The sequence below is a fragment of the Vreelandella neptunia genome (assembly GCF_000712975.1).
In the GTDB taxonomy this organism is placed as follows: Bacteria; Pseudomonadota; Gammaproteobacteria; order Pseudomonadales; family Halomonadaceae; genus Vreelandella; species Vreelandella qaidamensis.
On the sequence record NZ_JHQL01000001.1, the window covers coordinates 57,672 to 288,357 of the forward strand.

General features: G+C 51.6%; 202 protein-coding genes, 1 pseudogene and 1 riboswitch (1 of these 204 running past the window's edge). Of the genes and pseudogenes, 129 read left to right on the forward strand and 74 right to left on the reverse strand.

Annotated features, from left to right (window positions below; translation table 11 throughout):
• The first annotated feature begins 18 nt into the window (after positions 1 to 18).
• Positions 19 to 444, forward strand: coding sequence for a CopD family protein (locus tag CR46_RS0100275; RefSeq protein ID WP_030068945.1), 426 nt, complete (start codon positions 19 to 21; stop codon positions 442 to 444).
• Positions 445 to 484: 40 nt separating this feature from the next.
• Here CR46_RS0100275 and CR46_RS0100280 read toward each other — a convergent pair whose 3' ends face one another.
• Positions 485 to 952, reverse strand: coding sequence for a DUF2231 domain-containing protein (locus tag CR46_RS0100280; RefSeq protein ID WP_030068947.1), 468 nt, complete (start codon positions 950 to 952; stop codon positions 485 to 487).
• A 68-nt stretch (positions 953 to 1,020) separates the two neighbouring features.
• On the opposite strand from CR46_RS0100280, the gene coxB reads away from it, so the two are divergent.
• The 4 genes from coxB to CR46_RS0100300 are packed head-to-tail and all read left to right on the forward strand — an operon-like array spanning position 1,021 to position 7,179.
• Positions 1,021 to 2,085, forward strand: coding sequence for a cytochrome c oxidase subunit II (coxB, locus tag CR46_RS0100285; RefSeq protein ID WP_030068950.1), 1,065 nt, complete (start codon positions 1,021 to 1,023; stop codon positions 2,083 to 2,085).
• Entirely contained in the window at positions 2,082 to 4,607 is a 2,526-nt protein-coding gene (gene ctaD / locus CR46_RS0100290) for a cytochrome c oxidase subunit I (RefSeq protein ID WP_030068951.1), read from the forward strand. The genes coxB and ctaD overlap by 4 nt, the downstream gene beginning before the upstream one ends.
• 5 nt (positions 4,608 to 4,612) lie before the next feature.
• Entirely contained in the window at positions 4,613 to 4,963 is a 351-nt protein-coding gene (locus CR46_RS0100295; protein ID WP_332245058.1) for a hypothetical protein, read from the forward strand.
• Between the two features lie 23 nt (positions 4,964 to 4,986).
• Complete coding sequence (locus CR46_RS0100300) at positions 4,987 to 7,179, forward strand: heavy metal translocating P-type ATPase (RefSeq protein WP_030068956.1); 2,193 nt, start codon at positions 4,987 to 4,989, stop codon at positions 7,177 to 7,179.
• A gap of 8 nt (positions 7,180 to 7,187) precedes the next feature.
• Here CR46_RS0100300 and CR46_RS0100305 read toward each other — a convergent pair whose 3' ends face one another.
• From CR46_RS0100305 to CR46_RS0100320, 4 genes are all read right to left on the reverse strand, one after another.
• Positions 7,188 to 7,484 carry a winged helix-turn-helix domain-containing protein gene (locus tag CR46_RS0100305; protein ID WP_030068959.1) on the reverse strand — a complete coding sequence of 99 codons (297 nt, stop codon included), beginning with the start codon at positions 7,482 to 7,484 and terminating at the stop codon, positions 7,188 to 7,190.
• Between the two features lie 43 nt (positions 7,485 to 7,527).
• Positions 7,528 to 8,604 carry a PA0069 family radical SAM protein gene (locus CR46_RS0100310; protein ID WP_030068961.1) on the reverse strand — a complete coding sequence of 359 codons (1,077 nt, stop codon included), beginning with the start codon at positions 8,602 to 8,604 and terminating at the stop codon, positions 7,528 to 7,530.
• 77 nt (positions 8,605 to 8,681) lie between these two features.
• The gene (locus CR46_RS0100315; protein ID WP_035536095.1) at positions 8,682 to 10,319 is read right to left on the reverse strand and encodes a methyl-accepting chemotaxis protein; all 1,638 of its coding nucleotides are present in this window, start codon (positions 10,317 to 10,319) and stop codon (positions 8,682 to 8,684) included.
• A gap of 136 nt (positions 10,320 to 10,455) precedes the next feature.
• On the reverse strand, positions 10,456 to 11,910 hold the full coding sequence (locus tag CR46_RS0100320; RefSeq protein ID WP_030068964.1) for a uracil-xanthine permease family protein: 1,455 nt from the start codon (positions 11,908 to 11,910) through the stop codon (positions 10,456 to 10,458).
• Positions 11,911 to 12,425: 515 nt separating this feature from the next.
• Here CR46_RS0100320 and uraH point away from each other — a divergent pair.
• The 8 genes from uraH (at position 12,426) to CR46_RS0100360 (ending at position 21,330) form a co-directional block, all read left to right on the forward strand.
• Positions 12,426 to 12,788, forward strand: coding sequence for a hydroxyisourate hydrolase (gene uraH, locus CR46_RS0100325; RefSeq protein ID WP_030068966.1), 363 nt, complete (start codon positions 12,426 to 12,428; stop codon positions 12,786 to 12,788).
• 77 nt (positions 12,789 to 12,865) lie between these two features.
• On the forward strand, positions 12,866 to 14,065 hold the full coding sequence (locus CR46_RS0100330; protein ID WP_030068968.1) for a urate hydroxylase PuuD: 1,200 nt from the start codon (positions 12,866 to 12,868) through the stop codon (positions 14,063 to 14,065).
• Between the two features lie 194 nt (positions 14,066 to 14,259).
• Positions 14,260 to 15,057, forward strand: a complete 798-nt coding sequence (locus CR46_RS0100335) for an IclR family transcriptional regulator (protein ID WP_030068970.1) — start codon at positions 14,260 to 14,262, stop codon at positions 15,055 to 15,057.
• A 353-nt stretch (positions 15,058 to 15,410) separates the two neighbouring features.
• The gene (gene gcl, locus CR46_RS0100340; RefSeq protein ID WP_030068973.1) at positions 15,411 to 17,198 is read left to right on the forward strand and encodes a glyoxylate carboligase; all 1,788 of its coding nucleotides are present in this window, start codon (positions 15,411 to 15,413) and stop codon (positions 17,196 to 17,198) included.
• A 68-nt stretch (positions 17,199 to 17,266) separates the two neighbouring features.
• A complete protein-coding gene (gene hyi / locus CR46_RS0100345; RefSeq protein WP_030068975.1) occupies positions 17,267 to 18,043 on the forward strand; it encodes a hydroxypyruvate isomerase in 777 nt (258 codons plus the stop codon).
• 109 nt (positions 18,044 to 18,152) lie between these two features.
• Complete coding sequence (locus tag CR46_RS0100350) at positions 18,153 to 19,037, forward strand: 2-hydroxy-3-oxopropionate reductase (protein ID WP_030068977.1); 885 nt, start codon at positions 18,153 to 18,155, stop codon at positions 19,035 to 19,037.
• A 115-nt stretch (positions 19,038 to 19,152) separates the two neighbouring features.
• Positions 19,153 to 20,475: a glycerate kinase type-2 family protein gene (locus CR46_RS0100355; RefSeq protein ID WP_030068979.1), complete on the forward strand. Its 1,323-nt coding sequence runs from the start codon at positions 19,153 to 19,155 to the stop codon at positions 20,473 to 20,475.
• A gap of 123 nt (positions 20,476 to 20,598) precedes the next feature.
• Positions 20,599 to 21,330, forward strand: coding sequence for a GntR family transcriptional regulator (locus CR46_RS0100360; RefSeq protein WP_030068982.1), 732 nt, complete (start codon positions 20,599 to 20,601; stop codon positions 21,328 to 21,330).
• Between the two features lie 124 nt (positions 21,331 to 21,454).
• Here the strand turns inward: CR46_RS0100360 and aceF are convergent, their stop codons facing one another.
• From aceF to uraD, 3 genes and pseudogenes are all read right to left on the reverse strand, one after another.
• On the reverse strand, positions 21,455 to 23,164 hold the full coding sequence (gene aceF / locus CR46_RS0100365) for a dihydrolipoyllysine-residue acetyltransferase (RefSeq protein ID WP_030068984.1): 1,710 nt from the start codon (positions 23,162 to 23,164) through the stop codon (positions 21,455 to 21,457).
• Positions 23,165 to 23,222: 58 nt separating this feature from the next.
• Positions 23,223 to 25,195: pseudogene (locus tag CR46_RS17675) on the reverse strand (transketolase-like TK C-terminal-containing protein).
• A 103-nt stretch (positions 25,196 to 25,298) separates the two neighbouring features.
• Positions 25,299 to 25,832: a 2-oxo-4-hydroxy-4-carboxy-5-ureidoimidazoline decarboxylase gene (uraD, locus tag CR46_RS0100375; RefSeq protein WP_030068986.1), complete on the reverse strand. Its 534-nt coding sequence runs from the start codon at positions 25,830 to 25,832 to the stop codon at positions 25,299 to 25,301.
• Between the two features lie 241 nt (positions 25,833 to 26,073).
• On the opposite strand from uraD, the gene CR46_RS0100380 reads away from it, so the two are divergent.
• A complete protein-coding gene (locus CR46_RS0100380) occupies positions 26,074 to 26,940 on the forward strand; it encodes a hypothetical protein (protein ID WP_030068988.1) in 867 nt (288 codons plus the stop codon).
• A gap of 131 nt (positions 26,941 to 27,071) precedes the next feature.
• Here CR46_RS0100380 and pgi read toward each other — a convergent pair whose 3' ends face one another.
• The 4 genes from pgi to ptsP form a co-directional block, all read right to left on the reverse strand.
• The gene (gene pgi, locus CR46_RS0100385; RefSeq protein WP_030068990.1) at positions 27,072 to 28,736 is read right to left on the reverse strand and encodes a glucose-6-phosphate isomerase; all 1,665 of its coding nucleotides are present in this window, start codon (positions 28,734 to 28,736) and stop codon (positions 27,072 to 27,074) included.
• A 255-nt stretch (positions 28,737 to 28,991) separates the two neighbouring features.
• Positions 28,992 to 30,728: a PTS fructose-like transporter subunit IIB gene (locus CR46_RS0100390; RefSeq protein ID WP_030068992.1), complete on the reverse strand. Its 1,737-nt coding sequence runs from the start codon at positions 30,726 to 30,728 to the stop codon at positions 28,992 to 28,994.
• Positions 30,725 to 31,696 carry a 1-phosphofructokinase gene (pfkB, locus tag CR46_RS0100395; protein WP_030068995.1) on the reverse strand — a complete coding sequence of 324 codons (972 nt, stop codon included), beginning with the start codon at positions 31,694 to 31,696 and terminating at the stop codon, positions 30,725 to 30,727. Before pfkB ends, CR46_RS0100390 begins: the two co-directional genes overlap by 4 nt.
• The gene (gene ptsP, locus CR46_RS0100400; RefSeq protein ID WP_030068997.1) at positions 31,696 to 34,563 is read right to left on the reverse strand and encodes a phosphoenolpyruvate--protein phosphotransferase; all 2,868 of its coding nucleotides are present in this window, start codon (positions 34,561 to 34,563) and stop codon (positions 31,696 to 31,698) included. Before ptsP ends, pfkB begins: the two co-directional genes overlap by 1 nt.
• Before the next feature lie 226 nt (positions 34,564 to 34,789).
• Here ptsP and cra point away from each other — a divergent pair, with 226 nt between their 5' ends.
• On the forward strand, positions 34,790 to 35,767 hold the full coding sequence (cra, locus tag CR46_RS0100405; protein ID WP_030068999.1) for a catabolite repressor/activator: 978 nt from the start codon (positions 34,790 to 34,792) through the stop codon (positions 35,765 to 35,767).
• Positions 35,768 to 35,782: 15 nt separating this feature from the next.
• Here cra and CR46_RS0100410 read toward each other — a convergent pair whose 3' ends face one another.
• Positions 35,783 to 36,265, reverse strand: coding sequence for a methylglyoxal synthase (locus CR46_RS0100410; protein WP_030069001.1), 483 nt, complete (start codon positions 36,263 to 36,265; stop codon positions 35,783 to 35,785).
• Between the two features lie 28 nt (positions 36,266 to 36,293).
• A complete protein-coding gene (gene pyk / locus CR46_RS0100415; RefSeq protein WP_030069003.1) occupies positions 36,294 to 37,760 on the reverse strand; it encodes a pyruvate kinase in 1,467 nt (488 codons plus the stop codon).
• A 211-nt stretch (positions 37,761 to 37,971) separates the two neighbouring features.
• Between pyk and gap the strand changes: the two genes are divergently transcribed.
• Positions 37,972 to 38,976 (forward strand): type I glyceraldehyde-3-phosphate dehydrogenase, encoded by a 1,005-nt coding sequence (gene gap, locus CR46_RS0100420; RefSeq protein WP_030069006.1) that lies wholly within the window; start codon positions 37,972 to 37,974, stop codon positions 38,974 to 38,976.
• Positions 38,977 to 38,990: 14 nt separating this feature from the next.
• Here gap and CR46_RS0100425 read toward each other — a convergent pair whose 3' ends face one another.
• From CR46_RS0100425 to CR46_RS0100450, 6 genes are all read right to left on the reverse strand, one after another.
• A complete protein-coding gene (locus CR46_RS0100425) occupies positions 38,991 to 40,022 on the reverse strand; it encodes a LacI family DNA-binding transcriptional regulator (protein ID WP_030069008.1) in 1,032 nt (343 codons plus the stop codon).
• Between the two features lie 178 nt (positions 40,023 to 40,200).
• Positions 40,201 to 41,307: an ABC transporter ATP-binding protein gene (locus tag CR46_RS0100430; protein ID WP_030069010.1), complete on the reverse strand. Its 1,107-nt coding sequence runs from the start codon at positions 41,305 to 41,307 to the stop codon at positions 40,201 to 40,203.
• A 93-nt stretch (positions 41,308 to 41,400) separates the two neighbouring features.
• A complete protein-coding gene (locus CR46_RS0100435) occupies positions 41,401 to 43,017 on the reverse strand; it encodes an alpha-glucosidase family protein (protein ID WP_030069012.1) in 1,617 nt (538 codons plus the stop codon).
• Positions 43,018 to 43,053: 36 nt separating this feature from the next.
• Entirely contained in the window at positions 43,054 to 43,896 is an 843-nt protein-coding gene (locus CR46_RS0100440) for a carbohydrate ABC transporter permease (protein WP_030069015.1), read from the reverse strand.
• On the reverse strand, positions 43,896 to 44,882 hold the full coding sequence (locus CR46_RS0100445; protein WP_030069017.1) for a carbohydrate ABC transporter permease: 987 nt from the start codon (positions 44,880 to 44,882) through the stop codon (positions 43,896 to 43,898). The genes CR46_RS0100440 and CR46_RS0100445 overlap by 1 nt, the downstream gene beginning before the upstream one ends.
• 14 nt (positions 44,883 to 44,896) lie before the next feature.
• Positions 44,897 to 46,168: an ABC transporter substrate-binding protein gene (locus CR46_RS0100450; protein ID WP_030069019.1), complete on the reverse strand. Its 1,272-nt coding sequence runs from the start codon at positions 46,166 to 46,168 to the stop codon at positions 44,897 to 44,899.
• A gap of 476 nt (positions 46,169 to 46,644) precedes the next feature.
• On the opposite strand from CR46_RS0100450, the gene CR46_RS0100455 reads away from it, so the two are divergent.
• The 7 genes from CR46_RS0100455 to CR46_RS0100485 all read left to right on the forward strand — a co-directional run bounded on the left by CR46_RS0100455 (position 46,645) and on the right by CR46_RS0100485 (position 56,106).
• Positions 46,645 to 48,171 (forward strand): carbohydrate porin, encoded by a 1,527-nt coding sequence (locus tag CR46_RS0100455; protein ID WP_030069021.1) that lies wholly within the window; start codon positions 46,645 to 46,647, stop codon positions 48,169 to 48,171.
• A 144-nt stretch (positions 48,172 to 48,315) separates the two neighbouring features.
• Positions 48,316 to 51,021 carry an HTH-type transcriptional regulator MalT gene (gene malT, locus CR46_RS0100460; protein ID WP_030069024.1) on the forward strand — a complete coding sequence of 902 codons (2,706 nt, stop codon included), beginning with the start codon at positions 48,316 to 48,318 and terminating at the stop codon, positions 51,019 to 51,021.
• A gap of 134 nt (positions 51,022 to 51,155) precedes the next feature.
• Positions 51,156 to 52,850: an alpha-amylase family glycosyl hydrolase gene (locus CR46_RS0100465; RefSeq protein WP_030069026.1), complete on the forward strand. Its 1,695-nt coding sequence runs from the start codon at positions 51,156 to 51,158 to the stop codon at positions 52,848 to 52,850.
• Positions 52,838 to 53,953 (forward strand): sn-glycerol-3-phosphate ABC transporter ATP-binding protein UgpC, encoded by a 1,116-nt coding sequence (gene ugpC / locus CR46_RS0100470; RefSeq protein ID WP_030069028.1) that lies wholly within the window; start codon positions 52,838 to 52,840, stop codon positions 53,951 to 53,953. Before CR46_RS0100465 ends, ugpC begins: the two co-directional genes overlap by 13 nt.
• A gap of 160 nt (positions 53,954 to 54,113) precedes the next feature.
• Positions 54,114 to 54,638, forward strand: coding sequence for a DUF3455 domain-containing protein (locus tag CR46_RS0100475; RefSeq protein ID WP_030069031.1), 525 nt, complete (start codon positions 54,114 to 54,116; stop codon positions 54,636 to 54,638).
• Positions 54,639 to 54,805: 167 nt separating this feature from the next.
• Positions 54,806 to 55,387 (forward strand): sigma-70 family RNA polymerase sigma factor, encoded by a 582-nt coding sequence (locus CR46_RS0100480; protein WP_030069034.1) that lies wholly within the window; start codon positions 54,806 to 54,808, stop codon positions 55,385 to 55,387.
• Positions 55,384 to 56,106: an anti-sigma factor gene (locus tag CR46_RS0100485; RefSeq protein WP_030069036.1), complete on the forward strand. Its 723-nt coding sequence runs from the start codon at positions 55,384 to 55,386 to the stop codon at positions 56,104 to 56,106. Before CR46_RS0100480 ends, CR46_RS0100485 begins: the two co-directional genes overlap by 4 nt.
• Before the next feature lie 71 nt (positions 56,107 to 56,177).
• Here CR46_RS0100485 and trkA read toward each other — a convergent pair whose 3' ends face one another.
• On the reverse strand, positions 56,178 to 57,551 hold the full coding sequence (trkA, locus tag CR46_RS0100490; protein ID WP_030069038.1) for a Trk system potassium transporter TrkA: 1,374 nt from the start codon (positions 57,549 to 57,551) through the stop codon (positions 56,178 to 56,180).
• Positions 57,552 to 57,758: 207 nt separating this feature from the next.
• Here trkA and kdpF point away from each other — a divergent pair, with 207 nt between their 5' ends.
• From kdpF to CR46_RS0100520, 6 genes are read left to right on the forward strand one after another with little or no spacing between them, the layout of a single operon-like run.
• Positions 57,759 to 57,839: a K(+)-transporting ATPase subunit F gene (gene kdpF / locus CR46_RS18670; RefSeq protein ID WP_083003017.1), complete on the forward strand. Its 81-nt coding sequence runs from the start codon at positions 57,759 to 57,761 to the stop codon at positions 57,837 to 57,839.
• Positions 57,840 to 57,848: 9 nt separating this feature from the next.
• Entirely contained in the window at positions 57,849 to 59,540 is a 1,692-nt protein-coding gene (gene kdpA, locus CR46_RS0100500) for a potassium-transporting ATPase subunit KdpA (protein ID WP_030069040.1), read from the forward strand.
• 10 nt (positions 59,541 to 59,550) lie between these two features.
• A complete protein-coding gene (gene kdpB / locus CR46_RS0100505; RefSeq protein ID WP_030069042.1) occupies positions 59,551 to 61,587 on the forward strand; it encodes a potassium-transporting ATPase subunit KdpB in 2,037 nt (678 codons plus the stop codon).
• Between the two features lie 10 nt (positions 61,588 to 61,597).
• Positions 61,598 to 62,281: a potassium-transporting ATPase subunit KdpC gene (kdpC, locus tag CR46_RS0100510; RefSeq protein ID WP_232222322.1), complete on the forward strand. Its 684-nt coding sequence runs from the start codon at positions 61,598 to 61,600 to the stop codon at positions 62,279 to 62,281.
• Between the two features lie 4 nt (positions 62,282 to 62,285).
• On the forward strand, positions 62,286 to 64,970 hold the full coding sequence (locus CR46_RS0100515) for a sensor histidine kinase (protein ID WP_030069045.1): 2,685 nt from the start codon (positions 62,286 to 62,288) through the stop codon (positions 64,968 to 64,970).
• Positions 64,960 to 65,682 carry a response regulator gene (locus CR46_RS0100520; RefSeq protein ID WP_030069046.1) on the forward strand — a complete coding sequence of 241 codons (723 nt, stop codon included), beginning with the start codon at positions 64,960 to 64,962 and terminating at the stop codon, positions 65,680 to 65,682. The genes CR46_RS0100515 and CR46_RS0100520 overlap by 11 nt, the downstream gene beginning before the upstream one ends.
• Positions 65,683 to 65,698: 16 nt before the next feature.
• On the opposite strand, the gene CR46_RS0100525 is transcribed toward CR46_RS0100520, so the two are convergent.
• The 4 genes from CR46_RS0100525 to malE all read right to left on the reverse strand — a co-directional run bounded on the left by CR46_RS0100525 (position 65,699) and on the right by malE (position 71,105).
• Positions 65,699 to 67,186 (reverse strand): TrkH family potassium uptake protein, encoded by a 1,488-nt coding sequence (locus CR46_RS0100525; protein ID WP_030069048.1) that lies wholly within the window; start codon positions 67,184 to 67,186, stop codon positions 65,699 to 65,701.
• Between the two features lie 202 nt (positions 67,187 to 67,388).
• Positions 67,389 to 68,279: a maltose ABC transporter permease MalG gene (malG, locus tag CR46_RS0100530; protein WP_030069051.1), complete on the reverse strand. Its 891-nt coding sequence runs from the start codon at positions 68,277 to 68,279 to the stop codon at positions 67,389 to 67,391.
• A gap of 10 nt (positions 68,280 to 68,289) precedes the next feature.
• Entirely contained in the window at positions 68,290 to 69,858 is a 1,569-nt protein-coding gene (malF, locus tag CR46_RS0100535) for a maltose ABC transporter permease MalF (RefSeq protein WP_030069053.1), read from the reverse strand.
• Between the two features lie 59 nt (positions 69,859 to 69,917).
• A complete protein-coding gene (gene malE, locus CR46_RS0100540) occupies positions 69,918 to 71,105 on the reverse strand; it encodes a maltose/maltodextrin ABC transporter substrate-binding protein MalE (RefSeq protein WP_030069055.1) in 1,188 nt (395 codons plus the stop codon).
• Positions 71,106 to 71,465: 360 nt separating this feature from the next.
• On the opposite strand from malE, the gene zwf reads away from it, so the two are divergent.
• From zwf to CR46_RS0100560, 4 genes are all read left to right on the forward strand, one after another.
• Entirely contained in the window at positions 71,466 to 72,959 is a 1,494-nt protein-coding gene (gene zwf, locus CR46_RS0100545; RefSeq protein ID WP_030069058.1) for a glucose-6-phosphate dehydrogenase, read from the forward strand.
• Between the two features lies 1 nt (position 72,960).
• Positions 72,961 to 73,626, forward strand: coding sequence for a 6-phosphogluconolactonase (gene pgl / locus CR46_RS0100550; RefSeq protein ID WP_030069060.1), 666 nt, complete (start codon positions 72,961 to 72,963; stop codon positions 73,624 to 73,626).
• A gap of 57 nt (positions 73,627 to 73,683) precedes the next feature.
• Positions 73,684 to 74,346: a bifunctional 4-hydroxy-2-oxoglutarate aldolase/2-dehydro-3-deoxy-phosphogluconate aldolase gene (locus CR46_RS0100555; RefSeq protein ID WP_030069062.1), complete on the forward strand. Its 663-nt coding sequence runs from the start codon at positions 73,684 to 73,686 to the stop codon at positions 74,344 to 74,346.
• A gap of 190 nt (positions 74,347 to 74,536) precedes the next feature.
• Positions 74,537 to 76,033: a glycoside hydrolase family 32 protein gene (locus CR46_RS0100560; RefSeq protein ID WP_232222323.1), complete on the forward strand. Its 1,497-nt coding sequence runs from the start codon at positions 74,537 to 74,539 to the stop codon at positions 76,031 to 76,033.
• Positions 76,034 to 76,189: 156 nt separating this feature from the next.
• Here the strand turns inward: CR46_RS0100560 and CR46_RS0100565 are convergent, their stop codons facing one another.
• The 4 genes from CR46_RS0100565 to edd are packed head-to-tail and all read right to left on the reverse strand — an operon-like array spanning position 76,190 to position 80,930.
• Positions 76,190 to 77,149 (reverse strand): carbohydrate kinase family protein, encoded by a 960-nt coding sequence (locus CR46_RS0100565; protein ID WP_030069066.1) that lies wholly within the window; start codon positions 77,147 to 77,149, stop codon positions 76,190 to 76,192.
• 40 nt (positions 77,150 to 77,189) lie between these two features.
• Positions 77,190 to 78,059, reverse strand: a complete 870-nt coding sequence (locus CR46_RS0100570; RefSeq protein ID WP_030069067.1) for an aldo/keto reductase — start codon at positions 78,057 to 78,059, stop codon at positions 77,190 to 77,192.
• A 16-nt stretch (positions 78,060 to 78,075) separates the two neighbouring features.
• The gene (glk, locus tag CR46_RS0100575) at positions 78,076 to 79,041 is read right to left on the reverse strand and encodes a glucokinase (RefSeq protein ID WP_030069068.1); all 966 of its coding nucleotides are present in this window, start codon (positions 79,039 to 79,041) and stop codon (positions 78,076 to 78,078) included.
• Positions 79,041 to 80,930: a phosphogluconate dehydratase gene (gene edd / locus CR46_RS0100580; RefSeq protein ID WP_030069069.1), complete on the reverse strand. Its 1,890-nt coding sequence runs from the start codon at positions 80,928 to 80,930 to the stop codon at positions 79,041 to 79,043. The genes glk and edd overlap by 1 nt, the downstream gene beginning before the upstream one ends.
• A 293-nt stretch (positions 80,931 to 81,223) precedes the next feature.
• Here edd and cobT point away from each other — a divergent pair, with 293 nt between their 5' ends.
• The 22 genes from cobT (at position 81,224) to rho (ending at position 103,100) form a co-directional block, all read left to right on the forward strand.
• Positions 81,224 to 82,273: a nicotinate-nucleotide--dimethylbenzimidazole phosphoribosyltransferase gene (gene cobT, locus CR46_RS0100585; protein ID WP_030069071.1), complete on the forward strand. Its 1,050-nt coding sequence runs from the start codon at positions 81,224 to 81,226 to the stop codon at positions 82,271 to 82,273.
• Complete coding sequence (locus CR46_RS0100590) at positions 82,270 to 82,989, forward strand: adenosylcobinamide amidohydrolase (RefSeq protein ID WP_030069073.1); 720 nt, start codon at positions 82,270 to 82,272, stop codon at positions 82,987 to 82,989. The genes cobT and CR46_RS0100590 overlap by 4 nt, the downstream gene beginning before the upstream one ends.
• Positions 82,977 to 83,966 carry an adenosylcobinamide-phosphate synthase CbiB gene (cbiB, locus tag CR46_RS0100595; protein ID WP_030069075.1) on the forward strand — a complete coding sequence of 330 codons (990 nt, stop codon included), beginning with the start codon at positions 82,977 to 82,979 and terminating at the stop codon, positions 83,964 to 83,966. Before CR46_RS0100590 ends, cbiB begins: the two co-directional genes overlap by 13 nt.
• Positions 83,963 to 85,078, forward strand: coding sequence for a threonine-phosphate decarboxylase CobD (cobD, locus tag CR46_RS0100600; RefSeq protein ID WP_030069077.1), 1,116 nt, complete (start codon positions 83,963 to 83,965; stop codon positions 85,076 to 85,078). The genes cbiB and cobD overlap by 4 nt, the downstream gene beginning before the upstream one ends.
• Entirely contained in the window at positions 85,062 to 85,595 is a 534-nt protein-coding gene (locus CR46_RS0100605) for a bifunctional adenosylcobinamide kinase/adenosylcobinamide-phosphate guanylyltransferase (protein WP_030069079.1), read from the forward strand. Before cobD ends, CR46_RS0100605 begins: the two co-directional genes overlap by 17 nt.
• Positions 85,592 to 86,368 (forward strand): adenosylcobinamide-GDP ribazoletransferase, encoded by a 777-nt coding sequence (gene cobS, locus CR46_RS0100610; protein WP_030069081.1) that lies wholly within the window; start codon positions 85,592 to 85,594, stop codon positions 86,366 to 86,368. The genes CR46_RS0100605 and cobS overlap by 4 nt, the downstream gene beginning before the upstream one ends.
• A complete protein-coding gene (locus CR46_RS0100615; protein WP_030069084.1) occupies positions 86,305 to 86,958 on the forward strand; it encodes a histidine phosphatase family protein in 654 nt (217 codons plus the stop codon). Before cobS ends, CR46_RS0100615 begins: the two co-directional genes overlap by 64 nt.
• Positions 86,910 to 87,341, forward strand: coding sequence for a bifunctional adenosylcobinamide kinase/adenosylcobinamide-phosphate guanylyltransferase (locus CR46_RS0100620; RefSeq protein WP_030069086.1), 432 nt, complete (start codon positions 86,910 to 86,912; stop codon positions 87,339 to 87,341). The genes CR46_RS0100615 and CR46_RS0100620 overlap by 49 nt, the downstream gene beginning before the upstream one ends.
• Positions 87,342 to 87,374: 33 nt before the next feature.
• A riboswitch (cobalamin riboswitch) is annotated at positions 87,375 to 87,603 on the forward strand.
• A gap of 144 nt (positions 87,604 to 87,747) precedes the next feature.
• Positions 87,748 to 89,550: a TonB-dependent receptor domain-containing protein gene (locus CR46_RS0100625; RefSeq protein WP_030069087.1), complete on the forward strand. Its 1,803-nt coding sequence runs from the start codon at positions 87,748 to 87,750 to the stop codon at positions 89,548 to 89,550.
• A 16-nt stretch (positions 89,551 to 89,566) separates the two neighbouring features.
• The gene (locus CR46_RS0100630; RefSeq protein ID WP_084180343.1) at positions 89,567 to 90,556 is read left to right on the forward strand and encodes a cobalamin-binding protein; all 990 of its coding nucleotides are present in this window, start codon (positions 89,567 to 89,569) and stop codon (positions 90,554 to 90,556) included.
• Entirely contained in the window at positions 90,556 to 91,527 is a 972-nt protein-coding gene (locus tag CR46_RS0100635; protein ID WP_030069090.1) for a FecCD family ABC transporter permease, read from the forward strand. Before CR46_RS0100630 ends, CR46_RS0100635 begins: the two co-directional genes overlap by 1 nt.
• Positions 91,527 to 92,294 carry an ABC transporter ATP-binding protein gene (locus CR46_RS0100640; protein ID WP_030069092.1) on the forward strand — a complete coding sequence of 256 codons (768 nt, stop codon included), beginning with the start codon at positions 91,527 to 91,529 and terminating at the stop codon, positions 92,292 to 92,294. The genes CR46_RS0100635 and CR46_RS0100640 overlap by 1 nt, the downstream gene beginning before the upstream one ends.
• A 64-nt stretch (positions 92,295 to 92,358) precedes the next feature.
• Positions 92,359 to 93,672 (forward strand): cobyrinic acid a,c-diamide synthase CobB, encoded by a 1,314-nt coding sequence (locus CR46_RS0100645; protein WP_030069094.1) that lies wholly within the window; start codon positions 92,359 to 92,361, stop codon positions 93,670 to 93,672.
• A gap of 85 nt (positions 93,673 to 93,757) precedes the next feature.
• Entirely contained in the window at positions 93,758 to 94,198 is a 441-nt protein-coding gene (locus CR46_RS0100650) for a YtoQ family protein (protein WP_030069097.1), read from the forward strand.
• A gap of 21 nt (positions 94,199 to 94,219) precedes the next feature.
• Positions 94,220 to 94,831, forward strand: coding sequence for a cob(I)yrinic acid a,c-diamide adenosyltransferase (gene cobO / locus CR46_RS0100655; RefSeq protein WP_030069100.1), 612 nt, complete (start codon positions 94,220 to 94,222; stop codon positions 94,829 to 94,831).
• Positions 94,832 to 95,234: 403 nt separating this feature from the next.
• Positions 95,235 to 95,528 (forward strand): BrnT family toxin, encoded by a 294-nt coding sequence (locus tag CR46_RS0100660; RefSeq protein ID WP_030069102.1) that lies wholly within the window; start codon positions 95,235 to 95,237, stop codon positions 95,526 to 95,528.
• Positions 95,521 to 95,730 (forward strand): BrnA antitoxin family protein, encoded by a 210-nt coding sequence (locus CR46_RS0100665; RefSeq protein WP_030069104.1) that lies wholly within the window; start codon positions 95,521 to 95,523, stop codon positions 95,728 to 95,730. Before CR46_RS0100660 ends, CR46_RS0100665 begins: the two co-directional genes overlap by 8 nt.
• A 547-nt stretch (positions 95,731 to 96,277) precedes the next feature.
• Positions 96,278 to 97,360, forward strand: coding sequence for a hypothetical protein (locus CR46_RS0100675; protein ID WP_156963036.1), 1,083 nt, complete (start codon positions 96,278 to 96,280; stop codon positions 97,358 to 97,360).
• 96 nt (positions 97,361 to 97,456) lie between these two features.
• Entirely contained in the window at positions 97,457 to 99,169 is a 1,713-nt protein-coding gene (locus tag CR46_RS0100680; protein ID WP_030069113.1) for an ATP-dependent nuclease, read from the forward strand.
• Between the two features lies 1 nt (position 99,170).
• Positions 99,171 to 100,805 (forward strand): UvrD-helicase domain-containing protein, encoded by a 1,635-nt coding sequence (locus CR46_RS0100685; protein ID WP_030069115.1) that lies wholly within the window; start codon positions 99,171 to 99,173, stop codon positions 100,803 to 100,805.
• 179 nt (positions 100,806 to 100,984) lie between these two features.
• The gene (locus tag CR46_RS0100690; RefSeq protein ID WP_030069117.1) at positions 100,985 to 101,830 is read left to right on the forward strand and encodes an abortive infection system antitoxin AbiGi family protein; all 846 of its coding nucleotides are present in this window, start codon (positions 100,985 to 100,987) and stop codon (positions 101,828 to 101,830) included.
• 313 nt (positions 101,831 to 102,143) lie between these two features.
• Positions 102,144 to 103,100, forward strand: coding sequence for a transcription termination factor Rho (rho, locus tag CR46_RS0100695; RefSeq protein WP_051690095.1), 957 nt, complete (start codon positions 102,144 to 102,146; stop codon positions 103,098 to 103,100).
• A 50-nt stretch (positions 103,101 to 103,150) separates the two neighbouring features.
• Here rho and CR46_RS0100700 read toward each other — a convergent pair whose 3' ends face one another.
• The gene (locus tag CR46_RS0100700; protein ID WP_030069121.1) at positions 103,151 to 104,350 is read right to left on the reverse strand and encodes a DEAD/DEAH box helicase; all 1,200 of its coding nucleotides are present in this window, start codon (positions 104,348 to 104,350) and stop codon (positions 103,151 to 103,153) included.
• 89 nt (positions 104,351 to 104,439) lie between these two features.
• Positions 104,440 to 105,372 carry a 23S rRNA (adenine(1618)-N(6))-methyltransferase RlmF gene (gene rlmF, locus CR46_RS0100705; protein ID WP_030069123.1) on the reverse strand — a complete coding sequence of 311 codons (933 nt, stop codon included), beginning with the start codon at positions 105,370 to 105,372 and terminating at the stop codon, positions 104,440 to 104,442.
• Positions 105,373 to 105,689: 317 nt separating this feature from the next.
• On the opposite strand from rlmF, the gene CR46_RS0100715 reads away from it, so the two are divergent.
• The 5 genes from CR46_RS0100715 (at position 105,690) to CR46_RS0100735 (ending at position 108,593) form a co-directional block, all read left to right on the forward strand.
• Positions 105,690 to 106,115 (forward strand): N-acetyltransferase, encoded by a 426-nt coding sequence (locus CR46_RS0100715; RefSeq protein ID WP_030069127.1) that lies wholly within the window; start codon positions 105,690 to 105,692, stop codon positions 106,113 to 106,115.
• An 88-nt stretch (positions 106,116 to 106,203) separates the two neighbouring features.
• Positions 106,204 to 106,749, forward strand: a complete 546-nt coding sequence (locus CR46_RS0100720) for a nucleotidyltransferase family protein (RefSeq protein WP_030069130.1) — start codon at positions 106,204 to 106,206, stop codon at positions 106,747 to 106,749.
• Positions 106,750 to 106,972: 223 nt separating this feature from the next.
• Complete coding sequence (locus tag CR46_RS0100725; protein ID WP_030069132.1) at positions 106,973 to 107,551, forward strand: DJ-1/PfpI family protein; 579 nt, start codon at positions 106,973 to 106,975, stop codon at positions 107,549 to 107,551.
• 123 nt (positions 107,552 to 107,674) lie between these two features.
• On the forward strand, positions 107,675 to 108,118 hold the full coding sequence (locus tag CR46_RS0100730) for a hypothetical protein (RefSeq protein WP_030069134.1): 444 nt from the start codon (positions 107,675 to 107,677) through the stop codon (positions 108,116 to 108,118).
• Positions 108,108 to 108,593 carry a YehS family protein gene (locus CR46_RS0100735; RefSeq protein ID WP_030069136.1) on the forward strand — a complete coding sequence of 162 codons (486 nt, stop codon included), beginning with the start codon at positions 108,108 to 108,110 and terminating at the stop codon, positions 108,591 to 108,593. Before CR46_RS0100730 ends, CR46_RS0100735 begins: the two co-directional genes overlap by 11 nt.
• Before the next feature lie 78 nt (positions 108,594 to 108,671).
• Here CR46_RS0100735 and CR46_RS0100740 read toward each other — a convergent pair whose 3' ends face one another.
• Both CR46_RS0100740 and CR46_RS0100745 read right to left on the reverse strand, forming a co-directional pair.
• Positions 108,672 to 109,415 (reverse strand): class I SAM-dependent DNA methyltransferase, encoded by a 744-nt coding sequence (locus CR46_RS0100740; protein WP_030069138.1) that lies wholly within the window; start codon positions 109,413 to 109,415, stop codon positions 108,672 to 108,674.
• Positions 109,416 to 109,556: 141 nt separating this feature from the next.
• Complete coding sequence (locus CR46_RS0100745) at positions 109,557 to 110,405, reverse strand: FadR/GntR family transcriptional regulator (RefSeq protein WP_083003287.1); 849 nt, start codon at positions 110,403 to 110,405, stop codon at positions 109,557 to 109,559.
• Positions 110,406 to 110,583: 178 nt separating this feature from the next.
• On the opposite strand from CR46_RS0100745, the gene CR46_RS17930 reads away from it, so the two are divergent.
• The 5 genes from CR46_RS17930 to CR46_RS0100770 all read left to right on the forward strand — a co-directional run bounded on the left by CR46_RS17930 (position 110,584) and on the right by CR46_RS0100770 (position 115,204).
• On the forward strand, positions 110,584 to 111,249 hold the full coding sequence (locus CR46_RS17930) for a DUF1028 domain-containing protein (protein WP_030069143.1): 666 nt from the start codon (positions 110,584 to 110,586) through the stop codon (positions 111,247 to 111,249).
• A gap of 215 nt (positions 111,250 to 111,464) precedes the next feature.
• Positions 111,465 to 112,718 (forward strand): allantoate amidohydrolase, encoded by a 1,254-nt coding sequence (locus CR46_RS0100755; protein WP_030069145.1) that lies wholly within the window; start codon positions 111,465 to 111,467, stop codon positions 112,716 to 112,718.
• A 71-nt stretch (positions 112,719 to 112,789) separates the two neighbouring features.
• Positions 112,790 to 114,199: a YfcC family protein gene (locus tag CR46_RS0100760; RefSeq protein WP_232222324.1), complete on the forward strand. Its 1,410-nt coding sequence runs from the start codon at positions 112,790 to 112,792 to the stop codon at positions 114,197 to 114,199.
• Positions 114,200 to 114,375: 176 nt separating this feature from the next.
• Positions 114,376 to 114,783 carry a DUF4019 domain-containing protein gene (locus tag CR46_RS0100765; protein WP_030069147.1) on the forward strand — a complete coding sequence of 136 codons (408 nt, stop codon included), beginning with the start codon at positions 114,376 to 114,378 and terminating at the stop codon, positions 114,781 to 114,783.
• A 103-nt stretch (positions 114,784 to 114,886) separates the two neighbouring features.
• A complete protein-coding gene (locus tag CR46_RS0100770; RefSeq protein WP_030069148.1) occupies positions 114,887 to 115,204 on the forward strand; it encodes an antibiotic biosynthesis monooxygenase family protein in 318 nt (105 codons plus the stop codon).
• A 375-nt stretch (positions 115,205 to 115,579) separates the two neighbouring features.
• Here CR46_RS0100770 and CR46_RS0100775 read toward each other — a convergent pair whose 3' ends face one another.
• A complete protein-coding gene (locus CR46_RS0100775) occupies positions 115,580 to 116,191 on the reverse strand; it encodes a LysE family translocator (protein WP_030069149.1) in 612 nt (203 codons plus the stop codon).
• A 142-nt stretch (positions 116,192 to 116,333) separates the two neighbouring features.
• Here CR46_RS0100775 and CR46_RS0100780 point away from each other — a divergent pair, with 142 nt between their 5' ends.
• A complete protein-coding gene (locus CR46_RS0100780; protein WP_030069151.1) occupies positions 116,334 to 116,819 on the forward strand; it encodes an Lrp/AsnC family transcriptional regulator in 486 nt (161 codons plus the stop codon).
• A gap of 40 nt (positions 116,820 to 116,859) precedes the next feature.
• On the opposite strand, the gene CR46_RS0100785 is transcribed toward CR46_RS0100780, so the two are convergent.
• Positions 116,860 to 117,465, reverse strand: coding sequence for a YqaA family protein (locus CR46_RS0100785; protein WP_030069153.1), 606 nt, complete (start codon positions 117,463 to 117,465; stop codon positions 116,860 to 116,862).
• A 9-nt stretch (positions 117,466 to 117,474) separates the two neighbouring features.
• The gene (locus CR46_RS0100790; protein ID WP_030069156.1) at positions 117,475 to 118,293 is read right to left on the reverse strand and encodes a DUF1206 domain-containing protein; all 819 of its coding nucleotides are present in this window, start codon (positions 118,291 to 118,293) and stop codon (positions 117,475 to 117,477) included.
• Positions 118,294 to 118,449: 156 nt separating this feature from the next.
• Here CR46_RS0100790 and CR46_RS0100795 point away from each other — a divergent pair, with 156 nt between their 5' ends.
• On the forward strand, positions 118,450 to 119,364 hold the full coding sequence (locus CR46_RS0100795) for a helix-turn-helix transcriptional regulator (protein ID WP_232222325.1): 915 nt from the start codon (positions 118,450 to 118,452) through the stop codon (positions 119,362 to 119,364).
• Here the strand turns inward: CR46_RS0100795 and CR46_RS0100800 are convergent.
• Positions 119,329 to 119,922 (reverse strand): LysE family translocator, encoded by a 594-nt coding sequence (locus CR46_RS0100800; protein WP_030069159.1) that lies wholly within the window; start codon positions 119,920 to 119,922, stop codon positions 119,329 to 119,331. The two genes, CR46_RS0100795 and CR46_RS0100800, sit on opposite strands and share 36 nt — an antisense overlap.
• Before the next feature lie 182 nt (positions 119,923 to 120,104).
• Here CR46_RS0100800 and CR46_RS0100805 point away from each other — a divergent pair, with 182 nt between their 5' ends.
• Complete coding sequence (locus tag CR46_RS0100805) at positions 120,105 to 120,968, forward strand: bifunctional transcriptional activator/DNA repair enzyme AdaA (RefSeq protein WP_030069161.1); 864 nt, start codon at positions 120,105 to 120,107, stop codon at positions 120,966 to 120,968.
• Positions 120,969 to 120,975: 7 nt separating this feature from the next.
• On the opposite strand, the gene CR46_RS0100810 is transcribed toward CR46_RS0100805, so the two are convergent.
• Positions 120,976 to 121,896, reverse strand: coding sequence for a glutaminase (locus CR46_RS0100810; protein WP_030069164.1), 921 nt, complete (start codon positions 121,894 to 121,896; stop codon positions 120,976 to 120,978).
• 177 nt (positions 121,897 to 122,073) lie between these two features.
• On the opposite strand from CR46_RS0100810, the gene CR46_RS0100815 reads away from it, so the two are divergent.
• Positions 122,074 to 123,525, forward strand: a complete 1,452-nt coding sequence (locus tag CR46_RS0100815) for a cobyric acid synthase (RefSeq protein ID WP_030069167.1) — start codon at positions 122,074 to 122,076, stop codon at positions 123,523 to 123,525.
• A 63-nt stretch (positions 123,526 to 123,588) separates the two neighbouring features.
• On the opposite strand, the gene CR46_RS0100820 is transcribed toward CR46_RS0100815, so the two are convergent.
• A complete protein-coding gene (locus CR46_RS0100820; RefSeq protein WP_030069169.1) occupies positions 123,589 to 123,981 on the reverse strand; it encodes a RidA family protein in 393 nt (130 codons plus the stop codon).
• A gap of 171 nt (positions 123,982 to 124,152) precedes the next feature.
• Here CR46_RS0100820 and CR46_RS0100825 point away from each other — a divergent pair, with 171 nt between their 5' ends.
• The 3 genes from CR46_RS0100825 to CR46_RS0100835 all read left to right on the forward strand — a co-directional run bounded on the left by CR46_RS0100825 (position 124,153) and on the right by CR46_RS0100835 (position 127,243).
• A complete protein-coding gene (locus tag CR46_RS0100825; protein WP_030069171.1) occupies positions 124,153 to 124,713 on the forward strand; it encodes a hypothetical protein in 561 nt (186 codons plus the stop codon).
• A gap of 387 nt (positions 124,714 to 125,100) precedes the next feature.
• The gene (locus CR46_RS0100830) at positions 125,101 to 126,519 is read left to right on the forward strand and encodes a hypothetical protein (protein ID WP_035536110.1); all 1,419 of its coding nucleotides are present in this window, start codon (positions 125,101 to 125,103) and stop codon (positions 126,517 to 126,519) included.
• 193 nt (positions 126,520 to 126,712) lie between these two features.
• Positions 126,713 to 127,243, forward strand: coding sequence for a cytochrome b (locus tag CR46_RS0100835; protein WP_030069175.1), 531 nt, complete (start codon positions 126,713 to 126,715; stop codon positions 127,241 to 127,243).
• Positions 127,244 to 127,348: 105 nt separating this feature from the next.
• Here CR46_RS0100835 and CR46_RS0100840 read toward each other — a convergent pair whose 3' ends face one another.
• The 3 genes from CR46_RS0100840 to CR46_RS18505 all read right to left on the reverse strand — a co-directional run bounded on the left by CR46_RS0100840 (position 127,349) and on the right by CR46_RS18505 (position 129,684).
• Positions 127,349 to 128,527, reverse strand: a complete 1,179-nt coding sequence (locus CR46_RS0100840; RefSeq protein WP_030069178.1) for a vWA domain-containing protein — start codon at positions 128,525 to 128,527, stop codon at positions 127,349 to 127,351.
• A gap of 3 nt (positions 128,528 to 128,530) precedes the next feature.
• Entirely contained in the window at positions 128,531 to 129,385 is an 855-nt protein-coding gene (locus CR46_RS0100845) for an AAA family ATPase (protein WP_030069180.1), read from the reverse strand.
• A gap of 107 nt (positions 129,386 to 129,492) precedes the next feature.
• Positions 129,493 to 129,684 (reverse strand): CopG family transcriptional regulator, encoded by a 192-nt coding sequence (locus tag CR46_RS18505; RefSeq protein WP_320055278.1) that lies wholly within the window; start codon positions 129,682 to 129,684, stop codon positions 129,493 to 129,495.
• Positions 129,685 to 129,921: 237 nt separating this feature from the next.
• On the opposite strand from CR46_RS18505, the gene dauA reads away from it, so the two are divergent.
• Positions 129,922 to 131,673: a C4-dicarboxylic acid transporter DauA gene (gene dauA / locus CR46_RS0100855; protein ID WP_030069186.1), complete on the forward strand. Its 1,752-nt coding sequence runs from the start codon at positions 129,922 to 129,924 to the stop codon at positions 131,671 to 131,673.
• A gap of 72 nt (positions 131,674 to 131,745) precedes the next feature.
• On the opposite strand, the gene CR46_RS0100860 is transcribed toward dauA, so the two are convergent.
• Complete coding sequence (locus CR46_RS0100860; RefSeq protein ID WP_035536112.1) at positions 131,746 to 133,749, reverse strand: sigma-54-dependent Fis family transcriptional regulator; 2,004 nt, start codon at positions 133,747 to 133,749, stop codon at positions 131,746 to 131,748.
• Positions 133,750 to 134,042: 293 nt separating this feature from the next.
• Between CR46_RS0100860 and CR46_RS0100865 the strand changes: the two genes are divergently transcribed.
• Positions 134,043 to 135,857: an NAD(P)/FAD-dependent oxidoreductase gene (locus tag CR46_RS0100865; protein ID WP_030069190.1), complete on the forward strand. Its 1,815-nt coding sequence runs from the start codon at positions 134,043 to 134,045 to the stop codon at positions 135,855 to 135,857.
• Between the two features lie 15 nt (positions 135,858 to 135,872).
• Entirely contained in the window at positions 135,873 to 136,937 is a 1,065-nt protein-coding gene (locus CR46_RS0100870) for a 2,3-butanediol dehydrogenase (RefSeq protein ID WP_269556836.1), read from the forward strand.
• Between the two features lie 364 nt (positions 136,938 to 137,301).
• On the opposite strand, the gene pepQ is transcribed toward CR46_RS0100870, so the two are convergent.
• The 8 genes from pepQ to CR46_RS0100910 form a co-directional block, all read right to left on the reverse strand.
• Positions 137,302 to 138,591, reverse strand: a complete 1,290-nt coding sequence (gene pepQ, locus CR46_RS0100875) for a Xaa-Pro dipeptidase (RefSeq protein ID WP_030069195.1) — start codon at positions 138,589 to 138,591, stop codon at positions 137,302 to 137,304.
• A gap of 83 nt (positions 138,592 to 138,674) precedes the next feature.
• On the reverse strand, positions 138,675 to 139,586 hold the full coding sequence (locus CR46_RS0100880; protein ID WP_030069198.1) for a LysR family transcriptional regulator: 912 nt from the start codon (positions 139,584 to 139,586) through the stop codon (positions 138,675 to 138,677).
• 49 nt (positions 139,587 to 139,635) lie between these two features.
• Entirely contained in the window at positions 139,636 to 140,700 is a 1,065-nt protein-coding gene (locus CR46_RS0100885; protein WP_030069201.1) for an ABC transporter ATP-binding protein, read from the reverse strand.
• 41 nt (positions 140,701 to 140,741) lie between these two features.
• On the reverse strand, positions 140,742 to 141,758 hold the full coding sequence (locus CR46_RS0100890; RefSeq protein WP_030069203.1) for an ABC transporter ATP-binding protein: 1,017 nt from the start codon (positions 141,756 to 141,758) through the stop codon (positions 140,742 to 140,744).
• Positions 141,759 to 141,765: 7 nt separating this feature from the next.
• Complete coding sequence (locus CR46_RS0100895) at positions 141,766 to 142,710, reverse strand: ABC transporter permease (protein WP_030069206.1); 945 nt, start codon at positions 142,708 to 142,710, stop codon at positions 141,766 to 141,768.
• Entirely contained in the window at positions 142,707 to 143,756 is a 1,050-nt protein-coding gene (locus CR46_RS0100900) for an ABC transporter permease (protein WP_030069209.1), read from the reverse strand. The genes CR46_RS0100895 and CR46_RS0100900 overlap by 4 nt, the downstream gene beginning before the upstream one ends.
• A gap of 151 nt (positions 143,757 to 143,907) precedes the next feature.
• On the reverse strand, positions 143,908 to 145,479 hold the full coding sequence (locus tag CR46_RS0100905; RefSeq protein WP_030069211.1) for an ABC transporter substrate-binding protein: 1,572 nt from the start codon (positions 145,477 to 145,479) through the stop codon (positions 143,908 to 143,910).
• 317 nt (positions 145,480 to 145,796) lie between these two features.
• A complete protein-coding gene (locus CR46_RS0100910) occupies positions 145,797 to 146,183 on the reverse strand; it encodes a glutaredoxin family protein (RefSeq protein ID WP_030069214.1) in 387 nt (128 codons plus the stop codon).
• A 240-nt stretch (positions 146,184 to 146,423) separates the two neighbouring features.
• On the opposite strand from CR46_RS0100910, the gene mpl reads away from it, so the two are divergent.
• From mpl to CR46_RS0100930, 3 genes are read left to right on the forward strand one after another with little or no spacing between them, the layout of a single operon-like run.
• A complete protein-coding gene (mpl, locus tag CR46_RS0100920) occupies positions 146,424 to 147,809 on the forward strand; it encodes a UDP-N-acetylmuramate:L-alanyl-gamma-D-glutamyl-meso-diaminopimelate ligase (RefSeq protein WP_030069216.1) in 1,386 nt (461 codons plus the stop codon).
• Positions 147,806 to 148,471, forward strand: a complete 666-nt coding sequence (locus tag CR46_RS0100925; protein WP_030069219.1) for a flavin prenyltransferase UbiX — start codon at positions 147,806 to 147,808, stop codon at positions 148,469 to 148,471. Before mpl ends, CR46_RS0100925 begins: the two co-directional genes overlap by 4 nt.
• Positions 148,472 to 148,473: 2 nt before the next feature.
• Positions 148,474 to 149,097: a LysE family translocator gene (locus CR46_RS0100930; RefSeq protein ID WP_030069222.1), complete on the forward strand. Its 624-nt coding sequence runs from the start codon at positions 148,474 to 148,476 to the stop codon at positions 149,095 to 149,097.
• A gap of 26 nt (positions 149,098 to 149,123) precedes the next feature.
• Here the strand turns inward: CR46_RS0100930 and CR46_RS0100935 are convergent, their stop codons facing one another.
• Genes CR46_RS0100935 through CR46_RS0100945 form a run of 3 tightly spaced genes read right to left on the reverse strand, consistent with a single transcriptional unit; the run spans position 149,124 to position 152,328 of the window.
• The gene (locus tag CR46_RS0100935) at positions 149,124 to 150,515 is read right to left on the reverse strand and encodes a bifunctional DedA family/phosphatase PAP2 family protein (protein WP_030069224.1); all 1,392 of its coding nucleotides are present in this window, start codon (positions 150,513 to 150,515) and stop codon (positions 149,124 to 149,126) included.
• 27 nt (positions 150,516 to 150,542) lie between these two features.
• Entirely contained in the window at positions 150,543 to 151,478 is a 936-nt protein-coding gene (locus tag CR46_RS0100940) for a GGDEF domain-containing protein (protein WP_030069226.1), read from the reverse strand.
• Positions 151,471 to 152,328: a hypothetical protein gene (locus CR46_RS0100945; protein ID WP_030069229.1), complete on the reverse strand. Its 858-nt coding sequence runs from the start codon at positions 152,326 to 152,328 to the stop codon at positions 151,471 to 151,473. The genes CR46_RS0100940 and CR46_RS0100945 overlap by 8 nt, the downstream gene beginning before the upstream one ends.
• Positions 152,329 to 152,518: 190 nt before the next feature.
• On the opposite strand from CR46_RS0100945, the gene CR46_RS0100950 reads away from it, so the two are divergent.
• The 11 genes from CR46_RS0100950 (at position 152,519) to lipB (ending at position 162,940) form a co-directional block, all read left to right on the forward strand.
• The gene (locus CR46_RS0100950; protein ID WP_030069232.1) at positions 152,519 to 153,823 is read left to right on the forward strand and encodes a glutamate-5-semialdehyde dehydrogenase; all 1,305 of its coding nucleotides are present in this window, start codon (positions 152,519 to 152,521) and stop codon (positions 153,821 to 153,823) included.
• Complete coding sequence (nadD, locus tag CR46_RS0100955; RefSeq protein ID WP_030069234.1) at positions 153,820 to 154,479, forward strand: nicotinate-nucleotide adenylyltransferase; 660 nt, start codon at positions 153,820 to 153,822, stop codon at positions 154,477 to 154,479. The genes CR46_RS0100950 and nadD overlap by 4 nt, the downstream gene beginning before the upstream one ends.
• 105 nt (positions 154,480 to 154,584) lie before the next feature.
• Positions 154,585 to 154,971, forward strand: a complete 387-nt coding sequence (gene rsfS / locus CR46_RS0100960) for a ribosome silencing factor (RefSeq protein WP_030069236.1) — start codon at positions 154,585 to 154,587, stop codon at positions 154,969 to 154,971.
• A complete protein-coding gene (rlmH, locus tag CR46_RS0100965; protein ID WP_030069238.1) occupies positions 154,968 to 155,435 on the forward strand; it encodes a 23S rRNA (pseudouridine(1915)-N(3))-methyltransferase RlmH in 468 nt (155 codons plus the stop codon). The genes rsfS and rlmH overlap by 4 nt, the downstream gene beginning before the upstream one ends.
• Positions 155,436 to 155,470: 35 nt before the next feature.
• Entirely contained in the window at positions 155,471 to 157,378 is a 1,908-nt protein-coding gene (mrdA, locus tag CR46_RS0100970; RefSeq protein WP_030069240.1) for a penicillin-binding protein 2, read from the forward strand.
• Positions 157,378 to 158,541, forward strand: coding sequence for a rod shape-determining protein RodA (gene rodA / locus CR46_RS0100975; RefSeq protein ID WP_030069243.1), 1,164 nt, complete (start codon positions 157,378 to 157,380; stop codon positions 158,539 to 158,541). Before mrdA ends, rodA begins: the two co-directional genes overlap by 1 nt.
• A gap of 47 nt (positions 158,542 to 158,588) precedes the next feature.
• Entirely contained in the window at positions 158,589 to 159,602 is a 1,014-nt protein-coding gene (gene mltB, locus CR46_RS0100980) for a lytic murein transglycosylase B (protein ID WP_030069246.1), read from the forward strand.
• A gap of 2 nt (positions 159,603 to 159,604) precedes the next feature.
• Positions 159,605 to 160,591 (forward strand): septal ring lytic transglycosylase RlpA family protein, encoded by a 987-nt coding sequence (locus CR46_RS0100985; protein ID WP_030069248.1) that lies wholly within the window; start codon positions 159,605 to 159,607, stop codon positions 160,589 to 160,591.
• A gap of 70 nt (positions 160,592 to 160,661) precedes the next feature.
• Positions 160,662 to 161,861, forward strand: a complete 1,200-nt coding sequence (locus CR46_RS0100990; RefSeq protein WP_030069250.1) for a D-alanyl-D-alanine carboxypeptidase family protein — start codon at positions 160,662 to 160,664, stop codon at positions 161,859 to 161,861.
• 117 nt (positions 161,862 to 161,978) lie between these two features.
• A complete protein-coding gene (locus tag CR46_RS0100995; protein ID WP_030069251.1) occupies positions 161,979 to 162,290 on the forward strand; it encodes an HP0495 family protein in 312 nt (103 codons plus the stop codon).
• Between the two features lie 2 nt (positions 162,291 to 162,292).
• Positions 162,293 to 162,940 (forward strand): lipoyl(octanoyl) transferase LipB, encoded by a 648-nt coding sequence (lipB, locus tag CR46_RS0101000; protein ID WP_030069252.1) that lies wholly within the window; start codon positions 162,293 to 162,295, stop codon positions 162,938 to 162,940.
• Positions 162,941 to 163,025: 85 nt separating this feature from the next.
• Here the strand turns inward: lipB and lipA are convergent, their stop codons facing one another.
• Together lipA and CR46_RS0101010 are read right to left on the reverse strand one after the other, a co-directional pair.
• Entirely contained in the window at positions 163,026 to 164,081 is a 1,056-nt protein-coding gene (gene lipA / locus CR46_RS0101005) for a lipoyl synthase (protein ID WP_030069254.1), read from the reverse strand.
• Positions 164,082 to 164,334: 253 nt separating this feature from the next.
• Complete coding sequence (locus CR46_RS0101010) at positions 164,335 to 165,321, reverse strand: LysR family transcriptional regulator (protein WP_030069257.1); 987 nt, start codon at positions 165,319 to 165,321, stop codon at positions 164,335 to 164,337.
• Positions 165,322 to 165,548: 227 nt separating this feature from the next.
• On the opposite strand from CR46_RS0101010, the gene CR46_RS0101015 reads away from it, so the two are divergent.
• The 6 genes from CR46_RS0101015 (at position 165,549) to CR46_RS0101040 (ending at position 173,359) form a co-directional block, all read left to right on the forward strand.
• Positions 165,549 to 168,119: a DUF3141 domain-containing protein gene (locus CR46_RS0101015; RefSeq protein WP_035536115.1), complete on the forward strand. Its 2,571-nt coding sequence runs from the start codon at positions 165,549 to 165,551 to the stop codon at positions 168,117 to 168,119.
• A gap of 305 nt (positions 168,120 to 168,424) precedes the next feature.
• Positions 168,425 to 171,052: a type I DNA topoisomerase gene (gene topA, locus CR46_RS0101020; protein ID WP_030069262.1), complete on the forward strand. Its 2,628-nt coding sequence runs from the start codon at positions 168,425 to 168,427 to the stop codon at positions 171,050 to 171,052.
• Positions 171,049 to 171,510 (forward strand): DUF6586 family protein, encoded by a 462-nt coding sequence (locus CR46_RS0101025; RefSeq protein ID WP_030069265.1) that lies wholly within the window; start codon positions 171,049 to 171,051, stop codon positions 171,508 to 171,510. The genes topA and CR46_RS0101025 overlap by 4 nt, the downstream gene beginning before the upstream one ends.
• 53 nt (positions 171,511 to 171,563) lie before the next feature.
• A complete protein-coding gene (locus CR46_RS0101030) occupies positions 171,564 to 172,028 on the forward strand; it encodes a hypothetical protein (protein ID WP_030069267.1) in 465 nt (154 codons plus the stop codon).
• A 210-nt stretch (positions 172,029 to 172,238) separates the two neighbouring features.
• Complete coding sequence (locus CR46_RS0101035) at positions 172,239 to 172,871, forward strand: L,D-transpeptidase family protein (protein WP_030069269.1); 633 nt, start codon at positions 172,239 to 172,241, stop codon at positions 172,869 to 172,871.
• A 224-nt stretch (positions 172,872 to 173,095) separates the two neighbouring features.
• Positions 173,096 to 173,359 (forward strand): Lpp/OprI family alanine-zipper lipoprotein, encoded by a 264-nt coding sequence (locus CR46_RS0101040; protein ID WP_030069272.1) that lies wholly within the window; start codon positions 173,096 to 173,098, stop codon positions 173,357 to 173,359.
• A gap of 95 nt (positions 173,360 to 173,454) precedes the next feature.
• Here the strand turns inward: CR46_RS0101040 and CR46_RS0101045 are convergent, their stop codons facing one another.
• Both CR46_RS0101045 and mfd read right to left on the reverse strand, forming a co-directional pair.
• Positions 173,455 to 174,579 carry a L,D-transpeptidase family protein gene (locus CR46_RS0101045; RefSeq protein ID WP_030069273.1) on the reverse strand — a complete coding sequence of 375 codons (1,125 nt, stop codon included), beginning with the start codon at positions 174,577 to 174,579 and terminating at the stop codon, positions 173,455 to 173,457.
• A 119-nt stretch (positions 174,580 to 174,698) separates the two neighbouring features.
• Complete coding sequence (gene mfd / locus CR46_RS0101050; RefSeq protein WP_030069276.1) at positions 174,699 to 178,148, reverse strand: transcription-repair coupling factor; 3,450 nt, start codon at positions 178,146 to 178,148, stop codon at positions 174,699 to 174,701.
• A 307-nt stretch (positions 178,149 to 178,455) separates the two neighbouring features.
• Between mfd and CR46_RS0101055 the strand changes: the two genes are divergently transcribed.
• The 9 genes from CR46_RS0101055 (at position 178,456) to sthA (ending at position 188,162) form a co-directional block, all read left to right on the forward strand.
• Entirely contained in the window at positions 178,456 to 179,919 is a 1,464-nt protein-coding gene (locus CR46_RS0101055) for a glyceraldehyde-3-phosphate dehydrogenase (protein ID WP_035536117.1), read from the forward strand.
• A 310-nt stretch (positions 179,920 to 180,229) separates the two neighbouring features.
• Positions 180,230 to 181,579, forward strand: coding sequence for a Na(+)-translocating NADH-quinone reductase subunit A (locus CR46_RS0101060; protein WP_030069280.1), 1,350 nt, complete (start codon positions 180,230 to 180,232; stop codon positions 181,577 to 181,579).
• Positions 181,579 to 182,805 (forward strand): NADH:ubiquinone reductase (Na(+)-transporting) subunit B, encoded by a 1,227-nt coding sequence (locus CR46_RS0101065; RefSeq protein WP_030069284.1) that lies wholly within the window; start codon positions 181,579 to 181,581, stop codon positions 182,803 to 182,805. Before CR46_RS0101060 ends, CR46_RS0101065 begins: the two co-directional genes overlap by 1 nt.
• Positions 182,805 to 183,626, forward strand: a complete 822-nt coding sequence (locus CR46_RS0101070; protein ID WP_030069286.1) for a Na(+)-translocating NADH-quinone reductase subunit C — start codon at positions 182,805 to 182,807, stop codon at positions 183,624 to 183,626. Before CR46_RS0101065 ends, CR46_RS0101070 begins: the two co-directional genes overlap by 1 nt.
• 2 nt (positions 183,627 to 183,628) lie before the next feature.
• The gene (locus CR46_RS0101075; protein WP_030069287.1) at positions 183,629 to 184,297 is read left to right on the forward strand and encodes an NADH:ubiquinone reductase (Na(+)-transporting) subunit D; all 669 of its coding nucleotides are present in this window, start codon (positions 183,629 to 183,631) and stop codon (positions 184,295 to 184,297) included.
• A 1-nt stretch (position 184,298) separates the two neighbouring features.
• A complete protein-coding gene (nqrE, locus tag CR46_RS0101080) occupies positions 184,299 to 184,916 on the forward strand; it encodes an NADH:ubiquinone reductase (Na(+)-transporting) subunit E (protein ID WP_030069289.1) in 618 nt (205 codons plus the stop codon).
• Positions 184,917 to 184,984: 68 nt separating this feature from the next.
• The gene (gene nqrF, locus CR46_RS0101085) at positions 184,985 to 186,217 is read left to right on the forward strand and encodes an NADH:ubiquinone reductase (Na(+)-transporting) subunit F (RefSeq protein ID WP_030069291.1); all 1,233 of its coding nucleotides are present in this window, start codon (positions 184,985 to 184,987) and stop codon (positions 186,215 to 186,217) included.
• 201 nt (positions 186,218 to 186,418) lie between these two features.
• Positions 186,419 to 186,673, forward strand: coding sequence for a (Na+)-NQR maturation NqrM (gene nqrM, locus CR46_RS0101090; RefSeq protein WP_009723507.1), 255 nt, complete (start codon positions 186,419 to 186,421; stop codon positions 186,671 to 186,673).
• 97 nt (positions 186,674 to 186,770) lie between these two features.
• Entirely contained in the window at positions 186,771 to 188,162 is a 1,392-nt protein-coding gene (gene sthA / locus CR46_RS0101095) for a Si-specific NAD(P)(+) transhydrogenase (RefSeq protein ID WP_030069294.1), read from the forward strand.
• A 44-nt stretch (positions 188,163 to 188,206) separates the two neighbouring features.
• Here the strand turns inward: sthA and CR46_RS0101100 are convergent, their stop codons facing one another.
• The 5 genes from CR46_RS0101100 to leuS form a co-directional block, all read right to left on the reverse strand.
• Complete coding sequence (locus tag CR46_RS0101100; protein WP_030069296.1) at positions 188,207 to 189,148, reverse strand: PA2778 family cysteine peptidase; 942 nt, start codon at positions 189,146 to 189,148, stop codon at positions 188,207 to 188,209.
• Positions 189,149 to 189,158: 10 nt separating this feature from the next.
• Entirely contained in the window at positions 189,159 to 189,587 is a 429-nt protein-coding gene (locus CR46_RS0101105) for a PA2779 family protein (protein ID WP_030069298.1), read from the reverse strand.
• Between the two features lie 100 nt (positions 189,588 to 189,687).
• Positions 189,688 to 190,755 (reverse strand): DNA polymerase III subunit delta, encoded by a 1,068-nt coding sequence (holA, locus tag CR46_RS0101110; RefSeq protein WP_030069300.1) that lies wholly within the window; start codon positions 190,753 to 190,755, stop codon positions 189,688 to 189,690.
• Positions 190,752 to 191,264 (reverse strand): LPS-assembly lipoprotein LptE, encoded by a 513-nt coding sequence (locus CR46_RS0101115; RefSeq protein ID WP_030069302.1) that lies wholly within the window; start codon positions 191,262 to 191,264, stop codon positions 190,752 to 190,754. The genes holA and CR46_RS0101115 overlap by 4 nt, the downstream gene beginning before the upstream one ends.
• The gene (leuS, locus tag CR46_RS0101120; protein WP_030069304.1) at positions 191,261 to 193,846 is read right to left on the reverse strand and encodes a leucine--tRNA ligase; all 2,586 of its coding nucleotides are present in this window, start codon (positions 193,844 to 193,846) and stop codon (positions 191,261 to 191,263) included. Before leuS ends, CR46_RS0101115 begins: the two co-directional genes overlap by 4 nt.
• A 164-nt stretch (positions 193,847 to 194,010) precedes the next feature.
• On the opposite strand from leuS, the gene CR46_RS0101125 reads away from it, so the two are divergent.
• The gene (locus CR46_RS0101125) at positions 194,011 to 194,529 is read left to right on the forward strand and encodes a zinc ribbon-containing protein (protein WP_030069306.1); all 519 of its coding nucleotides are present in this window, start codon (positions 194,011 to 194,013) and stop codon (positions 194,527 to 194,529) included.
• Between the two features lie 20 nt (positions 194,530 to 194,549).
• On the opposite strand, the gene CR46_RS0101130 is transcribed toward CR46_RS0101125, so the two are convergent.
• From CR46_RS0101130 to CR46_RS0101135, 3 genes are all read right to left on the reverse strand, one after another.
• Positions 194,550 to 195,863 carry a hypothetical protein gene (locus CR46_RS0101130; protein ID WP_030069308.1) on the reverse strand — a complete coding sequence of 438 codons (1,314 nt, stop codon included), beginning with the start codon at positions 195,861 to 195,863 and terminating at the stop codon, positions 194,550 to 194,552.
• A 257-nt stretch (positions 195,864 to 196,120) separates the two neighbouring features.
• Entirely contained in the window at positions 196,121 to 196,393 is a 273-nt protein-coding gene (locus CR46_RS18055) for a Txe/YoeB family addiction module toxin (RefSeq protein WP_084180345.1), read from the reverse strand.
• Positions 196,374 to 196,646 (reverse strand): type II toxin-antitoxin system Phd/YefM family antitoxin, encoded by a 273-nt coding sequence (locus CR46_RS0101135; protein ID WP_030069309.1) that lies wholly within the window; start codon positions 196,644 to 196,646, stop codon positions 196,374 to 196,376. The genes CR46_RS18055 and CR46_RS0101135 overlap by 20 nt, the downstream gene beginning before the upstream one ends.
• A gap of 157 nt (positions 196,647 to 196,803) precedes the next feature.
• Between CR46_RS0101135 and CR46_RS0101140 the strand changes: the two genes are divergently transcribed.
• Positions 196,804 to 198,177, forward strand: a complete 1,374-nt coding sequence (locus CR46_RS0101140; RefSeq protein WP_030069311.1) for a flavin monoamine oxidase family protein — start codon at positions 196,804 to 196,806, stop codon at positions 198,175 to 198,177.
• A 104-nt stretch (positions 198,178 to 198,281) separates the two neighbouring features.
• On the forward strand, positions 198,282 to 198,623 hold the full coding sequence (locus tag CR46_RS0101145; protein ID WP_030069313.1) for a 5-carboxymethyl-2-hydroxymuconate Delta-isomerase: 342 nt from the start codon (positions 198,282 to 198,284) through the stop codon (positions 198,621 to 198,623).
• 122 nt (positions 198,624 to 198,745) lie between these two features.
• Here CR46_RS0101145 and CR46_RS0101150 read toward each other — a convergent pair whose 3' ends face one another.
• Together CR46_RS0101150 and CR46_RS0101155 are read right to left on the reverse strand one after the other, a co-directional pair.
• The gene (locus tag CR46_RS0101150) at positions 198,746 to 199,837 is read right to left on the reverse strand and encodes a TauD/TfdA dioxygenase family protein (protein ID WP_030069315.1); all 1,092 of its coding nucleotides are present in this window, start codon (positions 199,835 to 199,837) and stop codon (positions 198,746 to 198,748) included.
• A gap of 159 nt (positions 199,838 to 199,996) precedes the next feature.
• Complete coding sequence (locus CR46_RS0101155; protein ID WP_030069317.1) at positions 199,997 to 200,887, reverse strand: LysR family transcriptional regulator; 891 nt, start codon at positions 200,885 to 200,887, stop codon at positions 199,997 to 199,999.
• A gap of 198 nt (positions 200,888 to 201,085) precedes the next feature.
• Here CR46_RS0101155 and leuC point away from each other — a divergent pair, with 198 nt between their 5' ends.
• The 18 genes from leuC to CR46_RS0101245 all read left to right on the forward strand — a co-directional run bounded on the left by leuC (position 201,086) and on the right by CR46_RS0101245 (position 221,144).
• On the forward strand, positions 201,086 to 202,537 hold the full coding sequence (gene leuC / locus CR46_RS0101160) for a 3-isopropylmalate dehydratase large subunit (RefSeq protein ID WP_030069319.1): 1,452 nt from the start codon (positions 201,086 to 201,088) through the stop codon (positions 202,535 to 202,537).
• A gap of 3 nt (positions 202,538 to 202,540) precedes the next feature.
• Positions 202,541 to 203,188, forward strand: coding sequence for a 3-isopropylmalate dehydratase small subunit (gene leuD / locus CR46_RS0101165; protein WP_030069321.1), 648 nt, complete (start codon positions 202,541 to 202,543; stop codon positions 203,186 to 203,188).
• 42 nt (positions 203,189 to 203,230) lie between these two features.
• The gene (gene leuB, locus CR46_RS0101170) at positions 203,231 to 204,310 is read left to right on the forward strand and encodes a 3-isopropylmalate dehydrogenase (RefSeq protein WP_030069323.1); all 1,080 of its coding nucleotides are present in this window, start codon (positions 203,231 to 203,233) and stop codon (positions 204,308 to 204,310) included.
• 127 nt (positions 204,311 to 204,437) lie between these two features.
• Complete coding sequence (asd, locus tag CR46_RS0101175) at positions 204,438 to 205,550, forward strand: aspartate-semialdehyde dehydrogenase (protein ID WP_030069325.1); 1,113 nt, start codon at positions 204,438 to 204,440, stop codon at positions 205,548 to 205,550.
• Positions 205,551 to 205,825: 275 nt separating this feature from the next.
• Positions 205,826 to 207,742, forward strand: coding sequence for a type IV pilus assembly protein FimV (locus CR46_RS0101180; RefSeq protein WP_051690097.1), 1,917 nt, complete (start codon positions 205,826 to 205,828; stop codon positions 207,740 to 207,742).
• Positions 207,743 to 207,766: 24 nt separating this feature from the next.
• Positions 207,767 to 208,732: a tRNA pseudouridine(38-40) synthase TruA gene (gene truA, locus CR46_RS0101185; RefSeq protein ID WP_030069328.1), complete on the forward strand. Its 966-nt coding sequence runs from the start codon at positions 207,767 to 207,769 to the stop codon at positions 208,730 to 208,732.
• A complete protein-coding gene (locus CR46_RS0101190) occupies positions 208,729 to 209,364 on the forward strand; it encodes a phosphoribosylanthranilate isomerase (RefSeq protein ID WP_035536122.1) in 636 nt (211 codons plus the stop codon). The genes truA and CR46_RS0101190 overlap by 4 nt, the downstream gene beginning before the upstream one ends.
• Before the next feature lie 82 nt (positions 209,365 to 209,446).
• Positions 209,447 to 210,685 (forward strand): tryptophan synthase subunit beta, encoded by a 1,239-nt coding sequence (gene trpB, locus CR46_RS0101195; RefSeq protein WP_030069333.1) that lies wholly within the window; start codon positions 209,447 to 209,449, stop codon positions 210,683 to 210,685.
• A gap of 8 nt (positions 210,686 to 210,693) precedes the next feature.
• Entirely contained in the window at positions 210,694 to 211,497 is an 804-nt protein-coding gene (trpA, locus tag CR46_RS0101200) for a tryptophan synthase subunit alpha (RefSeq protein WP_030069335.1), read from the forward strand.
• 92 nt (positions 211,498 to 211,589) lie between these two features.
• Positions 211,590 to 212,600 carry an acetyl-CoA carboxylase, carboxyltransferase subunit beta gene (gene accD / locus CR46_RS0101205; protein WP_030069337.1) on the forward strand — a complete coding sequence of 337 codons (1,011 nt, stop codon included), beginning with the start codon at positions 211,590 to 211,592 and terminating at the stop codon, positions 212,598 to 212,600.
• On the forward strand, positions 212,593 to 213,921 hold the full coding sequence (gene folC / locus CR46_RS0101210; RefSeq protein ID WP_030069339.1) for a bifunctional tetrahydrofolate synthase/dihydrofolate synthase: 1,329 nt from the start codon (positions 212,593 to 212,595) through the stop codon (positions 213,919 to 213,921). Before accD ends, folC begins: the two co-directional genes overlap by 8 nt.
• 42 nt (positions 213,922 to 213,963) lie before the next feature.
• The gene (locus CR46_RS0101215; protein WP_030069341.1) at positions 213,964 to 214,626 is read left to right on the forward strand and encodes an SPOR domain-containing protein; all 663 of its coding nucleotides are present in this window, start codon (positions 213,964 to 213,966) and stop codon (positions 214,624 to 214,626) included.
• A gap of 3 nt (positions 214,627 to 214,629) precedes the next feature.
• Positions 214,630 to 215,220, forward strand: coding sequence for a CvpA family protein (locus CR46_RS0101220; RefSeq protein ID WP_030069343.1), 591 nt, complete (start codon positions 214,630 to 214,632; stop codon positions 215,218 to 215,220).
• A gap of 171 nt (positions 215,221 to 215,391) precedes the next feature.
• Complete coding sequence (gene purF / locus CR46_RS0101225; RefSeq protein ID WP_030069345.1) at positions 215,392 to 216,915, forward strand: amidophosphoribosyltransferase; 1,524 nt, start codon at positions 215,392 to 215,394, stop codon at positions 216,913 to 216,915.
• A 60-nt stretch (positions 216,916 to 216,975) separates the two neighbouring features.
• Complete coding sequence (locus CR46_RS0101230) at positions 216,976 to 218,175, forward strand: O-succinylhomoserine sulfhydrylase (protein ID WP_030069347.1); 1,200 nt, start codon at positions 216,976 to 216,978, stop codon at positions 218,173 to 218,175.
• A gap of 235 nt (positions 218,176 to 218,410) precedes the next feature.
• Positions 218,411 to 218,965 (forward strand): cytochrome b, encoded by a 555-nt coding sequence (locus CR46_RS0101235; RefSeq protein WP_030069349.1) that lies wholly within the window; start codon positions 218,411 to 218,413, stop codon positions 218,963 to 218,965.
• A gap of 71 nt (positions 218,966 to 219,036) precedes the next feature.
• A complete protein-coding gene (locus CR46_RS0101240; RefSeq protein ID WP_030069351.1) occupies positions 219,037 to 219,621 on the forward strand; it encodes a YceI family protein in 585 nt (194 codons plus the stop codon).
• A 164-nt stretch (positions 219,622 to 219,785) separates the two neighbouring features.
• Positions 219,786 to 221,144: an MATE family efflux transporter gene (locus CR46_RS0101245; RefSeq protein WP_030069354.1), complete on the forward strand. Its 1,359-nt coding sequence runs from the start codon at positions 219,786 to 219,788 to the stop codon at positions 221,142 to 221,144.
• On the opposite strand, the gene CR46_RS0101250 is transcribed toward CR46_RS0101245, so the two are convergent.
• The 4 genes from CR46_RS0101250 to CR46_RS0101265 form a co-directional block, all read right to left on the reverse strand.
• Positions 221,141 to 222,625: a uracil permease gene (locus tag CR46_RS0101250; RefSeq protein WP_030069356.1), complete on the reverse strand. Its 1,485-nt coding sequence runs from the start codon at positions 222,623 to 222,625 to the stop codon at positions 221,141 to 221,143. The genes CR46_RS0101245 and CR46_RS0101250 overlap by 4 nt on opposite strands.
• A gap of 273 nt (positions 222,626 to 222,898) precedes the next feature.
• Complete coding sequence (locus CR46_RS0101255) at positions 222,899 to 224,089, reverse strand: amino acid aminotransferase (RefSeq protein WP_030069358.1); 1,191 nt, start codon at positions 224,087 to 224,089, stop codon at positions 222,899 to 222,901.
• Positions 224,090 to 224,428, reverse strand: coding sequence for a 4a-hydroxytetrahydrobiopterin dehydratase (locus CR46_RS0101260; protein WP_030069360.1), 339 nt, complete (start codon positions 224,426 to 224,428; stop codon positions 224,090 to 224,092). It lies immediately after the preceding gene.
• A gap of 28 nt (positions 224,429 to 224,456) precedes the next feature.
• Positions 224,457 to 225,356: a sensor domain-containing diguanylate cyclase gene (locus tag CR46_RS0101265; protein WP_030069362.1), complete on the reverse strand. Its 900-nt coding sequence runs from the start codon at positions 225,354 to 225,356 to the stop codon at positions 224,457 to 224,459.
• 314 nt (positions 225,357 to 225,670) lie between these two features.
• Between CR46_RS0101265 and cobA the strand changes: the two genes are divergently transcribed.
• The 4 genes from cobA (at position 225,671) to dcd (ending at position 229,348) form a co-directional block, all read left to right on the forward strand.
• A complete protein-coding gene (gene cobA / locus CR46_RS0101270) occupies positions 225,671 to 226,456 on the forward strand; it encodes a uroporphyrinogen-III C-methyltransferase (RefSeq protein ID WP_030069364.1) in 786 nt (261 codons plus the stop codon).
• Positions 226,457 to 226,619: 163 nt separating this feature from the next.
• Positions 226,620 to 227,795, forward strand: coding sequence for a coiled-coil domain-containing protein (locus CR46_RS0101275; protein ID WP_030069366.1), 1,176 nt, complete (start codon positions 226,620 to 226,622; stop codon positions 227,793 to 227,795).
• 174 nt (positions 227,796 to 227,969) lie between these two features.
• Positions 227,970 to 228,770 carry an iron-sulfur cluster carrier protein ApbC gene (apbC, locus tag CR46_RS0101280; protein WP_051690098.1) on the forward strand — a complete coding sequence of 267 codons (801 nt, stop codon included), beginning with the start codon at positions 227,970 to 227,972 and terminating at the stop codon, positions 228,768 to 228,770.
• A gap of 11 nt (positions 228,771 to 228,781) precedes the next feature.
• On the forward strand, positions 228,782 to 229,348 hold the full coding sequence (gene dcd, locus CR46_RS0101285; protein WP_009723443.1) for a dCTP deaminase: 567 nt from the start codon (positions 228,782 to 228,784) through the stop codon (positions 229,346 to 229,348).
• A gap of 76 nt (positions 229,349 to 229,424) precedes the next feature.
• On the opposite strand, the gene purN is transcribed toward dcd, so the two are convergent.
• A complete protein-coding gene (purN, locus tag CR46_RS0101290; protein ID WP_030069371.1) occupies positions 229,425 to 230,183 on the reverse strand; it encodes a phosphoribosylglycinamide formyltransferase in 759 nt (252 codons plus the stop codon).
• Positions 230,180 to 230,686: the final stretch of a phosphoribosylformylglycinamidine cyclo-ligase gene (gene purM, locus CR46_RS0101295; RefSeq protein ID WP_030069373.1), read on the reverse strand. 561 nt of this gene lie beyond the right edge of the window; 507 of the gene's 1,068 nt are visible here — the last part of the coding sequence; its start codon lies beyond the right edge, outside the window; it ends in the stop codon at positions 230,180 to 230,182. The genes purN and purM overlap by 4 nt, the downstream gene beginning before the upstream one ends.

Here is a 230,686-nt window from a genome sequence, read left to right on the forward strand (position 1 = left end):
CAACGCAAGGAAGCCTCGATGCCATGGCTAAAACTGCTGCACATCGCCGCGCTGGTCATCTGGTGCGGCGCACTTCTTTATTTACCCGCTCTACTTTTGTATGCACTCCAGTTGCGTAAAGACGCTGGTTTCGCGCAAGGCACTCCCCCGATGCCGCGTTTTTTCTACAACTCCATTGCGACGCCCGCTGCTTTGGCTGCTATTGCATCTGGCACGCTTTTGTTTTTGCTAAATGGGCTTCTTGGAGGGTGGTTAATTCTTAAGCTGGGAGCGGTAGTGCTAATGGTGGCTGCCCACGGCTGTTTTGGCTGGCTGATTTTGCGGTTGGAAATGGGGATTTTTACAGGTGTTAAAGCCGCCAGCCTGTGCGCTTTATTGCTCGCGCTAACGGGCATATTGGGTGTGCTTGGGTTGGTGCTTTCTAAACCATTGGCTTGGGGATAATGTGATGAAAGTTATCCCATTTATAGCCATGGTCGTGCCCTTAAGACGACTTCTCAACTTCGACGCCGACGGCGTGCTCGTATACCAATTGGCCGCCCAGCCAGCCTGCCAACGCGATCAGGCTGGCAGTTACCAGCGAAATAGCCAAACCCCAAGGCAGCACGGCGTTGGGTTCAGTAAAACGCAAAAGCCAGTTCAAAGACGCCAGCGAAAGCATGACGACGGCCACAATCGCGTGGCTCCAGCCAGTTATCAGGCGGCGGATTCGCGCCACAGTGACCAGGTCAATAATACCTGCTACCGAGGCAATCCAGCCGCCAAACGTGCCTACCCCTGCCAACCACAAACCGCTGCGCAGCCAGAAGGGGTCTTGGGTATACCAGAAGGCCAGGTCGCTAGCGACCAGTGCCATCAGGGCGGCCACTGGAAAGTGAATCATCACTGGATGAAGCGGGTGGCCAGCCAGCGAAGCGCGGCTTTTGATCGAGCGTTGGCGAGTATGTGTCATGGTCACTTCCTGTGGTTAGACAAAGTGAAAGAGTCGGTCAGATCAACTGCACTTCAGGGAAACCGCTAATGAGGGAACGCAATAGCGAAATATCTATCATGATTTCATATTTATCGTCGCGATGGTTCCGGCGAATAGCTTGCTTACTTGGAACTTTGCTGCTGCTGAGCTTAGCGGGCTGTGCAGGCGATAGGTCTATCTTAGACCCTGCTGGGCCTGCTGCGCGAGACGTGAGGCTAATTTGGTGGGTAATGCTTGGGTTTGCCACCCTTGTGTTGATCGTGGTGACAGCACTTTGGCTTTACGCCTTTAAACCAAGAAGCGTGCTGCGTACACCTGCCCAGGAGCGCCGCATCGCTCGTCGCTGGATTGTTGGTGGCGGCATCATGTTGCCAGTGGCCACTATTACCGCGCTATTACTGTTTGGCGTGCCCGCCGGGCAGCGAATGCTAACGCTACCCATGGGTGAGCCGCCAGAGGTCATTGAGGTGATTGGTCATCAGTGGTGGTGGGAAGTGCGCTATCCCGGCGCTAAAGGTGGTGAGGTTGTTACCGCTAATCAACTGGTGATGCCTGCAGGCGAGCCAGTGGATTTTCACGTCAGCGGTGCTGATGTGATTCATGCATTTTGGGTGCCTCGGCTGGGGGGGAAAATAGATATGTTGCCGGGCCGCGTAAATAAAATTCGTTTACAAGCCGATGAGCCCGCGGTGTTTGGTGCGCAGTGTGCCGAACTGTGCGGCGTGGGCCACGCCCATATGCAGTTGCATGTGGAAGCCATGCCGCGCAGCGAGTTCGAGGCATGGTTAACTGCAAGACAAGAGTCGGCGCTTAGCGAACTGTCCGTTGCCGATGCTACCTACGACGACGCGCGTGATGCCTTTATGACACATTGTGCCCGCTGCCACCAAGTAGCGGGCGTTAGTCAGGGAGGCATCGGTCCAACGCTTTCAGATGTGGGCGGTCGCGCCACGCTAGGAGCAGGGGTGATTGCCATGGAAAAGGGAGCTGTTAGTCACTGGTTGCAGCATCACCAAACGCTAAAGCCAGGCAATAAGATGCCTACCCACAGTGATATTGAAACGGACACCTTGGATGCCCTGGGCGCTTGGCTGGAGGCCTTGTCACCATGAAAAGTGTCAATCAAGAAGCCATTGAGCATGACCCGCAGCAATTGCATGAGGACTTGCACACCATTTGGGGTAACCCCAAAGGTTTAAGATCCCTAACTATCGTCAACCATACCACGCTCGGCCTGCGTTTTATGGTCACAGGGATGGTGTTTTTCCTGATTGGCGGCATTTTGGCAATGCTGGTGCGAACCCAGTTAGCGATGCCCGACCAAAACTTTATGTCGCCAGATATTTATAATCAGGTCACCACCATGCATGGCACGGTGATGATGTTTCTGTTCGCTATTCCTATGCTGGAAGGGCTGGCGATTTACCTGATCCCAAAGATGATCGGTGCCCGCGACCTGGTCTGCCCTCGGCTAACGTCACTTGGTTATTTCTGCTATTTATTTGGCGGGATTATTCTTACTTCCAGCCTGATTATTGAAATGGCGCCTTCTAGCGGTTGGTTTATGTACACCCCGCTTAGTAGTAAAGAGTTCGCGCCTGATCTGGGCTCTGATTTTTGGCTGTTGGGAATCACGTTTGTGGAAATTTCCGCAGTGTCTGCGGGTGTAGAGTTGGTAGTGTCAATACTGCGTACTCGCACTCAGGGCATGGCACTGCATAAAATGCCGTTGTTCGCTTGGTATATCTTGGCCATGGCGCTGATGATCGTGGTGGGGTTTCCGCCGTTGATTCTTGGCAGCGTATTACTGGAACTTGAGCGCGCCGTTGGTATGCCGTTTTTCCAGATTGCGGGAGGTGGTGATCCCTTACTGTGGCAGCATCTGTTTTGGCTGTTTGGTCATCCCGAGGTGTACATCATCTTTCTACCGGCAGCGGGCATTGTTTCCACGCTAATACCGGTTTTTGCCGGGCGGCCTATTGTCGGTTATGGGTGGGTGGTAGCTGCCATCGCTATTATGGGCTTTATCAGTTTTGGGCTTTGGGTACACCACATGTTTACAGTGGGCATCCCACAGCTCGCTCAGGCATTTTTCTCGGCGGCTAGCATGCTGGTGGCGGTGCCAACGGCGATTCAGGTATTTGTTTGGCTGGCTACCTTGTGGCTGGGTAAACCTAAAATGAAACTACCCATGCTTTGGGTAATGGGCTTTTTGATTATTTTCGTTTGCGGTGGCTTAACCGGGGTGATGCTAGCGCTGGTGCCGTTTAACTGGCAGGTGCACGATACCCACTTTGTGGTGGCCCACATGCACTATGTATTGGTGGGTGGCATGTTCTTCCCATTGATTGCAGGGCTTTACTACTGGTTGCCGCTATTTTCCGGACGTATGCCGTCTGAAAACCTTGGGCGCTGGGGGTTCTGGCTAACCTTTTTAGGCTTTAACGGTACGTTTCTGATTATGCATTGGACGGGCCTTTTAGGTATGCCCAGACGTGTTTATACCTACGAGGCTGGCTCTGGGTGGGAAATTTATAACCTGCTCTCATCCGTCAGTAGCTTTGTGTTATCGGCGGGTATTGCCATGGTGTTGCTGGATATCGCACTGCACTTCCGGTTTGGTAAACCCGCCAAACACAATCCATGGAACGCCGATACGCTGGAATGGGCTAACACGATGCCCCCAAGCGCTTATAACTTTGTCAGCTTGCCTACTGTAGAAACGCGGCATCCATTGTGGGATGACCCGAATTTGCCGCATACCATGGCGAAAGGCATGCACGGCTTGGCGGTGGCTTCCCACGGTAGGCGTGAAATGTGGGGTACTGATCCGATTACTGGCAAAGTACGTGAAATCATTCACCTGCCTGGTAACTCCTGGTGGCCGCTGTTTGCCGCGGCAGCGCTGGCAGTGGTGTGTATTAGTTTATTAACCCGTGTCTATGCGCTAGCAGGCATCTTTGTAGTGATTGCTGGTGTATTTCTGCTGCGCTGGTCGTGGGAGAACGGTGCACACCCGAATGCAGCTCCTGATGCAGGCGTAAAGCCAGGCGATCCGCCGCTTCATTCACGCACGATGGACGGCCCTGGGCTTTGGGCAATGGCGGTGTTTTTAATTGCCAACGGTTCGTTCTTTCTTTCCTATCTGTTTGGCTGGTTTTATCTATGGACTGTTTCGCCTGAGTGGCAAATGCCAGATATACCGCCGCTGTCTCTGCTGATAATGAGCATAGCTGGGGGGGCGGTTTTAGCTGGGTGTGTGGTGATAGAGAAGCTGGTGCGCGGGCTGCGTCAGCAACGTGATGCAGGTTTAAGAGCAAGTTTCTATTTAGCCGCTGCGTTAGGCGCGCTTCAAGTGGGGCTGGCTGGCTGGGCGCTTTGGCGAGCCGATCTTTCACCGACTCAGACAACCCACGATGCGGTGATGCTGGTGGGGCTTGTTTACGCGCTTTTTCATGGTGGCCTAGCGGTTATTTTAACGGTGTTACAAGGCATGCGCGTTGGTTATGGCTACGTGGGTGCGCATGCACCGTTTGAACCTGCCGTAGTGGCACTACTCTGGCGCTATAACGTGGTCACATTCTGGTTGTTAGTTGGGGCGTTGGCGATACTGCCTCGGATGATAGGAGGGTAATGGTGATGGTACTGACACGACTACATCTTACTCATCCCATCCACTTAATTATCGGACTAACGCTATGGAGCCTATGGTTTGTGGCGGTTTATAGCGGCCTTTCAGTAGCCTGTGCCGTTGCGCCACCACCACCTGAAGCGGGGGCGCTTACAGGTCTTAATGCCGCGCTAGGTGGTGTTAGTTTCATTACTGCCCTGGGGCTTGTGGCACTTTCCTGGGGTAGTTGCCAAGTGGCGAAGCAGCATGAAGGACGCCAGCGTTTTCATGCCACTGTCTCTGCGTGGCTGTATTTGTTTTCCGCTTTCGGTGTGGTGTTTGCGGGTATGCCGATTATCAGTGTGCCGCCTTGCCTATAAGTCATAGCGCCCACGTTAATTCGATGCCAGAAGACGAAAAAACTTCTAGCCATAACACTCCCCTCTACACCCTGCATGGTATGTGGTGTACCAGCTGTGCTCTGGCGGTAGAAGGCGCGCTAACACGTCTGCCTGGGGTCATCGACGCTAGCGTTCACTACCCCACGGCAACTGTGTGGGTGAAAGGTGAGCGAAACTCAGTCGATCTGACGGAGCTTGCGCCGGTAGTCAAACGGTTAGGCTATCGGCTAACTGAATTAGAAGCCGTTGATGATGCCCATGAACGTCTTGAGCAAGAGAGCCGCTACCTTACTTTGCGGTTGTTAGTAGGCGCGGCATTCGGTATGTGGACCATGTTGGCCTCATTGCTTATTTATGTGGGAGCGTTACCGAGCGCATCGATAGAGCAAGTGGTGGCCTGGATATCGGGTGCCTTTGCACTGCCCGTAGTGGTGTATTCGGGCTTGCCGTTTTACCGAGCGGGCTGGCGCACGTTACTTGCCAAACGTCCAGGGATGGATGTGCTGGTTAGCCTTGGCGCGATCGGTGCAGTGAGTGTGTCGATTGGGTTGTTGTGGCGCGGCTCGGTGGAGGTGTATTTCGATACGGCGGTTATGCTGATAGTGCTGTTGCTTATTGGGCGACTGGTAGAAACGCTGTGCCGCCACCGTGGGCTAAAAGCGTTAGATGCACTGGCGTTGCCAGATGCGGCTATAAGCGCTTGGCAAAAGGGTGACTGGGTCTTACTGCCTGTCAATGATGTAGTCGCGGGTATGCGCGTTAAGCTAGCGCCGGGGGAATTAGTGACGCTAGATGGCATTCTTGATGCTCCCGGATGGATTGATACCGCCTCACTAACCGGTGAAAGCTTGCCACGTTACTTCAATGCAGGGCAGAGAGTGTACGCTGGCTGTCGTTACCTAGGCGCTATGCCACTGGTAATGCAGGTCACAGCGGGGGCTGGTAAACGCCGATTGGATCGACTACGTCATGAAATGCGCCGCTATCAAGCCCAAAAAGGTGAACTGCAGAAACTAGCCGACCGTTTTGCCGCCTGGTTAAGTCCTTTAGCATTAGCGCTCTCGCTAGTGACGTTGATCGGTGCGCTACTCGTTGGGTTGGGGTGGGAGGATGCACTGGTGCGCTCACTCTCAGTGCTCGTGGTGGCATGTCCCTGTGCCGTTGGGCTGGCGGTGCCTTTGGCTAGTCTTGCAGGTAACGGCCAGGCTATGCAGCAAGGTATTGCACTGCGCGACCCCGCCGCGCTAGAGATCTTGGCGCGTATTCATTCAGTAGCGCTGGATAAAACCGGAACCTTAACAACGGGGAGCCATGGGGTGCTTCACTGGCAAGTACGCGATGGCATTGATAAACACACGTTGCAGCACAAGCTCACCAGCGCCGTTGCTGGGAGCGAACACCCGTTGGCACAAGCATTGGCGCGCTGGTCGGGTGGCGACAATAACCAGCGCTCTAAACCATATAAGGTTGATGAATTCCCCGGAGAAGGTCGCCGTGTATGGCTCACAAATCGTCAATATTTGATGGTAGGCAGCGTTCGTTGGCTGGCGCGACAGCAAGTTGATGTGCCTTCCCAGGCAGCAGATGGCACGCTAGCGTCTGCTTCTCAAGTCATGCTGGCGGATGAGTCAGGCTGGCTAGCGACGTTCTATCTGACTGATCAACCCGTAGACGATGCGGAGCAAAGCGTGAAGCGATTGCTCGCGTCAGGTTATCTGGTCGCAATGATCAGCGGTGATCGACAGGGCGCGGTTAGTTGGCTGGGTAAACGTATTGGGCTTCCAAGTAAAGCGTGCTATGCCCAGCGCTCACCGGAAGCCAAGGCACGGCTATTATGCGGGTTACCATCGCCAACACTTTTTGTAGGAGATGGCGTAAACGATACGCTAAGCATGGCGGCAGCAGACGTTAGCATTGCCCCACTGAGTGCCAGCGAAGCTGCTCGTGAGGGAGCATCCGCCCAGTTAATGTCGCCAGGGGTCGGAGGGGTAGTAAAACTGCTCAACATCGCCAAGCGTACGCGGCGCGTTATGGAGCAAAATCTTTTCTTTTCAGCTCTTTATAACACCTTGGCACTTGGCGTGGTGGTGGTTATAGCTATTCCGCCATTAATAGCAGTACTCGCCATGGCCATAAGTTCGCTCAGCGTGACGCTTAACGCCGCACGATTAGCATGGTCAGAGCTGGAACAATGAATCAGTGTTTAAGCGTAACCAAGAGACTGCTTTAGCCGTTCCGCATGAGTAGCAACCCAGCGAGGATCTATCGCCCCCCAGTCCCGTATCTGATAGTGGCCAATATTATGGCGCTGACCTTCGCCTTTCTCGAATACGCACTCGATATCCAGCTCCGCAAGTGAGCTGATAGTGTCCTGCGCAGTACGACGAGGCATACCGGTGGCTTCGATTAACGCTGGTACGTTTGCGACGCCTTGCTCAATTAAATGCGCCACATACAAGCGGCGGTAGAAGCTTGATTTGGTCTTGCTAAGCGAGGTCATTGGGTTTCCTTTTGCGGGAAGCTGCTAGATCAAGAGGCTTAGCTTAAATGAATAAATCCCCTTGCGCCCGTGGTGGACGAAAGTCGCGGGTGTTCAGACCCTGTTCGGTGCGTGGCTGCATGTTCCACTGGCGGCTGGCGCGATGAAAGCGCTGGGCGATCAAGTCAGCAAATACACCTTCGCCACGAAAGCGTGTGCCAAATTGCGCATCATAATTTTTGCCGCTTCGGCATTGGCGAATTAGGCTCATTACCTTAGCGGCTCGCTCGGGATAGTGGGCTTGTAGCCATGCTTCAAACATCGGTGCGACTTCATGGGGCAGGCGCAGCAGCATCCACGTTGCGGTGCGCGCGCCAGCCCGGCTGGCCGCTTCTAGAATGCGCTCAATTTCGTGATCAGTAAGGCCAGGAATAATCGGTGAGACCAACGTACCCACTGGAATACCTGCGGTGTTGAGCTCGCGAATCACTTTTAAGCGCGCTTGAGGTGAGGCCGCACGGGGTTCCAAGGTACGCTTTAGGTTGGCATCCAGGCTTGTCAGGCTAACAAACACCCGCACTAACCGGTGCTCGGCCATCTCTGCGAGCAGGTCTAAATCCCGCAGTATTAGTGTACTTTTTGTGACTAGGGTGACCGGATGCCTGCATGCCAGTAGTAATTCTAGTAAACGACGAGTTGTTTGGTATTTCGCTTCCAACGGCTGATAGCAGTCGGTGTTGCCGGAAAGGTTGATAGGGCGGCATACATAATGAGGGTGGCTAAGCTCGTCTGTTAAGTGCTCAACTAATCCTGTGCGGGCGATCAACCTGGTTTCAAAGTCCAGCCCCGGTGATAAATCCCAATAAGCGTGGGGAGGGCGAGCGTAGCAGTAAATGCAGCCATGCTCGCAGCCGCGATATGGATTGAGTGAGCGGTCAAAGGGTAAATCCGGTGAACGGTTCCATGAAAGCGCACTCTTGCTGGCCTCCTCGCGTACCTCTGTTGCAAGTGAAGCAGTGGCCTCCTCATGCCACCAGCCATCATCCTCTACCACGCTGCAAGTTGGTGCGAAACGGTTATGTGGGTCGTAGGTCGCACCGCGCCCTTTGTACACGGTAGCGCTAGAAGGGGAAGAAGCCATTAGTTGCCACCTCTGCACGGTCGATAATTACCATATACTGTATATATGGCTATATATACAGTATATGGCGTTTGACGCTATGTGCAAGGTATGGCTTGGTGAGTTAACGAAGCCAGCCGAACGCGTGACTGGGTATTTTCATCGCTGGCGTTGAGTTTAAACCTAAGTACAACCTCGGTTAACCGCTCAGCTTCATGTTCTAAATGAGTCGCAGAAGTGCTGGCTTGCTCCACCATGGCAGCATTCTGCTGAGTCGTTTGTTCCATTTCACCAACAGCACTATTAACTTCGTTGATGCCGATACGTTGCTCCTCGCTAGCCACCGCGATCTCATCCATTAGGGTAGTAACACGCTTAACGGATTCCATAATGGCGACCATGGACTCACTGGCTAGATCCGCTTGTTGCGTGCCTGTTTCTATCTGGCTTACTGACGTTGCAATCAATTGACGGATATCCGCCGCGGCATCAGCGCTGCGTGTTGCCAGCAGGCGAACTTCACTGGCTACCACGGCAAAACCCCGACCATGTTCACCTGCTCGGGCTGCTTCAACGGATGCATTGAGCGCCAAAATATTGGTCTGAAAAGCGATAGAGTCAATTAGGCCAATTATGTCGGTAATCTGTTGCGAGCTATGACGTATCTCATGCATTTTACTAACCACATGAGTCACCACATCACCACCTTGCTGTGCATTATGCGCAGCTTCTTGAGCAACACGGTTAGCTTGGGCTGCGTTGTCACTGTTGCGTTCCATGGTGGCCGTCATTTCTTCAATGCTGGAGGCAGTTTGTGTTAATGAAGCCGACTGACGCTCGGTTCGCGAGGCGAGATCTTGGTTGCCTAACGCAATTTCCCGCGCACTGGCAAAGACCTCTTCACTGCTATGGCGCACGGTTGCCACCGTTTCCAACAGGTCTTTTTGCATGTTGCGTAGCGAGTTGAAGAGAATGCCGATTTCATTTCGTCCATGCACTTCAATTTCTCTAGAAAGATCGCCTTTAGCAATATGTTGAAAATGCTCGTTGATACGCTGCATTGGGCGAATTAAGTTGACGCTTACGCCCCAGTAGACAATGGCGGTAATGATTAATGCGATGATGAATACAGTAACGATAGTTGAATTAGCTAAGTTCACCACTGAAGAGAAGTTATCCAAACGTTTATTACCTTCTTCTTCTACGGTATGAAAAAAATTGACGGCGTCTTTATAAAAGGTGGCATAGGCATCATGGGTACCATTGCGCAAGCGTTGATAGCTAGTAGTGTCCCCTTGGTAAAGCGAGCCAAGTTGAGGAAGTAGCTGGTTGCTCATCATGTTATTGAAGCTACTATCTATTTCACGAATGAAGTGCTCATGAGAAGGGTTGAACGATAAAGAAAGAAATTCAGCGAACACATTGCCTGCGTTTTCAAGCAGGTTGCGTATTTCGTCAGCTTGTTGACGTCTCTCCACTGTCGACAGAGAGGAGGGGGCTTCGAGTAACTCTTCGTACAAACGGCCCATTTGTAAACGTACATTTTGTATCGACGAATTGGTTCTGTTAAGTGTCGATTGTTGGTTGACATTGACGTTGGTAAATTGCTCGATACTTTCCTGGCTATGATTGACCGCGTAGAGGCCAGTGCCACTAAGCAGTAACAGTAGTATTAAAAATGAGCATAAAACAAGTGACCAGCTCATTCTCATTGTCAGATTGTTTAAGCGATGCATGTGTCATCCTGTTCGCATGTTTATCAAGTGCCGTGATAAAAAAATAGAACTGCCGGGCTAGCGGCAGTTCCAAAACGTCGAACCTACGTTGATTTAATACTGTTAAAGATTGGCGATGTTGCTGATTAGCACATTATTAGTCAGCATGAACGCTGCGTTGGCTAAGGTTATCACTCTGGTTATTGGCTTCTTCCTTCGTGTCTTTATCTTCGTTAGCAATCTTTTCTCTTTCTTTTGCCTCATCTGAAAGAGATTTTTTGGGTAGGACGATATTCAGCGTGAAAGCTGTAATGGCAGCCACAACGATGGGGGCACCACCAATCAAGTCTCTTAATACCGCAGGAAACTGCTCAATTGCCGTTGGTTCAGCAGCGATTCCTAAGCTTAGTGCTAGGGAAAGGCCAACAATGGTCATGTTACGTGCAGACATCTCATCTTTAACCAGCAATTGGATGCCGGTCATGGTGATCATGCCAAACACGGTAATTGTTGCACCACCTAGAACGGGGTAAGGAATCGTCGTGATCATCGCGCCGAATTTCGGACTAAGGCCCGCTAAAATCATAAAGATACCTGCCAGCGCTAGTACGTACCGGCTAATTACCTTGGTCATGGCTACGATGCCAACATTCTGGCTGAACGTTGAGGTGGGCAGGGCACCGAAGAAAGAGCTAATGGTAGTGGTTAAACCATTGCCGAGTAGGCCGCCGGTAAGCTCTTTTGTTTTTAGCTCACGGTTCATGCCGCCAACGGTCGTGGCAGATAAATCACCAATGGTCTGAACAGAATTGATAATACAAATGACGACCATCGAAGCAATAGCTGCTGCGTGAAACTCCATTTCAAATGGCATTACTTTGGGAACGGCTATCCAGGATGCATTGGCTACGTTGTCGAAACTAACCAAACCCAGCGATAGGGAAAGTAAATAGCCCACCACAATGCCCACAATAATGGCTGAGAGCTTAATCACCCCTTTACCAAACTGAGCGGCAATCAAAACAGTGAGCAGCGTAACCACCGCGACGATCCAATTAATGGGGTCACCAAAATTGGCAGCATTGACGTTTCCACTGCCCGCCATATAGCGAATAGCGATGTCATATAGCGATAGACCGATTACCAATACCACTGTTCCTGCCACGACAGGGGGGAACAGGTGGCGAATATATTGGATGAAGTAGCCCACCACGACCATGGTCATACCGCCAATCAACTGGGCGCCAAGTATTCCTTCAATCCCATATTGAGCGCCAACCGCCACAAGTGTCGGCACGTAGGCAAAGCCGACACCAAAGATAGCAGGTAAGCGCGCACCGAATTTCCACACACCGTATAGATGGAATACGGTGCAGACACCGGATGCCAGCACTGCTATCTGGATAAGCAGGAGCTTTTCTTCGACGCTCGCGCCAACGACTCCGGCAACGATAATAGGCGGTGTTATCACGCCAGCAATCATGGCCAGCAGGTGCTGTAGAGAAAGCGGTAGCACCTTTAGAAATTTAGGTTTTCCATAAAAATCAAAGAGGGAGGTGCTCTTTCCATCTATTCGCGCTCGCTCTTCCGACGAGGCAATTGCGTCACTCATAAGGGACTCTCCATTGTTGTTGTATTCAATGATTTAAAATTATTGTTCATTTTTGAAGTTAATACTGTACACAAAAAAACTGCTGAAAATAAATAATTTCGCCCTGTTTATGCTCATCTATTTGGCTAATAGCGATTCTTGATAGGGCAAATAGCATGATGATTTCTCTGCTACGCTCATCAGTATTGTTATTTAAGTTTTTGATTTTTAAATTTTTTCAGGTTTCTCTTTCCAGGGGACTCCTATGTTTGCATGCCTGATTGTCGCCTAGGAAAGAAAACCTGAGCAGCTGAGGTGGCGTCAAAATTTTGGCGCTGGACAGGGTGAACAACGCTTCCTGATAAAAATGTATACAAAAATTCTTTGAAATGTGTCGATTTTTTATATAAAAATGTAGTCATAAGACTCTGGGCTATGCCAAGTCTTACCCGCTGTTGAGCTGCTTATTATTAGTAAGGCATTGGGAAAAGCAGGGTAATAGCCCTAATTACATTAATAAAATATCGGAGAAAACAATGGGTTACGTGACAACTCATGTGTTAGACACTGCGCAAGGCTGCCCAGGCGAGGGAGTTAAAATTGATCTGTACCGTGTCGTTAACGGTGAACGCAGCTTCCTTAAAACGGTAATCACCAATGATGATGGCCGCTGTGACCATCCCCTATTAGATGGCGCTGAGCTACAAGAAGGGGAGTACGAGTTGGAATTTCATGCGGGCGATTACTTCGCCAGTCGGGCTGGCCGCGTTGCGAATGATAACGAGCCTGCCTTTTTAAATGTGATACCGCTTCGCTTCGGGGTCAATGACGCCACACAGCACTATCACGTGCCACTGTTGCTATCGCCCTATGCCTACTCAACGTATCGCGGCAGCTAAAGAGTCTTGATAAATAGCCCTGATAAACAAACTAACGCTGCCGACTAACAACAAACAAATGAGGCGAGGAAGCCGACATGCTGTCCTACTTAATTGATTTTTCTAATTTTATGCTTCGCTGGCTACATGTTATTGCCGCGATTGCCTGGATTGGTGAGTCTATCTACTTTGTCATGCTAGATAACGGCTTAAAATCCCCCAAAGATGAAAACTGTCGTAAAAAAGGCGTGTTTGGTGAAATGTGGGCCGTGCACGGTGGCGGCTTTTATCATAACCAGAAATATGCCACCAGCCCGGAAAAGCTACCTGATGACCTCCACTGGTCTTTCTGGAAGGCTTATACCACTTGGTTATCTGGCTTCGCTTTATTCATCATTCTGTACATGGTTAATCCTGGCTTTTACTTGGTTAATCCCAATAGTAGTTGGGAGTGGGCTGCCAATATGACGGGCTGGCAGGCCAATGTTTTGGCGCTGACCTTTTTGTTACTGGGGTGGGTGGTCTATAACGAAATGTGTAAGCGCATCAGCCCCAACATGGAACGCGACGGCCTATTAAGTATTGGTGTTGCGATCATGATGGTGGTGGTGGCGTACTTGAGTACTCAAATGTTCTCAGGTCGGGCCGCATTTCTATTGACCGGGGCTGTTATGGCCACGGCGATGTCAGCCAACGTGTTCTTTTGGATCATTCCTGGGCAGCGCCGCATTGTTAAAGCGATGAAAGCAGGCGAAACGCCAAATCCGTTAGACGGCAAACGTGGTAAGCAACGTTCGGTACACAATACGTACTTTACGTTACCCGTTGTCTTATTAATGATCAGTAATCACTACTCTTTCGCCTACTCTCATGCCCATGCCTGGGTCATCATGGCGTTGCTGATTTTTGCGGGTGCATTAATTCGTCAGTACTTCGTGTTGATGCACGCTGGAAAAATACAGCCTGGCTATCCGGCAGCAGGTGTTCTCTTGATTATGGTGGCGTTTTGGATAGGGATGCCCGCTAATCAACAGACTAATGCTGGTTCAGAAAGCGGGCCGGACATTACCGACGTGCAAGCAGTCATTGAACAGCGCTGTGTTGCGTGCCATGCCCAGTCGCCAACGCAGCCCGGTTTTTCTGCACCTCCTGCTGGCTTTGCCTATGACAACCTTGACCAAATCGTTCGTCAAAAGGAGAGCATTCAGCAAGTGGTGGCCAGTGGTTACATGCCCCTTGGCAACATGACCAATATGACAGATGAAGAGCGCGCGTTGATTGGAGAGTGGTCTGAGTAACTAGCTCGCTCGTTGTTATGTCAGCAGCTAGCACTTCGAGCAGGAGTGATAGCTGCTGTCTCAACGGAGTTCCTCAACGAATGCGCAAGGTTACTTTGTAGCCGTAATGACAATCGGCCAATGGTAGGTTTGCGCAGGCGTTGGGGTTTTCACGTTATCTCAATAATGCCAATAACGAAGTGAGTTAACCCGCCATGAGTAATAAGGAAAAAAAGCATTTAATTCCCGCGCTTGAACGAGGGCTAACGATTTTAATGGAGCTCAATCGTCATCATCGTGAGATGAGTTTTGCCGAGATCGTTAAACGCGTTGGCTATCCCCAGTCGACGTCGTATCGGGCAGTACAGACCTTGGAGCATATGGGGTTTCTTCGTCATCACCCGGTAACTGGGTTGTATTCACTGGGCGTTAACGTGCTAAAGCTGGGCTTTGAATATGTGGCCTCATTAGATGTTGTGCAGGTAGGTCATCCGGTTATTGAGTCGCTATGTGAGCAGACCGGCTGCTCAAGTCACATTGCCGTTCGGGATGGAAGGGATGCCGTTTACGTGGCACGTGTGGGCGCCACTAACGCCACGATTCGTCGCGTTAGTGTAGGAACACGGATTCCGCTGCACTGTACTTCATTAGGGCGACTGCTTCTGACAGATCTTTCAAAAGAGGAATTTGAATCGCTCTATCCTGATGATCAACTGCTTAATAAAGAACTCGGTGCACCCATCCGGCGTGATGTTCTGTGGAACTTAGTTCAGGAAGATCGTCAGCGTGGTTATGTCATTGCAGATTCTTACTATCACTTTGGTATTTCATCGATTGCCTACCCGCTCTACAACCATGATGGGGTAGTAGAGGGCGTCGTTAGTATTATGGTGCCTGTGCATGAATTTGCAGAGGATGAGCGAACCAAATTGCAAGCGCTGGTGCAAGAGGCCGCGAGAACAATATCCGACATGCTAGGACACGACCAAGCCCTTGCGAAACGCGATGATTAAGTGTTGTAGGCGGCAATAGCACGCTGCGCGCAGGGGTTAAATCTACAAAATTTTTACCACTGTATGGACTGGATGCAAAAGCACCGGTCCGATTGGCATGCCTGTTTTTACTAATACCGAGAGCGCTCCGTTAGCAACGCTTGTGTTTCCTTGTACGTGTTTATATTCAGCTTAATTCATATTAAATAATTGATTTTAAATAACTTTTATTGCGCCTATTGAATTTAATGGAAATATTTTCCATTAAATATTGACAGTGCGTCGGATGGCGCATACTTTGAATATTGTCTCGTATACAAAATTAAATACAAAAATGAATACTAAATGTATTCAATCTTCGAGGAGAAGTTGTGATGGCTAAAATGACAGCTGCAGAAGCCGCCATTCACGTCCTGAAAAAAGAAGGTGTTGATGTTGCCTTTGGTGTTCCAGGTGCTGCGATCAACCCTTTCTACGCTGCGATGCGTAAAGTGGGTGGGGTAGACCATGTGCTAGCACGCCACGTGGAAGGTGCCTCACACATGGCGGAAGGGTATACCCGTACAACCGCTGGCAACATTGGTGTATGCATCGGTACCTCTGGCCCCGCGGGCACGGATATGATTACGGGCCTGTATTCCGCCAGTGCTGATTCAATTCCGATTCTATGTATCACTGGTCAAGCACCGCGCGCCAAGATGCATAAAGAAGACTTCCAGGCCGTCGACATTCAGACGATAGCTGGCCCGGTGACCAAATGGTCCGTCACTGTGATGGAGCCTGCTCAGGTGCCGCGTGCGTTCCAGAAAGCCTTCCAGATCATGCGCTCTAGCCGTCCTGGGCCGGTATTGATCGATCTTCCCATCGATGTACAGATGAGCGAAATCGAGTTCGACCCGGACACTTACGAATCACTTCCGGCTTATAAACCCTCAGCATCTCGTGCCCAAATTGAAAAAGCACTGACGATGCTCAACGAAGCCGATAAGCCGCTGATCGTGGCTGGTGGTGGCATTATCAATGCCGATGCTGCCGAGCAATTAGTTGAATTTGCTGAGCTAACCGGCGTACCGGTGATCCCGACGTTGATGGGGTGGGGAACGATCCCGGATGACCATCCGTTAATGGCAGGCATGGTGGGGCTGCAAACGTCGCACCGATACGGCAATGCGACCATGTTGGCCTCTGACTTTGTCATGGGGATTGGTAATCGGTGGGCTAACCGACACACTGGCAATGTTGAAACGTATACAAAAGATAGAAAGTTTGTTCACGTTGATATCGAGCCTACGCAAATAGGCCGTATTTTTGGGCCTGACTACGGCATCGTTTCTGACGCGAAGCTCGCCTTAGATCTGTTTATCGACGTTGCTCGTGAAATGAAGGCCAGCGGCCAGCTTAAAAACCGTAGTGCATGGGCCCAAGAGTGTCAGGAGCGTAAGCGCACGCTACTGCGCAAAACGCACTTCGATAATGTGCCGGTGAAACCCCAGCGTGTTTACGAAGAGATGAACAAGGTGTTTGGTAAAAATGCGCGCTATATCAGCACCATCGGTTTGTCTCAAATTGCCGGCGCTCAGTTCCTGCATGTGTACAAGCCTCGGCACTGGATTAACTGTGGCCAAGCTGGGCCGCTAGGCTGGACAGTGCCTGCGGCACTGGGTGTTTGCCGTGCCGACCCTGAGGCCGAAGTGGTCGCGCTGTCTGGCGATTACGACTTCCAGTTTATGGTGGAGGAGCTAGCGGTTGGGGCACAGTTTAACTTGCCGTATATCCATGTGCTGGTGAACAACTCCTACCTCGGTTTGATTCGTCAGGCCCAGCGTGGCTTCGACATGGATTACTGTGTCCAGCTCTCGTTCAAGAATATTAACTACACCGACGAAGAAGCGGCGCTTGCTGAGTACGGCGTAGACCACGTGTCGGTTGCTGAAGGCCTTGGCTGTAAAGCGCTGCGTGTCACTACACCCGATGAGATTGCCCCTGCGTTAGAGAAAGCGCGTGAGCTGATGCGCCAATACCGCGTGCCGGTCGTGGTGGAAATTATTCTAGAGCGCGTTACCAATATCTCGATGGGCACTGACCTTGATGGGGTTAACGAGTTCGAAGCGTTAGCTGAAAACCTTACCGATGCACCGAGCTCTATTGCCAGCCTGACGTAACGCACCAAGGTGCTTCCAGGCAAGTCGCTGAAGTCGTTATTAAGACGCTAAAACGTTAGGAGAACACTATGGCTAAGTTTGCCGCGAATCTCAGTATGCTGTTCACTGAAGTCGATTTTCTTGATCGCTTTGAGGCCGCCGCAAAGGCGGGTTTTAAAGGGGTTGAGTACCTTTTTCCCTATGACTATGCGGCAGCTGACATCAAGCAGCGCTTGGATGCGAATGGCCTAACCCAAGTGCTGCACAACTTACCTGCGGGAGATTGGGGAGCAGGCGAGCGAGGCATTGCTTGCCATCCCGACCGGGCAGAAGAGTTTCGCGCCGGTGTGGATAAAGCGATTGACTATGCCACTACGCTTGAGTGCAAGCAGGTGAACTGCCTTGCGGGTATTCAGCCTGAGGGCGTTAGTGATGCTGAAGCTCACCGTACCTTGGTCGAAAACCTTCGCTACGCTGCCGAAAAACTCAAAGCAGCCGGCATTTTGCTTCTTGCAGAGCCTATCAATACCCGTGACATTCCAGGCTTTTTCCTTAATCGCACCGAGCAGGCGTTGGCACTTTTTGACGAAGTCGGCAGCGATAACTTAAAGCTGCAGTACGACATCTACCACATGCAAATCATGGAGGGTGATCTTGCGCCCACTATTGAAAAGCATTTTGCACGTATCGCTCACGTGCAGTTGGCGGACAACCCGGGACGCCATGAGCCAGGAACGGGTGAGATCAATTATCCCTTCTTATTTAGCTACCTACAGCAGCTTGGCTATGACGGCTGGATCGGCTGTGAGTACAAGCCCAAGGCCACGACGGTAGAAGGTTTGGGTTGGTTAGATAAGACGCGTTAACCCTGTGTGACTTAAAGCAGGCAAGTGAGTAGATAGTCGATAATTCAAGAAATCTAAATCATTTGAAAACAATAGATTGGTTTCTGAAAGACGCGAATGGAGAACAATTATGAGTAACATCGGTTTTATTGGTCTAGGCATTATGGGTCGTCCTATGGCGGGCCACCTGCTCGACGCTGGCCACTCGTTGGTGACCGTTAAACGCGGCACCTTGGATGCTGCGCTTGCCGAAAAAGGCATGAGTGAAGTCGCTTCACCCAAAGCGGTGGCTGAAGCGTCTGACGTCATTATCACCATGGTGCCCGACACGCCCGATGTCGAAAGCGTGTTATTTGGTGAGGAAGGCGTGATTGAAGGCCTGAAGCCCGGCACGCTGGTGATCGATATGAGTTCCATTGCCCCGATGCAGACTCAGACATTTGCCAAGCGGATTACCGAGGCAGGCGGGGAGTTTGTCGATGCGCCGGTTTCTGGTGGTGAAGGTGGTGCGATTAACGCTGCGCTTACCATTATGGTGGGCGCAACAACGGAAGGGTTTGAGCGAGCCAAGCCATACCTGGACGTTGTAGGGAAGACGATTACCCACATTGGCGGCCACGGTGCAGGTCAGACGTGCAAAGTGGCTAACCAGATTGTGGTAGCACTGACCATTGAAGCAGTGGCAGAAGGGTTGCTGTTTGCCTCTAAAGCAGGTGCTGATGTCGCTAAAGTGCGTGAATCATTAATGGGCGGTTTAGCTCAATCGAAAATTCTCGATGTTCATGGCGAGCGCATGATCAAACGCACCTTTGAGCCTGGGTTCCGCGTTCGTCTGCACCAGAAAGATCTCAACTTGGCGTTAGAAGGTGCCAGGACGTTAAATCTGTCATTGCCAGGCACCGCCAATGCACAGCAGTTGTTCCAAGCGTGTGCCGCCAATGGGGGTGAAGACTGGGATCACGCAGGTATTGTGCGCGCTTTAGAGAAGCTGGCAGACCATGAGGTTGGCCAATAACGCGCTTTTGTCAGGCAGGCCAGCGTCTGTTGGCCTGCCATTAAGTTCTTTGTTTGCGTTCTTTTCTAAGCTCCTTTCTGAGCCCTTCTCCTGTCCCTGCCCGAGGAGTCTTTTGATGAATTCCCATGTTCGCTTGGCGCCTTTTACCAGTGAAGAGGCAACCCGCCAGTGGCTGAATCAACTGGCCGAAACGGCCATTGCTGCCGTGCATCCCGATAGCTTATTAACTGCCCAGTTGCCTGAAAAACCGCCAGGACGAACTGTCGTCGTGGGCGCGGGTAAGGCTGCTGCCGCCATGGCGAGCGCATTAGAGTTGGCGTGGGAAAAACGCGCTCGTGAGTCAGGCGAAGAGGTCGACTTAACAGGCGTAGTAGTGACCCGTTATCAGCATGGGGCAGCTTGTCGCTATATCGATGTACTGGAAGCCTCTCATCCAATGCCTGATGCGCTGGGGGAACAAGCCGCTAAGCGCATGCTTGATGAAGTGAAAGACCTGGGTGAAGACGATCAAGTGATCGCACTTATCTCAGGCGGCGGCTCTGCGTTAATGACCCTGCCAGCGGACGGCATTTCATTAGAAGACAAGCAGGCTCTTAATAAGGCGCTGCTTCGGTGTGGTGCACCGATCCGTGAAATCAACACCGTAAGGCGCCACTTATCGGCGATTAAAGGCGGGCGTTTGGCCACTGTTGCGCACCCCGCGCAAGTGGTGACGTTACTTATTTCAGATGTTCCTGGTGACGTGCCTTCATTAATTGCCTCAGGCCCGACATTGCCGGATAACACAACGTCGTTAGATGCGTTGGCAATATTAAACCGCCATGAGCTTGAGGTGCCTGAGCACGTGAAACGTCATTTAATGGCTGATCATCGTGCGCCTCAGACCTGGAACCAAGGATTTGCACGGGATAAATCGACTATCCTAGCCCGTGCGCGGGACGCACTGAAGGCCGCCCAGCTCAGTGCCGAAGAGAGTGGTTTAGAGGTAAGAGTGTTAGGTGATGACCTTGAAGGGGAAGCAAGAGATTTAGGCATTGCCCAAGGGCGTATGGCGTGCAAGTTGCAGGCTGAAATAACTCGTCCGCTGCTGGTACTGTCAGGTGGCGAAACTAGCGTTACCGTGCGTGGTAATGGTCGAGGAGGGCGCAATGTTGAGTACCTGCTGGGGCTTTTTGATACGCTAAAAGGATGTGATGGTATTTATGCGATTGCTATTGATACCGATGGAATTGATGGCTCTGAAGATAATGCTGGCGCGTTAATTGGGCCTGAATGCTGGCAGCGGGCTAAGGCATTAACGCTTTCTGCCCAGGATTACCTTGACCGTAATGATGCGTACAGTTTCTTTGACGCTTTAGATGACCTCGTGGTAACGGGGCCAACCCGAACCAATGTTAACGATTTCCGAGCGATTCTTATTCTACCCAACCCGTCGTAAGACTGACGTTGTACCCGCTTAACTATCCAATTACCCGTTAAGGCATTGTTTTGCGTGGTTCTGAGTGGTTGTCCGAGGGGTAAACATGATAAGTTTCGTCGAGGTTCATTAGAGAGTTAGGCCATGACCCTCGGCTGGCACAAGAAAGGTTTTACCAAAACGAAAGAAGGTCGCGTTAGCGATCAAGATATTGTTGAACACATCCGGTCTGCGGTACTGATGCAGCGACTGGCACCAAATACAAAACTGCCTGAAGTCACCATAGGCGATGTATTTGGCGTCAGCCGTTCAGTGGTGCGTAAAGCGTTAACACGGCTTGATGCTGAACATGTTATCGACCAACGACCGAATCAGGTTGCCCGCGTCAGAGCGCCTTCAGTTGACGAAACGCGAGAGACGTTTTCCGCGCGTAGGTTAGTGGAAGGTGAGATTGTCTCACTGTTGGCGGGTAAGCTGGATGTTGCGACTTACAAGGCATTAGAGAAGCAGGTCGCACTTGAAAAGCAGGCGTTTGAAAACAGTGACGAACCGTCACGCATTGAGCATTCCCTCAATATTCACCACCTCCTTGCGCAGCATGCCCCTAATCGTATCTTGGGTGCGATGCTGACCGATCTCGTCTTGCGCACGTCAATTGTCATCGCTCTCTATAAGCGTCCGGGACTGTCTTCTTGCTACTTGGAAGGAGATCATGCGAACTTGCTTGGGCACTTGGCGAGTGGTGATGCTGAGGCGGCTAAGCAGGCGATATACACTCACCTTAATAGCCTAGAGTCTTTGCTGGTGCTGTCGTCTAAAGAGCCAGAAAACGACGATTTGATGACTATTCTAGGCGGTAAATCTGTTAGGGCGTGATTCGCTAACCCTAGGCTTTCGGTAACCCTGGGTTTTCGCGAACAAAATAGATTTCAATCCTCCAAACTGATGTCTCAAAAAAGCGGCGCCCATTGGGCGCCGCTTGTGGCTTACTGTGAGACGATTACAGCAGTAATCGGCGAATGTCCGTCAATACATCGGCCAGGAAGGCCGTAAAGCGGGCGGCATCTGCACCGTTAATTGCGCGGTGATCGTAGGAGAGCGACAACGGCATCATCAGACGCGGCTGGAAGGTACTGCCATCCCATACCGGTTTCATCTGCGCTTTCGACACCCCCAAGATCGCCACTTCCGGCGCATTAACGATCGGCGTGAACGCGGTTCCACCAATTGAGCCAAGGCTCGAAATGGTGAAGCAGCCACCGGTCATCTCATCACGCTTAAGCTTCTTGGTTTGCGCTTTCTTACCTAGCTCCGCTATCTCCTTGGCAATCTCAATCAAGGATTTTTTATCGGCATTGCGCACTACCGGCACCATCAGACCATCAGGCGTATCCACGGCAATCCCAATATGCACGTAGTTTTTCCATACCAGCGTTTCGCCGTCGCCTTTGAGGCTAACGTTAAACTGGGGGAACTTACGCAGTGCAAAGGCACAGGCTTTAACCATAAACGGCAACGGTGTCAGCTTGGCGCCTTGGGCTTCGGCCTCGGCTTTCATAGCTTTACGGAAGCTTTCAAGCTCGGTAATGTCGGCCTCGTCGAACTGCGTCACGTGAGGTACATTGAGCCAGCTGCGGTGCAGATTGGTCGCGCCCATCTTAAGCAGGCGGCCCATCGGCTTTTCTTCTATCTCGCCAAACTGACTGAAGTCGACTTCTGGGATCGCGGGAATGCCAGCACCACCACTCGCTGCTGGGGAAGTCGCTGTTTGTGCTTTACCTTGGTTGGCAATGGCCTGCTTCACGTAGGCCTGTACATCTTCTTTCAGCACCCGGTCTTTCGGGCCACTAGGCTTAACAAGACGAAGATCGACATTTAGTTCACGGGCCAGCATCCGAACGGCGGGGCCTGCGTGCACCAGCTGACTATCCCGTGGCTGATTATCAGCGATTTGTGCTTCCGGACTCGGGGAGCCTTCAGGAGAAGAAGCTTGTTTTGCTGGCTCTTTAGCGACAGGTTCTTCAGCGACAGGTTCTTCAACGGCAGACTCTTCTTCCGGCGCGCTGCTGGCTTGGCTAGCGGCTTGCGGCGCGTCTTCTTCAGCCGACGCATCACCGCCTTCGCCCGTGATTTCCATCTGGCCGATCACGTCGCCTTCCGAGACGGTATCGCCTTCTTTCACCGTGAGCGCAACGATCTTACCGCCGTGCGGGCTGGGTACATCCATCGAGGCTTTATCCGACTCGAGGGTGATCAGGGTGTCTTCGGCGTTGACGTCATCGCCGGCGCTGACCGCCACTTCGATGATTTCAACGTTGTCTGAACCACCCAGGTCCGGCACTTTAATATCGACCGTTTGTTTACCGCCACCGGCTTTCTTCGCTGCCGGTGCGGGGGCGTCTTCCTGCTTCGGTGCGGGGGCTTCGTCGGAGGAGCTGTCAGCCGCTGCTTCCGGCTTGGCATCGCCACCGCCTTCAACCTCCAGCTCAACGATGTCGTCACCTTCCGAGACGGTATCGCCTTCTTTGACCAGTACTTTGAGCACCTTGCCGCCTTTCGGGGCCGGGACGTCCATGCTGGCTTTGTCAGATTCCAGGGTGATTAGGGTGTCTTCCGCTTCAATGACGTCGCCTTCTGACACCGCAATCTCGATGATTTCGACATCGGTGTCGCCACCGATATCGGGAACTTTGATGATTTCGCTACTCAAGGTCGCGCTCCTTCCAAATCGGATCGAGCCGGCGGGCATCTGCCCGCCGGGCAGCGGTTTAGCTGGTCAGCGGGTTCGGCTTGTTGGCGTCAATGCCATATTTCTTCAGCGCTTCGCCGACATGCTTACGATCAAGCTCACCGCGGTCTGCCAGCGCACGTAGCGACGCGACGGTGACGAAGTAGCGGTCTACTTCAAAGAAGTAGCGCAGCTTCTCGCGGGTGTCGGAACGGCCGAAGCCGTCTGTACCCAGCACGGTGTACTCGCTCGGCACCCAGGCACGCACCTGGTCAGCGTAGAGCTTCATGTAGTCGGTGGAGGCAATCACCGGACCGTCACGACCTTCCAGGCACTTCGTGACGTGGGGCTTGGTGGCCTCAACGTCCGGGTTTAAGAAGGCTTCACGCTCCAGCAGTAGTGCTTCGCGGCGCAGTTCGTTAAAGCTGGTGACGCTCCAGATATCCGCGCCAATGCCCCAGTCGTTGGCCAGCAGTTCTGCGGCGGCTTCGACTTCGCGCAGGATGGTGCCGGAGCCCATCAGCTGTACGCGGCCTTTATCGCCCTGCGTTTCGTTGAGCAGGTACATGCCTTTGACGATATCGTCGGTGGGCACGTTGTCGATGACCGGATGCTCGTAGTTTTCGTTCATTACCGTCAGGTAGTAGAAGCAGTTCTCTTTGTCGGTGAACATGCGCTTCAGACCATCCTGGAGGATGACCGCCACTTCGTGGGCATAGGTGGGGTCATAGCTGCGGCAGTTGGGGATGGTGGAGGCTTGAATCAAGCTGTGGCCATCCTGGTGCTGCAGACCTTCGCCGTTGAGCGTGGTACGCCCGGCGGTGCCGCCGACCATAAAGCCGCGGGCTTGCAGGTCACCGGCGGCCCAGGCCAAATCACCAATCCGCTGGAAGCCGAACATCGAGTAGTAGATGTAGAACGGCAGCAGGGTGACGTTGTTGTTGCTGTAGGACGTCGCGGCGGCAATCCACGCGGACATCGCGCCGGCCTCACTAATCCCCTCTTCGAGGACCTGACCTTTCTGGTCCTCGCGGTAGTACATGATCTGGCCTTTATCGACCGGCTCGTACTTCTGCCCTTCGGAGGTGTAAATGCCCAACTGGCGGAACATGCCTTCCATGCCGAAGGTACGTGCTTCGTCTGGAATAATCGGCACCACGTGCTTGCCAAGCTTCTTATCCTTCACCAGGCCGTTGAGAACGCGCACAAACGCCATGGTGGTCGAGACTTCGCGCCCTTTGGAACCGCCCATTTGCGAGGCAAAGGTTTTGTCTTCCAGGCTGGGGATTTCCAGCGCCTCAAAGTCACTGCGGCGGCTGGGCAGGTAGCCGTTGAGGCGTTCGCGCTGCAGGTGCATGTACTTAAGCTCGGGGGAGTCTTCTTCCGGCTTGTAGTAGGGCACGTCTTTGAGCTGCTCGTCGCTGATTGGAATGCCAAAGCGATCGCGGAATTTACGCAGCGCTTCGTACTCCATGCTCTTGACCTGGTGGGCTTCGTTGGCGGCTTCGCCATCGCCGTCGACTTCGCGACGGAATTTGTCCATCTGCTCTTCTGACAACCGGCCTTCCAGGTAAGAACGCGCGTAAATACCCGGGGCGACGTGGCCCTGGATGTAAATCAAGTCGCCTTCAAAATCGCCCTTGGGCGCGCGGAAGAGTGGTTAAAGCCGACGTCGTAGAGCGTGCCCGACGACATAAAGCTGGCAATATGGCCGCCCAACCCGGGGTTGGCGCGGTTATGAGCAATGGCGTTGTAACGGATCAACGACCGAATGCGGCGCTCCATAAACAGATCGCCAGGCATCGGTGCTTCACGATGCACAGGGATCGTATTCCGGTGCGGGGTTGTCACCGAGAAGGGCACCTTCATCCCGTCCCGGCGCAGGCGATCCGCCAGGCGGGTCATCAGGTAGCGGGCACGATCTTCGCCCTCACGATCCAGGACTGATTCCAGGGAATCCAACCATTCCGTGGTTTCGAGTGGATCGAGATCTTCTCTTGTCTCCAGACTCATAGAGGTCTCTCCGAATGACGATAAAAGGTAAGCCTCACAGCCTGAAGGGCCGAGCACCACAGGTCAGGCTGAAAGGAAAATACAAGCGCTAAGCGCGTGAGAATTACGCTGCCTCGGCCGCACGCATGTGCAGGCGAAAGCGCGCTATCTGGATGATTTGTTCAATAGCGGTACGTCGTTCGGCAGCGGCGTCGTTTTCAAGACGCTTTTCGAACGCATAAAGGATGGCGTGTCGGTCAAGCCCTTTAACAGCAATCACAAAGGGGAAGCCGAACTTCTCTTGATAGGCCTGATTCAGGCGTTGAAAGCGCTCAAACTCTTCGCTTGAGCATTGATCTAGCCCTGCACCTGCCTGTTCGCGGGTGGAGTCCTGGGTTAGCTCCCCCGCCAGCGCTGCTTTCCCGGCAAGGTCTGGGTGAGCGCGAATGACAGCAATTTGCTGATCGATATCAGCACGCTTAAGCACATTGCCCATGCAGTCAGCTAGTACATCCGGGTCATCGTGTTGGTCGGTAAACCCCTGTTTCCAAGCAGTTTCTGCTACCCAGGGTGAATGTTCAAAGATGTCCCCGTAATGTTCAAGAAAGGCGTCTAAGCCGAGGCGGCTGGGGCGAGCTGATTTTAAAATGTGCGACATTGTATTCTCCATTTGTATTTGTTTGTCTTTTTTATTGTATACAATAAATATGTCAAAATGTACTCTAAGAAGTGTTGTTCCCGCAAAAAAATCGCTATTGCATCCGCGATAAGCGGGCATAACGGCGTTAGGAAAATCTTTATAGAAAGTTCTTTATAGAAAAATCTTTATAGAAGGGCCTTTACAGAGAGGGCTCTTAGAAAGATGCCTAAAAACAAAATTAAACAACAAAGGGTTTTGCATGTTGAAGAGCAAACGAGCAGTGGCAACGTATCTGGTGATAGGCGCTTCCCTTGGTACTATCTCGGCAGGTGCCCAGGCAGCGACATGGAGCGATACGTTTGTGGGTTATCGCTATGGAACACAGTTTACCGAGCCGAATAACCTAGAGAACATAGAGAAGCATATTCTTCAGTTCACCCATGTGAGTGGTTACTCACTGGGCCAAAACTTTTTCAATTTGGACGTGCTTCAGTCCAGCAGCCAAGACCCTGCCAATAACAGTGATTCAGGGGCGACGGAAGCCTATCTGGCATATCGGCATCAACTCCATGGTGGCGGAGTATTCAATGAACCCATCGCTTTCGGGCCCATCAAAGACATGGCGCTGACGTTTGGGTTTGACCTAAACACCAAAAATACTGGCTTTGCACCACGTAAACGTCAGCTAGTGATGGGGCCAACGTTTAAATTTGATGTGCCGAGAGGCTTTGTGGATCTAAGTCTCTTCTATAGCCGTGAGTGGAACCACTGCGGCTTGCCACCTTGTGGGCTGCCAGAAAACCAGAACAGCATTTCGTTTGATCCCTATTACCAAATTAACTTGGCCTGGGGGCTGCCGTTTGACGCTGCAGCGTTACCGCTAAAATTCCAAGGGTTCTATAACTACAACAGCGAAAAAGGAGACGATTACTTTGGGGAAACGACCAAGCCTGAGCAGTTAATGCGCACCTCACTGATGCTAGACGTTGGGCAGGTCGCGTGGGGTGCGGAAAACTCCTTATGGATGGGCGTCGGTTATGAGTATTGGCGCAACAAATTCGGAAACCACAGCCAGCCGGGTGTCGATACCGATGCCATGACCTTTAATCTGGAGTGGCACTTCTAAAACTAACCACTGCTACTGGCTTAACCGATACCCCTTGGTTCGAAAGTGCCAAGGGGTATTTTTTATGTCTCAGGTGCTCCTTGGCTGAAAAACCAAGGCGTTTTTTATCTAACGTTTACTCAACCTTCCGTTTAACGCTTTTTCCTGGCTGGTTTTTTATCAGCACTGGCTGGCGCGCTTTCCTTTGCGCTATCGCCACTGGGAAAGTGGGCGCGTACCAGTTCCAACAAGCCTTGAGTAGAGGTGTCGAAGTCGGCGGCGTTGGTGTCGATACGCTCACTGATTTCACCGGCAATGCGTTTGCCAAGCTGCACGCCCCACTGATCAAACGAGTTGATATTCCAGATAACGCCTTGCACAAACACTTTGTGCTCGTAGAGGGCAATCAGCGCGCCCAGGTTTTTTGGCGTTAGCTCATCTAGCAGTAGCGTGCTGGAAGGGCGGTTGCCGGGGCAGCTGTAGGGGTCATGTTGGCTAAGCTCTTTGCTGTCCCCTTGGCTACCTTCCATAAAGGCGTTGGCCTGGGCGAGCATATTGGTGAGCAAGGCGAAGTGGTGGTCTTCTACGCCGGGCTCGGGTTTCAGCGAGGCAATAAAATCAATCGGCACGTAGCGGGTGCCTTGGTGCAGTAGCTGGAAGAAGGCGTGTTGACCGTTGGAGCCGGTCTGACCCCAAACAATCGGGCCAGTTTTGTAGTTAACCGGATGGCCGAAAATATCCACCGACTTGCCGTTAGACTCCATATCCAGCTGCTGCAGGAACGAAGGTAGTTGGTTCAGTGCTTGGTCGTAGGGCACGATGGCCTGGGTTTCCGCACCCACAAAGTTGATGTACCAAATGCCGATCAGCGCCATCAGTACTGGCATATTCTGTGAGAAGGGCGCCTCGATAAAGTGGCGGTCCATCTCATGGGCGCCTTCTAGCAGCTCGATAAAACCTTCAAAGCCAATCGAAAGCGCAATCGGTAGGCCGATAGATGACCACATGGAGTAGCGGCCACCTACCCAGGCCCAGAATTCGAACACGTTCTCTTCACGAATCCCGAACTCCATCGCCGCTTTTCGGTTAGTGGAAGCGGCAATAAAGTGTGCGCCTACGTCGGCATCTTCACCGGCATTTTCCACGAACCAGCGCCGTGCGGTTTTGGCGTTTAGCAGGGTTTCCTGGGTAGAGAAGGTTTTGGTGGAGACGATAAACAGCGTGGTCGCCGGGTCTAGCCGTGAAAGCACCTTCTGAATATGGGTGCCATCGACGTTGGAAACGAAGTGGAAGTGCAGTTCAGGGTGGCGGTATTTGAGTAGCGCGCGTACGGCCATATTGGGGCCAAGGTCTGAACCGCCAATGCCAATATTGACCACGTCTTTGATGCGCTGTCCGTTATAGCCTTTCCATTCACCGCTTCTGACCGCCTCAGAGAACTGTTTGATTTGTTCCCGGGTGCGGTTGATTTCCGGCATCACATCGTTGCCGTCTACATGCACCGCTTCAGCGCTTAAATTGCGCAGTGCAGTGTGCAGTACTGGGCGGTTCTCAGTGACATTGATAATATCGCCAGAGAACATCTGCGCGCGGCGCTGAACCAGGGCAGAGTGGTCGGCCAGCTCCAGCAGTTTGGCGAGTACCTCATCAGAGACGTGATGCTTGGAGTAATCCAGGAACAGGCCGCCCACCCGTAGGCTCATTTTTTCAAAGCGCTGCGGGTCATTGGTGAAGTAATCACGAATGCGGTCGTTGGCGGTTTTGTCGTGCAGGCGTTCAAGGGCCTGCCAGGTCACGCTGCGAGTGAGTTGAAACATAGAAGGCGGTCCTGTTGTTTTAGATGGTTATTAAGTGACGAGCGCTGGGTTGCTAGCTCTTGCTTTGTACTATTTATAAGTCTATTCATGAGTCTATTTGTGTAAAAATACTACATAAAACCCCAGATGAAGCAAATGATAAGCGTCTAGTAGCTTAAAAATAAGTAATAAACCGTTTTTCTGTGTGAAAGACGCGGATGTGGCAGAAAAGACGCTGAGTAAGCCGCAGCCTACCCAGCGCTGATGTTTGAAAGATTAGCTGGCAACGGCGACCTGAGCGGCGCCGCGTTTGATAAAGGCATAGCCTAAACCGGTCACCAGCGAGCCGATGATAATCGCACCAAGGTAAAGCAGTGCAGGGGTAATGGCGTTGGGGATCAGCAGCACAAAGATACCGCCGTGAGGTGCCATTAGTTTTGCGCCCACCAGCATGGAAAGCGCGCCGGTGATTGCGCCGCCCACCATGCACGCAGGGATAACCCGCAGCGGGTCTTTCGCCGCAAAGGGAATGGCCCCTTCACTAATAAAGCAAAAGCCGAGTACAAACGAAGCTTTGCCTGCTTCCCGTTCTGGTTCAGAAAATTTATTGCGTGCAACGAAGCTGGCAATGCCCATGCCGATTGCTGGCACCATACCTGCCGCCATGATAGCCGCCATTGGGCCGTAGGTTTCTGAAGCCAATAAACCCACGCCGAAGGTATAGGCGGCTTTATTGACGGGGCCGCCCAAATCGAAGCACATCATTGCGCCCAACAGAATGCCCAGCAATACCGCGTTGGTAGAACCCATAGAGGCCAGGAAGCTGGTCAGCGCATTGAGCAACGCAGCGACGGGTTCGCCAATCACGTAGATCATCGTCAGGCCGGTTACTAGGCTTGCTACCAGCGGGATGATCAGAATCGGCTTGAGCGATTCAACGCTAGAGGGCAGCTTAACGTAGCGGGTAACCGCGAGGGCCACATAGCCGGCCAGGAAACCTGCCAAAATACCGCCGATAAACCCGGAGCCAATGTTGGCCGCCAACATACCGCCAATCATGCCTGGGGCAATGCCGGGGCGGTCAGCAATGGAGTAGGCAATGTAGCCTGCCAGTACCGGAATCATTAGCGCGAAGGCGGTGCCGCCGCCAATTTGCATAAGCGCAGCGGCCAGCGTGCCTTCCTGTTCAAAGGCTTCAATACCGAAGACAAACGAGAGCGCAATCAGCAAGCCACCCGCTACCACCATCGGCAGCATGAACGACACGCCGGTGAGTAGGTGCTTATAAACACCTTTCTCTTTAACGCTTTTATTGGCGCTGCCCGAACCGCTGTTGGCAGTTTCTACGCTAGCATCAACAAGGGCAGCTTCCAGCGTAGGGCGTGGCTTTTTCAGCGCGTTGCCGGTTGAGGTGCGGTAGATACGCTTACCTGCAAACCGCGACGGATCAACATCGATATCGCAGGCCAGTACGACCACGTCGGCATCGGCGATCTCTTCTTCGCTTAATTGATCCTGAGCGCCTACTGAGCCTTGGGTTTCCACGCGAATAGCGTGCCCCATCGCTTTACCTGCTTCGGCCAATGCTTCGGCGGCCATAAAGGTATGGGCAACACCGGTTGGGCAGGCGGTAACAGCGACAATCTTCTTACCACCCATGTTGCTTGCCGGAGTAGCGGCGGCTGTAGGGGTTGTAGGAGCAGTGTAAATTGGCGCTTCACGCTTGGCTTGATTTAAGAAGGCACTGGGGTCGGGTAGGGCGCTGGCAATCGGCGCCTGGAAAAGCCGCTTGCCATCAAAACGTTCTGGGGCGGGGACGTGATCGGCAGCCACCACAATTAAATCGGCATTAGCAATTTGCTCAGCGGTGGCAGCCTGCAGCGGCGCAATTTCGCCGTGCATTTCCACATGGGCGCTCCAGCCCATCCGTGTGGCCGCTTGTTCAAGGCGCTTGGCGGCCAGAAAGGTGGTCGCCATGCCGCTGGGGCAGGCGGTAATTAGAATCAGGTTCATCGCGTGGCTCCCTCGGTGATGGTGTCGTCAAGACGCCGTACCAAAGTCTGTTGTTGGAGTAAGTCAAAGTCGTCGGCGTGGGGGGTGCCCACACCGACGTGGCGAACCGCTTCGGCAGAGAGTGCCGTTGCGAAGCGAAGGGTGTCTGGTGGGGCGAAGCCGCTGAGCAGCCCATGGAGCATGCCAGCCACAAAGGTATCTCCTGCACAAACGGTATTGATGGCGTTCACGCTAGGCGGCGTGGACTGCCAAGTGCCCTGTGAACTAACCCATAGAACGCCCTCTGAGCCTGCGGAAATCAGTGCGTGCCCGATGCCGCTGGCGTGCAGTCGCTCGGCGGCGACCTGGCGCTGTTGATGTGAATCTAGGGCGCTGCCAGCCCAGTCAGCGAGTTCCGTTTCGTTAGGTTTTACAGCCGCAGGCTGAGTAGCAATGGCGGTCAGCAGTGCTGGGCCGCTGGTGTCTATCCAAAGTGGAACGCCATAGCTTTTTAGGGTGGTCAGTAGTTCAGCAAACAGCGGCTGATCAAACCCCGGTGGAAGGCTACCGGCAACGACGACCGCCTGGGGCGGGGCGTGGCGCTGAAACAAGCTGTCCAAGGTTTGCCGTAGAGCATTCAGATGGGTTGCCTCAATCGGCATACCGGGGCCGTTAATATCAGTGACGCGGCCGCTTTGCTCCGCCAGCTTAGCGTTAATGCGCGTGCTGCCGGGCACTCGCACAAAGGCATCTTCCACGCCGTAGCGGGGAAATGCCAGACCGAACGGGGCGTCGTTATCCTGGCCGAGAAAGCCGCTAACAATCACTTCGTGGCCTAAGCTTGCCAGCACTCGCGCTACGTTAACGCCTTTGCCCGCGGCTTCTAACTGGGCGCTGTGGGGGCGGTTCACATGACCGAGTGTCAGCGTTTCAAGGTTGAACGCTAAATCCAGCGCGGGGTTGAGTGTAATGCACACTACCTGGGCCATTAGCGGGCCTCCAGGGCGTCACGCACCTCATCGCTGGTGGCTTTACTCAGTGCTAATTGGGCAGTGGCTTTTGCATCGGCAAGATCAAATTCACGCAGGCGAGCTTTGACTAGCGGAATTTGCCGCGCGCTGACGGAAAGTTCATCAACGCCTAACCCTACCAGTACAGGCACGGCCATGGCGTCCGAGGCGAGTTCGCCACATACGCCAACCCACTTGCCGTGGGCATGGGCGGCATCAACGGTCATTTGAATCAGGCGCAGCACGGCGGGGTGTAAACCATCCGCCTGGGCAGAAAGCTCTGGGTGGCCGCGGTCGATGGCCAGTGTGTACTGAGTTAAATCGTTAGTACCGACGGAGAAGAAATCCACCTCGGCCGCCAACGTAGGCGCTAACAGAGCGCTGGAAGGCACTTCAATCATGACGCCCAGTTGCACATCAGTGGCGCGCTGTTGTGGCGGGATTTCGCTAAGCAGGCGGTCATAGATGACTTTGGCGGCACGGAATTCAGCGACATCCTTGACCATCGGCAGCATGATCCGCAGCGGACGATCGACAGCTGCCATCAGCAGCGCGCGGATTTGTGTTTCCAGCACCTCCGGCTGGGTCAGTGCTAAGCGAATGCCGCGTAGGCCAAGGAACGGGTTGTCTTCCTGGGGAACAGGCCAGTAGGGCAGCGGCTTGTCGCCACCCACATCAAGAGTACGCGCGACCAGCGGTCGGCCATCCAGAGCATCAGTGGCTTCGCGGTATTCGGCAATCTGGGTGGCTAGGTCCGGTGCGCTTGAGTAGGCCATAAACAGGAACTCGGTGCGCAGCAGGCCAACGCCTTCGGCACCGCGTTCAACGGCGTCAGCGGCGTGGGCGGTGTTGCCAAGATTGGCAGCCACTTCGACCCTGTGGCCATCGCGTGTTTGGGCTTGCTCAAAACGCAGCTCCCAGGCATCAGCTTCTCGCTGTTGCTGGTCGAGAAGCTGTTGTTCCGCCCGCTGCAGGCGCTCTTCGGAAGGCTGGGAGGTAACCCGCCCACGTTCACCATCCAGAATCATCATGCTGCCGTTATGCAGTACCATCACGGCATCACCTGCGCCGACGACCGCTGGAATACCCAGGGCGCGAGCCAGAATAGCACTGTGCGCGGTGGCACCACCGCGAACGGTAAGCAGGCCGCGTACGCGTGAGGTATCCAGGCGAGCAACGTCGGAAGGGCCGATGTCATCCATTACCAGAATATACGGGTGGTCAGGTGGTTCGGGCAGTTGGACATCGCACAATACACCCAACACACGGCGGCCTACGTCGCGCAGGTCAGCGGCGCGCTCGGCCAGCAGGCGGTCGGCGAGCATTTCCTGGGCGTGAGCGGCGGTTTCAATAGCATTCCACCAACCGGCTTCGGCTGAACGACCTTCACGAATTGCATCAATGGCCGCATGATGCAGCTCGGGGTCGTCGAGCATCTCTTCGTGCATTGAGAGAATGTCGGCCACTTCGCCGCCAGGGGCGTTGTGCACCAGTGCCTGTAGTTGAGCGGCGCCTTCTTCCAATGCTGCTTTCAGGCGGTTAATTTCGTGCTCGGGGTCGTTGGCGTGTTCAGCGTAGTCGAACTGCATCGGGCGAATGACAAACACCGGTGCAATGGCTAAGCCTGGCGAGGCGGCAACGCCTGCGTGAGGTGTATCGACGACTAGCGGCTCAACCAGCTTACTTGTGTTAGCAACTGACTTGGCATCAAAACCGCCGTCGAACGGTGTTACTTTCTCGCCTAGACCGTCTTCAACGGCGGCGGCTACTGCGCCTAGCGCAGCACTTGCCTGGTCGCCTTCGGCAGAAAGGATCAGCCACTGACCGCGCCGTGCTCCTAAACCAATCACTTTGGTTAGGCTGGCGGCAGACACCGTGGTGGCACTGCCTTCTTCAAGGCGTACGTTAATCGGCATTGATTGCGCGCGGGCGACCTGTACCAGCTGTTTTGCCGGACGGGCGTGCAGGCCATGGGGGTTCAAGACGCGCACGCGGCGAGTCTGGGTACTGGCCGTTTCACCTGCCAACGTGGCCAGCAGCTGTGCGCTGCTTTTGCCCATCAAGCTGTCACTTTCGCCGCTCTCCAACACGGCTAGTAGCTGTTCCAACAGTGGACGGTGGGCATCGCCGCTGGCTGCCAAGCAGAACAGTATATGGACGGGATGGCCGCTATGCTCAAGTTTGAGATCGGCTGGCGTGGCAACGCCTAGTGCGGGCTGTGTCACCCCTTGGTTGTGGCTTGCCAACCAACATCCTTTGCCCAGCCATTGGGGGGAAGCGCTGGCGATGGCACTAATAAAGGCGTTATCGACACAGCCGCTTTGACGAAGCCGTGCGGCAGCGGCCAAGGCGAGCTCTTGAGGGTCACGAGCAGGAAAGTTAATGCACAGTGTCTCGGCGTCCAGACGCGGTTCAAGCGGCGGCTTGGAAAGTAAACGTGCTACCTCGGCAGCCGAGCTGGCGCTTGCGAGCTGGTTGGCGACACCTTCGCGGTCTAATACATGGGTCAACTGGCGCAGAATGTCTAAATGTTCGTCATTTTGCGCGGCGATCGTCACCAAAACATGCACTTTCTGACCGTCATGCCACTGAATGCCTTGGGGGAACTGTAAGACCCGCACGCCGGTATGTTTTACGTGCTGGCGACTTTCCGGCGTGCCATGTGGAATGGCAATCGCGTTACCAAGATACGTGGACGACTGCGCTTCACGGGCATGCAGGCCATCACGGTACTCGGCCTCAACTAAGCCTGCATCCGTTAACGCCTTAGCGGCGATGTCGAGTGCAGTTTGCCAGTCGTCTGCATGGCGATTGAGCAAGATGTCATCTGGGCCGAGTGTTAGCATAGGGTTCTCCTGTAAACGCTGTCAGCCAAGGGCGATGTCTGTAGCGTACTCATGCTTAAACGTTGGTCGTAAAGCGTTGAGGTTTGCTGGATGAATCGTGTCAGCTATGGTTAGTTGGCTATGCTGAATCGATTCACTTAAAGACACAAGGTCTGTCTTTCTAGACTTTAGTCGGGGTGGGCAGAAACGGCTGATAAACTACCCCGGCAACCAGAGGGAGAATTGCATGACACTTGCCGACATTGCCCGCCTTGCGGGCGTATCGCGCACCACGGCGAGCTATGTAATTAATGGCCAAGCCGAGCAGCGACGTATTAGTCATACCACTATTGAAAAGGTCATGGCGGTAGTGCGTCAGCATCGCTATCACATTGATCCGCAGGCTGCGGCGTTGCGTCGTGGGGCAAGTCGGCTGATTGGTTTGATCGTTCCTGACCTTGAAAATATTAGCTATGCGCGGCTCGCCAAACGCTTAGAGCGTGGTGCAAGAGAGAAGGGCTACCAACTGTTAGTAGTCAGCTCGGATGACTGTGCCGATAGCGAGCGCACTTTGGCGCTGGCGCTGCGCGCGCAGCGCTGTGAGGTGCTGATTACCGCCAGCTGCTTAGCTGAAGATGACACCTTCTATTCTGAGTTGGTGGATGAAGGCTGGTGCGTTGTAGGAATGGACCGTGGGCTTGCGCCGACGCGTTTTGCCAGTGTCGTCAGCAATGATCAAGACGCTGCGCATGCGCTAACGCGCTCGGTCATTACGGGTAGCACGCGGCGGGTGGCGTGGTTAGAAGCGATGCCGAGCTTGTCGATCAGTCGCGAGCGGAGGAGGGGGTTTCAGACAGCACTAGAAGGTACCTCTATTGAGCCGGTTTTACTCAGCGGTACCCACTACGAGCGTAGCGAAGGCGCTCGCCTTGCCGCTCAATTATTGGATGAAAAGGGTGGCGCTGATGCGTTAATTACTGCGTCTTATGTGCTGATGGAAGGGGTGTTTGATGTGTTTCTAGAGCGTGGTGGGCTACCCGCGAAGATGCGCTTAGCTACTTTTGGCGATCACCGGTTATTGGATTTTCTGCCGCAACCGGTGAATTCAGCGTTGCAAGATTATGACCGCATTGCTGAACTCACCCTGCGCTGTGCCCTGAATGCCATGAACGGTGATTATCAGTGTGGCCAGCAGGTCGTAGCGCGCCACCTGCGTACCCGGTAAGTACCCTGTTGCTGGTCAGTCTTGAACTGTGCGGGCCTGGGCCCAGGCCTGCGCATCTGGAATAGACATATCGTAGCGTTCACTGAGGTAGGGCGATGACAGTAAAAAGTCGGCGCTCGCCGCATTGCACGCCACCGGTACGTTCCATAACGCGGCTAATCGCAGTAGCGCTTTGACGTCAGGGTCGTGGGGCTGAGGGGCAAACGGATCCCAGAAGAAAATCAGCACGTCTAGCTGTTGCTCGGCAATACGCGCGCCAATTTGCTGGTCACCACCCAGCGGCCCGCTCATCAACCCCTCGACCTCTAGGCCAAGCGAACTTTTGAGCCGCCCAGCGGTAGTCCCCGTACCAATAAGAGTGTGCTGGCTAAGTGTTTCTTGCCAGCGCGTTGCCCACTCCAGCATTTCGGTTTTTTTGCCGTCGTGGGCAATTAGCGCAATGCGCTTACGCGGTGGCAAGGTGCGAATAGCTTGGCGGGGTGGGCGTGCATCGGTCATGGCATGGCTCTCCAGGTCGCAGTCAGGTTTAGTCTTCTTCAACGGCCAGCACTTTCATCGTGTTGGTACCGCCGTGGGCATTCATGTGGTCGCCGCGGGTAAGAATGACATGATCTCCAGGGTGTGCCAAACCATGAGTTTGTAGCAGCTTGACGGCTTCTTTATTGAGCTCTTTAGGATCCATATGGGTGGTGTCGAAAGGGATTGATACAACGCCGCGATAAAGCGCCATGCGCCGTTGAGCAACCGGGCTATGGGCAAGGCCAACAATGGGCAGGCCAGAGCGAATGCGTGAAGCAATCAATGGCGTGTAACCCGTCGAGGTCATGCAGGCAATGGCACTGACACCAGTTAGGTGGTTAGCGGCGTACATTGCGGAGAGGGCAATGGTTTCATCAATACGCTCAAAGCCTTCATGAATACGGTGACCTGACGATTGGGCAATGCGCTCGCGTTCAGCACCTAAGCACACCCTATCCATTGCTTGAATAGTCTCTACCGGATAGTCACCCGCGGCGGTTTCCGCAGAGAGCATAACGGCGTCGGTAGCATCAAGCACTGCGTTAGCCACGTCGAAGACTTCCGCGCGGGTGGGCAGTGGCGACTCAATCATCGATTCCATCATTTGTGTGGCGGTAATGACCGCGCGGTTAAGCGTACGAGCATGCTTGATGATGCGCTTTTGGGTGCCGATCAGCGCAGCATCGCCAATTTCTACGCCTAAGTCGCCTCGGGCGACCATCACCGCTTCTGATGCTTCAATAATGCCATCCAACGTCTCATCGTTAGCTACGGCTTCGGCGCGCTCCAGTTTGGCCACCAGGCCAATTTCTTTACCTGCCTCGCCGAGTAGTTCGCGAGCTTCCTGCATATCAGCAGCGCTGCGTGGGAACGACACCGCCAGATAGTCGACTCCAATATCAATCGCGGTTTTGAGGTCTTCTTTATCTTTTTCGGTAAGCGCCGGAGCTGAGAGCCCGCCGCCTTGTTTATTGATGCCCTTGTTATTAGAAAGCTTGCCACCCACGTGAACGCGAGTATGCACCTCTTGCCCAACGATAGAGGTGACATCCAGCACTAAGCGCCCATCATCCAACAGTAATCGGTCGCCTGGAGTGACGTCGTTAACCAGCGTCTTGTAATCACAGCCTACGCGTTCGGCGGTGCCGCTGTTGGTATCTAGCGCCATGTCGAGCACAAAGGCTTGGCCAGCATCCAAATGAACGGCACCTTCGGCAAAACGTGCTATGCGAATTTTTGGCCCTTGCAGGTCACCCAGTGCGGCAACGCTGCGGTTTAGCCGCTGGGCGATCTCACGTACCTCTTGCAAGCGGCGGCGATGGTCGTCTGCGGCACCGTGGGAGAAATTGAGCCGCACGACATCAACACCCGCTTTGAGCATGGCTTCCAGCACGCCAGGACGATCACTTGCCGGGCCAAGCGTTGCGACAATCTTGGTACGGCGAAGGGGGGTGGAAGATGTTGAGCGAGTCATAAAAGTTACTCCTGTTGAGCATCTTGGTGGTGATTAATTATTGGACTACGATAGCCTTTATATAGTAATTTTACTACATATTGGAATGTTAATAGCCTTCATTAGTCGTTTTTAACGTTTTAAAATGACTTTTAGGCAAATAAATACGTATTTTTAGTAATTTTTTTACTAGAAACGATGTCTACTACCACTGCTTGATCGAGGTGCCACCATGACAATAAGAGTTGCTATAAATGGATTTGGACGCATTGGTCGTAACGTACTGCGTGCGCTGTATGAAAATAGTTATCGGGACCGCGTCCAAGTGGTTGCAATTAACGACCTAGGTGATCCTTCCCTCAATTCGCACTTGTTACGCCATGATACGGTGCACGGCCACTTTCCGTATTCAGTTGAGCATGATGCTGAAAGCATCAGCGTGAATGGTGATCGTATTGCGATCTCTTCTGAGCGTGATCCCCGCCAGCTTCCCTGGGCTTCCATGAATATTGATCTTGTCATGGAGTGCACTGGCCTGTTCACTAAGCGAGAAGCCGCTGCCAAGCATATAGAAGCGGGTGCTAAGCGTGTGTTGATCTCTGCGCCCAGTCCTGATGCTGACGCTACGATCGTCTATGGTGTTAATGACGATAGTCTGACAGCTGAACACACGGTGGTTTCTAATGCGTCCTGCACGACTAACTGCTTGGCGCCTGTTGCCAAGGCGTTAAACGATGCGGTCGGGATTGAAAACGGCTTGATGACCACGGTGCATGCCTACACCAATGACCAGAACCTATCGGATGTTTATCACTCCGACCCATACCGCGCACGGAGTGCGACGCACTCGATGATCCCAACTAAAACAGGCGCAGCAGCGGCGGTGGGGTTAGTGTTACCGGAGCTTGCGGGTAAGTTCGATGGCTTAGCGGTGCGTGTGCCGGTGATCAACGTTTCTTTGGTGGATCTGACGTTTACGGCAAGTCGTGATACCAGCAAAGAAGAGATCAATGCGATTGTTGAAAAAGCGGCGGCGAACTCGTCCGTGTTAGCGGTTAACGCACAGCCGCTGGTGTCGATTGATTTTAACCATGACGCACACTCATCTACTTTTGATGCTAATCACACCCGTGTGAATGGCCGCCTAGTGAAAATTATGGCGTGGTACGACAATGAGTGGGGGTTTTCTAATCGGATGCTAGATACCGCCATTGCCATGCAGAAAACGGCCAAATAACACCTGCTTGTGCCTCATGGGCAAGTATCACCCAGCAGTAACTCAGTTTTGAGTAGCTGCTGGGTTTTTGGTATCCGCCCTAGAATCATTTTCGCCGCCACGCGGCCTTTGCCCGCACTGTCCTGGCGCACGGTCGTTAAACGCGGTGCTCTATATTGCCCTTCCGCTATGCCATCAAAGCCCGTAATTCTTAGTTCTCCCGGTACGTGAATGCCGCGCTGTTCGGCTAATGTAAGTGCGGTTAGCGCAATACGGTCTGACATACACAGCAGCAGGTCCGGCCGCTGATTGGTAGGCAGGTCAAGGATTTCTGTGATCACCGGTGAGCACACATCAAACACATTCTCTTCGATATTCCACAATGGGATCTGATCAGCATCAAAGCCATGTTCGGTGAGCGCTGCATGAAACCCAGCCAAGCGGGCGCGGCTAATAGTACTGCTGTTGGGTAGCATTGTGTGTGCAGCAGTCACTCGCCCATTGCAATGCTCTTTGGTCAGGCGAAGATTGATCACCGCTGGTCGTTCAGGCCGAGTTTTTAGCGCGTGCTGGGCAATATGATAGCTGGCATCCTGGTCATCGATATGAACGGTAGGGCTGCCTTCAATATCGAAGTCAACCGACACCAGTGGACGTTGGGAAGGAAGCTCGCTGAGTAGCTTATTATTGGGCATTAAACCGTAAACGATAAAGCCGTCGGCAATGTTTGCTGACCCTGGAGGCTGGGAAGCATGACCACGACCAGGTAGTAACAGCAAGGTATGGCCGTGAGCATCGAGCACTTCAGCAACACCTGATAAAAATTCACTGGCAACAGCATCATTAAGGCTGTAAGTCAGGCTTTCGGCGAGAATAACCGCAACAATGCTGGAGCGCCCAGTGCGTAGGCTCCGAGCCTTGGCGTCTGGGCCGCTATACCCTAGGCGTTTAGCCTCGCTTAAAATACGATCACGCAGAAGCGGCGAAAGCTGGTCGGGTCGGTTGAAGGCATTTGATATTGTCGCGGTGGAAACGCCGAGTTCTGTGGCAAGATCTTTGAGAGTCATTCGACGTTGGGCAGTCACGGGCTTCCTATCCTGTTTAATTATTAAGCGTTATTTTACAGCGCAGGCTAACGAATTGAATCACGCGCACAAAAATACGGCCTTGACGCTGTTCCTATTACCTTTGCATAAAGAGGCAGTAGCATCAAAGGCCGTTGTTTGCTCAGTAACAGTGCAGTCGCTAAGCCGCGGAGCGTTTCTCTAAAAGCACCAATGCTGCACCGCTTTCGTCGAATAGGTGCACATGCTCAATGTCAGGCACCAGGGATACTTGTTGGCCTTCTTTCCACTGGCTAGGCGCTTCACTTCGGTGAATAAGCAGTGTATCGCCCTCTTTAGGTTCTAGGTAGACATAAACTTCATTGCCTAGGTATTCAACGTTAACAATATCAAAGCAGTTATTGCCCGTTGGCGCTTCCAGGCGTAGGTGCTCTGGGCGTACGCCCAATGTCAGCGAGCTACCAGGGCTGTAACGGTCAGCTGCCTGGGGAAGTACCAGCTCTTCTAACCCTGTTACAGTCACTCGGCAGCCATCCTTTGAGCCGCTGACAAGTTCAGCAGGCATAAAATTCATCGTAGGCGAGCCAATAAAGCCTGCGACAAACTTAGTCGCTGGGCGCTGGTAAAGCTCATGGGGGCTTCCCACTTGCTCAATATGGCCGCCTTTTAACACTACGATTTTATCGGCTAGGGTCATCGCTTCGACTTGGTCGTGGGTCACGTAGATCATGGTGGAGCCGAGCCGGTTGTGCAGGCGGGCGATCTCGTTGCGCATTTGAACGCGTAGCGACGCATCTAGGTTAGAAAGCGGTTCATCAAACAGCAAAATACGAGGTTCTCGGGCCATTGCGCGTCCCATGGCTACCCGCTGGCGCTGACCACCTGATAGTGCTTTTGGCTTACGATGGAGTAAGTCTTCGAGCTGCAAAATTTTAGCGGTACTCATTACCCGCTCATGGACTGTTTCTTTGTCCGTTTTGGCAAGCTTCAAGCCAAAGGCCATGTTGTCGTAAACGGTCATATGTGGGTAAAGCGCATATGACTGGAAAACCATGCCTACTCCACGCTCCCGTGGGGGTAGGTCATTGACCAGTGTGTCACCAATGGTTAAATCACCGTCGGTGATTGACTCTAGCCCTGCGATAAGGCGTAGCAGCGTCGATTTTCCACAGCCAGAGGGGCCAACAAAGACGACAAATTCACCATCGCCAATGTTCAGGTCAACGTCTTTGATAATGTGATCGCGACCAAATATTTTGTTGATCTTTTCAAGCGTAACACTTGCCATGGTTAGCTCCTTGCCGGCCTCGATGCAGCACTCCTCGTATCGGGCCGACTATCATTATTGAATGTTGTTATTGAATATTGCTATTTGATTTGACTAAGCAACGTGCATAAAAGCGGCTTGATAGGCTGGCAGCGTTAGCATGCTGTCTTTACGCAGCGTATTGAAACCATGCCCTTCTAGGTCGCTGGTAACTCCTGCAGGAAGCGTTGTTTGCTGTTCGCTTCCCGTCAGGTTGAAAACACACAGCACTTTCTCTTGGTCGTCCTGGCGAATAAATCCCAAGAGATCTTCACCTACGTTGATAAGCTGTAAATCACCATCGAACAGCGCGGAGTGCGATTGGCGAAAGGCCAGCATTCTGCGCACACTGTTTAGTGTTGAGTCTGGATCTGCCTGCTGACGGCTAACTGCCAATGGCAGGTGACGTTTGTCTACAGGGAGCCATGGCTCAATAGGCGAGAAGCCTGCCTGGGTATCATCAGACCATGGCATTGGCGTACGGCACCCGTCTCGGCCTTTAAACTCTGGCCAAAGGGCTTTGCCATAGGGGTCTTGAATGCGTTCAAAAGGCACCTCAGCTTCTGGAAGCCCTAACTCTTCCCCTTGATAAAGGCAGACGCTGCCACGAAGGGAAAACAGCATGGCAAGCATCACTTTAGGATAAGCAATGGGATCTTCTTCAGCTCCCCAGCGTGATGCACTGCGTTCAACATCATGGTTGGATGTTGCCCAGCAGGGCCAGGCATCGCCCGCTAACTGCTGAAAGCGCTCAATAACGCGATAGATATAGGCAGCAGAACGTGGCTTGTTAAGTAGGTCGAAGGTGTACGCCATGTGCAGCTTATCACCGCCTGCGGTGTACTCGGCCATACGCTCAAGTGGGTTGTCATCGCCGATTTCGCCCACAGTGGTAGTGCCCGGATATTCATCCATCAACGCACGTAAGTCTTTCAAGAAATCTACGTTCTCAGGGCGACTAATATCGTAGACATGGCGCTGCCACGTGTAGGGGTTAGCCTCTGGAGCGCCTAGAGTCTTGGATCCGCCTTTTGGCACCGGTGGATTGTCGCGCAGCTCAGCGTCGTGGAAGTAGAAGTTGACAGTGTCTAAGCGGAAACCATCAACGCCAAGATCCAGCCAGAAGCGCATGTTGTCCAGCTGGGCTTGACGGGCTTCTGGGTTGTGGAAATTAATATCCGGCTGGCTGGATAAAAAATTATGCAGGTAATACTGCTGACGGCGCGTGTCAAAGGTCCAGGCAGGACCACCGAAAATAGACAACCAGTTGTTTGGTGGAGTGCCATCGGGCTTAGGGTCTGCCCACACAAACCAGTCAGCTTTGGGGTTAGTGCGATTTTGACGGCTCTCTTTAAACCAAGCGTGCTGTTCAGAGGTATGGCTAATGACTTGGTCAATCATCACTTTAAGACCAAGTGAATGGGCCTTGTCGAGCAGCGCTTTAAAATCTTCCAGGGTGCCGAACATTGGGTCGACGTCGCGGTAGTCGCTGACGTCGTAGCCAAAGTCGAGCATGGGAGAGGTGAAAAAGGGTGAAAGCCAGACACCGTCAACATTCAAAGAAGCCACGTAGCTAAGCTTTTCAGTAACACCTTTTAAGTCACCAATGCCGTCCCCACGGCTGTCTAAAAAGCTGCGCGGATAAATTTGATAGATAACGCCACCGCGCCACCACGTCAGGTTGTCTTGCATGGATAAATCCTTAATAAAACGTATATACGTCAGTGCTTAGCCTTTTACTGCACCAGCAGTGAGGCCCGAAACAATACGACGCTGGAAAATAATCACCAGAATCACCAGCGGCACGGTGACGACGACAGATGCCGCCATAATGGGCCCCCACGGCAGTTCGTAGGCGCTACCACCAGAAAGCAGGGCTATGGCAACAGGCACAGTGCGCTGGGCATCGGTAAGTGTGAAGGTCAAGGCAAACAGAAACTCATTCCACGCGGCGATAAAAGCGAGAAGGCCTGTGGTTGCCATGGCGGGCCACATTAGCGGTAAGAAGACTTTTGTAATCGTAATCCATGGCGTAGCGCCATCCATGATGGCTGCTTCTTCCAGCTCCATGGGTAGCTCTTTCATAAAGGTGGTAAGTACCCAAACAGTGAAAGGCAGCGTGAAAATGGTGTAGCTCAAAATGAGGCCAGCGGGATTGTTATAGAGATTCAAGGCACGAATTACCTCGAACAAGCCTGAAAGCACCGCCACTTGGGGAAACATAGAGACCCCAAGAATGACCAGCATGACGGTTGAACGGCCGCGAAAACGAACTCGGCCCAGCGCGTAGGAGGCGGTGATGCCCAATAAAAGCGCGATGAAAACAACGCTAAACGCCACAATAATCGAGTTGAAAATTGCACGTACAAAGCTTGACTGGCTAAAGATTTGGACATAATTGTCCAGGTTCCAATTTGAGGGCCAAAGCTCAACCTGGAACAAATCGCTAGAAGGTTTGAGTGAGGTAATCACCGCGTAATAAAACGGGAAGACGGCATACACCATGATCAGCGCGATCAAGGCCCAAAAGCCGACGCGCTTGGCAATTTTGGCTAACTGACGTTGGTTCATCAGTCACCTCCTAGTTGTATTTTGTTACGGCCTAAATAGAGGTAAGCAACAGTGGCCAGGGCAATAATCAAGAACAACAGAGTAGAGGCGGCGCTGCCGTAACCAACATCCTGGAACTCAACCAACTGTTGGCGTGCATAAACCGACATCGACATCGTGCTGGTCGAGTTAGAGGTCAGTACGTAGATCACGTCGAACACCCGCAGCGCATCTAGAAGACGGAAAATTACCGCCACCATCAAAGCCGGCGTAATCAACGGCAGGGTAACTTTGAAGAACACACGGACGGGATGAATACCGTCTACTTCTGCGGCTTCATAACAATCTTTTGGCAACATTTGTAGGGCGGCTAACACCAACAGGGCAACAAACGGAATTGTTTTCCAGACATCGACCATGATGACTGCCCACATTGAGTAAGTAGCGCTAGCCGTCCAAGCGATAGGATTGTCAATAATCCCAACGGTCATTAGCAGGTGATTGATGATGCCGAACTGATCGTTGAGCATCCATGCCCACATTTGTGCGGAAACGATGGTGGGGATTGCCCACGGAATCAGCACTGCCGCGCGAACAATCGTCCGACCCTTAAACTCCGCATTTAGGATCAGCGCCACAATCACACCAAAAATGACTTCTAAAGAAACGGATACCACCGAAAAGTAAACGGTGTTCCAAACAGATTGCCACCAGACTGAGTCGGCTAGTACCCCGAACCAACGGCCATTGTCGTAGACGAGGTAGTTTTCAAACCCGATTAGATTAGCTGCACCGAGGTCCGACAGTGAGGCATCGGTAAAGCTTAGAAAAAATGTTCGCATTAACGGCCAGCCAGCAACCAGCGTTAATGCAATTAGCATGGGGGCCAAGAACAACCAAGCCGCTTTGACCCGCTGACGGCGTACTTTAGTGCCGCGGTGCCGACGCGCTGGCGCTGCGGCTGAGCGCGCCTCCAAGGGCGCGCTGTTGTTAGAAGAGGTCGACATAGGTATCTCCGCGATTACCAGTTACGACGCTTCAGGCGAAGAAGTTCGCCTTCAAGATCGGAAACAGCTTGTGCACCATCTTTACTTCCAGAAAGCACATCGTGGGAGGTGCTGAAGAAGGCATTGCTCACACGGCCATAGGCATCGCCGGTAGGCGCTGAGGGGCGAGCGACTGCGTTAGTGAAAGTGTCGTACAGCGTGCCAAAGAACGGTACAGCTTCCAGCACCTCTTCATCTTGGTAAAGCGCATCGATGGTGGGGTTATAAGAAGATTGGATGGCGCGACGCTTTTGCTCTTCTTCACCGGCCAAGAAAGCGACCAGGTCAGCGGCGAGCTCGGGATGTTCGCTATAACGGGATACCGCTAAGTTCCAACCGCCTAAACCGGCTGCACTTTGGCCGTCTTCGCCACCTGCTGGTAGTTGGGTAACACCGACTTTGCCGCGTACATCACTATCTTCGCTTTGAGCCAGTGACCAGGCGTAGGGCCAGTTACGCATAAACACCGCATTTCCACCCTGGAAGACACCACGAGCTTCTTCTTCGGTATAATTCAGCACACCTTCTGGAGAGATGTCGCCAATCCAGGAGGCTGCTAAATCCAGCGCTTCAGCAGCCTTCTCGTTATTGATGGTGACTTCGCCATCCTGATCTACCACAGTGCCGCCGCCGAAGCTTGATACCCACTCCAGTGCATTGACGGTCAGTCCTTCATAAGCACGGCCCTGGAACACAAAGCCTTGCATACGGTCATTACCTTCGCCGCGCTCGGCATCTTTGATTTCACGTGCGATGTCAGTCAATTCTTGCCACGTAGTAGGTACGTCATGGCCATGTTTTTCTAACAAGTCTTCGCGGTAATACAGAACGCCCGCATCGGTAAACCAGGGCATCGCGACTAGGCGGCCATCAATAGTGTTGTTAGTGACAATGGTATCAAAATGGCCCGCTGCAGCGTCTTCACCGAGTACCTCGCGTAAATCGAGCAGGTGGTTAGCCAGTAGGCCAGGCCAGACGACATCGATCTGCATGACATCAATGTCGCTAGAATTGGCGGATAGAATTTGTTGGTAGAGCGATAAACGTTCGGTAGACGAGTTTGGCGTTGAAACCACATCGACACTGTGGCCGGTCTTCTCTTCCCAAGCGCTTACGCCTTCTTGGCAAAGGGTAAGCTCCGCACCAACAGCACCGCAGGAAATCGTTAATTCAGCCGCCTGGGCAGAACCCGTGGCACTAGCGATACTAGCCAAAGCGATAGCAGAAGTGAGTAGTGTCTTTTTCATAGGGCGTTCCTCAGCGTTTATTGTTGTGGGTGGTAATAGCGCTCATAGCGCTTACTTAAACGATTAAGTAGAGTGCCAGTTAGCCGTTTCATCGAGATAAGTTCAATAGCGACTTTTGTCTAATGCTGTCGTGTTAATAGTTTTAATTTAAAAGTTGTTTTAGACATTGGTCGATAATCAGCAATTTCTGGTTTGTTTACTACCTCTTAATCGATTAAGTTCTGTGTTCCGTCATTTGATGGAGTGAAACGTAGTTGCTTTGCAACATAACCTTCTCTGTCTGGCTAGGTAGCTAAGCGTTCAGCGCCGCTGAGTGGAAATGAACGCTACCAACGTAGTAGGCGTCAGTGAGTGCCTTGGGTCTATCGGTAGGGTTTAAACAGCATGGCAAGTTTGCGTTTTTTAAGAAATCTTAAAAATAAAAGAGTTAACGCCAGTTGTGGATACATTGGCTGTAAAACAAAGGGTTAAAAACAATGCATAAAATGACATTCAAGACGCCTTTAGCAATCGCAATCGCCACCGCCAGTCTTGGTTTGGGGGCCACAGCCAGCGCCAACACCACACTGGAAGAGCGGTTTGCGCAGCTAGAAGCACGAATTGCGGCTGCCGAGCAGCGTGCCAATGCTGCAGAACGCCGCGCTGAGCTAGCGGAGCAGGGACATGCCACACCCTCATCAAGTGCACCTGCCACCGTTACTGACGCTGATATTGAAGAACGTCTTGCCCGTGTAGAACGCCAATCCAGTGGCGAAGAGGGTTTCTCCTTTAATGTCTATGCGCGTTCTGGCCTGCTAATTGGTGAAGATGGCAAAAGCGCACCAGGTGGCCCTTATTTAACACCCGCGGGTGGAAATGGCGGTGCTGTTGGTCGTCTGGGCAACGAGCCGGATACTTACTCTGAAGCCATTCTTAACTACCGCATGCAGTTTGATAACGGTGCAAAAGCTCGCTACACCACTATGTTGGCTGCCGGTACTACTTCCAGCAATGACTGGGTAGGCGATGATACCAACCTAAATGTGCGTCAGGTTTATGCCGAATTTAGTGACTTGCCAAGCTTTACCGGCGCGTTTGAAAACGCCTCTATTTGGGCCGGTAAGCGCTTCGACCGAGATAACTTTGATATCCATTGGCTAGATAGCGATGTTGTTTTCCTCGCGGGTACCGGTGGCGGTATTTACGACATGCAGCTAGCCGATAACTGGAAGAGTAACTTTTCAGTTTATGGTCGCAGCTTTAGTGATTACCCCATCGTCAATCGCGAAAACCCTGGCTTAGATGGGGAAAGTGATACCGATAATTTGATTTTGACCTCCAATAATTACTTTGGTAACTGGCAGGTCATGGTCAACGGCATGTCTGCTGCTGATAATGATGAGCGTGATATCGGTGTGGGCCAAAATGCGGCTGATACAGGCTGGCATACCATGGTGGCTTACCACGGCGACAGCTTCTTCGGCATGGGCGAAGGTAACTTTAAGGCCGCTGTACTTCACGGCCAAGGCTTAGGAGCCGAAGTTAAAGGGTTAGGCAGCAACGGCGATCTGACGGATGATGCGACCACAACGCGGCTGGCGCTATACGGTACGACCTACATTGCGCCGAAGTGGCGTATTGCACCGTCGATACTGGCTGAAACCAGTGAAGATCGTTTCGCTAATGGCGATAGCTATGATTGGGCTACGCTAAACGTGCGTTTGGCGAATGAAATTAATCAGAATTTCGAAATGCAGTACGAAGCTAGCTATCAGTGGATGGACTTAGATCCACAGGGTTACAGTGACCGTAACGCGGTTGATGGTGACTATATGAAGTTCACTATCGCACCGACTTTCAAGCCGGAAGTAGGTGGTTTCTGGAAGCGTCCTGAGATCCGTCTATTCACGACTTACAGCGATTGGGACGATAGCCTTAATAGCTACGGTGCAAGTTCTCTAGGTAGCGATGGATTTACTGGCGGTGAATTTACCTTTGGCGTACAAACCGAGGTATGGTTCTAAGCAGAGTTTCTGAGCAGAGTTTCTGAGCAAAGATTCTAAGCGTAAGCCGCTGCTTGCTAGCGAAAACTGTTTCTCCAATGCCGATTGCCCGCGACGTGTCGCGGGCTTTTTGTTATGTAAAAGCACTGATGTCGGGAGGCGCTGATGTCGTTACTCCAAGAAAAGCTAAAGGCACCGCCGTTGCCGCTTAGTGTGGTGGCCCGGCCACGGCTAAATGATTATTTCGCCTTAAACGAGCGTACCCGCCTGCTAGTGCTGGCAGCGCCGTCGGGTTATGGCAAAACGACACTGCTGGCCGAGCGGTTGCCCGCACTGGAGCAGGAGGCCGCTTGGCTTCGATTGGATCAGCGTGATAATCAGCCAGCACGTTTCCTAGCCTATTGGCAGGCAGCATTAAATAAGTTGCTCGATGACACCTATGTGCTTTCGTCCATGGCTGACGATGCTGACTGCATCGAGCAGCTTGAACGTTGGCTGGGCGAGTTACCCGAGCAACGTTCCCCGTGTCGTTTTGTCGTCGATGAATTTGAACACGTGACCCATCCCGATATTTTGGCTGGCGTCGCTCATTGGCTGCGTCATCAACCGCCCTGGCTGACCTTGACGCTGACAAGCCGTTCGCGCCCCTCACTTGGTTTAGCGAGTCTTCGATTGAGAGGGGAGCTTGAAGAGATTGACCTTAATGACTTGGCTTTTGACAGCGAAGAAGCACACACCCTGTGTGCTGAACAGCTAAGTTTTCCGCCCACCCGAGTAAGCCTAGAGCGCGCGTTGCGTAGAAGCGGTGGCTGGATTGTGGCGCTGAACTGGCTGGTTGAGCGAACCACCACGCGTGCGGGATTTGATGCGCTGGTCGAGCGTTTAAGCGGTGCGCATCCTGATTTTGTCGCTTGGTTTGATGAATTGCTAGCCGCTGCGCTTCCTGCTGAAGAGCGCGAGCTGATGCTTCAGTTGGGGGTGTTAGAGCGTTTTTCGCCCGAGTTGATGGCGCGCCTTTTGGAAGGTGAGCGGCTAACTCAGCGTTTAGAAGCATTTGAGCAAGCGGGACTCTTTATTGAGCGACCCGACCCACACACCCAGTGGTTCCGCTTTCAGCGGCTGTTTGGCGAGTATCTTCGTCACCGCCGCCACGAGCTTAATTTATCTACTCAGCGAAGGTTGCATCAGCGTGCAAGCCAAGCGTGGTTAGCGCTAAATGATCCGGTCATGGCGTTACGACAGGCAATTTTAGCCGAGGAGCAAGAGGACGTTGCCAGCTTATTGACCGCGCAGGGCCCTGCTTTATTAGCCAGTGGCGCCTATGCGCTATTAGCGCAAGGTTTTGCGCTGCTGGGCGAACCGAAGCTTTCAAAAAGTCCAGAGCATACGCTGCTCTATGGCTGGGTATCTCATGGGCAATTTCAGTTTGATGTGACAGCACGGGTGATCGGATGGATTGAGGCACAGCTGGATGAGCCCGAATGGCAGGCGTTGAACGCTGAATTTGCTACGTTACGTGCCCAATTGGCGATTAACCATGGTAACGCTGAGCGCGCAGCGCCACTTGCTGAGCAGGCGCTTGCGGTGCCTGCACGTTACTTAGCGTCAACGCCGTTGACGGCAACGGCTATTCTCAGCGAAGCGCGCTTTGTACAAGGCTATTTAGAGGAGTCGCTGCAGCGGGTGCGTGAGGTAGAGCGACAAGCGCGGCAGGTTGGCGATCATCAACGACTGCTGTGGTCGTTTTGTCATCAGTCGGAAGCACTGGTGGCTCAAGGTCGCTTCCAGGCTGCTTACGATATTCAAGAGCGTGCCTTCGCACACCTAGAGCGCGCCGAACTTGAACATTTACCGGTCGCAGAGTTTTTGTACCGCATTCGCAGCCAGGTGCTTTGGGAGTGGCATCGGTTAGATGAAGCCGAGCAAGCCGCGTTGAAAGGTATTGCGGTGTTAGACAATCAAGGCGAGCGCTGGACGCTTCAGTGCCATATTCAGCTCGCTAAAGTCGCCCAGAGCCGGGGAGACCAAGCGCAGTGTGCTGACCATATTCGTAGGCTTCGCAAAATTCTCTCAGAAGGGGATTATCACATTGATTGGATAGCCAATGCCCATGCAACGCTGTTGGCGTGGTGGCAATCGACACACGATATGGATGCGGTCGAGCGTTGGCGCCAAGAAGCGCCAGAACCACTTACCGAGCATGCCACCAATCACTTTTCCCAGTGCAACGTGCGTAACCATGCCCGTGCATTAACACTATTGGGGCGCTACGAAGAGGCCCGCGAACTACTGGATGCCCTTGAAGCCCACACCCAGCGGCTCGGATTAGTGACTGACGCGAATCGCAACCAGCTGTGCTTAGCGGCGGTGGCTTGGCATCAGGGGAAAACCACCCAGGCAAGTAACCATATACAGCAGGCACTCAGTTTAGCTTCCCGCACCGCGTTGGTAGGCAGCTTTTTACGGATAGGCAAACCACTGGGGGAGCTGCTGTCGACGCTATTAGCAAGTAACAGCTTAGCCCCCCTTGAACAGGCTCGCGCGGAGCGGTTGTTGACCTTAGCTGGCCGCCAAAAAGATTTTGGCAGCGCTCGCCGCTTGATGCTGGACGAGACAGTGATTGCCAACATTGTGGCACGGCCCGATGTGCCTGAACTTATCCGCACGTCGCCACTGACTCGACGAGAGTGGCAAATCTTGGGGCTGATTCATGCTGGGCTCTCTAATGAGCAGATCGCCGAACAGCTATCGGTGGCACCGACCACCATCAAAACGCATATCCGCAGTCTTTATCAAAAACAGAATATTCGCCGACGTGATGAAGCGATTGCGCTGGCGGGGCAATTACTGGCGCATATTCAAGGAGAGTAAAGAAGGTTTATGGTCGGCGCTAGTGGCTACTCCTAACGCCTACGCCCACCGCTGCCTCTAGGGGAGGATTTTATCTAACGGTCAACGCTGCATCATGCCAATCAACAGGCCATTTAAAGGATAAGGACAATACGATGATGCAGATGCCTTCCACCTCCCACTACGTTGGCAGCCAAGGCGCTGACTGGTGGCGCGGTGCCGTGATTTATCAAATCTATCCGCGTAGCTTTTTAGACAGTCGTGGCGACGGCATTGGTGATTTAAAAGGGGTAATTGACAAGCTCGATTACATTGCCTCGCTTAATGTCGATGCGATTTGGTTGTCGCCATTTTTTACATCGCCGATGAAAGATTTTGGCTACGATATTAGCGATTATCGCGGTATCGATCCGATGTTTGGCACTCTGGAAGACTTTGACCGACTGATAGAAGCCGCTCATGTGCGAGGGCTGAAGGTAACCATCGACCAAGTGATGTCGCACACGTCAGACCAGCACGCCTGGTTTGAAGAGAGCCGACAAAGCCGTGATAACCCCAAAGCTGACTGGTACGTCTGGGCTGACCCCAAGCCTGATGGTGCGCCGCCGACCAACTGGCAGTCGGTGTTTGGTGGCAGCGCCTGGCAGTGGGATACACGCCGTTGTCAGTACTATCTGCATAACTTCCTGGCCAGCCAGCCGGATCTGAATTTCCGCACTCCCGCCGTGGTGGATGCCATTCTGGAAGAAGCGCGCTTTTGGCTAGAGCGCGGAGTCGACGGCTTCCGTCTTGATGCGGTGAACTTCTGCACCCATGGCGAGCTTAAGGATAATCCTCCGCGCGCAGAAGTAACCGAAAGCTTTTTAGGTGTTCGCCCGGACAACCCTTATGGCTACCAGCTGCACCAGTACGATAAAACCCAGCCAGAAAACGTGGTGTTTTTAGAGCGCCTTCGCGGCTTGTTAGACGAGTACCCAGGCTCGACGAGCGTAGGAGAAGTTGGTGACGATGACGCCCTGGGCGTGATGGCGGAGTACTCCCAAGGCGGCAATCGTCTGCACATGTGCTACTCGTTCAACCTGCTTACCGACAAATCGGACCCTGGTTATTTGCATAAAACGCTCACCGAAATGGAAGCTCGGATTGGTGATGGTTGGCCCTGTTGGGCACTGGGGAACCACGATGTTACCCGTCTTGCCACTCGCTGGCAGACCGAAGGGCAGCTGGATAAGCTGCGGCTTTATATGGTGTTCTTGCTTACCCAGCGGGGCAGTGTGTGCCTCTATCAAGGCGAAGAACTTGGCTTGCCTGAAGCTGAACTGACGTTTGAGCAGTTGGTTGACCCGGCGGGCATTACCTTTTGGCCTACCTATAAAGGCCGCGACGGCTGCCGAACGCCACACCCCTGGCAAGCTGACGCACCACATGCTGGCTTTAGTAACGTCACGCCCTGGCTGCCAGTGCCCGAGTCTCATGCCAGCCTCGCCGTTGACCAGCAAGATAGCGATGCCGGTTCGTTGCTCAATGCTTATCGCGAGTTTTTGGCGTTCCGCCGTATCCTGCCTGCGCTAGTAAAAGGCGACGTGCGCTATCACGCCGTGCGTGACGATGTACTCTGTTTAGAGCGCACTTATCAACAAACACGGTTGTTGATTGCGCTGAACTTTAGCGATCGAACCGTCACTCGCATGGTTCCTGAGAGCGCTGAATCTATTAAGGGTTCGCCTGCCTGGCTAAACGGCGTATGGCGGGGTGGCCAGTTAACGCTGCCGCAACTGTCTCTTCCGCCCTATGGCGTGGCGATTGCCCAGTGCTCACAAACTGAGGAAGACGCGCCATGGGACGTTTAACGCTTAGCGGCATTGGTAAATCCTTTGACGGTGTGGAAATCTCTCGGGATATCGATCTTACGATCGAAGATGGCGAGTTTGTTGTCTTCGTTGGCCCCTCTGGCTGTGGAAAATCCACCCTGCTGCGTATGATTGCGGGTCTGGAAGATATCACCGAAGGTGATATGCAACTTGATGGTCAGCGGATCAATGAGATTCCTCCCCAGGAGCGGGATATAGGCATGGTCTTCCAGTCCTATGCGCTTTACCCGCATATGAGCGTGGCAGAAAACATGGCCTTTGGCTTAAAGCTGGCGCGTACTGATAAAGCCGAAATTCGTCGTCGTGTACAACACGCTGCGGAAATGCTGCACTTAACTGAACTGCTTGAACGCAAGCCTAAAGACCTTTCTGGTGGCCAGCGTCAGCGGGTGGCGATTGGCCGTACCTTGGTAAAAGAGCCCGCGGTTTTTTTGTTTGATGAGCCGCTGTCTAATCTGGATGCCGCGCTGCGGGTGGATATGCGGGTGCAAATTGCGGCCCTGCATAAGCGTTTGAACGCCACCATGATCTACGTGACCCACGATCAAGTGGAAGCAATGACTTTAGCTGACCGTATTGTGCTGCTTTCCCGTGGCCGTATCGCCCAGGTCGGCGCGCCGCTTTCGCTTTACCACTTCCCTAAAACCCTTGAAGTGGCCGAGTTTATAGGCTCGCCACGGATTAATACTTTTACCGTCACGGTGGTAGACCCAGGCGAGCGCCAAACAGTAGTGCGCCTGCATAGTGGTGACACGCTGACAGTAGCGGTCAATGGCAAGCACCTTCAGTCAGGAGATAGCGCAACCCTTGGGCTGCGGGCGGAAGATTTTGTCGCAGCCGAGCAGGCAGAAGCCACGCTGAATGCGAGCTTGATGGTGGCGGAAAAGTTGGGCTACGAAACGCTGGCGCATTGGCAGGTAGCAGGCATCGACGTCCCACTTACCCAGCGTTTAGATGGCTTGACTCGCCTAGAAGAGGGCCAAAATGCACGCTTGGGGCTTGCAGGCCAGCACTGCCATCTGTTTGATCAGCACGGTAATGCTTGCCCCCGGCAGGTTGAAGTAGATGGCGTTAGCCAGTAGATAATCAACTGATTTTTATACATAAAAAGCGTCTCAAATTTTTTAGGCGCTTTTTTCTTAATTATTTTCTAAAAAGAGTGCATCCAAAACGTCTCCTCGTGTGTATCCCCTATACAGCCACACTTTGCAGTGGGTGATACAAAACTCAAGGAGACTGAAAATGACTATCCAACCTCTTACGCGTGCAGCACTCGCCGCTACCTTGATTGCATCCTTCAGTCACGTTGCGCTGGCCGATATGACGCCTGCCGACGTTCAAGTGCCCGACGGCAATACCGTCGCCCTGGAAACAGTCGGTGTGGGCGCGATTACCTACATGTGTGAAGCCAAAGACGACGGTACTATGGGCTGGGTATTCAAAGGCCCACACGCGGCGCTGAACGATAGTGATGGGGCTCAAGTTGGCAGCTACTACGGCCCGCCTGCTACCTGGGAAGCATTGGATGGCTCTAAAATAACCGGCACTCAGCTGGCAACTGCCGCGAATGGTGATGGCAATATCCCGTTGCAGCTCGTTGAAGCCAATCCTGCGGAAGGTGAGGGCGCAATGACTGGCGTTAGCTATATTCAACGCCTGAATACTCAGGGCGGTGTTGCACCAGATGTGGCTTGTGATGACGGCCATGAAGGTGCCACCGCAGTTGTAACTTATCAGGCAGACTATATTTTCTGGACAGCTAACTAAGACTAAGTCCTTTAATTGCTTAGTTAATATCAATACCGTTGCTAAGCAAAAATTTTCTCAAGAAACACATCTAAGTAAGGCTAGAGGCTCGTCTCGCGAGTCTCTAGCCGCTATGCTTGCTGGGAAAGCGCGGCGACAGGCTCGACGCGTCACCAGGGAGCTAGCATGTGTCTGATATAGGCGTATCTACGATAACTAACGACTTTGATTATGCTGATGCACTTGCGCGCTGTGCCCGTGGTGAGCAAGTGGCACTGCAGCAGCTTTATCGTCAAGAGGGTGCCCGACTGCTTGGGGTTGTCATGCGTATCGTGAAAGACCGCGGTATGGCTGAGGATATTGTTCACGATGCTTGCCTGAACATTTGGCAGCGTGCCGATAGTTTTGACCCCAAACGAGGCTCTGCCCGCACCTGGATATTCAGTATTGCCCGCCACTTAGCATTAAATGCTATCCGTCAGCGCGACCGAGAAGTCAGGCTAGATGTCAACGACCCAGGCGAGCTAGCCGATGATGACACCTACCAACAGTCATTATCGACGACGGCGGAGGCCTTTGACTGGCAGACTGGCCAGCAGATGGATGAGTGCTTGCAGCAATTGGAAACCGAGCGCCGAAACTGTGTGCTACATGCCTACGTGGATGGGTTAAGTCATGCCGAAATTTCTGCACACACTGGCGCGCCGCTAGGCACTGTTAAAGCCTGGATTAAGCGAAGTTTGCTTCGCCTGCGGGAGTGTATGTCATGACGCGTTCCAACGAAAACGATGACCTTCATGCACTTGCAGGGGAGTACGTACTAGGTTCGTTACCCATCGCTGAGCGAGAAGCCTTTGAGGCACGCTTAGCCAACGACCCACAATTACAAACCATCGTAGCTGACTGGGAAGAGCAGTTTTTCCCCTACACCGCGATCGTTGATCCTGTTACCCCATCAGATTATTTATGGCCGCGCATTGAGCGCAGCATGCAAGCCGCATCGAAAAGATCAGCGCGTGTTTCAAGGGCTGTCACAACGCCTCGCCGCTTGGTGCATAGCCTACCATTTTGGCGCGCCGCTACCGGCCTTGGTTTAGCTGCCGCCGTGACGATGGGTGTGTTGTTGACCAATGTCTCCACTGAACCAGCAACGCCAGAATATATGGTGGTGCTGTTAGCGCCGCAAACTCAATCAGCAGGGTGGGTTGTGCAGGCTGCCAACCGTCAAGAGATTCAACTGATCCCGTTGGGCACTTTTGAAGTGCCCGAAGGAAAAGCACTGGAGTTCTGGACCAAGGCGGATGATTGGCAAGCGCCGGTTTCACTTGGCCTAGTACAGCCAGGGCAACCGCTGCGCCTGCGTTTAGACCAGTTACCGCCGCTTGAAGATAACCAGCTCTTTGAACTCACGCTAGAGGATGACACCGGTTCGCCTACCGGTCTACCGACTGGCCCGATTGAGTTTATCGGCCGCGCGGTGGAGATTTAACGCATAGTGTTATTAACGATGCTAAGTGTTATTAACGATGCTAACCACATCAGAGGCGAGTTCCGAGTAGCTTAAAAGAACGTTAAACCGACTTGGAATAGGCGTTCCACGTCACGAATGCGCCGCTTATCGATCACAAACAGAATCACGTGGTCGCCGCTCTCGACCATCACATCCCCATGGCCAATGATGACCTCTTTGCCTCGTACAATGGCACCTATGGTGGTGCCTTCAGGCAAATTGATTTCAGCAATGGTGCGGCCCACGACCTTGGACGACTGCTTGTCACCGTGGGCGATAGCCTCGATGGCTTCCGCCGCGCCACGGCGAAGCGAATGGACGTTAACGATATCGCCACGGCGAACGTGGGTAAGCAGGCTGCCGATGGTCGCTTGCTGGGGCGAAATGGCGATATCGATTTCGCCCCCCTGAACCAAATCTACGTAGGCAGCGTTGTTAATCAGCGTGAGTACCTTTTTGGCTCCCAAGCGTTTGGCCAGCAGCGACGACATAATATTAACCTCGTCGTCGTTGGTCAGAGCACAAAAGATATCGCACTCTTCGATGTTCTCTTCTTCCAGCAGCCGCTTGCTGGTAGCGCTGCCGTGAAGTACCACCGTACGGTCAAGCCGTTCGGAAAGCGCGGTGCAGCGCTCTAAACTGTGCTCGATAATTTTGACCTGATGGCTATGCTCCAGGTGTTCGGCCAAGCGTTCACCGATATTGCCCCCACCGGCAATCACCACCCGCCGAAAATCCCGTTCAACGCGGCGTAGTTCGCTCATTACCGCGCGAATATCGCGCCGTGCGGCCAGGAAAAACACTTCATCGTCGGCTTCAATCACCGTATCGCCACGGGGAATGATCGGCCTATTGCGGCGGTAAATCGCGGCGACGCGTGTTTCCACATTAGGCATGTGCTTGGCGAGAAAGGCTAAATCTTGCCCTACCAGTGGGCCACCGTAGAACGCCTTGACCGCCACTAACTGCACCAAACCACCGGCAAACTCCAACACCTGCAGCGCACCGGGGTGCTCAATCAGGCGGCGCACATGATCCGTGACCACTTGTTCAGGGCTGATCAGTACATCAATAGGAATCGCTTCGTGGGCGAATAATCCTTTACGGGTGAGGTAGGCGGTTGAACGTACGCGGGCAATTTTGGTGGGGGTACGAAATAGCGTGTGGGCGACTTGGCAGGCAATCATATTGACTTCGTCGGTGTTGGTCACCGCAATCAACATATCGGCATCTTCACAGCCTGCTTGGCGCAGCACAATAGGATAAGAAGCTGCGCCTGTCACGGTGCGAATATCCAGTTTGGTGTGCAGTTCGCGCAGTTTCGCACCGTCGGTATCAACAACGGTGATGTCATTTTCTTCGCGGGCAAGGTGCTCTGCCAGGGTGGCACCGACTTGGCCGGCACCCAAAATAATAATCTTCATCGGTGGTTAGATCACTCTGGCGACATGTCACTGAAGATAGTCACCTATCTATAGGGAGGCTGTCGAGTGTAGCAATGATCGGAGGCCCTCTTAATTAGCCAAAAGCTCATTTTTTTACACCTTTTTGACGGCTAACGCCTTAAACGCCATCGATTTTTTACGCAGGCAATCTCTAAGCTCAAGGTGCCAATCAAAGGAGGCACTTCGATGAATATTGCACTGTTGATAATCGCGACCGGCACAGCGGCGTACTTGTTTTACGCGCTAGTTTGCCCCGAGCGTTTTTAGGAGATTGCCATGAACGACATGATCGCCATTTATGCCATCGTGGCATTACTTGGTGTGCCATTGGGGATATATATCGCCCGCGCGCTAAGTACCCAGCCAAGTCGAATAGACACGCTATTCAGAGTGATAGAGACGCCTATTTATCGATTAGCAGGCGTTAATAGTCAAAGCGTGATGACGTGGCAAGTCTATGCGCTAGCCATTTTGAAGCTGCATGTAGGCTTGATACTGCTGGCATGGTTGGTGTTTATGTGTCAGGGCTTGCTGCCCCTGAATCCTGATGGCATACCCGGCATGAAGTGGGATACTGCGCTCCACACAGCGGTATCATTTGCCACCAACACTAACCAGCAGCACTACTCGGGCCAGGCGCAGCTCTCCCATCTAAGTCAAACCTTTGCCATTGTAACGCTGCAGTTTTTAACACCTGCCACGGGGCTCGCTGTACTGGTCGCAATAGCCCGTACCTTGCTTGTCGCTCGGCCTGCGGGAGCGTTAAAAGGGGTTGGTAATTACTACCATGACTTGACCCGTACAGTGGTGCGCGTGATGTTGCCGCTGGCAGCAGTGGTGGCGCTGTTGCTGACCTCGCAAGGAGTGCCTTCCAGCTACCAAGCGGCGCATCAAGTGGAAATGCTGGACTCGCAAGTGGAAGAAGTGCAGTCGATTCCCTTAGGGCCGGTTGCATCTATGGTCGCGATCAAGCAGCTGGGCACCAATGGTGGTGGCTGGTACGGGCCAAACTCTAGCGTTCCGCTTGAAAACCCAACGCCGTTGGCCAATGTGATTGAAACTGCTTCCCTGACGATCATTCCCTTCGCATTACTGATTGCCATTGCACTTATTAGTGGCCGACGCCGATTAATGATGGGCATTGGTGCTGTGATGCTGACGTTCTCGCTGATTTCCACCTCTGTAGTGGTCTCTTCGGAACGTATGCCGAATGCTGCCCTTTCCGAGCTTTCTCAGCCCGGCGCTAATTTGGAAGGCAAAGAACTGCGTTTTGGTACCGATCTTTCCGCTTTATGGGGCAGCTGGACAACACAAACATCGAACGGCTCCGTTAACGCCATGCACGACAGCTTTAACCCCATGGGCGGCATGATGGTGTTGATGGATATGTTTGTGAACGTCACCTTTGGCGGCGTAGGTGTTGGGCTTATTGGCTTCTTTCTATATCTGATGTTGGCGGCTTTTGTTGGCTCATTGATGGTCGGTAGAGCGCCAGAGTTGTTTGGCAAACCGCTTGAAACCCGTGAAATGCGTTGGATCTCGCTAGCAATCCTGGCGCAGCCGTTAGTCATTCTTGGTCTTTCCGCGCTTACCGTAGCGATGCCTAGCGCTGCTGGAACCTCAAACCCTGGTTTCCACGGCCTATCCCAAGTGCTTTACGAATTTACCTCTGCCTTTGCCAATAACGGCTCTGGTTTTGAAGGGCTTGGCGATGATACGCCGTGGTGGAACCTCGCCTGTGTTATTGCACTGATGGTCGGCCGATTCCTGCCCATGTTGGTGCCATTAGCGGTGGCCGGATGGCTGGCAGCGAAGCGCACTGCACCCGCAGGACGCGGCACCTTACCGATGGATAGCCCGGCATTTATGGGATTGACCGCCGGTGTGATTGTAATTGTTAACTTGCTGGGCTTCTTACCGGCGTTAGTGCTTGGCCCGATTGCTGAAGCCGTGACGCAAGGCTTCTAGGAGAAACGAGATGTCACATACTGAGCTTGCTAAACCGCCGCGTCGTCCGCTACCCATTGGCCAGGTCGTCGCTGGGGCTGTGAAAGGACTTGCGCCTCGTCAACTCGCGCGCAACCCGGTGATGGCAGTGGTCGCTATTGGTACCGTCGTGTGCTTTGGGCTGACGCCAGTTGCTTTTGCCCAGGGAGAAAATGGCGGCTTTGCGTTGGCCATCGCGTTGTTGTTACTGGCTACCGTTCTGTTCGCCACGGGGGCCGAGTCGTTGGCAGAGTCACGTGGTAAAGCCCACGCTGGGGCGCTGCGTAAAACCAAGGGAGAGCTGAAGGCGGTTAAGCTGAATGCTGATGGTACGACGAGTAATGTGACGGCCGACTCTCTTCGCAAAGGCGATCGTGTGAAGGTTGTCGCGGGGGAGCTGATTCCCGCCGATGGCGATATCGTTGAAGGGGCTGCCTCGATCAATGAGTCGGCTGTCACCGGTGAGTCTGCACCCGTATTGCGTGAAGCGGGCACTGATAACAGCGGTGTCAGTGCTGGGACCAAAGTGCTGTCGGATCATCTGATTATTGAGGTCAGCGCTAACCCTGGCGAATCGTTGTTAGATCGCATGATTGCCTTGGTAGAAGGCGCCAACCGTCAGAAGACACCTTCCGAACTGGCGCTATCGGTACTCTTGGCCATGCTAACGCTGGTGTTTTTGATCGTGGTGGTCACGTTGGTGCCCATGGCGGCTTTCGTGGGCGTTGAAACCTCCACGGTCATGCTCGTGGCGTTGCTGGTTTGTTTGATTCCTACCACCATTGGTGGCCTCTTGCCCGCTATCGGTATTGCGGGTATGGAGCGCGCTATGCGGGCTAACCTGGTGGCTAAATCCGGTAAGGCCGTCGAGATTGCTGGCAGCATCGACACCTTGCTGCTGGACAAAACCGGCACGATAACGCTTGGCGATCGTCGTGCGACGGAGTTTGCTCCTTGCCAACAGGTTCCGCGTCAACGAGTTCGTGACGTGGCGTTTTTAACGTCCCTGGAAGACCCTACGCCGGAAGGTCGTTCAATTGTGGAGCTAGCCACTGAGCAGGGCGTCGACGTCCAGCTTAGTGAAGAAGCCGATGGTGCAACTTTTGAAGCGTTCAGTGCTGAAACACGCCTGTCAGGTGTTGATCTAACCAGCGGTAAAAAGCTGCGCAAGGGGGCTCCGAATGCTATTGCGGAGTGGGTTAAGGCCCAGGGCGGTGAGATCCCCAGCGATTACGAGCAGGTCATTGCACGTATCTCACGGGATGGTGCAACCCCTATTGCGGTGGCAGAAGGCAAACAGATTTTGGGCGTGGTGGCGCTGTCTGATGTGATTAAAAGCGGTATCGCGGAGAAGTTTGCTGAACTGCGTACCATGGGTATCAAAACCGTAATGATCACGGGCGACAACCCGATTACGGCGTCGGCTATTGCCGCGACGGCAGGCGTGGACGACTACATTGCCGAAGCCACGCCAGAGCGCAAGCTAGCGTTGATTCGCGAAGAGCAGGCCAGTGGTCGCTTGGTTGCCATGGTGGGTGACGGTACTAACGATGCTCCCGCTCTTGCTCAAGCTGATCTAGGGTTGGCAATGAACTCAGGCACCCAGGCAGCCCGTGAAGCGGCCAATATGGTGGATCTGGACTCTGACCCCGGCAAGCTGATTAGTGCGGTGGAAATTGGCAAGCAGTTGCTGGTTACCCGTGGCGCGCTGACGACGTTCTCGCTGGCGAATGATGTGGCTAAATACTTTGTTATTTTGCCCGCACTATTTGCCGCCAGCTTCCCTGCGCTTGGCGTGCTCGACGTGATGAATTTGCACTCGCCGACTACGGCGGTGCTAGCGGCGGTGTTGTTCAACGCGTTAATCATTCCGGCATTGATCCCCTTTGCCTTACGCGGTGTGTCTATAAAAGCGGCATCGGCGACGGAGCTATTGCGTCGAAATCTGCTGATTTATGGCCTGGGCGGGCTGCTGCTGCCATTCCCTGCCATCAAGCTTCTCGACATGCTGATTGCGTTATTTATCTAGGAGAAACGTCATGAATGTGGATATGAAACGCCAGATCGCTGCGAATGACGATGTGCTGCAGGCAAAGGCCTCCTGGGGCCATGCACTTCGCTTTATGGTGGTAATGGCCGTTCTTCTGGGGCTGATTTACCCGCTAGTTACCACAACACTGGGCGGTTGGTTATTCCCCGAGCAGGCCCAAGGTAGTTTGGTTAGAGACGCTTCTGGTCGGGTGGTCGGGTCAAGCTTGGTGTCCCAAACGTTTGTCAGCGATGAGTACTTTATTGGTCGCCCATCGGCGGCGGGCAATGACGCTGGTGGCGTCTCAGGGTCTAATTTGGCGCCGAGTAATGTATCGCTGCGTGAGCGTGCCCAGGCAGATGCAAATGCCATTGCTCAACGCGAAAACGTAAGTGTCGATCAAATCCCGGTCGATCTGATTACCGCGTCTGGGTCAGGTATCGACCCACATATCTCCCCCGAGGCGGCTGAGCTACAGGTTGCAAGAGTAGCGCAAGCACGCGGAATCGACGAAGCTACTGTGACAGAGCTAATTGAGCAAGCACTTGAAAACACAGGCTGGTTGGGCTCGCCGGTGGTGAACGTGTTGCGGCTGAATGTCAGTTTGGATGATCGTTTTCCAGTATCATCAACCATCGCAGCGCCATTAACCCCAGCCTCCGTCACCCCGACGGCTTCAGACACCATGGAGTAAACCAATGTATTCAGCGGATCAGCGACCCGATCCCAATACATTGCTAAAAGCCGCGCGCCGAGAGGCGCGCGGCTGTTTGCGTGTATTTCTGGGAGCCGCGCCCGGTGTCGGTAAAACCTACACCATGCTTCGCACCGCCCGTGAGAGGGCAGAGGAAGGTGAAGATATTGTAATTGGCGTGGTGGAGTCACACGGACGTGCCGATACCGAAGCCTTGTGTGATGGGTTGGCACGGCTTCCGTTAGCGCCTTTAAAGCACCATGGCCGAACCTTCTATGAGTTTGATATTGATGCGGCCCTGGCGCGACGTCCCAGTATTTTGCTGGTGGACGAGCTTGCCCACCGTAATATCCCCGGCAGTCGGCACCCACGCCGTTACCAGGATATTGAAGAGCTGCTGGATGCAGGTATTGATGTATGGACAACCGTTAACGTCCAGCATCTCGAGAGTTTGAATGATGATGTCGCGCGGATTACTGGGATTCGCATGCGTGAAACAGTGCCCGATGCGCTGTTAGAACGTGCCCGCGATGTATCGCTTGTTGATTTAACCCCTGACGAACTCCTTGAGCGCTTAAGACGTGGCAAAGTCTATATACCCGAGCAGGCCCGTGCTGCCATGGAAGGCTACTTTAATGAATCCAATCTCAACGCGCTGCGTGAGCTGGCGATTCAAACTATGGCCGAGCGCGTAGATGCCGATGTGAAGGTGGCAATGGATGCTGGCGGCAGGGCAGGCCCCTGGCCAGTAAGACCGCATCTGTTGGTGGTCATTAATGGAAGTGAAGACGACGTATCGCTGGTTCGCGCGGCTCATCGGATGGCCGAGCGGCGCTTAGCGGTATGGCGAGCGGTTTATGTTGATAAAGGAAGTGTTTCTCCACAGCAGCAACTGGCCGTTGAACAAGTCTTAAGCCTGGTCGCTCGGCTGGGTGGCGATTCAATACGTTTACAAGGGCATAGCCAGCTAAGTGAGATTCTCAACTATGCACGCTCAATTAATGCGACCACTATTGTGGTGGGTCGCGAAGCGAAGCGTCGTTGGTGGAAATGGTCACGGCCACTGGCCCAACGCTTGATGGCGCATGCCGAGGCATTCGATATTGTTGTAGTGGCTAAAGGGGCTGTGAAACAACGCGCCAATCAATGGCAACATGGCTGGAAGCTGCATCCTCCCCAGTTACTGGCCGCTAGCTTGGCGGTGATGGCATCCCTAGGGGTGGCTGTCATGCTGGAGCCCTGGCTTGAGCTAGCTAACTTATCACTAGTGTTTTTAGTGGCCGTACTGTTCAGTGCGGTATGGGCGGGTACCGCGATGGCAATGTTCAGCGCCATCGCGAGCTTTTTAGCATTTAACTTCTTCTTTACCGAGCCGCGTCTCACCTTTGCCATGGTGGAGCGTGGGCAGTTGCTAACGGCAGTATTTTTTTTGCTCGTTGCCGTGGTGGTTGGGCAGCTTGCGGGTAGGGGGCGTCAGCGTTTAATTGCACTGCGTGCTAGCCGCGATCAAACTCAGCTTTTGTTGCGTTATGCCGAACAGCTATCAACCGCGACAGACAGTACCAGTGCAGCAAAAATTGGTGTTGATACATTGGTGCAGTGTTTTGCAGTGCCCACGGTGTTTATTGAAAGCGCCGAAAGCGCGAATGAAGTGCGAGTTGTGTATGCACTGCCAGATTCAGAGCGATTGGACATAGCGGCCAAGCAGGCAGCGGTGTGGAGCTGGCAGCATCAAAAGCCCAGTGGCCAAGGCACCGATACACTGAGCCAGCAGGCTTGGCGTTTAATACCATTGGCAGTGCAGGGAGAAAAAGTAGGGATGATGGCGCTTAAACTGTCGGAAAGCCAAAAAGCGCTCAACCATGAACGAGAGTCGTTAATGGATACGTTAATACGGCAGCTCAGTATGGCGTTAGAACGCACTCGGTTAGTGGCGGAATTGAACACAACCCGTGTCTCTGAAGAGAATGAACGTCTGCGCTCTGCGTTACTCTCATCGGTGTCTCATGACCTACGGACACCGCTCTCTTCTATTATTGGCTCAGCCAGTTCATTGATTGAACTAAAACCGCAGCTAAGCGAGAGCGACCAACGTGAGTTGCTTGATGGCATTTTGTCCGAAAGCGAGCGCCTCAATCGATACATACAAAACTTGTTGGATATGACCCGATTAGGGCACGGCACATTAAAAATTGAGCGGGATTGGGTAGCGTTTGACGACGTTATTAACTCAGCGCTTAAGCGCTTGGGCCAGTCGCTTAAGCATGTCGTTGTCCGCAAGTCTTGGCCTCCTTCGTTACCGCTACTTTATGTCCACCCTGCGCTGGTAGAACAAGCGTTGGTGAATGTCTTAGATAATGCTCAACGTTTTTCACCGCCAGGGGGTGAGTTGAGCATCAAAGCGAACCTTAACGAAGGTGACCCCGAGACGTTGGTGATTACTGTTGAAGATCAAGGCCCGGGCATTTCTCCCGAGCTGCGCGAGCAGGTATTCGATATGTTTTACAGCGGTGGTGATGGCGACAGAAGTGCCCATGGCAGTGGCCTTGGTTTAGCCATATGCCGTGGCATGATTGGTGCTCACGGCGGCACTATTACGGCTGATACCGGCGAAAGTGGGCGAGGCACTGCGATTATTATTACGCTGCAACTGTTAGGGGCAGAGATCAGGAGGGGTGATGAAGAGTGAAGGCAGCGGTCGCATTCTGATTGTTGACGATGAGCAGCAGATTCGGCGTTTTCTGCGTATCAGTCTCGCCTCTCAAGGCTATGGGGTTTTAGAGGCGGAGAACGGTAAGCAGGCATTAGCCATGGTGTATACCCAAGCCCCTGACGTCGTACTGCTCGATTTAGGTTTGCCTGATATGGATGGGCATGAAGTACTGCAGGGGATACGTGAACACAGTACTGTGCCGGTTATTGTGGTATCTGTGCGTGATCGAGAAGAAGAGAAAGTCTTTTCGTTGGATAACGGTGCCAACGATTACGTTACCAAGCCCTTTGGCATTCAAGAGTTACTGGCGCGTATAAGGGCGGTATTGCGCTTGGCCCAAAAGGCTAGGGGAGAGCAAACATCAAGTTACTATGTCAGCCAGGGGTTAGCGATTGATCTGGAACTAAGGCGAGTCACACTACAGCAAGAAGATGTGCATTTAACTCGAAAAGAGTTCGCTGTGTTAGCGCGCCTGTGTCGCTACGCTGGGCGTGTCGTGACGCAGACTCAGTTGTTAAAAGAAATTTGGGGGCCAACGCATGTAGACGATACGCACTATTTACGCATCGTGATTAGTCGCCTGCGGCAGAAACTGGGAGATGACCCACAAACACCCACCCTGCTTCAAACAGAAGCAGGCGTCGGGTATCGGTTATTGGTAGAAGCTGCGCTGCGCCCTGGAACATAGCGTCGTTCTAAGCATGTTAGCGTCGCCAGAACATGGGGGTGAGCAGTACCACGACCGTTAAAATTTCCAGGCGACCCATTAACATACCGATGCACAGTAGCCATTTAGCGGCATCGGGTAGGGTTGCAAAGTTACCTGCCGGGCCAATGGTGTCACCGAGACCAGGGCCTACATTCGCCACCGCAGTGGCCGCACCGGAAAGGGCAGTGACTAAGTCCAAACCCAACGCTGAAAGGCCCAGCGCAAGCACTGCAATCGTAATAAAGAAGAAGAAAGAAAAGGCCACGACGCTACGAGAAATATCGCTAGTCACCGGCTGCTGGTTATAGCGCGTTGTGAAAACACCATTGGCATGAATCAGATAACGCAACTGATTACGCAACATCAGCATAGCGATTTGGAACCGGAAAATCTTCATACCGCCGCTAGTAGAGCCGCTACAGCCACCCATAAACGTAAGATAGAAAAACGCCGCGATAGGTAGTGAACCCCACAGGGTATAGTCGTCGGATGCATAGCCAGTGGTGGTCACGACTGAAATGACGTTAAACGTGACATGGGTGAGTGAGACAAACCAATCATCGCCTTGTAAAACACGCCACGCGCTGAGAATCAAGATCGCTGTTAGCAGCAGTTTTAACAAGCCGCGCACTTGCTGGTCTTTCCAAAGTGCGCTGCGGGATGTGCGAATAAAGCGAATATACAAGACAAACGGTAGCGCACCACTGAGCATAAAAAAGCTACCCATCCACAACAACCACGGCTGCTCAGCGTAGGCACCAAACGATGCGTCAGAGTTGGCAAAGCCCCCGGTCGCCAGCGATGTCATTCCATGTACAACGGCATCTAGAGGGTGCATTCCTCCTGCCCAGTAGCTCAGCATCGCTACTAGTGTCAGCCCCACGTAGATACTTAGCGTCGCTTTCGCAATGCCGCCCGTACGGGGCATTACTTTATCGGACCAGTCAGAAGATTCAGTGTGGAATAGCCGCATGCCGCCTACTTTAAGAAACGGCAGAATGGCGATGCCCATGACGATAATGCCGATACCGCCCATCCACTGCATTAAGCCTCGCCACAGTTTTAGACCGTCGGATAAATCTTCGATCCCAGATAATATGGTTGACCCGGTGGTGGTAATCGCCGAGACGGACTCAAAGACTGCATTAGTGACACTAAGTTGGGGCGCACCTAAGATAAGCGGCAGGCTGGCAAAACAGCTAATGCTGGTCCAGCTGCCAGCCGTTAATATAAACATTTGCCAGGGCTTTAGTTCCAGCGAAACACGGCGGGTGAGCAGCCAAGTAATAAGCGTGGCGCTCAGAATAATTAAAAGAGACATCCCAAACGCGGGGGCGTCCGGATCTTTTTCAATAACCAGAACAATCCATGGCAGCGTCATAAACATGGCAAGCACTAACCATAACACTGCCATAATTTTAAAAATTTGCGCCCAATTGCGGTAAGCGTCTCGATAGTAAATCCCGCTGGGAAAGATGGTCATAGATCCGCTCTTAAATTGCCCTAATGTTTATCGCGATATAACACCATGGCAACCACAAAAAGTCCGTAAAATTTCTCTAAAAAAATACTCAAGTGATGAACTTAGTGATGAAAAAAACCGGCCCCATTAATGGAGCCGGTGACGAGCAAGGTGCTCAAGCGAGGAAGCGGGAGTGGTGTACTGAGTAGTTAAATCCAGAAATTTAGCCTTTGACGCCCCCAGCGGTTAATCCGCCAATAATCCAGCGCTGACAGATCAAAAACGCGACGGTAATGGGCAGGCCGGAAAGCACCGCGGCAGCGGCAAAGTTGCCCCAGCGCTGGTTGTGGTCGGCAAGGTATTGCTGGGCGCCGACCGCCAAAGTGAGTTTGTGCTCATCCACCAGAAGCACTGAGGCCATGGGGTATTCCATAATGCTCATGACAAAAGCCAGAATGAAAACCACCATCAAAATGGGAATCGACAGCGGCAGCAGGATGTAGCGGAACGCCTGCCAAGTGCTGGCGCCGTCGACCATGGCGGCTTCTTCCAGCGAGCCATCAATCGACTCAAAGTAGCCTTTAATGGTCCATATATGCAGCGCGACCGCGCCCAGTGATGCCACGATCAGTGCGCCGTGGGTGTTGATGCCTAACCAGCCAACAAACTGTCCCAGTCGGTCGAACAGGGCGTAGAGCGCCACCAGTGACAGCACCGCGGGGAACATCTGGAAAATCAGCATGCCTTTCAAAAGCGGTTCTTTACCTTTAAAGCGCATGCGTGCAAAGGCGTAAGCGCTCGTCGTCGCTAGCATTAAAATCAGCACGGAAGATACCACTGCCACTTTTATGGAGTTCCACAGCCACAACAACACGGGAAAGGGCGGTTGAACAATGCTGCCATCCGGGCGTTCCCAAGGGATTCCCAGCGCTAGTGACCAGTGTTCCAACGAGAAATTGTTGGGAATTAAGCTGCCAGAGGCAAAGTTACCCTCGCGAAATGAGATTGAAATCACCAGTAGCAGTGGGAAGACGATTAGCGAAACAAAGCAGATCAAAGCAAGGTGGGCGCCTAAGCGACGCGCTCCCACCGAGCGGGGTTGAACCATGGCCATAAGTAACCTCCTAAACCTTAACCTTGGAAAGGCGCAAATTAAGCATCGACATACCCGCAACCAAAAGGAAAATAAGCGTTGCGATGGCGGCTGCCAGCCCAAAGTTCTGTCCGGCATCCTGGAAGGCAATGCGGTAGGTGTAGCTGACCAAAAGATCGGTGGTGCCTGCTGGCGTACTTGCGCCCAAAATGTCAGGGTTGCCGCCGGTTAATAGCGCAATCAGCACAAAGTTATTGAAGTTAAAGGCAAAGGCGGCAATTAACAGGGGGGTTAGCGGTTTAATAATCAGCGGCAGGGTAATCTTGAACAGGTTGGTAATGGGGCCGCCGCCATCTACCGCCGAGGCTTCGTAGAGGTCTTGGGGAATGGCTTGGATTAGCCCCATGCACAGCAGCAGCATATAGGGGTAGCCCAGCCACGTATTAACAATCAGCAGCATGGAACGCGCCAGCCACGGGTCGGTGAACCACTCTGGCCGAACGCCAAACAGCGTGTCCAGAATCATATTCACTTCACCGAAGTGCTGATTAAACATGCCTTTAAAAATCAGGATGGAGATAAAGGCGGGCACGGCGTAGGGAAGAATTAACAGCGTGCGATAAATGGCTTTGCCTTTCAGTTGATCCCACTGCAACAGTGATGCTAATACAAAGCCAACAGCCAGGGTGAAGACCACCGTCAGTGCGGCAAAGACAAAGGTCCACACAAAAATTTGCATGAAGGGACCGCGAATGTCGGGATCGGTGAATATCTTCGTGTAGTTGGTAAACCCTACATTGACTGGCCATCCTGGCGTGATTCTTTCGCCGTTATCAGTGACAAAAAATCCGATAGCGGGGTCGGGTGTAAGAACGCGGTCATCGCGGCGATCATAAAGTGTGCCATCTTCACGAGCTTCATAGCGATCCACCATAGGTGCAAACTGGCGTAATCCTGCCATGCGCAGCTCCGCGCCATTAGGTGTCAGCAGCCTAAGTTCTTGCAGAGAATCACGAGCTTGAATAATAGCGCGCATTCCCAGTGGCTCCTGGGCTGGTGAAGCGTCTACTGCCTGAATGCCTATTTGACGGGTCTCGTGATTGTCAAAGTTGAGCGGTGAGGAAACGAAGCGCTGTGGCGTGTCTGCCTCACTGTTTTCCAGGTATAAGCGGACAAGCTCACCTTCTTGGTAAAGCGTTAGGTCAAACGCGTTGCCTTCCTGTTGGTAGGTTTGGCTCATTAGCTGGCCGCGCACGCGCTCTTCCGATAGCAAGTTGCTTGAGCTGTAATTACTAAAGCTAATGCCGATGGTGTAAAGCAGCGGGAAAATAACAAATACACCAAGCCCCGCTATGGCAGGAAAAATATAGCGGTGGCTCATTAGCGTGCGTTTGGTAAACACCACACCCAGTGAGGCGCCCAGCACTAGAAAGAGCAGCGCGAACATCCACTGGCCGTTGAGGTGAAAAGCAAGCACTAACCAAAGAAGCGCGATGACCAACGTGGCAATAACGCAGCGAAGTGCCCAGCGTGTGTAACGTTCGGTGAGATGGCGAGAGCGATGGCGGGGAAGGCCACGAGAGGCGTTAGTGGTATACATGACGATATCCTGCAGGCTGCCCGGTGGCGATTGCCACCGGGCAGAAGGGCAAAAAAAGGCTACTGGCGCATACGGCGTGCGGCGGCGTCCAGCGCTTCTTGTGGGGTCTGGCGCCCGCTACCGATGTTCTGCAGGGCGGGCTCCATGGCTGCCCAGAAAGCACCCATTTCAGGAATGTTTGGCATGGGCATACCGACTTCAGCATTTTCAAGCGTCGCGGCAATGTTGGGGTTATCAGCAAGTTCAGCCTGATAATCTATATGGGCGACCGCTCCCAGTGAGCCGTCGCTGTTGAATGTGTGCATGCCCTCTTCGCTAAGCAGGTAGTTTTCTAAAAACTCCACGGCGAGAAAATCATTGGGTGTGGCGGAGTTAATCATTGCCGTCATCACGCCAAACATGGGTTTAGCACGTTCATCCCCCACTTTCGGGAGTAGTGCGACGCCGTAGTCAATTCCGCTACGCTCAAGGTTCGGCCAGGCCCATGGGCCGCTAATCATGGTAGCGACTTCGCCTTGATTAAATCGGGTGTCCATCAAGTTGTAATCAGTGCCGCGGGGTAATACATCACTTTCGATCAGCTCAACCAACAGTTCTGCCCCTTGTAGGGCTCCTTCGTTGTTAACGCCTATATCGCTGACATCATAGCCGCTGTCAGTCTGCTTGAAAGGGTAGCCGCCGTTGGCTGCAAGCAATGTCCAGCCGTAATAAGGTTCGCTGTAATCAAATAAGATGGCCTTTTTGCCGTCTTGAGATAGCGTTTCGTCAAGCTCCATCAGTTCGGCAAAACTTTCTGGCGGTGTTTCTACTAGGGCTTTGTTATAAATGAGGCCCAATGACTCTACCGATATCGGGTAGCCGTAGGTGTCGCCATTCCACAGCGCAGCCTCCCAGGTGAAGTCGTAAAACGCCTCGCGGAAGCTGTCACTAGGGGCGACTTGCTTCAATAAGCCGCTTTGTGCCCACTCGCCCATGCGGTCGTGAGCCCAGATGACGATGTCTGGCCCTTGTCCACTCCCCGCCGCCTGCTGAAAACGGTCGGTAAGATTATCGGGAAAGATCACCTCAACTTCGATGCCTGTTTCTTCAAGAAACTGCTCGGCAACTGCGCGTATGCCTTCCTGGCCTTTATTATCACCCATCCAGATAGTCAGGCGATCATCCTCAAAGGCAACGGCGGGCAGGGTGGCACTGGCAGCCAGCGTGGCGGCTAGCAGCGGCATCATGATGGGTCGATACATTGCCATAGCGTGAATACCTCATTGTTGTTGTCGTAGAGTGCTGCGAACATTTTGATGAGCAGCGCTTTCGTCAGTGCCAGCGTCGCCAATTACGCGCAATGTCACCTCATCCTCAGGGGGCGTAGCGATGGCGTATCTAAGGGGCGTAGAGTGGAATAAAAGGTAACAATAAAGAGGTAAAACAGTGGGTAGCGGTATGGGCATAACGCAGTAAAAGAGCTAAATGGCAGTAAAAAAAGCAAATGGGAAGGCAGCGTTACTTTTTTGTAGTAAAATTACATCAAATATTGCGTATAATGCCCTTTATCAGATAGATTTTAGGTAATCTAACTACATTAGATCATCTAATTATAAATAGGAGCTGAGATGAGCCAGTCACATTCCCCGCTGGGCGATCAGAATCACGCTATCGATTTAGCGCTGTTTGGGGCGCTGGGCGATCTTGCGATGCGCAAGCTGTTTCCTGCGCTTTATCATCTTGACCGTGAAGGCCTGATGCCCGAAAGCACGCGTATTATGGGGCTGGCGCGTCAAGAACATGATAGTGCGGCGTTTCGACAATTGGTAAATGGTGCACTGCAAAAGCGACTGAACAAGGATGAACAGGATAAAGAGAGTCTCGAACGCTTTCTAAACCGGCTTGACTACTGCCAGCTGGATTTTAAAAAAGCCGAGGGTTTTGAGCAAATACGCCAGTGGCGAGAAGGCTCTGATCGACCCATGGTGATTTATTTATCCGTTGCCGCAATGATCTACGGTGATATTTGCCGCAATCTTGAGGCGAGTGGCAGCCTGGATGAGCAGACGCGGGTAATCGTCGAGAAACCTATTGGCTACGATCTAGTGTCATCGCAAGAAGTTAACGATGCGATCGGGGCGGTTTTTCCTGAGTCACGTATTTACCGTATTGACCACTATTTGGGTAAAGAAACGGTACAAAACCTGATAGCTTTGCGCTTTGCTAACCCGCTGTTTGGGACGCAATGGAACCAAAACCACATTTCCCATGTGGAAATTACCGTCGCAGAAAAGGTCGGCATTGAAGGGCGCTGGGGCTACTTCGATGATGCAGGACAGCTACGCGATATGGTGCAAAACCACTTGCTGCAGCTGCTTTGCTTGATTGCCATGGATCCGCCTTCCAACCTGGATGCGGATGCTATTCGGGATGAAAAGGTAAAAGTGCTTAAAGCGCTTAAACCTTTCACTGGCGATGCGCTGGGGCGTGACGTGGTACGTGGTCAGTATATAGCAGGTACCCACGATGGCCAGCCGGTGCCGGGGTACTTAGAAGAAGAGGGTGCGAATACCGAAAGCCGAACCGAAACCTTTGTGGCAATGAAAACTGAGGTTTCCAACTGGCGCTGGGCAGGCGTGCCGTTTTACCTGCGTACCGGTAAGCGCATGCCCGAAAAACTGTCCCAAATCGTGATTCATTTCCGCCAGCAGCCACACTATATTTTCGATCCTGATCAGCGGGGAATTGCCTCGAACAAACTGATCATTCGCCTGCAGCCGGATGAAGGGATTGCGCTGCAGGTACTCACCAAAGACAGCGGTTTGGATAAAGGCATGCGTCTGCGTCCTGGCCCGTTGCACCTGGACTTTAACAGCGCATTTCCGAAGTCACGTATTCCCGATGCCTATGAGCGCTTGCTACTGGAAGTCATGAAAGGCCAACAGTATCTGTTCGTGCGCCGTGACGAAGTGGAGCACGCTTGGCGCTGGTGTGACCAGCTTATCGACGGCTGGAAAAAACGTGACACGCCGCCGCGTCGTTATCCGGCAGGTTCTTGGGGGCCAGTCGCCTCCATCGCCATGATTACCCAAGATGGTCGCAGTTGGTACGAGGATTATTAATATGAGCAACGTACGTCAAGCGCTGGCGGAACAGCTGGCGGAAGCGGTATTCCAGGCATTGGCCGAAGACTTGACTCGCCAAGAACGTGCGCTACTAGTCGTATCGGGTGGCTCTACGCCGGTGCCATTTTTTAAAGCCTTGGCAGCTAAGCCGCTGCCTTGGTCGCGCATTGACATTACCCTGGCCGATGAGCGCTGGGTGGATGAACAAAGTAGCGACAGTAACGCCAAACTGGTGCGCGAGAACCTGCTCCAAGGAGCGGCCGCGAACGCCAACTTTGTACCGTTGACCTCTGATGCCTCAACGCCTGAAGAGGGGGTTGAGGAGGTTGCCAAGCGTACGGCGTCTCTATCCTGGCCTGCCAGCGTGGTGATCCTGGGAATGGGGGGCGATGGTCATACGGCGTCGCTGTTCCCCGACAGCCTAGAGCTTGGCTTAGCGCTCTCTACCGATGAGCCGCTTGTCGCGGTACGCACGCCCAGTCAGCCGCAGCCGCGTATCACTTTCTCGGCAGGTCGCCTTCATCAGGCGCATCGCCATATTTTGCATATTACCGGCGATGATAAGCGCAGCGTATTGGCAAACGCCATGAACGGAGATGACGTTCGTAAGCTGCCTATTCGCGCGTTTTTATCTTGCCCGTTAGCGATCTATTGGGCGCCGTAACGCCTAGGCTTTCGCCAATAAAACGTTTGCCAGTAAAAATTGCTTGGAGACTCACTGATGACAATCGATAAACAGCTACCCTCAACGCGCACCGCCGAGCTTGATAGCATTTGCTTAAAAGCTGAGGTCATTCCGGTTATTACCATTGAGCGTCTTGAAGATGCGGTACCGCTGGGTCGTGCCTTAGTCGAAGGCGGTTTAACGGTATTGGAAATTACTTTACGTACCGACTGCGCACTGGAGGCCGTCAAACGTATGCGTGAAGCGCTGCCGGGTGCCAGCATTGGTGTAGGAACCGTGTTAACACCCGCGCAATACCGCCAAGCTGAGCAGGTAGGTGCAGATTTTGTGGTAACGCCTGGTGCGACAGAGGCACTTTATCGCTACGGCGTAGAGAGCCCGGTGCCGATGTTGCCCGGTGTGTCAACGATCTCAGAGCTAATGACTGGCTGGCAGTATGGCTATCGCCGCTTCAAGTTCTTCCCGGCGGAGTCCAGCGGCGGCGCAAAAGCCATTAAAGCCTTTGGTGCACCGATTCCCGAAGCACGTTTTTGCCCAACCGGCGGTATCACGGTCGATAACGCTGACACCTATCTCTCACTGCCTAACGTGATGTGTGTCGGCGGTTCCTGGTTAACGCCAAAAGCCATGGTAGAAGCGGAAGATTGGGACGGTATTCGCGAATTGGCCCGTCAGGCCGCTGAGCGTTTTCACCACTAATGAATACGATGTAAATCGACACGAGCACTCTCGTTACTTGCCACGCTGATATCGGGTCGTGTGCGCAAGTCATTTGCCCGAGCATATTGCCATGCTCGGGCTTTTTTATGCGTTTCACCTAACGGTGTAGGGCAATAAGGAGCAAAGCGTGATAGCCTCAACTTAATCGATTAAGTAAAGGTTTTTAACAGTGAGTCTCGTCGAATTTTCTCCTCTCAGGCCAGCGCTGCATTTTACTCCGCCGATGGGGTGGATGAATGACCCCAACGGACTCGTATATTTCGAGGGGGAGTATCACCTTTTTTATCAATACCACCCCCATGACACGGTATGGGGGCCCATGCACTGGGGGCATGCGGTAAGCACAGATCTTTGCCGCTGGGAACACTTGCCTATTGCACTGGCGCCAGACGCCCAAGGGGCGTGTTTTTCAGGCAGTGCCATTGTGGATGAACATGATGTGACGGGGCTGTTTGACGGCCAGCCGGGGCTGCTGGCGTTTTATACCTGTCACCGAGTGCTTTCTGATGACCCTGAAGATTATGAGCAGTCACAGTGTTTGGCTTATAGCCGCGACAAGGGGCGTACCTGGCAGCGTTATGCAAGCAACCCTGTGCTACCCGCGCCAGGATTTAAAGATTTTCGCGACCCAAAGGTGGTGTGGCATGCCGCTACCCAGCGTTGGGTAATGGCGCTGGCCTGTGGGCAGGAAATTCATTTTTACACCTCGGAAAATCTGTTGGACTGGCAGTTTGCCAGTGCGTTTGGCGAGGACCATGGGGCGCATACTCAGCACCCATGGGAGTGCCCCGATTTGTTCGAACTGCCTGTAGAGGGCGCTAAAAACGGCCAGGCGACTAGCCGGTGGGTGTTAATCGTGGGCATTGGTGCTACGCCAGATAATGCCTTTGGCTCATTCACGCACTATTTCGTGGGGGAGTTCGACGGCCAGCGTTTTACGAACGACCACTCGCCTGATGACGTCATGATGATGGATGAAGGGCGTGATTTTTACGCCGTGCAGAGCTGGTCGAATACTTCGGGGCGTCGTTTAGCCGTGGCTTGGCTGAATAATTGGCAGTATGCCAATCATGCGCCTGAAGCCGGCTGGCGGGGAATGATGAGCCTACCCAGAGAGCTAACCCTGCGCGCGACATCGAGCGGCATTCGGCTTTGCCAGCGTATCGCCAGCGAGTGCCATGAGGCGCTGACAGCTGTACCGCAGTCTATGCCACCACAGGCGATGTTGGATGTTGGGCAATATAGCGTCTTAACCTCGTTGCCATCGGTAAGTCGTGGTTTGCTTGAACTGACCTTAGCGGCTGGCAGCCGAGTAGTGCTGTCGCTTCAGCAGGGAGATCATCAACAGCTTACTCTTGACGCGGGAGAGGAGGACGTTGCACTTCGTTACACGCGTAACGGCGTGAATGGACAAGCAGCTTTCGATGACCATTTCGCCTGTGACCATGCAGCGGGCAGCGTTGATGGTTTAACGATCAAAGTAGAGTGGTGGTGTGATCATGGCTCGCTGGAGATCCTGGTTAACGGCGCGACGCAGCAACGAGCGATTTCCCAGGTTAGCTTTACACAAGCCAAAGGCTCGGTTGATGTGAGTGTCTTGGAAGGCAGTATAAGCTTGCTGGAGGGCAGTGTGGTATCGAGTAAAGAAGCGGTAGCGCAAGAGTAGGTAGCCAGTTCTTGTACTAATTAGCGCGCTAGTAGGATGTAGAGTGTAAATGGGTTTTAGCGTGTAAGTGGGATTTAGCGTGTAAGTAAGATGCGTGATTAAGGGCGTGCTGTTGCACGCCCTTTTTTGCTACAGGCGTTATGTATTTCACAGACGTTACGTATTTCTTAGCGCTTCAATATCACTATGGGTCGGCAGTGCGGCGTAAGCGCCTGGGCGGGTCACTGCGTGAGCGCCACAGCGGCAGGCAATCTCCACCGCGCGGGTTAAAAAGGCACTGTCCTGGTACCAGTTCTCATCTATGCCGTGCCGTGATAACTCAGCCAGCAGGCCGCCAATAAACGCATCACCGCCAGCGGTTGTGTCAACAGCGGTTACCTGGGGCGGCGTGATGGTGTGGTCAAGGCCAACACCTTTCAGCACCACGTTGTTAGGGCCGTCGGTGATTAAAATGACCTTTACCCCGGCGGCGAGCCGCTGAGATAACCACGCTTCTTGAGAATGCCCGCCACGAAGATAATCAAGCTCCTCCAGTGAGACTTTAACGAGATCGGCGCAATCCAATAGCTCGGTTACCCGCCACACATCCGCTGACCCTTCAGCCCACAAATTATGACGGAGGTTGGCATCCACGCTGACTAAACAGCCTGCGCGCTTCGCCATAGCGGCAATCGCTAAGGTGGTATCGGCAATCTCGGGGTCAGTCAAACTGTTGCTGCACAAGTGAACAATCGCCGGTTGTTCAAACACGCCCTGGGGCAGGTGCTCTAGGCGATAGAGCAGGTCGGCCGCCGGTGGGCGATAAAAATCAAAGGTGCGCTCGCCGCTGCTATCCCGGGAAACAAACGCCAGCGCAGTACGTGCTTCTTTGGTCAGCACCACGCCCTGGGTATCTACCCCATGGCTTTTCAGCTCACGAATCAGGAAGTGGCCAAACGTATCGTCACCCACCATGCCTAAAAACTGGCTGGGTACGTTAAGTCGCGCGCAGGCAACCGCGACGTTAGCAGGCGCGCCCCCCGCGTATGGCGTGAAGGTTTCCTGGCCAGTGTCATCGCCTAAGCGGCTGGACAGCATATCAACCAAGGCTTCACCAAAAGCAATCACCGGCGTCATAAGTCATTCCTTGTCATTATATTATTAATTGATGAAGGGATTACGCGACGCAGTGGCCTCGCGCGGCCTCTAACAGCTCGTACCACGTCTCTCTTGAAAGCATCTCAGGCCCGTTGAGCATGTCAGCAATACGCTCAGGTTTTACACTGCCCACAACGGGAGCCGGCCGGCTAGGCAGTGACCGCAACCAAGCCAGCGCTAATGCGTTAGGGGTGCAGTTTTGCTCTTGGGCGACGCGGTTAAGCACGTTACCGACGTCGCCTTGCATGAGTGTGCCGCCCGCGAGCGGTGACCACGCCATCGGCGAATGGCCGTCGGCGCAAAGATCATCAAAACTGCCGTCAAACAGCGGTGCGTTATGGCTAATAGAAAGTTCGATTTGGTTGGCGCGTAAAGGATGGTGCATAGCGTTTTGCAGCCTACGCCACTGGCTTGGCAAATGGTTCGAAATACCCGCAGCGCCAATTTTACCTGCATCGATAGCGTCATCCAGGGCACGGCCAGTCGCTTCTGCGTTCATTAATAGGTCGGGGCGATGAATTAAAAAATGCTCGATGCGCTCGATGCCCAAGCGACCCAGTGCGGCATCAATCGCCTTATTCAAATAGGCAGGGCTGGCGTTATAGTGCTTTATCTTGCCAGAGCCGTGGGCTGGGTTATCGTTGGCGATGCTCGCTTTGGTCACCACCTTAAGTCGTTTCGCTAACCCAGGGCGCGTGCGCAGCGCTTGACCAAATAGTGTCTCGCAAGCACCGCTGCCATAAATGTCGGCATGGTCGAACCAGTGCAACCCCTGCTCGATACGGGCTTCGATCCAGTCGGCAAGATGATTCGCCTGGTGCATCTCTGGTGCTTCATGCAGGCGCATCATGCCGAGAACAAAGGGCGCATCGAAAGTGTGAGCAGGCATGGTCATCCCTAATAAGTTAAAAGACTTCTTCGTTATGCAGCGCTTCAGCGGCTCCGAGTAGCCCTGTCCACGGGTGAGTAACAATCCACACGGGAATATCGGCGTTATAGGCGCCCATCCGGCCTTTGTTCACAAAGCTATCACGCAGCTCGGATTTGGGTAGCCACTCCAGCAGGCGTGGTAAAATTCCGCCGCATAGATAAACGCCGCCCCTGGCTCCCATTGTTAGGGTCGCGTCGCCGCATACATCACCGAGAATTTTTAAAAAGCGTAACAGGGTGGCGGTGGCGGTAGGGTCACCCTGGTTGGCGGCTTGGGTAACCTCGGCTGGCGTCGTGCAGCTAGGCGTTTGCTCCTTCAGCGCACAATGGGCTTGGTACAGTTCCAATAGGCCCTGGCCGCATAAAATGCGCTCCACGCTGACCCGTTGGTAACGCTGTAGAAAAACATCCAGCAGCGCTCGCTCGGTGGTGTCGGTGGGAGCAAACGTAACGTGGCCGCCCTCGGTGGGAAGCGGTATCCAAGCATGCTGGCCGGGAAAAACACCAGCAACGCCCAGACCTGTGCCGGGGCCAATTACCAAGCGGGTAGAGTGAGACTGGGCCACACCTGCTTGTACTTCCACCAGATTGTCGGTGTCCACATGGGGCACGCCCAACGCCTGGGCAGTAAAGTCATTAATCACTTTGAATAGCGATAAGTTCAGCGTCTGCTGAACATCGCTTTTCATAAAATCCCAGTGATTATTGGTCATCTTGACGCGCTCGGCGTGAACCGGACAGGCAAACGCCAAACAGGCTTCCATTGGTGCATTGTCACCGGTAGCTCCCACGCGCTCCAGATAGTCCTGAATCGCATCGATAACCCCAGGGTAGTCCGCGCAGGGAAGATTAATAATATCGTGGGGCGTTACCCCACCTGGCGTTACGAGCGCCAGGCGTGCATTGGTACCGCCAATATCACCAATTAAGGCCGGTCGCATCAGGCATCCTCTTGAAGAATCTGGCCCTGTTGACGAGCGAGATCGTCGGCTTCAAAGCCGCCCAGTGAGCCTGCACCTTCTTCACCCCGCATGGCCAGGTGGCGGAAGCCGCTAAACAGTTCGCGGCCCAGGCCAACGTGATAGTGATCCAAATTCGCCACTACGCGCTCGCGATCTGCCCAGGTAGCCGCCTCTACTTTGGCTTCCAGCGTACCTGCGTTGGCGTCCAGGCGCACAATGTCGCCGTCGCGCAGTTTCGATAGCGGGCCGCCGTCCAGTGCTTCTGGGCTAATATGAATCGCAGCGGGCACTTTACCGGACGCGCCAGACATACGGCCATCGGTCACCAGTGCCACCTTGAAACCACGGTCCTGCAGTACGCCTAGGAACGGCGTCAGTTTGTGTAGTTCCGGCATGCCGTTGGCTTTTGGCCCTTGGAAGCGCACCACCACGATGACATCGCGATCTAAGTCTCCAGACTCAAACGCCGCCTTCATTTCATTCTGGTCTTCGAAGATTTTCACCGGTGCTTCTACCACGCGGTGTTCGTCTGCAACGGCGGATACTTTGATCACGCCGCGTCCCAGGTTGCCTTTCATTACGGTCAGGCCGCCGGTAGCTGCGAAGGGGTTAGCCACTGGGCGTAAGACGTCTTCGTCTAAGCTGCTTTCCGGACCTTCGTGCCAAACTACCTTGCCATTTTCCAAGAACGGCTCTTGGGTATAGGCGGTCAAGTCAGTGCCGAACACCGTGGGGATATCGCCGTGCAGTAAGCCCGCGCCGAGCAGTTCGCGGAACAGGTAGCTCATGCCGCCTGCCGCCTGAAAGTGGTTAATGTCCGCTTGGCCGTTAGGGTATACCTGCATCAGGCTGGGCGTTACAGCGGAAAGGTCGGTGAAGTCATCCCAGTTCAGCGTAATGCCTGCCGCAGCGGCCATGGCAATCAAATGCATCGTATGGTTGGTCGATCCGCCAGATGCCAACAAACCGACTACCGCGTTGACGATGGCGCGCTCATCAATCTGCTTATAGAAAGGGCGGTAGTCACCGCCAGGTTCAGTGTTGCGAATCGCCTGTTCGGTTGCGTAGCGGGTCAGGGCTTCACGCATTTCCGTGCCTGGATTCACAAACGAAGTGCCCGGCAGGTGAAGGCCCATTACTTCCATCATCAGCTGATTCGAGTTGGCAGTGCCGTAGAAGGTGCAGGTGCCAGGGCTGTGATAAGAGTCAGACTCCGCTTGCAGCAGCGCGTCGCGGCCTACTTTGCCTTCTGCGTATAGCTGGCGGATGCGTGCTTTCTCTTTGTTCGGCAAGCCGCTGGGCATCGGGCCAGCCGGTACGAACATGGCAGGTAAATGACCAAAGCGCGCCGCAGCGATAAACAGGCCAGGGATAATCTTGTCGCACACGCCCAGGTAAAGGGCAGCATCAAACATGTTGTGTGAAAGCCCAACGGCGGCCGCCATTGCAATCACGTCGCGAGAAAACAGCGACAGTTCCATGCCCGGTTGCCCTTGGGTCACCCCGTCACACATGGCGGGCACACCACCGGCAAACTGGGCGGTTGACCCCATGGCGCTGGCAGCGGCTTTGATGGTTTCCGGAAAGGTTTCAAACGGCTGATGGGCCGACAGCATATCGTTATAAGAAGAGATGATCCCTAAGTTGGCGCTGTTCATTAGCTTCAGGGAGTCTTTCTCTTGAGGGCTGCAGGCGGCAAAGCCGTGGGCTAGGTTACCGCAGGATAGCTCTGCACGATGCACACCACGCTTATGCTGGTCCGCCATGCGTTGCTCATAGAGAGCACGCCGCTCAGCAGAGCGCTCACGAATGCGTTGGGTAACCTCAGCAACGGTAGAATTTAAAGTAGCGGGTGTTGAGCTCGGCATAGAGACCTCTGCATGGTAGAGACGGTGAGTCAAGTTTGTAGTTATTTTACATCTTTTTGTGTCGATATAAGAGACTTTACGGCAATAAAAACCATATTTGTAGTTTTATTACCCCTAGTTGATAACTACTATCGTCGTAAATGATGATGCTTTTATGAACCTTACAGCTAACAGAGCAGTTCGGCCCCTAATGGGGTGGTTGCGTGCTGAAGTGTCTTAAAGCGCAAGTATAGCAGCCGCGCTTTTGCTACCATCTTGCGCAAAATGAATTTGATTGCTGCCCTGGAGCCGCTATGCATCCCGTCGTTAACCACGTCACGCCACTTGATAGTCACACTGGCGCATTGACACTTCGCTATATTGATACGCTCACCAAGCCGCCAGGCAGCCTCGGCCAGTTAGAAACATTGGCCGTTACGCTTAGTGAGATCACTGGTGAATGTAAACCAATCATCACGCCACCGGCGATTATTGTCTTTGCTGCTGATCATGGTATTGCTGAAGAGGGAGTGTCGGCCTTCCCACAAGAAGTGACGGCTCAAATGGTGGCTAACTTTGTCCGTGGTGGCGCGGCGATTAACGCCTTCGCCAGACAAATTGGCGCCCAGGTTGAGGTGGTGGATGTTGGCGTTGCTTCACACCTAGCAATGCCGAGTATTACGGATGCCAAAGTGCGCGCGGGCACCGCCAATATGGTGCTTGAAGATGCCATGAGCCGTGACGAAGCACTCGCTGCGTTACAGGTAGGCGGCGAAGCCGTTGAGCGCGCTGTTCAGGCGGGAGCGAAATGCATTATTGTTGGTGAAATGGGCATTGCGAATACCACCGCAAGCAGCGCCATGCTGGCGGCGCTGACCGGTAAGCCAGTGGCTCAGTTGGTGGGCGCTGGCACCGGTATTAGTAGCGTCCAGCAGGCTCATAAAGTAGCGGTGATTGAGCGGGCGCTAAGCGCACGCCAAGCCAATACCGAAGACCCCATAGAGGTGTTAAGCAAGCTAGGCGGGTTAGAGATTGCTGCTATGGCAGGCGCTTATCTAGCCACGGCGGCCAATCGCTTGCCAGCCATTGTGGATGGCTTTATCGCCACGGTTGCTGCCCTGACGGCCTGCCGTTTATGTCCAGCGGTGCGCGGTTATTTGATTTTTGGACATCGTTCTGAAGAGCCTGGTCATGCCACGGCCCTTGAGGCGCTTGATGCAACGCCATTGCTCTCTTTGGGGATGCGCCTGGGGGAAGGCAGTGGCGCGGCGTTGGCGTTTCCTTTATTACAGGCCGCCGCCGCGATGCTCAGTGAAATGGCTACCTTTGCCGATGCGGGCATTAGTGACAATGCTGCCCCATGAGCGAGCTAGAAACGCTTACATTTAGCCAGCCGCTAACGTGGTCGCAAAGTGAACACTGCTTGGTGGTGTCGGCCGCTGAGCCACTGTACACCCTAAGTAGCGCGCTTGTGGGAGGCGGGTTTGGGCATTGCCAACACTTCGCAAATTTTCACGTCGATAAAGATTACGACGGCCATCACCCAAAAGACGACCTGCTACGTTGGCTAGCAGATCAGCGACTACCGCTATCCGCTGTTGCGATGATGACTGCAGTGCGCCTGCACAGTGCATGTGCCTTCAGCGTACCATTGGCTGCAACAACCAATGGTGTGCTGGCGTTGGTGACGGCAGGTGTTGGCAACGCGGTTGATATTAGCGTTTCAAGTGACGCAGATCCTCGCTTAATGCTGAGAAGCACACCCAGGGTAGGCACAATTAACACATTTCTTTTTTTAGATGCCCATTTGACCGATGGCGCGCTGGTTAATGCGTCTCTATCAGCAACGGAAGCGAAAGTTCAAGCATTGAGAGAAATGGGTGTTAACGATCCATTCAGCGAAACGCCCGCTACCGGCACATCAACCGACAGCCTGTCTATCGCCGCTACCCAGCGTGGCGATCCAACACCTTATGCAGGCTCTGGCACGGCGATTGGGCGGGCGATAGGACAAGCGGTGTATCAGGCGACGTTGGGGTCGCTGACGAAATCGCAACAGGCTTCACCATGCTGGGGTTAGCGTCTGTTGGTTTAGTAGCGATGGCGATTGTGATTGATTTGATCGTTGGTGACCCCCGTTCGCTGCCGCACCCCGTGGTCATTATTGGACGCACCATCAGCGCACTTGAGCAGCGCTGGAACCAGGGAAGTGAAAAACGCCGTCGGCGCTTGGGCTTTATGCTCACTGCAACCATTGTGCTGGGCACGTTTAGTTTTGCTTGGCTAGGTTTGGCACTACTGACGTGGGTACACCCTTGGCTTGGGCTAGCTGCCGAGCTATGGCTGCTGGCGACAACGCTGGCCATAAAAGGTTTGGCGGAAGCGGGACGTGCCATTGCTGTGCCGCTGGCTAACGGTGATTTTGCATCGGCGCGAAAGGCGCTTTCTATGGTGGTGGGGCGTGATACCGAGCAACTGGATGAAGCAGGCATTACCCGTGGCGCGGTGGAAACCATTGCAGAAAACACGGTAGACGGCATCACCTCGCCGCTATTTTTTGCTGTGATAGGCGGTGCGCCGCTGGCGCTGGCTTACAAAGCGATTAACACGCTGGATTCCATGGTGGGCTACCAAAACGAACGCTACAGCGACTTTGGTTATGCCTCGGCGAAACTCGATGATATCGCTAACTGGCTTCCCGCAAGGCTGACCGCGCTATGCTTGTGGGCTGCTGGGGTGTTGATCAGTTGGCAATCATCGGCGCACTATTGGCGTCGGGCCATTATGGCCACCTGCCGCGAAGCGCCCCGTCACCCAAGCCCTAATGCGGGGTGGCCAGAGGCCATGGTCGCGAATCTGTTGGGTGTGCAGTTGGGTGGCACCAATGTTTATCAGGGCGCGGTATCCCATCGAGCCACCCTTGGCTCCCCGTTGGAAACGCTGACGTGTTCGCATATCAACGCCACGATTAAATTGATGCACGGCGCTTGGTTGCTGTTTTTCTTGTTAATGGCCGTGTTAACGATCTTATTAAGCGTGGGGATTTCATGGCTATGAGTCGTCAAGCCACTGTTCACGAAGCGGCTGATTGGCCAAGCCATGGTGGTCAGGCCGCGGCGCTGCTAAAGCGTTTTGGGCTACCTGACGATCATGTGGTTGACGACGTGAGCGCTAACCTTAACCCGCTTGGACCGCCCGAGTGGGTAGCAAGTTGGCTAGTAACTCGACTTGGCGGGCTTAGCCGCTACCCCTCGCCAGACTACGCGTCAGCCCGGCAGGCCATTGCGGCGCACAACGGTGTTCAGCCAGCACAAGTACTGCTGACCAATGGTGGGGCGGAAGCGATTTTTCTTGCCACGGCGCTGCATGCCGGTGGCCGAGCCCTATTATTGGCTCCCAGTTTTGGCGAATATGCCAGAGCCTGTTCTGCCCACCGTATTGAAACGGCCGAGCATGTGTTGCGCGAGCCGCATTTCGCTGGTGAGGTGGCGGACTTGCTAGAGAAAGCGGCAAACGCTGACGTGGTGTTTCTGTGTCGCCCGAATAACCCAACAGGCACGCTGATACCCATTGACGCAGTAGAGACACTGCTAGCGCATACGCGGGAAACCGGTACCCAGGTAGTGGTTGATGAGGCGTTTATCGATCTATCGATAGGTGTCGAGGCGCTGACGCCGCTACTTAAGCGTTACGGTCACTTAGTGCTGCTACGCTCAATGACCAAGTTTTATACCTTGCCTGGAGTGCGCCTAGGCTATGTGCTGGCTTCGGAAAACATAGTAGCCACCATGAGCCACCACCAGCCGCCCTGGAGTGTGAACCACCTTGCCGCCGAACTGGTAGCGCCGCTGCTAGCGGATAGTGAGTTTGCACGGCTCACCCAGCAGTGGCTTGCCAGTGAGCAGCCTCGTATGGGCAAGGCGTTGGTGGCGTTAGGGCTTGAGGTGGTGCCCAGCCATAGCTGCTTTTTCCTAGTGCGGCCTGGTGTTTTACAGCGTGAACGCGGCGTGACCAGCGCAGCCCTTTTTGAACGCATGCTTTATAAAGGGCTACTGGCGAGGCATACCCATAGTTTTAAAGGGCTTGAGGGCAGCTGGCTGCGCTTGGCACTGCGTGATGAGTCGGCAAATAACCGGTTGCTAAAGGTATTGCATGATTGTCTTTGTTAGTGGGGGGGCTCGTTCTGGAAAAAGCCAAGTAGCGGAGCAGCGTGTGCTCAGCGCGGCGGGTGACGCCAACTGCTATTACATTGCCACCGCCACTGTTGACGATGCAGAAATGGCCGACCGCGTATCGCGCCATCAGGCACGCCGGGAAGGCCAATGGGTGACACTAGAAGCTCCCCTTGCGATTGACCAAGCCATTGCCCAAGTACCCGATCACCACGCGGTACTACTCGACTGTTTAACCCTGTGGGCTGGGCAAGTGCTGTTTGGCGCTGAGCCAAATGAAGAATTCAGTGATGAGCAAGGCCTGGCGCTGCTTGATCGCTGCCTGCGTGATGCACAAGAACGGGGGCTGACATTGGTGATTGTATCGAACGATCTCAACGAAGAGTTGATTCCTGATCAGCCCGTTACTTGGCGCTACGTTGAGTTTATCCAGTGCCTGCACCGTTGGTTAGCGGCGCAAGCTGACTCAGTGCTTGAAGTCATCGCGGGCTGTGCTGTGGAGTGGAAACGATGAAAGATGCGCTGTTCGGCCTGGTGCTCGCGCTGCAGTTTCTAACCCGCATTCCACTTCCTGTTGCCTGCCCATGGACACCCGCCACTCGGCGTTGGGCAATCCGTGCCTATCCGTTGGTGGGGTTGTTAATTGGCAGCGTGCTGGTGTTAAACGCGCTGCTATTAAATTTCATAGGGGCACCAACGCCAATAACGGCGTTGCTACTGCTTAGTTTATGGGTCGCGCTTTCAGGGGGGTTACATCTCGATGGTGTGATGGATCTTGCCGACGCGTTAGGCAGTAACCAACCTCTTGAGCGGCGTTGGGAAATCATGAAAGACGCTCAGATAGGTAGTTTCGGCATCCTGGCACTGCTGTTTCTGATGGCTTGGAAGGGCGTATTACTGTGGGCACTGCTGGCGTATCAGGCGCCGCTGTGGTGGCTGTTGGCAGTGCCTGCATTAGGTAGATTTGCAGGGGTTGCACTGCTGGTTCTTACCCCCTGTGCCCAATCGAAGGGGCTTGCATGGAGTTGGCAGCAGTCGCTTAGCCCCCGTGATGTGGGTTATGCCTTGCTGCCTTTGTTGCTGCTTGTCGTGGTGTTCCCTGGTTTGATTGCCTGGGGGTTGGTCATTGTGGTGTGGGTAGCATTTGCCAGAAAGGCACTGCTGCGTCTATTTAACGGCATCAATGGCGACATGGTAGGTGCCACCATTGAAGGAGGAGAGCTTTGGCTACTAGTCTTAATGTGGAGTTGGTGGCAGTTCGCCACGGTATCACCGCCTGGAATTTAGAGCGCCGCTACCAAGGGCAGCGCGATATTCCGCTGCTGTTTCCTGACGCGGAAGCGGGGCTGCTGGCATTGCGAGACGCATTGACAGAAGAGTGCTTTGACGCTGTTTATTCAAGCGATTTAACCCGTTGCCAGCAAACCCTAGCGTGGTCGCAGGCGGCAAAGCCGGACGTCCCGCTGTATTTGGAGCCACGGCTACGGGAGCTGGATTTTGGGGAGTACGAAGGCAAGGTCTACGATGAGCTAAAAGCGTTACCCCATTATCGCGCTTGGATTGACAGCGTGGGGGAGCTGCAAATTCCAGGCGGTGAATCGTCTGGCCAGCTACGTGACCGGTTAGATGCTTGGCTTGAACAGGTGGCTGCGCATGCCCGCGAGCACCATTATCAAAAAGTGCTGGTGGTTACCCACGGCGGGGTAATACGCGAGTTGCGGCGTCGCTTTGAAACCATTGGCTTTTGGGAAGGTATCGTGCAACAAGCGCAGGGGCGGCGTTGGCAACTGACGTATCTAAATCGTGAAGAGGGTAAAGGAGAGTGGCAATGCAGCTGTTCATCGGCGGTGCCTGTGCAGGTAAGCGCGACGTTGTAAACGCACGCTTTCCCAGCGCTGTTTGGAGGCGGCTTTCCCCAGGGCAACGTTTACACGAAGTGAGTCACATTATGCAGCCCAATGTGCCGCTCGTGCTTCACGGCGTGTTTGAGTGGTTAGCGGCAGTGCTAAGCTCGGATATAAGCAGCGATGCGTCGCGCGATCAGTGGCGGCAAGACCTTGCAAATTTGGACGCTGCAGCACACACCCACGGCGTGACGCTGGTGCTAATCATGAACGAGTTAGGGCGGGGTATTGTTCCCATGGCCCGAGACCAGCGTCGCCTGCGCGATTTAAGCGGCTGGTTTAGCCAAGATGCCGCCGCCCAATCCGAGCAGGTCTGGCATGTACGGCATGGGTTGGTGCAGGCGCTTAAACCCTAGTCGGTTAAATTGACCAACCCCCAACAAATTGCTAGTTTACGCGCACTCTCAGGTGCTGGTGGCCATTATCGCCATCAGTTAAACGGGAAGTTGGTGAACGCTTGCGTGAATCCAACGCTGCCCCCGCAACGGTGATCGAGATAAGAACGGCTAAAGACGCCACTGTGCTAACGCATGGGAAGGTGGTCGTTCGGAAAGGATAGGTGCTGTTATCCGCCTTTCGCTCGTCAGCCCGGAGACCGGCCTAAGAGACATGGTTCTAAAGAACCACACTATACCGAAGCGCGGAGGGCGCTTTCAGGGTAATACTAGTAGCTGTCAGGTTGCTGATACTTCCCTTGGACTCCCTCTGCCCGGTCAAAAAAACACGCTGTGCGGGTGAGCACAGTGAGCAAGGGATTTCTCCATGTCTTATCGTTTTCATTCCACCGTCACGCTGGCGGCGTTTGCGATGGCTGCACTACCGTTGGCCGTTCAAGCCCAGTCGAATGCCCAGCCTGCGACAAATACGTTAAACCCTGTGGTGGTTACCGCCGCGCTTGCGCCGCGCACTGCCAACGAAAGCTTATCTTCGGTAACCGTGCTGGACGAAGCTACGTTACGCCGCCAAGATCCGGTCAGTATTACCGACCTGTTTCGCGGCCAGCCTGGGGTGGATGTTTCTACCAACGGCAGCTTCGGTAAAAACAGCAGCGTGTTTATTCGTGGCAGCGGTAGCAGCCAAAATGTACTGCTGATTGACGGTATTCGTCTGCGTTCCGCCACCAGCGGTGGGGCTGCCTGGCAATACCTGGAGCCGCGCATGTTTGACCGCGCCGAAATTGTGCGCGGCCCGCGCGGTAGCTTATACGGGGCCGATGCGATTGGCGGCGTTATTCAGCTGTTTACCCCTCAAGGCGAAGAAGAAGGCCCACAACCGCGGGTTTCTTTTGGCGGTGGCTCGTTTAACACCCAGCGCCTGAGTGCCGGTATTAGCGGCAAAGAAGGGGGTACCCGCTACAGCTTTGCAGGTAGCCACTTCACCACCGATGGCCAGCCGGTTCGGCGTGACGGAGACGATAAGGGCTATGACAACACCACGGCCCTAGCACGGGTTTCCCATACCTTTGCAAGCGGTGCAGAAGCAGGCGTGCTGGCGCTTCGTGCCCGTGGCCATAACGAATACGATGGTGGCGAAAACGACTTCGTGCAGCAGGTGGCAGGGGTCTACGGTGAACTGCCGATGACCGATAACTGGCGCAGCCGCTTAACCCTCAGCGAATCCCGTGATGAAAGCGATAACTTCGCTGACTTTGGTGACTCTGTGTTCAACACCAAGGTGAGCACCGCGCGCTGGGAAAATACCTTTACAGCGGGCGCCCACGAGCTAATTGCTGGCGCTGAGTACAGCGAAGATCGAGTCAATAGCACTACGGCGTATGATGAAACCAGCCGAAGCAACGCGGCGGTCTTTACTCAGGCGCTGCTCGATTTTTCACCGTTTACCCTGCAAGCCAGCTTGCGCTTTGATGACAATGAATCTTACGGTGAAGAAGTCACTGGTAGCGTAGGCGTGGGCTATGACGTAGACAGCCATCACACCTTACGTGCCAACTACGGTACGGCCTTTAACGCACCCACTTACAATCAGCTCTATTTCCCTGGCTTCGGTAATCCCGACTTGGAGTCTGAAACGTCAGAAAGTATTGAAGTGGGTGTACGTGGACAGTATGCCCAATGGTTCTGGGATGCCGCGCTTTATCAAACCGATATCGACAACTTGATTACTGGCCAAGGTCTGCTGTTTAACGTGCCGGAAACCCGCATTCGTGGGGCAGAGTTAGCGGCTGGCGTTGAACTCGACGATTGGACACTGGCTGCCGCACTCACGTACACCGACCCTGAAAACCGCCTGACAGGTAAGCGCCTGCAAAACCGCGCCTCGCAAAGCCTTCGCTTAGACGTAGACCGTGAGCTTGGTGACTGGTCGGTGGGTGGGTCTTGGATTGCTCAAAACCACCGTTACCGTGATGCGCAGAACCAAGACCGCCTAAGCGGTTACGGGCTGGTGAACCTGCGTGCGGGCTGGCAGTTTGCCCCGCTGTGGAGTGCGCGGGTAACGTTGGAAAACGCCTTGGATCAAGATTACATTACAACACGCTCTTTTGATGGTGCCGACTACATTAATGCAGGCCGTGCAGGGTTCTTGAGTGTTCACTTTGGCCAATAAAAAAGCGAATCAGAGTATGTCTAAACAGTGCGGGGCTATTGGCCCCGCACTGCCATTAAAGCGATTTTTATTTAATCGTTGCCTACAGACTCTATTCACACTACCCCTGTTAACACTCGGTGGTGTGGTTTCAAGCGCCGTAGTGGCAGATGACCACAGCCGCTGCGTGGTAGATGACCGTGAGCGGGAGGTGTGTCTACACACTGAGGCTCGGCGCATTGCCACACTTTCCCCTGGGGCGACGGAGCTGACCTACGCTGCGGGTGCTGGGGAACAGGTCGTTGCTGTGGTGAGCTACAGTGATTATCCACCGGAGGCCAAACAAGTAGCTTCCGTTGGCAGCCACACGCGGATTGATTTAGAAGCGCTAGTGGGGCTGGCACCTGACTTAGTGATCGGTTGGGTAACCGGCAATCCGGCTGAGCAAATGGAAACCCTTGAAGCACTTGGCATGCCGGTGTTCTACATTGAACCGCGTACGGTTGATGATGTCGCTGATACTATTGAGCGGTTGGCACGCCTAGCGGGAACGGAGCTCGCAGGCCAGCAAGTGGCTGATAGTTTCAGACAGGGTATGGCGGAGTTGGCGGCGCGCTATAGTGATCGAGAGCCCGTACGCACGTTTTATCAAGTGTGGGATCAACCGCTGATGAGCGTGAACGATGAACACCTGATTGGCCAAGTGGTACAGCTTTGCAGCGGTGAAAATGTGTTTGGCGATCAGCTACGCCTAGTACCAAGGCTGGATGACGAAGCCGTATTGGCGGCTAATCCTGAAGCGATTATTGCTGGTGGTATGGGGGAAGAGAACCGCCACTGGCTGACCCACTGGGAACAATACCCACATCTTTCCGCCGTGGCGGATGATAGCCTCTATTTTGTGCCGCCTTCGCTGATTCAACGGCCCACGCCACGTCTGTTAGACGGCGCTCAGTTGCTGTGCGAAAAACTTGAGCAAACCCGTCAAAAACGCGTTGAGGCGGCTTCTATGGACAAGGACTCTTAATGACAGCGCGCCTGTGGCAACCTCTTTGCCTGTTGGCATTGATTGCCATTACCGCCATGCTATTTTCCCTAGCGGTGGGCAGTGCTCAGCTTTCCGCTGCCCAGCTTTGGGCGGTGATGCAAGGGCAGGGTGATCCGTTGGCGCGTACTATGGTGATGGATTTACGCCTTCCCCGCGCGCTTTCGGCTTTTGCTGTCGGCGGTTTATTGGCAGTCGCTGGCGCTCTGATGCAAGTGCTGCTGCGCAATCCTCTTGCAGACCCTTATGTACTTGGGCTTTCCGGTGGCGCATCGATTGGCGCGTTGGCGGCCATGCTGGTAGGTGTGGGTGGGCTGCTAATTTCAGGCTCAGCGTTTTTCGGCGCATTGCTGTCCACGTTTCTAGTGTTTGGTTTGGCCCACGGCAGCGGCAGCTGGACGCCCTCACGTCTGTTGCTTACCGGCGTAGTCGTGGCGGCAGGCTGGGGTGCGGTGATTACCCTAATGTTGGCGTTGAGCCCTGCCGAACGGCTGCCGGGCATGCTGTATTGGCTGATGGGCGATCTTTCCTACGCGCGTACTCCCTGGCCGCCGCTGCTGCTGTTATTACTCACCTGTATTGTCTTGATTCCGTTGGGACGTAGTTTAAATGTGCTGGCTAGAGGCCCACAGCAGGCAGCGGCACTGGGGGTTGCTGTTCGTCCGTTGGAGTGGGGAATTTATATCGCGGCGAGCCTGTTAACTGCAGCGGCTGTCACCACTGCGGGCAGCATTGGCTTTGTTGGCTTAGTGGTGCCGCATATGCTGCGCCTGTTGCTAGGCAACGATCAACGGCTGATATTGCCAGCTTGTGCCCTTGCCGGGGGCTCCTTACTCGTGTTGGCCGATACATTGGCCCGCACGATGATTGCCCCGGAGCAGTTGCCAGTGGGGGTGATTACCGCGCTATTGGGTGTGCCGACGTTCCTCTTTTTGCTTTACCGGAGCCGCTGATGAGCCGCCTGGTCACGCAAGACCTCATCATCAACGTGCCAGAAAGGCGCGATGGCACGGCGCTGAATATTGCCATCGAACCCGGCCAGATATGGGGCGTATTAGGCCCTAACGGTGCGGGTAAAACCACGCTGCTGCACACCTTGGCGGGGTTGAACGCGCCGCGTTCCGGGCAAGTGTTGCTGGGGGGGCAGCCGCTTGAGACGCTGCGCAGGCGGCAAATTGCCCAACGCCTGGGGATGGTCTTTCAGGAACGCCTGGACGGCTTTCCCGCCACCGTATTGGAAACCGCGTTGATTGGCCGCCATCCCTATCTGTCGTTATGGCAAATGGAGGGGGCAGACGACTATGCCCGGGCTGAAGCAGCGCTTGAGCAACTGGACGTTGCCCACCTGCGCGACCGGCTGGTGAGCACGCTTTCCGGTGGCGAAAGGCAACGTGTTGCGGTGGCCACGGTACTGACTCAAGCCCCCAGTATTTGGCTGGCCGACGAACCGACCAATCATCTGGACCTGCATCACCAAAGTGCGGTGATGGCGCTGATGGCTCAGCAAGCAGCCCAAGGCAGTGCGGTGATGATGTGCCTTCACGATTTAAATCTAGCGGCCCGTTGGTGCGACTACATTTTGCTGCTTTACCCAAGCGGTGAGGCCTGCTGGGGGCCGCGAGACACCATGCTGGTGCCCAGCGCGTTAGAGCGGCTTTATCAGCAGCGCTTGGCAACGGTGCAAGTTAACGGCGCGCCAGTATTTGTACCCATCCAGTAATACCCAACATCACTATAAATTCCAAAGGCTTGTATAAAAAAGCCTGTATTGAAGGGGAAGAGGCATGTTGCAAGGTGAAGCCCACGCGGCGTTAATTAGCGCACCTGGTTCCGGCCAGGGAAAATCTATGGTGACCGCAGCGTTAGCAAGATTACACCGTAATGCGGGGCGCACCGTGCGGGTCTTCAAGCATGGCCCAGATTATCTCGACCCAATGGTTCAGGAAGTGGCTTCGGGCCAGCCGGTGTACCAGCTCCACCCGTGGATGACTGGCGAAGATGAGTGCCGTTGGCGCTTGGCTCAAGCCGCTCAAGAGGCCGATGTAATTTTAGTCGAAGGCTCCATGGGGCTATTCGACGGCTCGCCTTCCAGTGCCGACTTAGCCATTTTGGCCGGTATTCCGGCGTTGCCGGTAATTGATGCCTGGGGGATGGCGCAAACCTTTGGTGCGGTCGCCCAGGGGCTTGCTAACTACCGTTCCGATCTTGCCATTCATGAAGTGATTGCCAACCGTGTTGGCAGCCCAGGCCATGGCAAGTTGCTGGCAGAAAGCATGCCAGAAGGCATTGCGCTGTTGGGTGCGATTCCCCGTCACGATGCCATGAAAATTCCCGACCGCCATTTAGGCTTACTACAAGCCCATGAGCTAAGTGGCTTGGATGCCCAGCTAGACGCCGCCGCCAAGGTATTGGAAGAGGCTGGGTTGGGCCGACTGCCCAAAAAGGTAACGTTAAGCGCTGAGCCACCTACACCGGTTCCTGAGTATTTACGCGGTGTGCGCATTGCCATTGCCCGTGATGATGCCTTTGCCTTTATTTATCGCGCCAATGTGGAGTTGCTGCAAGCGATGGGCGCGGCGATTCACTTCTTCTCACCGCTCAATGACAGCGTGCTACCAGGATGCGATGCCCTGTGGTTACCCGGCGGTTATCCGGAACTACACGCAGCAATGCTTAGCGCGAATCAGCCAATGTGTGAGGCGATCACCACTCATCATCACCAAGGTAAACCTATTTTGGCAGAGTGTGGTGGGCTGATGAGCTGTGTCGAGCACCTAGTGGATGGTGACGGAAAGCGTCATACCATGCTGGGGCTATTGCCTGGTACTGCAAAAATGGCGGGCAAACTGACGGCGCTAGGCCTGCAAAGTTTACACGCTCAACAGGGTGAATTGCGGGGGCACACTTACCACCATTCGCTGTTGGAAACGTCACTTCAGCCGTTTGCTCGTACCCGCAAGTTGGCGGGCAGTGAAGCCGAGCCGATCTACCGTGATGGGGCGCTGATTGCGAGCTATTTCCATGGTTATTTCCCTTCGGCACCTAAGCTAGTGGCGAACATTTTTACCGGTCAGCCCCTGCAAATACTGGCGCAGTGATTTTTTTGGAATATTTTTCCATAAAGCCTATGTGGGCTATCATAGGGCGGTTAATACCCTACACCAACGATTATCAGGAGCCGCTATGAGCTTTTACGTTTATCTTTCCGGCGAGATTCACACCGACTGGCGTGAAGAAATTCAGCGAGGCGCCGATGCCGCTGGATTAGACATTGTATTCACCGCCCCCGTTACCGACCACGACGCTTCTGATGCCGCAGGCGACCACCTAGGCAAACCGGACAACGGCTTCTGGCGCGACCACCAGTCTTCCAAGGTCAACGCCATTCGTACCCGTACCATGATCGAACAAGCGGATTTGGTCGTCGTGCGTTTCGGTGATAAGTACAAGCAGTGGAACGCCGCCTTTGATGCGGGCTATTGCGCCGCACTTGCCAAGCCCTACATCACGCTGCACAGCGAAGACATTGTTCACCCCCTGAAAGAAGTGGATGCCCAAGCCCAGGCCTGGTGCACAACGACGGATCAAGTGGTAGAAACGCTGCGCTACGTTCTAAAAGCTTAAGCGTTAACTCAAGGAGCACCCATGCGCGAAAATGCCAAAACCCCGGAACGCCATGCCCAGCGCATGGCGGCCAAGCAGAAAATCATGAACGAGCGCATCGCCAGCGCTGACAAAGAGCAGGGCGTGCTGCTGGTGCTAACCGGCCCCGGTAAAGGCAAAAGCAGCTCCGGTTTTGGCATGCTCGCCCGCGCCCTTGGCCATGGTATGAACGTCGGCGTGGTGCAGTTTATTAAGGGCGCGTTTAGCACAGGGGAAGAAGCCTTCTTTCGCAACTTGCCTAATGTGGACTACCACGTGATGGGTGAAGGCTACACTTGGGATACCCAAGACCGCGAACGCGATGTCGCTGCCGCCAACGCCGCCTGGGAGCAGGCCAAGCGCATGCTGCAAGACGACAGCTACCACATAGTACTGCTCGACGAACTTAATATCGCCCTGCGCTACGAGTACCTCGACCTAGACCAAGTGCTCGACGACCTGCAAGCCCGCCCAGCTATGCAGCACGCGGTTGTCACCGGTCGTTACGCCCCGCAACAACTCATCGATCTTGCCGATACCGTCACTGAAATGAAGGTGGTTAAACACGCCTTTAAAGACCAAGGGATTAAAGCTCAGAAAGGCATCGAGCTTTAGTAAAGAAGAAGGCGTGAGAAAGTAACTGAAGCTCCGCTCGCCCATGGCGACTACTATGGGAGGGAGCTTCAGCGCGCGAAGACTCAGCCACATAAACAATCTAGCCACCCCGTAGCGCGGCGTAACGCTTGGCGAGGAACGAGCCAAAAGGCACCCGCGAAGGCAGCTAGCTGCCCAAAGCCTCCACTTGCCCAATTTCTCTGCAAAGCCACGTTACCTAAGCCAAATTTATCAATAAAGTATGGTTGAATCGTAAGAATGAGCCAGCACGCGAATTTTGGATATGTTGCCATACGATATAAATAGCGATTTAAAAATAGTTGGTTATGTTTCTTAAAGCGGTTAGATAATAGTATTTAGCTCGGTGCCTTGACGACAATTATAATGTACTTACGATGTAATTATGAGCCATTATTCCTTTGACTGGGATCCTCGCAAGGATGCCGCTAATCGCAAGAAGCATGACGTCTCGTTCCAGGAGGCCAAAACTGCCTTTACGGATGAGTTTGCACGTCTTATAGCTGACCCAGACCATTCTGAAGAGGAGGACCGGTTCATTCTCCTCGGTACAAGCATTCATTCTCGCTTACTGGTGGTGCGCCACTGCGTGAGAGATGGCGAAACCATTCGAATTATTTCTGCGCGCAAGGCGGATAAACGAGAGCGAAAAACTTACGAAGGGTATAGACATGCGTGACCATTACGATTTTTCAGAGTCAGTCAAAAACCCATACGCCAAGAAGCTTAAAAAGCAGGTCACGATCCGCCTGGATGAAGATACCATCGCGTATTTCAAAAATCTGGCGGAAGAAAAAGATCTACCGTATCAGAGCTTAATTAATCTCTATCTACGCGACTGTGCCCAGTCACATAAAGACCTCAAACTTGAGTGGCAATAAACGGCGTGACTATGATGCAGCCCTGCATCACCTTGCACAGTGAAGACATTGTTCACCCGCTGAAAGAAGCCGATGCCAAGCTTGGTGCACCACGACTGATCCAGTCTTCGAAACCCTGCGTTACATCCTCAAAGCCTAAGCCCGCTGCGCCTCCTGCAAGCACCGCTTGTGGGAGGGCGCTTCAGCTCGCGAAGATCCAGCCACATAAGCAATCTAGCCACCCCGTAGCGCGGCGTAACGCTTGGCGAGGAACGAGCCAAAAGGCACCCGCGAAGGCAGCTGCCCAAAGCCTGCTCCAGCTCAATTTTTCTTCAAAGCCACGTGACCTAAGCCAAATTTATCAATAAAGTATGATTAAATCGTAAAAACGAGCCGGCACGCGAATTTTGGATATGTTGCCATGCGAGATAAATAAAGCTATAAAAACAGTGGTTTATGATTTTTTGGATGGCTAGATAACACCAATAAACGTGCTGACATGTTCAAGGGTGTTATGAAGCAGGCTATATAATCACTGTTAGAAGCCTATCGTGGCAGGGAGTCTGTAGTGTCAGGATTAAAAATGAGGTTCATTAAACCTTGCAGAGAAACAGATAGTTCACCTAGGTTAACTGTCAGTAGAGTCAAGGATAATAAAGACAGAAAAACAGAAACCTCGCTTTTGTTAGATCTTAATATCCTTATAAGAATGGAGGATGTGATACTTAGAGGAAAAAACCCGGCTGATTTGGGTTTGATGGAACTAGTGAATTTTGTAAATCAGTGCCCAGCAGAAAGTATTTGCCTGAGCCCAGGCTTTGCTTTAAGTGAGGTGCACCCCAAGTTCAAAAAGCAGTGTTTTGAAATATTTGAAGTGTTTCTGTCGATATTCTGTCCACAATTGGTAGATCATCCGACAGCCACCAGAAATTCGGAATTAGATCCGGAAGAGCTTAGGAAGCTGGAATTTCATGAGCTATCGCTTGGCGAGCAATATCTTCATTCAATTTCATACTATTCACTAATTCAGATTCATATTATTGATAGCAAATATAGCAATCTATCAGGCGTGGAAAAGTTTAACATCTACTTAGATTCAGTGTGCGACGATATTGATATGCTTAGCGCAGTGGAGGCAGAAATTGCAAAATACTGCTTCTGCACTAAGAAAGATGAATACAGTCAAAATTTAAAAGATCGAATACAAGATATAAAAGACAATTTCTTAGATAGACATGCCGACCCAAAGAAACGCCTGCTTAATATCTTCAATGGTGTTCAAGATCTAAAGTACGGCAAGTCTGCGTTAAAATATTCTGAGAAAATGTTTTTTGGGAAAAACCAAGAAACATGGGTTGCCACGTTGGACTCAAAACTTTATTGGCTGAGTGAGTCAATACATCACTATCCTGTACATGGCGAACCTCATAGTAAATTTTATAGCATCGTAAGAACAGATGAGCAACAAAATTGCAGTTACTGGCAGAGTGTAGATGACGCCTTATATGCAAGACAATCAATACGAGAAGCCGAAGGAAAAGCAAGCTCCCCCTTAAATGAAGAGGACATGGAAAATTTACATAAAATACTGCTAAATAAAGGGTTTGCGGACTTTTATGACGAATTTGCTTCTAACAAACGCGTCAATTAGGACGCTCGCAAGCTCACGCCTATTACGCGGGCGTTATAGAGCAGGCGAATACGCGAATTTGTCAAATTAAGTACTTCTCATCTTAAGGGTAAGTAAGTGAAGATAGAAAAAGTAGAAATCACTAATTTCAGAAACTTTGAGTCCGCGACAATCGCTTTTAGAAAAAGCACTCTTGTTATAGGGGCAAATGACGTAGGCAAGACGAACCTAATGTTTGCCTTAAGGCTTCTGCTAGATAAATCCCTATCGGAGAGAGATATTGAGCCATCAGAAACAGATTTTAATATTAAACCTGATGGTTCACAGGCAAATGAATTTAGCATAGTAATTCATTTTTGTGATGTAAAAGAAGAAGCAGTTTTATCGGTTTTACGTGAATATGTAAGTGATGATTCCAAAACAGTATTTAAGCTGGCAGCGTCTAGAGAAAACCTAGAACATAAGTTCTACGCAGGGTCTGGTGAAGCAGACCTAGAAGAAATAAGCAATCGATTCTATTTGAAGTATATAAATCTTAGGTATATTAAATCGCAGCGAGATTTACAGAAGTTTATAGACATTGAAAAAAAGCAACTTCTAAAACTATCTCAAGCCGACAGGAATGATGCTGATACAGAATCTGATAATAAACAGCTCAACAAAATTGGAAAGAGCCTAAATATAGTTAATGAACGAGTAAGACGCTTAAACTACGTAAAGAGCTCTACTAATTTAGTAAATGATGAGCTGAAAAAACTTGCTCATACCTTTGATGATTATGGAGTGCATTTAGATTCCGGTGCAATCCAAGTGCAGCAATTTATTGACAGCCTACAGTTAAGCGCATCATCTAATGGATCGAAGATCATGCTTGGCGGTGATGGGCGAAACAACCAAATTCTTTTGGCGTTATGGAAGGCAAAAAGCCTAAGAGATCATGACCCTGATCATGAGGTCGTATTCTACTGTGTTGAAGAGCCAGAGGCTCATTTGCACCCCCACCAACAGAGAAAGCTAGCCGATTATCTAAACAATGAATTACCTGGCCAAACATTAATAACAAGCCATTCTCCGCAAATTACAACTAGATACTCCCCAGACTCAATCGCCCATATTGTAAATCGGGGAAATGGCAGCTACGCCGCAAGTGATGGCTGTTCGGAGTGTATCAGTGATACATGGGACGAACTTGGCTATAGAATGAGTATCCTCCCTGCCGAGGCATTCTTTTCAAGGGTTGTTTTATTGGTAGAAGGCCCTTCTGAGCAACTTTTTTATACTGAATTAGCAAAAGTAAATGGCATAGATTTAGATTTCTATAATATATCAATTTTATCGGTAGACGGTGTTCAATTTAAAGTTTACGTAGATGTACTAAATGCAATGGAAATTCCATGGGTTTTAAGAACAGACAATGATGTTTCCAAAATTACAGTGGGCGGTATAGAACTCCGGAATCTGGCTGGTATTAATAGGTGCTTAGACCTATTAGGCTTGCAAAAACATGACCATCGAGATGTAAATACAACAGCAGAGTCAATAGTTCAGAATGGGATTTGGCAGAATGTATCCAATCAAATTAATCCGCATAATGCGTTCCTTTCTAAAGTTGACTTGGAGCATGATTTGGCGAGTGAGCTGCCTGCACAAGTAATCGCTTATACAGGAAAAACTAATACCGATGATGCCATTAAGTATATGGCAGATAAAAAAGCAATTCGTATGCGTGGGTTTTTAAATTCTTATAAGCATGAATTAAATAGTCTAGTAACTGGAGATCTAGCAAAACCGTTATTACGAAGCTTAGAAATTGCTAAAGGGTTAGCTTAGAATGACTAATTCTTTTATCCCCACACCTGATCAACAGGCCGCAATAGACTCCAATGCCAACATGGTTATTACAGCATGCCCTGGAAGCGGAAAAACATCGGTAGTTGTTCATAAAATAAGAAAAGAGATTCCTGAAATAGGGAATCATAGAGGCGTAATAGGTATAACATTCACAGTTAAAGCCAGTAAGGAGCTAAAAAGAAAGTGCAAGAAAGATGGTTTCAACACAAAACGTAGTTTTTTCGGAACCATTGATCACTTTTGCTTAAGTGAAATTATATTCCCTTTCGCCAAAAGAATATGGGGGCCCGCTGATAGTCGCCTTGAATGTATAGCTTATGATGAGCTGGATGAAGGATTAAAAGCTAAGCTGCCGCCATTAAGTGACGTGGGCGTGGTTCTTTCAACTAATGACTATGATCAATATGAAGATGAATTTATTCAACAATTTAAAAGTGGAGTTGTTCTTCTTGAAGCAGTTGGAATATTGGCAAACCATATTTTAAATAATTCAATTGCATGTCAGAAGTATATAGTGGCCAGATATACATCACTATATGTGGATGAATACCAGGATTCCTCACAAGCACAGCACAAATTATTCCTTAGTTTATTGCAGTTAGGACTAAGGGCAGTAGCTGTAGGGGACGTGCAGCAATCTATTTATGCTTGGAGAGGAAGCAGTCCCGAATATATCAATGAGCTAATTTCATTACCTGAAGTATTTGAGCACCATATTGTTAATATTAATCATCGGTGTCACCCATCCATAACAAATTATGCAAATAGATTATTTTCCGAAAATGCAAATCTTTTGCCGACCAACGAAATAAGAGTCTTCCAAAGAGTATTTAATGGAACACAGATTGACCTAGCTAATGAATTGAACACCTATCTACCTCAAACTGCTGCTTCATTTGGCGTTACCAATCTTTCAGAGATAGCAATTTTAGTAAGAAACAATAGAAGTTTGGTCTATTTAATAGCGGGGTTGAATATACCGCACCGCGTGTACAATGATGACCCTCTGGGTCTGATAAATACACGAGCCAGCAATCTTTTTTCTGACCTTCTTAGGTATAGATATGACAGTGCTTTTTTAACCACTGACATTGATGCTGTCCGTGAGTATGAAATTAGATGCACACGAGCGCAGCTTGCTAGAGTAAGATCAGAAATCAAATTGGTACGGTCAATTGGAGATCAATATTTAGAAGAGACGATTCTTGGTATCTCAAGAGAACTTCTGGGAGGCGATGTGGCCCCTAGAGACATTAATGCGCTGAAGGACGTCGTTAATTCTACTGATGCACTAAATCAATATGCTCCGAGTAATGGCAGTGAAGTTCAAGTGATGACACTTCACAAGTCTAAAGGGTTGGAGTTTGAGATAGTCTTTCATCTCGATCTGTATGATTGGGTTTTCCCGTATAGAGAATATACGGGAGATTTTAATGATGAGGTTTACCCTAGTTGGGATCAAGACCTAAACCTCCATTATGTAGGAATTACAAGAGCTAAAACTGCATGTATTTTAGTTCGAAGTACACGTCGTCTTAATAACCAGGGACAAAATAGACAAGGTCAGAATTCTGCTTTCTTAGAGTTAAATGGGCTTAGTGGACTATATGCATAATCGACATCATCAATTACTGAAAGGATTTACAACTTCAGTTATTGATATTTTTAAAATATCGACCAGCCCTACGAGAATCTACAGATGCTCTATAACAAGCGCATGTTGTCGGACTGGTTTTCCGCTGCGCTCCAAACCAGCCGCAAATGCGGGCGTTAGATGATAAGGGACAGACAGGCATGGCATCTAGACCAGGAACAGTATCGAAAATACTTTGGCATTTTACTGGCGGCCCTATATGGGACGATGCTGCCAACAAGCAGCTTAAAGAGCTTAAGCCCGCGATAAACGGATACGAAGCGCTTAAAGCTATTTTGGGGTCTCAGGAGCTAAGAGTAGGCCGGTACCGTGAAATAGTTAAGGTAATCGTGCCTGAAAAAAGGCAGTTTGATTTTGAAACAAAAGAAATCCATATTCTGAAAAATCATCCTGTTACTGTTAAATCAAAGCCGGTATGTTGTGTGGCCGACATTCCTCTTCAGCATATTGATTACCATTCGAATAGATATGGAAAAATTGCGATTGGATTTCACAGAGATTCAATTGTCAAATCTGGCTTTAATCCCGTTATGTATACCCTTGAAGATACAGCTTTACTCAATAGCATCTATCAGGGGTACTCAGCAGTTGATGACGTCCATCCTTACAGTGCAATAAGCGAAACTGAGTCAGTTCAAGACGAGATTGACAAGATTATCGACGATAATGACCTAGATGGTTCCGTAGATACATCTAGCATCATTTCTGAGCTTGATTGGATTGAGAGTGCTCAAGAAAAAATAGATGAAAGCTTTCAGAATTTTTTAGCGTATATAAAAACATTCGATACAACCGAATTCGATTCGATATACTGTGAGCGCGAATGGCGGAGTACAAAAAATTATTCATTCGCAATTGAAGACATCGCAATTATAGTTCTTCCAAGAGAACAAGAAGGAGAACGCTTTTACGAACGTTTCCTAGAAGAAGTGATATTACCCAAAACAGTCACTATTGCATGTTGGGAAGATCTTATTGAACATTAAATTATCTAACAAGCGGCTGCATTTCGTTCCGGCCTGCGGCCTCCACCGGACTCGCTACGCTCGCCGATGAGCCGAGCGTTGAGCCTGTAGAAAAACTCCGCTGACGCCTATGTTTTGGTAGGATCAAGAAAACAGGCGATGAGTGACTATCATGCCGCGTTTCAAGCTCTATAAACTACCAAGATCAGCTCCAACTCAGTACCTTTGAGCACAAGTTAGACTTATCCGTTTTCCATTCCAAGTACCGCAACGCTGCGACTGCTCGGCTGGCTAAGCTATTCATCAAGGCTATTCAAGGCGATCCACCGATATTATGACGAGAAAAACACTCAGTTTGAAAACAAAAAAACAGATAGATGCCAAGCCCGCCGACGAAGTGGAAGATCAGTTCCCTGATGATCCCGAAAAACGTTTTTTAAATGGCGTCGCTGTTCATCCTTCCCCACGCATTGTGTTAGAGCTTGGTTCTAGACAGCGTAGTGTGCGAGCGATGGATTTGATTACGCCCATCGGAATGGGGCAACGTGGGTTGATTGTTGCGCCGCCGGGTTCTGGCAAAACGACGATGTTAAAACATATCTGTCAGGCCGTGGCAGCCGCTCATCCGGATATAAAGCTGTATGCTTTGCTGATTGATGAGCGCCCTGAAGAAGTGACCGATTTTAAGCGCAGTGTGTCGGCAAACGTACATGCCTCGTCTTCAGACGAAAGCTACTCACACCATGTGCATTTGGCAAATAAGCTACTTGAGACGGCGCGTAAGCAAGCAGGCGAGGGTCATAATGTGATGATTGTGATCGATTCGCTTACCAGACTCGCGCGCGTTCATAATGCTGAACAGCGCGGCAATGGTCGTACGATGTCGGGTGGGCTGGATAGCCGTGCGATGGAAATACCGCGAAAACTGTTTGGTGCTGCGAGAAAGATCGAAAACGGCGGATCTCTCACGATTCTGGCTACTGTGCTGGTGGATACGGGAAGCCGTATGGATCAGGTGATTTTCGAGGAGTTTAAGGGCACGGGCAATATGGAACTCGTGTTATCACGGGAAGTGGCAAATCAGCGAATTTTCCCGGCGATAGATATTGCCAAAAGCAGTACCCGTCGAGAAGAGTTGTTGATTGATGCTAAAGATATTGAAAAAGTTAGGACCTTGCGTAGAGCGTTAACACCTCTTAAGCCTGTTGAAGGCGCGCAGAAGCTACTTGCGCTGTTGGAGAAATACCCCACGAATGCGGAGCTGTTGGATGCTTTTTCGCCCGCTGAGTAGAGGTGAAGCCCACCCTTGTATTCATTCGAGGTGAGCTTCTTGGTTAGCGCTTAACGACTGCTTTTTTTAACATGGTTCAAGTTAGAAGCGGGGACTGCTTTTTTAACCGGAAAGCCTTCGATTTCTTTGCGCTCAATCGTATTTTTCAAACGTTTTTCAATCGCACAAAGATTTTTAAAGTCACTGATGTCTACTAAAGAGATGGCTTCACCTGAGGCGCCTGCACGGCCGGTGCGGCCAATGCGGTGGATATACTCTTCTGGCTGAAAAGGTAAATCGTAATTCACCACTCGGCTCAGTTCACCAATATCCAACCCCCGAGCGGCTACCCCTGTGGCAACTAGGTACTTCAGTTCGCCCGCTTTGAACTGATCCAACACCTTCTCGCGCATGGCCTGGCTTCTGCCGCCATGGATGGAGTCCGCTTGAATGCCGCGCTTTTCCAGCTGAGCCACCAGTTTGGCCGCGCTGTGTTTTTTCTCGACAAAAATAAGCGCCTGATCCCACGCTTGCTCGTTGATCAAGTGACTCAACAGGGCGGACTTGGTGTCCTTGTCTACCGTGATGAGCCATTGTTTGATCGTGGCGGCGGCGCGGACGTTGGGCGTAATGGAGATGTCAGTCGCCATGTCTGTCATCTTGCTGTCTGAAAACGCGTGAGCGATGGCGCGAACGTCATTGGTCATGGTGGCCGTGAACAACAGGTTCTGACGGTTTTCAGGCAGGCGCACGATTATTTTGTGGATATCATCGACAAAACCCATGTCGACCATTCTGTCCGCTTCGTCCAGCACCATGACTTGAAGTTCATCAAAGTGCAGCGCACGCTGATGGGCCAAATCCAGCAGTCTGCCCGGCGTGGCGACGAGAATATCTACTCCTTCGATGAGGCGTTCTTTTTGTGGCGCAGTGTCAACGCCGCCATATACCGCCATCGAGGTTAGGGGCGTGTGTTTAGCGTATTGAGCCACACTGGCTTCAACCTGAACTGCCAGCTCGCGGGTCGGCACTAGGATCAGTGCGCGAATGCGTTTGCCGCGCAGCGGTTCTGCTGCTTTACTGAATTTTTCCAACAGCGGCAGCACAAAGGCAGCGGTTTTGCCTGTGCCGGTTTGTGCGGTGGCGATCAGGTCTTTACCCGAAAGAATGGCTGGAATTGCTTGTTTCTGGATGGGCGTTGGCGTTTTGTAACCTAGTTCGGTGATAGCTTGAACAAGAGGACTGGATAAACCGAGTTTTGAAAATGGCATTAGGCGCCCTGACATATCGTCGTAAGGTGTGTCGAAAATGAAAATTGATGCAGTATAGCGTAAATGACGTCGACGTCAGTGGTTGCGGCTCACAAGAATGTCCAGGCCAATACCCTCGTGATCTTATTTCCCTGCTTCATCTCTATTTCCCGTACATCCACTGCGCCGAGCTTACGAATTAACTTCTTGGCAGGCTTAACATTGTCAGTTTTTGAAACCAAGCTGGTAAACCAGCGACATTGAGCTGAATACAGCTTGCTTTCTCTTATCAGCTTTTTCAGAAACAGCTGTTCGCCGCCCTTACACCAAAGCTCTGCTCCCAGCCCGCCAAAATTCAGAGTGGGGGTTTGGGTCGTTGGTTTTTGTTCACCGCGACTGCGAGCAAGGTTATTGAGTTTAAGCTGGCTACCTTTAAGTGCTTCATCAAGCGAGGCATGGAAGGGCGGGTTGCAGACGCTGACATCAAAAAACTCGCCAGCTTGAATAATCCCTTCAAAAATGTGGTTTTTATCGTGCTGCGTGCGCAGTGTGAAGCGTTCTTTGAGAGAGGGGTTATTGGCGATAATTCTGGCTACGTTTTCAAGCGACTGAGGGTTAATGTCACTACCGACACATTGCCAGCCGTAAATTTGGCAGGCCAGTAGCGGGTAGATTCCATTTGCTCCAGTTCCGATATCGAGTAGCTTGATACTGCGCTGTTCAAGCCCCAACATGTCAGCCATATAATGGATATAGTCGGCTCTGCCTGGGATGGGAGGGCAAAGCGCTCCCTCTGGAATATCCCAATCGACAATGTTGTAGTGCCGGTTTAATAACGCGGCATTAAGCGTTTTTACTGCCACTGGGTCTGCGAAATCGATGGAGAGGTCGCCATGCGCGTTCGGTTTCACATGAGGGGCTAATGCAGGGTGGCTTTGTACGAGAGCCGAGAAGTCATAGCCTTGGTTGTGTAGATTCCTTGGGTGCAGGCCTTTGCGAACAGGCCTAGCTTGGCTTTTTTCACTTCGATGGGGGTTGCTCACAGTAATAGGCCCAAGGCTTGGAGTTCGATAGTAGAGTGGGGCTTGCTTAGCCGGTGATTATAAGCTTAATGGTTGTGACGTGCATGCTCGGTAGTTCGAGGGTAAGTTCGAGGTGGCGAGAGGCTTGCTGTCCATTACGCGTTTGTTTCTTGTCGGGTTCTGGCCTTTTGCTCTGCCTGATCCAGAAGTACAGGGCCGCTACCTGATTCTGCCAGTTTTTTTAAAAGCTGCTGCCAGTCTTCAACTGTTGGCGTGCGGTTATCAAACGACTCTCTGTCATGCATTGGTTCAGCTGACCATCAGTAAGGAATATTTAAATGATTCGTAAATGCCGAGAGAGGGATATTGACCAGATATTGGAGATATGGCTTTCAGCATCGATTAAAGCGCACGCTTTTGTTGAGGCGGAATTTTGGGCGTCAAAGGTTAACGAAATGCGAGATGTTTATATCCCCGCATCGGAGACGTTTGTCTTCGAATCTGACAATCAGATAGCGGGATTCTACAGTTTGTACGGAAATACGCTGGCTGCCATTTTTGTGTCCCCTGAATTACAAGGCGAAGGTGTGGGGTCAGCGATGCTTGATGATGCCAAGAGCAGAAGGGAGTGTTTGCAACTGTCGGTCTACCAGGAAAATACTCCCAGTATCAACTTTTATAAAAAGCAGGGGTTTATTTTATTAGGTGAGCAAGTTGATGAGCGAACTGGCCATCCAGAGTTAGTTATGGAGTATTACGGTTAACAACGCGTTGTGGCCGCTTGTAGGTCACTTCGCATAAACCAGCAAAGCGTTGAGATATGCGTTAACAGACCTTAAGCAAGGAATAGAGATGGATCATGAAGCGCTGATTAAACAATGGATAATGAGTGATTCTGATCGCTTGGAGGCGCTGACTATCGCGGCTGCGCAGAAGCTGCCGGGTTGGTGCCTTGCTGCTGGATTCGTTAGAAATTTGGTGTGGGACAAGCTGCATGACGTTTCAGCGAGTACGCCCTTGAACGACATTGATTTAATTTACTTCGATTCGAACGACATAAGCGTTTCTCGTGATCGTGAGATTGAGCAAGGGTTAAGAGGCGTCTCAACCTTTCCCTGGTCAGTAAAGAACCAAGCAAGAATGCATGAGCGAAATAGGGACTATCCGTATACCTCAACTGAAGATGCGATGAGTTTCTGGGTCGAAGTGGAAACTGCGGTAGGTGCTGCGTTGGGTGATAATGGGGAGGTCATCATTGTGGCTCCCTTTGGCGTTAAGCCGCTGTTTGACTATACCGTTACATTAAATCCTAAACGGCCAAAACGAACGGATTTTGAAGCTCGGGTATACAACAAGCAGTGGCTGCAAACTTGGCCAAAACTGGTGGTCAATGCTTAGCAAGGTAGCAGATGACTGTACCGTACAAATCAAACCCGGCAACGCTGCGCGCTGCTTTTGCGCCGGGCCGCCGCTGCGGGTGCGCTTCGCATACCACGCACTACAACACCTGTTAATTTAATGCGTTGCCGAATCGTAGTGCGGTGTAACGCATGGCAAGGAGCAGCAGTTTCATTTTTACATGCTGGAAAATAACGTATTTAGATTCTTAGGACACCCTTACATGAACATTGGCATCTATATCTATGACCAAGCAGAAGTACTCGATTTCTCGGGCCCCTTTGAAGTTTTTACGACGGCCAGTCGCGTCAGTGATGAAGACGCGCCGTTTTCAGTATTTTTAATTGCTGAAAAAGACGGCCCGGTAACTGCTAGGGCGGGATACCAGGTGTTGCCAAATGCCACCATCGATAATCACCCGCCCATTGATGTCTTGATTATTGTTGGTGGTGTGCACACGGGTGAAATGGCAAACGAAAAGGTAAAGGTCTGGATTGCAGATCAAGCAGCCATAGTGCAGCAGGTGGCCACAGTGTGTACTGGTATCTTCCTGTTTGCTAATGCACAACCCGGCCTGAAAGGAAGAGTGACTACCCACTGGGACGATCAAGGTGATTTGAGAACTCAGTTTCCGCAGCTTGATGTGGTGGAAGACGTGCGCTGGGTAGATGATGGGGGTGTTATTAGTTCCGGTGGCATCTCGGCGGGGATCGATATGTGCCTACACTTGGTCGCCAAGTTACACAGCACCGAGCTTGCGGAGAAAACAGCGCGGCAAATGGAGTATCGCTGGGATAGATAAAGTAAGTGCCTTGCAGAAGTATTACTTAAAGCCTTATCAGGCGGTTTATAATGTTTCTTATAGCCGCTACGTAACTAAAAATAAGCGGCGATATTAACGTTGAGTGAAGGAAGGTGGTTGGTAATGATTAACACCAAAATATATAAAGCGGTTTATGAACTAGCTGAAAAGCTTATGAAGGCCGCTGCGAAAGATGACCGCGCGACCTTTGAGGCTCTCTATGCAGAGTTGCAGGCGATTTGTATCGATAACGAACACACCGATAAAGATCACCCAGAGCAGTGGGAAACCCTGGCTGACTTTACCGAGGAGTTAGAGGATGCGCTGCCGATCTACCAAAAAGCCCTTGAGAAAGCCATTGCGAAGAACTCGAAAGACCATATGGCTTCTATCGGTTTTTCCATGGCAATGTTGCAAGTAGAGCTAGGCCAAACGGATGAGGCGATCGAAATGCTGCAACATGCTAAAGTCAGCGCCAACAAAATTGAAGATAATGAGTTGCAAGCTGAGATAAATCAGCTGCTCGAAAAGCTAACCTCCAATCAGGACCCCAATTTTGACCAATAACGATATTTTTCGCCGTATCCGCTATGCTTTTGATTTAAAAGATAAAACCATCGTGGATATCTTCACGCTGGCAGACGTTAGTGTAAGCCAAGAGCAAGTGACCGCTTGGCTAAAAAAAGATGAAGATGATGCTTTCGTTACGATGAAAAATAAAGAGCTGGCGTCGTTTCTTAATGGATTCATCAGTTTTAAGCGCGGCAAGCGTGAAGGCCCACAGCCAGTGCCTGAAGCGCAATTAAATAATAATATGGTTTTCCAGAAGCTGCGTATTGCGCTGAATATGAAAGCCGAAGATGTTTTAGAAGTGTTTGAGCTGGTGGGCTTACCGCTAAGCCACCATGAGCTCAGCGCTTTTTTCCGTAAGCCAAGTCATAAGAATTACCGTGAGTGTAAGGATCAAATGCTGCGTAATTTCTTGCTCGGTATTCAGCGCCAGCTACGGCCTGGCTCGAACGACGCAGGTTCTGAGTCTTAAGTTCAGCGCGTTACACCTCGCTTTATGTCACACGGTAATGGTAAGAGGGGAGCACAAGGCCTCTCTGCCTTATCGGCGCTAGCGCTTCACGCACACAAAAATCGCATTGCCTGAAAGGCTATCCCAAGGGGTAATGGTCTGGTAGTTGTGCTCAAATACATGCACCTCAAAATAAGGCGTCAGTAGGGCGGTTAATTCTGTAAAGCTGACCGCTACCATGGGGTGCTCGTCGTTCCAAATTTGGGTAGTGTCGGCGTTAGTTTTTTCAATACTCAGCCTAAGCGATTGCTTTTCACCGTGCCCGTCGTAGTGCCAACCCGAGCGAAACGTAAAAATATCATCGTCTTGTTTGGCGCTGTGTTTAACCCATAAATCGTTGTTAATTTTGTTTTTATCCACCGCGTTAAAATAGAAAACGCCGCCCTGTTTTAGCGCGCGGTGGGCGCTGGCAATACACTTTTTTAGCTTTTCAATCCCATTGTTGTAGTGGACTGAATATAAAAAACAGGTGATTAAATCAAGAGATTCACTGACTTCGAACGTGCTCATATCTTGCAGTGAAAAAAACGCTTCTGGGCAACGCGTGGCGGCGATATCCAGCATGGGTTGGTTAATATCAAGCCCACTGCTGAGATAGCCAACATCAATAAAGTGACGAACATGAGGTCCCGTGCCACAAGCTAAATCAAGGTGCGTATGCCCGCCATTGCCGAAAATCTGATGGAGCCGATGAATGGCGTTGCTTTGCGCTTGGTAGTCGATATCGACGCACATCAAATCGTAGTAGCCAGATAGGTCGGTATAGAGTGCGTTGGCGGACAGATTGGCGGACATAGTAGCCTAATGGTGGGCGCTGTAATATTGGGTGGCGCATAGTAAACGAGCGGAGAAGGTTTTAGAAGCGAGGGTAAGGCCTCACCCGCTCATTTTCATAAAGCGGGAGGTTTCGCGGGGAAATTGTGCCTATTTAGTTTGGTTGCTTTTTTCCGCTAACCCTTTGGCTTGCGCATACCCTGTTAGCGCCAGATAGTCACGATTGCTATCAATGTCACTGTCTGTACCTGCTTTAAAGAAGGTTTTTTCAAGCATCGCTTCTCTGGCCTCCATGAGGGTTTGAGCTGTCTGCATATGTTCGCTGACAATCTGGCAGCCGCGCTGAATGTCTCCTTGACGCAATGCCTCTAATAATTGACGTTGATAATCATAGCCTTGACGGCGTAACTCAGGGTTGGGCTGTTCGTAGATTCGCTGGCAGACTGTCATGTTCATCAACAGACGTACTGGAAATCGGCACATCAAGGCCAGCAGAGGGTTAGGGCAATAATCAATCAGGACTAAATGAAACTCCAACTCCTTAAATCGCTGCTCGCGCTCTTCTTCTAACGATGCTGGCGGGTGGTCATAAAAGGTCATTACTGACGCTAGTCGATCAAAGGCATCCGTATCGAGGACGCCCTCAAGACTCTTTACCAGGGCTGGCCAGAGGGCTTTACGTGCTTCATAGATGTCGTGAATCGTGGGCGAGTGAAAGAAAAAATAGTTACCCAGCAAGGTCATCGCTCGATCATCGCTTACTTCACTGATAAAGGCTCCACCACCTGGGCCTGTTCGCGTTTGAACCAGCCCCTGGGCTTCAAGCCCCTTGAGAGCTTCACGCACCGTGCCTTTGGATGCATCTAGTGCCTGGATCAGTTCTTGTTCCTGTGGCAGTCGATCACCGGGCTTTAAATGGTGTTGCGCAATATATTCCTTAATTGCCTCACTGATTACGTCACTACGCTTAGGTTTAGCAGGTTGGCGTGCTTGCTTCATGATTGTCTCAGCTTACATTGGAAGAGGCATTTTTAATAAGAATCATCCCCTTGCAGTGACGTGATGTCTAGCAAATGTCGGCTTATGATTAAACGCGCGAAGCCGATTGAAGCTAGTGGGAGCTAATTTATAGTGATAAATTTTAAACCTCTTCAATCTGATAAGCGAGCAATACATCATGACCTACAGTTTAATAGCACTTGATAAGCAATCAGGCACTTTCGGCGTTGCATGTGCTACCGGCGGGCCTGCACTGGGTGGTTTTGTTCCCCATATGCTACCGGGTATTGGTGCCGCTATTACCCAGGGCTTTAGCACCAATGTATTCAGTGCAGAGCAAGGACTGTATCGCTTAGCCAACGGGGAAAAGGTGGCGGATATTATCAGCAGCCTGCAACAACAGGACAACGGTGCTGCGTGGCGACAGGTTGCTTTGATGGATCAGCGTGGCGTTGCCGCAGGCTGGACAGGCGATGAAAACGTTCCGGTTGCTGAGATGCGAATTAGCGATGGTTTGCTGATTGCAGGCAATATGCTGGCCAATCGTGACGTTATACCCGCCATGGAGGCAGCCTACCTTGATACTCGCCAGCGTAAAGATATGGCCAGCGCTTTGATAGCCGCGCTGAGTGCTGCTCAGCAGCAGGGTGGGGATCATCGTGGCACGCTCTCAGCGGCTCTGAAAGTACGCGCCCCAGGCGGCTTGCCCTACGATTTGAGAATCGATTATGCCCCTAACGCGATTACTGCACTGAGCGAACTTCACCTACGTATTGAGCAGGATGGTGATTTTCAGTCATTTCTTGCTCGTCTTCCTACAGCTGACAATCCGCATCGTTATTAATTATCACAATGTTGGTTAGACATAGGTCTTAAAACCGATAATCCCCCGAAAATTTAACCTTTTATTCTGGCTGAGTTTTTTGTTTTCCCAGTCGAAATGTCTTCTTGTCCGCTTCCTCAAGGGTTTGACAGTTTGTTCGATGCTCTCATAAGCTATTTATCATGATAAATAGCTGTTTTGTGCAGCTCACCAAACAATAACCTCTTGAGGCAACCATGACGCTTTCTTTAACCCAGGCCGGAGAACAGGCGTGGAAGTGGCTGGAAGATGCCGCTAAGTTTAGTGAAACCGACAATATTGAACGCGACGGCGTTACCCGTCGCTGCGCCACCCCTGAACACCGCGCTGTGCTGAATGAACTTGCAACGTGGATGAAAAGCGTGGGTATGTCTGTGCGCATGGATAATGCCGCAAACCTGATCGGTCGTTATGCCAGTCCACAGGCCGGTGCCCGTTCGCTGCTACTCGGGTCGCACCAGGACACCGTTCCTAATGGCGGCAAGTACGATGGCATGATGGGCGTTATTCTGCCTCTTGCCTTGGTGAGCTACTTGCATGAAAACGCGATTGAAATGCCCTTTCACATTGATGTGGTGGCGTTTAGCGACGAGGAAGGGACACGCTTCAGTTCTACCTTGCTTGGCTCTAAAGTGCTGGCGGGCACGTTTGAACCAGGGATGCTTGAAGCCCGCGATGATCAGGGCATAACACTTGGGCAAGCGCTGGCTGACTTTGGTTGTAACACCCAGCATATCGACGCCGATCGATACTTATCGAAAGACGTAATCGCTTTTATCGAAACACATATCGAGCAGGGCCCTCAGCTTGAGCAGGATGATGTCGCGGTGGGTGTAGTAAGTGCAATTACCGGGATCGAGCGCCACGAGATAACCATCAATGGCATGGCAGGACATGCTGGAACTGTTCCCATGCATATGCGGCAGGATGCGCTGGTGGGAGCTGCCCATGTCATCCAATTGGTCGATCAGTTATGCAAAAGCACTAATGAACTCGTTGGTGTCGTGGGCAAGATTGAGAACGCGCCTAATGGCGTCAATGTCATCCCTCAAACCACGACCTTGAGCATTGAGCTGCGCTCGCCGGATGATGCAATTCGCCGTCAAGCAAGAACTCAATTGTTAAGCCAAATTGACGCGTCTATGCAAGCCTTGAACCTTGGCTTTAAGCATCGTCACACCTATGAACAATCGGCTGTTCAATGCGCCAAGCACCTTATCGATACCATGCAGAGCGCGCTTAAGGATGCTCGGATTGAGCCACGGGTGCTATTCAGCGGCGCAGGCCACGATGGGTTAGCCATGGCCGACCTGTGTGACATCGGCATGCTGTTTGTTCGTTGTCGCGGCGGTATCAGCCACCAACCCAGCGAAGCTATCAAGCCTGAGGATCTCGGCGTTGCCATTGAGGTTCTCTTAAACACCTGCCAGCGACTCGCACAAAAGCAATAGCTGTCTTCATTGTATTAATACATTTGTCCAACTAGCTCAACATAAAGCCACAAAAATCATAAGGGTTGATTATGAGCCAACAACAGCAAGTTTCAGACACAAAAGCCCCTGCATCAGGTAAATGGTACAAGCAGATACCGGATCCGATGGTGCTAATTTTTTTCATTCTGGTCGCCGCCTACCTAATGACGTTTATTGTGCCCGCAGGGGAGTTTGAACGTCAGACTGTCGATGGTCGTACGACGGTCATTCCTGAGTCTTTCATGTACTTGTCAGATGTTGCGAATCTGCACTTTTTCAAGATTTTCGTCGCCATACCGGAAGGTCTGATTAACGCATCGCAATTTCTGTTTATCGTGTTTATTGCTGGTGGTCTGTTTCATATTCTACAGCGGACAGGTGCACTGGAGAACGCCATTGGTGTCGCCGTTCATCGAGTGGGTGCTGAAAACAGCATTAAAAGTCGCAACCTGATCATTGCTGCGGGCACCTTTATCTATGGCTTCTTTGGCGTTGCTGTCGGCTTTGAGAATAATATCGCGCTCGTGCCCATTGGCGTGCTGATAGCTTCTGCCATTGGCTGCTCTCGATTAGTCGGCGTTGTGATGGCCGTAGGAGGTATCGGTATCGGATTCGCTTTATCCCCGATCAATCCATATACCGTTGGCGTTGCTCAAGGTATCGGTGAATTACCCACCTTTTCAGGCTGGTGGTTACGTACATTGATGGTTGTTGCGTGTCTGGCTACCTTGGCGCTTTTTATCTGCCGTTACGTTGTCAAAATGGACTACCACGATGACAGCCCGGCTGAGCTAACCAAGCGTCTCGAAGATTATACCTTGAGCCGCCAAAACATCATTACATTAGCTATTTTTATTTCTGGCCTGATTATCATGCTGATTGGTGTGTTCACCCGCGGTTGGTACATCAATGAAATTGCAGCCATGTTCTTGCTGATGGCGATTGTTATTGGGCTCTCTAACGGCCTGGGTGCTAATGCGCTGGTAAGACAAATGATGGAAGGAGCCTCATCCGTAACAGCCGGTGCCTTAGTCATTGGCGTTGCTGCCTCTATTCAGGTCATCCTTCAAGATGCACAGATTATTGACACTATTGTTAATTCCCTCAGCTCTCTGGTAGGTGATATGCCCACCGCTGTGGCGGCTGTCGCTTCAAGTGTTATTCAAGGCGTGATCAACCTGTTTATTCCGGGGGGATCAGGACAAGCATTAGTGACCATGCCGATTTTGATTCCTTTAGCAGATTTAATAGGCATGAGCCGTCAATTGATGATCACGTCATTCCAGGTGGGAGATGGTTTGACTAACCTGATTGTTCCAACGTCTGGTGGCACTCTTGCGATGCTAGCGCTAGGGCGGGTTTCTTACGCGCAGTGGCTACGCGTTATTACCCCTTTATTAGTACTAGTTTACGTTATGTGCTGGGCAGCGCTGGTATTAGGCTATTACGTGGGTTATTAAGTGCTGTAGTTTAGCGGTTAACTAACGGCCGACGAAGCAATGATGGGGGCGAAAATCCAGAAGGGTTTTCGCCCCATTTGTTTGACGGTTATGTAGGTTGGCCCTAAAGAAATCTCCCCATTATCCGATAATTACGTGAGAGGTATGAAAATACCAAACCGCCACAAGAGTCAGCCATGCCAAAATCAGTCGCTTTTTTTCTCGTTGCCATACTGCTTAGTCTAGTTCCCTATGCTCAGGTCTCTGCTCAGACGGCAGAAGCAGCGGCGCTTGCGTGGTTAGAATCAATTGATAATGATGAGATCGAACAAGCTTGGGAGACCTCATCGCCACTTCTAAAAACGCCTCTATCGCCCAACATGCTTAGACGTATCATTGAACTAGCACGTCATGAGTTTGGACCGGTAGAATCTCGTCGGAAAGTGCAAGTCTCTCACTACCAATCTATGCCGGGTGCGCCAGATGGTGACTACATGGTGTTTATCTTTCATACTCGATTTGAAAATAAAGCGAGAGGAATTGAGACCGTAACACCTCATCTGGAAAATGGAGAGTGGCGAGTCAGTGGTTATTATGTGCAATAGTTCTTGTAATGGTTCTTTGTAATGGCTCTTTGTAATGGCTCTTTGTAATAGATTTGCGTAAATGAGTGATGCCGTAACCAATACGAATCAAGGTAGTGATGCTATGCCTAGTATTGCTAATACGCCCGAGCCTCCTTACTACGCGGTTATTTTTACTTCCCTGCGCACCAATATTGATAATGGCTACGATGCAATGGCTGCTCGCATGGTGGAGCTTGCGGCTCAGCAGCGGGGGTTTTTAGGGGTTGAATCTGCTCGAAACGAAGTGGGCGTTACTGTTTCATACTGGACTGATTTGGCTTCGATAAAAGCGTGGAAAGCGCACGCAGAGCATCAGGAAGCCCAGCGACTAGGCCATCAGCAGTGGTACCAGCATTTTAAAACGCGCATTGCCAAAGTCGAGCGAGAGTATGGTATTTAAAATATCAACGTAGCCTAGGTATTATGCCTAGGCTACGTTTTTTGTTTAATAAGTGCCTGACGGTGACTCCACCCCAGCCCTCGTCATTCCTGCAGGCCCTGCCACGTCGTCATTCCCGCAGGCCCTTAGCGGGAATCCATGTTGACCTGGGGTTTTGGGCTGCTGCAGGCCAAGGTCAAGGTCAAGGTGGATTCCCGATTACCCCACTCGGGAATGACGGTGCGGTGAGTCGAGAATGACAGTGTGGTGACTCGGGAGTGACGTGCGGTGCTCGCTTTGGGAGGTGGCCGCTTTGTTATATGGGGCTAGGGGAGCGTGCCAGTCAGCCTTAACTGACTGGCATTACAGCCTAGGCAGGCTTTTTGCTGATTAAATTTAAGATGCTAACCTCAAGGCAAAACCAATAATCAGTGTTCCAAATACCCAGCGTTGTAATGTTTGCCTTTTTTGATGGCTGGCAAACCAGCGCTGCATCTGCGCTCCCAGGCAGGCATATAGCGCATCGTACAAAAGTCCTACACCCACTAGCACAGCCCCCAATAAAGTAAACTGGAGCGCAACATCACCCTGTTGGGTGTGAACGAACTGGGGTAATAACACCGAACAAAACAGCAGCGATTTTGGATTTAGCAGGTTCGTTAAAAGGCCCCGTCTCCAAGCTAGGTAATAGCTACCGGTGAGCGATGCTTGCAGTTTGTTAGTATCGGTGCGCCGGTTGGTACGAATTAGCTGTACGCCCACCCAAATCAAGTAGGCAGCGCCGAGATAACGAACAGCATCAAAAAGCCACGGGGCGGCGACAAATAGGGCGGCTAGGCCCAAGCCGGCTAACGCCACATGCAGCCCTCGCGCGATAGCTAACCCTAACGCTGTGGCTAGCCCATGTCCGCGGCCCAGCGTACTACTGGTATGCAGCACCAACAGCATATCAGGACCTGGAATCAGGTAAACAATGGCTAATGCGCTAATAAAAAGACCGATTTCCATGGCCGTTCCCTCAAGATTACACGTAGTGACTTCATAAGGAGCATGGTACCGTTAAAGTGATGAGTGAATTCTTGCCATTTACGCTCAATAATCACCAAATATTGGTATGTTGTGCTAGCTAGGAATAGGGAAATACTTACTTATGCCAATGGATCAGTTAGATACAACCGACCGACGCATTCTTGCGTTGTTACAGGGGGATGCTCGCTTAACCAATGTGGAGCTTGCGGAGAAAGTAAATTTGTCGCCGTCGCCCTGCTTACGCCGGGTGCGGCGCTTGGAAGCAAGCGGCATTATTCGTGGCTACCACGCGGAGCTTGATCGTCGAAGCGTCGGGCTGGAATTAACGGTGTTTGTGGGCATTAAGGTAGAACGACACCATGAAGAGCAAGCTAATGCTTTCCGGGAAGCAGTGGTTGAACTGCCGGAAGTGGTCACAGCGCATTTGGTGTCTGGTGAATCGGATTTTCTGCTACAGGTGGTAGTGCCTAGCTTGGCTGCATACGAGGCGTTTTTAACGGGGACGTTGCTGCGCTTACCAGGTGTGAGCGATATTCGCAGCAACTTTGCTATTCAGCCGGTGAAGGAGTACGGCACATTACCACTGGATAATAGCAGTAAGGCCTAGTGGGGTAGTCGAGAGATGAAGAAGGCCTTCGGTTTTGCGATCAACGCGACATCACCAACCCTGCCAGTGTCTGAAGTCCGACGACCACCACAAGAACCACCATGCCTAGCGCTAGGCTGGTTTTAAGCGCGTGACGCTTCCACATAAGTTCTACGCGGTTGCCAAAGCGGTGTACCAACCAAGCAAGGCCGAAGTAGCGCAGCCCGCGGGCTAGCAGGGCAGCCAGCACAAATAACATAATCGGATAGCCGGAAAGCCCGGCGGTAATCATCGCCACCTGAAATGGGATTGGCAGTATGCCAATGGCTAGAATCGCAGCAAAACCGTACTGCTCAAAGAAGGTTTGGAAAGATTGATAGCTTTGTTCAATACCCATAAATTCGATAAACCACGTACCTATGGATTGATATAGCACCATGCCGACGGCATAGCCCACAATGGAAGCTATCAGGCAGCCAAGGGTCGTCGCGGTGGCCATTGCCCAAATGCGCTGCTTGTTAATCGCCATGAGCGGGATCAACACCAGCTCGATGGGAATTGGCAAAATAATGGTTTCTAAAAAAGATAGAGTGCCGAGTAGCCACAGCATGTTTTTCGAGCCATTGATGCGCTCAAACCACTGTTTAGTCCGTGTTGTTGAAAGCATCTTATGTCTCTACATTTCAGTATTAATGCGACGATAGACGGACGCTAAAAGGCTGTAGAGACCAAACGCAAAGAGCCCAAGTGCGACAAAGGCAAGCAACCACTGACCGAAAGGTTGGCTGCGCAGCGTGCTGAACACTTCTCCCATACCACCTGCTTGATTAGGGTTGATTTGGTAGGCTGCTATGATAAAAAAGCTACCCACGATCACGAAGACGAGTCCACGGATCACTAAGCCGAATCGACAGATGGGGTAGGCCCACTGTTGAGTTTGGGGTGGCATCGAAAAGTGTTTGTCGAATTTGGCCTTGTAGCCTTTGATTGCATGGGCAATACCAACACCTATCAAGATTAAGCCAACCCCGCCAACTAACCATCGTCCGAATGGCTGTTGCATCAGCCAGCCCGCCACGCCTTGCGAGCCACCTCCAGAATCTCCAGAAGAGCCTGCGAGTTGGAAGATAAGCGTTGCGGCAAAAAAAGCTAGAAGAGTATGCGTAATGGCGCTTGCTAATAAGCCCGCACGAATCGCTAAGCCTTTTGCATCTTTACCATGATGGTCGGTGTCTTTAATGGCTTGGATGGTGCGCCACATGGCATAGCCAACCAAACCAACAGCAATAAGGCCCAACATGCTTTTACCAAAGGGAGCGGTAAGTACTCGCTCTAATGCGCCGCGGCTGCCTTCGGTCTGGCCGCCTTGCCCAAAAGCTGCCAGGGCGGCGAGGCCACCCACTAATACATAAACGATGCCGCGAGAAGCGTAGCCCATTCGGGCGAAAAGGGTAATCGCATCACGATGATCTGGGTTATTCATACGATTGGCCATGGTGTCCTCCTGACGTTAATGGCATTGCGAATTCCTACGCAATCTAGTGTATATAGTGCTTTTCTGGCGGCCTATACTGTGCGTGTGCTGCGCTATTGTCCAGCGTAGGCCAAGTTAACAGGCTATTCGCTATTTTTTTGATGATGCGAGCAGAAGATGAGCTGTAAGTCTTTAGGTGCTGGGTCTCCAAGTGCTGGGTCTTCAAGTGCCGGGTCTCCAAATGCTGGGTCGCCTCCGGTTTTTTGGCGCGACTCACGACTGCCTTATGTCGAACTACGCAAAATCAGCGATGCAAGGCAAGTGTGCTACGCCCCTCACAGCCATGTTCACTGGTCGGTAGGAGCCGTTACGTCAGGCAGCAGTACGTTTCGTTATCGGGAGTCGACTTATCCTATTAGCGCTGGTGACTTAGTCATGATGAACCCCGATTGGGTTCATGCATGTAACCCCATTGAGAACGAGCCCTGGGCGTATTTGATGCTCTACGTGGACGCGCAATGGCTAGCGGATTTACGTTATCAACTAGGCACGCTGGAGACCCCCGTCTGGAGTGATATCGATACGGCGGTGGTCTCACAGCCAGCGCTTTATGCTCGCTATTGCGAAATGGCGGCTTGTTTATTGGATGAACAGCGCGCGATCTCTATCAAGCACGCGTCAGTGACAGAGTTTCTTACCGCATTAATGCTGGCATTGACGCATGAGACGACCGTCTCTAGGTCGAAGCCGCCTGATGGCTTGCATGCTGCGGCCGTCTATTGTGATGTGAATGCTGCGTTTGATGTTTCGCTTGAAACGCTGTGCCAGTTAACGGGGTATAGCGCTGGTCATCTCATCCGAGCGTTTAAGCAACACTACGGGCTTACCCCCCATGCTTACCTGATTAATCGCCGTGTTCAGCTTGGCCAGCGGGCGCTTAAGCAGGGGGAGTCGATCGTTAATTCAGCTCTGTTAGCCGGTTTTAACGACCAACCCCACTTCCAGAGAACCTTTAAGCGGTTAGTGGCGGCAACACCCAATCAGTATCGCTATCCGCTACTCAAGCAGCAGGAAAATAGCGCTGGCAGCTAGGCCAGCCGCCAGCGTGCGGTTAATGGTAAGCAGAATGAATGGGCGGTGAACGTAGCGTTTAAGAAAAGCACCTGCATAAACCCAGCTTGCCAATGACAGCCAACAAATGGGTAGGTAGAGAGCAGCGAAGAGCCATAACTGGTAAGGGTCATTGCTGCTGGTGTAAGCCCCAATGCCAGCGGCAGACGCCAGCCACGCCTTAGGGTTTAACCACTGCATCATCGCGCCGGTCATAAAACCTGGTGGCTTATCCGTGTCCTGGTTATGAACCGAGCCATTATGCTGGAAAAGCTGGTAGCTTAAGTAAAGTAAGAAAAGTAGCCCCGCCCAACGTAATATTTCCTCCAGTAGCGGTAGTGCGTTCAGAAGTGAATAGAGCCCTGCTCCAGTCGCCAGGAAAAGTGCTAGAAACCCCAATGTCGCACCCGTGACGAAGATAAGCCCTTTGGCGATAGGGTAGTGGGTGCCGCTACTCAGGCAAACAAGGTTGACTGGGCCTGGGGAAATAGACGCGGCAAGGGCAAATGCAGACATTGGTAACAGTAGTGAAACGCTCATTGTTGTCCTCCTAAACAGAATCAAGAGCTTGCAAGAGCGCGAGAAAAGAGTATTGAACAAAATTGAGATGCCACGATATTGCGCAAGATTCGGGTAGGCCTGACGACACGGTCTGGTTAAGCTTGTGCTGTATTCAGAGAGCCCTGTGCTTTTCCTCGTTTAGCTTCGGTGAGAACGTCTTTATGAATGACTATGCCCGTATCGAAAAAGCGATGGCCTATATGGTGGCCAATGCCGCCAGCCAGCCAAGTTTGGAAACGGTGGCGGCGCAAGTACATTTGAGCGCTTACCATTTTCAGCGGCTGTTTTGTCGTTATGCGGGTATCAGCCCTAAGCGTTTTTTACAGGCGTTGACCTTGGAGCGTGGCAAACAACTGATCGCATCGTCAGAAAGTCTTACCAATACCGTGCATGCATTAGGGCTGAGCGGCGGCTCGCGGCTTTATGATCACTTTGTACAGTTAGAAGCGGTCACGCCGGGTGAGTTTAAGCGCCAAGGAGAGGGGGTAGAGATTACGTATGGGTTACATCCCACGCCTTTTGGCGAGATGTTAGTGGCGATAACGCCGAGAGGGATTTGTCGAATGGCCTTTGTGGCGTCTACCAGCCAGGAAGCGCTGCTGGCGCCACTAGCGAAACAGTGGCCACGTAGTACGCTCTGTCATTGCCCTGACACCACTCGTTATGCGGTAGAGGCCCTGTTTACACCATTTACTAAAACAAAGTGCGCTAACCATTCGCCTGCCACGCTGTCGCTCCACGTGAGCGGTACTAATTTCCAGATTGCCGTATGGCGCGCGCTGCTGACCATTCCTGAAGGGCAGTTGGCGAGCTACTCGCAAATTGCTCAGGCACTTGGCACGCCGAAATCATCTCGAGCCGTCGGAAATGCGGTGGGTGCAAACCCCATTGCATTGTGGATTCCTTGCCATCGGGTAATCCAACAAAGCGGTGCGCTAGGCGGCTACCGCTGGGGCATTGAAACCAAGCAGCAGGTCCAGGCGTGGGAAGCGGCCCAGCACTCCCCCTTGCTTGAGCCGCATTAACTCTGAACTAATGCCCAAACACCGACCACCCAGTGTGTTGGACAAACATTTCCAACGCGCGTGTGCCCAACAAGCTATTGCCGTATTTATCCAGCCCTGGTGACCACACGGCCAGCGAACCACGCCCAGGAGCAATAGCCAAAATTCCACCGCCTACGCCGCTTTTGCCGGGTAGGCCAACGCGGAAAGCAAACTCCCCGGACGCATCGTAGTGGCCGCACATCATCATCAGTGAGTTAATCCGCCGCGCTCGCTGAGGTGATACCACGCGTAAATCGCTCGGCTGATTGACGCCGTCAGAGGCCAAAAATAGCCCAGCGTGAGCAAGCTGTTCGCAACTCATGGCAATCGCGCACTGGTGAAAGTAGGTGCCGAGCACTTTATCGACATCGTGGCGCAGGCGACCAAAGGCTTTCATAAAATGCGCCAGCGAGGCGTTGCGGTCTTTATGCTGCATTTCTGAAGCTGCTACCTGATGGTCAAAGCAGATACTGTTATCGTCGGCGATATAGCGTACAAAGCTAAGAATTTCTGCCAGTGTCTCTTTAGGTTCGTGGCCCATCATGATGGCGTCAACGATCGCAATTGCCCCGGCATTAATAAACGGATTGCGCGGTTTACCGCCTTCGTGCTCAAGCTGCACAATGGAATTGAACGGGTCGCCAGAAGGCTCGCGTCCGACCCTCGACCATAATCCATCGCCCCATTTTCCCAGCGCAATGGTTAGCGTAAAAACTTTGGAAATACTCTGGATTGAGAACGGCGTGGTGGCGCAGCCTGCAGAGAAGCGTTGGCCGTCTACCGTAGCTAAACTGATAGCGAATTGGCTGGGGTCCACATGGGCAAGCTGGGGAATATAGTCAGCGACTTTTCCCCGCTCGGTTTCAAGGGCAAGCTCGGCGGCAATCTTATTGAGTAACTCTTGCATCTAATTCGAATTCGTTTGGCAGCGTGAGGCGCTACCCTAGCGGAAACTAGCATGCTTGTCTGCTCGAAGACGATACCGAAATACCATGGGCTATGCGCATTGTTGGGAGATCTTGTACGTTGCTAACGACCTGTTCGGCGGCTACAGTTCGGCTACTTTCAGCAAGGGCCGACGGGCATGACCACATTAATGATTCAGGGGACTACCTCGGATGCAGGCAAAAGTACGGTGGTTGCCGGGCTTTGTCGCGTGTTAAAGCGCCGTGGTATTTCAGTTGCGCCCTTCAAGCCGCAAAACATGGCGCTTAATAGCGCCGTTACCAGCGATGGGGGTGAAATTGGCCGTTCCACCGCGCTACAGGCACAGGCGGCGGGTGTGGTGCCCCATAGTGATATGAACCCGGTGCTATTAAAGCCGGAGAGTGATCGCGGTGCCCAAGTGATTCTACGCGGTCAAGTGCATGGCCATATGGATGCACTGGATTACCACGCGTTTAAGCGCACGGCGAAAGAGAGTGTTATGGCGGCATGGCAGACCTTGGAAAGCCGTTTTGATGTCATCATTGCCGAAGGTGCGGGCAGTCCGGCGGAAATCAATCTGCGTAAAGACGATATCGCTAATATGGGTTTTGCCGAAGCTGCAGACTGTCCGGTTTTATTAGTGGGCGATATTGACCGCGGCGGTGTGTTCGCTCAGCTAGTAGGAACACTGGCGCTACTAAGCGACAGCGAACAGGCACGCACAAAAGGATTTATTATTAATCGTTTTCGGGGCGATATTGCACTTTTAGAACCAGGGCTTGAGTGGTTAAAAGCACATACTGGCAAGCCGGTACTGGGAACCCTGCCTTACTTGCAGGGCCTCCTGCTAGATGCTGAAGATAGCATTGGTCGGGTTCAAGCTGAAAAAGCCAATCACACCCTGAAGGTCATTGTTCCCGCGTTGCCGCGTATCAGCAATCATACGGACTTTGATCCGCTGCGCTTACATCCCCAGGTATCGCTTACTTTTGTAGGGCCAGACCAACCGATTCCACCTGCTGATGTAATGATACTGCCAGGGAGCAAAAGCACCGCCAGCGATTTAGCCTGGCTAACACGCCAGGGCTGGAAAGAGGCGATTGCTCGCCATTTGCGCTACGGCGGCAAGGTGCTGGGGATTTGCGGTGGTTTTCAAATGCTGGGCGAGTGGGTGGATGACCCAGACGGCTTGGAAGGCGCGCCAGGGAAAGTAGCAGGTTTGGGGCTGTTGCAGATGTCCACACGTATGGTCGCGGGTAAGCAGCTGCGCAATGTCAGCGGCGTCATGGTGGGGCAAGAAGCGGCTGTGTCGGGCTACGAAATTCACAATGGTGTAAGCAAAGGGAATGCACTCAATCGGCCGCTGTTTGATTTAGGTAGCCACGTGGATGGCGCTACCAGTATCGATGGCCAAGTGATGGGTACTTACCTGCATGGATTGTTTGACCATCCCGAAACCTGCCAAGCGTTGCTGACTACGTTAGGCTTAGAGAGTGCGGCACCTGTCGATTATCGTGCCCATCGTGAACAAGCGCTGGAGCGGCTAGCTGACACGTTGGAAGCACACTTAGATATAGAATCGATCTTAGCAATGATAAGGGCGCACTAAGCGCCCTTGATTAAGTACTGATTGATTAAGTACTGGTTGATTAAGTACTGATTGATTTAGCCCTTATTCTTGCGGTGGGCGCTTTGCCATCAGGGTAATTTCGACGGTGCTGCCCCCGCAAATATTAGGTGACTCTGTGCAGGTGCGGGCCGGGTAGTAACCTGGCTCAAAAAACTCTGCGTAGATGCTGTCTAGGGCATTGATTTGTCGTAAGTCGCTTAGGTGAATATCGACGCGAACAACATCAGCTAAGGTACCGCCTTCTTGCGCTAGCATACGTTCAAGTTCGCGCATTACAAGGCGTGTTTCTTCTTTGACATCGCCACGGGCAGCTTTACCGTTAGAAAGGTCAGCAACGGTTAAGCCAGAAATAAACATATAGTGTTCGTCAATCACCATGTGGCTACCGGGAAACGATGGTTTGGGTAGCGTTGGGTCGTTAATAAACTGTGGCATTAGTGCTCCTTAGCGACAACATAAGCGTGTCGCACTGGTGGGACAATGCCTGCAGCGGCTAGTTCCTCCGGCCTCAACAGACTGGTGCTTATTGTTGGTTTGCTCTACGCTGGCGGCTTTTTACAGCCTGCCAGTTATTGGGGCGATTTTAAATCCTCATGAGAGAGCGTAATGAAGGTAGTTCACATTAGTCAGAGCGCCCCGCGTGATGCATGTTTGGCAACGTTGTGTGCGCAGGTATATGGACAGCAAGCAGGTTTAACGCCCCTAGTGGTTTTTACCGGTACTAAAAATGTGCTGTTCGACCAAGAAGCAGCTCGTTTGTTAGCGGGTGTCGATGGTGACGGTAAGCCTCTGGCGTTAGCGTTGTTAGTGTTGGATGAAGCTGGCGAGGGAATGACGGTCACTCACGCTTGCGAATTTGTTGAAGGCGCTAAAGCACGCTTAATCAGTGAGTTAATTCTCAAAGCTCCGCTACGTGTTGAGGTAAGTGATGCTGCCCAAGAAGCGTTTTATCAGCAGTGCGGATTTAAGCGTTGGTTTGATGGCGTGAAAGGGCGACGCATTGGTTTAGGTGCCCGCCACCCAGCCAAGCATAGTGATGATCTAGCACCCACCTTGTGCCTGGATGAAGCGCTGATACTACGTCGCTTTAAGCATGACTCCGCTGCGTTTGCCGATGCCAAAGACGCTTTTTTATCAGGTTTAAACAGCTTCCCTACTACCTTGTAAGGCGATAGAGCACTCAGTGAGTAGGTGGATAACGGCAGGGCGGCTACCCCTTGGCACCTGCTGCTCCTGATCGTTAGGTGTTATTACGCTGCTTCTTATATAGCTAAGACTAAAAGACGACGTTTACAAAAACGTCGTTTTTTTATTGCTATGTTGTCGACAGTTTGAATGGTTTTATCGGTTTTTAAGCGTATTTTTCGCTTATTTAACCCGTGTAGGATTATTTTCTAGCCAGTGTGTCAACAATATTTGTGTCAGCCATAAAGGGGGTATGCACGAAAAGTCGAATATTAACTTGGTGGATAGCTAAGTAAAAAGCACGCATCTAACAATAACAATACTCACAAGGATTCAATAATGAACAACCAGACACCGTGAGGAATCGTCGTGCTGCTCAAACGAAAATATGGGGAAGAACATCCCTACTGGCCCGTTGGCCCATTCAAAGTTCGCCTACCCTTTATTCATTTCCGCTGGGAAATACCTGAGACCATCCAAGCGCTGGTAATGTTTGTTATCGGGCTAGGGATGATTCCTCTATTAGAACAATATCTAGGGCTTCCTTATGAAGTGGCGTTGGCCTACGTCGTCGTGTGCGGCATTGGTTTTATTCTTCCCCCGTTGTTGGGTGTTCCGTTTGTGGCCGGTTGGATCACGCCCGCGATACCTGTAGTGCTATTGTTTATCGGCCAGTTTGAGCCGGGGCCGGAAGCAATCCGCGCGATGGTAGCTCTACAGCTCATGGTCACCGCAATTTTTCTATTTATGGCGGTAACTCGGTTAGGAACAAAGCTTGTTAACAGCGTGCCGGATTCAATCAAAGCAGGCATTTTGCTCGGCGCAGGCATTGCGGCAATTAGCGGCGAGATTAGCGTTGGGGGCAGGCTGTACGAAACGCCTATTTCGCTGGGGATTGGCGGTTTAATTACGCTTTATGTGCTGTTTTCACTGTCATTTCGTGACTTGACTGAGAAGTTTCGCTGGGCACGCAATATCGCCGCCTACGGCATGGTGCCGGGGATGCTAATCACCATGGCGATTGGCTGGGGAGTTGCCGAATACCCGATGCCTTCGGTTGAGTGGGGCATTGCGATACCCGATTTTGCCGGTATCTGGGCCTACCTACCGTTCACCATTGGCGCGCCGGGTATTGATCTTCTGGTGGCGGCAATCCCAACGGCTATCATCGCGTACATCATTGCATTTGGTGACATTATTGTTGGTCAAAGCCTTATTAAGCGTGTCGACCATTTGCGTCCGGATGAAAAAATCGAGGTGAATGTCGATCGGGTACACCTAATTACCGGTTTGCGTAACCTGATGCACTCCATGTTTGCCCCTTACCCTGGCTTGGCTGGGCCGCTCTTTACCGGAGCGATGGCAACCATTGCAGAACGCTACCGCTATGGCCGCGGGGCGATGGATACCATCTACTCAGGGGCATCAGTGTTTTGGATTGTTGGATTTCTGGCGCTGTTCTTACTGCCGTTGGTAACGCTTTTCCGCCCGGTGCTGCCAATTGCGCTGTCGATCACGCTGTTGATTACTGGTTACCTATGCATTGCAGTGGCAGTTGAGCAAATTAAGAACGCCACCGCCATGGGCGTTGCCGGGATTATGGGCGTAGTGTTGGCTACCCACGGCGCAGCCTGGGGGCTGGGTATTGGGGTAATTCTGTACTTCATGATTGAGCACCGTTCACGCAGCCATGCCAATGATGAGGCTGAAGAGCCTATCCATGTAGAAGAAGATATGGCGGTAGAAAAGGAGTTGGTGGTTGAAGCAGAAGAAAAACCAGCCCGCTAGTTAAGTATTAGTTAATGCAAAGCTTGCGTTAACGTTAGTCTGTTTGAAAACCGGTGGGCTATAGGCTCACCGGTTTTTGTTGGAACAGTGCGTTCCACGATTGGCAACAAAACTCCATGCTCTTGTCATGATGTTGTTCGCTAAGCTCGCTAAAATAGTCATATTGTTGATTACTGAGGTCGAGGAACCGTATATGGCGCTAGCAGTGATGGATACTAATAAACGCTATGGAGTGGTCAGCCGCCTGCTCCACTGGGGGATGGCACTATTATTTGTATGGCAATTCAGCAGTGCTGCGGCGCGGGTGTTTTTTGAGGACACGCCGCTCGAGTCTTTTTTATGGGGTACTCACAGCCAAGTGGGCGTTGTGCTCCTGGCGCTTGTGGTCATGCGAGTCGCCTGGGCGTTAATCAATACATCGCGCCGTCCGCCATCCGTTAGCGTGATGGCTAAACTGGGTCATTTGGCGCTTTACGGGCTAATGATTGCGGTGCCGACCATCGCGCTGATTCGTCAGTACGGTTCAGGCCGAGCGCTAGATGTGTTTGGAATTAACCTAATGCCTGGCTTCGATGGTGAAAAAATTGCCTGGATGACAGATCTTGGCGGTTTGTTGCATGGTGAACTCGGCTGGGCACTGCTGGCGTTGATTGTGGGACATGTGGTGATGGCAATTTTGCATCGAAAATTGACTAACCACGATGTGCTGTCACGCATGACTTAGTGATAAGGTGTTAGCTAATTAAGCGAACAAAAACGGCGCGTTCAATTGAACGCGCCGTTTTTTTGGCTAGCGTCGAGGCAGGGGAAAGCGTTCGCCGTGACTGTGTTACTTGGCTAGCTCGCGCATCGCCGTCTCCAGGCCTTCCATGGTCATGGGGTACATACGGTCATCAATGACGTCGCGAATTAACTGGGTCGAATAGGTATATTCCCAGGCACGGGGGGGCATTGGGTTTAGCCATGCCAAGCGTGGAAACGTCTCGGTTAAACGTTTCAACCACACGCCGCCTGGTTCGTCATTGAAGTGCTCTACGCTGCCGCCAGAGTGAGTAACTTCGTAAGGCGACATGGCGGCATCACCGACTACCACCACCTGATAGTCCGCCCCGTAGGTGTGCAACACATCCATGGTCGGGATGCGTTCGTTACGGCGCCGCATGTTATTGCGCCAAACCCCTTCATAAAGGCAGTTGTGGAAGTAATAATGTTCTAAATGCTTGAATTCGGAACGTGCCGCTGAGAACAGCTCTTCGCAGACGCGAATATGATCATCCATCGACCCGCCGACATCTAAAAACAGCAGCACTTTAACCGCGTTATGACGTTCGGGGCGCATTTGGATATTGAGCAGTCCCGCATCCCGCGCGGTTTCGCGTATGGTGCTGTCCACATCAAACTCATCCAATGCGCCTTGGCGGGCGAACTTGCGCAGCCGCCGTAAGGCCATTTTGATATTGCGGGTGCCAAGTTCAAGCGAGTCATCGTAATCGCGAAAGCGTCGCTCGTCCCACACCTTGGTGGCGCGACGGTGGCGCGAGCCATCCTGGCCAATGCGTATGCCTTCTGGATTGTAGCCATACGCCCCAAAAGGGCTGGTGCCACCGGTGCCAATCCACTTGTTGCCACCTGCATGGCGCTCTTTTTGCTCTTCTAGGCGCTTTTTAAAGGTCTCGATCAGCTCCTCAAGGCCGCCTAGGGATTCAATTTTGGCTTTCTCTTCGTCGCTGAGCTGTTTTTCAAATTCGCGCCGCAACCATTCATCGGGAATGAGCGCCTCAATGGCCGAATCCATGTCTTCAATGCCTTTAAACCAGGCAGCAAAGGCGCGGTCAAAGCGGTCAAAGTAGCGCTCATCTTTGACCATGACGGTACGCGCTACTTGATAAAACGCGTCCATATCGGCAAACACGACGCCTTGTTCTACCACGGCGTGAAGGTCGAGCAATTCGCGCAGTGAAACGGGCACACCGGCACGTTTGAGGGCATCAAACAGACCAATAAACATGGCTTAGCGCCCCGTACTCTTTTGGCGACGCATCATAAATGCTAGACGCTCTAGCAGATGAGTGTCCTGCTCGTTTTTAACCAGCGCGCCCGCCATTGGTGGCAGGGCTTTGGCTGGGTCGCGGTGATAGAGCGCCTCCTGGGCCAGCTCGTCGGCCATTAGCAGCTTGAGCCAATCGACAAGCTCCGAGGTAGAGGGCTTTTTCTTGAGCCCTGGAGCGTTGCGCAGATCGAAAAACACTTCCAAAGCTTCGCCGACCAGCTTGGGGGCGATATCTGGGAAGTGGACATCCACAATGGCTTGCATGGTCTCGCGGTCGGGGAACTCGATGTAATGGAAAAAGCAGCGACGCAGGAAGGCGTCAGGCAGTTCTTTTTCGTTATTTGAGGTGATCACGATAATCGGGCGCTGTTCGGCGCGGATGGTTTCGCCGGTTTCATAAACATGAAACTCCATACGATCCAGCTCTTGCAGCAGGTCATTGGGAAACTCGATATCCGCTTTGTCGATTTCATCAATCAGCAGAACCACGCGCTCGCCCGCGGTGAAGGCTTCCCACAGCTTGCCGGGCTTGATGTAGTTACCGACATTTTCCACCCCTTCAACGCCCAGCTGGGAATCGCGCAGGCGACTGACCGCATCATACTCATAAAGCCCTTGGGCGGCTTTGGTGCTGGACTTGATATGCCAAGTAATCAGCTTAGTGCCCAGGGATTCAGCGAGTTCCTCGGCCAGCAGGGTTTTACCGGTGCCGGGTTCGCCTTTAATAAGCAGTGGACGCTGCAGCACGACCGCAGCGTTGACCGCCTGTTTGAGTGCATCAGTTGCGATGTAAGAAGAGGTAGAATCAAACGCCATGGGGAGTGCCTCGGCTTGTCGAAACGAGTTGTTGAAAAATAGATTCAAACAAGTGTACGTGAGGGTAAACCCCAAGGCCAACTAACGACAGCTTCTATGCAGTCAGCTCAAGGTGTTTGTTCATTTTTGGTTATCTGCGCTAAGTAATCCACATCGTGCTTATGTAGGTAGTCACGTATTAGTTGTCGCACTACTTGCGAGGGCGTCAGATCCTGTGATGCACATAGCTTTTCAAAGGCCTGTTTCTTTTGAGGATCTATGAGCAGCGTGAGCCGAGCAGTCTTCTTTTCCATTACCATCCCTCCATAACATTAACATTTAATGTTAATGCGCTATCTTTGTTATCGCAATGACTTAGCCGTCACCACACTAGAGAGTATCTTGTGTCAATTGCATAAAATTATAACCACATGTTAATGTCATTAACATAATTACGCTCTCTAGGCCGACTGCTTTGGGCAACGCTTTCCCGGCAAATGTGCTGCATTGCAGAGAGATCGATTGCCAAGATGGGTGACTACAAAGAGGGCTAGCGTATGTCGCGCCAAAAATTTCCCGTTAACTTTCCTATTGCCACTGGGCTTCGCGCCGCGTGGCGGGACGGTTATGGATTCGCTGATTTACGCAGAGATGTGATGGCAGGCCTCACCGTTGGTACCGTGGCAGTGCCTCTGTCAATGGCCTTGGCAATCGCTACAGGAGTGCCCCCTCAGCATGGTCTTTACACCGCGATTGTTGCGGGTGCCATCATCGCGCTAACGGGCGGTGCCCGTTTCAACGTGTCTGGCCCGACGGCTGCCTTTGTCGTCATCCTTTTCCCGATTGTCCAGCAGTACGGGCTAGGCGGTTTGCTCATCGCATCAATGATGGCTGGCGTTATCTTGATACTGCTAGGCGTTACCCGGATGGGCCGACTGATTCAATTTGTTCCCTACCCAGTCGTGCTTGGATTTACAGCAGGCATCGCTGTTGTGATTGCCGTTCTGCAGGTGCCGGATTTCCTCGGCCTGGAAACAGGTAAGCTTGGTGAGCACTTTGTCGAGAATGTCACCGTTATCGTCTCTTCCATGCCCACGTTAAACCCGCTTGAACTGAGCGTGGGCGCCTTCACGTTGATCGTCATGCTTATCTGGCCACGCCTACACATACCCATCCCTGCGCCTCTTGTGGGGTTAGCTGTCGGGGCGTTTGTCGCTTATGGGATGAACCATTGGTTGAGTGGTCCCGGCGTGGGAAATGCTGTGGAAACGATAGCGACCCGTTTTACCTGGGAAATAAATGGAGAAACAGGTCATGGAATCCCGCCTATTCCGCCAACGTTGATGGCCCCTTGGCGTTTGCCAGGGGCCGATGGTGAGCCTCTGCAGTTAAGCTTTGAGCTAATCCGGGCACTTTTAGGCCCGGCGTTTGCTATTGCGATGCTGGGAGCTATCGAATCGTTGTTATGCGCGGTTGTGGCAGATGGTTTGACGAAGACCAAGCACGACCCCAATGCTGAGCTGATCGGCCAGGGGTTGGGAAATATTGTTGCACCTCTTTTTGGTGGCATCACCGCAACGGCTGCGATTGCGCGCACGGCCACCAACATTCGTAGTGGGGCCCGCTCACCGATATCTGCTGTGATTCATGCGCTCGTTGTTTTACTTGCGGTCGTTGCACTTGCTGGGCTGCTCGGTTTGGTGCCTATGGCAGCCCTTGCCGCACTGCTGTTTATTATCGCGTGGAATATGAGTGAGGCACGTCACTTCCTGAAAACGCTACGTTCAGCCCCTCCAGGGGATGTGAGTATCCTTGTGATATGTTTTGGCTTAACCGTGCTTTTCGATATGGTTCTGGCCGTTGCGGTGGGCGTTGGGTTGGCCGCTGCTCTGTTCATCCGAAGAATGTCCATGCTGACTCAGACTGATCAAATTGATGTTGACCATCACTCTACAACCCATGGGCTGCCCGCAAAGGTGGCAGTTTATGACATTAATGGCCCGCTGTTTTTTGGGGCTGCGGAAAAAGCGCTTAAATCACTGCATCTGATCGACCCGGCGATTGAAACAGTCATTATCGATATGCACGATGTGCTAAGTATGGATGGCACCGCCATTGTGGCTTTTCAGTCATTAATCGCTGAAATGAAGCATCAGGGCGTTAGACTGATTATCGTCGGCTTGAAAACAAGAATCATCGTTAAATTGCGCCGTGCTGGTATTCACAAGGTGGCTGGGTCATTGACGTACTGTCGTCATTTGGAACAAGCAAGCGTCGTGGCCCAACGCTGGCAGAAAGAGCACGCTTGATCGTCTGTCTAGTCGATTCTGTTTAATAGCACAGAACTCCTAAAGGCCGATAAGCGCGTCAGTATCGATTTATCATCCTTGCCAATTGGGGGGCACTATTCCTTGGCGCTGCATTTGCCGGTAGACCGTAGGCCGTGAAACGCCTAGCGCACGGGCAACCGCGCTAATATTCCAGTGGTGTTGCTTGAGCAGGTGGGTAAGTGAGCCTGGCTGAGATTCACTGACATCGGCTACAAGCTGCGTCGCTTCGTGGCGAGTAATTCGTTGGCTAAGGCACTGTTCTGGCAGGTCGTGAACGGTTATTTCGTCACTTTCTGAGGTTGCCAGGGCAAAGGCGAGGGCATTTTTAAGCTGACGAATATTGCCGGGCCAGGAGTAGGCGAGTAGTGCACTGATGGCATCTGCGCGCAGGCGCGGCGATACGTGCGTGGCGCGTTCGGTGGCGATGTCTTCAAATACGCGGCGAATAACATACAGTTTATCGGCGCGTTCACGTAATGCGGGTAAGCGCAGCTGCGCGCCGTTAAGCCGGTAATAGAGGTCTTCGCGGAATTCCCCTTGCTGAATCATTTCTTCGATATGTCGATGGGTTGCTGTAATAACGCGAATGTCGATTTTTACTGGCGTGTTAGCGCCTAGCGGCATGACTTCCCGTTCGGCCAGCACGCGTAACAGCCTAGTTTGTAGCGCTAATGGCATATCGCCGATTTCGTCTAGAAACAGCGTGCCACCATGGGCCTGAGGAATAAGCCCACGCATCCCTTTTGAACGGCCACCGGTAAAGGCGCCAGGTTCGTAGCCAAACAGTTCGCTTTCAATCAATGACTCGGGAATGGCCGCACAATTAACCGCAATAAACGGTTGTTTGGCGCGATTGCCGCTTTTGTGCAGTGCGCGTGCAACCACCTCTTTGCCGGTGCCGGTTTCGCCGCTAATCAGCACGTTAACGTTGGTTTCATTGCGCAAACGTTCGGCCAGCTTTTGCACTTTGCGCATGGCGGGGTCGTCGGCACCTAGCCTGGCCAATGGTTCCGGCAGTTCAGACGCAGGCGGTGTTGTCCGTTGTGCCATGCGAGGGCGGCGGGGTTCCAGAAGGCTAATAAAGTGGATGGTGTTGCTGGCGCGAGCGCGGAAGGCACGCAATTGATCATCAGTACCGCTATTAATACTGAGTATATCGGCGATCTCACACTCAAATAGTTCACCCAGCATTGGGGTGTGATTTGCAGACCACGGTGGCCAGCGATGCTGGTGCTCGGCGATGAGTTCGCGGCCTACGGCGTTGGCGGCGATCACCTGTCCATTCTCTTCAATGGCAATTAAGCCACGCCCGTTGACGTGGACAAATTCTCGGGAAGTATCTAGACGCACCATCAGGCAGTCGCGGTAGCGCTGAAGAAAATAGGCATCCTCAATCATGCGTGCATAAAGCGTTACTAGCGATAGGCTGAAATTCTGGCTTTCGTGTTGCGTAGGTGACTGCAGCGCGGAGATATCTAACACGGCCATCACATTACCCTGAGGGTCAGCAATGGGGGCGGCGGTGCAGGTCAGTGAAATATGGGAAGCATCGAAGTGTTCCTGGCGGTGGCAGATGATGGCCTGGCGATCATGTAAACAGGTGCCAACAGCGCAGGTGCCAGCAAAGCGTTCGTCCCAGTCAGCGCCCAAGTAGAGGCCTGCTTTGCGTAATTGCTGGTCCTGGTTGGGATCACCGCGAAACTCAACGGTAATACCGCGGTGGTCGGTGACCAGTAGCACGTAGCCAAGTTGGGCTATTTGTCCATAGAGCTGATCGACCCCAGCGCGGGCGACATGCAGTAACTCGTCAACAGACTCGCGGTGCTCAATCAGGGTTTGCTGAGGTACTACCCGTGCTGGGCGTGGGTGAGTGGGGTCTAGCTGATAGTCATTTAGGCAGCGCAGCCAGGAACGACGAATGGTGGCCTGTGCAGGTAAGCAGGGGGCGTCTAGCCCTTCACCGAGCTGAAAAATATGCTCGATATGTCGACGCTGTTCAGACTGAAGCTGTGTAGTTGCCTGAAACTGTTTAGTGGCGTGCGTGTGATGCAGCATGGCGTTACTCATTGGGCGCTGTTGTTATTGTTCTTTTAGCCTATGCGCTTTGCCCCCAGAGTCAACGTGGGCTGCTTACGCCGTTAGTCGTGCGTTACACCTGTAACGTTTAGCTGTAAACAGCGTGACAGGTGTACGACTCTTTCGCTGTCTTATCTATTTGTCTGCATGTAAATAAATTATATATTTTTCAATTGCTTATTTTTTATATGGTTGGTTTGGCACGGCGGCTGCTATGTATTGGGTGCATCACCGTTAACTCAACAATAACAACTGCACATGGGGTACCCGCTATGTCAACGATAAAGGCACAAGGCCCGCAAGCCGCCACGGCAACTGTTCAAGGGTGGCTTCGCGATTTTGATGCTGCTCTTCAAGGCCAGGATGTTGAGCGCGTGCTGTCTCTGTTTGGAGACGAGTGCTACTGGCGCGACTTTCTTACCTTCACCTGGAATTTAAAAACCTGCGAAGGCAAAGATGAAATTCAGGCCATGCTCAATGCCACGCTCAATAACGCACAGCCTACGGATTGGCAGTTAGACGGCGAAGCCACTGAAAATGGCGACATCTATGATGCGTGGTTTACTTTCAAAACAGCGGTTGCCAGTGGTAAAGGCTATTTGCGTCTTAAAGAAGGCAAGTGTTGGACGCTGTTAACGACCATGCAAGCGCTGAATGACTACCCTGAGCAGTGCAATCACCATCGCCCAAAAGGGGCCGAACACGGTGCCAATAAGCAGCGTGAAACGTGGTTAGAGTCACGACAGCGTGAAGAAGCGGAGCTTGGCTACACTCGGCAGCCGTATTGCGTGATTATTGGCGGCGGCCAGGGTGGCATTGGCTTAGGCGCACGGCTAAGGCAGCTGGGCGTGCCAACGATCATCATTGAGCGAAACGAGCGCGCGGGAGATTCCTGGCGTAACCGCTATAAGTCACTCTGCTTGCACGATCCAGTGTGGTACGACCACCTTCCCTATATTCCATTCCCAGATAACTGGCCTGTGTTTGCCCCTAAAGACAAAGTGGGCGACTGGTTGGAAATGTACACAAAAGTGATGGAGCTCAATTATTGGAGTTCCACTGAGTGTCAGAATGCTAGCTATGACGAGGCCGCAGGGGAGTGGGTGGTTAAGGTTAAGCGCAACGGCGAGGAGATCACGCTACGACCCAAACAGTTAGTGATGGCTACCGGTATGTCTGGGATGCCCAATGTGCCGACATTTCCAGGGGCAGAAAGTTTTGAAGGTGAGCAGCAGCACTCTAGCCAGCACCCAGGGCCGGATGCCTATAAAGGCAAGAAATGCGTCATCGTGGGCTCAAATAACTCGGCCCACGATATTGCCGCAGCGCTGTGGGAGCACGATGCTGATGTCACCATGCTGCAGCGTTCATCGACCCATATTGTGAAGTCGGATTCGCTGATGGAAGAGGTGCTAGGGCCGCTTTATTCGGAAGAGGCGGTGGCAAGTGGGCTAACCCATGAAAAAGCCGATCTGGTGTTTGCCTCGATTCCTTACAAGGTGCTGCCAGATTTTCAGCGCCCCGCCTTTGAGGCGATTAAAAAGCGCGATGCCGAGTTTTATCAGAAGCTTGAGAACGCAGGCTTTATGCTTGATTTCGGTGACGATGAATCGGGGCTGTTTTTGAAGTATTTGCGCCGTGGTTCAGGCTATTACATTGATGTAGGGGCTTGCGATTTGGTCGCCAGTGGCGACATCAAACTGCGCAGCGGCGTGGGCATCGAACGCATTAACCCGCACTCCATCACGCTGACAGATGGCAGCGAGCTTGAGGCTGACCTGATTATCTATGCCACCGGTTATGGCTCGATGAATGGCTGGGCGGCACGGCTTATTTCTCAAGAAGTGGCCGATAAAGTCGGTAAGTGTTGGGGGTTAGGTTCCGACACCACTAAAGACCCCGGTCCATGGGAAGGTGAACTGCGCAATATGTGGAAACCCACTCAGCAAGAGGCACTGTGGTTCCATGGCGGCAACCTACACCAGTCGCGGCACTACTCACGCTATCTAGCGCTGCAGCTAAAAGCCCGTATGGAAGGGTTAGACACCCCTGTTTATGGCCTGCAGCCAGTTCATCACAGAGCATAAGAGAAGGAGTAGCAAATGAGTGAGTCAACCATGCAGGCAGCGGTTTGGTACGCAGCGAAAGACCTTCGTGTTGAGCAAATGCCAATACCAACGATTAACGACCCTCATGAGGTAAAGGTCAAAGTAGCGGCGTGTGGTATTTGTGGTAGCGATTTGCATGAGTACGCTGCCGGGCCGATTTTTATTCCAGTCGATAAACCACACCCCATTAGCGGTGAACAAGCACCGATTATCATGGGTCATGAATTCGCCGGTGAAGTGGTTGAGATAGGTGACAACGTAACGCGGGTTAAAGTGGGGGATCGCGTTGCCATAGAGCCGATTCTTTCACCCAATAAGGATGGCGCTTATCAAATGGAGCGCTATAACCTCACGCCGCTATTGGGCTTTCATGGCCTTTCCGGCGGCGGCGGTGGCTTCTCGGAGTTCACCGTGATGGGTGAGCACATGGTACATAAGCTGCCGGATGACCTCAGCTTCGAACAAGGGGCACTAGTGGAACCCGCGGCGGTTGCCTTACACGCGGTGCGCCAAAGCAGTTTAAAAGCGGGAGATAGCGCGGCAGTGTTTGGCGCAGGCCCAATTGGGTTAATGACCATTGAAGCGCTGAAAGCTGCGGGTGCCGCTCAAATTTACGCCGTTGAAGTCGCGCCTTCACGTAAAGCCAAAGCTGAAGCACTTGGTGCAATTGTGGTTGACCCGCAGCAAGAAGATGCCGTGGAGAAACTGCAAACGTTAAGCAATGGCGGCGTTGACGTGGCGTTCGAGGTGACCGGGATTCCGGCAGTGCTGAACCAGTCGTTGCATAGCACCCATGAAGGCGGCGAAGTGATTGTGGTGAGTATTTGGGAGGGAGAGGCAAGCTTCCAGCCGAATGACCTGGTCATTAAAGAGCGCACCATGAAAGGGATTATTGCCTATCGCCATGTTTACCCAGCGGTAATGGCGCTTATGCAGCGTGGCTACTTCCGCGCTGAAGATATGGTGACCCAACGCATCCCGCTAGCGGATATTGTCGAGGAGGGGTTTGAAGCACTACTAAATGACAAGGCGCAGGTGAAAATTATCGTCACGCCTTAATCCAATAGCTGCGTTAATCACGCTAGGTTGACGCATTGTGAGGCAGAGGTGCCCAAAAATGTGCAGTGCTGGTGCATTTTATTTGCTGCAATGCGTCGTAACACTTTTGAAAACCAGTAATTTTATATTAAGTAATTGTTTTAATTGAGTTATTAAAAAATTGGCACGCAGATCGCTATATATTAAGTAAGCAGCAAATGAATAGAGTTGATAGATGAACTAGGTCTCTCTCCCTTCTTTGCTACATCGCCCCAGCTTGTGCTGGTAAGCGATACACCGAGTGAGCTGGCGTGCTCCACCTGGGTCCCCTTCGGGGGACTTTTTTTATGCGCCCGACCTAAATGTCGGGCGTGTTGTGTTTGAGTTATGGGGTCAGGTTTTGCTGGCTGTTCTCCGTCACGACAATGTTATCTTCAATACGAATGCCGCCACAGTTGGCTAGCAAGTCAACGAGGCTCCAGTTGATCGGTAGCGTTTTGTTGCGCAAGGGCTCTAATAGCATTGGGATATAGTAAAACCCAGGCTCTATGGTTACTACCATGCCAGGGCGCAGTGTACGGGTTAAACGTAGCGCTGGATGCTGTTCAGGAGCAGGGGCGAGTGTTCCGTCTGGATGACGCAGCCCTGCCACATCGTGAACCTGTAATCCCAACGAATGCCCTAATCCGTGTGGGCAAAAGGCCCGCGTAATCCCCTCATCAACTGCCTGTTCTGCACTGCCCTGGAAAAGATCATTGGCAATAAGAATATCTGCCAGCAAACGATGCATTTGCTCATGTAGCGCAATGAACTCCACGCCTGGGGCAACGCTTTCTACCAGCGTATCTTTTAACTGATTAATATCATCAATTAAGTTGCGATAGAGGCTTGGCGCGTCAGGTCCAGCATAAGTGCGTGTAATATCCGCGCAGTAGCCGCGAAAACGGCGTCCAGCGTCAACCAGCAGGCTATGTCGCTTCGTAGGGCTGCTTAAGTCGTAGTGTTGGTAGTGTAATACGCCTGCATGGTTATTCAGCCCAATGATGTTCTGATAGGGAACATCGGACTCCCGCTGTCTGCTGGCAGCCAAGTACGCCAGTTGAATATCTAACTCAGCCGATGCGCCAATAAACGCCGCCTGCGCTGCTTGATGTCCTGCCATGGCGAGCCGGTTAGCTTCACTCAAACAGGCAATCTCATAAGCAGTTTTAAACATGCGTAGTTCGTCTAGAGCGTTAACCAGCGGTTGCGGTTGGTACTGTGCGTCTAGCGCGAGTTGTGTGGTGGGATCAATATCACCGATCACAGCAGCGCGGCCAGCTAGCGTTGGTAGTGGTTTTTCGCTACACAGTTGAATATCAAACTCAGTAACCCACGGCTCTTCAGGCAGGTGGGTAGGCAAATGCCAGAAATCAGCTGGCGCATACAGGTGTAGCTGCGGGCGTTTTTCCGGTTGAATTACCAGCCAGCTGTGCTGGATGTCGGCCATGCCTACCCAGTGCATAAAATGGCCGTAGGTTTGGAAGGTGGGTGCTTGATCATCGCCAAAGTGTGGGTTGGCGTGGCCGCTGTAAATGGCCACGCTATCGAGACGGTGACTGGCTAACAGGTCTGTATAGGCTTGCTGTAAATGTGCTAAGTGGTCGCGCTGCAAGTTAAACAAAGAAGCTGACATTCAGGTGGGGTCCTTTTTTAATGGCGGCTAGACTAGGATCTTAGAGTTCGTTATCAAATTAGGCGTTGGTGCTCATCGCTGGTTTAACTGCGTGGCGGAGCGAGCTCACTCCACAAGCTATCCAGCTCGGCGTGATGCTGGTTCTGGTGACGGTATAGGCGCAGCTCCATCGGTACGTCCCAACGGCTATCGCCTGCTCTAACTAATGTTCCGTTGGATAGCTCAGCAGCTATGTTGCGTTCGGGTAACCAGCTCATGCCATAGCCAAGAAGAACCAACTCTTTAATGCCCGCCGCATAGAGGTTTTCACTTTGCGCCGTGAGGTAGGTACTCTGCGGTAGACGAGCAAGGTGCGCCTTTACCGCTGAGCCTAATAAGCCCCGCTTTGGATAGGCCAGCCAAGGCGCGGGCTGCTGGCGTGAGCCGGGTAGCAACGCGCAAGGTGCGCCATTCATATCTAGGCCTGTGACAGGAATCAAGCGTTCGTGACCAATGACCCGATACGTGCAGGCACTGGTATCAATATCTAAATCGCACCGCCCGATGGGCCAATAGCAGATAGCTAGATCGCACTCTGCCCGGCCAAGCGCTTGAAAATAATCGCTTGCTACCCAGCCAGTTGCGCGTAAATAGGGCTGAATACGTTCTTGCCAGCCCGTAGACGCAAGCCATTCTGGCAAAAACTGCGGGAGTAGACTTTGCGGAGCAGCCACCATGATACGCCGTTGTTGTCCGGCGCTGATTTCACGCACGCGGTCACGCGTCAAGCGCACGCGATCGGTTACCTGCTCGCAAAGCGTCAGGAACTCTTCTCCCGCGGGGGTCAGCGAAAGTGGCAACGTTTGCCGGTTGATCAGCGTTACGCCCATCTCTTCCTCTAGCAATTTAATGCGCCGTGAAAAGGTGGGCTGTGTAACATGCTGCTCATCCGCTGCGCGGGAGAAGTGTCGCGTTCTGGCCAGGGCAATAAAGTCTTCTAGCCAGCGAATTTCCATGTCTTACCTCGCAGTGATGCCAAATATAGTCCTGTTGTTGAAACTGGCGTCATAGGCGGCCTTCTTCAACAGCGTGGCACGCAACACGAGTGCCGTCATCTTGGGTTTGCAGGGCGGGAATTTCCTGGTGGCAACGGGCGTTGGCGTAGGGGCAGCGGCCATGGAATACACAGCCGCTTGGTAAGTTGACCGGTGTAGGCACTTCGCCGGTAAGACGAATATGCTGCGGGCGATCATCTTTTAAGCGCGGAATTGCGGAAAGTAGCGCCTGGGTATAAGGGTGACGTGGTTTAGCAAATAGTGTTGCTGTCGTTGCCACTTCACATACGGTGCCTAAATACATCACGGCTACCCGGGTGCCAAAGTGCTCAACAACGGCTAAATCGTGGGTGATGAATAAATAAGTTAGGTTACGCTCTTGTTGCGCTTCCATCAGCAAGTTGAGCACTTGGGCTTGGATAGACACGTCCAACGCTGAAATAGGCTCGTCGGCGACGATAAATTCAGGATCAACGGCTAGGGCACGTGCAATGGCGATACGCTGGCGCTGGCCGCCGGAAAATTCATGCCCAAAACGCTTGCCCCAGTCGGGGTCAATGCCTACTGAACCCATAACGTCTTGAACCTTTTCAAGTATCTTTTCACGGTTCCAGTTTGGGTGGTGTAGGCGCAGCGGTTCTTCCAGCGTCTGCTGAATTGTCATCCGGGGGTTGAGCGATGCGTAAGGGTTTTGGAAAATCATTTGCATGCGCTTGCGATAAGGCAAGAGCTGGCGCGAGCTTAAGTTGTCGATGCGCTGTCCGTCATAGCGAATCTCACCCTCTGTGGGGGTGAGTAAGCCCATAACTGTTCTGGCAACAGTGGATTTACCACAGCCAGATTCACCCACTACACAAAGAGCTTCGCCGCGCTTGATATCAAGGTTAACACCGTTAATCGCGTGAACATGCTCTTGGTGACGAACTAGCTTGCCGCCTTTAAAGCGCAGCTGTTCCAAAAAATCCCCTGATAAAGAAAAACGCTTTTTTAGCCCTCGAATTTGCAGTAGCGATTCACTGCTCTCTTCGTTTTGAGTGGGCGTCGTTTGAGTAGACGACTTGGTTTGAGTAGGCATAGCTTGATTCGGCGACGTACTAGGGGTTTCTACCTGAGCACTCATTGTGTTTCCTCCTTCAGGCGACGATCTTCAAGCATTTCAGCCACCATATGGCAGGCAACACGGCAATTGCCGGATTCGACAAATTCAGGTACTTGCTGGGTGCAGGCAGGGCGTGGCTGACCATCTGCTCTATTGATGAAGTCGCAGCGAGGATGAAATGCACAGCCACTGGGTAAGTTAGAGAGTGACGGCATGCTGCCACGGATCTGATTGAGTTTTTCGCCGGGTGTCGCCATTTGTGGTAATGCGTTGATCAGCCCTTGGGTATAGGGGTGCTGCGGATCATTGATAATTTCCCGCGTGAGGCCTTGTTCAATAACACGACCTGCATACATAACCAGCATACGCTGAGTGACCTGACTCACGACACCCAAGTCGTGAGTGATAAGAATCAAGCCCACATTGTGCTGTTCACATAGCTCAAGCAGCAGTGCCATGATTTCCGCTTGGATGGTCACGTCCAGGGCGGTAGTCGGTTCATCGGCAATGATAATATCGGGGTCGAGCAGCAGGGCGATGGCGATGATAATACGCTGACGCATACCACCAGAAAGCTCGTGGGGGTATTGATCTAAGCGTGTTTCTGGTGACGGAATCTGAACTTGGCGCAATTTATCCAAGGAAATAGCGCGTGCTTCTTTGGTGGAGATACGTCGATGGGCTTTTAGGCACTCGACCATCTGTTCACCAATTGAGAGCACGGGATTTAATGTCATCATCGGGTCTTGGAAGATCATCGAGATGCGGTTACCACGTACTTTGCGCAGACCGCGCTCAGACATGGTGTTAAGCGTCTGACCTTCAAATTTAATGCTGCCACCCGCTATAAAGCCGGGTTTAGCGATCAGGTTAAGCAGTGAGAAAGCGGCGACGGATTTACCCGCGCCAGACTCGCCCACGATGCCTAAGCGTTCGCCGCGTTCCAGGGTGAAACTAACATCACGTAATGCGCGCACTTCCCCTTGGCGAAGGGCAAAACGAACGTCGAGTTGGGAGACTTCAAGTAGCGCCATGGTGTCCTCAGCCTTTGTAGAGTCGTGGGTTCATGACATCGCGCAGCCAATCGCCCAATAGATTGATAGACAGCACCAGCACAATGAGTACCGCACCAGGAATTAGGGTGATCCACCAAGACCCCGACTGTATATAGTCAAAGCCTGATTTAATTAGCGATCCAAGCGATGGATGGGTTTCAGGCATACCCAAACCTAAAAACGACAATGCGGCTTCTGAAATAATGGCGTTGGCAATTTGCACCGTCGAGATAACAAAAATCGGTGAAAGCGTATTGGGCAAGACGTGTCGGAACATAATGCGCTTGCTGCGTAGGCCCATGACCCGTGCGGCATCGACATACTCTTTATTTTTCTCAGCCAGCACCGAAGCGCGCACCGTACGTGCATACTGAGGCCACTCGGCCAACCCAATAATCAAAATAAGCATGAGCACGGCATATTGGCTGTAAAACGCGCTGCCCATGGTGGCTTTCACCAGTGCACCCACCACGATAGCGACCATCAGGGTGGAAAATGACAGCTGGATATCAGCTAAGCGCATCAAAAAAGCATCGATGCGACCGCCTAGGTAGCCTGCCATTAAGCCGAATGTTACGCCGAGCAGTGCTTGAAGTATGACCGCGCCAAAACCAATCAGTAACGATACGCGGGTGCCGTAGAGAATAATCGACCATAAATCGCGCCCCTGGGCATCGGTGCCTAAGCTGTAACGCTCATCGGCTCCCTCAATCCAAAAGGGCGGTAACTCAGACGACATAATATCGATATGACGTAGATCATAAGGATCAGTGGGGGCTAGCAAGGGCGCTGCAAACGCTGCAATCACCAAGCAAATGAATACTGCGAGGCATAGTTGAGCCGTGCGGTCACGTTTAAAGCTGTACCATAAATAAGAGTCGCGCAGGCGTTCCCAGCGGCTAGGTGCAGTCGTTGTTGTGGGCGTTGTCATGCGGGCTTACCTGTCAGTTTTACGGTGGGGTTCACGAAGCCGTAGATCAAATCCACAATGGTGTTCGTCACCACGAAAATGACGCCGACAATCATCAGGTAGGTAACGATCAGTGGTATATCGGCTCGGTTAATTGCATCAAGGAACATCAGTCCCATGCCCGGCCATTGGAAAACGGTTTCTGTCAAAATGGTGTAAGCCACCATGGTACCAATCTGTACACCGCCAACGGTGATAACTGGCAGCATGGTGTTTTTAAGCGCGTGAACAAAGTAAACACGGCGCATTGAAATGCCTTTGGCACGGGCGTACTTCACGTACTCTGACTGCAGTACTTCCATCATTTCCGCGCGAATCAGGCGGATAAACAGCGGCAGCATAATAGATGCGAGTGAAACAGCGGGGAGTACCAAATGCTGTAAACCATTCCACGTGGCTAAGTTGGTGTCCCAGTGGCCTACCACATGCACTAAATCATAGCCGCGGCCAAAGGATGGCATATTACCCTCTGTCGATAGCAGGTCATTTAGCCAAACTCCCCAGCTGGTACTTTCAGGAAACAGGGTGACGGTGATACCAATCGAGAAAATCTGAATCAATAAAATGGCGGTCAAAAACACCGGTATTGAAATGCCGATAATGGAAGCACCCATAAAAAAACGCGATATGAAAGAGCGAGGTTTTATAGCGCTGTAAACGCCAATGGGCACAGAAAAAAGCACAATAATAAGCGTGGCCGCAAAAACGAGTTCGAGAGTGGCAGGCAAGTGACGAGCAATTACTTCAAGCGCAGGTTCGCGGTAGAAGTAGGAGTACCCGAAGTCGCCTTGCACCGCATTTTTCGCAAAGCGTGCATACTGAACTAGAAACGGATCATTTAAGCCTAAGCGTTCGCGAATGGCTTCACGTTCGCTTTCGGGGACCGACTGTCCGACCATCTGCTGTACAGGGTCACCCAGGTTATCCTGGATGGCGAAGGCCAGTACACTGATGACAAACATCACCAATATCGCGTGCATCAGGCGCTTGATTAAAAAAGCAATCATGGCGTACGCCACCTATGTCATAGGTTTAATAGAGAATTAATTGCAAGTAAGGGTTGAGCTTATGGTGAGGCTGTTAACCACATAAAACGCTTCGTTCCCCAGGGGGCTAGGGAACGAAGCATCCTTGCACGTGTAAAAGTAAGCGTGGAAATTAGCGATTAATGATCAGGTCACCTAGGTAGGGGAAGTCGAGGGCGTTAACAACCGGCTCGATTTCAATGCCGTCAGCAGCACCGTAGGCGAGGTTTTGCCAATGCAGCATGATGTAGCCTACGTCCTCATAAAGCATAGCTTCGGCTTCACTTAGCATCTCATTGCGTTTTTCTAGGTCGGTTTCACTATCTGCTGCTGTTACAAGCGCATCAATTTCTTCGTTACAGTAGCTGCCGTAGTTGTATTGACCAGCGCCAGTCTCTTCATCAATGCAGAAAGAGAGGTACTGGAAGAAGTTGGCGGTATCTTCGGTATCAGCGTGCCAGCCAATCATTGCTATGTCAGATTCGCGGGTATCGTATTCGGGCCAGTACTGAGCCAGCGGCATGGTGCGCAGATTAACGTTAATGTTGATCTGAGCCAGCATATTAGCCACTGCTTGAGCGATCTGGGCATCGTTTACATAGCGGTTATTCGGCGCGATCATGTCAACGCTGAATCCCTCTTCATAGCCCGCTTCTGCCATTAGCTCTTTAGCGCGTTCAACGTCGTAACGCGGTACTAAATCAGGATTGTGACCAGAGTAGCCCTCCGGAGAAAACTGTCCTGCTGGTGTGGAAAATCCACGCATTAGGCGGTCAGCAATGGCTTCTTGGTTAATTGCCAGGTCAACGGCTTGGCGAACACGCGCATCCTGGAAGGCTTCAACGCGTTCTTCGTTGAGCTGGAAACCAATAATGCGTGTACCGGCGATTTCAACTAAATGAGCATCGTTAGCCTCACGTACACGATCTAGGTCGTTAGGCGGTACGGCATCGATGAAGTCAACGCCGCCTGACAGTAGTGCTGCCACGCGTGAAGCGTTTTCAGCAATAGGCGTCAGAATAATTTTAGAGACATTACCTTCGCTATCGGTATCCCAGTAATCTTCAAAGCGTTCAAAATCAACTCGAACACCTTGGCGGCGTTCAGTGATAATAAAAGGACCTGTGCCAGAAACGTTACGCGATGCAAATGAGTTGCCCGCTTTTACGATTTCTGCTTTTTCATTGCCGTCATCAGTTTCACCAGTGTAGAACTCACTATCCATGGGGAAAATATAAGTGGCAAGGTTGAGCAGTAGTGGGTAGGGCTCCGTGGTTGTAATTTCGACAGTGTAATCATCAACTGCTTCAGCGCTGGCAACGGGCTCAAAAATGGCGCGATAATCGGGGCTTTCTTTCAGACGTTCGATGGTCCACACCACATCTTTGGCGGTGAATTCGTTACCCGAGTGGAAGGTGACGCCTTCTCGCAGCGTCATGCGTGTAGTGGTTTCGTCTACTTGTTCCCACTCAGTCGCTAAGCGCGGCTCGAATTGAAAATCTTTTGTCCAACGTACCAGCGGATCAAATGCTAAGTGGGAAAGGCGCAGCATGCCGCCAGATAACTGCTCATGAATATCAAGTGTTTCAGGATCGGCTGAGTAACCAATGCGCAGGGTTTCTGCACTAGCGGTCATTGGCAACATTGCCGTACCCGCAACCACAGCACCAATGACAGAAGCCAATAGTGTTTTTTTAAACGTCATAATGTTTCCCTTTGTATTGTTTATTGTTCACCTTGCCGGTTAAACCTAGCGCGTATACACGCCAAATGTTTTTAAAAACCAGCAAAACAGACACGGTCAGCTTATAAGCTGTCTAACAACCTAATGCTCTTAAAACCTAGACTAAACATAGAGAGTTGGGGTTGCGTCATACAATCGAAATAATGAGAGGTATCATTCGTCTGCTGAATGACAGGGCTGGGTAGGGTCTTGGCTAGAGGGAGGATTAGACGAAGGTGGGGTAAGATGAAAGCCGCTACTCGGCACTTTAGGCCAAGAGCGGCAAGCAAAAAAGGGGCTTAAGCGAAGTGTTGGTGTAACCAGTGGTTAATAGCATCTGACTCGTAGAGCCACTCTTCCTGTCCATTTTCATGATTAATTTTAAGGCAAGGAACTTTAACCTTGCCCCCGCCTTCTTGCAGGGCTTTTTTATGGGCGGGATCTAACTGAGCATCACGCAATTCGATATTTAGGCCCAGTCGTGCGATCTCTTTACGTACTTTGATACAGAAAGGGCAGGTACGGAATTGATAGAGAGCCAAGCGTTGACAGGCGGCATCGACTTTTGCCTGCTCTTCCTCACTACGCTCGACGGATTTTGGCGTTGATAGTTTCTCCGATATCAACATAACGGGGGCTAAAATCAGGCGAACACCTTTAAAGAAATAGCGAATCAAAACACGCATTGTAAGCTCCTCGGCAACACTAAGATGGGTCAGCAGTAGGATGTGTATGTATGATCGTATTTAAAAGATCATGAGCAAAAATGTAGCCGCATCCTGCATCAAGCTGGACGTTTTGTCACTTCTGAACGAGCTTTTGCCTAGTTTTAAAGCCAACATCTGCCTTGAACTAGATGAGCAAGTTAACGTTGCATGCTAGTCTCACCAGCCTAGTTAACTAGTTAAGTAAGGAGCGCTTCACCTATGCGTCTGCATATTATCGGCATCTGCGGCACTTTTATGGGGAGCCTGGCTTTACTAGCGCGGGAGCTAGGGCATCAGGTAAGCGGCTCAGATACGAATGTGTATCCTCCTATGAGCACCCAATTGGAAGAGGCGGGGATAACCTTGATAGAAGGATATCACGCCGAAAATCTTGCTAATCAACCTGCACTTGTCATTGTAGGCAACGCGCTATCTCGGGGTAATCCAGAAGTTGAGGCGCTGCTTAACAGTGGTTTGCCGTATACCTCAGGGGCTCAGTGGCTGGCTGAGCATGTACTGACTGGCAGGCAAGTTATTGCCGTTGCAGGTACTCACGGCAAGACCACCACTGCTAGCCTTCTAGCATGGCTATTGGAAAGCGCTGGCTTAACGCCTGGATTCTTAATTGGCGGCGTGCCACGTAACTTTGGCGTGTCGGCGCGTTTAGGCAAGCCCGACAGTCCCTTTATTGTCGAGGCTGATGAGTACGATACGGCGTTTTTTGACAAGCGCTCTAAGTTTGTTCATTACCGCCCCCAAATGGTGGTGATGAACAATTTAGAGTTTGACCATGCCGACATATTTCCTGACCTTGCTGCGATTGAGCGCCAATTCCACCACTTGGTACGAACCGTGCCAAGCAAAGGTTGCTTGCTAGTCGCCGATCAACAGCCTGCGTTAGAGCGTGTCCTTGAAATGGGAGCGTGGTCACCTATCGAGCGTTTCGGCACGTTAGAGAGCAGTGAGTGGCAACTACGTTTAGAGCGCGCTGATGGCAGCCGCTTTCAGGTGCTTCACCTTGATGAAAACAGTGAAGAAGACGGTGTTGTCGAGTGGACATTATCCGGAGAGCACAACGCACGCAATGCGCTTGCAGCACTTGCCGCTGCGAGCCGTTGTGAGGTGAATCTTGCCCGCGCTTGCGCCGCACTTGCTCGTTTTCAAACGCCTCGTCGCCGTCAGGAGGTCATTGGGGAGGTGGGGGGGGTGCAAGTCATTGATGACTTCGCTCACCACCCAACAGCGATCGCGGCCACGTTAAAAGGGTTGCGGGCAGCCACTACCAAAGGGCGACTGCTCGCGGTGATTGAACCACGCTCTAACACTATGCGTTTAGGCGCACTTCGTGCCCAGCTAAAAGAGAGCGTTGCCGATGCAGATGCTGTCTTCTGGTTTCAACCGGCAGGACTCGATTGGTCAATGGAGGCGTTAGTGGCTGAGCAAGGCGAGCGCGCTGAGCTATATAGCGATATCGATGCACTTGTTCATGCGGTTGTTACTCAAGCGTCACTACTCGACCGTATTGTTGTGATGTCCAATGGCGGTTTCGAGGGGGTTCACCAGCGTCTATTGAGTGCGCTATCTGCCAAGGAGCAAACTGAGTGACAGACTTTAAACCTCCGGTGACGGTGGCGCTGACAGGTGCTTCGGGTGCGCAGTATGGTCTGCGCCTGATTGACGTATTAGTAGCATCAGGGCATGAAGTGTGGGTAATGATTTCCAAAGCAGCGCATATGGTCATCGCTACGGAAACCGATGTGTCGTTACCAGCTCAGCCGAAACGCTTAGTAGAAGCACTTTCCAAGCAGAGTGGTGCTCAGCCTGGCCAAATTCGCTGCTTTGGTCGTGAAGACTGGATGGCGCCTGTCGCATCGGGGTCTGGTGCCCCCTCTGCGATGGTGATTTGCCCCTGCTCTACAGGCACGCTGTCAGCAGTTGCGACGGGTGCGAGCAATAACTTAATTGAGCGTGCCGCTGATGTTGCTATAAAAGAGCGACGGACCTTAGTTATGGTGCCACGTGAAAGCCCGTTTTCCCCCATTCACCTAGAGCACATGCTGGCGCTAAGCCGTTTGGGTGTAGTGATTTTGCCTGCGGCTCCTGGCTTTTATCACCGCCCAGAACGGATAGAAGATTTGATCGACTTTGTAGTCGCCCGGATACTCAATCAACTGGGCATCACTCATCGCCTGATACCGCGTTGGGGAGAGGGGTATGAAACCGCACCTAGCGATGCAGATAATGATGTAAACAACACGGAAGAGTAATGATGATGTCATGGGCGACGCTGTCGGTGTTTGTACCCACGTTTTTATTCGTTTCCCTAACGCCGGGGATGTGTATGACCTTGGCGATGGTGCTGGGTATGACCCAGGGGGTGAAGCGAACGCTGTGGATGATGATAGGCGAGTTAATTGGCGTAGGCATCGTAGCCGCCGCCGCTGGGGCTGGCGTGGCAGCATTAATGCTACGTCATCCTGAGCTTTTTATTGCGTTTAAGTGGGTGGGCGGCGCTTATTTGGCTTATTTAGGCATCATGATGTGGCGTTCTAGAGGGCGTATGGCTATCCCTGCAGAGCTGAATGCCGGACCTGCTGCTGGAAGGCTACAGTTGGCTATTCAGGGGTTAGTGACGGCGGTGGCCAACCCAAAAGGATGGGCTTTTTTTATGGTGCTGCTACCACCGTTTTTAGATAGCGGTCGGCCACTAGCACCTCAACTAACCCTTTTGATTGCAGTGATTTTAATCATTGAATTTGCCAGCATGCTGGTCTATGCCACTGGTGGGAAAACGCTACGTAATGCGTTGGGTAAAAGTGGCAATGTACGCTTACTCAACCGCATTGCAGGAACATTAATGATAGGCGTTGGGGGTTGGCTGGCGTTGGGATAGACGACTGGCTTAGTGGCGTTGAACTGCTAAACAGGGGGCAGCAGAATAAGCCGTAGAGCTATTAGTGCACTGGTGGCAGCTAATAGTCTGACCCAGGGGCAGGGTGGTAGCGGCGCTCTAGTGCGGCGCTGCCAATTCAGCCGAACGATAGCGCATACCAGCAAGCCGAGGAGAGCACCGCCAATGAGGTCGCTCAACCAATGTACGCCTAATACTAAGCGCGACAATGCCATGGGTGTTACCAGGGCTATTGCCAGCCAATAAATCCAGACGCGTTGTTTGCGGTGCAATTCTGCTGCAATGAATGCAGCGGCTAACCCAATAACGACAACGGTCGTTGAGGTATGTGCACTGGGGTAGGAAAATGAGCCAATCAGATAGTCTGGTGTTTCTGGCCGGGCACGCCCGAAAACCATTTTTCCCGCTGTGTTGAGCAGCGCAATGCCACCAATGGCAAAGGTCCAATGACAGAGTGCATCGATACGTTTGTGGTGTATCAGCCAAACAGCCAAAGGCAGAATCAGCGCGGCAATTCCTAGTGAGTCTCCTAGTTTAGCGAAGCCTAAGCTAATGAAATGAAGTGGCTCATTGGTTAACCAGTTAAACAGGCGCTGAGCTTGTAAATCTACCGCCAGCGGACCTTGATGATTCATTACTAGCAGAGTCCAGGCTGAGACACTTGCCAATGTGATGACAAACAGCAGTAGCGAGGCTAACGGTACTTCATCATTTAAGCTCATTGAGAGCCATGAGCGACGCATAAAGGGGATGCGACGAATAAGGCGTGCTGTTGCAAGGTAGAAAAAGCCATGGCGACCCACCTGGGCTCTTCCCCAGGAGAAAATCACCGCAAGCACGACGAGACTGGCGCCTAATGTAATGAGCACCGTTTCTATATTTTGGGGTAGATTGAGATGCTGTTGCCAGGTTCTACCCAATAAGTAGCCAGGCAATACGTAAGCCGGTGCCCATAGGGCAGCTGAGGCGATATTGGCCCACAAAAATGTGCGCTGAGGCATTCGCATCATACCCGCAATAAGCGGAATAATGGGGCGCACTGGGCCGACGAACCGGCCAATAAACACAGAGTGGACACCGTAACGTTCAAAAAAACGTACGCCGCGCGCCAGCCATTCTGGATGAACGGATAAAGGCCAACGATTGGTAACTTGTTTACGGTAGTGATAGCCAAGCTGGTAGCTAATGCCATCCCCTAAGACCGCACCCAGCAAAGCGGCACTAATAAGCCATGGTAGAGCAATAGCTTCATGCCCCGCTATAGAGGAGGCCGCAGTGATAAGCACAACGCCTGGAACCAACAAGCCCACTAGCGCAAGCGATTCAAGTAGCGATATCAGCGCAACCGCCAGCATTAATATCGCTGGTGAAAGCGACAGATCAAAAAGCGTATCAACCATGATAAGTCCCGCTCCATTTGATGATTATCAGGCAGTCGATAACGCCTTAGCACGTGCTTCCAGGCGGTTTATGTAGCGTTCAAAGCGCTCATTGCGGCACGGTAGGCAAACCGCTATGCAGGTTTCTAATTGTCCTGTTTCAACTAAAACGCACTGTGATAATGCGCGCTGTAGACGCTCCCTTACCAACATGGCACCACTTTCGCTTGTATCTGGCAATACGAGCCAGAACGTAGAATTGTCTGCCCGACCTAGAATGTCATAGTCGCGGCAGCGGCTGTTCACTTCATTGCATAGGGCACCCAGCAGCGCTGTTTTTGCACGTGAGCCAAACTGCTCTTCTGCCATATCAAGCTGAGGTAAATGCATAACAAGAACTGCCAAACGCTTGTTGAGCATTGCTGCACGTTGAAACTCATTATGCAGACGCTCTTTTAATGTATCGATATGATAGGCATCGCAATCGTTATCATTTGGGTCTGTTGCCCTTAACAAAGCGCGTTGTCGTGCATGCTCCCAGGGAGGGAGTGTTAATAACAGCATAAGAGCGATATAAGCGACTCCCTCTACCGGCGAGGCAGTGCCGTGACTATGTAACAGCCACCAAAGAGGGGCAGAAAATACAGCCAGTATTATAGCGCTCGATAGCGGCAATAGAAAAAATGCAGCGGTTGTTGGTAGGCCGATCCACAAACTAGAGACGCTAGGATGGTGATAGAAAGCCGCTAGGGTGATGATATAACTGCTGCCCAATAATATAACGCGAGAGATAACAGTATTTAGCGTCTGGCTGTGATGCATCAATAGCGCTGCCAGTAACAGCAGCGTTACAAACATTGGCACTAAAAGGTCGCGATAATTCCCCATGCCATAAAGCCAGAGCGTGTATCCTGCCACTAGGATCACGCTGCTGGTATAAGCAAAGGTCATTAATTGCCTGTGCAGCGGCGGTGGGTCAATCATTACTATCTTCTCGTGGGTGAGGCGGGAAGTTAGCCAGCGTCTCGACCGTTAAACCTGATAACTCTAAGTCTATTAGCGGTAGGTGGTAGGAAAGCTGTTTTTCCGGAAGACCGGCACAGAGTAGTTTGCGTCGGTGGGCTGCCTCCTGGGAATTATGTGACAGCATTAAGGTGGCAAGTGTCTGGCTGTTTAAACGATAAACGTTTTCAAAGTTATAGGTGAGGTTGCATAGCTTTTGCGCGGCCGCCCAAAGCTGGTGACGCTTTACTTGGATAATTAACAGTTCTGCATAAATGGCTTCACGTTCAGAGCGGGTTTGTTCTCGATTAAGATCTCTTAACAGTTGCCCGCTTGGCCACAGATTAAGCCCTGGAATAAGCCGAAGGCGTGAGCGAATGGAGCCATTCATATCAATTAATTGACACGCTTTGGCGCTGGATAAAATGCTTAGTGTAATTAAAGCAGTTAAGAGTAAGAGTCCTTCAGGCAAGGAAAATAGCGGGATGATTAATAGCCAGCTCATCAGTGCGGCCAGCGCATTGAAGACTACTACCCAGCGCTTCTGAGGCAGCATAAACATCGCTGGCCACGCCCATATTAGCAAGCTGTGACGCTCCGGCGCTGCGGCAATAAGTCCTAGTAGCAATACCCCGGTGATTAGCTGCCAGGGTGGGCCCTTAGAGCGGCGGTGGCTAAAATCGAGCAATAACGCAGTAACGAAAAGCCAACCTACAGACAGCCAAAGCACTAGCGCAGCCATTGGCTGCGCCGTATGCGTCCAAAGCGCTAACACCAACGCGGCTGCGAACAGATTGGCTCTTAGTAGGCGTATTTTGTACTTGCTTTGCATGGTGGCTTACTATTCACCTCTACTTCAGGGTTGCCCATAGCATAGTCGGCTTGATGACATATCAGCGTCGTGATTAGGCAGCCGGTATAGCCACTATAACGCGTTGGTGGCGTAACATACTGCCAAACAGGCCTTACCACTACTATAGAATGCAACTTGCCTTGCATACGCAATATCACAGGGAGAAAGTATGAGCGGTTTAAACGCACAAGATGAAGCTCTTCAGCAATTGGCGGGGGGGGATGTGTCCGCTTATATCCAGGTGCTTGGACAAAGCGCTCGCGCAGCAGCTAAGGAGCTGCGTCGTGTTGACACAGGGTTAAAGAATCGTGCGCTTGAGGCAATGGCACTTCGCCTGGCAGCCTCTCGACAAGTGATATTGGAAGCTAATGCGCTTGACTTACAGCGTGGAAAAGAGAGTGGCTTAGATACTGCGTTGCTAGATCGTTTAGCGCTTAATGATGCGCGTATTGAAGCCATGATCGAAGGCCTTCATCAGGTGGCCGCTTTGCCAGATCCTGTTGGAGAAATTGACGATATGCGCTATCGCCCGAGCGGCATTCAGGTGGGCAAAATGCGTGTTCCGCTAGGCGTTATTGGCATCATTTATGAATCTCGTCCTAACGTTACTCTTGAGGCAGCTAGCTTATGCTTAAAGTCTGGTAATGCCTGCCTATTACGAGGGGGATCTGAGGCGAGTGCATCAAACGCCGCTATTAGCCGCTGCATTCAGGAAGGATTAGCTGATGTGGGCCTGCCCTCTGCGTCTGTGCAGGTCGTTGCCACGACTGACCGGGCGGCGGTGGGAGCGATGATTAGCATGCCTGATTATGTTGACGTCATTATTCCGAGAGGAGGAAAGTCACTGATCGAACGTATTTCCCGTGAGGCCACGGTGCCGGTTATTAAGCACCTCGACGGCGTGTGTCATGTTTACATTGACACTACCGCAGACCCCGCTAAAGCGATGGCTATCGCGGTGAATGCGAAAACGCATCGCTACGGTACCTGCAATACGATGGAAACTCTGTTAGTTGATGCACCGATCGCCGATATTGTGCTGCCCGAGCTGGCGCGTGCTTACGCCGAGCACAATGTAGAACTACGTGGTTGCGAGCGTACACGGGCGTTGTTGCCGCAAGCAGCGTTGGCCACAGAAGAAGACTGGGGTGCTGAGTATCTTGCGCCTATTTTAGCGATTAAAGTTGTTGATGGTATGGATGAGGCTATCCAGCATATTGAGCAATATGGCTCCCATCATACCGATGCCATTGTGACTCAAGACATCAGTCTGGCGAGACGCTTCATGGCAGAGGTGGACTCGAGTTCAGTTATCGTAAATGCTTCTACACGCTTTGCTGATGGCTTCGAGTATGGGCTGGGCGCAGAAATTGGTATCTCAACCGATAAGCTGCATGCGCGAGGTCCGGTGGGATTAGAAGGGCTCACAACGCAAAAATATGTCGTGTTTGGAGATGGGCAAGTTAGGCAATGAATTCAACACCCACACGAATAGGTATGCTGGGAGGAACCTTTGATCCTGTGCATTTGGGGCATTTGCGAAGCGCCATTGAGGTTCGTGAAGCCCTAAAACTCGATTGTCTGCATATGATTCCAGCACCTCAGCCCCCCTTGCGTGGTATGCCTCAGGTATCGCCAGCACAACGCTTAGAATTATTAACGCTTGGTATCGGCGATACGCCCGGAGTAGTGGCAGATGATCGTGAGTTACGTCGAGAGGGGCCTTCATATAGCGTCGATACACTTGTCGAGCTGCGGCAAGCGTATGGTGATAGCGCTCGACTAGTGATGATTATCGGGTTTGATGCTTTTCTGCGATTAGCCAAATGGCACAACGTCAATCAGATATTCTCTCTGGCGCATCTGGTGGTTATCGCACGGCCGGGTTATAGCACCTCCTGGCCTGATGCGTTAAGGGAACTGGTGGGTGATCGTGAAGTCGATAGTGTAGATGAACTGATGCTATGCCCGAATGGCAACGTCCTTACGTTAGCTCTTCCCTCTATGATGGCCATCTCGGCGACATACATAAGAGAGCGTTTGCAACAGGGCAAAAGCGTACGCTATTTACTGCCTGAGGCCGTTGAAGAAGCCATTCTTCAGCATGGTTTATATCATTCTCACGAATAGCGCTGGCAGTCATGAAAGAAGCCGTTACAATGGCCGGCTTACTGATTGAATCACCGAGCTTGCTATTGTTGAGCTTATTACGACAAGGGGTTGCCTTTAGGAGCCATGCACATCGATACACTTAAAAATCTAGCGGTTGATGCCCTAGAAGAACTTAAAGCACGTGATATTACCCAGCTAGATGTTTCCAAGCTGACTGAAGTTACCGATCTGATGCTGATTGCCAGCGGTACCTCTACCCGTCATGTATCTGCTCTAGCGCAGAACGTAGTCGAAAAAGCCAAAGCAGCAGGTCTTAAGCCTCGCGGTGTCGAAGGTGGTGACAATGCCGATTGGGTGCTGGTAGATCTGGGTGACGTAGTTGTTCACATCATGTTACCTGAAGCGCGAGTGCTCTATGACCTTGAGCGTTTATGGGCAGATTTGCCCAATGATGCTGGAGCGATTGGTGAATCACTGAAGCGGTTTGAAGAGCGGGCTACGATGTCATGAAGATTCGGCTGTTAGCGGTGGGTACCAAAATGCCTGGATGGGTGGAAGAAGGTGTTGAGACCTACCGCAAACGGCTACCGCGGGATTTCACACTTGAAATTGAAGAAATCCCATTGGGTCAGCGTGGTAAAAATGCTGATATCGTTAAGGCGCGTGCACAAGAAGCCCAGCGTATTCGTGACAAGCTTCGTGGTGACGAGTATATCGTGGCACTTGAAGTTAAGGGTAAAACCTGGAGTACCGAGCAACTGGCTAGCGAGGCAGATGCTTGGCGCATGCTGGGCAAAGATATTGTGCTGTTGGTGGGAGGTCCTGATGGTTTGGAGCCATCGCTCTCAGCAATGGCAGATAAAGCGTGGTCTTTATCGCCTCTCACGTTACCGCATCCTTTAGTACGCATCATGCTGGCTGAGCAGCTTTACCGAGCCTGGACCCTGTTAGTAGGTCATCCCTATCATCGATAATTGCTTTTCGTCTGATTTGAGAGTCATCGTTACCCATGCCTAAGCGCCGTGACACGCTTAAAAACCCTGAGCAAGAATTACGTATTTTTCGTGTCAGGGCGCTGCTTGCTGTTCTAGTAGTGATTGTTTTGACGGGATTGTTGACCGGGCGGTTAGCATATTTACAGATCGTGCAGCACGATTTGTATAGCACTCGCTCTGAAAAAAACCGTGTTCGCGTTGAACCGCTACCCCCTAATCGCGGGCTGATTTACGATCGCAATGGTGTTCTTCTTGCTGAGAACCGCCCTACCTATAACCTCACATTAGTCCGCGAACGTGTCGATGACCTAGACGAAACGTTAGCTCTTTTAGTGGAGCTTCTAGACTTACCTGAAGATGACATTGACGCGTTCAATGTGCGTTCAAGGCAACGTCAGCGTCCGTTTCAGCCTGCGCTATTAATGAGCGATTTGAGTGAAGACCAGATCGCACGGCTAGCGGTGAATCGACATCGCCTGCCAGGGGTTGAAGTAGAAGCCCAGCTGCTCCGTTATTATCCCGACGCTGAAATGATGGCTCATGCACTAGGATACGTGGGGCGCATCAACGCAGAAGAGTTGCAAACTCTCGATGCTGGGCGATATGCGGGGACACACTTTATTGGTAAAACCGGCGTTGAGCGTTTTTACGAAACAGAACTGCATGGCCAAGCCGGGCTACGTAAAGTGGAAACGAATGCACGTGGGCGTGTACTTAGAGAGCTTGGACGTACTGACCCAGTGCCTGGGGAAAACCTTACGCTAACGCTTGATAAGTCAATGCAAATGTTGGCGTATGAGCTGTTGGATGGAAGGCGTGGTTCTATCGTTGCTATCGTGCCTGGCACGGGTGAAATTCTCGCGATGGTCTCGACACCTGGTTTCGATAGTAATCAATTTGTAACGGGAATTGATGTCGCTTCCTATCGAGGCCTACAGGAAAATCTCGACTTGCCGCTGTTTAATCGAGCCATTCGTGGCCATTACCCGCCAGGTTCAACTATTAAACCTTTTTTAGCGCTTGCGGGGCTGGTTGAAGGGGTTATTACCCCGGATAGTACCATTAGCGACCCAGGATTTTATCAATTACCTAATGATTCACGTCGTTATCGTAACTGGCTACGCTGGGGGCATGGGCGGGTCGATATGGAGCGCTCGATTGCTGTTTCAAACAACACGTATTACTACTCACTTGCCCATGACCTAGGTATAGATAATCTGCATGAGCAAATGTCTAATTTTGGCTTTGGCCAGCGCGTTGCACATGATGTTCAGGGTGAAAGTACTGGACTAATGCCGTCTCGTGATTGGAAGCGCGCGCGTTTCAATCAGCCCTGGTATCCCGGTGAAACACTTTCAGTAGGTATCGGCCAGGGCTACTGGCAGGTAACACCGTTACAGTTGGCGAGTGCAACTGCCACCTTGGCAAATCGTGGTCATTGGGTAAAACCGCGTCTTGCGTTAGAAATTGGTGACGAACCCGTAGCTCTCGATTTGCCGGACACGCTACCTGATATTCAGTTAGATAATGAGAATTGGTGGAGTCGTGTTTTTAGTGGCATGGAAAAAGTTATCAGTGGTAACGAAGGCACCGCACGGCGAACAGGAGTAGGGCTTGAGTATCGTATGGGCGGTAAATCAGGTACTGCCCAGGTATTTTCGCTGGGGCAAGATCAGCGGTATAACGCTGAAGAGCTTGAGGAGCGCCTGCGTGATCACGCGCTCTTTATGGCGTTTGCACCGCTTGAAGATCCACAAATTGCGGTATCAGTCATTGTTGAAAATGCCGGTGGAGGCAGTACGCATGCTGCGCACTTAGCACGTGCGATGACGGATGCATGGTTATTAAACGATGATGCGCCGGACGTTGAAGAGGTTAAGGAAGTACTGGAAGAAGATACTGCTAACGTGGAGGGCAATTAATGCGGTCATGGCCAGCGATTTCTCATCCGTTACGCCGTTACCCCGTCCGCCCTCCGGATAGCGGTATTGCTAGGCGCAAAAGCATTTGGGAACGTATCCATCTTGATCCATGGCTATTAGGTTTGCTGCTGTTGCTAATGGGGGGTGGTTTGCTAGTGCTTTATAGCGCTTCTGGGCAACGTATTGATACCGTAATTGCTCAAGCGATCCGTTTTTGCATAGCTATTGTTGTTATGGTCGTTATTGCGCAATTTTCGCCGTCTACTTTTTTGCGCTGGGCCCCCTTAGCATATGGCGTTGGGTTGGCCATGTTATTGGTGGTGGAAGTTGCTGGTGATGTGGGTATGGGGGCAAAGCGGTGGCTGGTCATCCCTGGTGTCATTCGTTTTCAGCCGTCAGAAATGATGAAGTTAGCAGTGCCGTTAATGGTTGCCGCGTATTTGAATCGGTGCCAACTGCCACCGCGTTTCAGAGATATTGTAGTATGCGCGGTCATCATTGGTTTGCCCGTGGTACTCACCGCTATCCAGCCGGACCTTGGAACATCATTGTTAGTGGCTAGCGCAGCGGTCATTGTAGTGCTTTTGGCAGGTCTTTCCTGGCGTTTAATTGGTTTGATCGGGGCCTTAATAGCGGCAGGACTTCCCGTTTTATGGATGAATATGCATAACTACCAACGGCAACGGGTCTTAACCTTTTTAGACCCGGATAGCGATCCATTGGGGTCAGGTTGGAATATTATTCAATCAACCACGGCCATAGGTAGCGGTGGCTTGTGGGGGAAGGGGTGGCTAGAGGGAACCCAGTCTCAGTTAGAGTTTCTACCCGAGCGACATACTGATTTTATTATTGCCGTTTTAGGTGAAGAATTTGGCTTAGTCGGCATGCTGGTGCTACTGGCCCTTTATGTCATGATTGTGGCACGAGGTCTTTGGTTGGCTACTTCTTCCCAAGATACCTTTGGGCGGCTATTTGCTGGCAGCATTATCCTGACATTTTTTATCTATGTATTCGTTAATGTGGGCATGGTGAGCGGTATTTTACCTGTCGTTGGCGTACCACTGCCGCTTGTAAGCTATGGAGGGACATCCAGCGTGACCTTACTGGCAGGGTTCGGTATTCTCATGTCAATACATGCCCATCGGCGGTTGTTACCGCGTTAATATCAAATGGATAAGCAGCGGTGCTTTTTCACAGGAGTGGTGAGTTAATGAACTGGGCCCGAATTCAAGCAGGCGGCTGTGTGACAGCTATGCTACTGGCGTGTTCTACAAGTACCTGGGCTGATGGTGCGTCGACGTTTGATCCGCAGCAGCACGCAGGCACTCAACTGTTAGTTGACGAGTTAGCAGCGCAAGGAATACCCGCAGATTGGCTAATCGAAACCCTCAATCAAGCCAGTTTTAGCCAAACGGTGTTAGACGCGATGGAAGGCGCTGCCGAACGTCGCTTAAGGTGGCACGAGTATCGCGATATATTCTTAACACAACAACGCATTGAAGAAGGCGCTGATTTCATTAATGAGTACGAGGATGCCCTTACACAAGCTGAAGATGTGTATGGCGTTCCTCCTGAGGTTATTGCTGCCATTATTGGTGTTGAAACCTATTACGGTAAGCATAAAGGCCGCCATCGTGTACTAGACTCATTGGCCACACTGGCGTTTTATCACCCCGTTCGTGGCGGCTTTTTCCGAGGCGAGCTAGCGGCTTTTCTGAAAATTGCCTACGAACAAGGCGTCGAAGCTGATGAGCTTTATGGATCGTATGCAGGGGCAATGGGGTATCCCCAGTTTATTCCTACTAGTTATGAAGCCTATGCTGTTGATTTCGATGGCGATGGTATACGAGATTTATGGGAAAACCCGGTTGATGCAATTGGCAGTGTGGCAAATTACTTCGCTGTACATGGCTGGCAGCGTGATGGGGTCATTTATCATGAGGCCAATGGTCCTGATGTAGCCCCTGAATCGCTGCCTATTAATCAAACCAGTAAACCCGTGGTTACTGTATCTGAATCAATCGAGGCTGGCATTGAACCACAGAGTGCGCTTGATCCTGAGTTACTTGTAGTGCCTTTAAGGCTAGAGCTTGCCGATGAAAGTATCCGGTATCGTTTAGGGGAGTATAACTTTTACGTTATTACTCGCTATAACCATAGCCATCTCTATGCAATGGCGGTGGCGGAATTATCGGAAGCCATTGAGCAGCAAGTTGAGGACTAAACATGAGAACAGTGCTGTCTGAAGCTCGCAGTATCGGTGGCGTAGTGGTCATCATGGCGTTGGTTAGCGGTTGTGCCAGCCAGGAAGCCAAACAAAGTAGCGTTGACAAGAATCAACCAATTAGCGCGCCTGCCTCTACTAGTACAGGCGGAGCGAGTGGTGGTGTGCAAAACAGCGGTTCATCAACAGGTGAGCGCTATGCTATGACTGGGGATGCCTATCCGTTGGAGCCGCCGGATGTGAGCAAAGTGCCAGATGCAGAGCCTCGTATTGAACCGCTTTCACGTGCTGGAAATCGCTCCACCTATGAAGTGTGGGGAGAAACCTATCACGTATTGCCAGACGCAAAAGGCTATGCTCAACAGGGTACGGCTTCTTGGTACGGTGAAAAATTTCACGGCTATGCCACGTCAAACGGTGAAATTTATGACATGTATAAAATGTCTGCTGCACACCGTTCGTTGCCATTACCCACTTTTGCGCGCGTGACCAGCTTAGATAACGGCCGCTCTGTTATTGTTCGCATCAATGATCGTGGGCCTTTTCATAGTGATCGTGAAATTGACCTTTCCTATGCAGCGGCTGCACGGCTAGGCTTTTTAGATAATGGCACTGGCGCCGTTCGCGTTGAGGCTATTGAGCCTGAACAATGGCTGGCACAGCAAGGTAGGGGGGGCAGTAGTGGAGCAGCTAATGCAGTTTCCTCGATACCTCCTGAGGTGAATGCACAGCCTGTAAGAGAGGCTGCTGTACAGCGATCAATGGCAACCGATGATGCCATTTATCTACAAATTGCGGCGTTGGGTAGTGAAGAGGGTGCTCAGCAGTTACAGCGGCGCCTGGTCGATGAGCTGCCGCATAAAGTACGGGTGATGAGTGATACAGGTGTGCACCGTGTGCAAGTCGGGCCAGTGAGTCCTACGCAGGAACCCCAAGCACGCGAAGAACTACGTCGGGCTGGCTTTCCACAAGTATTTATCGTGAGATAGTTCACCCCATTTATTAGCTAAAATAACGTGCTTTGTTAACGTTTTTTTATTTTTTTATGAGAAGTTAGTAATGAATGTATTGATGTCTATTCGCCGTACTGCCGGGCTTTGTTTGTTTGCGGTTTTTGCCGCGGTTGTTTCTCCGGCTGTTGCTCAGGTGATCCCCCAGCCGCAGACAATTATTCCTTCAGCCCCTCAGCTTGCAGCGAGTTCCTGGATTTTGATGGACGCTAACAGCGGCCGGATTCTTGCTGAGCATAATTCTGACGAGCGTTTGCCGCCAGCAAGCCTCACCAAGCTGATGACCGCTTATTTGGTAGAGCGTGAGTTAGATCGGGGCACGATTAGCTTGACGGATATGATTAATGTCAGTGAGAAAGCTTGGCGTACCGGTGGCTCCAAGATGTTCATTGAAGTGGGAGATCGTGTCTCTGTCGATGACCTGCTGCATGGTATTATTATTGTGTCGGGCAATGATGCAAGTGTAGCAATGGCTGAGCATCTGGCTGGCGGTGAAACACCCTTTGCCGATTTAATGAACCAGCACGCGACGCGTCTGGGGATGCATAACACTAATTTCCAAAATGCGACGGGTCTTCCTGGCGATAATCATTACTCAACCGCCCGGGATATGGCGCTGTTATCACAGCATATTATTAACGACTATCCTGAGCATTACGCTATTTACTCTCAGCGCAACTTTGCTTTTGGTGGTATCGATCAACCGAACCGTAACCGGTTGTTATGGCGTGATCCTAGTGTCGATGGCTTGAAAACTGGGTGGACAACGGAAGCGGGTTATTGTTTGGTTTCTTCGGCCCAGCGTGATGGAATGCGTTTGATTTCAGTCGTGATGGGTACCAACTCGGAAGAGGCGAGAGCGCAAGAAACGCAAAAGCTCCTAAGCTACGGTTTCCGCTTCTATGAGACGATGAAGCTCTATGAGCGGGGTGCTGTACTTGCAACGCCGCGCATTTGGGGCGGCGATAGTAACGAGTTACGTGTAGGCGTGGATGAAGAAGTATTTATGACGCTACCGCGTAATCGTAATGAAGAGCTGCGTGCCCGTCTAAATTTAAATGCTGATCTTCAAGCGCCAGTGGCTGTTGGCGATGAAGTGGGTACCTTAGAAGTTTATTTAGGTGAAGAAGTGGTGGGAGAGCGTCAGTTAGTGGCCCTTGAAAATGTCGAAGAGGGCGGTTTTTTTAAGCGCCTATTTGACCAAGTGAGGCGGTTTTTCAGTGGTTTGATCAGTAACTTTACCGATTAACAGAAGCACGCTTAAGTGCAAAATTTTTATATTTTGCACTTAAGCTATTAATCTTATAAAGCTGTATTGCACTCCTATTTTATACACACATATCTATATTCCGTGTAAAGGCGAGTTATGAAAAAAGGCGCGAAAAATGGGCTGAGAGATTTACGTCAGGCCGAAGTAACCGAGCCACCTAAAATCACATTTCCCTGTGATTATTCATTAAAAGTAGTCGGTGATGCTGCCGAAGATTTCCCAGCCTGTGTTTGCCAAGTAATCATCAAGCATGCCCCTGACTTCGATGAGGCTACTCTTCAAGTGGTCGAGAGTCGCAACGGTCGTTTCCAATCTGTACGTGTCACGATTGTAGCTACCGGTGAACCTCAGCTAAGCCAACTTTTTGATGATTTAAAAGCGACGGGTCGCGTACATATGGTGGTATAGCCATGGTTAGCCAACCAATAGAGCTGCATCGTCTTGGGCATCGCGCTTACTTACCTGTATGGAAGGCAATGCGTGAACTCACAGACATTCGGGATGAAACAACGCCTGACCAGTTCTGGTTAGTAGAACATGATCCTGTTTTTACTCAAGGCCAGGCGGGTAAGCCAGAGCACGTATTAATGCCTGGTGAAATTCCTGTAGTCAAAACGGATCGTGGCGGGCAAGTGACCTATCACGGCCCCGGCCAAGTAGTACTCTATCCCTTGCTTGATGTGCGGCGTGGCAAAATCGGTGTTCGAGAACTAGTCACTGCGTTAGAGAACTCAGTGATTGATGTGCTTGCTCTCTATGGCGTGGCTGCTTGGGCGAAGCCTGATGCACCTGGTGTTTATATTGATACGCCGCAGGGTGAGGCAAAAATCGCCTCGCTGGGATTACGTATTCGGCGGGGCTCAAGCTATCACGGGGTGGCGCTAAATATAGATGGTGATTTATCACCCTTTGGCAGGATTAACCCGTGTGGCTATGCGGGTATGCAGGTGACGCGTTTGGCAGATGTAGTATCACTGCCAATCGATCACTGTGTAGGCGACCAGTTAGCGTCTGCATTAGCTGAACAGCTACAGCGTGAGTTGCAGCCTGTTAATTAAGCAAAAAAAACTACCTGCACGCAGGCTAATTGACAATAGTGATTGCGTGCAGGTCATCAATTTACATTGATCTACTTACATTGGTCTATCCAACGTTGAATGCAGGAATACGATTTGCATCAGGTTCTTGGCCAGGAACTGCGGCGGGTGAGGCGAGACCGAGATTGTTTTTCTCAAAGACGCGATCGGCGCGATAACTAGAGCGCACTAACGGACCGGAAGGTACTTCCATAAATCCTTTTTCTAGGCCAAGCACACGATAGCGATCAAACTCTTCAGGCGTGACCCAGCGCTCTACAGCCAAATGGTTTTTGGTTGGCCGTAAATATTGCCCCAGCGTCACAATATCAACGCCAATCTCTCTTAGGTCATCAAAGGTTTTAAGAATCTCTTCCTCTGTCTCGCCTAAACCAAGCATCAAGCTTGTCTTGGTGATGATATCAGGTCGATACTGTTTAGCATGTGCTAGTACATCCAGCGTTTTACGATAACCAGCGCGAGGATCGCGTACTTTGCTAGTGAGGCGCTCAACGGTCTCTACGTTCTGCGCAAATACTTCCAAACCTGAATCCACCACCCGCTCAACGGCTGCTTTGTCAGCGTCAAAGTCGGGTGTTAATGCTTCCACGACTACTTCTGGTGTGCGTGATTTAATCGCCTTAATGCAGTTGGCATAATGGGTAGCGCCACCGTCATCCAGGTCATCGCGGTCAACAGATGTCAGTACGATGTAACGGAGTCCCATTAGCTCGACGGATTTCGCTGTATTCTCGGGTTCATCTAAATCTAGCCAGCCTTTCGGGTTGCCCGTATCTACCGCGCAGAATCGGCATGCGCGCGTACAAACAGACCCCATCAACATGATAGTGGCAGTGCCATTGCTCCAGCATTCGCCCATGTTCGGGCAGTGCGACTCTGCACAGACAGTGCTGAGGCGGTGCGTCGAGACATTTTTTTTGACTGCCTCGAAACGTTCGCCCCCTGGGATCTGAGCGCGCAACCACTTGGGTTTACGTTCGAGATTGAGAGGAGATTCTGTCTGTGCTTTACGCTGTTTCATGCCGTCTTTGATGACGGACATGCCATGTTCATTACGGAATTTTTCGCCGCTAGGAACACGGGTTGTGGGGTTATTGCTCATAGGAGAGAGCCTCTTTACTGTGCGGCAGGCAATGCCCAAATGTTGTGACGCCTAACCATGCGTTACTACAGCTTGCTACGGCGTGGCGTGTAAAGCCCTTTGCGTTGACTAATGATTTGCCTTCGCGAGTACATTCCGAACCCAAAATACGCTAACTGATACATAGGTAGTAGAGTAATGTAACATACCTCTCAGTCGACAAGACACTACGCACCTGTGATCCACCATACACCACACCTTATGATTTGCTTTGCTAAATTGCCATCATGGGCAAACAAGAGACGCCATGGCTCGGTAAAGGGCTAGAGGGAGTTTTAAAGTACTGCCGATAATCTGAAAGATGCTCTTTGGTAAAGCGTAAAAAAAGATCAGCAACCGGGGTCGGGAAATGGTCGCGACGGTAGACAGTGCACCATGAGCGCCGAATAGGAAAATTAGGCAATGGCAGCGCTGATAATAGCCCTTGCTCTAGCTCAAGCTGAACTGCTAAACGAGGCAAAACAGCAACGCCTAGGTGAGCCATAACACCTTGTTTAATTGCTTCATTCGTGCCTAATTCAATGCGGTGGGGAAGGCCAACCTCTTGATCAGCAGCCAGTTGTTCAAAGGCGTTACGTACCCCAGATCCTGGTTCCCGCATTAACACATAATGACGTGCAAAGTCGGTTAAGGTGGGTGTCTCCATGTGAAGTAATGGATGGTCTGGCCAGACTAACGCGATGAGTTCATTTTCAAGAATGGGCATCACCACTAGGCCATCATCCTCTGGCACCATCGCCATAATCACAACATCATCTTTTTGCTCTGTTAAACGCTCTAAAGCCTGGCTCCGGTTGCATACTTTAAGACGGATACGCACATCGGGATAGCGCGCCCTAAAGCGCGCTAGTAAATAAGGCACCACATATTGAGCCGATGACACCGCGGCAATATTGAGTTCGCCACGAATGTTTCCATTAATATCTGAAAGATTCATCTGCAGTCGAGAAAGTTGACCAAAAATTTCTCGTGCAGAGATAGCCAAGGTGTCCGCCGCAGGTAGCACATAAAGAGTTTTACCGGCATATTTAAACAGTGGATGACCAAGAGCAAGTTCTAATTGGCGGATTTGCGCGCTGACTGCAGGCTGAGTAAGCCCTAACTGCTCTGCAGCGCGTGAATAGGAGCGCTGGCGGTGAACTGCCTGAAACACCTGTAATTGTCGGAAGGTTAAACGATTGAGCAGTGTAAGGGATGACATAACAACCTCTAGGTATACACCCTCCTAAAACAGAAAGTGCTTCAAAACAAAATCTCAGTATCATGCTGGAAATGCTATCACCAATGATGTGCAAGCGTCTTTATGGCAACAATCATGAAATTGCAAAGGTAAGCATCGACGTTAAGCGGCGAGTGGCCTAAACTATATTGCATTGCAGCATCATCGCTTCGGGACAGATGCTTCGCATCAACCCAATGGGAGAATTTATGAACTTTCTCGCTCATCCTATGTTGCCTGGCAGCGCGCTGAAAAGCCTGTGGCCAGGAACGTCTGATCAAATGGCTTCACTACCGGGCGGCGAGGCCCTTGCTAGCATGGTAGATCCGTTCGGATTCGGACGGGCTGCAGCGAGCTACTGGCGCGATAGTATCGAACGTAGCGTCCTTTATTGGGATGTTATGCGCGAGCGCGGAAATCAATACCTTGAGCATATGGAGCAAACCAAGCCGAACGTGCTGGGGTTTGATACCGAAGTACTCATTGATGGTCGTACGCTTCCGCATCCAACTAACTATGAACTGTTGAGAGTTCTTCCCCCCAGTCATATCCAGGTTAATCCTGAAAAACGGCCGTTTGTTGTTGTCGATCCTAGGGCTGGTCATGGCCCAGGTATCGGAGGGTTTAAGCCTGATAGCGAGCTTGGGGTTGCTTTGAAGGCTGGCCATCCTTGTTACTTTATTGGCTTTCTGCCTTTCCCAGAGCCAGGTCAAACCGTTGAGGATGTGGTAGAAGCGGAAATCGCGTTTTTACGCCATGTCATTGCTTTACACCCTGAAACCGCTGAAAAGCCAATGGTAGTCGGTAATTGTCAGGCGGGCTGGCAAATAATGATGGCTGCAGCGCTAGAGCCGGATGTGTTCGGCCCCATTCTTATTGCCGGTGCTCCGCTTTCTTACTGGGCGGGGGAGCACGGCAAAGCGCCGATGCGCTATACCGGCGGGATGACGGGTGGTAGCTGGATTACCGCGTTAACCAGTGATATCGGTAATGGCCTCTTTGACGGTGCGTGGTTGGTACAAAACTTCGAGCGTCTTAATCCGGCTAATACCTACTGGAAAAAGCAGTACCATCTTTATGACAATATTGACACCGAATCGAAACGCTATCTGGAATTTGAGCGTTGGTGGGGTGGTCACGTTGTCTTAGGTGGAGAAGAAATTCAGTATATCGTTGACAATCTGTTTGTTGGTAATCGACTCTCAACAGCCCAGTTAGTCACTCGCGATGGGCGTCGTGTTGATCTGCGCAACGTACGCTCGCCTGTTGTTGTCTTCTGCTCTCGTGGCGACGATATTACACCGCCGCCTCAGGCGTTAGGTTGGATTCGTGACTTATACGAAGGCGAAGAAGACATTATTGCCAACGAGCAAACGATCGTTTACTGCCTGCACGATACAACGGGTCACTTGGGAATTTTTGTTTCCGGCAGTGTGTCACGCAAAGAGCATACTGAGTTTACGGCTAACATGGATTATATCGATGTTATGCCACCAGGGCTGTACGAAACGACGGTCTCGCATGTCAGCGATCATGATGACGCGGAGTTACTTGAACGTGACTATTTACTTGAGTTCACGTCACGTAACTTTGAGGAGTTAGATCAGGATGTAATGCATAGTCCTGAAGATGATCGTCGATTTGCGACTGTTGCGCGTATTTCTGAGATCAACCTTGGTTTTTATCGGTTATATGTTCAGCCTTGGGTGCAGGCCACAATGACGCCAGAGGCGGCGCGCTGGATTCGCCGTATGCATCCTATTCGCTTAGGTTACAAACTTCTTTCTGATCGGAACCCGCTGACAGTGCCACTACCGGTCATGGCAGAAACAGTTCGTCGCAATCGCCAGCAAGTGAGCCAAGATAACGTCTTTAAAGCGTTTGAAACCATGTGCTCTGATCAAATTGTGGCGCATCTCAATGCTGTGCGGGATTTGCGCGATAGCACAACAGAAAGATTGTTTATGGACATTTATGGCCAGCCTCTCTTGCAAGCCGCAGTAGGTTTGTATGGTGATGCGCATGTCCATCGCCGCCGTCCCGGTGCTGAGCCAGAACATCAGCGTTTTGTTGAAAACCGCAAAAATGAGCTGCGCAATAAAATTGCTCAGGGTGGCGCTCACGAAGCGGTCATGCGCTCGGTAATCTATGTGTTGGGTGGAGCACCGGCGACAGACGAACGTAACTTCAAACGGTTACGTGCTTCCCGTGCCGAGCTAGAGCCTAGCTCAACCTTGAGTGAGTTTAAGCGTTTGGTGCGCGATCAGTTCTTTATTCTGAAATTAGATCGTGAGCGTGCGCTATCGTCATTGCCCGAACTGCTAGAAGGGCAAAGCAACAGCGATATTGACGGCTATATCGAGCATCTTAAGCATGTATTTGCCGCTAGCGGCGAGTTGTCTGAGCATGCTGCGCAACGTTTTGATCAGGTGAAGCAGTTGTTCGACCAAGCGCGTCCACCAAAGGCGGCTCCGCTAAAAGCAGTCGAGAGCAAACCAGTGGTTGAAGCCGAAAAGGTAGACGCGAAAGCCCCTGAAGTGGCGACTCATGCTGCTGCAAGCTCTTCAGCTAACAGCACTTTAGTAGACGATGCTTCTACAGAAGATGCGTCTAGTGAAAGCTCTTCTGATAAATCTTCTGAAACAAACCTTTCTGGCGAAAATTCGACAGCTACTAGTAAAGTAGAGGTTGAAGCACCCAAAGAGGTTGAGGCACCTAAAGAAGTAAGCAAATCTAAGCCAAGTGTGGCAACGCGTCGGAAACCACCGCGCAAGCGTTAAGCGCTGTATTATGCTCATCTACGCCTCTGTTTTCATACAGGGGCGTTTTTTTACATGCATATTTTGGGTTGCTGTCTGCGTACTGGCAGTCTAGTGTCTAGCTACTTCATTATGAAAAATAGTGCAGATAAGCACCTCGTGGCTGGGCGTCAGTTTGTTACCTACGCGACGGTTGTTACTGGCGCTTGTTGCAGGCCTGGGGTAGGGTAGGCGCATTTTTCTCATGGCCGTCAAGTGGTAACGACAGGCGGCAACGTATTCAGAGCATGGGCGATAGCGCCTGGGCAATAGGAAAGTGGAGCACTATGGGCAAGTCACTGGTCATCGTCGAGTCGCCTGCGAAAGCGAAGACGATCAATAAGTATCTCGGCAACGATTTCATCGTAAAGTCGAGCGTGGGTCACATCCGTGACCTGCCGACCAGCGGCTCAGGTAAGACAGCCTCCGATCCGAAGGAGCGCGCTCGCCAGGCTGCGGCAACACGTAAGATGTCGGCGGAAGAGAAAGCAGAGTACAAAAAGCGTAAAGCCCATGATCAGCTAATTAGGCGGATGGGGATTGATCCGGATAATGGCTGGGAAGCACGCTACGAAGTGCTCCCAGGTAAAGAAAAGGTTGTCGCGGAATTAAAGAAGCTGGCTGAAAAAGCGGATGCTGTTTATCTCGCGACGGATTTGGATCGCGAAGGGGAGGCGATTGCCTGGCATTTACGCGAGACGATTGGTGGTGATGACAGTCGCTATAAGCGCGTTGTATTTAATGAAATAACCAAAAATGCCATTCAGGATGCGTTTAAGTCGCCAGGGGCGTTAAATATTCCCCGCGTGGAAGCGCAACAAGCGCGCCGCTTTTTGGACCGCGTGGTTGGTTTTATGCTTTCTCCTTTGCTGTGGGCCAAAATTGCCAGAGGCTTATCAGCAGGTCGTGTTCAATCTGTTGCCGTTCGTTTAATCGTTGAGCGTGAACGAGAAATTCGTGCGTTTATTCCTGAAGAGTTTTGGGATGTCCACGCCGATCTCGCGTCCCCGGATGGGGAGTTAGTCAGGTTTGCGCTGGTGCGTCAGGATGGTAAGCCCTTCCTTCCTACCTCCGAAAAAGACACGCTTACACGCATTGAGCAACTGCGTAAAGCCAAGCTTGCGATTACCTCCCGTGAAGACAAACCGACGAGCTCCAAGCCTACCGCGCCGTTTATTACCTCAACGTTGCAGCAGGCTGCTAGCGGCCGATTAGGGTTCTCGGTTAAGAAAACCATGACCATGGCCCAGCGCCTCTACGAAGCTGGCTACATTACCTACATGCGTACCGACTCCACTAATCTTTCAAAGGATGCGGTTGAGAGTGTTCGCTCATTTATTGATGAAGAGTACGGTGCACGCTATTTACCTGAGTCTGCTAACCGTTACAGCAGTAAAGAAAGCGCCCAAGAAGCCCATGAAGCGATTCGCCCTTCTAGCGTTGAACGGAAAGCGACTGATCTCTCAGGTATGGAGCGCGATGCTGAGCGCCTGTATGAGTTAATTTGGCGTCAATTTGTCGCTTGTCAGATGACGCCAGCGCAGTATCTTTCCAGTACGTTGAGCGTTGAGGTTGACGGTTACGATTTGCGTGCCAAAGGGCGAGTGCTCAAGTTTGATGGTTACACGCGGGTGATGAAGCCATCAGGTAAAAATGAAGATCAAAGCCTGGCTGATTTGCCGAAAGGCACGGCAATGTCGCTTGAAAAGCTTGACCCGCAGCAGCACTTTACAAAGCCTGCCCCGCGCTATACAGAAGCCAGCTTAGTAAAAGAGCTCGAAAAGCAGGGTATTGGCCGTCCTTCTACTTATGCTTCTATTATTTCCACGATTCAGGATCGTGGCTACGTAAAATTAGAGAGTCGCCGTTTTTATGCTGAAAAACTGGGTGATATTGTCACCGAACGGTTGAAAGAGTCTTTCCCGGATTTGATGGATTACTCGTTTACGGCTCGAATGGAAGATAGTCTGGATGAAGTTGCGGAAGGTGAGCGCAACTGGCAAGCCCTGTTGGATGCTTTCTATAGTGAATTTAGCCAAGAGCTCAGCAAGGCGGAAAGTGATGAGGGGATGCGGCCTAATCAGCCGGTCCCTACGGATATTGACTGTCCAAGCTGTGGCCGAAAAATGCAAATTCGTACGGCCTCTACCGGTGTCTTTTTAGGTTGCAGTGGTTATAACCTGCCGCCTAAAGAGCGCTGCAAAACCACCATTGATTTAATCCCTGGTGAAGAGGCCGTTGCAGAAGATGCGGGTGAAGAAGCAGAAACCAACGCGCTTCGTGCCAAGCGTCGTTGTCAGAAGTGCGGTACGGCCATGGATAACTATCTGATTGATGAAGGTCGCAAGCTGCATATTTGCGGCAATAGCCCTGATTGTGATGGTTATGAGGTAGAAACAGGTAAGTTTAAAATCAAAGGCTATGATGGCCCCATTATCGAATGCGATAAATGTGGTTCCGAGATGCAGCTTAAATCGGGTCGATTTGGTAAATACTTCGGCTGCACCAACAGTGACTGCAAGAACACACGTAAATTACTGCGTAGCGGCGATGTGGCACCACCCAAGATGGATCCGATACCAATGCCGGAACTAGCTTGCCAAAAAGTGGAAGATCATTATGTGTTGCGTGATGGTGCCAGCGGTTTATTCCTAGCGGCCAGCAAGTTTCCTAAAAATCGTGAAACTCGACCGCCGCTGGTGAAAGAGCTGCAAGCTCACGCCGATGAGCTACCAGAAAAGTACCACTTTATCCTAAAGGCACCCAGCGAAGACCCGGATGGCAGGCCTGCACAAATTCGTTATTCACGCAAAAATAAAGAGCAGTTCGTGATGACCGATGAAGAGGGTAAGGCAACCGGCTGGAAAGCGACCTTTGAGGCAGGTAAATGGCATGTGGAGGATAAGCGTAAGTGAGCCCACGTTCGCGAACCAATCAACTGCTCTACCAAGTTGAGCTTTTAGTGGGGCTGCCGTCGGGTGACGACGAACATGCTCAGGCTCGGCAAATAGCGATTGAAGAGAGCGCCCTGGCGCTCTTTGAGCTGGCGTTAAATTCGTTGCTTAAAGAAGTCACTGAGCATGCGCGCCTCAATGAGCATGGCTGGAAAGCGCTGCTTGATGAGCGAGGCCCAGCTGTTGCTGAGCTACAGCGCTTGCGCGATACAATGCGTCAGCCAGATAGCTGGTTGAATTGGTTGATAGGCCAAGTCGAGAAGCTACATAGTGATAACGGAGCAGGTCAGCGCACCGTACAAAATCCTTCTATGATTGCCGTCGGTAGCCAGACAACGCTTGCTAACCAGCTGTTAGCTAACCTTACCGCTGCTAAGCATGATATTGCCGCCTTACGTGAAACTAGCCAAGAGTGGTAACCATAGCGACAAATACAGTGCTTAGAGCGCGCAAATCGCAAAAGGAGATATAAATGCGCTATAACCAAGTCAAAGACTTAGTTGAGTGGGCCGCAAGCTATCATGGCGATATGGCGCGTCAATATCGCGCTGCTGCGGACTCAAGTGACCATCAACGTCTTGCCATGGCATTAACGTATTTAGCCGATAGTGAGTTGCGAATGAAAACTGGACTCGAAGCGCTGTTTAATGATGGCTCTGACCATCGTGAAGTGCTGGAGATATGGTTTGATGATCCTAGCGACTTTCCCCAGCCTCCTGAGCTTGAGGCGCTCGCTGAACAAACAGTGGCAGATTCTATCGATGAACTGACTCACATAGCGATTAAGTCGCATCAAAAGCTACAGCATCTTTATGAGCATCGTGCGTCACGTGCCAAGATAGAGCCAGAAGCAGCCTTCTTTAATGCCTTGGCAGAAGGGCATAACGCCGAAGCGCGTAAGCTCGTGACGAGCATGCAAGAATTCGAGGATATCTAGCCAGTAATTTGAGGGATAACTAGGTTAGTTTTACAAGATAAGAGTGGCAAGATAGCCTGAGAACGATTAACAGCGGCGCGGTTGTCAACCTTGTCGTATGGGCAGGTTATTTGGCTTATTAAGGCACTGACATTTGGTGCTGGAATAAGGTATAACGACTGCTACAAACGCTTTGTTGGCTGTTGATGCTGGCCTATATAGAGATTGACAATGATGCCCGTAAACCGTCGCCGTTTTTTAGCATTGGCGCTGGGCTGGCCCGCTGTGGCTAGCGCAGCGACTTCTAGCACTGTAAATGATTACGAACCCACAGATCTAGTGGAGACGCTGCTTTCGCGCGCCAATATTCCGCGTCACAGCAATGAGCTTTGGGTGTTAATTGATGATAAAGAAGCTACGCTGAGTATCTATCGCGGTAATACGGTGGTTGAACATTATTCACCCATATCGCTTGGGCGTGGTGGCGCAAAAACGCAGCGAGTCCGTGGTGATAATGTGACTCCACTTGGCGAGTTTCGAATAAACCGATTTAATTACGAAAGTCAGTGGCATATTTTTATAGGTATCGATTATCCTACGCCACCGCATGCACGCATGGCGCTCGAAAAAGGCATTTATTCTCAAGCAGATTATGATGCTTATTTTGATCACTATCGGCGTCACGGTGCTCCGCCGCAAAATACGGCATTAGGTGGCGCTATTGGTATACATGGTATTGGGGGTGGTGATCCAGATATTCATGGTCAATATCACTGGACCCAAGGCTGTGTTGCTGTCACCAATGAGCAGATTGAACAAGTTGCTTCGCTGGTAGGTGTTGGCACTCGCGTAGTGATCCGCTAGGCTGATGTGGTTAAAGGAAGTTCTAGGTTTTTAAATACGTGGCTATAGACAACCGCTGTGGTCTATTATAAAACAGCGTTTGACTTGCGTGTCTTGGACTTATGCCAAGCCACAAGTCGCTGTAAAGAACCTGCACCGCAGGTAGACAAAACTGGGCTAACACTTTAGCCTTAGGTTTGTCATACCCTTAATGTTGTACCCAAGGAAGACTCAAGGAGAACACTATGACTCTGAAGACTGCTCTGAAGATGACTGCCGCTGCCGCTTCTCTGGCAATCCTGGCTGGCTGTGCTTCTACCAGCGCTCTGGAAGAAGTTCGCATGACTGCTGAATCTGCACAGGCTGATGCCGCAGAAGCACGCAGCATGGCTTCACAAGCGATGAACACTGCAAACCAAGCTCAGCGCGATGCGCAAGCTGCGCTGCAGATGTCTGAGCAAAACCGTGAAGAAATGAACCGCATGTTCCAGCGCTCCATGCAGAAGTAATTCTGTTTGGGCCCTAAGCGTTAAACCTTAGGGTTGCTGTAGATGTAAAAAACCCCGCCTCGGCGGGGTTTTTTGCTCTTTGGATTTTTCTTCGATTAAGCTTCTTCCTCAGTTCGATTCGTTGTCGTAAGTTCAATTTCTTCTAATAAGCCATCAAGTTCTAACGTTTCTTCAGCAGGAGCCTTTTCTGGCGCTTGGGGGCCATAAAGCGCTACAAAGCGGCCATTTGGATTTTCCACTGCTAGCTTAACCTGAGCGTAATCCACTTCTGCTTGGTCTTCAGCGAGCTCGCTCACCCGCTCGATGGCATTAAGCAATGGCTCGAAATCGCCAACGTTTTCTTCAAGCTGAGGGAAAGACTGTACAAACAGTGTGCCGTCTGCTGCCCAGCCTGCTTTAAACGGTGCATCCATCAAGTTGACCTGAGTGCCACTAGGTAGGCGCTCATAGAGCGATTCGATATCTTCAGGATACATACGAATACAGCCGCGGCTTACCCGCATACCCACGCCTTCAGGGCGGTTAGTGCCATGAATCAGGTAACTAGGCATCGCCAGCAATATAGCGTGACGACCCAATGGGTTATTGGGGCCAGGGGGCACAATAGAGGGCGCTGGCTCGCCACGTGCTGCTGCTTCACGACGCATAGATGCTGGTGGTGCCCAGGCAGGATCTTTCACCTTTACTGTGGTGCGGGTGATACCAACAGGGGTGGCAAATTCTTCGCGGCCAACGCTGACAGGATAGGTTTCAACAATGCCTGGATTATCGGCTGGGTAATAGTAAAGTCGCAGTTCGGAAAGGTTGACGACTACGCCTTCACGAGGGGCGGGCGGCAAAATATAGCGTGCTGGTATAACAACTTCTGTTCCTTTTCCAGGCACCCACAAGCTGACGTCTGGATTCGCCATGCGGATTTCTTCATAGCCGATATTATGGCGCCGTGCGATGTCAATTAGTGTTTCTTCAGGGTTTTCTACGACGACGGTATAGTTTTCTCCAATAATGTCACCCGTCTCAGGTAGACGAAAATGGCCGCGTGGTAGCTCCCTTTGTTCTGCAAGCTGGTCAGCGGTGGCTAATGCTTCTTCGGTAAGAGCTGCTGCCCCTTCCGTTGTGGTATTAGGCGGCTGTGCATAAATAGAGCTAGAAAGGCTTGCCGTCAGCAAGACTGCTAGACTAGTTGGGGCCCAAACGTTATATAACCTGCGAATATTCATGGTGGTTCCTAATCAATTTATGCGCTAATCACTGCGCAGTTGCATTGCTATTAGCGATATGTCATTAGCGATAGTAGGCGGGCCGGGGATGGAGCCATTGTATAAGTTTGCCCCAAGGTTCACGCCGCCGCTACTTTTTGGTTGAGCGTTGTTAGCAGCGCTTCGACCTTTTCAAAACGCTGTTCGATAGTTTCCATTGGAAATTCAAATCGTAACGTGTCTGAGCCATCCAAACGGTAATGTTGAGGCGATTTCTGGATAAGTGTCACTAGCGTTAATGGGTCGACCTGAGTGGCGCTATTGAAAAGGACGCGGCCACGATTTTCACCGGCTTCAATGCGCGCAACGCCCAGTTGTTCAGCACGGTGGCGCAGCCTAGTTTGACGTATCAGGTTTTTTAAAGGTTGAGGAAGGAGACCAAAACGATCAATAAGCTCCACTTGTAGTTCTTTGAGTTCCGCATCGCTCTGAGTGTTGGCGATGCGCTTATACATCACTAGGCGCTGTTGTACGTCATGAATATAGTCGTCTGGAATCAACGCTGGCAGATTGAGGCTAATCTCGACGCCGGTGTTGAAGGGGGCGTCAATGTTAGGCGTTTTGCCCGCACGTATTGCCTTCACCGCGCGATCCAGCATTTCCATATAAAGCGTGTAGCCGATGGTTTCCATTTGGCCGCTCTGCTCGTCGCCTAGCAGCTCGCCAGCGCCGCGAATTTCCATGTCGTGACTTGCCAGGGTAAAACCAGCGCCCAGATCATCAGAAGCGCTAATCGCTTCAAGACGTTTAACGGCATCTCGTGTCATTGCTTTGGGGGGCGGTGTTAGTAGGTAAGCGTATGCTTGATGGTGGCTGCGGCCAACGCGTCCACGTAGCTGGTGTAGCTGGGCCAGACCGAACTTATCGGCGCGCTCAATCAGAATTGTGTTGGCGCTGGGTACGTCAATGCCGGTTTCTATAATAGTCGAGCATACAAGTACATTGAAGCGACGATGATAGAAGTCTGACATGACTCGCTCAAGGCTGCGTTCTGGTAACTGGCCGTGAGCGACGGCTACTCGCGCTTCTGGCACCAGTTCGCGAATTTGTTCGGCGGCGTTTTCAATCGTTTTGACTTCATTATGCAAAAAATAGACTTGTCCGCCGCGTAGTATTTCACGCAGTAGGGCCTCTTTAATGATGCTACTGTCTCGCTGTTGCACAAACGTCTTGACCGATAAGCGCCGTGCTGGCGGGGTGGCAATAATCGAAAGGTCTCGGATACCGCTCATGGCCATGTTAAGGGTGCGCGGAATCGGTGTCGCCGTTAGCGTCAAAATATCGATTTCGGCGCGTAGCGTTTTGAGTTTCTCTTTCTGCGCGACCCCAAAACGGTGTTCTTCATCGATAATTAAGAGCCCCATTTTGGGAAGCTCAACGCTTTTAGACAGCAGCTTATGGGTGCCAATTACAATGTCAGTCTGCCCATTCTTGATGCTTTCCAGGGTTTGCGTCGTTTCTTTGCCACTGGTGAAGCGTGAGATAAGGCTAATGTTCACGGCGGTGTCAGCAAAACGGTCTCGGAAGTTTTCAAAATGCTGGCGAGCTAACAGGGTAGTGGGCACAAGCACTACCACTTGGCGACCGGTCTGGACGGCCAGAAATGCAGCGCGCATCGCGACTTCGGTCTTGCCAAAACCTACATCGCCACAAACAACGCGATCCATTGGTTGAGCAGAGACCATGTCGCTAATAACTGCTTCGATAGCGGCATGTTGGTCGGGGGTTTCTTCAAATGGGAAGCTGGCAGAGAAGCGGACATACTCCTCTCCAGGTGTATCATAAATAAACCCTTCCTGAGCCTCTCGCCGAGCGTAGATATCTAACAGCTCGGCGGCAGTGTCTCGGATTTTCTCAGCTGCTTTGCGGCGTGCTTTTTCCCATTGGTCAGAGCCTAGTCGGTGTAGCGGGGCGAGCTCGTCATCAGCGCCGCTATAGCGAGAAATAAGATGCAGGCTATCGACAGGTACATAAAGCTTGGCACCGTCGGCATATGAAAGGGCTAAGAATTCATTAGCCTGACCACCAGCTTCAAGGGTTTCCAGCCCCAAATAGCGGCCTACGCCATGTGCTTGGTGCACAACTGGGGCACCTTCTCTCAGCTCGGAAAGGTGCCGCACGGCCAATTCATTGTCGTCGGTGGCTTTTTCTCGTCGCCGGCTCTGGCGCACTACATCGCCAAATAGCTCAGTCTCGCTAATCACTGCGACATCAGGCTCGGTAAGCCACAAGCCACTACCTACCAAGCTTTCAGTTATAGCAATTCGATCAGTGCTGCTTAAAAAGTCTTGGAAGCTGTTGATATGAGGCAGCGTTAATTTAAGCGGCGCTAGTATTTCTTCTAACGCTTCTCTGCGCCCCCTTGATTCGGCAACAAACAGAACCCGCGTAGCGTGCTGTGTATTTAAAAAGGCGGCTAGTTCATTCAGCGGTTGCTTGGCGCGAGCGTTAATTGCAAGTGAGGGTAGTGCCTGGGCTTTCGGCGCCAGGGCATGACGCTGTGTATCGTCTTCGGTGAGTTCGATTCGTGGGCGTGCTTTAATCGCCGAAAAAACGTCATTCACGGGAATGAACGCGCGAAGAGGCGGTAAAAGAGGACGTGTTGGATCAACACCTAAATTTTCGTAGCGTGATTCAATCGAGCGCCAGTGCTGTTCAGCTGCTTCGAACACGCCGGGTAATAGTGCCACACGGGTGTCATCGGTGACGTGCTCAAATAAAGAAGCAGTTTCGTCGAAGAACAGCGGTAAATATTGCTCCAGACCTGGCGAGGGAATCGCTTTCAGCGCATCGTTATAGAGTGGGCACTGGCGCGGATCAACATCAAAAAGCGTTTCAAACTGTTCTCGAAAACAGGCAATAGCGCTGCGGCTTAATGAGTACTCATGCGCTGGTAGTAGCTCAATCACACCGACTTTGTTGGTGGATCGCTGATTACCGGGGTCAAAATGGCGTAGCGTATCGATTTCGTCATCAAACAAATCAATACGAATTGGCTCATCCATGCCCATGGCGAAAAGGTCAATGATGGCACCACGCATGGCGTATTCACCAGGCTCGTAGACCGTTTCTACAGCACGATAGCCTGCTCGGGAGAGCGACTCGCGAAATGCTTCCCGTTTTAGCTTTGCGCCTTCTTTCAACGTCATAACGCGCCCAGCTATATATGACACGGGGGGAAGCCGCTGCATTAATGTATTAATTGGCACCAGAACAATGCCGCGTACCCCATCCTGCAATAATCGTAGGGTGCGTAGGCGTGACGATATAATATCCTGATGCGGGGAGAAGCTGTCATAAGGCAGCGTTTCCCAGTCTGGGAAGGGCAAAACGGGCACATTACTGTAGAACGCCAGATCCTGTTCCAATCGTTGCGCGCTGGCAGTGTTGGGCGTAATGACCAATAATGGTGCGCTTAAGGCGACCTGGGCCAGTGCCAGGGCAGTTGCACTGCCCGGCGGCGCTGTTAGGTAAAGCGTGTCGCGTGTCCCTTTTGGCTGGGGCGGTTCGAGCAGAGAAAAAGAAGGCATAGTCACGGTATCGTTTTTGCGCTGAAACGGAAACTGGATCATACACGATCAGTACTTTCAGGCAGAGGCCTATGCAAAGCAAACACAGGTTACGGAAGCCTGCAAGGTACAGACGTGCAGGAGTCATGAGGTACACAAGCTACCTACTGTTTCGTGTCGTGTGTCGATACATTGTTGCAGCTTGTAGTCAATTCGTTTTTTCTGTAATACCCCTACATGGTGTGCGACTATCCATTCATTGCGACATGTAGGTAAGCCCAGGATAATGTTCTAAGAAATTTCTTTTCACTACCCAATGAGGCCGCACGTGAGTCAGCAAGCTCTCGAAAACGTTTTTCAGGAATGGCAAAGCAACGAAGCTCTGGCTGAGCAAATGATACCGTTGGTGGGTCAGTTGTATCGTCAGAACAATGTTGTCGCCACTATGTTTGGTCGTTCCTTGATTAAGCGGTCAGTCATTCGCATCCTCAAAGATCACCGTTTTGTGCGCAAAATTGAAGGGACCGAGTTATCTGTCGAAGATACGTTCCCCATTGTGAAAGCAATGAGTGAGATGAATCTTGGTCCTGCCCATGTTGACGTTGGCAAGTTAGCAGTTAATTTTAAGCGCCAAGGCGGTGGTGACCTTAGTGCTTTCCTGCGTAAAGAGCTTGCTGAGATTATTGATGGTTTTCAGCCGAACGGTAGCAAAGGCGAGCCTCAAGACGTCGTTCTTTACGGTTTTGGGCGTATTGGCCGCTTGCTTGCACGCGTGATGGTTGAGAAGGCGGGTGGTGGTAACTTGCTGCGTTTGCGGGCGATTGTTGTACGTGGCCGTGGTGATGTTGCTAAAGATCTTGAAAAGCGTGCCAGCTTGCTGCGCAGAGACTCGGTGCATGGTCCCTTTGATGGCACCATTTCAGTCGATGTTGAAGCGCGCACGTTGATCGTTAATGGTAACGTGATTCAGGTTATTTACGCCGACTCTCCCAGTGAGATTGATTACACCGCTTACGGCATCAATAACGCTGTTATCGTTGACAACACTGGTATTTGGCGTGATGAGGCGGGTCTGGGTCAGCACCTGGAATGCAAGGGCGCTAAGAAAGCATTGTTAACAGCGCCGGGCAAAGGCGATATTAAAAATATCGTATTTGGCATTAACCACGAAACAATTGGTGATAATGACCAAATTGTGTCGGCAGCCTCCTGTACCACCAACGCCATTGTGCCAGTGCTGAAAGCACTGAATGATGAGTATGGTGTGGTGACCGGCCACGTAGAGACAGTGCACGCCTATACTAACGATCAAAACCTTATCGATAATTACCACAAGGGTGATCGTCGTGGTCGTAGTGCAGCACTTAATATGGTACTGACCGAAACAGGTGCAGCAAAAGCCGTTGCAAAAGCGCTTCCCGAGCTTGAGGGTAAGCTAACGGGCAATGCCATTCGTGTGCCAACACCCAATGTATCTATGGCTATTTTGAATCTGACCTTGGAAAAGGGCACCGATGCTGCAGCGCTGAATGACTACCTGCGTCGCATGTCGATTGACTCTTCTTATCAGAAGCAAATTGACTTTGTAGATTCCGCTGAAGTTGTATCGTCTGATTTTGTTGGTAACCGCCATGCGGGTATCGTTGACGCTAAAGCTACTATTGCAAACGGTAATCATGCTGTTGTGTATGTGTGGTATGACAATGAATTTGGCTATAGCTGCCAGGTTATTCGTATCCTTCAGCATATGTCGAACGTAAAGTTTCTGAAGCTGCCCCATCAAACCGTTTGATCACTAACTGCATGTAAGCAGCTGCTCTAGCGCTGTGGAGCATGAAGTAACGTAAAACGCCACCTTCAGGTGGCGTTTTTTGTGGCGAAAACAAATCTACTTAAAGCGTATATAGCACTTTCGGAGGCCGTCAGGGATGTGGTCATTGGCCGCGCTTATCTTTATAATACGAGAGATTTTTCGGGGTGGTTCAACTTTGCTTGAGCCGGACTGGTAACAATCTGAGCAGAAAATAAGAATTTCACTGAGCAGAAAATAAGCATTCGAACCCCTTACCTTCGTATATCCGATCCATCAACTGGGCGAGACTATGATCGAAGTCAAAAAAGGCCTGGATCTCCCCATCACGGGAGCGCCCGAGCAGCGTATTGAAGATGCGCGGCCTGTGCGCCACGTGGCAATCCTGGGCACCGACTACGTTGGCATGAAACCAACGATGGAAGTTCAGGAAGGGGATAAGGTCAAACTAGGCCAATTGCTCTTCACCGATAAGAAAATTGATGGTGTACGCTTTACAGCGCCCGCCAGCGGTGAAGTAGTTGCTATTAACCGTGGCGAAAAGAGACGTTTGCTTTCTGTTGTTATTAAAGTCGATGAAAATGAAGAAGCGATGACATTTGCTTCCCATGATCGTGGCGCTTTAGAGCAGCTTGAACGTCAAACTGTTGTTGATCAACTGGTAGAGTCAGGTCTTTGGACTGCTTTGCGCACCCGGCCTTTTTCTCGCACGCCAGCCATCGACAGCACACCTACTGATATTTTTGTCACTGCCGTGGATACCCATCCGCTCAGTGCTGACCCTGCGGTAGTGATCAACGAAAACTCCCAAGCATTTGAAGACGGCCTCAAGGTGCTAACCCGCCTGACCGAGGGCAACGTTTTTCTGTGCACGGGTGCCAATGCGTCCCTTCCTGGTGGTGATGTTAGCGGCGTAAAAGCTGAAAGCTTTGCTGGCCCGCATCCTGCTGGTCTGGTGGGCACGCATATTCACTACCTTTCACCGGTAGCCCTGCATAAAAAAGTGTGGCACATCGGTTATCAAGATGTGATTGCCTTCGGCAAGCTGTTTATCGAAGGTAAGCTCGATATGAGCCGTATTATTGCCGTGGGTGGCCCACGTGCTGAAAAGCCTCGTTTATTACGCACCCGTATAGGTGCTAGTACTGAGGAACTCTTAGCAGGTGAGATCATCAAACCTGAAGACACCCGCGTAATTTCAGGCTCTGTATTCTCTGGTGCTTCAGCAGAAGGGAATCTGACCTATCTGGGGCGTTTCCATAATCAAATTAGCTTGCTCGAAGAGGGCAACAAGCGCGCCTTTATGGGGTGGTTGTCTACAGGTGCTAATCGCCACTCTGTTATGGGCATCTATATCTCCAAGATTAAAGGCCTGAGTAACTACGCGCCGACAACGTCTACCAATGGTTCTGAACGTGCCATGGTACCGGTGGGTAATTACGAACGCGTCATGCCGTTGGACGTAATGCCAACACAGTTACTGCGTTCGCTGATTGTGGGCGACATTGAGGTTGCCATGCAGCTTGGGTGTCTTGAGCTGGACGAAGAGGATCTGGCACTGTGTACCTATGTTTGCCCCGGTAAATATGAGTACGGCCCTATCCTGCGTGACAATCTCACCATGATCGAGAAAGAGGCCTGATGATGGGTATTCGACAAACACTCGATAATCTCGAGCCGCACTTCCATAAAGGTGGTAAATACGAAAAGTTCTACCCGCTCTACGAAGCGGTAGATACTATTTTTTATTCGCCGCCTAGCGTCGCTAAAACCACTTCTCACGTGCGTGATGGTATTGACCTGAAGCGCATCATGATTACAGTGTGGATGTGTACTTTTCCTGCCATGTTCTTTGGTATGTGGAACGCGGGCTGGCAGGCAAATACCGCAATTGATGCAGGCTATGCATCCATGAGCGGTTGGCGCGAAGCGATTATGATGACCCTAGCGGGTGGGCATGATCCAAGCAGTCTGTGGGCCAACTTTGTACTGGGTGCGACTTACTTCTTACCTATTTACCTCGTTACGTTCGTGGTAGGTGGTTTTTGGGAAGTGATGTTCGCCATCAAGCGCGGTCATGAAGTTAACGAAGGCTTCTTCGTAACGTCTGTGCTTTTTGCTCTGATTCTACCGGCAACTATTCCGCTATGGCAGGTTGCCTTAGGTATCACCTTCGGCGTCGTCATAGGTAAAGAGATCTTTGGTGGTACAGGTAAAAACTTCCTGAACCCTGCTTTAACTGGTCGAGCATTTCTATACTTTGCCTATCCGGCGCAAATTTCCGGTGACGCAGTATGGGTAGCAGCCGATGGCTATACTGGTGCAACAGCACTTTCCATGGCTTTCCAGGACGGTATGACTGCGTTGACCAACACTTACAGCTGGTGGGATGCCTTCTTAGGCTTCATTCCTGGCTCAGTAGGTGAAGTATCAACGCTGGCAATCCTTATCGGTGCCGCAGTACTGCTTTGGACTAAGATCGCTAACTGGCGAATTATGCTGGGCGTTTTCTTGGGCATGGTTATTACCAGTACGCTGTTCAACTTAATTGGTTCTGACAGCAATCCCATGTTCGCAATGCCTTGGTATTGGCACCTAGTGATTGGCGGTTTCGCTTTCGGCATGGTGTTTATGGCAACGGACCCAGTGTCTGCGGCTATGACTAACCAAGGTCGCTTAGTGTTTGGTGCGCTAATTGGTGTGATGACCGTGCTGATTCGCGTAGTAAACCCGGCCTTCCCTGAAGGGATCATGTTAGCCATTTTGTTTGCCAACTTGTTTGCGCCGCTGATTGACCACATGTTCGTCCAGGCCAATATTAAACGCCGTCTCAAGCGGACTGGCGTACCGGCCGAGGAGACAGCCTAATGGCACAAGGTAACAACTCCATCAAGAAGATCCTGATCGTAGCGTTTTCGCTGTGTATCGTGTGCTCGGTGATCGTGTCGACGGCTGCTGTGGCGCTACGTCCTGCACAGCAGTTAAATCAGGAGCTGGACCGTAAAACCAACATTCTTAACGTGGCACGCCTTTATGAGCCTGGTATGGATGTTGAAGAAGCGTTCCGCACCCAGATCACTGCGCGTGTGGTAGAGCTTGATTCTGGTGAGTATACCGATCAGTTCGACCCAGATACCTTTGATGGCTTCGAAGCGTCTCGCGATCCGGCAACGGGTCGTACACTGTCTGGCGACCGTGATATCGCAGGTTTGTCTCGTGTTGAGAACTTTGCGACTGTCTACCTTGTCGGCGATGAAGAGAATCCAGACCAAATTGTTCTGCCTATCCGTGGGCAAGGACTTTGGGGACGCATGATGGGCTTCTTGGCTGTAGAAGGTGACGGTAATACCATTGTCAGTATCACCTACTATGACCACAGCGAAACACCGGGCCTTGGCGCTGAGGTGAATAATCCGCGCTGGCAAGCTCAGTGGGAAGGTAAGAAGATTTACGATGAAGAGGGCGACCTCTCACCGGAAATCCACCTGACCAAAGGCGGTGCAAGCAATGAGTACGAAGTTGATGCGCTATCTGGTGCAACGCTGACTAGTAACGGCGTGACTAACATGCTGCAGTTCTGGTTCAGCGAAGAAGGTTTCGGTCCTTATTTGGCGAAGTTCCGTAGTGGAACTGAGCCAGAAGACGCCGAAGATACCGACACCAACTTCGACGACGTTGAGGGGGCCTGATCATGGCGGATGCAAATGCAAAAAGCGTCTTAACGGCGCCGATCTTTAAGAATAATCCCATTGCGCTCCAGATTTTAGGGATTTGTTCTGCACTAGCGGTGACTACCAGCATGAGCGTCTCGCTGGTAATGGCGCTAGCGGTAATTTTTGTTACGGCCTTTTCGAACCTATTCGTATCGTTGATTCGGAACCATATTCCGTCTTCGATCCGTATCATTGTTCAAATGACCATCATTGCGTCACTAGTTATCGTGGTTGACCAGATCCTCAAAGCTTACGCTTATGAAATGTCTAAGCAGCTGTCGGTATTCGTGGGTCTGATCATCACCAACTGTATCGTAATGGGCCGTGCAGAAGGCTTTGCTATGTCCAATACCCCGGGCATGTCGTTCCTTGATGGTATTGGAAATGGCCTGGGTTACGGTTTCGTTTTAATGGTCGTTGGCTTCTTCCGTGAATTGCTAGGTGCTGGCAGCATCTTTGGTTTCACCGTCCTGCCTACCATTCAAAATGGTGGTTGGTATGTGCCTAACGGTATGATGCTGCTACCGCCTTCTGCCTTCTTTATTATCGGTTTGCTGATCTGGGTACTGCGTTCAGTCAATCCTGAGCAGGTAGAAGAGAACGAGTTCAAAATGAAGCACAACACCAAGCCGAAGGAGGCCGTGTAACATGGAACACTATCTAAGCCTTTTTGTTGCTTCGGTTTTTGTTGAGAACTTGGCACTGGCTTTCTTCTTAGGAATGTGTACGTTCCTGGCGGTTTCCAAGAAAGTTTCGGCTGCCTTTGGCCTTGGAATTGCTGTTATTGTCGTACTGACTATTTCAGTACCGGTCAATAACCTAGTGTTCAACTTGCTGCTGGCTGAAGGCGCATTGTCTTGGACCGGCGTAAGCGGTGCTGAAAATATCGATCTTTCATTCCTGGGGCTTCTGAGCTACATCGGCGTTATTGCCGCACTGGTTCAGATTCTGGAAATGTTCCTCGATAAATACGTTCCTGCGCTCTACAACGCACTGGGCGTCTTCCTACCGCTGATTACCGTTAACTGCGCCATCCTAGGTGGTGTTCTGTTCATGGTTGAGCGTAACTACAACTTTGGCGAATCCGTAATCTATGGTTTCGGTTCTGGTGTTGGCTGGGCGCTTGCTATTACAGCGCTGGCTGGTATCCGTGAGAAGCTGAAGTATAGCGACGTGCCTGGCGGTCTTCAGGGTCTTGGCATCACGTTTATTACCGTTGGCTTAATGTCGTTGGGCTTTATGTCCTTCTCAGGCATTCAGCTTTAATCGGAGCCGGTTTTCTCGGCAGCCCAGGCTGCCGAGGTACAGAAAACCTTCAGCAATAGGAAACCGACATGGTTGATACATCTGTCATCTTGCTCGGTGTTGTCATGTTCACGATCATCGTTATTAGTTTGACGGCGATCATTCTGGCAGCGCGCAGCAAGCTAGTGAGTAGCGGGGACGTGACGATTGAAGTCAACGGCGACCCCGAGCATACCCTGCAGACCCAGGCTGGTGGTAAGCTTCTTAACACCTTAGCTGCAAACGGAATCTTTCTTTCTTCTGCCTGTGGCGGTGGCGGCTCTTGTGCTCAGTGTAAGTGCCGAGTAGAAGAGGGCGGCGGCTCTATTTTGCCGACCGAAGAATCCCATTTCACTATGCGTGAGAAGAAAGAAGGCTGGCGTCTATCTTGTCAGGTTCCTGTTAAACAGGACATGAAAGTAGAAGTGCCTGAAGAAGTGTTTGGTGTGAAGAAGTGGGAAACTGAAGTAACTGCCAACCCCAATGTGGCTACCTTCATTAAAGAGCTGAACCTTAAGCTACCTGAAGGTGAAGAAGTTGCTTTCCGCGCCGGTGGTTATGTTCAGCTGGTAGCGCCGCCCTACGATATTAAATTCGCCGATTTTGACATCGAAGAAGAGTATCGTGGCGATTGGGAAAAATTTGATATGTTCAAAATTTCCCATAAGAACGACGAGGAAGTAATCCGCGCCTACTCAATGGCTAACTACCCGGATGAAAAAGGCCTCCTCAAGTTCAACATTCGTATCGCGACACCGCCTCCGGGTACTAACCACCCGCCGGGTCTTATGTCTACCTACGTCTTCAATCTGAAGCCGGGTGACAAAGTGACCGTTATGGGTCCGTTTGGTGAGTTCTTCGCCAGAGACACTGATGCAGAAATGGTCTTCATCGGTGGTGGTGCAGGCATGGCGCCGATGCGTAGCCATATCTTTGACCAGCTCAAGCGCTTGAAGTCGTCGCGTAAGATCTCCTTCTGGTACGGTGCGCGTTCTTGGCGTGAAACCTTCTACAATGAAGAGTACGATCAGCTGGCTGAAGAGTTCCCGAACTTTGAGTGGCATCTGGCACTGTCAGACCCGCAGCCAGAGGATAACTGGGAAGGGCCGACCGGCTTCATCCACAATGTACTGTATGAAAACTACCTGAAGGATCATCCTGCTCCTGAAGATTGTGAGTACTACATGTGTGGGCCGCCGATGATGAACGCGTCTGTTATTAAGCTACTGTTGGATATGGGCGTAGAGCCGGAAAACATTCTGTTAGATGACTTCGGCGGTTAATACAGTATTGCAGTAAACTGCCTTCAGGCATAAGCGGGGCTGACCTTTTGGTCAGCCCCGTTTTTGTGAGCACTGGAAAAACGCTTTGCCGTCTGATCATTTTGGAGTGGCTGAGGTACAATAGATATTAAAATTCTACGGCACTTAACGACATGATCGTTGTCGGCAGGTGAACAGTTAATGCAATGCTGGGAGGTACGCATGACAATCTGGCTACTGGTATTTGGTTTTATGGCACTGGTAATGACAGCCATGGCTGTTGGGGTATTAATGGGTCGAAAGCCTATCGCTGGCTCCTGTGGCGGTTTAAATCAGCTGGGCTTAAAAGAAGGCTGTGACATCTGTGGTGGTAAAGATGAGGTTTGCGAAGAAGAAAACCGTAAGCGTGGAAGTGTGCGCCGCCGTAGCGATGAAAGTCGTGGAGCTGACCTAGGTTATGACGCAACACGTCGTTAATCTGGCAACTTGCTTTTCAGACGCCCACTTGCTGTGGGTGTTTACGTAAATGCTCTTAAAGCGCTTTTACCGTAAGGAATAAGGAGATCCAAGTCGTATGGCAGTTCACAATTACGATGTCGTGGTGATAGGTACTGGTCCCGCTGGGGAAAGCGCTGCCATAAACGCCGCTAAGCATGGCAAGCGAGTGGCGATTATTGAAAAGCAGGCCCAGGTGGGTGGCAACTGTACGCACTGGGGTACTATCCCTTCAAAAGCGCTGCGCCATCAGGTCAAACAGATCATGGCGTTCAATACCAACCGCATGTTCCGCGATATCGGTGAACCCCGCTGGTTTTCTTTCCCCAAAGTGATGGAACGTTCGCGTGGCACCATCGATAAACAAGTTGAAATGCGCACGACATTTTACGCGCGCAACCGTATTGATCTGTTTCATGGTATGGCTCGTTTTAAAGATGACCATACCGTGGTGGTGCGAGATCGACAGGAAGGTGTGGAGGAGCTGATTGCTAAAAAAATTGTTATTTCTACCGGCTCTCGGCCTTATCGTCCGGCGGATATTAACTTTCGTCATCCGCGTATTTACTGCTCTGATACGATTCTCAGTCTTTCCCATACACCGCGGACACTGGTGATCTTTGGGGCAGGTGTAATCGGTTGTGAGTACGCCTCTATCTTTTCGGGCCTAGGCGTTAAGGTTGATTTAATCAACAACCGCGATAGCCTCCTTTCATTTTTGGATGATGAAATCAGTGATGCGCTTTCCTATCATCTGCGCAAACACGGTGTCTTGATTCGTCATAACGAAGACTATAAAAGTGTCGAAGGCGACGAAGCTGGTGTAACCGTAAACCTGAAGTCGGGCAAGAAAATCCGCGCCGATGCGTTTCTCTGGGCGAATGGCCGTACCGGTAATACGGATAGTCTTGGGCTTGAGAATATCGGCTTAGAGGCAAACGGCCGAGGCCAGCTTAGCGTTGATGAGCACTACCGCACCACGATTCCGCATATTTACGCTGCAGGCGATGTGATTGGTTGGCCGAGTCTCGCCAGTGCTGCCTACGACCAGGGGTTAAACTCCTGTAACGAGCTACTGGAAAAAGAGTATCGTTTCGTTAGCGATGTGCCCACCGGGATTTACACCATTCCCGAAATCAGCTCTTTTGGCCCCAACGAGCGTGAGCTAACCGAAGCCAAAGTGCCCTACGAAGTGGGTAAAGCCTTCTTTAAAGATACTGCTCGTGCGCAAATTACCGGCGATACAGTGGGAATGCTGAAAATTTTGTTCCATCAAGATACGCTGGAGATTTTGGGTATCCATTGCTTTGGTGACCAGGCGTCGGAAATTCTACACATTGGGCAGGCAATTATGCAGCAGGAAGGTGAGGCGAATACTGTGAAGTACTTCATTAACACCACCTTCAATTATCCTACAATGGCAGAAGCATATCGGGTAGCAGCACAAAATGGCTTAAACCGAATGTTTTAAAATGTTCGAAGTAGGGGGTATTCCCCCCTATGTTCACCATCTATTTACCAATTATCCAGCAATTGCTGAGCGCGGGGCTGCCAGTCTCCGTCTAAAGCGGCAGCGCGAATAAGTGCTTCGCGGGCAGTGTCCGTTTGCCCTTGTTGTAGCTTTAAAATTGCAAAATTAAGCCATGCAGCCCCCATGGAGGGTTCAAGCTGTGTGGCTGATGCGAAGGCTTCCATTGCTGCTTTAGGTTGTTGATCGGCGTATAGCGCATTACCGAGCGCAAATTGACCCAGCGGTTGGGCAGGGAAGCGTTCTACAAAGGCTTGCCAACTGGAAAGCGTTGCTACAGGCCCATGCTGCTCCTCATAAGCGCTAATGGCTTCCAGTGCATTGCGGGCGGTAACGCCTTCGGGCAGGCTGTCAGGTTCGCTAACCACAAAACCCCAGCGTTCACTGCGTGCCCAAGTAGCATCAAAGCGGCTAAACGACATTGTATGCCGTTCGATTTCACCACTGCGTAAGATCAGTGTTTCATTAGGCAAATCAAAACCGATGGCCACCGCGTAGTGCCACATTGGGAAGGCTGGTAATGATAAGTTTTGCATTACTACTACTGGGTCGCCTGTTTCCAGGTGGCCAAGCAGCGCGTCCATAGTGGGGCGAATTGGAATTGCCAGCTGCTGATAACGGCGTACGGTGGCTAGCATTTCAGGTTGAACGCTACCATCTCGGCCAGGCAAAAACACCTGTGGGATTAACTGCTCAAGCCCTACACTTACCCCCTGGTGATTAAGCACCATGGCCAGTGTTGCTGGGCCACATTGATACTCCGTTTGGGCGTAAAACGGTACTTCGGTGAGCTCAGTTTGCGGTGTAAGGCTAGCTTTAGTGCTTTCTAGTAGCACTGGGCTGCGGGCGCAGCCGCTAAGCAGAGTGGGCAGCAGTAAAGCCAGCAGTAAAACGCCCGCAAAGCGGGCGTTTAAAAGGTGTTTTATCATGGAAGACAAATCAGCGAGTGAATGGATAAACATCGGTTAGGCCGAGAATGTCAGTCACTAGTAGGATCACAAATACTGCAAACAGAGCGCCAATCACGCCGGCGCCGGCGGGCAGCTGTTCAAGCTGTTCGGCCATTTGCTGCGCTTCGGCGTCGCTCAGCGCAGCAACGCGAGCTTCAACGTCATCTAAATTAACACCTTGCTTTAGCAGCTGTTCTTGCACGTCTGCACGGGAAAGAATGTCATTGATGCGCTCGCGATCAGCACCAGCACGATCACCTGCTAAAACAGATTGCGTAGAGACTAAGTTAGTAGAGGCTAAGTTTGTGGAAGCAGTGTCCATACCCTGTGGGGCTGTAGGAGCAGCAGCAACAGGTAGGCTGGTAATGACTAACGCAGCGATCAGTAAACTTGAGAGGTAAGCACGCACTTTTTTCATTGTCTTCATCCTTAGACGTATCGGGGAGCAAGTTAATTTATAACTTGAATCAATAGTATAGAAATAAACCGCACTGGATTTAAGGCAAAAACTAAAAGTACTAATTATTTGCACTAATGCGGTAGGTCCATGGGGTTTCAGCTAAAAGCCCCTTGCCACCAGCCATAGTCATGGCTAGGTCGTGAAGTCCAGGCCATAACGGCACCGCTGAAGCGCCCTTCACAGCAAGGTCTAAACGTTGGGCCATTAACAGAAGTTTGTGTAAACGTTTCATTGATAGGCGGCTGATCGCTTTTTGATAAGCGGGGCGGCGTTTATCAAAAATCATCGGCTTCTGGGTTTTGCACGCGTGCTCAAAGCTTTGCCCTTGATCCAAATGCTGGTGTAACGATAACAGGGTACGTAGCTCACGACTGAGTGCCCAAAGCACAATGGGGGCTTCAACCCCTTCACTGCGCAGCCCATTGACGATGCGCGAGGTGCGGCTTGGCTCACCTTTTAAACAGGCATCCGCCAGATTGAACACATCGAAGCGAGTGCTGTCTTCCACGCCCTGGGCAATGCTTTCGACATTAAGACGAGTGTGAGGCGGATGAATAAGCGCAAGTTTTTGCAGCTCTTGATCAGCGGCCAACAGATTACCTTCGGTACGTTCACCCAATAAACGAGCCGCTTCTAAGTCAATTTGCAAACCATGTAGCGATGCACGATCCCGGAGCCAATAGCCTAAACGTGAGGCATCAACGGGCCATACAGGTACAAATAACCCTTGTTTGTCGAGCGCTTTAAACCAAGCGCTTTTTTGCTGCTTAGCGTCTAACTTGCCCATGCTGATCAGCAGTAAATCGTCACTACCACCCATCATCTCAGCATACTGAGCCAGTGCTTTACTGCCATCTTGGCCCAGTTTGTGTGTTCCTAACCGCAGTTCAAGGAGCTTATTAGAGGCGAATAAGGAGAGATTGCTGGCGGTTTCCAGCAGCCGGCCCCAGGAAAAATTAGCCTCTACATCAAGCACTTCCCGTTCTTCGACTCCCGCTTGCCGCGCGGTTAAGCGCACGGCATCGCAGGCATCTCGATGTTGCAATGGTTCATCACCGGCAACAATCACGACCTTGGGCAATTTTTTTGCTAAGGCCGCGGGAAGCTGATCCGAAAATACCTTCACTGAATGGCCTCAAGGTTTGCCAATCTTTCGATAATGCGCTCAGCCAGTTGCCGCGTTAGCGTTTGTTCCGCTTCTTGAAAGAGGGTTTCGCGATTGAGCAGATCATCATCACTGACTCGAATGCGAGTACTGGTAGTTACTGTTGCATTGTTAAGTACGTAAGCATTGTTTTCTCGCTGCTGTACAGAGAGAGACGTGCTTAACGTTAGCTCGTGTTCTTGGCTGGCACGCCCTTCACTGCCAATACGGCGTTGGCGAAGTGCTGGCGAGCCTAGCGTGACTCGCCAGGGCGCACCGTCAGAAACCTCGGTGCTTTGCTGTAACAATCTGATGCGTAGCTGTTGGGCCAAGGCACTTGTGTTATCGCCCTCTAATGACAGTGCAGGCAAACGCGGCATTGACTCTAAACCGCGCAGGCGAAAACCACAGCCACTGAGTAGCACCGCCGCTGAGGCGGCGATGCTGGTAGCGAGGAAACGACGGCGTGTAACGTGTTGGGATGGCTTCATCCACTCACCACAATGTTAACCAGCTTACCGGGTACAACGATGACTTTACGAACCGTTTTACCTTCCAGATGGCGCTGGACGTTTTCGTTCTCCATCGCAAGCGTCTCGATGGCAGCTTTGTCGGCGCTAGCCGGAGCTTCTAGGCGCGCGCGAAGTTTACCGTTTACTTGCACGACTAGTTCGATACTGTCGCGGGTGAGCGCGGCTTCATCCACCTTTGGCCACTGGGCTTCAATAGCGGGCTGGTCATAACCCAACTGTTGCCACAGTGTATGGCACAGGTGTGGTGTAATGGGCGCTAGCAGCAGCACGCATGCTTCAAGCGCTTCGCGACTGACCGCTAGGCCGAGTTCGGACGTATCGTCGAACTTAGCCACTGCATTCGAGAGTTCCATTACCGCAGCAATGGCGGTATTGAAGGTGGTGCGGCGGCCAATGTCATCACTGGCTTTCTTGATAGTCTCGTGGGTTTTACGGCGCAGCGCTTTTTGGTCGTCGTTCAACGCATCAACGGTCAATTCGCCCGGTGTACCCGCAGCAAGGTGTTCGGTAACCTGACGCCAAATCCGTTTCAAGAAGCGGTGCGCACCTTCAACGCCGGAGTCTGACCACTCCAACGACTGCTCAGGCGGTGCGGCAAACATCATAAATAGGCGTACGGTGTCGGCACCAAACTTGTCGATCATCGACTGTGGATCAACACCGTTGTTTTTCGATTTAGACATCTTCTCGATGCCGCCCATTTCCACCGGCTGGCCGTCGCTCATTAAGAGGGCACTTAATGGGCGACCTTTCTCATCACGTTTCACTTCTACATCGGCAGGGTTAAACCACTCTTTGCCACCGTTATCTTTAAAGCGGTAGAAGGTTTCTGCAATGACCATGCCTTGGGTGAGCAGCTGCTGGAACGGCTCATCGGAATCCACCATCCCGAAATCGCGCAGCAGTTTGTGGAAGAAGCGGGCATAAAGCAGGTGCAGAATCGCGTGTTCGATACCGCCAATATAGAGATCAACGGGCAGCCAGTAATTGGCGCGTTCATCCAGCATCGCTTCGTGATTATCCGCACAGCAGAAGCGGGCGAAGTACCAGGAGGATTCCATGAAAGTGTCGAAGGTATCGGTTTCGCGCACCCAGCCATCGCCCAGCTCGGAAAACTCTGGCATTTTCTTTAGCGGTGAACCAGAAGCGTCTACGGTCACTTCCATAGGTAATGCTACCGGTAGCTCGTCATCAGAGAGCGGTACGGTTTGGCCTTCCGGGCCGTATTTCACGGGAATCGGCGCGCCCCAGTAACGCTGACGAGCAATACCCCAGTCACGCAGGCGGTAGTTAGTTTTCACCTCACCACGGCCAAGCTCCGCAAGCTTCGCGGCAATTGCATCAAACGCTGCCTGGAATTCTAGGCCATCGAACTCGCTTGAGTTAATCAGCGTGCCGTACTCAACGTAAGCACCTTCGGAAATGTCCGGCTGGTTGCCTTGGGTATCGGCCACCACAGGCTTCAGCTCTACGCCGTACTTGGTCGCAAATTCCCAATCGCGTTGGTCGTGGGCAGGCACTGCCATGACCGCGCCGGTACCAAACTCCATTAACACGAAGTTGGCCACAAATACCGGCACTTCTTCACCAGTTAGCGGATGAATCGCTTTGTGCCCAGTGAGCATGCCCAGCTTTTCTTTGGTGGCCATTTCGGCTTCTGAGGTGCCACCTTTGGCACACTCGTCACAAAACGCCGCCAGCTCGCTGTTTTGCGCAGCAGCCTGCTTGGCCAGCGGGTGGCCAGCGGCAACCGCTACATAAGTAACACCCATCAGCGTATCTGGGCGGGTGGTGTAGACCGCCAGCGGCTCGCAAGCACTGCCATCTTCCGCTTGAATATCAAAGGTCATCTCAACGCCACGGGATTTACCAATCCAGTTGCGCTGCATGGTTTTAACTTGCTCAGGCCACTCGACGTTTTCCAAATCTGCTAACAGCTCATCGGCGTAGTCGGTAATCTTCAAGAACCACAGCGGGATCTCTTTACGCTCAACCGGTGCGCCAGAACGCCAGCCACAGCCGTCAATAACTTGCTCGTTGGCCAGTACAGTTTGGTCAACCGGGTCCCAGTTCACGGTGGACATCTTTTTGTAGACCAGGCCTTTCTCTACCAGCTTGGTGAAGAACCACTGCTCCCAGCGGTAATAGCTGGTATCACAGGTGGCAAATTCGCGGCTCCAGTCGTAGGCAAAGCCAAGCGCCTTCAACTGGTTACGCATGTAATCAATGTTTTGATAGGTCCACTTGGCGGGCGGCACCTGATTTTGAATAGCGGCATTTTCCGCAGGCATGCCAAACGCATCCCAACCCATGGGCTGCATGACATTTTTACCCTGCATACGCTGGAAGCGGGATACAACGTCGCCGATAGTGTAATTACGCACGTGACCCATGTGCAGCTTGCCGCTGGGGTAGGGGAACATGGATAGGCAGTAGAACTTTTCGCGATTGGCGTCTTCTACTGCTTTAAAGCACTGGTGTTTGTCCCAGTAATGCTGAGCGTCACGTTCGATCTCTCGGGGGCTGTAATGTGCGTCCATCGGTGTTTTCAATGCCTTGGGGTAATTCGCCCCTAAAAGGGCGTAAAGTGAATAATAGATGACGACTGTCAGATAAGTAGCGTCGATTGTATCCTATGCAGGTGTATCCTTGAACGGGTAGCCGATGATAGGCCACACCCTGGGTCGACAAAAGGAGAGGGACTATGGAACAACATAACGATCACCGTTTGCGCGAAGGCTACGAGCGCCTGCTAGAGCGCATGCAGGACGGGGCTAATGAGCTTACCTGGGAAAACCTTCAAAAGGATTTAGACGAGGCCGTTGCTTTTGAAGCAGAGCTTGAAGAGTACACCAAAGACGAGCTAGCGCTGCTGCGTGCCTGGGTAGAGCGTGATTTGAAAGATATGCGCTACTACATGGCAGATACCGGTAAGCAGGTTGCAAGCTGGTTAGGTATCGATATCGACAGCCTGTCACGACGGGTGGCGGAATCGCTGCTTTCAATCGCCGACCGCAGCGTGGTGGAACGCGAACGCTTCGAAGATGACCTGGAAGCCGCGCGCGCCGACTACTGCGAAGGTGAAGTAGCCGCGCCCGGACTGATGGCGTGCGTGCATTGCGATGCCCAGGTGATGCTAGAAAGCGTCTCTCGCCTGGAACCATGCCACCAGTGTGGCCACCGCTACTTCTACCGTTTTCCGAGCAAAATCGTCGAAACATGAGTGGCTAATTCGCCCATCATTTAATTGACCCACATGCTCAGGCCTGCGATCGCTCCTAGCGAGAGCAGGCTCATCATCGCTGCATACAGTAAATTATTTTTCATCATGCGGTAGCCGCTAACCCCGTAACGCCCCTGCAGTGAAAGGTTAATGCCGGAAAGTGGCCCAACGCTTGTGCCTACCGCCCAGGCGCTCAGCGCGACAAAGGCAAACAGCGTTTGCTCACCACTGGCTAAATTCAAAATAGATGCCAGTACGGAAACGCCAATAATCGGGTGCAACCCTACCAGCGCACTTAACGTAATCGCCGCAAAGCTCACCATGGCCTGCCACATGCCAAAGGTGGCAAATAGCGTCCAGTCGTCACCTGCTGCCGCTGCAACCAGGGTAGAAAGCCCCAGGGTTAATAAGCCTGCTGCTAAAAACAACGAAATTTCCCCGCGCATTGCGGGTAGCCGTGTGGTGGTATGCTGGCGAATGCGTCGCAAGGTATAGCGCGCGCCTTCCTTCAGGTTGCTGAGTACCGCCACTGCTGGTAGTAAAAAGGTAATGATGCTGACAATGGTGAGCGACGGCGTCAGCCAAAAGTGAAACAGCATCACCAGCGCGGCCATGCCCGCAGGCATTAACAGACTACGCGGCGAAAGCGAAAAGCCGTCTACCTCGGCTAAATCAAACCGCCGCCTAAGCTCTAACGTCGTTAACAGCCCTGAAAGCATCGCCAACGGAAAACCAATTAGCGCAATCTGGCCGTACTGCACTTCTGGCACTAATGCGATGACTATCGCCATAGAGGCAAAGAAAGGCGACCATAGCGCCGCGCTACTCAGCCCACGGTTAAGCGCCAATAGCTGGGGTGTGGTTAGTGGGGAGCGCCTAGCTAAACGGTCGCCGACCATAAAGACCGTCGAAAGATTCAAAATAGTGCCGAGAAAGTGCACGCCCAGCCACGTACGCAGCACGCCATCTGCACCGGTCACCCGCTTACCCGGCGTGCGTTTATTACCCTGAGTTCCCAGCAAAGAAATAAAGCTAACGCCCACCAGCATGCTGACCACAAACACGTTGCCCTGAAGCATGGCAGGCCAATTCACATTGGTACCGTACACCACCCGCGCCACCATCAGCATCAACACCCCAATAGCAATCAGCACCCCCGCTTGAATACGCGAACGCCTAGGAATATCCCGCCACAACAGCGCCACTGCCGCCCACAATAAATAGCTCACCGCCTGCGCCGTTGGCATCGCACCGGTAAAGCCCACTATCTGCGCTAAAAGCCCCAGCAGCACCAGCACACCCGCCACCCGCCGCCGCATCGTTGTCTCTTGCATCTCAATCCCTTACTGGTTGAGTTAGCAGGCTAATAGGATTCTTAACCGTTGGCTAGCGCAAGAGAAGCGAAGAGGGCGTTTACCGAAAGAAAAGTCTAATTCTCGTAGCGCGATGATAATGCCGCCAACATTGGCCGCGCCGTTATAACCAATGAAAGCCCAATGAAAGCAACGTGTAGCGCGTAACGGATCTGCGAGGAACGAGCAGCGAGACACCCGCGAAGACGTGGCTCGAAAAAAGGAGGACTACAGTGTTGTTAGGACTGATCGTAGTGACCACCAATAGCGAATATATAAATGGACCTGTCATCGAATCGATATATTAAACGATCTTTCTGTGATATCCGCTTAGACCACAGGCCAGAGAGGTTATGCTTTAGAGGTTCAGGTTTTCCAAGGCCAGAGGAGGGGGCATTTGATCGCAGCATTTCCTTAAGCAATTTGCACAAGGCTTTGTGTAATCGTTTGTCTTTTTCGCGCATAACCTCATACGCTTCCCAAGTGTTGCCCTCAAAGACCAGTGATCTCATCCATTTGCTCGCTCGTCGGTTTATAGCCTGTTTTACTGCTGTGGGTGTCAAGAGAGTCGCTAATCTGCTGCATGAGATTCTTGTTTTGGAGCACGTGGAGGGTTTCCTGTTCTCGCTCCCAGTCCTCAGCGCTGATTACCACGAAAGCCTCTCCGGCTCGTCGCGTTACTTTGAGCGGCTCGTGCCTGCTAACTACTTGCTCTACAACACTTTTAAGGTTATCCCTGAATTTGTTTACGCTAATTGTGTCCATAACGGCACCTTTATGTACGGGTTTTCCGTACAAGTATACGAAAAAAGCCCCAACAAGACCAAGCACGGTGACGCCTCTTTCGTTGCGGCTTCGCCGTCACTAAAGCCGCGCGTGCTGCGGGCATTATGCATCACCACTGTGAGGGGTGAGGTGTTTCATGAACAAGCGTGATTTTCTGAAATTGCTGGCTCTGGTATTCGTTAGTAGTAAGGCCAGTGGGCGTGGCGGTGATGATGACAAGACCATCGGTAATGGTCGTCAGCGGATTGTGGTTATCGGGGCCGGTTTGGCGGGGTTAGTGGCGGCAAAAGAGCTCATGGGGGCGGGGCATCATGTGATTGTGTTGGAAGCGCGAGACCGTATTGGTGGCCGAATCTGGACGAGCAAGAAATGGCCTGACGTACCCCTTGATATGGGCGCGACGTGGATTCACGGCGTTTTTGGTAATCCAATTAGCGAGCTGGCCGATCAATTGGGGGCGAGGCGCTTGGTGACAAGCTACGAGCGAGCCGTTACTTACACTACCGACGGTCAAGCATTCTCGGAAGTCGAAGAAGCCAAACTTGAGGCTGTCCGGAGAAGAATGTTTGCTGCATTGCGCAAAGCACAGAGTGCGGATGCAGACACCTCTATCAGGCAGGTGGTCAACTTGCTTGAGAAAAATTTCGCAAGCGATCCAGAAGCGCTACGCTTCCTGAGTTTCTGCTTGTCGGGAAACATTGAACAAGAGTATGCGGGGAGTGCGAGTCGTCTTTCATCATATTGGTACGACAGTGCAGAAGAGTTCGATGGGGATGATGTTTTGTTTGCACAGGGGTTCAGCGTCATCACCGAGTATTTGGCGCAGGATGTCGACATTAGGCTGTCTCAGGTGGTCAACGAAATAAAGAGGCAGGATGAATCAGCGGTCAGCGTCCGCACCACAGACAATGAATTTATAGCTGATCGGGTTGTTGTCACACTGCCACTCGGTGTGCTGCAACACAATGATGTGCGCTTCGTTCCAGCGTTACCCGAAGAAAAGCGAAATGCTATTAGCAAGCTTGGCATGGGGGTGTTGAATAAGTGCTACCTTAGATTTGAGCAAGCCTTCTGGCCTGAGGACATGGATTGGCTTGAATATGTTTCGGCAAAGCATGGAGAGTGGACTGAATGGGTTAGCTTTCAGCGAGCAGTAAACATGCCAATATTGCTAGGGTTTAATGCCGCTGATCGTGGGCGTGACATTGAAGCATGGTCAGACGAGCAGATTGTGGCGAGTGCTATGGAAACGTTGAGGACTATCTTTGGTTCTGATATACCGCAGCCCGTCGACTATCAGATCACGCGCTGGGCATCTGATTCCTTTGCGAGAGGTTCGTACTCTTACAATGCCCTAGGTTCAACCCCCGTGATGCGCGATGCCCTAGCTAGCACGTTGAATAAACAGTTATTTTTTGCCGGGGAAGCGACCGACAGGGATTATTTCGGGACCGCGCATGGAGCTTTTTTATCTGGTCTACGAGTATCTAGAGATATTCTATCGATATGACTTATCGCCAACCAGGAGCGTATTGTAAATGGTGCTATAAAATGGCGAGAAACTGGTAGAGCAATCGATAGAAAGAACAATAACTTTATATTTTTGGAGCAGCCATGCCACATTGCATTGTTGAACATTCGGCATCGTTGGACGGTGAGTTGATATTGCCATTGGTATTTTCAGGTGCCATGAAGTCGGCGCTATTTGAGACTGATGGCAGTGACATAAAAGTAAGGTCAATCGCTTATCAAAACTATCTTACGGGGCAAGAAAAATCTGATTTTATACATGTGATTTTAAAGATTTTGTCGGGTAGAACCTCTGACCAGAAACATATGCTTTCAACGACGGTATTAACACAACTTCAAGAACTTGAACTTCACGATTGCTCATTAACCGTCGAAGTAATAGATATTGAACGTGCTAGTTACTCAAAGCTGGTTCATGGAAAATAGGAAATGTGATGAGTTGTTACGAGGCTTTGAGTCTGACGTTACAAGCATAGGCCACCTGCTTATGCCCGGATCAGTGTCGCTTTGGAAAGCCGATACTGATCCGTTTGCAATGTATCTTTGAGTCAGTTTTGCATGGGGATATCGTCTTTCCAGCGAAATCCAATTCCACCCGCTTTCCAGACACCGTCGTTATTAAATGGATGTGGCCCACCAAGATTAATATGCTGAGGCAGCCCAAAATGGGGGGCTAGGTTCTGTTTTGCTTTGACTGTTACTCGATCCATAATGCGCAGCCCCTGCTCTTCGGCAGACATATGCGCTTCAGGGGCAGCCCTATGTGCCAGAGCCCAGTTATCAATGTATAGCAAATCGCCAGTATCGTAGTGATATCGAATGCCGTAGCCTTTTTCAAAGGAGGCGTTCAGCAAGTCGTTATAATCATTGAAAAGCTGCTTGAGCTCTTCTTCATTGAGCAAGCGCATCTGCTCCACGTTAGCTGCCTGCCGTTGAAGTTCATTAATGGGCACACCGTCTTCTGGCAGCCGTTCGATCACCGCACCTGTCATGCCTAGGTGTAACCAGACGCTCTTGCGCCCAGAAATGGGATGAGTGTGAACAACAGGATGACTCACGCCTGAGGCGGAATTCACAGAGACTAGACGTTCCCAAAAGGCTTGTTTTTCCTTTGGCAGCACATCGAAAGCGGCGCCTTGGTGAGCGAAGTGAGTGCCGCCACCGTGTTCCGGGGCTCGCGCCATATAATAGGCAGAGTGGGAGAAGGTGTCGGCTTCGAAGCTCCCATCATTGTGCCACTGTGGGCCGACACCTAAGATGCCGTAGCGATGATCATTAGAACAGCGGAAAATATCTCTGTTCATATCGGGAGTGGCAGGATGGACGCCATGAGTGGAATGGATTTCGCCAGCGCCCCACCATTTGCTCGCATTAACCAGTTCATCCGTAGAAAGGTCAGTTTGATGCTTGAAAACGATGAAGCCGCGATTTGCCATTTCTACTTCCAGCGCTTTAATGACGGGGTCGGGAAGTCGTGAGCGAACATCAGCGCCGTAAATTTCAATACCAAGTGGTGCTAGCGGTTTAATGCTTAACCCCTGCTGTTCAAAAAGCGAGATATGCTTAGGCGTGAGGGATGGAATGGTTGGGGGCGTAGTGCTGAACGCGGTAGTGTTGGACGTTTCTGCTGATGTACCCATAGTTTTGAATTGTCCCAAATAGTTTTGAATTGCCTTAATAGTTTTGAATTACCTTAATGGTTAGTTTTTTATTAAGCCTAACGCAGTATATGGTGTTGGCAAATCCACGGTGTTCAAAGGTAAACATCAGTAAGAAAAGCAGCCTTAGCAACGATCGCCTCAGTGGCGTCGTGCCTCCTCCAGTTCCTCAATCATTTTTTTAGCGGCGTTGGAAAGTGTGCGGTTAGTGTGGACGAGGTAGCCCAGCGGGCGCTGTATGGGCGCGGTATCTACGTCTAGCTCGACCAGATCGCTATCAATCATGTTTTCGGGTAGTAGGCTCCAGCCAAGCCCTACGCTGCACATCATTTTCAGCGTTTCTAAATAGTTCGTCGCCATGCTGACAGGAAGCTGCAGGCCTGCTTCGGCAAAACGCTGACCAATTAAAGTGCGGGTAAAGGTTTTTGCCCCTGGCAGCACGCAATTGAATTCACATAATTCAGCCAAGCTGAGCGGGCTGCGGTGGTGGTTGACGCGCTGGGCCAATGGATGGTCAGTGGCGCAGACAAAGCACAGCCTATCACGCCATAGTTCGACCACGTGGAGGTGTTCGACGGGGTGGGGGGAGAGAGTGACGATCGCCATCTCCAGCGTGCCGTCGACGACTCCTTGGTAGGCTAACTCTGAGTCCAGAAAATGTAGGTCCAACGCCACTTCTGGGTGGCGGTGAGTGTACTGCTTTAATAGCGGCGGCAGACGGTGCAGACCGATGTGGTGACTAGTGGCGAGCGTCAGCTTGCCGCCTACTTGGCCGGAAAGATTGGCGAGCGCGCGGCGGCTATCTTCCACGGTAAACAGTATGTGCTGTGCTTTGGGAAGTAATACATTGCCCGCTTCGGTCAGCGCAATGCGCCGCCCGATACGGTCAAACAATCGCGTGCCCAGCAGATCTTCCAGGGTGGCGATGCGTTTGCTTACCGCGGGTTGTGTTAAATACAGCTGTTCCGCCGCGCGGGAGAAGCTTTGGGTTTCAGCAACGGCCAGAAATGCTTGCAGGCTTTGGGTATCCACTCGCAACTCCCTGAGCAGGTTCTTCTAAAGAGTTTCTAAAAAGGTAGCGTTAAACATGTATTCCAATTTGGAATCTAAACTATGAATAACATGAATTGCTTTTATGCGCGACTCGCGTGACACTGCATGTATCGCACTATTAAGCAGCACGTAGAGGCTGCCATACCGAACTAGCAGGGCAATGCCCAGGAGAGCAACATGTCAGGTCAAACGCTTTACGACAAACTCTGGAACCAGCACTTGGTGAAGCAGCGTGATGATGGCACTGCGTTAATTTACATCGACCGCCAATTGCTGCACGAAGTCACTTCGCCTCAAGCGTTTGAAGGTCTGCGTTTAGCTAACCGCAAGCCCTGGCGTTTAGATGCCAACTTGGCAACGCCTGACCACAACGTTCCTACGACGGTAAAAGAGCGCGCTGAAGGCAATAGCGGTATTAAAGACCCTGTGTCGTTAATTCAGGTGCAAACCCTGGACGATAACTGCCTTGAGTACGGTATCGAAGAGTTCAAAATCAACGACCCGCGCCAGGGTATCGTGCACGTGGTAGGCCCAGAGCAGGGCGCAACGTTGCCAGGAATGACTGTGGTATGTGGCGATTCCCACACCGCTACCCACGGTGCGTTTGGTGCTTTGGCACACGGTATTGGTACCTCGGAAGTTGAACACGTCATGGCGACCCAGTGTTTGCTGGCGCAAAAAATGAAGAACATGCAGGTGCGTGTGGAAGGCGAGCTTGGCCTGGGCGTGACCGCTAAAGATGTAGTGTTGGCGATTATCGGTAAGATCGGCACCGCTGGTGGCACGGGCTATGCGATTGAGTTTGCGGGCAGCGCGATTGAATCGCTGTCTATGGAAGGCCGCATGACCGTGTGCAACATGGCGATTGAAGCTGGTGCTCGTGTGGGCCTAATTGCCGTTGATGACACGACGATTGACTACCTTGCCGAGCGTCCATTTGCGCCCACCGCCGAGCAGTGGGAAGGAGCTGTGGCGGACTGGCGTCAGTTGGTTTCTGATGCCGACGCACAGTTCGATAAAGTGGTTACTCTGCAAGCTGAAGAGATTGAACCGCAGGTAAGCTGGGGCACTAGCCCTGAAATGGTCACCGGTATTTCTGGCCAGGTGCCCGACCCAAAGGCTGCGTTAGATGAGACGGTACAGCGCAGCCACGCCCGCGCCCTCGAATATATGGGGTTGCAGGCGAACCAGAAAATTACTGATATCAAGCTTGATAAAGTGTTTATTGGTTCCTGTACTAATTCGCGTATTGAAGACTTACGCGAAGCCGCCAAAGTGGCTAAAGGCAACAAAGTCGCTGATTCTATTCAGTTGGCCATGGTGGTGCCGGGTTCTGGCTTAGTGAAGCGCCAAGCAGAAGCGGAAGGCTTGGATAAAATCTTTATTGAGGCAGGTTTTGAGTGGCGCGAGCCGGGTTGCTCCATGTGCTTGGCAATGAATGCCGACAAGTTGGGTGCTGGTGAGCACTGTGCATCGACGTCTAACCGCAATTTCGAAGGTCGTCAGGGCTACGGCGGTCGTACGCACTTGGTAAGCCCTGCGATGGCCGCAGCAGCAGCGATCGCTGGCCACTTTGTTGATGTACGTACCTTACCCGCTAACGACGCCAGCCACGCGCAGGAGGCCTAAACCATGAAAAAATTTGAACGTTTAGAAGGTGTGGTAGCGCCACTTGACCGCGCTAACGTCGATACCGACTTGATTATTCCGAAGCAGTTTTTGAAGTCGATTAAGCGTACTGGCTTTGGCGTGAACCTGTTTGATGAGCTGCGCTATTTAGATGAAGGCCAGCCAGGGCAAGACTGTTCACAGCGCCCGCTGAACCCTGATTTTGTATTAAACCAGCCGCGTTACCAAGGCGCTGAAGTGTTACTGGCGCGTCGTAATTTTGGCTGTGGCAGTTCCCGCGAGCACGCGCCTTGGGCGTTGGAAGACTTTGGTTTCAAAGTGGTGATTGCGCCAAGTTTTGCCGATATTTTCTATAACAACGCTTTCAAAAACGGCATTCTGTTGATTACGTTGGAAGAAGACGTAGTTGACCGCCTGTTTACGGAAGTGGAAGGCAGTGAAGGCTATCAGTTAGACGTAGATTTAGAAAATCAGCGGGTCATTACACCTGGTGGCGAAATTCTCGAATTTGAGGTGGATGAGTTCCGCAAGCACTGCCTGCTGAACGGACTGGATGATATTGGTATTACTCTGCAGGACGAAGACGCAATTCGCGCGTTTGAAGAAAAACACCGCCAGCAGCGTCCGTGGTTATTCCGTCAGCCTGCGTAAGCGTTCATTCACCTTTAACGTTTGAAATGCTAAGGAAATTGCATGACTCATAAGGTATTACTGCTGCCGGGTGACGGTATTGGCCCTGAAATTGCGGCCCAGGCGGCGCGCTTGCTGAAGGCCTGCCAGGAAGCTGGTTTGGATATCGAGGTCGAAGAGGGCCTTGTTGGTGGCTCTGCTTACGATGTTCACGGTGAGCCACTACCTGCGGAAACCCTTGAAAAAGCCAAAGCGGCCAGCGCTATTTTGCTTGGCGCTGTTGGCGGTCCTAAGTGGGACAAGCTAGAGGACCTTTCCAAGCGTCCTGAAAAAGGCCTGCTAGGTCTGCGTAAAAACCTGGGTTTATTCGGCAACCTGCGCCCGGCGATGCTTTATCCGCAGCTGGCTAGCGCCTCTAGTTTGAAGCCGGAGTTAGTCGCTGGGCTGGATATTATGATTGTCCGTGAGCTTACTGGTGGCATTTATTTCGGCCAGCCACGTGGCATTGAAGAGCGTAATGGTGAGCGGGTGGGTTTTAACACCTACATATATTCTGAGAGCGAAATTGAGCGTATTGGCCGTGTCGCCTTTGAAATGGCTCAGAAGCGCGGCAAAAAACTCTGCTCGGTAGATAAAGCCAACGTGCTTGAAGTCACTATTTTGTGGCGTGAAGTGATGGAGCGTTTGGCACCGGAGTACCCGGATGTTGAGCTTTCCCATATGTACGTAGATAACGCCGCTATGCAGCTGGTGCGCGCGCCAAAACAGTTTGATGTGGTGGTGACCGGCAACATGTTTGGCGATATTCTTTCTGATGCCGCTGCCATGCTTACCGGGTCTATCGGTATGTTGCCATCGGCGTCGCTAAACGAGAGTGGCCAGGGCATGTACGAGCCTTGCCACGGTAGCGCACCGGATATCGCTGGGCAGAATGTCGCTAACCCATTGGCCATGATGCTGTCTGTGGCGATGATGCTGCGCTACTCATTGAATGAAACCGCTATGGCTGAGCGTATTGAAGCCGCTGTTGGTAGTGTGTTGGATAATGGTTTGCGCACTGCTGACATTGCCTCAGAAGGTACGCGCCGTGTATCTACCGTTGAGATGGGCGATGCGGTATTAGCGGCCTTCGCAAAAGATTAAATTATGTATAAAGCGTGCTAACTAATTGACGCTGAAAGGTATTAACAGTCGGCCACCCAGGGGTGGCCGACGTCGTGTCTAATATTTGTGTATAATATGGCTCTCATTCTTAGTTGGAGGACTTCACATGTTGAAAGTCGGTTTCGTGGGATGGCGTGGCATGGTTGGCTCGGTGCTTATGCAGCGCATGCAGGATGATGGTGATTTTAACGGTATTGAACCGGTATTTTTCACCACCTCCCAAGTTGGTCAGCCTGGCCCCGATATCGGCGTGGACGTGCCTCCGCTGAAAGACGCGTTTGATATTGATGCGTTAAAAGCGCTGGATGTGGTAGTTACCTGTCAAGGTGGCGACTATACCAAGCCGGTTTATAAAGACTTACGCGAGGCGGGCTGGAAAGGCTACTGGATTGATGCGGCCAGCACTCTGCGCATGGAAGACGAAGCGACCATTATTCTTGATCCGGTCAACCGTAAGGTGATCGATGACCAGCTAGCGAAGGGGGCTAAAACCTTTGTCGGCGGTAACTGCACCGTGAGCCTGATGCTGATGGGGCTGGGTGGCTTGTTTGAAGCAGATATGGTTGAGTGGATGACCTCCATGACATACCAAGCCGCTTCCGGTTCAGGTGCAAAACACATGCGCGAGCTGTTGAACCAGATGGGGCAGTTGCGCGATAGCGTAGGCGAAGAGCTTAAAGATACCTCTAGTGCGATTCTGGATATCGACCGTAAAGTGACTGCTGCGATGCGCAGCGGCGACTTCCCCACGGATAATTTTGGAGCACCGTTAGCGGGCAGCCTGCTGCCATGGATCGATACCAAGCTTGATAACGGCCAAAGCCGTGAAGAGTGGAAGGGCAGTGTTGAAACCAATAAGATCTTAGGTTTGCAAAACAATCCGATCCCCATTGATGGCCTTTGCGTGCGTATCGGTGCAATGCGTTCTCACAGTCAAGCGTTCACCATTAAGCTGAAGCAGGATGTACCGCTTGACGAGATCGAAGATCGCATCGCTAAGCATAATGAGTGGGTTCAACTGATCCCGAACGACAAAGACGCCACTGTTGCTGGCCTAACGCCTGCTGCTGCGACTGGTACGCTGCAAGTGCCGGTTGGTCGTCTACGCAAGCTGAATATGGGTGGCGAATACCTATCTGCCTTCAGTGTTGGTGACCAGTTGTTATGGGGTGCTGCCGAGCCGCTTAAGCGTATGCTGAAAATCTTACGCGAACAGTAAGCACACCGTGCTTTAAGCAAGATTGTTGAATCGAAACGGGAAGCTGTTCGCAGCTTCCCGTTTTTGTATGCTCCCATTGGCCCTAACCTGTCGTTGATACCCCGTTTTATGCGTTTTAATGGATAGGTGCTACTAAGTTGGCGTTGAGCTAGTCCTAGATTGGTATAGGTAGTAATGATCAGTGTGTGGTAAAAACGATTGACTCCATGACATGGGGGCCTGTTTTGACCGTGCTATTAGAGTGCTACTAACAAAGAAACGCAGTAGGGGCGTGAATGAAAAAAAAGTTGGCAGGGTTGCTGTGGCTATCGCTTACTGCTGTTAGTCCGTTAGCGCTGGCTCTCGGGTTGGGCCCAGCAACGGTAAATTCACCGTTAGATGCGCCGCTTGATGCAACAGTGCCACTTCAGGAAAGCGAGCGTTTTGCGCTGAGTGATTTACGTGTTGAAGTAGCAAACGAATCGGCGTTTAGGGCGCTGGGTTTAGAGTGGACACCGCTCACGGCAAGTATCAGTGTGCAAATTCAAGCGCAACCTGACGGGCATCGGCTGCTGCTGCGCTCTTCTCAAGCGGTTCATGAGCCATGGCTGGATTTACTGCTATCTATTTCCTCGCCGGAAGGGCGCCAAACGCGTGCGTTAACGCTGTTATTTGATCCCCCTGAATATGCAATGGGCAGCCAAGAGGGTGCAGTAAGCACGCCTGAAGTGCCTAGTCGCACCTCTGTCGTCACTTCACCAGCCGCAAGAGATATTGCTTATGTAGCAAGTGGCGATACTTTTTGGGGCGTTGCTGCAAGGGTGAAACCGTCCGACGTTACCATTCAACAAATGATGATGGCGCTTTTAGAGGCCAACCCAGGCGCGTTCCCTACGGGTAATGTGGATGAACTCCGTGCAGGGCAGACGCTCAATATTCCCAGTCGTCAGCGGATAACCTCACGAACGCCCAGTGATGCCGCCCAGGCGATTCAGGCGATGCGGCAGCCTGCAAGTCGTCCGGTGGCTGAGCCCCAAGAAACCTTTGAAGGCCGTGAGCCAAGCATCGAGCAGGCCAGCGAGCCTGCTATGGTGAGTGATGATCAGGGCGCCAATCAATCTCAGGAAATGTCTGAGGCTGTGGCCTTCGACGAAGAGCAAGTGCTAGCCGAACAGCTGTTGGAAAGCCAAGCTAGGCTGCAAGCGGCACAGGATGAGCGGGATCAAATACGTGGTGATCTAGCCACGTTGCGTGAAGAAGTGGTGTCTTTAACCCAAGCGTTGAACGCCTCTCAACGTGAGCTGCGGGAGGTGACTGATCTAACCGATGCGCTAGCAGGAAGTGCCACGCTGTCAGGGAGTAATACAGAGAATAGTGCGACCAGTGAGATGGCTAGTTTTAACCGCCCACAGAGTACGTCTGAAACTATCATTCAGCGCATTACTGCGTATCAGTGGCCGTTGGCTAGTGTCATCTTGGCACTATTGTTAGGAGCGCTAATATGGTCGCGTAAGCGACGAGAACGTGAGTGGGAAGACGTGCCTGCAGCGGCCTCCTTGTCTACATCTACAGACAAGTCTCCGGAGTCACCTAGGCCTGTGGTCGCCGCTGAGAAAACCGTCGAGCCTAGCGGGCCGCATGAGTCCTCAGTATTTAATGTTGCAGAGCATGAGGCGTCTGAGCAGAGCGTTTCAGAGCCAGTTGAGCCAGTTGAGCCAGTTGAGTCGGCTGAACCAGTTGAGCCGGTGTCCTTTGCACCAGACGATGTGGGCCCAAAACCGTTCGCGCCTGTATTATCAGCTTCAGAACCGGCATTATCAGGCTCGGATGTGTCAACGCCAGACATTGCAGCGCAATCTAGTGCGCCGTTTGAAGAAGAAAAAGATGACAGGGAGCATGTTGGCGAAGAAGTGTTAGCGCTTGATAACGCTTTTTTAGCGGCTCCCGAGCCAGTCGAAGAACCTGTATCGTACGGTGAGGGGCAGCAAGATAGTACGATTGACTATGAGCCGCCCGCTATCGAACCTCACGAACCGGCGGTAGAGTCCCCCAGGCAACCAGCAGTCGATTTTACCTGGGACTACGTGTCTGCTGAGCAAGAGAGTGGTATGGCTAAAGCATCCACAGTACAACAGCAAAAAGCTGCTGAAGATGAGTGGGAAATCGAAGAGGTGGCATTCGAGCCGCGACGTCGGGATAATGGAACACCTTAACCATTTTCTATGTGACGTGGCTTCATGACGCTGTTTTACCATTTTGACGAAACAACGCCCTTAACTGGGCGCCTAGCGATGGGCATTGAATACGATGGTACGCGCTTTTGCGGCTTTCAGCGTTTGAAGCACGCAGCCTCCGTTCAACAGGCAGTGGAAGACGCGCTTGAAAAAGTGGCTAGTGCGCCAGTGCGCATTCATGCCAGTGGTCGAACCGATTCTGGCGTGCATGCCACACGCCAGGTGATTCATTTTGATCCTCCCGTTCAACGTTCTGAAAAAGCGTGGATTTTTGGCAGCAACACCAACCTTCCCAGAGACGTTGCTGTGCGCTGGGTAAAACCCGTCTCAGATGACTTTCATTCGCGCCTCGGCGCGCTTGGGCGTCGCTATCGCTATATTTTGTTGAATCAAATTAGCCGACCTGTGCTAGAGCGCCATAACGTAACCTGGTGCCGAGACCCGCTAGATGCCGACGCTATGCATCGGGCAGCACAAGCCTTGGTAGGCGAGCACGACTTCAGCAGTTTTCGAGCGGCGGGCTGTCAGTCCAAAACGCCTTGGCGACAAATGCACTTTGTAGAAGTGAAGCGCTACGGGCCGATAGTAGTGATTGATATTCAGGGCAATGCTTTTCTGCACCATATGATTCGCAATATTGCCGGGGCGTTGGTCAGCGTAGGGCGCGGTTCTCAGGATGAAGGGCATATTGAGCGCCTGCTGGCACTGAAGAATCGCCGTAAAGGCGATGTTACCGCACCGGCCTGCGGCCTTCATTTTGTAGACTCACTTTATGATGAGCGTTTTGACCTACCAAAAGAGCCGCTAGGACCTAATTTGCTTGCATTTACCGGTGAATGGACTGGCGAGCGTGTGCTGCCTGATAACCCACGCATTGCTGCAAGGCGTAAATTGACGTTCAAGAAGCAGGAGCCCTTAGAGTACTTAGCGCAAAAAGAGCCTTTCGAACAGCAGGAGACGTCATCGTGAGTGCATATTCAGCTCGCACGCGGATTAAATTTTGTGGCTTAACTCGCCATGAAGACATCACACTGGCAGCAGCGTTGGGTGTGGATGCACTGGGCTTCGTAATGTGGCCCAAGAGTGCCCGCAGCATAACGCCTGCATTACTGGAAGAGCTGGCAGCGCAAGTACCTGCCTTTGTGACCCGGGTAGGTTTGTTTGTTAACCAGCCCGCTGAGTTCATTGAACAGTGCTTGCCTTATCTGGATTTAATCCAGTTTCATGGTGATGAGCCAGCTTCGTTCTGCCAGCAGTTTGGGCGGCCTTGGATTAAAGCGCTGCGTATGCGTGACGATATCGATTTGCATCAGGCGGCGGCTGACTATTCTCACGCGCAAGCGCTGCTATTAGATGCCTACCGACCGGGTACGCCAGGGGGAACCGGAGAGACCTTTGATTGGTCCAGAATACCCTCAACCCTGGAAAAACCTGTTATCCTGGCTGGTGGGTTAACGATTGATAATGTGGCTTTAGCGGTTAGCCAAGTAATGCCTTATGCTGTTGATGTCTCTGGTGGTATAGAAACCACTCCCGGCGTAAAAGATGCTGATTTAATGACGTCTTTTGTCAAACATGTGGCGTTAGCCAGCGTCCAATAAGTTTATTGCGTAGCACGCCCGGAGGGTGGCTACGTCTCATTGTTAGTTCATTTATTTGCCTGTTCTGGCGATCTTGTGAGGTATGCCTGTGACTGTCTCAGCGACTGAAACTAAGTTCAGCGACCTGACCCGAATGCCGGATGCCCGTGGTCATTTTGGCCCGTACGGCGGCCGGTTTGTGTCGGAAACCCTGAGCTTTGCCCTGGAAGAACTAGAGCAGACCTACCTGAGTCTGCGTGATGATCCCGCTTTCCAGGCAGAGTTTGACCGTGACCTTGCCCACTATGTGGGTCGTCCATCTCCGCTTTACCATGCCGAGCGATGGTCACAGTCTTTAGGCGGCGCGCAAATTTGGCTGAAACGTGAAGACTTAAACCACACGGGTGCCCACAAGGTTAATAACACCATTGGCCAAGCGCTATTGGCAAAAAAGACCGGCAAACCACGGGTTATCGCTGAAACCGGTGCAGGCCAGCATGGTGTTGCTACTGCAACCGTGGCCGCCCGCTTAGGTCTTGAGTGTGATGTGTATATGGGGGCGGCTGACGTGCAGCGTCAGAAGCTCAACGTTTATCGTATGCGACTGCTTGGGGCACGGGTTATACCCGTGGAATCCGGCACTCGTACACTCAAAGACGCAATGAATGAAGCGCTACGTGATTGGGTCACTAACGTTGATAACACGTTCTACATTATCGGCACCGTGGCGGGGCCGCACCCGTATCCGCAACTGGTACGCGATTTCAATGCGGTAGTAGGTCGTGAAGCGCGTCAGCAATCATTAGCGCAAATAGGGCGTTTACCGGATGCGTTAATTGCCTGTGTGGGCGGCGGTTCGAACGCGTTAGGCCTTTTCTATCCCTTTGTTGAGGACGATGCGGTCGCTATGTACGGTGTCGAAGCCGGTGGAGATGGGGTTGAAACTGGCCGCCATGCCGCGCCGCTTGCATCGAATGCACCGCGTGGGGTTCTGCATGGCAATCGCACGTATTTGATGTCTGATGAAGCGGGGCAGGTGTCGGATACGCACTCAATTTCTGCTGGGCTTGATTATCCAGGCGTAGGCCCTGAGCACGCGTTATGGAAAGATGTTGGTCGAGTCAATTATGTCGCGGCAAACGATAAAGAAGTGCTGGAAGCGTTCCGCGAGCTGACGCACATGGAAGGCATTATGCCAGCGCTTGAGTCTGCTCATGCGCTTGCCCACGCGAAGGTGCTAGCACCGACTATGCGCCCTGATCAGCATATCGTGGTTAACCTTTCTGGTCGTGGTGATAAAGATATCATGACCGTTGCGAACATCGATGGCATTGAGTTTTAAGGGCTAGCATGAACCGTATTGACCAGCGTTTTTCCGAATTAAAAGAGCAGGGTCGTAAGGCCCTTATTCCTTACATCACTGCCGGTGACCCAGCACCACAGTACACCGTAAGCTTTATGCATGCCCTGGTAGAAGCAGGTGCCGATATTATTGAACTTGGCGTGCCATTTTCAGACCCGATGGCTGATGGCCCGGTGATTCAGAAAGCCTGCGAACGTGCTCTTAAACAAGGCACTCGCTTAGTAGACCTGTTGGATATGGTCGCTGAGTTCCGTCAGGTTGATAGTAAAACACCTATCGTACTGATGGGGTATCTCAATCCGATAGAACGAATTGGCTACGAGACGTTTGCGGATAAAGCTGCAGACGTTGGTGTTGATGGGGTGTTGGTGGTGGACATGCCACCGGAAGAGGCTGAAGAGTTCGGCCCGCTGTTAAAACAGCGTGGTTTAGCAGCGATTTTCTTAGTTGCGCCTACCACTTCCCATGCACGTGCCGCTACAATATGCGCCCACGGTGAGGGCTACCTCTATTATGTTTCGCTCAAGGGCGTTACCGGTGCTGCTACACTCAATGCTGACGATGTAGCTGACCACCTTGCACCACTACGCGAAATGACCGATTTACCACTATGTGTTGGTTTTGGTATCCGCGACGGTGTCACTGCTGCCGAAGTGGCGAAAGTGGCCGATGGTGTAATTGTTGGCAGTGCATTAGTGAATCGCATTGCAGAAAGCGTTGATGCACCTGAAACCATAGCGGGTCAGTTAAAAAGCGTGTTGGGCGAAATGCGCACCGCGATGGATGCCTAAGCGCATTCCCTCATCGTCTACACTGAATTGATTGACGACACTCATCAAGCTTGGCACTGCTAAGCAATGACGTACACGGAAGCCTTTTTGATATGAGCTGGTTAGACAAGATTGTGCCCTCAATGGGGCGTATCCAGCGTAAAGACCGTCGTGCCAGCGTGCCCGACGGCCTCTGGCGTAAATGTCCCAAGTGCGAAGCGGTTCTCTATCTCCCTGAGCTTGAGAAGCATCACAGCGTATGTCCTAAGTGTGATCACCATTTGCGGCTGACCGCGCGTAAACGTTTGGATTGGTTCTTGGATAAACAGGGTCGACAAGAGGTTGCGGCTGAGATTGAGCCGAACGATCGCTTGAAATTTCGCGACTCTAAAAAGTATAAAGACCGTCTAACGGCTGCCCAAAAAGAAACTGGCGAGAAAGATGCACTAGTTGCTATGCGCGGCGAGTTAGACGGGCTACCGGTAGTTGCTGTTGCCTTTGAATTTACCTTTATGGGCGGCTCAATGGGAGCGGTGGTGGGCGAGAAGTTTGTCCGCGCGGCAACCATTGCCCTCGAAGAGCGCATCCCTCTTATTTGCTTTGCAGCTTCTGGTGGGGCGCGAATGCAGGAAGCCCTCTTTTCATTGATGCAGATGGCTAAAACATCGGCAGCACTTGAAAAACTCAAGCAATCGGGCGTGCCTTATATCTCCGTACTGACAGACCCCGTCTTTGGCGGTGTATCAGCGTCGCTAGCGATGCTAGGTGATCTGAATATTGCCGAGCCTAATGCGTTGATTGGCTTTGCCGGCCCGCGGGTTATCGAGCAAACGGTGCGTGAAACGCTACCAGAAGGTTTCCAGCGCAGTGAGTTTCTGCTGGAGCACGGTACGGTGGATATGATCGTGCATCGTCATGATATGCGTACTCGTGTTGGTAGTGTACTGCGTAAACTGACCCATAATATCGCTCTGCCTAACGAAAATAGTGTCAGTGAGGAAGCAGTGGTTGATGAGCCTTTGGTGGATGAAGCACCGATAGCAGATGCAGCAGACGTTGATGCGCCTGAAACATCTAGCGAAGTCAGCACCGTTAAGAGCGACGATTCAACCCGCAATGTCTAAATCTATAGCTCCTGACTCTTTAGCTTCTGACTCTTTAACTCCAGGGTCTTTAACCGAATGGTTGCACTACCTTGAAACTCTGCACCCCGTAGGGATTGATATGGGGCTTGAGCGGGTTGCTGACGTTGCCCAACGCATGGGGTTGTTAAGTCGTCCGATTGCAACGCAGGTCATTACGGTGGCAGGTACCAATGGCAAGGGGTCGACCCTTGCCATGATGGATTCCATCGCTCGTGTCCATGGTATGCGGGTGGGTACTTATACCTCCCCCCACCTTGTGCGCTATAACGAACGTGTGACGATCAGCGGCAATTATGCTGATGACCAGCAGCTAATTGCTGGCTTCAAGCGCGTAGAAGAGGCAAGGCTCCAAGTGCCTGAGATCAGCTTAACGTATTTCGAAGCAGGTACGTTGTGTGCTCTTTGGTGTTTAGCGCAGGCGGACCTTGACTTAGCGCTTCTCGAGGTTGGCCTGGGTGGCCGTTTAGATGCTGTGAATATCATTGACGCGGATATTGGTATTGTCACTACCATTGCTCAGGATCATGCTAATTTTCTGGGAACCGATATTGCGCAAATTGGCCGAGAAAAAGCGGGCATCTTTCGTGCGGCACGACCCGCTGTGTTGGGTAGCCAAGTTCTGCCCAGCAGTGTGGCTGCTGCCGCCCATGCGATTGAAGCACCGGTTTACTGCCTTGGTGATGCGTTCAGCCACTCTGCCGACGGTGGCGCTAATGCTTGTTCTGAATGGAACTGGAAGGGGATGACCTGCCAGGGTGAGGTTATTACTCTGACAGACCTTCCGGATCCGGGTTTGCCGATTGATAATGCGGCAACGGCTCTCCAAGCCCTTATACTTAGCGGATTAGTGCTAAACGCAGAGGCATGCCGTCGTGCGCTTCACGAGGTGCAAGTGCCAGGGCGTATGCAGTGGATAGGTCAGTGGTGCTTGGATGTTGGCCATAACCCCCATGCAGCCGACTATGTAGCTAAGCGACTTCCCATGATGCCTGAAGGTGGTCGGCAATGGGCGTTGATTGGGATGTTAAACGACAAGGATGCAGATGGCGTTATCAGTGCTCTGTTACCACGCATTACCCATTGGGTATGTGTAACGTTAGAGGGAGAGCGTGGTCGCCCAGCTGTCGAACTAGCCGAACGTATTGTGTCACTGGGTGGGCAAGTGCATCACTGCTCAGACTCCCCAGAAGCTGGCGTTCGCGCTATTGCTGAACAGCTGGTGCCCACCGACCGGGTATTAGTTACTGGCTCATTTTTTACAGTTGCGGCCCTGTTGGAAATGACACTGCCGCAAGCTTAATCGGCCTAACCGTTGTGCTCGCTAAGCTTGATGGAGAGGGATATGAAATACGGTAAAACGGAACGCATCAGTGGTATTGTTATCCTGTTCGCGCTGCTAGCGATCTTTGTGCCGTGGTTGATGAGTGACCCTGCTCCTCGTGAAGAACGTCCTCAACCCACCTTTGTTATTGAGCAGCCCGTTAAAACAACACAACAGGATGTTCCGATTCCGGAAATGCCGGCATCTATCAATACGACTTCAACCGCTAATGGTGATCGTGCTGAAGATAGCCCTGGGGAAAGTGTAATTAATAGTATGCCCATTGATGCTAATCCGCGGCAGCCCCAAACAAATCAAGCCAGCAGTGGCAGTACTCAAAGCGCTGAGGAAAGTGATCCCATTGCTGAATTAATGGCCGCTAATAACCGTAGTACGTCTTCAGATACCTCTTCCAGTTCATCTTCAAATGCTACTGGTCCTGCGTCTTCTTCCCAAGGGGAATGGGCCGTTCAAGTGGGAAGCTTTGGTGATGCGGGTAACGCGCAGCGTTTAAGTGATCAGCTTAGTCAGGCGGGGTTTAATACTTATCTACGCAAACGTGATAATAATCTTACCTCTGTTTATGTTGGGCCGTACGCGACCTCTGAAGATGGTGAGTCTGCGATGGCGATTATTAAGCAGCGTGCCAATGTACAGGGCTTGTTAGTACGGGTAAGAGACTAATTTATGACGCTGACTTGGATCGACGCGCTTTTCCTGGCGGTATTAGCACTTTCGATGCTAGCGGGTTTCGCACGCGGGTTTGTCAGAGAAGCCCTAGGTCTCGCCGCGTGGGTAGTCGCGTTAATGGTAGCGCGCGTGCTTGCAGAGCCGGTGGCGGATTTAATGAGCGGCTTCATTGACAGTTTTGATGCTCGCTTAGTATTGGCATTTATCTTGGTGATTTTTGCCGTCATTTTGCTCTGTGGAATGGTGATTCGTTTAGTTCACGCAGCGGTAGAGTGGGTCGGTATGGGGTTACTTAACCGGTTTGCTGGAGCCGCCTTCGGGTTTGCCCGTGGCGCTGTTATTTTGTTGGTGGCAACCGTTCTTATTACGCTAACGCCATTAGCAGAGCTACAGGCGTGGCAAGAAGCTGAGTTACGACCAACCTTTATTGAGCTCCGCGATTGGGCGGTAAGCCAGTTAGACCAGTGGGAGCGGGAGCTGCCGCAAGCCCCTGAGTCGCTTCGTGACATATCGTTGCCGGATTTTCGCGCTCGGGAAGAGCTAGTTCCACAGCCTTTTACGCCAACAAGTGAACATAGTAGCCAGTGAGTGCGTTACTTATGTTGGCGTTACGCTACGCGATGTTTAGTTTGTAATACAGTTAGCTACTGCCTACCAATGCCCGCTCTTGCGATCGAGAAATAGGCAGTGGCTCACATTCGTTTGATGAACGTACGGGTTTGCTACGGTAAACCATGGCACTAAAGCGAGGTAACTTGAATGTGCGGTATAGTGGGCCTTCTGGCCAAGCAGGCGGTAAATCAGGGAATCTACGATGCTCTGACCGTACTTCAGCATCGGGGCCAGGACGCTGCCGGCATGATGACTTGGAGCGAGGGACGCTTCCTACTGCGCAAGAGTAACGGGTTGGTTCGAGATGTGTTTCATACTCGCCACATGGCTCGCCTAAAAGGTAACCTTGGTATTGGCCACGTACGTTATCCAACCGCTGGTTCCTCTAGTGAAGCTGAGTCTCAGCCGTTTTATGTCAACTCGCCCTACGGTATTGCGCTGGCTCATAACGGTAACCTGACTAACTCTGAGCAGTTAAAGCAGGAGCTTTTCTCGACAGATCTTCGCCACATTAATACCAGTTCCGACTCTGAAGTGCTGCTAAATGTATTTGCCCATGAACTGGGCAAGCAGGGCTTGCACCTAGAAGCTGAGGATATTTTTGATGCCGTTCGTAGAGTCCATCGGCGCTGCAAAGGCGGCTACGCGGCGGTCGCGATCATCAATGGTTTTGGCATGGTGGCATTTCGAGACCCCCATGGTATTCGTCCAGTCGTCTTTGGTACTCGCCAAAGTGACGAAGGACAGGATGTCATGATTGCTTCTGAATCTGTTGCTCTAGATGTCGGTGGTTTTGAGCTGGAGCGTGACCTTTCACCTGGTGAAGCGATTTTCGTCGACATGCAGGGGCAGATTCACACCCAGGTATGTGCTGATCGACCTGTGCTGCGCTCCTGTATTTTTGAGCATGTCTACTTGGCGCGCCCCGATTCTATTCTCGATGGTGCTTATGTGTATGGCACGCGCATGCAGATGGGGCGCAAACTTGGTGACCGTATTCTTAACGAGTGGCCTGATCACGATATCGACGTTGTGATTCCGATCCCTGATACGTCGCGTACCTCCGCCCTTGAGATGGCTCAGCACTTAGGTGTGACTTATCGCGAAGGGTTTATGAAGAACCGCTATATTGGCCGTACGTTTATCATGCCGGGCCAAACACAGCGTAAAAAATCGGTGCGCCAGAAGTTGAACGCCATTGATGTTGAATTCAAAGGTAAGAATGTACTACTGGTAGATGACTCCATTGTGCGGGGTACCACCTGTAAGCAGATTATTCAGATGGCCCGTGATGCAGGTGCCCGTAAAGTGTACTTCGCTTCTGCCGCGCCGCCTGTTCGTTATCCCAATGTCTACGGCATTGATATGCCCGCGGCAACAGAGTTGATTGCTCATGGCCGGACAGAAGAAGAGGTTGGACAGCTAATTGGTGCAGATCGAATTTTCTATCAAGATTTAGAGGATTTGAAAGCAGCTTGCCGAGACGTTAATCCTGAGATGGAAGAGTTTGATTGCTCTGTATTCGACGGTAATTATGTCACTGGCGATATTGATGATGCTTATTTGGCGGTACTAGAAGCGAGCCGTAATGATGCGGCTAAAGATCAAAGTGCGGGCGACCATGCGCTGGTAGATATGCATAATCAAGATGATGATGATCTTGACGACTAACGCTATCTATTCGCGGTTTGTATCACGATTTTATTGATGTTTTGAACAAGGTGCTCAGCCATGCATGATGATAGTCACCAGAATGAGTGGTCGCTAGAGACCCTTGCCATTCGCGCGGGCCATCACCGTACGTTTGAGCAAGAGCACGCCGAGCCCATATTCCCTACCTCTAGCTTTGTTTATGAGAGCGCGGCTGAAGCTGCACGCAAGTTTGGGGGGCAGGAGCCTGGCAATGTCTATTCGCGCTTTACGAATCCTACCGTCCATACCTTCGAGCGCCGTTTGGCGGCGCTTGAAGGTGGCGAACGATGCGTGGCGACGAGTTCAGGCATGTCAGCGATTTTGTCGACTGCATTAGCATTGCTGAGTGCTGGCGATGAAATCGTGGCATCACGTTCGCTGTTTGGTTCTACCGTGAGCTTGTTTGATAAATATCTGGGCAAATTTGGCATCACGACTCGCTATGTCGAACTGTCAAACGTGTCTGCTTGGGCAGAGGCCATCAGTCCAAATACCAAACTGTTGTTTGCTGAAACACCTTCTAACCCATTGTCGGAAGTTGCGGATATTCCAGCATTAGCCGAGCTTGCTAAGCGTAGTGGTGCACTCTTGGCGATTGATAACTGCTTTTTAACACCTGCATTGCAGCGGCCACTTGCACTTGGAGCCGACTTAGTTATCCATTCAGCAACGAAGTATCTGGATGGGCAGGGTCGTGCCGTTGGCGGTGCAGTAGTTGGCAAGCACGATGTGTTGGAAGAAGTGTTTGGTGTGGTACGTACCTGTGGGCCTTGCCTTAGCCCCTTCAACGCGTGGATTTTCACCAAAGGTCTTGAGACCTTATCGTTGAGGATGAACGCGCATTGTGAAAATGCGCTTACTCTGGCGCGCTGGCTAGACCAACACCCAGCCGTTAATAAGGTGTATTACAGCGGTTTGGAAGCTCACCCCCAACATGCGCTTGCTAAACAGCAGCAGCAAGGATTTGGTGCCGTGTTAGGCTTCGAAGTTAGGGGAGGCCAAGAGGGTGCTTGGAAGGTAATTGATGCCACCAAGATGCTGTCTATAACGGGCAATTTAGGGGATGTTAAAACGACGATTACTCACCCGGCTACTACTACCCATGGACGTCTTTCCGATGCACAGAAAGACGCTGCGGGTATCACACCTGGGCTAATTCGCGTTGCGGTAGGGCTGGAAAGCCAAGCCGATATTCAGTGTGACCTTGCTCGTGGGCTAGATGCATTAGCGGCTAGCTGAGCGAATTAGCGATCGTTTTGAAAACCGGTCATTCGTGACCGGTTTTTTCTTGCCTGCTTTGCAGGAGGCGTTTATTTCCGCATCGTTTTTTACTGCTGATTTTTAAAAACGTTTTTTACGAATGATGTGTTCTGCTTTTTTCAGCGGTGTTTTAAGTATTAAAGCGGTATGCTTTATATAAGAATGTGCTTACAGCAAAGATAATTGATCGCTGTTGTGAACGAGGAAATCAAGGATGTGGCGGAATACGCAGAGTGGTTGGGGAGTCGTTAGTATTGCTCTTCACTGGCTAAGTGCACTAACCATTGTGGGACTGTTTGCTCTAGGCTGGTGGATGACAGATCTTGGCTACTACGATACATGGTATAACCAAGCGCCGTGGGTACATCGCTCGATTGGCATTATGTTGTTAATAGCTACCTTTGCTCGCCTAATATGGCGCTTGATTCAACCAACGCCCCATGCAGAGGGAAACCGCTTTGAACGTATAGCTGCCCATGCTGGTCACATAATGCTGTATGTTTTGCTGTTGTTAGTACTTGTTAGTGGCTATTTGATTTCTACCGCTAACGGACGCGGTATTAGTGTATTTGATTGGTTCGAAGTACCCGCATTACTCCATGGACTTCCCAATCAAGCCAGCTTAGCGGGCGACGTTCACTGGTATAGCGCTCTGGCACTCATCATATTAGCTGTAGGCCACGCCATCGCTGCAATGAAACACCACTGGTGGGATCGCCACGCAACACTCGTCCGAATGGTGAATCCTGCCCATAGTCGGAAACGTTAATAATGTTTTTGTCCACTGCGTGGGCAGTTAACTCGCAGTGGTTTATTAGGAAAATAAAGGAGATTTCCACAATGTTAAAGAAAACTGCTTTTGCTACTGCAATTGCCGCTGCGTCGCTAGTGACGTTTGGCCACGCGCAAGCGGCCGAGTATCAAATTGATACAGAAGGCCAGCATGCCTTTGTTCAATTTAAGATCAGCCACCTCGGTTTCTCCTATATATTGGGCACGTTTGAAGAGTTTGACGGCCAATTTACTTATGATCCAGAGGATTTAGAAGCTTCTTCTGTAGAAATGGAAGTGCAGGTGAACAGCCTGAACACTAATCATGCAGAGCGTGATCGTCACTTCTTAAGTAGCGATTTTCTTGATGCCAGTGAATACCCAACGGCCACTTTTACTTCAACTGGGTTTGAATCAACAGGTGATAATGAAGGCGTCGTAACGGGTGAGCTAACGCTTCATGGAGAAACACAGGAAATTGAAATGCCTGTCACCTTAATGGGTGAAGGCGATGACCCCTGGGGCAATTACCGTGCTGGCTTTGAAGGTAGTACCATGCTAACGCTGGGTGATTTCGGCATTGATATGAGCGATTTCCCAGAGTCGATGCACGAACTTGAGCTTTATGTGACGTTTGAAGGCATTCGTCAGTAAGCGAGTGCAGGAAACAAAGCGCCATCACCCTGATAGGGGGTGATGGCGCTTTTGTGTTGAGATTTGTGTTGCGAGTCACAGCAAATAAGCCCCATCTGGTGAGTACTAACGTTTTTTAGCAATGTGGCGTAAATCGTTACTCACTCTGTTTCGAGGAGTTATCTTTGGCAGCCGTTGATATACAGCAGCGCGAGCTGGCGATAACCCTATGGCGTCAAACGTGGCCGATGGCCATTGGGGTATTGGCGTTATTGGGTTTTCAGCTTGTAGATAGTGCTTTTATTGCGCGTTTGGGCACCGCGCCCTTGGCCGCACAGTCGTTCACCTTTCCTTTGTCATTTCTAATTATTGGTATTCAGGTGGGAATGGGAATCGCGATTGCGGCATTGATTTCGCGAGCATTAGGAGCCGGCGAGGAAGCCCGCGCAAAACGGCTAAGTAGTCTTGTATTACTTGCCGGTGGGGTCGTGATCGGTGTTCTAGTGGTGATGTTATGGCTGCTTCAGATGCCTATATTCCGCTTGCTGGGGGCAGATACTACGGCGCTGGTCTATATCCGAGCTTACTGGGGGCCTCAGCTATTTTCGGCTTGGCTAGGTGCTTTGCTTTATTTTATTTATAGCGTGTTTCGTGCCCATGGCGATACGCGGCTGCCGGGTAAGATGATGGTGCTCAGTAGTCTTATCAATCTGGGGCTGGATCCGCTGTTTATTTTTGGCATTGGTTCATGGCAAGGATGGGGGTTGCCAGGTGCTGCTTGGGCGACTGCCATTGCCTTTTCTGTCGGCCTGTTATTTAGCAGTATCAAACTAAAACGTCGCCAATGGACAACAAATATTGCGATATGGCAAGAAGCAGTGCGCTCGTGGCGCCCTTTTGCTGGGATTGCCGCTCCCGCCATGATCAGTCAATTAATGCCGCCATTGGCGGCAATGCTGGCAATTGTGGCTGTTGCTGGTTTAGGGGATGCACAGGTGGCTGCCTGGGGTCTTGCTAGCCGTCTGGAGACGCTTTCACTGATGGTAATATTAGCGATGACGATGTCGTTGCCGCCGTGGCTTGGGCGCTGCTATGGGGCAGGCGATTGGGGGCAAATTCAACAGCTTATGCGGTTGGCACTGACCGTTGCTGTCATTTGGCAGCTAAGTTTAGGTGTGCTGTTGGCGTTAGCTTCACCTTGGGTGGCGATGGTGTTAGCTGGCAATCAAGAGGTGCAAAGTGAACTTGCGCTGTTGATTCGCTTTTTGCTGCCCAGCTACGCTGCACTGGGTGTCTGCATGCTAGTGGTGTCTGCAGGTAACGCACTTGGTTGGCCCCTTCGGGCAATGTTGCTATCGAGCGCACGGCTTTTTATTTGCTATTTACCCTGCTTATGGTTGGGCACGCACTTATTTGGTTGGATAGGTTTAGCCGCTGGTGCAGCGGTGGGAAACGTGTTGGCAGGTATTGTTGCTTGGATGGTGCTACGACGTATTTTATCCCGCCCACATCGGCAGGCGGGATTCAGTAAGTCGGGCAATTAGTGTTTCTTTGGGGCTTCCTGAAAGGAGAAGTATATGAACAGCAATGCCATGCCCAAGTAACCCATGACAAATTCAGGCGCGGCGTTGAAGGCCAGCTTTGGGGCATGCATCAGTCCTACAAATGAGAAGCCTGCTGCAATGGCGGCAAACGCGGCTGCCCTACGGAATTGATGGTCGATCACCGACACGGTCATTGCACCTAGGAAGATGGCCATAAACATTGCGCCTTGACCCATAATAACAATGGCACTTGAAATATCGCTGACGACTTCACCAGCGCCTCGGTTGAAGCGTGTCATCACGTAGTTAGCAAAGTAGGGCAGCATCGCCAGAGCAATCGCTGGGTAGTAACGGGTATCGTTGGCTTGAAACGCCGTGGCAATCATCGACATGCCCACAAATACCAAGATAGGAGCCACTACCGAGACCGGAATAATGGCCGCTAAGGCCGCGATGAGGCCAAACATGGTGGCGAGTGCATAAACCGCACCGTTTAAAATGCTGTAGCCTCGTCCTGCTCCCATCCATTTCGCGCCTACTGTTGCGATATAAACGGTAGTTGGAAATACGCCGCCAAATAATGCGCCAATCATCGTGCCTGCCCCATCAACTGCCTGACATTCACGTACATCGTATTTATCGCCAGCCGCTTCCATCGCTTCAACGTTATTCATCGTTTCAATTGCGTTGTAGAGAGTGATGGGAAGCACTACGGTAAGCACTGCCAGCATGCCAGTAAATAGCAAGCCTAGCCCTTCATACCACGCCAAGTTAGGCAGTAAGGGATAAAACCCTAAATGGGTAAACGCATCGCTAAAACGCTCACTACCCGCATCGCCAATTAAATAAGCCATCGCCGTTCCGATCACAATGGCAAACAGCGATGTCGGAAGCTTAAACGGCATGCTGACACGCGCAACTAAGCCTACAATAATGATACCTAGTACCAAGAGGCCAACCACCGGCATTTCCAGGGTTTTAAACAGCATTTCACCGGCAATAAAGGTAAGTGCCACGCCTGCCACGGCGCCCAGCATGGCGGCCCGTGGAAGGTGATACTGCACCCAGCGGCCAATAATGCTAATCAAGGCTTCTATAGCGCCACTAATAAAGCAAGCGGCTACGGCAACTTTCCAGGCTAACTCTGCGTCACCCGTTAACTGCTTGGCGGGAAGCAAGACGCCGAATAGAAACACAAACATGACCGGCGTAGAGATGCCGTAGGAGAGTGCGGTGACATCGCTACGATTTTCCTTTCGCGCAAGTCTAGCTGCACTCCATGCGTAATAGAAATTGCCTGCCATAACCGCTACCGCAGCACCCGGTAGCACCTGACCATAGACAATAGAGGTAGGAAACCCCATCCCTATCATGGTGATTGCGATAATGACAAAGTTAGCAATGTTATTTTGGAACAGAGCGAAAAATGCGTCGGTATCTTCTTTTTTGTACCACGGATAGTGTGTGCCAGCAGCCGCCATGTTAGGCCTCTTGGTTATGGTGTGTTGTATACAAGGCTATGCTGAGTTTGCCGAAGGTTTGACTAATCGGTCAAGCATTGCGTTGTAACGGACGCCGCACGGGCGCCCCTGGCTCTGGCGGCAAGCGCGCAATTGTACATAACAATTGCGTGTCTGTTCAGTTGCTTAACAAACCTAAATAACAAAAAAGCCCAGGCTGTCTGCCTGGGCTTTTCTGCTAATCGCATCTAGCTATTACATCTACCTATTACATCTACTTATCACAAGATTACATTACTCATTAACAGCCGCGATGGCTTTAGCAAGGTAAGGTAAGTTCTCGTGAGAGAAGCCTGCAACGTTGGCACGGCCAGAGCGCACCATGTAAATACCGAACTCATCACGTAGGCGATCGACTTGCTCGGGTGTTAAACCGGTGTAAGAGAACATGCCGCGTTGTTCTGCAACGCAGGCGTACTTCTCATCAAGGCCGTAAGGCTTAAGGGCCTCAACAAAGTCGCGGCGCAGTGTATTGATGCGATCACGCATTTCGGTTAGCTCTTCACGCCACATCGTTGTCAGCTCAGAATCATGAAGAATTTCGCTAACAATTGAGCCGCCATGAGCGGGAGGGTTGGAATAGTTTTCACGAGCAACGATCGCTGCTTGGGAGCGTACGTTTTCCATCTGTTCGGCGTCTTTTGCAATCAGAATCAAGCAGCCCGTACGTTCACAATAAATGCCAAAGTTCTTTGAACAGGAACTGGTGATAATAACTTCATCCAGGTTTTCGGCTAGGAGACGAACGCCGTAGGCGTCTTCATCTAACCCTTCACCAAAACCCTGGTAGGCGAAGTCAACTAATGGCAGCAGGTTGCGCTCGCGTAGTATCGCCATCACTTCGTGCCATTGATCTTGAGAAAGGTCAAAGCCAGTTGGGTTATGGCAGCAGGCGTGAAGTACAACAACATCGCCTTCTGGAATTTTCTTTAGTGCCGCTAGCATGCCATCGAAATCAAGGCGGTTATCGGCGTCAACATAAGGGTACTTGTGAAGTTCGATACCCGCAGCAGTAAAAATACCGTGATGGTTTGGCCAGGTAGGATCGCTCACCCAAATGCCTTTCCCAGGAAGCTGATTAGCAATAAAGTCAGCGGCCAAGCGCAGTGCCCCTGTGCCACCAGGAGATTGAGTAGCGCTTGCACGGTTGGCTTTTAATACGGAAGAGTCTGCACCTAATACCATAGGCAACACCGCATCACCGTATGCAGGTGCACCGTGAGAGCCAATATAGGTTTTGGTGGTTTCATTCTTGAGCAGGCGAGCTTCTGCTTCCTTGACTGCACGCATAACCGGCGTGTTGCCTTGTGCATCGCGGTATACGCCAACCCCTAAATCGACTTTCTGTGGATTGGTGTCTTTTTTGAAAGCTTCGATCAGCCCGAGAATGGCGTCTCCTGGGACTCGCTCAATTTGCTCAAACATTTATTCGGCTACCTCGTCGGTTCTGGCGGCAAGAATGAAGTCATTAAGATGCAGGCCTTTTATTTCATGAGACCACCATGTCACGGTGGTTTTACCCCACTCAGTGACAATGACAGGGTGGTGCCCAGCCTGCTCTGCTATGTCACCAACGCGCTGGGTAAATGCCAGGGCATCAGCGAAGTCACGAAACGTAAACTGTCTCGTTAGCTTCATGATGCCATCGTGGTCGACAATCTGCCACTCTGATAGCGCTTCTAAATGGGCTTGGCATTCGCTGTAGGACAGTGGGCTAGTATTGCCACCGCAAGGTTCACAGGCTGTTTTAGCAAGCGTTGTCATTGGTCTCCTCCTCGTCATAATGCTCTATTCAAGGTAGAAGGCATACACAGTCACGACCAACTTCTTTTGCGCTGTATAGCGCCTGATCAGCGCGCTCGATTAGACTGACCAATGGCTCTCCGCATCGGTATTCAGCTATACCAATGCTTAGCGTGACCTGACCAGCGCCGATTCCAAAATCATAGTTTGCAATGGCGTGGCGAATGCGGTCCGCGAGTTTATGGCATTGTTGCAGCGGCGTAAGCGGCAACACGACCATAAACTCTTCACCTCCAAGCCTTGCCACCATATCTTCGCAGCGTAAGAGCTGTTGGGTTTGCGCAGCAAGCTGTTCGAGTACGCTATCGCCTTGTAAGTGCCCCCAACGATCATTGAGCTGTTTAAAATGGTCAATATCTACCATCATTATTGATAACGGTGTTCCGTGCCGTGTGCTTAGTGAAGCTAAGTGCGTCAAATGCACCATGAGCTTTCGCCGGTTAGGTAATCCCGTTAAAGGGTCAGTATCGCAAAGTTTTCTTAGGCGCTGCTCTTCAGCAACTTGATCGGTAATATCCATCATGATGCCGTTCCAACGGACACCATTTAATGCGGGGAAAGGGTTAGCGCTCACGGCTATCCAGTGCGGCTTTCCGTTTGGTAGTGGGAGTCGGAAACGGGTTGTAAGCGGTAGCATCCAGCGGGCTGAGCGCTCAATAGAGGACATTATTTTTGGATGATCGTGACCGGTTAATCGCTCAATTAATTGATTTGCTTCCTGTGCTAACTGGCGTCTATCGATATGTGCCAACGCTTTGCCACCTCCTTCCAAATAGGGAAAGTGCATCCGGCCACAGTGTGATCGATAAAATTGAAAGATAACCCCAGGAATAAGGGATATTAAGCTGTCAGCACTGGTCGGTGCTGTGACTGTGTCATTCACGGGCATGCGTGAAGCTCCAAAGCATATGCCAAATAAAAGTTAATCGTGAAGGTTAGCCCTAAAACCGTAACTAATATGTAAGTTATTGCTGACATTTTTAAATTTTTTAAAATTTAATTGATATATGTATATTCTAAAATAGAATTAACGAGGTTAGGCAGGGGTTTACTATAGAAAGGTTGGCACCACATAGGAAAATATATTACTTTTAGATATATATAATACTTTTTTTATTACCGAGGTGTTTTTTGAATGCAGTAAAAGGAGCCACTGCCAAGGCAAGCCATTTGGCTGATGCTCAAAAAGTGAGTGATGACTTTATGAGCTTAGATGGCTCCGTCAGCTTAGTAGGTGCGGGGCCAGGCGATCCGGAACTATTGACGTTAAAAGCCTATAAGCGACTTCTAACCGCAGAAGTGGTGCTCTACGACCGCCTCGTTAGCGATGAAGTATTGGCCTTAATTGGTCCTCAGGCCGCCCGTTTTTACGTTGGCAAAGCGAAGTCATCGCACAGCGTACCTCAAGATGAAATTAATCAAACATTGGTAACTTGGGCTAAACAGGGGAAGCGTGTGGTACGCCTTAAAGGCGGCGATCCGTTTATTTTTGGCCGTGGCGGGGAAGAACTTGAAACACTTGTTGCGGAAAAAGTGATGGTCGAAGTTATTCCAGGAATTACAGCTGCCTCTGGTTGTGCAGCCTATGCAGGCATTCCATTAACCCATCGGGATCATGCCCAGTCAGTTCGTTTTGTAACGGGCCATTTGCAGCATGGGGAGTGCTCGCTTGACTGGCAAGCGTTAGCACGCCCTGGTCAAACCTTGGTATTTTATATGGGGTTGAGTAACTTAGCGTTTATTTGCCAAACATTAATTGCTCATGGTCTTGCGCCTACAACGCCCTTGGCGCTGATTGAGCAGGGAACAACTCAGCACCAGCGTACGCACGTTGGTTGTTTGCAAACGCTGCCTGAAACATTTAAGCAGGGTAAGATTGCGCCGCCTACCTTACTGATTATTGGCAGCGTTGTGTCGTTGCACGCTTCGCTTTCTTGGTTTGAGGTTGCTAGCGCAGGTGCGTTAGGCTTTCAGAAAGGTAAGCATTAGACGGACCCTAACAATTAAATGTACTAAGTAGAACTATTTGTCATACACGTTGGTCACTAGCTAGATGTTGCTAGATGTGTATGCTAGTAAAATAATGTCAGGTACTAAATGCCTATTAACGCTGCTGATATCGGTAGCCTAAAAAAGAAGAGAGGGACGCAGTATGTCAGAAGCAAACCACTCGGATCATCAAGCGCCAGCGAATAAGCCGGACATGGAAACGCTTTTTAAGGACAACCGTGTCAAAGGAATTGCGGGTATTGCCGCGATCGCAGTTATTTGGGCAATTATGGCGCAATCTAACTCAGGCACACGTCAAGAGCGTGTTGAGACGTTAGAAGGTCAGTTAGCTAGTGTTGAGCAGGATAATAGTCAGCTTAGTCAGCGTATTGCAGAAATTGAGCAAGCTGAGACTGATTTGAGTGCCATGCGTGAAGAGATGGCCTCGTTGGAAGAGCAGCAGGCCCAGTCACAAAGCGAGCTTGAGTCTGCTCAGCGTGATACAAGCGCGGTACAGTCGCGTCTTGAAGAGTTAGAGTCTGAGCGCGATACCCTGCAGCAAGAAGTTGATGCATTAAGCGAACAAGTTGAGAGTGCTGAGGCTGACTTGCAGGCGCTAAAAGAAGAGCGTGACCAAGTCGTAAGCGCTCGTGACGAAGCGGAGACTGCTCGCCAGGAAGTTGAAGAAGCTCGCCAAAGTGCCGAAGAAGCCCGCCAGGAAGCTGAGTCCGCTCGTCAGCAAGCTGAACAAGAGCGCCAGGAAGCTGTAGATGAGCTTAATGCCGCTCAAGAGGAATTGTCGAGTCTAGATACACAGATCAGTGACGCTAATGAACAGCTTTCTAGTATTGAGGAAGAAATTTCAACTGTTCAAGATGAGTTAGATAATCTGCGCAGTGAGCGTGATTCACTTACTAGTGAGCGGGATGAGCTGCAAAGCGAGGTTGATTCGTTAACTGAGCTGCGTGAAGAAGAGCAGCAGAGCCTCGACCAAGTACGCACGGAGATGGATGATCTCATGGTCGCGTTAGATATTGGTCGTGAAGAAGTTGCAAATGTTGAGAGTGATATTGAAGCCCGTGAAGAGCAGCTTGCGCGCTTAGAAACTCAGCTTAGTGATTGGCGTGACGAACTTTCCTCCTTGGAGAGTCGCCTGCATGTAAACGATACGGCTAATGATGAAGTGCCCACGCTAACGGGTGAAGAGAGTAACGAAACAGCTTCTGGTTCTGATAGCGCTGATACTGATAGCGCTGATTCCGATAGTTCTAGTTCTGATAATACTGAGCAAGTGGAAGAAGCAAGCTCTGACAATCAGGAACAACAAAACAGTAATTGAGAGATGCACCCTTAATGTGTGCTGATGATGGCTAGCGCAAGAAAGCGGATGTAGGCAGCCCCTGCATCCGCTTTTTGTATGTTGGTTTAGATTGTATGTTGGTTTAGAAATAGGTCGCCTAGGAGTATCATTCAATCACGTAACATTCACCGTAAGAAAACAGGAGCGCCATTGATGGACGGTGTAAAACATATAGTGGCAGTGGCATCGGGGAAAGGCGGGGTCGGTAAATCGACCGTTACTGTCAATTTGGCGCTAGCGCTTTCTGCTCAGGGCTATCGCGTTGGTGTTTTGGATGCCGATATCTATGGCCCCAGTCAAGCGCAGATGTTGGGTGTCAAAGAAGGCGTGCGGCCTCAGGCATCAGGTGACAATAAATTTCTGCCGCTAGAGGCACACGGTCTTCAAGCGATGTCGATGGCCTTTATGGTCAACACCCGAGAAGCGATGGTATGGCGTGGACCGATGGTGGTGGGCGCGTTTCAGCAAATGTTAACCCAAACCCAGTGGGATAATCTGGATTTTCTGTTGATCGATATGCCACCTGGTACCGGTGATATTCAGCTAACGCTGGCGCAAAAAGTGCCTGTTTCAGGCGCTGTAATTGTTACCACTCCCCAGGATATTGCGCTGCTGGATGCCCGTAAAGGCATAGAGATGTTCCGCAAGGTCAATGTGCCAGTGCTTGGTGTGGTAGAGAATATGAGCCTTTATCATTGTGAAAACTGCGGCCATGAAGCGGCAATTTTTGGCACTGGGGGCGGTGATCGTATCGCAGAAGAGTACGAGACAACCGTTCTTGGGCGGTTACCGTTAACGCTCTCTATTCGTGAGTTAGCTGATTCTGGTCGTCCCAGTGTAATTTCCGAACCTGATAGCTCAGTGAGCCACACGTTTGCAGCTATTGCTAAACAAGTGGCGCAATCAGTAAGTGCCAGCCATAGCGGTGGTCCGACTATTTCTTTTAGCGAGTGATGACGTAACAAATGAGTATTAAATCTGATAAGTGGATTCGTCGCATGGCACAGAGCGATGCCATGATTGAACCGTTTGAAGCTGAGCAGGTGCGCTATGTGAATGATCAGCGCGTGATTTCTTACGGCACGTCGAGCTACGGTTATGACGTTCGCTGCGCCGATGAATTTAAAGTGTTTACCAACATACATTCGGCTATTGTCGACCCCAAAGCGTTTGATGACAAAAGCTTCGTCGATATTAAGGGCGATGTGTGTATTATCCCGCCAAACTCCTTCGCATTAGCACGAACGGTAGAGTACTTTCGTATTCCGCGCAGTGTGCTGACGATTTGCCTTGGAAAATCCACTTACGCGCGCTGCGGCATTATTGTCAACGTAACGCCGCTTGAGCCAGAGTGGGAAGGGCATGTGACCCTTGAGTTTTCAAATACTACCAATCTGCCCGCCAAGATCTATGCGCATGAAGGGGTAGCTCAGATGCTGTTCCTTGAGTCTGATGAGGTGTGTGAAACGTCTTATAAAGATCGTGGCGGCAAATATATGGGGCAACGAGGCGTTACGCTGCCTCGCACTTAATCTTTGCAAGCCAAGCGAAAAACGCCTTACTCGCTAATAGCGGTAAGGCGTTTTTTTATGGTCAGGCCAGTAACGTTTACGTATTTTCGTCTAGTTCTTCGTCTAGCTCTTCTGCAGCATCTGTGTGTGAGAGCCGCATGCCATGCGGGGGAAGGGGATGGCCATCCATGGTGGCGTTTTCAGCGTTATATTGCAGGCGACCTTGCAAGAACCACTGAACCGCAATTGGAAAGATGAGGTGCTCACGAGCGTGCACCTTCTCTTTAAGTGTCTCAACGGTGTCTTCATCAGTGACGTTCAGTTCCGCTTGCAGCACAACGGGGCCACCATCCAGCTCTTCAGTGACAAAATGCACGCTACAGCCATGCTGTTTTACACCGTCTGCCAGCGCTCGAGCATGAGTATTTAGCCCTTGATAAGCCGGAAGCAAAGACGGGTGGATATTAAGCATTTTGCCTAAAAAACGCTGCACAAAGCGAGGTGTCAAAATGCGCATAAAACCTGCTAAGACAATTAAGTCAGGCTCATGGCGCTCGATGACTTTGATCAGCGCTCCGTCATAGGCATCGCGGCTGTCATATTCGCGGTGAGGTAGCGCAACGGCTTCAATGTCCGCTTCTAAGGCGCGCTTCAAGCCATAGGCATCTGGCTCGTTGGAAATAACAGCAACGATTTCCCCGCCAAGTTGGTCATGGCTTTGCGCATCAATCAGCGCTTGTAAATTACTGCCACTGCCGGAAATCAATACCACAATACGTCGCGCGGCTGTTGGCTCTGGCGCCATGTCGTTTATGGTGTCGTTGAACATGCCGTTATCGAAGTCGGTGCTGCTCATGCGCGAAGGTTCTCCAAAACGACGGCTTCCTCCTGGCGCTGAATAATTTGACCAATTTGATAAACGGTCTCGCCTTGCTCTTGTAGATGCTCCTTGGCGTTTTCAGCGTGGGCCTGGGGCACCACTACTACCATGCCAATGCCGCAATTTAGCACCCGGTGCATCTCCGTTTCACTGACATTGCCTTGGGCTTGTAACCAGTTAAATACTTCTGGGCGCTGCCAAGTTGAAAGGTCAACGTGGGCTGCAAGGCTATCGGGTAACACTCGAGGAATGTTTTCCAGCAAACCACCACCGGTAATATGGGAGAGCGCGTGAACGGGAATGTCTGTGTTACGCATCATCGACAGCAACGACTTCACATAAATACGCGTCGGCGCCATTAACGCGTCGCCAAGTGGCTGCCCATCTACAGCATCATTGAGTGAAGTGTTGCTAACTTCCAGAATTTTGCGAATCAGCGAGTAGCCATTAGAGTGCGGGCCAGAAGAAGCCAGTCCCAG

Bases quoted from the DNA above. Each gene is read 5' to 3' on its own strand.
- CR46_RS0100275 (WP_030068945.1), top strand. From the start codon at position 19: ATGCCATGGCTAAAACTGCTGCACATCGCCGCGCTGGTCATCTGGTGC.
- CR46_RS0100280 (WP_030068947.1), bottom strand. From the start codon at position 952: ATGACACATACTCGCCAACGCTCGATCAAAAGCCGCGCTTCGCTGGCT.
- coxB (WP_030068950.1), top strand. From the start codon at position 1,021: ATGAGGGAACGCAATAGCGAAATATCTATCATGATTTCATATTTATCG.
- ctaD (WP_030068951.1), top strand. From the start codon at position 2,082: ATGAAAAGTGTCAATCAAGAAGCCATTGAGCATGACCCGCAGCAATTG.
- CR46_RS0100295 (WP_332245058.1), top strand. From the start codon at position 4,613: ATGGTACTGACACGACTACATCTTACTCATCCCATCCACTTAATTATC.
- CR46_RS0100300 (WP_030068956.1), top strand. From the start codon at position 4,987: ATGCCAGAAGACGAAAAAACTTCTAGCCATAACACTCCCCTCTACACC.
- CR46_RS0100305 (WP_030068959.1), bottom strand. From the start codon at position 7,484: ATGACCTCGCTTAGCAAGACCAAATCAAGCTTCTACCGCCGCTTGTAT.
- CR46_RS0100310 (WP_030068961.1), bottom strand. From the start codon at position 8,604: ATGGCTTCTTCCCCTTCTAGCGCTACCGTGTACAAAGGGCGCGGTGCG.
- CR46_RS0100315 (WP_035536095.1), bottom strand. From the start codon at position 10,319: ATGCATCGCTTAAACAATCTGACAATGAGAATGAGCTGGTCACTTGTT.
- CR46_RS0100320 (WP_030068964.1), bottom strand. From the start codon at position 11,910: ATGAGTGACGCAATTGCCTCGTCGGAAGAGCGAGCGCGAATAGATGGA.
- uraH (WP_030068966.1), top strand. From the start codon at position 12,426: ATGGGTTACGTGACAACTCATGTGTTAGACACTGCGCAAGGCTGCCCA.
- CR46_RS0100330 (WP_030068968.1), top strand. From the start codon at position 12,866: ATGCTGTCCTACTTAATTGATTTTTCTAATTTTATGCTTCGCTGGCTA.
- CR46_RS0100335 (WP_030068970.1), top strand. From the start codon at position 14,260: ATGAGTAATAAGGAAAAAAAGCATTTAATTCCCGCGCTTGAACGAGGG.
- gcl (WP_030068973.1), top strand. From the start codon at position 15,411: ATGGCTAAAATGACAGCTGCAGAAGCCGCCATTCACGTCCTGAAAAAA.
- hyi (WP_030068975.1), top strand. From the start codon at position 17,267: ATGGCTAAGTTTGCCGCGAATCTCAGTATGCTGTTCACTGAAGTCGAT.
- CR46_RS0100350 (WP_030068977.1), top strand. From the start codon at position 18,153: ATGAGTAACATCGGTTTTATTGGTCTAGGCATTATGGGTCGTCCTATG.
- CR46_RS0100355 (WP_030068979.1), top strand. From the start codon at position 19,153: ATGAATTCCCATGTTCGCTTGGCGCCTTTTACCAGTGAAGAGGCAACC.
- CR46_RS0100360 (WP_030068982.1), top strand. From the start codon at position 20,599: ATGACCCTCGGCTGGCACAAGAAAGGTTTTACCAAAACGAAAGAAGGT.
- uraD (WP_030068986.1), bottom strand. From the start codon at position 25,832: ATGTCGCACATTTTAAAATCAGCTCGCCCCAGCCGCCTCGGCTTAGAC.
- CR46_RS0100380 (WP_030068988.1), top strand. From the start codon at position 26,074: ATGTTGAAGAGCAAACGAGCAGTGGCAACGTATCTGGTGATAGGCGCT.
- pgi (WP_030068990.1), bottom strand. From the start codon at position 28,736: ATGTTTCAACTCACTCGCAGCGTGACCTGGCAGGCCCTTGAACGCCTG.
- CR46_RS0100390 (WP_030068992.1), bottom strand. From the start codon at position 30,728: ATGAACCTGATTCTAATTACCGCCTGCCCCAGCGGCATGGCGACCACC.
- pfkB (WP_030068995.1), bottom strand. From the start codon at position 31,696: ATGGCCCAGGTAGTGTGCATTACACTCAACCCCGCGCTGGATTTAGCG.
- ptsP (WP_030068997.1), bottom strand. From the start codon at position 34,563: ATGCTAACACTCGGCCCAGATGACATCTTGCTCAATCGCCATGCAGAC.
- cra (WP_030068999.1), top strand. From the start codon at position 34,790: ATGACACTTGCCGACATTGCCCGCCTTGCGGGCGTATCGCGCACCACG.
- CR46_RS0100410 (WP_030069001.1), bottom strand. From the start codon at position 36,265: ATGACCGATGCACGCCCACCCCGCCAAGCTATTCGCACCTTGCCACCG.
- pyk (WP_030069003.1), bottom strand. From the start codon at position 37,760: ATGACTCGCTCAACATCTTCCACCCCCCTTCGCCGTACCAAGATTGTC.
- gap (WP_030069006.1), top strand. From the start codon at position 37,972: ATGACAATAAGAGTTGCTATAAATGGATTTGGACGCATTGGTCGTAAC.
- CR46_RS0100425 (WP_030069008.1), bottom strand. From the start codon at position 40,022: ATGACTCTCAAAGATCTTGCCACAGAACTCGGCGTTTCCACCGCGACA.
- CR46_RS0100430 (WP_030069010.1), bottom strand. From the start codon at position 41,307: ATGGCAAGTGTTACGCTTGAAAAGATCAACAAAATATTTGGTCGCGAT.
- CR46_RS0100435 (WP_030069012.1), bottom strand. From the start codon at position 43,017: ATGCAAGACAACCTGACGTGGTGGCGCGGTGGCGTTATCTATCAAATT.
- CR46_RS0100440 (WP_030069015.1), bottom strand. From the start codon at position 43,896: ATGAACCAACGTCAGTTAGCCAAAATTGCCAAGCGCGTCGGCTTTTGG.
- CR46_RS0100445 (WP_030069017.1), bottom strand. From the start codon at position 44,882: ATGTCGACCTCTTCTAACAACAGCGCGCCCTTGGAGGCGCGCTCAGCC.
- CR46_RS0100450 (WP_030069019.1), bottom strand. From the start codon at position 46,168: ATGAAAAAGACACTACTCACTTCTGCTATCGCTTTGGCTAGTATCGCT.
- CR46_RS0100455 (WP_030069021.1), top strand. From the start codon at position 46,645: ATGCATAAAATGACATTCAAGACGCCTTTAGCAATCGCAATCGCCACC.
- malT (WP_030069024.1), top strand. From the start codon at position 48,316: ATGTCGTTACTCCAAGAAAAGCTAAAGGCACCGCCGTTGCCGCTTAGT.
- CR46_RS0100465 (WP_030069026.1), top strand. From the start codon at position 51,156: ATGATGCAGATGCCTTCCACCTCCCACTACGTTGGCAGCCAAGGCGCT.
- ugpC (WP_030069028.1), top strand. From the start codon at position 52,838: ATGGGACGTTTAACGCTTAGCGGCATTGGTAAATCCTTTGACGGTGTG.
- CR46_RS0100475 (WP_030069031.1), top strand. From the start codon at position 54,114: ATGACTATCCAACCTCTTACGCGTGCAGCACTCGCCGCTACCTTGATT.
- CR46_RS0100485 (WP_030069036.1), top strand. From the start codon at position 55,384: ATGACGCGTTCCAACGAAAACGATGACCTTCATGCACTTGCAGGGGAG.
- trkA (WP_030069038.1), bottom strand. From the start codon at position 57,551: ATGAAGATTATTATTTTGGGTGCCGGCCAAGTCGGTGCCACCCTGGCA.
- kdpF (WP_083003017.1), top strand. From the start codon at position 57,759: ATGAATATTGCACTGTTGATAATCGCGACCGGCACAGCGGCGTACTTG.
- kdpA (WP_030069040.1), top strand. From the start codon at position 57,849: ATGAACGACATGATCGCCATTTATGCCATCGTGGCATTACTTGGTGTG.
- kdpB (WP_030069042.1), top strand. From the start codon at position 59,551: ATGTCACATACTGAGCTTGCTAAACCGCCGCGTCGTCCGCTACCCATT.
- kdpC (WP_232222322.1), top strand. From the start codon at position 61,598: ATGAATGTGGATATGAAACGCCAGATCGCTGCGAATGACGATGTGCTG.
- CR46_RS0100515 (WP_030069045.1), top strand. From the start codon at position 62,286: ATGTATTCAGCGGATCAGCGACCCGATCCCAATACATTGCTAAAAGCC.
- CR46_RS0100520 (WP_030069046.1), top strand. From the start codon at position 64,960: ATGAAGAGTGAAGGCAGCGGTCGCATTCTGATTGTTGACGATGAGCAG.
- CR46_RS0100525 (WP_030069048.1), bottom strand. From the start codon at position 67,186: ATGACCATCTTTCCCAGCGGGATTTACTATCGAGACGCTTACCGCAAT.
- malG (WP_030069051.1), bottom strand. From the start codon at position 68,279: ATGGCCATGGTTCAACCCCGCTCGGTGGGAGCGCGTCGCTTAGGCGCC.
- malF (WP_030069053.1), bottom strand. From the start codon at position 69,858: ATGTATACCACTAACGCCTCTCGTGGCCTTCCCCGCCATCGCTCTCGC.
- malE (WP_030069055.1), bottom strand. From the start codon at position 71,105: ATGGCAATGTATCGACCCATCATGATGCCGCTGCTAGCCGCCACGCTG.
- zwf (WP_030069058.1), top strand. From the start codon at position 71,466: ATGAGCCAGTCACATTCCCCGCTGGGCGATCAGAATCACGCTATCGAT.
- pgl (WP_030069060.1), top strand. From the start codon at position 72,961: ATGAGCAACGTACGTCAAGCGCTGGCGGAACAGCTGGCGGAAGCGGTA.
- CR46_RS0100555 (WP_030069062.1), top strand. From the start codon at position 73,684: ATGACAATCGATAAACAGCTACCCTCAACGCGCACCGCCGAGCTTGAT.
- CR46_RS0100565 (WP_030069066.1), bottom strand. From the start codon at position 77,149: ATGACGCCGGTGATTGCTTTTGGTGAAGCCTTGGTTGATATGCTGTCC.
- CR46_RS0100570 (WP_030069067.1), bottom strand. From the start codon at position 78,059: ATGCCTGCTCACACTTTCGATGCGCCCTTTGTTCTCGGCATGATGCGC.
- glk (WP_030069068.1), bottom strand. From the start codon at position 79,041: ATGCGACCGGCCTTAATTGGTGATATTGGCGGTACCAATGCACGCCTG.
- edd (WP_030069069.1), bottom strand. From the start codon at position 80,930: ATGCCGAGCTCAACACCCGCTACTTTAAATTCTACCGTTGCTGAGGTT.
- cobT (WP_030069071.1), top strand. From the start codon at position 81,224: ATGCATCCCGTCGTTAACCACGTCACGCCACTTGATAGTCACACTGGC.
- CR46_RS0100590 (WP_030069073.1), top strand. From the start codon at position 82,270: ATGAGCGAGCTAGAAACGCTTACATTTAGCCAGCCGCTAACGTGGTCG.
- cbiB (WP_030069075.1), top strand. From the start codon at position 82,977: ATGCTGGGGTTAGCGTCTGTTGGTTTAGTAGCGATGGCGATTGTGATT.
- cobD (WP_030069077.1), top strand. From the start codon at position 83,963: ATGAGTCGTCAAGCCACTGTTCACGAAGCGGCTGATTGGCCAAGCCAT.
- CR46_RS0100605 (WP_030069079.1), top strand. From the start codon at position 85,062: ATGATTGTCTTTGTTAGTGGGGGGGCTCGTTCTGGAAAAAGCCAAGTA.
- cobS (WP_030069081.1), top strand. From the start codon at position 85,592: ATGAAAGATGCGCTGTTCGGCCTGGTGCTCGCGCTGCAGTTTCTAACC.
- CR46_RS0100620 (WP_030069086.1), top strand. From the start codon at position 86,910: ATGCAGCTGTTCATCGGCGGTGCCTGTGCAGGTAAGCGCGACGTTGTA.
- CR46_RS0100625 (WP_030069087.1), top strand. From the start codon at position 87,748: ATGTCTTATCGTTTTCATTCCACCGTCACGCTGGCGGCGTTTGCGATG.
- CR46_RS0100630 (WP_084180343.1), top strand. From the start codon at position 89,567: ATGTCTAAACAGTGCGGGGCTATTGGCCCCGCACTGCCATTAAAGCGA.
- CR46_RS0100635 (WP_030069090.1), top strand. From the start codon at position 90,556: ATGACAGCGCGCCTGTGGCAACCTCTTTGCCTGTTGGCATTGATTGCC.
- CR46_RS0100640 (WP_030069092.1), top strand. From the start codon at position 91,527: ATGAGCCGCCTGGTCACGCAAGACCTCATCATCAACGTGCCAGAAAGG.
- CR46_RS0100645 (WP_030069094.1), top strand. From the start codon at position 92,359: ATGTTGCAAGGTGAAGCCCACGCGGCGTTAATTAGCGCACCTGGTTCC.
- CR46_RS0100650 (WP_030069097.1), top strand. From the start codon at position 93,758: ATGAGCTTTTACGTTTATCTTTCCGGCGAGATTCACACCGACTGGCGT.
- cobO (WP_030069100.1), top strand. From the start codon at position 94,220: ATGCGCGAAAATGCCAAAACCCCGGAACGCCATGCCCAGCGCATGGCG.
- CR46_RS0100660 (WP_030069102.1), top strand. From the start codon at position 95,235: ATGAGCCATTATTCCTTTGACTGGGATCCTCGCAAGGATGCCGCTAAT.
- CR46_RS0100665 (WP_030069104.1), top strand. From the start codon at position 95,521: ATGCGTGACCATTACGATTTTTCAGAGTCAGTCAAAAACCCATACGCC.
- CR46_RS0100685 (WP_030069115.1), top strand. From the start codon at position 99,171: ATGACTAATTCTTTTATCCCCACACCTGATCAACAGGCCGCAATAGAC.
- CR46_RS0100690 (WP_030069117.1), top strand. From the start codon at position 100,985: ATGGCATCTAGACCAGGAACAGTATCGAAAATACTTTGGCATTTTACT.
- rho (WP_051690095.1), top strand. From the start codon at position 102,144: ATGACGAGAAAAACACTCAGTTTGAAAACAAAAAAACAGATAGATGCC.
- CR46_RS0100700 (WP_030069121.1), bottom strand. From the start codon at position 104,350: ATGCCATTTTCAAAACTCGGTTTATCCAGTCCTCTTGTTCAAGCTATC.
- CR46_RS0100715 (WP_030069127.1), top strand. From the start codon at position 105,690: ATGATTCGTAAATGCCGAGAGAGGGATATTGACCAGATATTGGAGATA.
- CR46_RS0100720 (WP_030069130.1), top strand. From the start codon at position 106,204: ATGGATCATGAAGCGCTGATTAAACAATGGATAATGAGTGATTCTGAT.
- CR46_RS0100725 (WP_030069132.1), top strand. From the start codon at position 106,973: ATGAACATTGGCATCTATATCTATGACCAAGCAGAAGTACTCGATTTC.
- CR46_RS0100730 (WP_030069134.1), top strand. From the start codon at position 107,675: ATGATTAACACCAAAATATATAAAGCGGTTTATGAACTAGCTGAAAAG.
- CR46_RS0100745 (WP_083003287.1), bottom strand. From the start codon at position 110,405: ATGAAGCAAGCACGCCAACCTGCTAAACCTAAGCGTAGTGACGTAATC.
- CR46_RS17930 (WP_030069143.1), top strand. From the start codon at position 110,584: ATGACCTACAGTTTAATAGCACTTGATAAGCAATCAGGCACTTTCGGC.
- CR46_RS0100755 (WP_030069145.1), top strand. From the start codon at position 111,465: ATGACGCTTTCTTTAACCCAGGCCGGAGAACAGGCGTGGAAGTGGCTG.
- CR46_RS0100760 (WP_232222324.1), top strand. From the start codon at position 112,790: ATGAGCCAACAACAGCAAGTTTCAGACACAAAAGCCCCTGCATCAGGT.
- CR46_RS0100765 (WP_030069147.1), top strand. From the start codon at position 114,376: ATGCCAAAATCAGTCGCTTTTTTTCTCGTTGCCATACTGCTTAGTCTA.
- CR46_RS0100770 (WP_030069148.1), top strand. From the start codon at position 114,887: ATGCCTAGTATTGCTAATACGCCCGAGCCTCCTTACTACGCGGTTATT.
- CR46_RS0100775 (WP_030069149.1), bottom strand. From the start codon at position 116,191: ATGGAAATCGGTCTTTTTATTAGCGCATTAGCCATTGTTTACCTGATT.
- CR46_RS0100780 (WP_030069151.1), top strand. From the start codon at position 116,334: ATGCCAATGGATCAGTTAGATACAACCGACCGACGCATTCTTGCGTTG.
- CR46_RS0100785 (WP_030069153.1), bottom strand. From the start codon at position 117,465: ATGCTTTCAACAACACGGACTAAACAGTGGTTTGAGCGCATCAATGGC.
- CR46_RS0100790 (WP_030069156.1), bottom strand. From the start codon at position 118,293: ATGGCCAATCGTATGAATAACCCAGATCATCGTGATGCGATTACCCTT.
- CR46_RS0100795 (WP_232222325.1), top strand. From the start codon at position 118,450: ATGAGCTGTAAGTCTTTAGGTGCTGGGTCTCCAAGTGCTGGGTCTTCA.
- CR46_RS0100800 (WP_030069159.1), bottom strand. From the start codon at position 119,922: ATGAGCGTTTCACTACTGTTACCAATGTCTGCATTTGCCCTTGCCGCG.
- CR46_RS0100805 (WP_030069161.1), top strand. From the start codon at position 120,105: ATGAATGACTATGCCCGTATCGAAAAAGCGATGGCCTATATGGTGGCC.
- CR46_RS0100810 (WP_030069164.1), bottom strand. From the start codon at position 121,896: ATGCAAGAGTTACTCAATAAGATTGCCGCCGAGCTTGCCCTTGAAACC.
- CR46_RS0100815 (WP_030069167.1), top strand. From the start codon at position 122,074: ATGACCACATTAATGATTCAGGGGACTACCTCGGATGCAGGCAAAAGT.
- CR46_RS0100820 (WP_030069169.1), bottom strand. From the start codon at position 123,981: ATGCCACAGTTTATTAACGACCCAACGCTACCCAAACCATCGTTTCCC.
- CR46_RS0100825 (WP_030069171.1), top strand. From the start codon at position 124,153: ATGAAGGTAGTTCACATTAGTCAGAGCGCCCCGCGTGATGCATGTTTG.
- CR46_RS0100835 (WP_030069175.1), top strand. From the start codon at position 126,713: ATGGCGCTAGCAGTGATGGATACTAATAAACGCTATGGAGTGGTCAGC.
- CR46_RS0100840 (WP_030069178.1), bottom strand. From the start codon at position 128,527: ATGTTTATTGGTCTGTTTGATGCCCTCAAACGTGCCGGTGTGCCCGTT.
- CR46_RS0100845 (WP_030069180.1), bottom strand. From the start codon at position 129,385: ATGGCGTTTGATTCTACCTCTTCTTACATCGCAACTGATGCACTCAAA.
- CR46_RS18505 (WP_320055278.1), bottom strand. From the start codon at position 129,684: ATGGTAATGGAAAAGAAGACTGCTCGGCTCACGCTGCTCATAGATCCT.
- dauA (WP_030069186.1), top strand. From the start codon at position 129,922: ATGTCGCGCCAAAAATTTCCCGTTAACTTTCCTATTGCCACTGGGCTT.
- CR46_RS0100860 (WP_035536112.1), bottom strand. From the start codon at position 133,749: ATGCTGCATCACACGCACGCCACTAAACAGTTTCAGGCAACTACACAG.
- CR46_RS0100865 (WP_030069190.1), top strand. From the start codon at position 134,043: ATGTCAACGATAAAGGCACAAGGCCCGCAAGCCGCCACGGCAACTGTT.
- CR46_RS0100870 (WP_269556836.1), top strand. From the start codon at position 135,873: ATGAGTGAGTCAACCATGCAGGCAGCGGTTTGGTACGCAGCGAAAGAC.
- pepQ (WP_030069195.1), bottom strand. From the start codon at position 138,591: ATGTCAGCTTCTTTGTTTAACTTGCAGCGCGACCACTTAGCACATTTA.
- CR46_RS0100880 (WP_030069198.1), bottom strand. From the start codon at position 139,586: ATGGAAATTCGCTGGCTAGAAGACTTTATTGCCCTGGCCAGAACGCGA.
- CR46_RS0100885 (WP_030069201.1), bottom strand. From the start codon at position 140,700: ATGCCTACTCAAACCAAGTCGTCTACTCAAACGACGCCCACTCAAAAC.
- CR46_RS0100890 (WP_030069203.1), bottom strand. From the start codon at position 141,758: ATGGCGCTACTTGAAGTCTCCCAACTCGACGTTCGTTTTGCCCTTCGC.
- CR46_RS0100895 (WP_030069206.1), bottom strand. From the start codon at position 142,710: ATGACAACGCCCACAACAACGACTGCACCTAGCCGCTGGGAACGCCTG.
- CR46_RS0100900 (WP_030069209.1), bottom strand. From the start codon at position 143,756: ATGATTGCTTTTTTAATCAAGCGCCTGATGCACGCGATATTGGTGATG.
- CR46_RS0100905 (WP_030069211.1), bottom strand. From the start codon at position 145,479: ATGACGTTTAAAAAAACACTATTGGCTTCTGTCATTGGTGCTGTGGTT.
- CR46_RS0100910 (WP_030069214.1), bottom strand. From the start codon at position 146,183: ATGCGTGTTTTGATTCGCTATTTCTTTAAAGGTGTTCGCCTGATTTTA.
- mpl (WP_030069216.1), top strand. From the start codon at position 146,424: ATGCGTCTGCATATTATCGGCATCTGCGGCACTTTTATGGGGAGCCTG.
- CR46_RS0100930 (WP_030069222.1), top strand. From the start codon at position 148,474: ATGATGTCATGGGCGACGCTGTCGGTGTTTGTACCCACGTTTTTATTC.
- CR46_RS0100935 (WP_030069224.1), bottom strand. From the start codon at position 150,515: ATGGTTGATACGCTTTTTGATCTGTCGCTTTCACCAGCGATATTAATG.
- CR46_RS0100940 (WP_030069226.1), bottom strand. From the start codon at position 151,478: ATGATTGACCCACCGCCGCTGCACAGGCAATTAATGACCTTTGCTTAT.
- CR46_RS0100945 (WP_030069229.1), bottom strand. From the start codon at position 152,328: ATGCAAAGCAAGTACAAAATACGCCTACTAAGAGCCAATCTGTTCGCA.
- CR46_RS0100950 (WP_030069232.1), top strand. From the start codon at position 152,519: ATGAGCGGTTTAAACGCACAAGATGAAGCTCTTCAGCAATTGGCGGGG.
- nadD (WP_030069234.1), top strand. From the start codon at position 153,820: ATGAATTCAACACCCACACGAATAGGTATGCTGGGAGGAACCTTTGAT.
- rsfS (WP_030069236.1), top strand. From the start codon at position 154,585: ATGCACATCGATACACTTAAAAATCTAGCGGTTGATGCCCTAGAAGAA.
- rlmH (WP_030069238.1), top strand. From the start codon at position 154,968: ATGAAGATTCGGCTGTTAGCGGTGGGTACCAAAATGCCTGGATGGGTG.
- mrdA (WP_030069240.1), top strand. From the start codon at position 155,471: ATGCCTAAGCGCCGTGACACGCTTAAAAACCCTGAGCAAGAATTACGT.
- rodA (WP_030069243.1), top strand. From the start codon at position 157,378: ATGCGGTCATGGCCAGCGATTTCTCATCCGTTACGCCGTTACCCCGTC.
- mltB (WP_030069246.1), top strand. From the start codon at position 158,589: ATGAACTGGGCCCGAATTCAAGCAGGCGGCTGTGTGACAGCTATGCTA.
- CR46_RS0100985 (WP_030069248.1), top strand. From the start codon at position 159,605: ATGAGAACAGTGCTGTCTGAAGCTCGCAGTATCGGTGGCGTAGTGGTC.
- CR46_RS0100990 (WP_030069250.1), top strand. From the start codon at position 160,662: ATGAATGTATTGATGTCTATTCGCCGTACTGCCGGGCTTTGTTTGTTT.
- CR46_RS0100995 (WP_030069251.1), top strand. From the start codon at position 161,979: ATGAAAAAAGGCGCGAAAAATGGGCTGAGAGATTTACGTCAGGCCGAA.
- lipB (WP_030069252.1), top strand. From the start codon at position 162,293: ATGGTTAGCCAACCAATAGAGCTGCATCGTCTTGGGCATCGCGCTTAC.
- lipA (WP_030069254.1), bottom strand. From the start codon at position 164,081: ATGAGCAATAACCCCACAACCCGTGTTCCTAGCGGCGAAAAATTCCGT.
- CR46_RS0101010 (WP_030069257.1), bottom strand. From the start codon at position 165,321: ATGTCATCCCTTACACTGCTCAATCGTTTAACCTTCCGACAATTACAG.
- CR46_RS0101015 (WP_035536115.1), top strand. From the start codon at position 165,549: ATGAACTTTCTCGCTCATCCTATGTTGCCTGGCAGCGCGCTGAAAAGC.
- topA (WP_030069262.1), top strand. From the start codon at position 168,425: ATGGGCAAGTCACTGGTCATCGTCGAGTCGCCTGCGAAAGCGAAGACG.
- CR46_RS0101030 (WP_030069267.1), top strand. From the start codon at position 171,564: ATGCGCTATAACCAAGTCAAAGACTTAGTTGAGTGGGCCGCAAGCTAT.
- CR46_RS0101035 (WP_030069269.1), top strand. From the start codon at position 172,239: ATGATGCCCGTAAACCGTCGCCGTTTTTTAGCATTGGCGCTGGGCTGG.
- CR46_RS0101040 (WP_030069272.1), top strand. From the start codon at position 173,096: ATGACTCTGAAGACTGCTCTGAAGATGACTGCCGCTGCCGCTTCTCTG.
- CR46_RS0101045 (WP_030069273.1), bottom strand. From the start codon at position 174,579: ATGAATATTCGCAGGTTATATAACGTTTGGGCCCCAACTAGTCTAGCA.
- mfd (WP_030069276.1), bottom strand. From the start codon at position 178,148: ATGCCTTCTTTTTCTCTGCTCGAACCGCCCCAGCCAAAAGGGACACGC.
- CR46_RS0101060 (WP_030069280.1), top strand. From the start codon at position 180,230: ATGATCGAAGTCAAAAAAGGCCTGGATCTCCCCATCACGGGAGCGCCC.
- CR46_RS0101065 (WP_030069284.1), top strand. From the start codon at position 181,579: ATGATGGGTATTCGACAAACACTCGATAATCTCGAGCCGCACTTCCAT.
- CR46_RS0101070 (WP_030069286.1), top strand. From the start codon at position 182,805: ATGGCACAAGGTAACAACTCCATCAAGAAGATCCTGATCGTAGCGTTT.
- CR46_RS0101075 (WP_030069287.1), top strand. From the start codon at position 183,629: ATGGCGGATGCAAATGCAAAAAGCGTCTTAACGGCGCCGATCTTTAAG.
- nqrE (WP_030069289.1), top strand. From the start codon at position 184,299: ATGGAACACTATCTAAGCCTTTTTGTTGCTTCGGTTTTTGTTGAGAAC.
- nqrF (WP_030069291.1), top strand. From the start codon at position 184,985: ATGGTTGATACATCTGTCATCTTGCTCGGTGTTGTCATGTTCACGATC.
- nqrM (WP_009723507.1), top strand. From the start codon at position 186,419: ATGACAATCTGGCTACTGGTATTTGGTTTTATGGCACTGGTAATGACA.
- sthA (WP_030069294.1), top strand. From the start codon at position 186,771: ATGGCAGTTCACAATTACGATGTCGTGGTGATAGGTACTGGTCCCGCT.
- CR46_RS0101100 (WP_030069296.1), bottom strand. From the start codon at position 189,148: ATGATAAAACACCTTTTAAACGCCCGCTTTGCGGGCGTTTTACTGCTG.
- CR46_RS0101105 (WP_030069298.1), bottom strand. From the start codon at position 189,587: ATGAAAAAAGTGCGTGCTTACCTCTCAAGTTTACTGATCGCTGCGTTA.
- CR46_RS0101115 (WP_030069302.1), bottom strand. From the start codon at position 191,264: ATGAAGCCATCCCAACACGTTACACGCCGTCGTTTCCTCGCTACCAGC.
- leuS (WP_030069304.1), bottom strand. From the start codon at position 193,846: ATGGACGCACATTACAGCCCCCGAGAGATCGAACGTGACGCTCAGCAT.
- CR46_RS0101125 (WP_030069306.1), top strand. From the start codon at position 194,011: ATGGAACAACATAACGATCACCGTTTGCGCGAAGGCTACGAGCGCCTG.
- CR46_RS0101130 (WP_030069308.1), bottom strand. From the start codon at position 195,863: ATGCAAGAGACAACGATGCGGCGGCGGGTGGCGGGTGTGCTGGTGCTG.
- CR46_RS18055 (WP_084180345.1), bottom strand. From the start codon at position 196,393: ATGAGATCACTGGTCTTTGAGGGCAACACTTGGGAAGCGTATGAGGTT.
- CR46_RS0101135 (WP_030069309.1), bottom strand. From the start codon at position 196,646: ATGGACACAATTAGCGTAAACAAATTCAGGGATAACCTTAAAAGTGTT.
- CR46_RS0101140 (WP_030069311.1), top strand. From the start codon at position 196,804: ATGAACAAGCGTGATTTTCTGAAATTGCTGGCTCTGGTATTCGTTAGT.
- CR46_RS0101145 (WP_030069313.1), top strand. From the start codon at position 198,282: ATGCCACATTGCATTGTTGAACATTCGGCATCGTTGGACGGTGAGTTG.
- CR46_RS0101150 (WP_030069315.1), bottom strand. From the start codon at position 199,837: ATGGGTACATCAGCAGAAACGTCCAACACTACCGCGTTCAGCACTACG.
- leuC (WP_030069319.1), top strand. From the start codon at position 201,086: ATGTCAGGTCAAACGCTTTACGACAAACTCTGGAACCAGCACTTGGTG.
- leuD (WP_030069321.1), top strand. From the start codon at position 202,541: ATGAAAAAATTTGAACGTTTAGAAGGTGTGGTAGCGCCACTTGACCGC.
- leuB (WP_030069323.1), top strand. From the start codon at position 203,231: ATGACTCATAAGGTATTACTGCTGCCGGGTGACGGTATTGGCCCTGAA.
- asd (WP_030069325.1), top strand. From the start codon at position 204,438: ATGTTGAAAGTCGGTTTCGTGGGATGGCGTGGCATGGTTGGCTCGGTG.
- CR46_RS0101180 (WP_051690097.1), top strand. From the start codon at position 205,826: ATGAAAAAAAAGTTGGCAGGGTTGCTGTGGCTATCGCTTACTGCTGTT.
- truA (WP_030069328.1), top strand. From the start codon at position 207,767: ATGACGCTGTTTTACCATTTTGACGAAACAACGCCCTTAACTGGGCGC.
- trpB (WP_030069333.1), top strand. From the start codon at position 209,447: ATGCCTGTGACTGTCTCAGCGACTGAAACTAAGTTCAGCGACCTGACC.
- trpA (WP_030069335.1), top strand. From the start codon at position 210,694: ATGAACCGTATTGACCAGCGTTTTTCCGAATTAAAAGAGCAGGGTCGT.
- accD (WP_030069337.1), top strand. From the start codon at position 211,590: ATGAGCTGGTTAGACAAGATTGTGCCCTCAATGGGGCGTATCCAGCGT.
- folC (WP_030069339.1), top strand. From the start codon at position 212,593: ATGTCTAAATCTATAGCTCCTGACTCTTTAGCTTCTGACTCTTTAACT.
- CR46_RS0101215 (WP_030069341.1), top strand. From the start codon at position 213,964: ATGAAATACGGTAAAACGGAACGCATCAGTGGTATTGTTATCCTGTTC.
- CR46_RS0101220 (WP_030069343.1), top strand. From the start codon at position 214,630: ATGACGCTGACTTGGATCGACGCGCTTTTCCTGGCGGTATTAGCACTT.
- purF (WP_030069345.1), top strand. From the start codon at position 215,392: ATGTGCGGTATAGTGGGCCTTCTGGCCAAGCAGGCGGTAAATCAGGGA.
- CR46_RS0101230 (WP_030069347.1), top strand. From the start codon at position 216,976: ATGCATGATGATAGTCACCAGAATGAGTGGTCGCTAGAGACCCTTGCC.
- CR46_RS0101235 (WP_030069349.1), top strand. From the start codon at position 218,411: ATGTGGCGGAATACGCAGAGTGGTTGGGGAGTCGTTAGTATTGCTCTT.
- CR46_RS0101240 (WP_030069351.1), top strand. From the start codon at position 219,037: ATGTTAAAGAAAACTGCTTTTGCTACTGCAATTGCCGCTGCGTCGCTA.
- CR46_RS0101250 (WP_030069356.1), bottom strand. From the start codon at position 222,625: ATGGCGGCTGCTGGCACACACTATCCGTGGTACAAAAAAGAAGATACC.
- CR46_RS0101255 (WP_030069358.1), bottom strand. From the start codon at position 224,089: ATGTTTGAGCAAATTGAGCGAGTCCCAGGAGACGCCATTCTCGGGCTG.
- CR46_RS0101260 (WP_030069360.1), bottom strand. From the start codon at position 224,428: ATGACAACGCTTGCTAAAACAGCCTGTGAACCTTGCGGTGGCAATACT.
- CR46_RS0101265 (WP_030069362.1), bottom strand. From the start codon at position 225,356: ATGCCCGTGAATGACACAGTCACAGCACCGACCAGTGCTGACAGCTTA.
- cobA (WP_030069364.1), top strand. From the start codon at position 225,671: ATGAGCTTAGATGGCTCCGTCAGCTTAGTAGGTGCGGGGCCAGGCGAT.
- CR46_RS0101275 (WP_030069366.1), top strand. From the start codon at position 226,620: ATGTCAGAAGCAAACCACTCGGATCATCAAGCGCCAGCGAATAAGCCG.
- apbC (WP_051690098.1), top strand. From the start codon at position 227,970: ATGGACGGTGTAAAACATATAGTGGCAGTGGCATCGGGGAAAGGCGGG.
- dcd (WP_009723443.1), top strand. From the start codon at position 228,782: ATGAGTATTAAATCTGATAAGTGGATTCGTCGCATGGCACAGAGCGAT.
- purN (WP_030069371.1), bottom strand. From the start codon at position 230,183: ATGAGCAGCACCGACTTCGATAACGGCATGTTCAACGACACCATAAAC.